At 42.7% G+C, this 230686-nt stretch carries 183 protein-coding genes, 1 tRNA gene, 4 pseudogenes and 1 other annotated feature; of the genes and pseudogenes, 108 read left to right on the top strand and 80 right to left on the bottom strand.

What is annotated here, in order from left to right:
* Positions 1–126 precede the first annotated feature (126 nt).
* The 6 genes from ACI2JM_RS03715 (at position 127) to gspK (ending at position 5291) form a co-directional block, all read left to right on the top strand.
* Positions 127–915: a TatD family hydrolase gene (locus tag ACI2JM_RS03715; protein WP_045446851.1), complete on the top strand. Its 789-nt coding sequence runs from the start codon at positions 127–129 to the stop codon at positions 913–915.
* A gap of 233 nt (positions 916–1148) precedes the next feature.
* A complete protein-coding gene (locus ACI2JM_RS03720; protein WP_045446854.1) occupies positions 1149–1832 on the top strand; it encodes a TetR/AcrR family transcriptional regulator in 684 nt (227 codons plus the stop codon).
* A gap of 175 nt (positions 1833–2007) precedes the next feature.
* Positions 2008–2835, top strand: a complete 828-nt coding sequence (locus tag ACI2JM_RS03725; RefSeq protein ID WP_404642217.1) for a prepilin-type N-terminal cleavage/methylation domain-containing protein — start codon at positions 2008–2010, stop codon at positions 2833–2835.
* Between the two features lie 3 nt (positions 2836–2838).
* Positions 2839–3333 (top strand): type II secretion system minor pseudopilin GspI, encoded by a 495-nt coding sequence (gene gspI / locus ACI2JM_RS03730; RefSeq protein WP_404642219.1) that lies wholly within the window; start codon positions 2839–2841, stop codon positions 3331–3333.
* Positions 3330–4184: a type II secretion system minor pseudopilin GspJ gene (gene gspJ, locus ACI2JM_RS03735; protein WP_404642221.1), complete on the top strand. Its 855-nt coding sequence runs from the start codon at positions 3330–3332 to the stop codon at positions 4182–4184. The genes gspI and gspJ overlap by 4 nt, the downstream gene beginning before the upstream one ends.
* A 39-nt stretch (positions 4185–4223) precedes the next feature.
* Positions 4224–5291 carry a type II secretion system minor pseudopilin GspK gene (gene gspK, locus ACI2JM_RS03740; RefSeq protein WP_404642223.1) on the top strand — a complete coding sequence of 356 codons (1068 nt, stop codon included), beginning with the start codon at positions 4224–4226 and terminating at the stop codon, positions 5289–5291.
* 57 nt (positions 5292–5348) lie between these two features.
* On the opposite strand, the gene ACI2JM_RS03745 is transcribed toward gspK, so the two are convergent.
* From ACI2JM_RS03745 to ychF, 4 genes are all read right to left on the bottom strand, one after another.
* A complete protein-coding gene (locus tag ACI2JM_RS03745) occupies positions 5349–6029 on the bottom strand; it encodes a TetR family transcriptional regulator (protein ID WP_045446867.1) in 681 nt (226 codons plus the stop codon).
* Between the two features lie 104 nt (positions 6030–6133).
* On the bottom strand, positions 6134–7540 hold the full coding sequence (locus ACI2JM_RS03750; RefSeq protein ID WP_404642225.1) for a deoxyguanosinetriphosphate triphosphohydrolase: 1407 nt from the start codon (positions 7538–7540) through the stop codon (positions 6134–6136).
* 80 nt (positions 7541–7620) lie between these two features.
* On the bottom strand, positions 7621–8178 hold the full coding sequence (locus tag ACI2JM_RS03755) for a hypothetical protein (protein WP_404642227.1): 558 nt from the start codon (positions 8176–8178) through the stop codon (positions 7621–7623).
* Between the two features lie 128 nt (positions 8179–8306).
* Positions 8307–9398 (bottom strand): redox-regulated ATPase YchF, encoded by a 1092-nt coding sequence (gene ychF, locus ACI2JM_RS03760; RefSeq protein WP_404642229.1) that lies wholly within the window; start codon positions 9396–9398, stop codon positions 8307–8309.
* Positions 9399–9760: 362 nt separating this feature from the next.
* Between ychF and ACI2JM_RS03765 the strand changes: the two genes are divergently transcribed.
* The 6 genes from ACI2JM_RS03765 (at position 9761) to ACI2JM_RS03790 (ending at position 20203) form a co-directional block, all read left to right on the top strand.
* The gene (locus tag ACI2JM_RS03765) at positions 9761–11953 is read left to right on the top strand and encodes an ATP-dependent helicase (protein WP_404642231.1); all 2193 of its coding nucleotides are present in this window, start codon (positions 9761–9763) and stop codon (positions 11951–11953) included.
* Positions 11954–12080: 127 nt separating this feature from the next.
* Positions 12081–14489, top strand: coding sequence for a TerB N-terminal domain-containing protein (locus tag ACI2JM_RS03770; protein ID WP_404642233.1), 2409 nt, complete (start codon positions 12081–12083; stop codon positions 14487–14489).
* Positions 14490–14578: 89 nt separating this feature from the next.
* Positions 14579–15859 (top strand): ATP-binding protein, encoded by a 1281-nt coding sequence (locus ACI2JM_RS03775; protein WP_404642633.1) that lies wholly within the window; start codon positions 14579–14581, stop codon positions 15857–15859.
* A gap of 28 nt (positions 15860–15887) precedes the next feature.
* Positions 15888–18242 (top strand): DEAD/DEAH box helicase, encoded by a 2355-nt coding sequence (locus tag ACI2JM_RS03780; RefSeq protein WP_404642235.1) that lies wholly within the window; start codon positions 15888–15890, stop codon positions 18240–18242.
* A 315-nt stretch (positions 18243–18557) separates the two neighbouring features.
* A complete protein-coding gene (locus ACI2JM_RS03785) occupies positions 18558–19805 on the top strand; it encodes an FAD-binding oxidoreductase (protein WP_055124261.1) in 1248 nt (415 codons plus the stop codon).
* A 59-nt stretch (positions 19806–19864) separates the two neighbouring features.
* Entirely contained in the window at positions 19865–20203 is a 339-nt protein-coding gene (locus ACI2JM_RS03790) for a RidA family protein (protein ID WP_404642634.1), read from the top strand.
* A gap of 621 nt (positions 20204–20824) precedes the next feature.
* On the opposite strand, the gene ACI2JM_RS03795 is transcribed toward ACI2JM_RS03790, so the two are convergent.
* Together ACI2JM_RS03795 and ACI2JM_RS03800 are read right to left on the bottom strand one after the other, a co-directional pair.
* Positions 20825–21637, bottom strand: a complete 813-nt coding sequence (locus tag ACI2JM_RS03795) for an enoyl-CoA hydratase (RefSeq protein ID WP_404642237.1) — start codon at positions 21635–21637, stop codon at positions 20825–20827.
* 191 nt (positions 21638–21828) lie between these two features.
* Complete coding sequence (locus ACI2JM_RS03800) at positions 21829–22329, bottom strand: lactoylglutathione lyase family protein (RefSeq protein WP_055124259.1); 501 nt, start codon at positions 22327–22329, stop codon at positions 21829–21831.
* A gap of 107 nt (positions 22330–22436) precedes the next feature.
* On the opposite strand from ACI2JM_RS03800, the gene ACI2JM_RS03805 reads away from it, so the two are divergent.
* Together ACI2JM_RS03805 and ACI2JM_RS03810 are read left to right on the top strand one after the other, a co-directional pair.
* Positions 22437–23306, top strand: a complete 870-nt coding sequence (locus ACI2JM_RS03805) for a LysR family transcriptional regulator (protein WP_404642240.1) — start codon at positions 22437–22439, stop codon at positions 23304–23306.
* A 188-nt stretch (positions 23307–23494) separates the two neighbouring features.
* Entirely contained in the window at positions 23495–24391 is an 897-nt protein-coding gene (locus tag ACI2JM_RS03810; RefSeq protein ID WP_404642242.1) for a tetratricopeptide repeat protein, read from the top strand.
* Between the two features lie 39 nt (positions 24392–24430).
* On the opposite strand, the gene ACI2JM_RS03815 is transcribed toward ACI2JM_RS03810, so the two are convergent.
* Entirely contained in the window at positions 24431–25567 is a 1137-nt protein-coding gene (locus ACI2JM_RS03815) for a glycerate kinase (RefSeq protein WP_404642244.1), read from the bottom strand.
* A gap of 20 nt (positions 25568–25587) precedes the next feature.
* Entirely contained in the window at positions 25588–26946 is a 1359-nt protein-coding gene (locus tag ACI2JM_RS03820) for a GntP family permease (protein WP_055124256.1), read from the bottom strand.
* A 226-nt stretch (positions 26947–27172) separates the two neighbouring features.
* Between ACI2JM_RS03820 and cobT the strand changes: the two genes are divergently transcribed.
* Genes cobT through ACI2JM_RS03835 form a run of 3 tightly spaced genes read left to right on the top strand, consistent with a single transcriptional unit; the run spans position 27173 to position 29668 of the window.
* Positions 27173–28225: a nicotinate-nucleotide--dimethylbenzimidazole phosphoribosyltransferase gene (cobT, locus tag ACI2JM_RS03825; RefSeq protein ID WP_404642246.1), complete on the top strand. Its 1053-nt coding sequence runs from the start codon at positions 27173–27175 to the stop codon at positions 28223–28225.
* Entirely contained in the window at positions 28225–29085 is an 861-nt protein-coding gene (gene cobS, locus ACI2JM_RS03830; protein WP_404642248.1) for an adenosylcobinamide-GDP ribazoletransferase, read from the top strand. The genes cobT and cobS overlap by 1 nt, the downstream gene beginning before the upstream one ends.
* A 31-nt stretch (positions 29086–29116) precedes the next feature.
* Positions 29117–29668, top strand: coding sequence for a histidine phosphatase family protein (locus ACI2JM_RS03835; RefSeq protein ID WP_404642250.1), 552 nt, complete (start codon positions 29117–29119; stop codon positions 29666–29668).
* A gap of 77 nt (positions 29669–29745) precedes the next feature.
* Here the strand turns inward: ACI2JM_RS03835 and ACI2JM_RS03840 are convergent, their stop codons facing one another.
* The 6 genes from ACI2JM_RS03840 to ppsA all read right to left on the bottom strand — a co-directional run bounded on the left by ACI2JM_RS03840 (position 29746) and on the right by ppsA (position 35243).
* Complete coding sequence (locus ACI2JM_RS03840; protein ID WP_055124252.1) at positions 29746–29994, bottom strand: hypothetical protein; 249 nt, start codon at positions 29992–29994, stop codon at positions 29746–29748.
* A gap of 270 nt (positions 29995–30264) precedes the next feature.
* Complete coding sequence (gene rplI, locus ACI2JM_RS03845; protein ID WP_045446903.1) at positions 30265–30774, bottom strand: 50S ribosomal protein L9; 510 nt, start codon at positions 30772–30774, stop codon at positions 30265–30267.
* Positions 30775–30800: 26 nt separating this feature from the next.
* A complete protein-coding gene (rpsR, locus tag ACI2JM_RS03850) occupies positions 30801–31031 on the bottom strand; it encodes a 30S ribosomal protein S18 (RefSeq protein ID WP_010198808.1) in 231 nt (76 codons plus the stop codon).
* 16 nt (positions 31032–31047) lie between these two features.
* Positions 31048–31452 carry a 30S ribosomal protein S6 gene (rpsF, locus tag ACI2JM_RS03855; RefSeq protein WP_045446907.1) on the bottom strand — a complete coding sequence of 135 codons (405 nt, stop codon included), beginning with the start codon at positions 31450–31452 and terminating at the stop codon, positions 31048–31050.
* A 281-nt stretch (positions 31453–31733) separates the two neighbouring features.
* On the bottom strand, positions 31734–32729 hold the full coding sequence (locus ACI2JM_RS03860) for an RDD family protein (protein ID WP_404642254.1): 996 nt from the start codon (positions 32727–32729) through the stop codon (positions 31734–31736).
* A gap of 129 nt (positions 32730–32858) precedes the next feature.
* Positions 32859–35243: a phosphoenolpyruvate synthase gene (ppsA, locus tag ACI2JM_RS03865; RefSeq protein WP_201559772.1), complete on the bottom strand. Its 2385-nt coding sequence runs from the start codon at positions 35241–35243 to the stop codon at positions 32859–32861.
* 594 nt (positions 35244–35837) lie between these two features.
* Between ppsA and ACI2JM_RS03870 the strand changes: the two genes are divergently transcribed.
* From ACI2JM_RS03870 to sthA, 3 genes are all read left to right on the top strand, one after another.
* A complete protein-coding gene (locus ACI2JM_RS03870; protein WP_045446910.1) occupies positions 35838–36734 on the top strand; it encodes a pyruvate, water dikinase regulatory protein in 897 nt (298 codons plus the stop codon).
* A 139-nt stretch (positions 36735–36873) separates the two neighbouring features.
* The gene (locus ACI2JM_RS03875) at positions 36874–37278 is read left to right on the top strand and encodes a DUF4377 domain-containing protein (RefSeq protein ID WP_045446913.1); all 405 of its coding nucleotides are present in this window, start codon (positions 36874–36876) and stop codon (positions 37276–37278) included.
* Between the two features lie 81 nt (positions 37279–37359).
* The gene (sthA, locus tag ACI2JM_RS03880) at positions 37360–39009 is read left to right on the top strand and encodes a Si-specific NAD(P)(+) transhydrogenase (protein ID WP_045452107.1); all 1650 of its coding nucleotides are present in this window, start codon (positions 37360–37362) and stop codon (positions 39007–39009) included.
* 130 nt (positions 39010–39139) lie between these two features.
* Here sthA and ACI2JM_RS03885 read toward each other — a convergent pair whose 3' ends face one another.
* The 5 genes from ACI2JM_RS03885 to ACI2JM_RS03905 all read right to left on the bottom strand — a co-directional run bounded on the left by ACI2JM_RS03885 (position 39140) and on the right by ACI2JM_RS03905 (position 45702).
* Positions 39140–40342 carry an ABC transporter permease gene (locus ACI2JM_RS03885; RefSeq protein WP_404642258.1) on the bottom strand — a complete coding sequence of 401 codons (1203 nt, stop codon included), beginning with the start codon at positions 40340–40342 and terminating at the stop codon, positions 39140–39142.
* Entirely contained in the window at positions 40342–41679 is a 1338-nt protein-coding gene (locus tag ACI2JM_RS03890; RefSeq protein WP_404642260.1) for an ABC transporter permease, read from the bottom strand. Before ACI2JM_RS03890 ends, ACI2JM_RS03885 begins: the two co-directional genes overlap by 1 nt.
* Positions 41680–41682: 3 nt before the next feature.
* On the bottom strand, positions 41683–42867 hold the full coding sequence (locus tag ACI2JM_RS03895; protein WP_193009347.1) for an HlyD family secretion protein: 1185 nt from the start codon (positions 42865–42867) through the stop codon (positions 41683–41685).
* A gap of 48 nt (positions 42868–42915) precedes the next feature.
* Entirely contained in the window at positions 42916–43782 is an 867-nt protein-coding gene (locus ACI2JM_RS03900; RefSeq protein WP_404642262.1) for a YihY/virulence factor BrkB family protein, read from the bottom strand.
* Between the two features lie 210 nt (positions 43783–43992).
* Positions 43993–45702 carry a TolC family protein gene (locus tag ACI2JM_RS03905; protein ID WP_404642264.1) on the bottom strand — a complete coding sequence of 570 codons (1710 nt, stop codon included), beginning with the start codon at positions 45700–45702 and terminating at the stop codon, positions 43993–43995.
* Positions 45703–46315: 613 nt separating this feature from the next.
* On the opposite strand from ACI2JM_RS03905, the gene glpK reads away from it, so the two are divergent.
* From glpK to ACI2JM_RS03925, 4 genes are all read left to right on the top strand, one after another.
* Complete coding sequence (gene glpK / locus ACI2JM_RS03910; protein ID WP_404642266.1) at positions 46316–47908, top strand: glycerol kinase GlpK; 1593 nt, start codon at positions 46316–46318, stop codon at positions 47906–47908.
* Between the two features lie 266 nt (positions 47909–48174).
* On the top strand, positions 48175–48687 hold the full coding sequence (locus tag ACI2JM_RS03915) for a hypothetical protein (protein WP_404642268.1): 513 nt from the start codon (positions 48175–48177) through the stop codon (positions 48685–48687).
* Between the two features lie 248 nt (positions 48688–48935).
* Positions 48936–49964, top strand: coding sequence for an endonuclease/exonuclease/phosphatase family protein (locus tag ACI2JM_RS03920; protein WP_198330793.1), 1029 nt, complete (start codon positions 48936–48938; stop codon positions 49962–49964).
* Between the two features lie 238 nt (positions 49965–50202).
* Positions 50203–50895: a TetR/AcrR family transcriptional regulator gene (locus tag ACI2JM_RS03925; protein WP_055124242.1), complete on the top strand. Its 693-nt coding sequence runs from the start codon at positions 50203–50205 to the stop codon at positions 50893–50895.
* A gap of 141 nt (positions 50896–51036) precedes the next feature.
* Here ACI2JM_RS03925 and ACI2JM_RS03930 read toward each other — a convergent pair whose 3' ends face one another.
* From ACI2JM_RS03930 to ACI2JM_RS03950, 5 genes are all read right to left on the bottom strand, one after another.
* Positions 51037–51810 carry a hypothetical protein gene (locus ACI2JM_RS03930; protein ID WP_404642270.1) on the bottom strand — a complete coding sequence of 258 codons (774 nt, stop codon included), beginning with the start codon at positions 51808–51810 and terminating at the stop codon, positions 51037–51039.
* 166 nt (positions 51811–51976) lie between these two features.
* Entirely contained in the window at positions 51977–57310 is a 5334-nt protein-coding gene (locus ACI2JM_RS03935; protein WP_404642272.1) for an SdrD B-like domain-containing protein, read from the bottom strand.
* 124 nt (positions 57311–57434) lie between these two features.
* The gene (locus tag ACI2JM_RS03940; protein ID WP_404642274.1) at positions 57435–59486 is read right to left on the bottom strand and encodes a hypothetical protein; all 2052 of its coding nucleotides are present in this window, start codon (positions 59484–59486) and stop codon (positions 57435–57437) included.
* A 51-nt stretch (positions 59487–59537) separates the two neighbouring features.
* Positions 59538–60002: a hypothetical protein gene (locus tag ACI2JM_RS03945; protein WP_404642276.1), complete on the bottom strand. Its 465-nt coding sequence runs from the start codon at positions 60000–60002 to the stop codon at positions 59538–59540.
* Positions 60003–60275: 273 nt separating this feature from the next.
* Entirely contained in the window at positions 60276–61898 is a 1623-nt protein-coding gene (locus ACI2JM_RS03950; RefSeq protein ID WP_404642278.1) for a hypothetical protein, read from the bottom strand.
* Positions 61899–62528: 630 nt separating this feature from the next.
* Between ACI2JM_RS03950 and aceE the strand changes: the two genes are divergently transcribed.
* Positions 62529–65342 carry a pyruvate dehydrogenase (acetyl-transferring), homodimeric type gene (gene aceE / locus ACI2JM_RS03955; protein WP_404642280.1) on the top strand — a complete coding sequence of 938 codons (2814 nt, stop codon included), beginning with the start codon at positions 62529–62531 and terminating at the stop codon, positions 65340–65342.
* Positions 65343–65367: 25 nt separating this feature from the next.
* The gene (locus ACI2JM_RS03960; RefSeq protein ID WP_404642282.1) at positions 65368–67116 is read left to right on the top strand and encodes a 2-oxo acid dehydrogenase subunit E2; all 1749 of its coding nucleotides are present in this window, start codon (positions 65368–65370) and stop codon (positions 67114–67116) included.
* A gap of 280 nt (positions 67117–67396) precedes the next feature.
* On the opposite strand, the gene ACI2JM_RS03965 is transcribed toward ACI2JM_RS03960, so the two are convergent.
* Positions 67397–68038: an OmpW family protein gene (locus ACI2JM_RS03965; protein WP_109590148.1), complete on the bottom strand. Its 642-nt coding sequence runs from the start codon at positions 68036–68038 to the stop codon at positions 67397–67399.
* 842 nt (positions 68039–68880) lie between these two features.
* On the opposite strand from ACI2JM_RS03965, the gene ACI2JM_RS03970 reads away from it, so the two are divergent.
* Positions 68881–69864, top strand: a complete 984-nt coding sequence (locus ACI2JM_RS03970) for an ion transporter (RefSeq protein ID WP_087814355.1) — start codon at positions 68881–68883, stop codon at positions 69862–69864.
* Between the two features lie 113 nt (positions 69865–69977).
* Here the strand turns inward: ACI2JM_RS03970 and ACI2JM_RS03975 are convergent, their stop codons facing one another.
* The 3 genes from ACI2JM_RS03975 to ACI2JM_RS03985 form a co-directional block, all read right to left on the bottom strand.
* Positions 69978–70625, bottom strand: a complete 648-nt coding sequence (locus ACI2JM_RS03975) for a TerD family protein (RefSeq protein ID WP_045452128.1) — start codon at positions 70623–70625, stop codon at positions 69978–69980.
* Positions 70626–70713: 88 nt separating this feature from the next.
* Positions 70714–71832 carry a helix-turn-helix transcriptional regulator gene (locus ACI2JM_RS03980; RefSeq protein ID WP_404642285.1) on the bottom strand — a complete coding sequence of 373 codons (1119 nt, stop codon included), beginning with the start codon at positions 71830–71832 and terminating at the stop codon, positions 70714–70716.
* Between the two features lie 165 nt (positions 71833–71997).
* Positions 71998–74841 carry an AAA family ATPase gene (locus ACI2JM_RS03985; RefSeq protein WP_404642287.1) on the bottom strand — a complete coding sequence of 948 codons (2844 nt, stop codon included), beginning with the start codon at positions 74839–74841 and terminating at the stop codon, positions 71998–72000.
* Positions 74842–75203: 362 nt separating this feature from the next.
* On the opposite strand from ACI2JM_RS03985, the gene rsmG reads away from it, so the two are divergent.
* From rsmG to ACI2JM_RS04035, 10 genes are all read left to right on the top strand, one after another.
* Complete coding sequence (rsmG, locus tag ACI2JM_RS03990) at positions 75204–75920, top strand: 16S rRNA (guanine(527)-N(7))-methyltransferase RsmG (protein ID WP_404642289.1); 717 nt, start codon at positions 75204–75206, stop codon at positions 75918–75920.
* Positions 75921–76145: 225 nt separating this feature from the next.
* The gene (locus ACI2JM_RS03995) at positions 76146–76925 is read left to right on the top strand and encodes a ParA family protein (RefSeq protein ID WP_404642291.1); all 780 of its coding nucleotides are present in this window, start codon (positions 76146–76148) and stop codon (positions 76923–76925) included.
* Positions 76926–77066: 141 nt separating this feature from the next.
* Positions 77067–78212 (top strand): ParB/RepB/Spo0J family partition protein, encoded by a 1146-nt coding sequence (locus ACI2JM_RS04000; RefSeq protein ID WP_404642293.1) that lies wholly within the window; start codon positions 77067–77069, stop codon positions 78210–78212.
* Between the two features lie 139 nt (positions 78213–78351).
* A complete protein-coding gene (locus tag ACI2JM_RS04005) occupies positions 78352–79086 on the top strand; it encodes a MotA/TolQ/ExbB proton channel family protein (RefSeq protein ID WP_193009334.1) in 735 nt (244 codons plus the stop codon).
* Between the two features lie 86 nt (positions 79087–79172).
* Positions 79173–79604 carry a biopolymer transporter ExbD gene (locus ACI2JM_RS04010; protein ID WP_025651795.1) on the top strand — a complete coding sequence of 144 codons (432 nt, stop codon included), beginning with the start codon at positions 79173–79175 and terminating at the stop codon, positions 79602–79604.
* A 94-nt stretch (positions 79605–79698) separates the two neighbouring features.
* Positions 79699–81486: a lipid A export permease/ATP-binding protein MsbA gene (msbA, locus tag ACI2JM_RS04015; protein ID WP_404642296.1), complete on the top strand. Its 1788-nt coding sequence runs from the start codon at positions 79699–79701 to the stop codon at positions 81484–81486.
* Positions 81487–81571: 85 nt separating this feature from the next.
* Positions 81572–82711, top strand: coding sequence for a tetraacyldisaccharide 4'-kinase (lpxK, locus tag ACI2JM_RS04020; protein WP_404642298.1), 1140 nt, complete (start codon positions 81572–81574; stop codon positions 82709–82711).
* A gap of 37 nt (positions 82712–82748) precedes the next feature.
* Complete coding sequence (gene kdsB, locus ACI2JM_RS04025; protein WP_404642300.1) at positions 82749–83561, top strand: 3-deoxy-manno-octulosonate cytidylyltransferase; 813 nt, start codon at positions 82749–82751, stop codon at positions 83559–83561.
* A gap of 84 nt (positions 83562–83645) precedes the next feature.
* On the top strand, positions 83646–84782 hold the full coding sequence (locus ACI2JM_RS04030) for a DNA polymerase III subunit delta' (protein WP_404642302.1): 1137 nt from the start codon (positions 83646–83648) through the stop codon (positions 84780–84782).
* Between the two features lie 55 nt (positions 84783–84837).
* Positions 84838–85185: a PilZ domain-containing protein gene (locus tag ACI2JM_RS04035; protein WP_045446052.1), complete on the top strand. Its 348-nt coding sequence runs from the start codon at positions 84838–84840 to the stop codon at positions 85183–85185.
* A gap of 290 nt (positions 85186–85475) precedes the next feature.
* On the opposite strand, the gene ppk2 is transcribed toward ACI2JM_RS04035, so the two are convergent.
* Both ppk2 and ACI2JM_RS04045 read right to left on the bottom strand, forming a co-directional pair.
* Positions 85476–86489 (bottom strand): polyphosphate kinase 2, encoded by a 1014-nt coding sequence (gene ppk2, locus ACI2JM_RS04040; RefSeq protein WP_228139068.1) that lies wholly within the window; start codon positions 86487–86489, stop codon positions 85476–85478.
* Positions 86490–86737: 248 nt separating this feature from the next.
* Entirely contained in the window at positions 86738–88267 is a 1530-nt protein-coding gene (locus ACI2JM_RS04045) for an acetyl-CoA C-acetyltransferase (protein WP_404642305.1), read from the bottom strand.
* A 577-nt stretch (positions 88268–88844) separates the two neighbouring features.
* On the opposite strand from ACI2JM_RS04045, the gene ACI2JM_RS04050 reads away from it, so the two are divergent.
* The 4 genes from ACI2JM_RS04050 (at position 88845) to ACI2JM_RS04065 (ending at position 93908) form a co-directional block, all read left to right on the top strand.
* The gene (locus ACI2JM_RS04050) at positions 88845–90245 is read left to right on the top strand and encodes a 3-oxoacyl-ACP reductase (protein ID WP_404642307.1); all 1401 of its coding nucleotides are present in this window, start codon (positions 88845–88847) and stop codon (positions 90243–90245) included.
* A 348-nt stretch (positions 90246–90593) separates the two neighbouring features.
* A complete protein-coding gene (locus ACI2JM_RS04055) occupies positions 90594–91511 on the top strand; it encodes a MaoC family dehydratase (RefSeq protein WP_198330652.1) in 918 nt (305 codons plus the stop codon).
* 176 nt (positions 91512–91687) lie between these two features.
* Positions 91688–92230, top strand: coding sequence for a serine/threonine protein phosphatase (locus ACI2JM_RS04060; protein ID WP_404642309.1), 543 nt, complete (start codon positions 91688–91690; stop codon positions 92228–92230).
* 262 nt (positions 92231–92492) lie between these two features.
* Complete coding sequence (locus ACI2JM_RS04065) at positions 92493–93908, top strand: serine hydrolase domain-containing protein (RefSeq protein WP_404642311.1); 1416 nt, start codon at positions 92493–92495, stop codon at positions 93906–93908.
* Between the two features lie 18 nt (positions 93909–93926).
* Here the strand turns inward: ACI2JM_RS04065 and ACI2JM_RS04070 are convergent, their stop codons facing one another.
* The 3 genes from ACI2JM_RS04070 to ACI2JM_RS04080 form a co-directional block, all read right to left on the bottom strand.
* Positions 93927–95174: a cation:proton antiporter gene (locus ACI2JM_RS04070; RefSeq protein ID WP_404642313.1), complete on the bottom strand. Its 1248-nt coding sequence runs from the start codon at positions 95172–95174 to the stop codon at positions 93927–93929.
* 209 nt (positions 95175–95383) lie between these two features.
* The gene (gene ilvD, locus ACI2JM_RS04075; protein WP_404642315.1) at positions 95384–97270 is read right to left on the bottom strand and encodes a dihydroxy-acid dehydratase; all 1887 of its coding nucleotides are present in this window, start codon (positions 97268–97270) and stop codon (positions 95384–95386) included.
* A gap of 205 nt (positions 97271–97475) precedes the next feature.
* The gene (locus ACI2JM_RS04080) at positions 97476–98237 is read right to left on the bottom strand and encodes a hypothetical protein (RefSeq protein WP_404642317.1); all 762 of its coding nucleotides are present in this window, start codon (positions 98235–98237) and stop codon (positions 97476–97478) included.
* Positions 98238–98495: 258 nt separating this feature from the next.
* Between ACI2JM_RS04080 and ACI2JM_RS04085 the strand changes: the two genes are divergently transcribed.
* The 3 genes from ACI2JM_RS04085 (at position 98496) to dusB (ending at position 102465) form a co-directional block, all read left to right on the top strand.
* Positions 98496–98936 carry an HIT family protein gene (locus ACI2JM_RS04085; RefSeq protein ID WP_201501434.1) on the top strand — a complete coding sequence of 147 codons (441 nt, stop codon included), beginning with the start codon at positions 98496–98498 and terminating at the stop codon, positions 98934–98936.
* Positions 98937–99255: 319 nt separating this feature from the next.
* Positions 99256–101301 (top strand): BCCT family transporter, encoded by a 2046-nt coding sequence (locus ACI2JM_RS04090; protein ID WP_045452155.1) that lies wholly within the window; start codon positions 99256–99258, stop codon positions 101299–101301.
* Between the two features lie 132 nt (positions 101302–101433).
* Positions 101434–102465 carry a tRNA dihydrouridine synthase DusB gene (gene dusB / locus ACI2JM_RS04095; RefSeq protein WP_404642319.1) on the top strand — a complete coding sequence of 344 codons (1032 nt, stop codon included), beginning with the start codon at positions 101434–101436 and terminating at the stop codon, positions 102463–102465.
* A 50-nt stretch (positions 102466–102515) separates the two neighbouring features.
* Here the strand turns inward: dusB and ACI2JM_RS04100 are convergent, their stop codons facing one another.
* Complete coding sequence (locus ACI2JM_RS04100) at positions 102516–102905, bottom strand: DUF1622 domain-containing protein (protein WP_404642321.1); 390 nt, start codon at positions 102903–102905, stop codon at positions 102516–102518.
* Between the two features lie 189 nt (positions 102906–103094).
* Here ACI2JM_RS04100 and ACI2JM_RS04105 point away from each other — a divergent pair, with 189 nt between their 5' ends.
* Positions 103095–103982 carry an SDR family NAD(P)-dependent oxidoreductase gene (locus ACI2JM_RS04105; RefSeq protein WP_045452162.1) on the top strand — a complete coding sequence of 296 codons (888 nt, stop codon included), beginning with the start codon at positions 103095–103097 and terminating at the stop codon, positions 103980–103982.
* A gap of 376 nt (positions 103983–104358) precedes the next feature.
* Here ACI2JM_RS04105 and ACI2JM_RS04110 read toward each other — a convergent pair whose 3' ends face one another.
* The 4 genes from ACI2JM_RS04110 to ACI2JM_RS04125 form a co-directional block, all read right to left on the bottom strand.
* Positions 104359–104637: a peptidylprolyl isomerase gene (locus ACI2JM_RS04110; RefSeq protein ID WP_045446094.1), complete on the bottom strand. Its 279-nt coding sequence runs from the start codon at positions 104635–104637 to the stop codon at positions 104359–104361.
* 315 nt (positions 104638–104952) lie between these two features.
* Entirely contained in the window at positions 104953–106020 is a 1068-nt protein-coding gene (locus tag ACI2JM_RS04115; protein WP_404642324.1) for an LLM class flavin-dependent oxidoreductase, read from the bottom strand.
* 92 nt (positions 106021–106112) lie between these two features.
* Positions 106113–107027: an MBL fold metallo-hydrolase gene (locus tag ACI2JM_RS04120; protein ID WP_404642326.1), complete on the bottom strand. Its 915-nt coding sequence runs from the start codon at positions 107025–107027 to the stop codon at positions 106113–106115.
* 93 nt (positions 107028–107120) lie between these two features.
* Entirely contained in the window at positions 107121–107666 is a 546-nt protein-coding gene (locus tag ACI2JM_RS04125; protein ID WP_404642328.1) for a cysteine hydrolase family protein, read from the bottom strand.
* Between the two features lie 108 nt (positions 107667–107774).
* Between ACI2JM_RS04125 and ACI2JM_RS04130 the strand changes: the two genes are divergently transcribed.
* Positions 107775–108755 carry a GlxA family transcriptional regulator gene (locus tag ACI2JM_RS04130; protein WP_404642330.1) on the top strand — a complete coding sequence of 327 codons (981 nt, stop codon included), beginning with the start codon at positions 107775–107777 and terminating at the stop codon, positions 108753–108755.
* A gap of 114 nt (positions 108756–108869) precedes the next feature.
* On the opposite strand, the gene ACI2JM_RS04135 is transcribed toward ACI2JM_RS04130, so the two are convergent.
* The gene (locus ACI2JM_RS04135) at positions 108870–111023 is read right to left on the bottom strand and encodes a heavy metal translocating P-type ATPase (RefSeq protein ID WP_404642332.1); all 2154 of its coding nucleotides are present in this window, start codon (positions 111021–111023) and stop codon (positions 108870–108872) included.
* Positions 111024–111175: 152 nt separating this feature from the next.
* Between ACI2JM_RS04135 and cadR the strand changes: the two genes are divergently transcribed.
* Complete coding sequence (gene cadR / locus ACI2JM_RS04140; protein WP_404642334.1) at positions 111176–111586, top strand: Cd(II)/Pb(II)-responsive transcriptional regulator; 411 nt, start codon at positions 111176–111178, stop codon at positions 111584–111586.
* Positions 111587–111727: 141 nt separating this feature from the next.
* On the opposite strand, the gene ACI2JM_RS04145 is transcribed toward cadR, so the two are convergent.
* Positions 111728–111922, bottom strand: a complete 195-nt coding sequence (locus tag ACI2JM_RS04145) for a heavy-metal-associated domain-containing protein (protein ID WP_060490875.1) — start codon at positions 111920–111922, stop codon at positions 111728–111730.
* Positions 111923–112071: 149 nt separating this feature from the next.
* Between ACI2JM_RS04145 and ACI2JM_RS04150 the strand changes: the two genes are divergently transcribed.
* Both ACI2JM_RS04150 and cueR read left to right on the top strand, forming a co-directional pair.
* Complete coding sequence (locus ACI2JM_RS04150; RefSeq protein ID WP_404642336.1) at positions 112072–114549, top strand: heavy metal translocating P-type ATPase; 2478 nt, start codon at positions 112072–112074, stop codon at positions 114547–114549.
* Between the two features lie 65 nt (positions 114550–114614).
* Complete coding sequence (gene cueR, locus ACI2JM_RS04155; protein WP_404642338.1) at positions 114615–115007, top strand: Cu(I)-responsive transcriptional regulator; 393 nt, start codon at positions 114615–114617, stop codon at positions 115005–115007.
* A gap of 324 nt (positions 115008–115331) precedes the next feature.
* Here cueR and ACI2JM_RS04160 read toward each other — a convergent pair whose 3' ends face one another.
* The 4 genes from ACI2JM_RS04160 to ACI2JM_RS04175 form a co-directional block, all read right to left on the bottom strand.
* The gene (locus tag ACI2JM_RS04160; RefSeq protein WP_404642340.1) at positions 115332–115697 is read right to left on the bottom strand and encodes an Imm8 family immunity protein; all 366 of its coding nucleotides are present in this window, start codon (positions 115695–115697) and stop codon (positions 115332–115334) included.
* Positions 115698–115812: 115 nt separating this feature from the next.
* Entirely contained in the window at positions 115813–116487 is a 675-nt protein-coding gene (locus tag ACI2JM_RS04165) for a hypothetical protein (RefSeq protein WP_404642342.1), read from the bottom strand.
* Positions 116488–116522: 35 nt separating this feature from the next.
* Positions 116523–117362, bottom strand: coding sequence for a DUF3658 domain-containing protein (locus ACI2JM_RS04170; RefSeq protein WP_404642344.1), 840 nt, complete (start codon positions 117360–117362; stop codon positions 116523–116525).
* Between the two features lie 269 nt (positions 117363–117631).
* On the bottom strand, positions 117632–118087 hold the full coding sequence (locus ACI2JM_RS04175) for an Lrp/AsnC family transcriptional regulator (protein WP_404642346.1): 456 nt from the start codon (positions 118085–118087) through the stop codon (positions 117632–117634).
* Between the two features lie 148 nt (positions 118088–118235).
* Between ACI2JM_RS04175 and ACI2JM_RS04180 the strand changes: the two genes are divergently transcribed.
* Positions 118236–119153 (top strand): DMT family transporter, encoded by a 918-nt coding sequence (locus ACI2JM_RS04180; RefSeq protein ID WP_404642348.1) that lies wholly within the window; start codon positions 118236–118238, stop codon positions 119151–119153.
* Positions 119154–119451: 298 nt separating this feature from the next.
* Here the strand turns inward: ACI2JM_RS04180 and ACI2JM_RS04185 are convergent, their stop codons facing one another.
* Complete coding sequence (locus tag ACI2JM_RS04185) at positions 119452–119988, bottom strand: hypothetical protein (protein ID WP_404642350.1); 537 nt, start codon at positions 119986–119988, stop codon at positions 119452–119454.
* A 30-nt stretch (positions 119989–120018) separates the two neighbouring features.
* Positions 120019–121005: a hypothetical protein gene (locus ACI2JM_RS04190; RefSeq protein WP_404642352.1), complete on the bottom strand. Its 987-nt coding sequence runs from the start codon at positions 121003–121005 to the stop codon at positions 120019–120021.
* A gap of 439 nt (positions 121006–121444) precedes the next feature.
* Between ACI2JM_RS04190 and ACI2JM_RS04195 the strand changes: the two genes are divergently transcribed.
* From ACI2JM_RS04195 to ACI2JM_RS04205, 3 genes are all read left to right on the top strand, one after another.
* On the top strand, positions 121445–122062 hold the full coding sequence (locus ACI2JM_RS04195) for a trimeric intracellular cation channel family protein (RefSeq protein WP_060491256.1): 618 nt from the start codon (positions 121445–121447) through the stop codon (positions 122060–122062).
* A gap of 379 nt (positions 122063–122441) precedes the next feature.
* Positions 122442–123821 carry an NAD(P)/FAD-dependent oxidoreductase gene (locus ACI2JM_RS04200; protein WP_060491255.1) on the top strand — a complete coding sequence of 460 codons (1380 nt, stop codon included), beginning with the start codon at positions 122442–122444 and terminating at the stop codon, positions 123819–123821.
* A 40-nt stretch (positions 123822–123861) separates the two neighbouring features.
* Positions 123862–124437, top strand: coding sequence for a TetR/AcrR family transcriptional regulator (locus tag ACI2JM_RS04205; protein WP_060491254.1), 576 nt, complete (start codon positions 123862–123864; stop codon positions 124435–124437).
* A 259-nt stretch (positions 124438–124696) separates the two neighbouring features.
* On the opposite strand, the gene ACI2JM_RS04210 is transcribed toward ACI2JM_RS04205, so the two are convergent.
* Positions 124697–125674: a zinc-dependent alcohol dehydrogenase family protein gene (locus ACI2JM_RS04210; protein ID WP_404642355.1), complete on the bottom strand. Its 978-nt coding sequence runs from the start codon at positions 125672–125674 to the stop codon at positions 124697–124699.
* A 168-nt stretch (positions 125675–125842) separates the two neighbouring features.
* On the opposite strand from ACI2JM_RS04210, the gene ACI2JM_RS04215 reads away from it, so the two are divergent.
* Positions 125843–126736, top strand: a complete 894-nt coding sequence (locus tag ACI2JM_RS04215) for a LysR substrate-binding domain-containing protein (protein ID WP_404642357.1) — start codon at positions 125843–125845, stop codon at positions 126734–126736.
* A gap of 232 nt (positions 126737–126968) precedes the next feature.
* The gene (locus ACI2JM_RS04220; protein ID WP_404642359.1) at positions 126969–127193 is read left to right on the top strand and encodes a hypothetical protein; all 225 of its coding nucleotides are present in this window, start codon (positions 126969–126971) and stop codon (positions 127191–127193) included.
* Between the two features lie 318 nt (positions 127194–127511).
* Here the strand turns inward: ACI2JM_RS04220 and ACI2JM_RS04225 are convergent, their stop codons facing one another.
* Positions 127512–127871, bottom strand: coding sequence for a hypothetical protein (locus ACI2JM_RS04225; RefSeq protein WP_404642361.1), 360 nt, complete (start codon positions 127869–127871; stop codon positions 127512–127514).
* 240 nt (positions 127872–128111) lie between these two features.
* Positions 128112–128579 carry an Lrp/AsnC family transcriptional regulator gene (locus ACI2JM_RS04230; protein WP_194196756.1) on the bottom strand — a complete coding sequence of 156 codons (468 nt, stop codon included), beginning with the start codon at positions 128577–128579 and terminating at the stop codon, positions 128112–128114.
* A gap of 101 nt (positions 128580–128680) precedes the next feature.
* Here ACI2JM_RS04230 and ACI2JM_RS04235 point away from each other — a divergent pair, with 101 nt between their 5' ends.
* The 5 genes from ACI2JM_RS04235 (at position 128681) to ACI2JM_RS04255 (ending at position 134663) form a co-directional block, all read left to right on the top strand.
* Positions 128681–129838, top strand: coding sequence for a cystathionine beta-lyase (locus tag ACI2JM_RS04235; protein WP_404642363.1), 1158 nt, complete (start codon positions 128681–128683; stop codon positions 129836–129838).
* A gap of 51 nt (positions 129839–129889) precedes the next feature.
* Positions 129890–131053 carry a M24 family metallopeptidase gene (locus ACI2JM_RS04240; RefSeq protein ID WP_404642365.1) on the top strand — a complete coding sequence of 388 codons (1164 nt, stop codon included), beginning with the start codon at positions 129890–129892 and terminating at the stop codon, positions 131051–131053.
* 133 nt (positions 131054–131186) lie between these two features.
* Complete coding sequence (locus ACI2JM_RS04245; RefSeq protein ID WP_194196753.1) at positions 131187–132533, top strand: APC family permease; 1347 nt, start codon at positions 131187–131189, stop codon at positions 132531–132533.
* 113 nt (positions 132534–132646) lie between these two features.
* Positions 132647–133432: an aspartate/glutamate racemase family protein gene (locus ACI2JM_RS04250; RefSeq protein ID WP_205628041.1), complete on the top strand. Its 786-nt coding sequence runs from the start codon at positions 132647–132649 to the stop codon at positions 133430–133432.
* A 79-nt stretch (positions 133433–133511) separates the two neighbouring features.
* Positions 133512–134663 carry a M20 aminoacylase family protein gene (locus ACI2JM_RS04255; protein ID WP_404642368.1) on the top strand — a complete coding sequence of 384 codons (1152 nt, stop codon included), beginning with the start codon at positions 133512–133514 and terminating at the stop codon, positions 134661–134663.
* 1456 nt (positions 134664–136119) lie between these two features.
* On the opposite strand, the gene ACI2JM_RS04260 is transcribed toward ACI2JM_RS04255, so the two are convergent.
* Complete coding sequence (locus ACI2JM_RS04260; RefSeq protein WP_404642370.1) at positions 136120–137412, bottom strand: dicarboxylate/amino acid:cation symporter; 1293 nt, start codon at positions 137410–137412, stop codon at positions 136120–136122.
* A 446-nt stretch (positions 137413–137858) separates the two neighbouring features.
* On the opposite strand from ACI2JM_RS04260, the gene ACI2JM_RS04265 reads away from it, so the two are divergent.
* The 4 genes from ACI2JM_RS04265 (at position 137859) to ACI2JM_RS04280 (ending at position 143359) form a co-directional block, all read left to right on the top strand.
* Positions 137859–138770: a LysR substrate-binding domain-containing protein gene (locus ACI2JM_RS04265; RefSeq protein WP_404642372.1), complete on the top strand. Its 912-nt coding sequence runs from the start codon at positions 137859–137861 to the stop codon at positions 138768–138770.
* Positions 138771–139051: 281 nt separating this feature from the next.
* Entirely contained in the window at positions 139052–140329 is a 1278-nt protein-coding gene (locus ACI2JM_RS04270) for an aspartate aminotransferase family protein (RefSeq protein ID WP_404642374.1), read from the top strand.
* Between the two features lie 63 nt (positions 140330–140392).
* The gene (locus ACI2JM_RS04275) at positions 140393–141820 is read left to right on the top strand and encodes a VOC family protein (RefSeq protein ID WP_194196748.1); all 1428 of its coding nucleotides are present in this window, start codon (positions 140393–140395) and stop codon (positions 141818–141820) included.
* 141 nt (positions 141821–141961) lie between these two features.
* Positions 141962–143359 carry an FAD-binding oxidoreductase gene (locus tag ACI2JM_RS04280; protein ID WP_404642636.1) on the top strand — a complete coding sequence of 466 codons (1398 nt, stop codon included), beginning with the start codon at positions 141962–141964 and terminating at the stop codon, positions 143357–143359.
* Between the two features lie 506 nt (positions 143360–143865).
* On the opposite strand, the pseudogene ACI2JM_RS04285 reads toward ACI2JM_RS04280, so the two are convergent.
* Positions 143866–144201, bottom strand: a pseudogene (locus ACI2JM_RS04285) (MFS transporter); the annotation flags it as partial.
* 197 nt (positions 144202–144398) lie between these two features.
* Between ACI2JM_RS04285 and ACI2JM_RS04290 the strand changes: the two are divergent.
* Positions 144399–145351, top strand: a pseudogene (locus ACI2JM_RS04290) (IS3 family transposase).
* Positions 144674–144790 (top strand) — a sequence feature (AL1L pseudoknot). Its footprint overlaps the pseudogene before it by 117 nt.
* Before the next feature lie 10 nt (positions 145352–145361).
* Here the strand turns inward: ACI2JM_RS04290 and ACI2JM_RS04295 are convergent.
* The 9 genes from ACI2JM_RS04295 to ACI2JM_RS04335 all read right to left on the bottom strand — a co-directional run bounded on the left by ACI2JM_RS04295 (position 145362) and on the right by ACI2JM_RS04335 (position 155292).
* Positions 145362–146051 carry a tyrosine-type recombinase/integrase gene (locus ACI2JM_RS04295; protein WP_404642376.1) on the bottom strand — a complete coding sequence of 230 codons (690 nt, stop codon included), beginning with the start codon at positions 146049–146051 and terminating at the stop codon, positions 145362–145364.
* Between the two features lie 22 nt (positions 146052–146073).
* The gene (locus ACI2JM_RS04300) at positions 146074–146547 is read right to left on the bottom strand and encodes a hypothetical protein (RefSeq protein WP_404642378.1); all 474 of its coding nucleotides are present in this window, start codon (positions 146545–146547) and stop codon (positions 146074–146076) included.
* Between the two features lie 171 nt (positions 146548–146718).
* Positions 146719–146795 (bottom strand) — tRNA-Ile (locus tag ACI2JM_RS04305).
* A 95-nt stretch (positions 146796–146890) separates the two neighbouring features.
* Complete coding sequence (locus ACI2JM_RS04310; RefSeq protein WP_404642380.1) at positions 146891–147076, bottom strand: SDR family oxidoreductase; 186 nt, start codon at positions 147074–147076, stop codon at positions 146891–146893.
* On the bottom strand, positions 147070–148257 hold the full coding sequence (locus ACI2JM_RS04315; protein WP_404642382.1) for a tRNA nucleotidyltransferase: 1188 nt from the start codon (positions 148255–148257) through the stop codon (positions 147070–147072). The genes ACI2JM_RS04310 and ACI2JM_RS04315 overlap by 7 nt, the downstream gene beginning before the upstream one ends.
* 207 nt (positions 148258–148464) lie before the next feature.
* Positions 148465–150786, bottom strand: coding sequence for an NADP-dependent malic enzyme (locus ACI2JM_RS04320; RefSeq protein WP_060491229.1), 2322 nt, complete (start codon positions 150784–150786; stop codon positions 148465–148467).
* A 359-nt stretch (positions 150787–151145) separates the two neighbouring features.
* Positions 151146–152612, bottom strand: coding sequence for a YdiU family protein (locus ACI2JM_RS04325; RefSeq protein WP_404642384.1), 1467 nt, complete (start codon positions 152610–152612; stop codon positions 151146–151148).
* A 323-nt stretch (positions 152613–152935) separates the two neighbouring features.
* Positions 152936–154114, bottom strand: a complete 1179-nt coding sequence (locus ACI2JM_RS04330; RefSeq protein ID WP_404642638.1) for an acyl-CoA desaturase — start codon at positions 154112–154114, stop codon at positions 152936–152938.
* Between the two features lie 449 nt (positions 154115–154563).
* Complete coding sequence (locus ACI2JM_RS04335) at positions 154564–155292, bottom strand: glycerophosphodiester phosphodiesterase (protein ID WP_238049623.1); 729 nt, start codon at positions 155290–155292, stop codon at positions 154564–154566.
* A gap of 437 nt (positions 155293–155729) precedes the next feature.
* Between ACI2JM_RS04335 and ACI2JM_RS04340 the strand changes: the two genes are divergently transcribed.
* Positions 155730–156665, top strand: a complete 936-nt coding sequence (locus ACI2JM_RS04340) for a hypothetical protein (protein ID WP_238049625.1) — start codon at positions 155730–155732, stop codon at positions 156663–156665.
* A 169-nt stretch (positions 156666–156834) separates the two neighbouring features.
* Here ACI2JM_RS04340 and ACI2JM_RS04345 read toward each other — a convergent pair whose 3' ends face one another.
* Positions 156835–157431, bottom strand: coding sequence for a cob(I)yrinic acid a,c-diamide adenosyltransferase (locus ACI2JM_RS04345; RefSeq protein ID WP_404642386.1), 597 nt, complete (start codon positions 157429–157431; stop codon positions 156835–156837).
* Between the two features lie 217 nt (positions 157432–157648).
* Here ACI2JM_RS04345 and cysS point away from each other — a divergent pair, with 217 nt between their 5' ends.
* The 5 genes from cysS to pdxH all read left to right on the top strand — a co-directional run bounded on the left by cysS (position 157649) and on the right by pdxH (position 165508).
* A complete protein-coding gene (gene cysS, locus ACI2JM_RS04350) occupies positions 157649–159109 on the top strand; it encodes a cysteine--tRNA ligase (RefSeq protein ID WP_404642388.1) in 1461 nt (486 codons plus the stop codon).
* Positions 159110–159348: 239 nt separating this feature from the next.
* Complete coding sequence (locus tag ACI2JM_RS04355) at positions 159349–161361, top strand: mechanosensitive ion channel family protein (RefSeq protein ID WP_404642390.1); 2013 nt, start codon at positions 159349–159351, stop codon at positions 161359–161361.
* Between the two features lie 402 nt (positions 161362–161763).
* On the top strand, positions 161764–163236 hold the full coding sequence (gene guaB / locus ACI2JM_RS04360) for an IMP dehydrogenase (protein ID WP_270894978.1): 1473 nt from the start codon (positions 161764–161766) through the stop codon (positions 163234–163236).
* Positions 163237–163449: 213 nt separating this feature from the next.
* Positions 163450–164820 (top strand): phosphoglucosamine mutase, encoded by a 1371-nt coding sequence (gene glmM, locus ACI2JM_RS04365; RefSeq protein WP_198330422.1) that lies wholly within the window; start codon positions 163450–163452, stop codon positions 164818–164820.
* Positions 164821–164863: 43 nt separating this feature from the next.
* Positions 164864–165508 (top strand): pyridoxamine 5'-phosphate oxidase, encoded by a 645-nt coding sequence (pdxH, locus tag ACI2JM_RS04370; protein WP_404642640.1) that lies wholly within the window; start codon positions 164864–164866, stop codon positions 165506–165508.
* Positions 165509–166180: 672 nt separating this feature from the next.
* Here the strand turns inward: pdxH and ACI2JM_RS04375 are convergent.
* The 7 genes from ACI2JM_RS04375 to ACI2JM_RS04405 all read right to left on the bottom strand — a co-directional run bounded on the left by ACI2JM_RS04375 (position 166181) and on the right by ACI2JM_RS04405 (position 174514).
* On the bottom strand, positions 166181–167476 hold the full coding sequence (locus tag ACI2JM_RS04375) for an HlyD family secretion protein (protein WP_404642393.1): 1296 nt from the start codon (positions 167474–167476) through the stop codon (positions 166181–166183).
* Positions 167477–167583: 107 nt separating this feature from the next.
* Positions 167584–169200 carry an MFS transporter gene (locus ACI2JM_RS04380; protein WP_404642395.1) on the bottom strand — a complete coding sequence of 539 codons (1617 nt, stop codon included), beginning with the start codon at positions 169198–169200 and terminating at the stop codon, positions 167584–167586.
* 502 nt (positions 169201–169702) lie between these two features.
* Positions 169703–170332 (bottom strand): glutathione S-transferase family protein, encoded by a 630-nt coding sequence (locus tag ACI2JM_RS04385; RefSeq protein WP_404642397.1) that lies wholly within the window; start codon positions 170330–170332, stop codon positions 169703–169705.
* A gap of 47 nt (positions 170333–170379) precedes the next feature.
* Positions 170380–171057, bottom strand: a complete 678-nt coding sequence (locus tag ACI2JM_RS04390) for a type 1 glutamine amidotransferase domain-containing protein (protein ID WP_045446333.1) — start codon at positions 171055–171057, stop codon at positions 170380–170382.
* A 219-nt stretch (positions 171058–171276) separates the two neighbouring features.
* On the bottom strand, positions 171277–172326 hold the full coding sequence (locus tag ACI2JM_RS04395; RefSeq protein ID WP_201614189.1) for an NADP-dependent oxidoreductase: 1050 nt from the start codon (positions 172324–172326) through the stop codon (positions 171277–171279).
* A gap of 156 nt (positions 172327–172482) precedes the next feature.
* Complete coding sequence (locus tag ACI2JM_RS04400; RefSeq protein WP_404642400.1) at positions 172483–173703, bottom strand: iron-containing alcohol dehydrogenase; 1221 nt, start codon at positions 173701–173703, stop codon at positions 172483–172485.
* Between the two features lie 208 nt (positions 173704–173911).
* The gene (locus ACI2JM_RS04405) at positions 173912–174514 is read right to left on the bottom strand and encodes a TetR/AcrR family transcriptional regulator (RefSeq protein WP_055124963.1); all 603 of its coding nucleotides are present in this window, start codon (positions 174512–174514) and stop codon (positions 173912–173914) included.
* Positions 174515–174933: 419 nt separating this feature from the next.
* Here ACI2JM_RS04405 and ACI2JM_RS04410 point away from each other — a divergent pair, with 419 nt between their 5' ends.
* The gene (locus tag ACI2JM_RS04410) at positions 174934–176424 is read left to right on the top strand and encodes an aldehyde dehydrogenase family protein (protein ID WP_404642402.1); all 1491 of its coding nucleotides are present in this window, start codon (positions 174934–174936) and stop codon (positions 176422–176424) included.
* A 94-nt stretch (positions 176425–176518) separates the two neighbouring features.
* Here the strand turns inward: ACI2JM_RS04410 and ACI2JM_RS04415 are convergent, their stop codons facing one another.
* Positions 176519–176749 (bottom strand): hypothetical protein, encoded by a 231-nt coding sequence (locus tag ACI2JM_RS04415; RefSeq protein ID WP_045454282.1) that lies wholly within the window; start codon positions 176747–176749, stop codon positions 176519–176521.
* Between the two features lie 262 nt (positions 176750–177011).
* On the opposite strand from ACI2JM_RS04415, the pseudogene ACI2JM_RS04420 reads away from it, so the two are divergent.
* From ACI2JM_RS04420 to ACI2JM_RS04435, 4 genes and pseudogenes are all read left to right on the top strand, one after another.
* Positions 177012–178108: pseudogene (locus ACI2JM_RS04420) on the top strand (RNA-guided endonuclease InsQ/TnpB family protein).
* A gap of 70 nt (positions 178109–178178) precedes the next feature.
* Positions 178179–179591, top strand: coding sequence for a DASH family cryptochrome (locus tag ACI2JM_RS04425; RefSeq protein ID WP_404642404.1), 1413 nt, complete (start codon positions 178179–178181; stop codon positions 179589–179591).
* A gap of 198 nt (positions 179592–179789) precedes the next feature.
* On the top strand, positions 179790–181031 hold the full coding sequence (locus ACI2JM_RS04430; protein WP_404642406.1) for an NnrS family protein: 1242 nt from the start codon (positions 179790–179792) through the stop codon (positions 181029–181031).
* A 204-nt stretch (positions 181032–181235) separates the two neighbouring features.
* Complete coding sequence (locus ACI2JM_RS04435) at positions 181236–181754, top strand: Rrf2 family transcriptional regulator (RefSeq protein WP_404642408.1); 519 nt, start codon at positions 181236–181238, stop codon at positions 181752–181754.
* A gap of 94 nt (positions 181755–181848) precedes the next feature.
* Here the strand turns inward: ACI2JM_RS04435 and ACI2JM_RS04440 are convergent, their stop codons facing one another.
* Positions 181849–182595 (bottom strand): hypothetical protein, encoded by a 747-nt coding sequence (locus ACI2JM_RS04440; protein WP_404642410.1) that lies wholly within the window; start codon positions 182593–182595, stop codon positions 181849–181851.
* 301 nt (positions 182596–182896) lie between these two features.
* Here ACI2JM_RS04440 and ACI2JM_RS04445 point away from each other — a divergent pair, with 301 nt between their 5' ends.
* Entirely contained in the window at positions 182897–183688 is a 792-nt protein-coding gene (locus ACI2JM_RS04445) for an ankyrin repeat domain-containing protein (RefSeq protein ID WP_404642412.1), read from the top strand.
* A gap of 136 nt (positions 183689–183824) precedes the next feature.
* Here ACI2JM_RS04445 and ACI2JM_RS04450 read toward each other — a convergent pair whose 3' ends face one another.
* On the bottom strand, positions 183825–184814 hold the full coding sequence (locus ACI2JM_RS04450; protein WP_404642414.1) for a dienelactone hydrolase family protein: 990 nt from the start codon (positions 184812–184814) through the stop codon (positions 183825–183827).
* Positions 184815–185226: 412 nt separating this feature from the next.
* Here ACI2JM_RS04450 and ACI2JM_RS04455 point away from each other — a divergent pair, with 412 nt between their 5' ends.
* The 8 genes from ACI2JM_RS04455 (at position 185227) to mmsB (ending at position 196806) form a co-directional block, all read left to right on the top strand.
* Positions 185227–186423 (top strand): MFS transporter, encoded by a 1197-nt coding sequence (locus ACI2JM_RS04455; RefSeq protein WP_404642416.1) that lies wholly within the window; start codon positions 185227–185229, stop codon positions 186421–186423.
* 177 nt (positions 186424–186600) lie between these two features.
* A complete protein-coding gene (locus tag ACI2JM_RS04460; RefSeq protein WP_404642418.1) occupies positions 186601–188271 on the top strand; it encodes a fatty acid--CoA ligase in 1671 nt (556 codons plus the stop codon).
* A gap of 218 nt (positions 188272–188489) precedes the next feature.
* Positions 188490–190544, top strand: a complete 2055-nt coding sequence (locus ACI2JM_RS04465; protein WP_404642420.1) for a propionate--CoA ligase — start codon at positions 188490–188492, stop codon at positions 190542–190544.
* Positions 190545–190904: 360 nt separating this feature from the next.
* Entirely contained in the window at positions 190905–192389 is a 1485-nt protein-coding gene (locus ACI2JM_RS04470; RefSeq protein ID WP_404642422.1) for a CoA-acylating methylmalonate-semialdehyde dehydrogenase, read from the top strand.
* Between the two features lie 63 nt (positions 192390–192452).
* Positions 192453–193613 carry an acyl-CoA dehydrogenase family protein gene (locus ACI2JM_RS04475; RefSeq protein ID WP_404642424.1) on the top strand — a complete coding sequence of 387 codons (1161 nt, stop codon included), beginning with the start codon at positions 192453–192455 and terminating at the stop codon, positions 193611–193613.
* Positions 193614–193658: 45 nt separating this feature from the next.
* A complete protein-coding gene (locus ACI2JM_RS04480; RefSeq protein ID WP_404642426.1) occupies positions 193659–194441 on the top strand; it encodes an enoyl-CoA hydratase in 783 nt (260 codons plus the stop codon).
* A gap of 55 nt (positions 194442–194496) precedes the next feature.
* Complete coding sequence (locus ACI2JM_RS04485; protein ID WP_404642428.1) at positions 194497–195726, top strand: enoyl-CoA hydratase/isomerase family protein; 1230 nt, start codon at positions 194497–194499, stop codon at positions 195724–195726.
* A 135-nt stretch (positions 195727–195861) separates the two neighbouring features.
* Complete coding sequence (gene mmsB / locus ACI2JM_RS04490) at positions 195862–196806, top strand: 3-hydroxyisobutyrate dehydrogenase (RefSeq protein ID WP_404642430.1); 945 nt, start codon at positions 195862–195864, stop codon at positions 196804–196806.
* 75 nt (positions 196807–196881) lie between these two features.
* Here the strand turns inward: mmsB and ACI2JM_RS04495 are convergent, their stop codons facing one another.
* Positions 196882–197640, bottom strand: coding sequence for an IclR family transcriptional regulator (locus ACI2JM_RS04495; protein WP_404642432.1), 759 nt, complete (start codon positions 197638–197640; stop codon positions 196882–196884).
* A 627-nt stretch (positions 197641–198267) separates the two neighbouring features.
* Between ACI2JM_RS04495 and ACI2JM_RS04500 the strand changes: the two genes are divergently transcribed.
* The gene (locus ACI2JM_RS04500; protein ID WP_404642434.1) at positions 198268–199170 is read left to right on the top strand and encodes a hypothetical protein; all 903 of its coding nucleotides are present in this window, start codon (positions 198268–198270) and stop codon (positions 199168–199170) included.
* A gap of 118 nt (positions 199171–199288) precedes the next feature.
* On the opposite strand, the gene ACI2JM_RS04505 is transcribed toward ACI2JM_RS04500, so the two are convergent.
* From ACI2JM_RS04505 to ACI2JM_RS04515, 3 genes are all read right to left on the bottom strand, one after another.
* The gene (locus tag ACI2JM_RS04505; RefSeq protein ID WP_404642436.1) at positions 199289–200101 is read right to left on the bottom strand and encodes a 4'-phosphopantetheinyl transferase superfamily protein; all 813 of its coding nucleotides are present in this window, start codon (positions 200099–200101) and stop codon (positions 199289–199291) included.
* 112 nt (positions 200102–200213) lie between these two features.
* A complete protein-coding gene (gene pal, locus ACI2JM_RS04510) occupies positions 200214–200732 on the bottom strand; it encodes a peptidoglycan-associated lipoprotein Pal (protein WP_404642438.1) in 519 nt (172 codons plus the stop codon).
* Positions 200733–200888: 156 nt separating this feature from the next.
* Entirely contained in the window at positions 200889–201485 is a 597-nt protein-coding gene (locus tag ACI2JM_RS04515) for a DUF6231 family protein (protein ID WP_404642440.1), read from the bottom strand.
* A 395-nt stretch (positions 201486–201880) separates the two neighbouring features.
* Here ACI2JM_RS04515 and pepN point away from each other — a divergent pair, with 395 nt between their 5' ends.
* On the top strand, positions 201881–204481 hold the full coding sequence (gene pepN / locus ACI2JM_RS04520) for an aminopeptidase N (protein WP_404642642.1): 2601 nt from the start codon (positions 201881–201883) through the stop codon (positions 204479–204481).
* Positions 204482–204631: 150 nt separating this feature from the next.
* Here the strand turns inward: pepN and ACI2JM_RS04525 are convergent, their stop codons facing one another.
* The gene (locus ACI2JM_RS04525) at positions 204632–205714 is read right to left on the bottom strand and encodes a 3-deoxy-7-phosphoheptulonate synthase (protein ID WP_045446373.1); all 1083 of its coding nucleotides are present in this window, start codon (positions 205712–205714) and stop codon (positions 204632–204634) included.
* A 427-nt stretch (positions 205715–206141) separates the two neighbouring features.
* Here ACI2JM_RS04525 and lpxB point away from each other — a divergent pair, with 427 nt between their 5' ends.
* From lpxB to ACI2JM_RS04540, 3 genes are all read left to right on the top strand, one after another.
* Entirely contained in the window at positions 206142–207449 is a 1308-nt protein-coding gene (lpxB, locus tag ACI2JM_RS04530) for a lipid-A-disaccharide synthase (RefSeq protein ID WP_404642442.1), read from the top strand.
* A 73-nt stretch (positions 207450–207522) separates the two neighbouring features.
* Positions 207523–208377, top strand: coding sequence for a ribonuclease HII (locus ACI2JM_RS04535; RefSeq protein ID WP_404642444.1), 855 nt, complete (start codon positions 207523–207525; stop codon positions 208375–208377).
* Positions 208378–208619: 242 nt separating this feature from the next.
* The gene (locus ACI2JM_RS04540) at positions 208620–209840 is read left to right on the top strand and encodes a CAP domain-containing protein (protein WP_404642446.1); all 1221 of its coding nucleotides are present in this window, start codon (positions 208620–208622) and stop codon (positions 209838–209840) included.
* Between the two features lie 301 nt (positions 209841–210141).
* On the opposite strand, the gene ACI2JM_RS04545 is transcribed toward ACI2JM_RS04540, so the two are convergent.
* Positions 210142–210807: a DUF924 family protein gene (locus tag ACI2JM_RS04545; protein WP_404642448.1), complete on the bottom strand. Its 666-nt coding sequence runs from the start codon at positions 210805–210807 to the stop codon at positions 210142–210144.
* Positions 210808–210897: 90 nt separating this feature from the next.
* Here ACI2JM_RS04545 and ACI2JM_RS04550 point away from each other — a divergent pair, with 90 nt between their 5' ends.
* The 3 genes from ACI2JM_RS04550 to ACI2JM_RS04560 all read left to right on the top strand — a co-directional run bounded on the left by ACI2JM_RS04550 (position 210898) and on the right by ACI2JM_RS04560 (position 214585).
* Positions 210898–212136 (top strand): carboxynorspermidine decarboxylase, encoded by a 1239-nt coding sequence (locus ACI2JM_RS04550; RefSeq protein WP_404642450.1) that lies wholly within the window; start codon positions 210898–210900, stop codon positions 212134–212136.
* Positions 212137–212421: 285 nt separating this feature from the next.
* The gene (locus ACI2JM_RS04555; protein ID WP_055124939.1) at positions 212422–213696 is read left to right on the top strand and encodes a saccharopine dehydrogenase family protein; all 1275 of its coding nucleotides are present in this window, start codon (positions 212422–212424) and stop codon (positions 213694–213696) included.
* Between the two features lie 340 nt (positions 213697–214036).
* Positions 214037–214585: a hypothetical protein gene (locus ACI2JM_RS04560; protein ID WP_060491193.1), complete on the top strand. Its 549-nt coding sequence runs from the start codon at positions 214037–214039 to the stop codon at positions 214583–214585.
* A 198-nt stretch (positions 214586–214783) separates the two neighbouring features.
* Here the strand turns inward: ACI2JM_RS04560 and htpX are convergent, their stop codons facing one another.
* The gene (gene htpX / locus ACI2JM_RS04565) at positions 214784–215698 is read right to left on the bottom strand and encodes a protease HtpX (RefSeq protein ID WP_404642453.1); all 915 of its coding nucleotides are present in this window, start codon (positions 215696–215698) and stop codon (positions 214784–214786) included.
* Positions 215699–216024: 326 nt separating this feature from the next.
* Here htpX and ACI2JM_RS04570 point away from each other — a divergent pair, with 326 nt between their 5' ends.
* From ACI2JM_RS04570 to ACI2JM_RS04585, 4 genes are all read left to right on the top strand, one after another.
* Complete coding sequence (locus ACI2JM_RS04570; RefSeq protein ID WP_404642455.1) at positions 216025–216486, top strand: methyltransferase family protein; 462 nt, start codon at positions 216025–216027, stop codon at positions 216484–216486.
* Positions 216487–216547: 61 nt separating this feature from the next.
* Positions 216548–216877, top strand: coding sequence for a DHCW motif cupin fold protein (locus ACI2JM_RS04575; protein ID WP_055124934.1), 330 nt, complete (start codon positions 216548–216550; stop codon positions 216875–216877).
* 73 nt (positions 216878–216950) lie between these two features.
* Entirely contained in the window at positions 216951–217766 is an 816-nt protein-coding gene (locus tag ACI2JM_RS04580; protein WP_404642644.1) for a PhzF family phenazine biosynthesis protein, read from the top strand.
* A 2-nt stretch (positions 217767–217768) separates the two neighbouring features.
* Positions 217769–218101: a YnfA family protein gene (locus ACI2JM_RS04585; RefSeq protein ID WP_404642457.1), complete on the top strand. Its 333-nt coding sequence runs from the start codon at positions 217769–217771 to the stop codon at positions 218099–218101.
* An 89-nt stretch (positions 218102–218190) separates the two neighbouring features.
* Here ACI2JM_RS04585 and ACI2JM_RS04590 read toward each other — a convergent pair whose 3' ends face one another.
* On the bottom strand, positions 218191–218313 hold the full coding sequence (locus tag ACI2JM_RS04590) for a hypothetical protein (protein WP_020443648.1): 123 nt from the start codon (positions 218311–218313) through the stop codon (positions 218191–218193).
* Positions 218314–218710: 397 nt separating this feature from the next.
* Here ACI2JM_RS04590 and ACI2JM_RS04595 point away from each other — a divergent pair, with 397 nt between their 5' ends.
* The 11 genes from ACI2JM_RS04595 (at position 218711) to radA (ending at position 229857) form a co-directional block, all read left to right on the top strand.
* Positions 218711–219334, top strand: coding sequence for a 6-carboxytetrahydropterin synthase (locus tag ACI2JM_RS04595; RefSeq protein ID WP_055124932.1), 624 nt, complete (start codon positions 218711–218713; stop codon positions 219332–219334).
* Complete coding sequence (gene tsaE / locus ACI2JM_RS04600) at positions 219327–219851, top strand: tRNA (adenosine(37)-N6)-threonylcarbamoyltransferase complex ATPase subunit type 1 TsaE (protein WP_404642460.1); 525 nt, start codon at positions 219327–219329, stop codon at positions 219849–219851. The genes ACI2JM_RS04595 and tsaE overlap by 8 nt, the downstream gene beginning before the upstream one ends.
* Before the next feature lie 90 nt (positions 219852–219941).
* A complete protein-coding gene (gene mutL / locus ACI2JM_RS04605; RefSeq protein ID WP_404642462.1) occupies positions 219942–221780 on the top strand; it encodes a DNA mismatch repair endonuclease MutL in 1839 nt (612 codons plus the stop codon).
* A 92-nt stretch (positions 221781–221872) separates the two neighbouring features.
* Complete coding sequence (gene miaA, locus ACI2JM_RS04610; RefSeq protein ID WP_404642464.1) at positions 221873–223021, top strand: tRNA (adenosine(37)-N6)-dimethylallyltransferase MiaA; 1149 nt, start codon at positions 221873–221875, stop codon at positions 223019–223021.
* 487 nt (positions 223022–223508) lie between these two features.
* Positions 223509–224039, top strand: coding sequence for an RNA chaperone Hfq (gene hfq, locus ACI2JM_RS04615; protein WP_404642466.1), 531 nt, complete (start codon positions 223509–223511; stop codon positions 224037–224039).
* Positions 224040–224253: 214 nt separating this feature from the next.
* Positions 224254–225246, top strand: coding sequence for an SIS domain-containing protein (locus ACI2JM_RS04620; RefSeq protein ID WP_201553878.1), 993 nt, complete (start codon positions 224254–224256; stop codon positions 225244–225246).
* 99 nt (positions 225247–225345) lie between these two features.
* Complete coding sequence (locus ACI2JM_RS04625) at positions 225346–225912, top strand: KdsC family phosphatase (RefSeq protein ID WP_372815124.1); 567 nt, start codon at positions 225346–225348, stop codon at positions 225910–225912.
* Complete coding sequence (gene lptC, locus ACI2JM_RS04630; RefSeq protein WP_404642468.1) at positions 225909–226493, top strand: LPS export ABC transporter periplasmic protein LptC; 585 nt, start codon at positions 225909–225911, stop codon at positions 226491–226493. Before ACI2JM_RS04625 ends, lptC begins: the two co-directional genes overlap by 4 nt.
* A 90-nt stretch (positions 226494–226583) precedes the next feature.
* Complete coding sequence (gene lptA / locus ACI2JM_RS04635; protein WP_045452840.1) at positions 226584–227162, top strand: lipopolysaccharide transport periplasmic protein LptA; 579 nt, start codon at positions 226584–226586, stop codon at positions 227160–227162.
* Positions 227163–227281: 119 nt separating this feature from the next.
* Positions 227282–228061, top strand: coding sequence for an LPS export ABC transporter ATP-binding protein (gene lptB / locus ACI2JM_RS04640; protein WP_045452843.1), 780 nt, complete (start codon positions 227282–227284; stop codon positions 228059–228061).
* A gap of 356 nt (positions 228062–228417) precedes the next feature.
* The gene (radA, locus tag ACI2JM_RS04645) at positions 228418–229857 is read left to right on the top strand and encodes a DNA repair protein RadA (RefSeq protein WP_404642471.1); all 1440 of its coding nucleotides are present in this window, start codon (positions 228418–228420) and stop codon (positions 229855–229857) included.
* Positions 229858–230027: 170 nt separating this feature from the next.
* On the opposite strand, the pseudogene ACI2JM_RS04650 reads toward radA, so the two are convergent.
* Positions 230028–230369, bottom strand: a pseudogene (locus ACI2JM_RS04650) (septal ring lytic transglycosylase RlpA family protein); the annotation flags it as partial.
* Positions 230370–230686: the final 317 nt, after the last annotated feature.

Raw genomic sequence — 230686 nt, forward strand, 5'->3', positions numbered from 1 at the left:
GCGTTTTAACTACAGTGATCCAAAACGTCAATTACACCAGCTAAAACAATGGGTTAAACAGGAACTGAACTAGTTATCTAGGACAGCCCCTTTTTTATTCATTCATTTTTATTAACGAGATTACTTATGTTTACTGATAGCCATTGCCATCTTAATCGCTTAGATTTAACCAAGTATGATGGTAAATTGTCTGGCGCGATTGACGCGATGAAAACTGCTAATGTCACTCGCGCAATGGCGATTATGTGTGATTTTGCCGAATATGATGAGATTGCTCATATTGTCAGCACTTATGGTGATGAGGCGCTAAATCTTGGCATGAGTGTCGGTATTCATCCTTGTGAAGATATTAGTGTCTTGCAATCAGCGACAGTTGAGCGTTTGATCGAAACGGCTGATGCTGACTATGTATGGGCGATTGGGGAGACAGGATTAGATTATTACTGGTCAACGGAAAATAAAAAAGAGCAGCAAGCCAGTCTTGCTCGCCATATTCATGCCAGTCAAAGCCTGAAAAAGCCACTCGTCATTCATATGCGTGATGCCAAAGAAGATACGATTGATATACTAAAATCAGAAGGCGCTGAACATGGCATTATTCATTGCTTTACCGAAGATTGGGAGACGGCCAAGCGTGCACTTGACTTAGGGTTTTATATCTCATTTTCGGGCATTGTTAGCTTTAAGAGTGCTCAAATGATTAAAAATGCAGCAAAAAACATGCCTAGAGATAGACTGCTTATCGAAACCGATAGCCCTTATCTAGCACCGGTGCCCAAGCGTGGTAGACCGAATGAGCCTGCCTACGTACCGTATGTCGCCAGTTGTCTGGCAGAGATGTATGGCTGTAGTAGCAATGATGTTGGAGCATTAACTGCAAAAAACTTTGAGAATTTACTGGCACAGTATCACTAAAATGGTTATGCTATGACCACTCAGTCATTTATGATACAGTCCTATTGCTTTACGTTATTTGTATTTATGATGTGGAGCGTAAGCCTATGATTATCAATAACTATTTAGCAAACATAAGCATATCTCCTTTGGTGGTTTTCGAGCAGACTTTGTATGATGTTATACTCTTGTCGCCGATGCATTCATCCACACGATGGTCATATGCTTAATCTTGTCAGGTTTTAGGAGAGATTATGAGTCGTCAGCATCAGTTCAAGGCACGAGAAGAGAATATCTTAGCGATGGCAGAGCAATTGCTACTTGAGTCAGGCGATGGTGATATTACTTTAGACAGTTTGGCAGACCAGCTTGATCTGGCTAAAGGTACACTGTATAAGCATTTTTCCAGTAAAGATGAACTATATTTGCGTATTATTATCCGCTATGAAGAACAACTGTTTGAGATTAATCGTATTGATGATTGTCCATCAGCAGGCGTTGCTCGTATGATCTTTCAGCAGTTATTCAACCCACAAAAAGCTATGTTGCTCAATCAAATCGAAGAGCGTTTGGCGGCATCAGTGACGGGTCTTAATCGCTTGTTTGGTGAGCTATATGATATTCGCCGTCAGCGTATGAAACGCTTGATTGACATTATCAGTGCGTATTTACAAGAGCAGCACAGTAGTTTGAGCACGCGCGACTATTTGTCCTCGATTTGGGCGATGGGTCAGGGCGGTGCTGGACTATTAAATTCAAGCTTTTACCAGCGGTATTTGGGTCGCCGTGATACCCTACGTTATGCCTTCGTTCAGCAAATGCTTGAGTTGCCGAGCCATTATCCTGCGGCTGACGATGAGGTGATGGATGAAGATATGCAGGAGTTGGTCGAGCAAATCGATACTGAGTCAGAAGAGCACCGTAATACCAGTTATTAATATCCTTGTTTAACTTATGGTCTTTTAACCCAAATTTTTTAAATTCGTGTTGCTATATTCGTTATCGCAGCACGGTGTATCCATGCTAAAAATGGATACATGGTTATCAGCTTTAGCGCCCAATCATAGTTTTATTCTTCATACCACAACCTACTTATAGGTTTATAGGTGCAATATGCCGGTCACTGCCAAGACTCCGTCCAGCTCAGCGGTCACTTGCTATTCGCACTTAAGTCATCAATATTTGCAGTATAAAAACACAGATAGATATCGCTTACCTCTGGTTTATCAGTATAAATCCTTTCCAGTACAAAACATTCACGTTTCCCCTTATAAATCCTCAAGCCTTGCTCAGGCACAGCAGGGCTTTACCCTTGTCGAAATTGTAGTGGTGGTCGTTATTCTGTCTATCTTTGCTGGCATGATGAGCTTGTCGGTGGGTAGTAGTGAATCGCGTAAAAACCGTGCGTTTTATGAGCATTTAACGGATTCACTGAGCTATGTAAGGTTGTTGTCTGCTGAGCGTATGCAGCCGATGGGTTTGAGCTTGCAAGCAGATAAACAAGGTCAAGTAGCTCCTGTGATTGTTACTTTATCAAATCCTTATATTGCCTATCAAACCAATGATGCCCCGTCAAATAGCATGGACAGCACGCCTAAAAATTCGATGGAATTGTCTGCTGATCTGACAAGTATGTCGGGGGCGATGGGAAAGCAACAACCAGTGCCTAGCTGGGAGATTGAGCCAGAAGTCAGTTTGCCAGAGTTACCTGCTGGGGTTAGTTTAAGGGTGCAAAGCTTGGAGGCTGGCAATCTATCAATGCCTGAACAGGGGCAAACATTGCAGCCTTGGTTTGCCGATCAAGCAGTCCCACAGATATTATGGTTTGGTACAGGGCAAGCAACGCCCGTCACCATTGAGGTGCTGCACAATTCGCGTCTGGTGGGCGAGGTCATTACCATTATGCCTGATGGTAGTATGACGATCGGACAAGGACTGTAGCTGATGATAGATAAGGATGGCATTCTATCTGCTGATATAAACAAAAAGCCAATGCTATCAAAGCATGAAAGCGGCTTTACTCTGATTGAGGTAATGGTGGCGTTAGCGATTTTAGCAGTTGTTGCTGTGGCTGCTAGCCGTGCCAGTAGTGCCTATCTCAGCTCAGTGGATGTATTACGCACACGTACACTCGCACATTTTGTTGCACAGAATGCAGCCGCTGATTTGCGTATTCAAGAGACATGGCTGACGGCCAATCGCACACAAACAATCAATGCTCAAGGGCGTGATTGGCAAGTAGTGATGACGGTCAGTGATGCCATTACGCCTGCTTTAAAAGAGATAAATATCGCTGTCGCACCCATTATAGATGGACAGACGCGCACCGCCGTGACTGATATCAACGTAATATTGAGCAATGCGGAGCAAGACATTGGTAGTTTGGACTTAAGCAGTTTGGGCGCTGATATTGCAGGGCAGTCTGGAGGCAATCCGTGAGGTCGCAGCGTGGATTTACGCTACTTGAATTGATGGTTGCCATGGCAATATTCGCGATGCTGGCGGTGGCTGGCTGGCAGGTGTTTGATAGCGTCAACCGCGCCCGAGAACGTGCACAATTTCATGCTGATAACTTAGCTGTTTTGCAATATGCCTATTTGCAGCTACAGCAAGACATGGGTCAAATTATCCCTTATCAAATACCAAATACTCAAAATATCAGTGTGACAAATAACAGTACAAATGCCAGTGATAGCACAAACAATAGCGCCCAAGCCAATGAAACAGTGCCTGAGCCTTTTATGAGCTTGGATGGTGAGCATGTCAGCTTTGTTCGTTTTGCCGACCCCGATCCACGTTATCAAAGTAGCATGAGTGTCCAGCATATCGAATACATTTTTGCAGATGAGCGTTTAATTCGCCGCCAATATACCAGCATCGATGGTGGGCGCGATAGTATCAGCCTAGACAGTGTATTGCTAGAAGGCGTCACCGCAGGGCGTTGGCAAGCATATTTGCCTGAATTGAGCACCAAATTCCCTGATGCAGACAGCAGTAATAACGGCAATAGCAGTACAAATACAACCTCTGGGCAGACGGCCAATGCCGTAAGCGCCAAGCCGGCAGTGGTTTTATTGCCCAAAGGCATTGCTGTCAATTTTACTTATCAGGATATGCCCATCACTTGGCAGTGGGCGCTTGCTCCCCAACCAATGCCAATTAACAATACCAACAAAAGCAATAACAATGCTGCTAATAATGGCAATGGTAGCAATAACGATAGTAGTGATAACACTAATAATGACAACCCGAATAGCAATGTAAATAACAATGCAGGAAGTAATATTTAACATGTACCATTGGGTCAATAATAAAGGCGGCTTAAGTCAATGACAGCAAACTCTCAGCGCGGAGTAGCGCTGCTCACTATCTTACTATTGGTGGTCAGTATTACCGTGGTGGCGGGGGCGATGCTTGCCAGTCAAAAGATTGCTATTAGGCGTAGCGGCTTATTGTTTGATCAAAATCAGCTGTCACAAGATATCAATGCTGGTCAGCAATTGGCCATCACGATGATTCGTGCTGACGATAAGCTGAATGACACAGATAGCGAGCAAGATATTTGGGCGCAGCCATTACCGCCGTATCTTTTAGCCGATCATAGTATCAGTATCGAATTGCGCGATGAAGCCAGTCGTTTTAATATTAATAATTTATATCAGAATGGCGCGGTTGATAGTGCCGCTGTAGCCATATTTCAAAGACTGTTGACACAATTAAATCTAGAACCTGATATTGCCATTGCTGTTCTTGATTATCAAGATACAGATAGCGACGTTTACCAAGACGGTGGTGATGAGAGTGTGGTTTATTCTCAGCAATCAAGTGGCTCAGCGAGTAAGACTTTGCCCAATCAAGCATTGGTGAGTGTCGATCAATTACAAGAGATTCGAGGGGTAAATGCTGAAGTACTAGCGGCACTACGTCCTTATATTACGGCGGTTCCTTATTATGTGCCTATTAATGTCAATACTGCCAGTCCAGTTTTGCTGGCTGCACTGATAGATGGCGCAACCAGCCAGCAGATGCAGGGATTGGTCGATATGCGGGCAAAGCAGGCGTTAGCCTCTATCGATGATGTGTGGAAATTGCCGATGTTGAGCAGCTTAAATGATGATCAGCGAAAGGCGTTAAAACCACTGCTTGCAGTCGATAGCCAAGCCTTTATGGCGCTTATTACCGCAACGGATAGTGCAAGTCTTGGTCAACAAAGACAACGGTTTGCAACCGTATTGATTAGTAAAATTGCGACTGATGTTAGCGCGGCAGTAGGGAATAATGCGAATAGCAGCACGCCTAACAATAATAATGGAAATAATGAGAATGGCAATAATAAACAAGCCAAAGAAATTAAAGTGGTGACACAGCGTTTATGGGCATTTAGACCCAGTTTCTAACGTTGAGCCACCTAAAACGAGTCTCAATCAGTGCCGAGGTAGAATATTTGACGCCACCTAATCTCCTAAGTGCGTCTCTTCCGTAGATTTCCAGTTATAAGCACCATAAAACAACATCTGTGCTTGGCGAGTGCAATTATGGAGCATCAGCTGTTTATTTTCTTCAATCTCATTCAGATCGATTTCATCATCATGGTCTTCAGTATAAGTCAGCTCCAACCAATCGATAATCCAAGAAAAGAACATATTTACCCCAGCTTCAGCCAGTAGGCGACGGTCATAGGCATTGATATGAGTAAAAGCAGGCTGTAGCGCTAAATCATCAGCCAAGCTTTGAGCATGTTTTTTGACAAGTTCATTAATGGCTTTGCGTACAGCTTCTGAGCCACCGTAGCGCTCACTGACTAAAAATTGCCAGTAATAAGGCTGATCACTAACCATATACAAGAATAGCTGAATGCTCTTAGCAATTTGGCGATCAAAGCTACGTTTGCGACCAATTTGCAAGCTATCACTTAGGATCGCCAGCGTACCGCCTAGCTCTTCTACCACCAATGCTCGACCAAGCGATTCCATGTCATCAAAATGCCGATAAAATGCGGTCGGCACCACACCAACCTCACGTGTTACTTGTCGGAGGCTGATTGAGCTAAAAGACTGCCCTGTCATACATAAATCAAGGACGGCATTAAAAAAGGCGTGCCGAGTTTGAAGTTTCTTTTGTTCGCGACTGCTCATAATATTTCAAAATTGTCCAATAGAGGTTTATCATACTCATTTCAGCGTAAAAATACGACTGAAATACGCAACTTGTGTTAATTTACTAGACCTGCATGGGTCTTTTAAACCATCGTACCCCAATGGCCTTGTAACTCTTGTGCCAATCGATACGCCTCATGATCATTCATCCCAGTGATAAAGTCCAATATATTTAAGATATTATGATAGACATTATCTGATAATATCCGCCGATGCTCATCCAGATGTGGCTGTAACAACATTAGTAGGCGCTGCTGCTCAAAGGAGATGGGGGCAGCTTTTGCGTTTGTCCAAGCCAGTGGTATAAAGGCGTCTAATAATCGGTGCAAGCATTGATTGGCCATCAATTCCATACGTACTTTGCTTGGGTGATTGAATATTTTTTCGCGTGCCAATTGCTTGGCCTGCAAGATGCCATTTTGCACATTTGCCTCACAATGGGTAAATAAACTGCCTTGCAGTGTACCAGCCAGCAATGCATCACTGTTGGCGACAAAAGCATCGGTCACGGTATTGACCAAGCGCATCATGGCACGTGCTCGCAATGACGCTAAGCTCTGCCTCACAGACATGTGTACGGGCAGATTGATACTGCTAGGGCGCTCACCAATCAGCTCATAAAATATGGCGGCAACCTCACTATAGGTCAGCATATTGAGATTGATACCATCTTCTAAATCGATCAAGGCATAGCAAATATCGTCTGCCGCTTCTAGTAAATAAGCCAGCGGATGACGCGCGAAACCATCGTGCTGTGTTGAACGTGGTAAATGCAAACAGGCTGCCAACTCTTCTAATTCTGCTGACTCACTATAAAAGCAGCCAAATTTTTGTATATTTTGATGATGTTTGTCATTGACATCGTTGCTGTGAGAGGCAAGCCACGGATACTTCATAAAAGCGCCTAAGGTCGCACAAGTGAGACGCATACCACCTTTATCGGGATGGTGCTCATTACGCGCCAACAGTCGAAACCCTTGTGCATTACCTTCGTAGTCCAGCAAGTCCAAGCGCTCGTTGCTACTTAACTTTTGTAATATCGCTTGAGGGTCAGGCTGCCTAAACCAATCTCGAATGGCATACTCTCCCGCATGACCAAAAGGCGGATTGCCAATATCGTGAGCTAGGCAGGCGGCTTGTACAATGACACCGACATCGGCTGGCGATACGCCTGCTGGTAGACCGCTGGCCAATTTATCATGGAGCTTTTCTGCTGCCATCATTGCTAAAGAGCGTCCAATAGAGGAGACCTCAAGCGAATGAGTCAGACGTGTATGGATACCGAGCTGATTGGTCAACGGATGGACTTGGGTTTTTTGATTCAACTGCCGAAAGGAGTGCGAAAATACCAGTCTGTCGTAGTCTTTGTGAAACTGAGAGCGAGTGCTCTTATTAGCGTTGAACTTCTTGGCAGCACCAAGACGCTGCGAGTTGAGGAGATGAGACCATTGCGTAGTAGGAGACGGCAAAGAGGTTGGAGTAGTTAGCATATTGAAACATCCGAAACCAAGGGAGCCTCTAGCATAGCAAAATAGCGCCCTTGATACAGATATATAGTCAGAGAACTACATTAAGATTTTTGGCAGTTAAAAAGCACTTCTTCTTTTTCAATAGCGACATTGCTGTCCAATGTTTTATTGAGCAAGGTTGCTTTGTCACCATTTACTTGCCATATGATGCCATGGGTATTATCCAATCCGATATCACTGGTATAGATGTTTTTTTCAGTACTGGCGTCGCTATCAGAGGTAGCGGTCAAATCGTATTCGATACCATCGATGAGTAGGTGCACTGTCTGCAATGGAGCATCATCATGGTAGGACACGCCGATAGTAGCAGTAGGCTCACAAGAGAATGGTGTGCTGTTACTGGCATGTTCTGCATGGTCGTGGCCTGCGTGCGCGCTTTCTTCGTGGCTATGACTTTCATGATTATGTCCTTCATGACCTTTTTCTATAGCATCGTGCTCTTCATGAGCATGTTCAGCGTGATCGTCTACGGGCGTTACTTCTTCGGATACTACCGTATCACTTTCTGCATTAGGCTGACAGCCCAATAGAGAGCCTGTCATGATACTTCCTACCAGCGCAACACTGGCAAATCTAGAAAAAGAGAAATAGTCAGTCACAGTATAAGTCCTCAAATAGTAAAATAAAGATATGTTATAATATAACAATGTTAAGATAAAATAAAGCCGATGATGGAGAATTTCCAACATCGGCTTATTAACTATCAGTCAGGATGTACCGCTTAACGTTACACGTTAAATCTAAAGTGCATGATATCGCCATCTTGTACGATATAGGTTTTGCCTTCTAAGCGTGATTTGCCAGCGGCAGCTGCGCCTTTTTCACCGTTGTATTCGATAAAGTCATCATAAGCAATGACTTCGGCACGAATGAAACCGCGCTCAAAATCGGTATGAATCACGCCAGCTGCTTGCGGAGCCGTTGCGCCAACTGCAACCGTCCAAGCGCGCACTTCTTTAACACCAGCAGTAAAGTAAGTCTGCATATCTAGCAAATCATAACCACCGCGAATGACTTGATCAAGACCGGCCTCGAGCATATCCATCTCAGCTAGGAAGTCTTTTTTGTCGTCTTCATCAAGCTGAGCGATTTCAGATTCGATTTGGTTGCATAGAGCGATAACGATAGAATCTTCGCCAGTCGCATAGTTGCGTACCGCATCAAGGTAAGGATTGTTTTCAAAGCCATCTTCACTGACGTTAGCGATATACATGGTTGGTTTTAGGGTGATTAAACCATAACTTCTGATGAGCTTTTTCTCATCAGCATCTAGGTTCGCTGCGCGTGCCGCTTTACCTTCTGCTAATAAAGGCTCAACTTTTTTGAAGATATCAAGCAATGCTTGCGCGTCTTTGTCGCCACCTTTAGCCTTCTTGGTTTGATTGTGAATGGCACGCTCAACGGCCTCTAAATCTGCCAATGCCAATTCAGTATTAATGGTTTCGATATCATCGATTGGGCTGACGCGACCATCAACGTGGACGACGTTGTCATCATCAAAACAGCGCACGACATGAGCAATCGCATCAGTCTCACGAATGTTGGCTAAGAATTGGTTGCCCATGCCTTCGCCTTTCGAAGCACCAGCGACTAGACCTGCGATATCCACAAACTCCATCGTCGTTGGCAATACGCGCTCAGGCTTAACGATATCAGCCAGTTTCTTTAGGCGTGGGTCAGGTACTGGTACGATACCTGTGTTGGGATCTTTGGTACAAAATGGAAAGTTTTCAGCGGCGATACCCGCTTTGGTCAACGCATTAAACAAGGTGGATTTACCCACGTTTGGTAGGCCGACGATGCCGCAATTAAAACCCATAACATTCTCTCAATATAGTAATAAAATCAGTTGGTATAAAGATTGGTTAAATGATAAATCAAAATTGGGCACATTGTAGCAAATTTACCTGAATAGGGGTGAGGTTGTTGTGTTGTATACTGAGATTTTGCGTTTGGTCATGACTGGTAATTTTGCTGTTTTATCGATTATGGTAAGCTGTGCTATAAAACGATAGTTTGGCTTGTAGGCGTATGACAGGTAAGCGCCTACGACTCGTTACACTGTACGAGTAATCTTCATTATGAACACGAAAATTTCTCAGCCAAATCTGCAAAACACTATGTATAAATGCGCCGTATCGATAAAGGCCGCTAAAATAAAATGAAAGGCAAAATCCTATAATGACCAACACGATTTTTGATACGCGCCACTACAATTATCCGCAAAACTTCATCGAGATTAAGCCTAAGCTGGCACGACTTGAGCAGGCAATTAAAAAGCTAGAGGCAAATTTAATCGATGCTAATAATGCTGTAAATATTGAGCTGTTAACTGAAAGGCTGAATGGTGAATTAGGGTTAAAAATAGACTATGCCCGTGAGTTAAATCCTGACCAATTATTAGCAGCCACAACTATCGAAGGCAAGGTGCTAGTCATTGCTGGTGCAGGCTCTGGCAAGACTAAAACGCTCACGTACCGTACCAGTTATTTATTAGAGAACGGGGTCACGCCCAAAAGCATCTTGCTACTGACTTTTACGCGTAAAGCAGCGAATGAAATCAAAAGCCGCGCCAAAACCTTACTTGCGAATACCTTATTTGATAAACAGTCTGATGAAGACTTGGTAAAGGATAAGCTGCCAACTGATAAACGGCTCAACGATATCACCAGTGGTACTTTTCACTCATTCTGCAATATGCTGCTGCGTCAATATTCAGGTTTATTGGGCATCAATCCGCGATTTACGATTTTAGACACGGGCGATAGCGAAGATGCCATCGACTTAATTCACAAAGAAAAAAAGTATCCCGCGCAAAATAAGAGCCAAGCATTCCCGCGCAAAAAGACACTGCAAAATATTATTTCTAGCTCTCGGAATAGACGTATTCATATCCGTGATTTAATCGAAAGCAGTTATCCTGATATCGCCGTGCATATTCCTATTATCGAACAATTGGCAGTCGATTTTCATGAGTATAAGCGTGCCAATCATCTCTACGATTTTGACGATATTATCAGTCAGGTCGTGCGCCATTTGAAGACGAATGATACCTTTCGCCAAATGCTACAAAACCAATATCGCTACATCATGGTTGACGAGTACCAAGACACCAATATTCCGCAAAAGCAGCTTATCGATCTGATTTGCGCACCTGCGTCGGTCTCGCTGATGGTCGTTGGCGATGATAATCAAAGTATCTATGCGTTTCGCGGTGCTAATTATGAGAACATCTTGCTCTTCGGTGAGACCTATCCAGAAGCAAGCCTGATTAAACTTGAGCAAAACTATCGCAGTACGCCTGCTGTTTTAGATTATATCAATGCTTTGTCCGTGCAAATCACGCTAGGTTATCAAAAACAATTGTACTCTGGTGCATCGATAAGTGGGCATAAGCCAGTGTTTAGCCGCCTAAGTAATGAGACAAAAGAAGCCAAGTATATCGCCGATAAAATCATCGAGCTAAAGTCAGATCATGATTATGACGATTTTGCGGTACTGTGTCGCACATCCTTTCAATCTAACTATGTCCAGCTAGAGTTCATGGAGCGTCATATTCCATTCATTGTGGTGGGCGGTATCAAGTTCATTGAAAGGCGACATATCAAAGACGTTTTGGCATTCGTTAAAGTCCTCTACAACCCGAATGATACGATTGCTTGGCATCGCATTTTAACCTTATTCCAAGGCGTGGGAACAGTCACCGCGACGCGTTTGACCCAAGCCATTAATGCCGATAACAACTCCTTTGAGCCACTACTCACGCCAAATTTTGCTAAAAAAAGCGCACAGCTTGAGCCTTTATATAATATGCTGACTAAGGCAAATCAGGCTGAATCCGTCGAGACGGTTATTGAGCTGATTTTAGAGTTCTATATTCCTGTCCTAAAAACGATTGAGGAAAATTGGCGAGAGCGCAACGAGGACTTTCGTGTGCTCAAAAATTTGGCAATAGAACATAGTAGCCTTGATAACTTCTTAGAAAATTTGGCACTCGATCCGCCTAATGATTCGGTCGCAGCCATGGAGAAACCAGAAGATAATGACACAGATAAAGTGACGATTTCGACCATTCACAGTGCCAAAGGGCTGGAGTGGCCAGTGGTGTTTGTTAACTCATTGGTCGATGGTATCACACCGCATCATCGCTCTTTGGATGACTTTGAGGCGCTAGAAGAAGAACGAAAATTATTCTATGTTGCTTGTAGTCGCGCCAAGAGCAGACTGTATCTAACGGCACCTGATTACTTCGCCAGTTATTCAGGGTATTTTGACAAGCCGTCGCGGTTTATCGCTGAGTTGTCTGCTGATGAAGTGACGGTAGAAAATTCTAAACAAGTGAGAGAAGAGAGTGATGATCCAGTGTGGTGGTGATTTTTTTGTTTATCGATAAATAATGTAAAAATACAGGCATAAATAATGCACGTTTGTTGTTAGAATGGTATCGGCGACCGATTTTTTACACCAACCTTCGTACTACTCAGCATGGACTTTATCATTAATGAAAAATTTTATTGCCGACGTGAAGGCACTTTTTAAACAAAAATATGATGCCGACGCTCAAGGTAATAAAGCAAATAAGCCCGCCTTTATAGACTTGCCACCTGATATCAAGCCCGATAACCGGCATAGAGTAAGTCAGTCTAGTCAAAATGATGATACAGATGATTTCGCGTCATTTATCATCTCATCTGGTAAATCCAACAATGCTTCTAGTGCTTCAGCCAACAAGCAGTTAGGACGCTGGTTCAAAGAAAACGAATCCTTTAATATTAAAGGACGTTCTATTGAGCGCGGTTTTTATTATGTTGGTGGTCAGCTCACAATGCTAACGGGGTTCGGTACTGAGCCTTCGCTAGTCGATGACAGCTTACCTGCCAGCTCCCCAAACGTCATCCACAGTATCTCACGTATTTATCATGATGAGTCGCTTGGTTATTGGCCAAGTTATGAGCGTTTGTCCGCCAAATGCCGAGGCACTTATCTTGATTGGCTAGCCTCAAATCGCGCGTACCCAAGTACACCTATCGGTTATGTGTTCATTTATTTTGGCGGTTTTGAGCGCCGTATTATTGAACATATTAATGATGATGTTGTTTCTGATGCTGAGTTTATTGCTATCTATGAAGAAGTGGCTCGAATCAATCGCGTCTATGGCATCCAGTCTGCTTCATTCGACAGTTATTCAGCGCATTTTTTAGCATTTATGACCCTTATCCGTTCCTTGTTATTTGAAGATAAAGCACAAACGGAGCATTTACCGTCACCGCCTGTCACTAGCCAAAACCTAAACTTTAAGATGCATTTAGCAAAGACAGTAGCGTTGCAATTGCCTATTCCTGCGTCACTAGCGTGGGATTGGTTGGTATATTCCAATGAATACAACTTTAAAACCCCTGCCAAGCGCTGTGAAGATACATTCAAAGATTTATTTGAAATTCTTTATCATAGTGATTATCCAAACGGATTCGTAGTTCCTGCTAATAAGACTAGGCTCAAGCTTAGCTACACCGCTGCGAGTCGTTCTATCGTTAGCGTAGAGCTTACGCTTGATGACTTGCCGGACCCTAGCGTCCTGCGAGCGCCTGTCAAAAAATTTATAAGTATCGCTGAGCAATGTAATGATGCTTTAGATGCTTACAGTCGTTATTTGGGCAAGGAAGGGAGCTCGGCTGATGATATTGCCGCTATTATGTTACTGCCAAAACCCTTACTTCATAACAGTCGTCACCCTGTCATTGAAAAATTTAAGATATGGGCTGAGTCTGTTATAGAAAACAATGAAGGGCTGACAACGACTAAAGAGTTATGGGTATATTTGGATGAACCATTGCCACAGACAGCTAGCAAAGCGCTGAGTAAAAAGCAAAATGAGCTGATTATTGATTTGGTAGAGCTTGCTGGTTTTGGTGTTGCTCCAGACCAACGTTATCATCAGACGCGCTTGCAATCGGACGGTTATGCCGTGCTATTTGCTTGCGGTTATGATGCGCATTGTGAAGATTTTGAACCGAGCTCGTCGTTCTATCAGGTCAGCCTAGCTATGAGACTAGGGGCAATGGTAGCGACTATTAATGGTTATGTTGATAAAAGGGCAGTGGATACACTATTGACGCTGCTCAATCAAGACAGTCAACTGACCACTATTGAAAAAGAATCGCTGACTGCTTATTTGCTATGGCAGTTAAATACCCCAGCAAATATGGCAGGTCTAAAAGCGACATTGGCTGATCTTGACGCGCAATATATTGGCTTTATCAGCCGTTTTATCATTACTGTTGCTTTAGCGAATGGCAATATTGAACCCAGTCAAATCAAACAAATCGAAAAATTATATCAAGCTTTAGGTCTGGATAAAACGATGGTGACTAGTGATATTCATCAGCTAACGACGAATAAAAAAGTAAACATAGGCATAAAAAATGAGCCCGAAACCAAAGATAATAGCAGCAAAAGTAGCCGTTCATTTAGTTTTGATGCTGAACTGTTGGCGCTACATGAACGTGAGACCGCAGTGGCTAAAGCGATGCTAAGTAAGATTTTTGCTGTAGAAGATGAAGAAAGTGAAGATGATATAAAAGAGAGTGTACTATTAAAGATAAACAGTAAGACGGCGACTGAGCATCACAGTAACGCGCCTGTTAACAAGCATAGTTCAGGTAATGAGGCGGTCATAAACGGACTAGATCGTAGTCATAGCCAACTGTATCAAGAGCTTATTAGTGCCGAAGTATGGCAACGTGAAGCCGTCAACGAATTATGCGAATCGTTAAATCTAATGATAAATGGCGCTATCGAAACCATTAACGACTGGGCATACGATAAAGTTGATGCACCCGTATTAGAAGATGATGATGAAGTGGTCGTTGATTTTGAGATTGTAGAAGAGCTAAAAGCGTTGAATTCATAGCACATAAAAATTAGCACACTAAAAATAGTGGATTAAAAAGGAATAAAGATGAGTGGTAAAAAATTAGAGCCAAAGAACGCGACGCGATTATCCAGTCGCTCAAGGCTGGCGTTACACCCAAAGTTGGTATTCAGCATATCCAAGTGGGACGTATTAATGAGCTCAAAGCTTTGATAGATGATATTGAACGTGTGGCTGATGGCGGTTCTGCGTTTCGGCTGATTATTGGGGAATATGGGTCGGGCAAGACTTTCTTTTTGAGCGTGGTTCGCGCCATTGCACTTGAGCGTAAATTGGTCACGGTGAATGCGGATTTATCGCCTGACAGACGCATTCAAGCATCGTCAGGCCAAGCGAGGAATTTATATTCTGAGCTGATGCGTAACTTATCGACGCGCAATAAGCCTGATGGCAATGGGCTTGCTAGTGTGGTTGAGCGTTTTATTACCGAAGCACGCAAACAAGCGGACAGTAGCGGAGAGGCTATCAGTGACGTTATCCAGCAAAATTTAGCTGAATTGACTGAGTTGGTAGGTGGTTATGATTTTGCAAAAGTCATTGAAGCTTATTGGCAAGGGCACGAAGAAGGTAATGACGAGTTAAAAGCCAACGCTATTCGCTGGTTACGTGCAGAATACGCTACTAAGACTGATGCCAGACGCGACTTAGGTGTGCGCACTATTATTTCCGACTCATCCTTTTATGACTCTTTAAAAATCATGAGTTTATTCGTCCGTCAAGCTGGTTATCAAGGATTGCTCGTTAATTTGGACGAGATGGTCAATCTATACAAGCTTAACAGCACTCAAGCGCGCCAAGGTAACTATGAGCAAATATTGCGTATCTTAAATGATTGTTTGCAAGGTACAGCTGAGCATTTAGGGTTTTTATTAGGGGGTACGCCTGAGTTTTTACTCGATCCGCGCAAAGGCTTATACAGCTACGATGCTTTGCAAACTCGCTTAGCGGACAACAGCTTTGCCAAGCAGGCAGGGGTAATTGATTATTCTTCTCCAGCGTTACATTTGGCTAGCCTAACGCCAGAGGAGCTGTATATTTTGCTAAAAAACCTACGTCATGTTTATGCAGGCGGCGATGAGTCTGTATATCTAGTGCCTGATGAATCACTACAAGCTTTCTTGCAACACTGTAGCCAAACGATTGGCGATGCTTACTTCAGAACGCCACGTAATACCATCAAGGCATTTTTAGATATGCTAGCTGTCATCGACCAAAATCCTACTATCTCATGGATTCATCTGATTCAATCCGTAGCTATCGACCCTGAAACACCTTCAGATATGGACATCGATATGAGCGACCTTAGTGACATGGATGAAGATGATGGACTAGCAGACTTTAGCTTATAAGACGAATGCCTACTTTGAGAGATTTAATTTGAGAGACGCCCATACTGAGCTTGATAAGCGTATACAACGCTGGATATTTAACCAAGGCTGGCATGGACTCCGGGAAGTACAAGCCAAAGCCATTGCGCCCATTTTATCAGGGCAAACGGATGTGCTTATTAGTGCGGCAACCGCTGCGGGTAAAACAGAAGCTTTCTTTTTGCCTGCCTGTAGCGCTATCGCTCATCAAGACAAGGGCGTTGGTATTCTTTATATCAGTCCGTTAAAAGCTTTGATTAATGACCAGTATCGACGCTTGCAAAGTCTAGCAGAGCTGCTCGATATGCAAGTGACGCCTTGGCATGGTGACAGTGCGCTAGCTAAAAAGAAGCAACAGAAAAAGTCGCCATCGGGTATTATTTTGATTACCCCTGAATCGCTTGAGTCTCTACTAATACGAGATGCAGGCTGGGTGAAACAAGCTTTTGGCGAGCTCAAATATATTGTCATTGACGAGTTTCATGCCTTCTTGGGTAGCGAGCGTGGTCAGCATCTATTGTCACTTTTGACCCGTCTTGAGCATGTAGCTGGACGGCTAGACGCGCCTATTCCACGAGTGGCATTAAGTGCAACTTTGGGCGATATAGAAACTGTGCCTTTATCACTACGCCCCAATAATTCTTTACCTTGTGTCATTATTAAGGATACTGAATCGACTTCCAACGTCAAAGTTCAGCTAAAAGGTTATGTAGACCCTAACCAAGTAATGCACAAGCTTCAAAGCAATGGGTCTAAGAGCTATTATGATAATAATGACATTGATGAGAGCTATATAGCTATTGATTCGAAAAGCGAAAGTGCTCAGATTAGGGAATTTAAGAATGATAATTCTCTAATTCATAGTTATCAGCTTGCTCATGATGCTCAATCACAAATATGCACGGATTTATATCGCTTCTGCCGTGGCGGTAATCATCTTATATTCGCCAATAGCCGTAAGCGTACTGAACTCATAGCTGCATTGCTAAGTGACAAGTGTGAGCATAATATCGTTCCCAATGAGTTTTTCCCCCACCACGGCTCGTTAGCAAAAGAATTAAGAGAAGGTTTAGAGCAGCGTTTGCAAAAAGAGGATTTGCCGACTACCGCCGTCTGTACCATGACTTTAGAGCTAGGTATAGATATCGGTAAAGTCGATTCTGTCGTGCAGGTTACAGCACCGCATTCAGTATCAAGCTTACGGCAACGGCTTGGGCGCTCGGGTAGGCGCGGCGGTTCGTCAGTGCTGCGTATGCTTATCACCGAAAAACAGATCGATGTCGATACTAGCTTGGTGGATAGACTACGCTTACAGCTTGTTCAATCATTAGCAATGATAAGACTGCTTATCGCTAGCAGATGGTTTGAGCCTGCCGATACGTCACTCTATCACTTCTCAACGCTCCTTCATCAAGTGCTCGCGACTATCGGTCAATGGGGTGGTATCCGTGCCGACCAAATTTATACTTTGCTATGTAGACAAGGACCTTTTCAAAAGATAACGCCTACTCACTTTAAATCCTTATTATCACAAATGGGCGCGATGCAACTGATTACTCAGCTTGGCAATCAGCAATTGGTATTAGGGATAGTAGGCGAGCGTATCGTTGGTCATTATACTTTTTATGCGGTGTTTAAAACGCCAGAGGAATATCGTCTTGTGGCTGGTAGTAAAACACTAGGCACATTACCCGTCACTACTTTGCTGCTACTCGAACAATACATCATCTTTGCGGGTATACGCTGGCAAGTCAAAGATATCGATATGGATAAAAAGGTCATTTATGTGGTTGCTGTCCAAGGTGGCGGTCAGCCTCCAAAATTTGATGGCGGCGGAGATATGTCGATACACGACCGAGTCCGTCAAGAGATGTATGACATATTAACTAAAGGTGACTATCGTATTTCAGTCGGCGATAAAAAAGTCGATTTTGCTGATAAAACGGCGCGTGAATTGTTTACAGAAAGCATTGAGACTTTTGATAGGTGTCAATTGCGTCATCGGCCGATTATAGATCAAGACGGTAATACTTATATTTTTACATGGCGCGGAGACAAAGTCGTTCATACCCTAGCAGCTTTGCTTATGCAGCATGATTTCTCTACTGAGGTATATGCAGGAGTTATCTGTGTTCATAAAGTCAATTCGGTTCAGGTTATTAGATTTTTGAGAGATTTAGCCTCCAATAATATGCCGTCTGCGACTGAGCTTGCCGAAAACGTACCCAATAAACTGATTGAGAAATTTGATGAATATTTGCCTGAGGATTTATTAAATCTTGGTTATGGTGCAAAAAACTTTGATATTGATGGTCTCAGTGAATGGTTGCAGCTATTATTCGAAAAAGAAGTTAACTACAAATAAATTTTGGAAGCTACTCAACGCATCACCTTTTTGTAAAATATGTTTATTACCTCAATAGAGTTTCTGAATAACCAATTAGAATTACCTATATTCAGTTTAGAAAGAATAATTTAAAGGCAAAGTCTTCGCTAACTTTACCAATTATTCCCATCCAAAATACCTTTTCAAAAACCCCATAACCAAAAGTATTTAATAGCAAAAATATTTATGAGATTGGGGTTTAATATTCAGCTCAATGCGTTACTATTACCACCTTATTCCGTTAGACCCTCATATTAGATACTCTGTATTAACACCATAAGAAAAGGATAGGTTATGCGCTATGAAGTGATCGTTATCGGTGCAGGTATGGTTGGCACGTCAGTCGCGTGGCATTTGCAAAAAAATAATTCAAAAGTACTGATGTTAGACAAGAAGTTGCCAGGCTCAGAGACCTCGTATGGCAATGCAGGATTGATTCAGCGCGAAGCCATTCATACCCATCCTTTTCCTCGTCAACTGACTGAGATGATCCGAGTATTACCGAACCAAGGCACTGATATTCGCTATCGTATCCCAGCAATTTTGCGTTACCATCAAGCGCTGCTACAGTACTGGAAATACTCTACGCCCGCTTCGGTCAAAAAAATAGAATCAGAATGGCAGACACTGATCGCGCATTGTACCAGTGAGCATCAGACAATGATTTCAGCATCTGGTGCTGACGAACTAATCACTCGTGACGGCTGGTTGCAATTGCATCGCTCGGAAGAAACGTTTAAAGAAGCACAAGCATCAGCCATTGATGCGCGCAATCAAGGCGTTGAGCATAACGTACTAAACCTTGAAGCGCTAAAAGCCATGGAGCCTAGCGCTAATTTTGAAGGTTTCGTTGGTGCGATTCATTGGAAAAACTCTTGGCAAGTATCGAACCCAAGCTCGCTAGTAAAAGCCTATGCGAAAAATTTCCAAGAGATGGGCGGTACAATTAAAGAGAGCGATGTAAAAGAAATCGTGCAAGACGGTGAAGGTTGGAAAATCATTACTGATAATGACACTTATTATAGTGATAAGTTGGTCATCGCCGCAGGTCCATGGTCGAACGACTTGATCAGACCACTGGGTTACAATCTGCCATTGTTCCCAATGCGTGGTTATCATCAGCATTTCAAAGTGACAGAAAAAAATACCATCAATCACAGTATGTTCGATATGGACAAAGGCTTTGTGATGGGTCCAATGCAGCAAGGTATCCGTATCACGACCGGTGCTGAGATGACCACGATGGATGCACCAAAGAACTTTGGTCAATTAAAAACGGTTCTGAAGCTGGCAAGAAAAATATTACCATTAGAAGATGCGGTTGAGAGCGAAGCATGGGCAGGATCACGTCCTTGTATGCCTGATATGAAGCCAGTTATTGGTCCTGCAGACAAGCATGAAAAACTATGGTTTGCCTTTGGTCACAGTCATCAGGGTTTCACTTTAGGGCCTATGACAGGACGTCTCGTTGAAGAGATGATTCATGACAAGCCATTATTAGTAGATGTTGCGCCATTCAGTGCTCAACGTTTTTCTAATTAACAGCGCATTTGCCAGATTTAGCACAGACTTAAATTAATAAATTGAAGGTATATAACATGATAAAGAAGCTGCATAGCAATCAACGTATGAGCAAAACTGTAATCCATAATCAGACTATTTATTTATGTGGTCAGGTAGGTAATGCAGAAGACGATATCAAAGCGCAAACATTGACTTGTTTGGAAAAAATCCAAACGTTATTAGAAGAAGTGGGTAGTGACAAATCAAAGCTGCTGTCAATAACGGTTTGGATCAAAGATATGGCTGACTTTGCTGCTATGAATGAAGTCTATGACCAGTGGTTTGAAGGCATTCAGCCGCCAGCTCGTGCTTGTGGCGAGTCTGCATTGGCACGTCCTGAGCTGTTGGTTGAGATGATTGCCATCGCCGCTGAGTAATAGTCTGATCTTAGTAGTTGTATTAAATAAAAAAGGCCATGATAGCGATATCATGGCCTTTTTTTGTTTTCCTGTTTTCTCATAGATTGGTTGTGAGTATATTTTTATAAGCTATCAAAGTAGATTAAGTTATATTTATTCAACTTATGTTTTATAATATTATGTGTTTCTCACGTTACCTGTTATTATAAGCCAGCAACAGTTCTGAGACAGTTAATATATATTGAGAACTTGTAGAGTGCTTTAGCACTAATAGCAGCAATATTATGACTCTCTTTTTTAGCTAATTATAAGTTTGCCTTTTATTAAAGTTTTTGAGGAAATTCACGTGGAATTCATAGGTGTTATTTTACTTGTCATCGCAAGCATCATGTGCATCATGTGCATTATTTATAGCATTAAATTAATTATTATAGCCTTCCAAGAGTCGGTACTCTGGGGGCTGTTATATCTATTTCTTCCATTTGCCAATTTATACTTTATTATCACTCGCTGGGCAGAGTGCAGTTCACCATTTTTGAGATCACTCATAGCCGTTGCATTTATGATTGTGGGCGCTTCGATGGCTTCATAATAATAGCAACGTCATCTTTCTTTAGTCAGAGTATTTTCGTCAAACAGTTAGCATCCTTTCCATACGGCTTGGCGCTTCTCAATAAAAGCGTCAATACCTTCACTCACATCGTCTGCCATCATATTACAAGTCATCACTTCACTGGCATAGTCATAAGCATCTTCAACGCTCATATTCAATTGCTTATAAAACATATCTTTGCCAGTTCTTACCGCTACTGGAGATTTGGCGGTGATAGCTGTGATTAAAGACTGCAAAACTTGCTCTAATTGTCCCGCTGGTGCTACTCGATTAATCAATCCATATTGCAAGGCGGTATGTGCATCCATAAACTCACCAGTAATCAGCATCTCAAACGCTTGCTTACGAGGTAGATTGCGACTGACGGCTACAGCAGGTGTGGAGCAAAAAAGCCCAACGTTTATCCCTGAAGTGGCAAATTTGGCTTCATCAGCGGCAACGGCTAAATCACAGGCGGCAACCAGTTGGCACCCTGCTGCTGTCGCGATGCCTTGCACTTTTGCAATCACGACTTGTGGCATACGATTAATAGTGAGCATCATGTGACTGCATTGTTGGAATAGGGCGCGCTGAAAGGCTTCATCTGAATGTGCGCGCATCTCTTTTAGATTGTGACCGGCACAAAACGCTTTACCATTTGCTGCAATGACGACTACACGGATATTGTCATCTTCAGCGATACTGTCCAGTTCCGCTTGTAGTGCAGAGAGTAGCTCAACGGATAAGGCATTGAATTGCTTTGGTCGGTTTAAGGTGAGGGTGACCACGCCACTTTTTCTATCGTCTTTTCTAATAACGAGAAAGTCGTCCATGGCTAAGGCAACGTCAGAGTTTGTCATTTATCATCCTTGATAATGGGTTGTTTCGTTTGGTAGATGCTATGTATAGCTACCTAAATAGTAGCATGGCTTACCTCTTATATAATAGGTTGCTCATGTAGAAAGCAGACAAATAAAAATAGCGATCTCATATTCTGAGGTCGTTATTTGTTTATCAGTCAGATACAAGTCAAGGCTGTATTAAGCTGTATTTAGTATGCGCCTTCGCTATAAATAAGCTCGTAGCTGTGGCTGTATATCTCGACGATATTGCCAAACGGGTCTTCCATATAGATCATGCGGTAAGGTTTTTCACCAGGGTAATAATAGCGTGGTTTTTCCATACGCTTTTTACCGCCTGCTGCAACGATGCGCTCAGCCAACTCTTCAACATTTGGATCTTGAACGCAGAAGTGAAAGATACCGGTTTTCCAATATTCAAAGTTATTTTCAGGGTTTTCTTGATTTTTAAATTCAAAAATCTCAACACCGATACGGTCACCAGTAGATAGGTGAGCTATACGGAAGCTGCCCCAACCTGAACCGAATACTTCAGTACACATCTCACCAATCGGGCTATTATCTTCAACAATCTCTGTTGGCTCCATGATGGTGTACCAACCCATTACTTCAGTATAAAATTTTACGGCGGCTTCTAGGTCGGGAACTGAAAGGCCGATGTGCGAAAAACTCCTTGGATAAACGTTGTTCATAGTTTTTGCTCCTGTTAGTTGTACTCTTCTTTAACGTGAGGTCAGTATACAAACATACGATTATTATGTAAAATTATCAAATATTATATAAATAATTATGTATCGTAATGATAAATATCACATGGTTGCGCACTTTTTGTGCGCTTGCCGAGTTCGGGCACTTCACTCGTACGGCTGAACGCTTACACATGACCCAATCTGGCGTGAGTCAGCATATACGTAAGCTAGAAGATCAGTTGGACACAGACTTACTGATTCGTCAAGGAAAGCAGTTTTCACTGACCAATGCAGGTGAACAGCTCTATAAAGAAGCAGGGGAGATATTGCAGCGCTTATCAAATCTGGAGCAGCGCATCGGTGAAGATCCTCATTATGAAGGGTTGGTACGTTTGATGTCGCCTGGTAGTGTGGGACTCAAGCTATATCCGCAGCTTTTGACACTACAGCAGCAGCATTCAAAACTAGTGATTGATTATCGCTTTGCACCCAATGCTGATATAGAGCGGGCACTTGCCAATCATGAGATTGACATTGGTTTTATGACGGATGTCTCAGATGAGGAGACAGTCAGTTGTAAGTCTATGGCTCAAGAAGCGCTAATATTAGTGACACCTGCAACTACGGTAGAGCCGAGCTGGGAGTATCTCACCGAGCTTGGTTTTATTGATCATCCAGATGGTGCACACCATGCAGTTATGCTGCTAAGCGCTAATTATCCTGAATTCCAGCACATCAATGATTTTGAGAAAAAAGGCTTTTCTAATCAGATTGGTTTAATTTTAGAGCCAGTCAGTAGGGGTATAGGCTTTACGGTGCTACCTGCACATGCAGTGGCTGCTTATCCAAAGCCTGAGCTTATTAAGAGCCATCATCTGCCTGTTGCCGTTAGCGAGACGCTATATCTTGCAGTAAGACGACGGCATACACTCTCTAATAGAATGCATACTGTCATTGATGAAGTAACGAAATGGCTATAGCATTAATACATGAATAATTAGCCTTACATTTTGTTTGTAATACAGTTTGGCTAGCAACAGTATCTATATATGAACGTTAAACACGCCATAATTTATTTAGATATATTTTCGATTTATGCTACATCTATGGACTAATAATGAATATACAGCTATTAAAAAAGACATGCTTTAATATTGTAATGATTTATATGATAGCTGGACTACCAATACCTGCTATTGCCGAAGATTCAGTGTTGATAAGTGATTTGGCTACTATTGAGTCGCTAGCACGGCAAGGAAATGCTATTGCTCAGTATAATTTGGGTGTTATGTATGCAGCAGGTTCAGATGTCGAGCAAGATAATGTCAAAGCTTTTGAGTGGTTGAATAAATCTGCCAGTCAAGGATTAGCTGAAGCGCAATATAATATCGGTGTTATGTACAATCAAGGTATAGCTGTACCACAAAGCCATGAAAAAGCCTTTACCTACTATAGCAATTCTGCTAAACAAGGCTATAGCAGAGCGCAATATAATCTTGGTAATCTTTACTCTAAAGGTGAAGGTGTCGTTCAAAACGATATCAGCGCCCTTGAACATTGGCAACAGGCAGCTGAGCAAAATAACAAGTTAGCACAGTTTAATTTAGGCATTGCTTATGCCAATGCGAAAGGTGTCCCTAAAGATAATATAACAGCGTTTAAATGGTACAAAAAATCTGCTGAACAAGGCGTTGCTGGTGCTCAATTTAATTTAGGTGTTCTGTATCAGCAGGGTCAAGGGGTTTCTAAAAATAACGTAAAAGCGGCTGAATGGTTCGAAAAAGCAGCTAAGCAAGGCATGGCAGAAGCTCAGTTTAACCTTGGTTTTATGTATTATAAAGGGGAGGGTGTAAAATTAGACTATAGCAAAGCAGCGCATTGGTTTGAAAGCTATAATCAGCTAGGATATCAAGACGTGCAAAACGAATTAGCAAAAATTTATATTCTAAGTGATGGTGTCTATGGCGATAGAGTAGGTGGGTTAGCAGGGTTAAAGCGTATCTGTGACACTGGCATCCAGAAATATTGTGATATGTATACAGAATGGAGCCAAAAAACAGATTAAATGGTTTGGCTCTGTTCTGCTTTGAAATGATAAAAACATCTATCTCATATTAATACCTAAGCGCATAGCAGCAGCAATATTTACAGCCGTGGTTTCAATATTGTCATAAGCCTGACTCAGTACGTTTTCGATGGTATCTACTTTTTGAATACTGGGCATGATGACCTCGAACTGGCTAGTTTGCGCAGGTTTGAGTCCGTCAACACTGCCGCAGATAGCGATAACAGGTGTATGGCTAGCCTTGGCGATTTGACTGATACCACCTGCCACTTTACCCATGGCTGTCTGCGCATCAAGCTTACCTTCGCCAGTGATAACGAGATCAGCCTCTGCGATATGCTTCGACAAATGAGCCACCTCAGCAACTGTGTCAAAGCCTGATTTTAGCTGAGCTTGAAAGAATGTCATCATCGCGTAGCCAAGACCACCAGCTGCTCCAGCGCCTTCGACATGTTGGCAGTCCTCATAACCGTGATGACCGCACATGGTGGCAAAGTGACTGAGTGCTTTATCTAAAGCTTTTACTTGCTCTGGACAAGCGCCTTTTTGTGGACCAAATACTGCGCTCGCACCCAAAAGACCACATAATGGATTGGTCACATCACAAGCAACTTCAAATACTGTGTCTAATACCTTTGCATGAAGATTTATATTATCAAGCCTATGTAGGCTGGCAAGTGCACCACCACCATGAGTGAGTAGAGTGTCATTGATATCGTGAAATGTGATGCCTAATGCCATTAGCATGCCAAGACCTGCATCATTGGTTGCGCTACCACCTAGACCAATCACGATACGTTTAGCCCCTTCTTCTAACGCATCAGCAATCAGCTCGCCGACACCGTAACTGCTAGCAATCACAGGATTGCGTTCACCGCTTGTCAATAGATGTAATCCGCACGCTTGAGCAACTTCGATGACAGCCGTAGCGTCAGGCAATAACAAATACTTTGCTGTTATCGATCTCATCAGTGGATCATTGACCACTACTTCTTTCCAGCGTCCACCCAATATATAAGACAGTACCGCAGAGGTGCCTTCGCCGCCATCAGCCATCGGCAGTAGCTTATAATCAGCCTCTGGAAACACTTGGCTGAAGCCAGATTGAATGGCGTGGCAAACATCCAGTGCGTCTAAGCTTTCTTTAAATGAGTCGGGAGCAATTAAAATTTTCATGAATGTCTCTTTGAATCTCTTTAAATAAATACCAAGGTTAATAGCCAGATAAAGACGATGCTGGTCACGCCTTGAATACCCGTTGCCATAGAATGGGCTTTGTAAGCCTGCGCCACACTCATACGACTAAACTGACTGACGATCCAAAAAAAGCTGTCATTGGCGTGCGAGATAGTCATGGCACCTGCACCAATGGCCATCACACAAAATACGCGACCAAGCTCACTGTCGAGACCAATTTGATCCAATAACGGCGCGATCATCGCAGAGGTGGTGACCAAGGCGACTGTGGTCGAACCTTGTGCCGTTTTTAACGCAGCAGAGACAATGAATGGCATAAAAATACCAAGCCCTAACGCAGACAATGTCGTACCTAAATAGTCACCGATTGGTGTCACTTTTAGCATGGCACCAAATGCACCGCCTGCGCCAGTAATTAATAAGATAGGCGCGGCTACGACCAAACCTTGAGAGATGCTGTCGCTAATTTGCTGCGTTTTTTGTTCAGTATTAATCAATAAGAAAGACAAGAATAAACCAATCAGTAATGCCGTGAGTGGATTGCCGATGAACACTAAAATATCTGTCAACGTGCCACTGCCAAATGGTGCACTTGGAAAGTTCGCAACAGACGATAAGCAAATCAATACGATAGGGACAATAATAGGCAAAAACGCCATTGTTGCTGACGGCATGCTGCTATAGTCGTCGCGTGTTTTCATGTTTTCAGGCAAAGTTGCTGCTGGCGCGTCCAGTGCGTCGATATTGTCGGGAGCGACATTCAAAAAGCGATTAGACCACCACCAGCCAGCCAATACAGCAACCGCTGTCACCACCACACCGACCATAATAACCAAGCCTAAATTCGACTCTAGCCCTAAGTTACCTGCTGCGGCAATTGGACCTGGGGTTGGTGGTACAAAGGTATGGGTTGCGTATAAGCCTGTCGCTAAGGCAATGCTCATCGCCACACTGGATACGTGTAAACGCTCGGCCAATGTTTCTTTTAATGAGTTTAAAATAATATAGCCAGAGTCACAGAATACTGGCACTGAAACCACAGCACCAACGATAGACATGGTCAAAGTAGGGAAGCGAGGTCCCAAAACTTTGATGACCGTTTCTGCCATTACAATGGCGGCGCCTGTTTTTTCAAGGATTAGCCCTATGATAGTACCGAAGACAATAACCAGACCGATGTAACCTAAAATACCGCCAAAGCCATCCGAGATGGTTTTAGCAACAGTATTAAGCGGCACTTGGTAAAATAGCGCTACTAAAAAGGCTGATAATATCAATACTAAAAAAGGATGCCACTTTAACTTTGCTGTGGCAAAAATAATAAAAAGAATGGTCAGCACAAGCCAAAATACGATCATTACTGTCTCTACATGTAGGGTTGATAGCGATAATTGTGGATGCTGCTACTGAGCTATTATTTCATTAATAGCAGCATCAATAGGTATATGGATTTTTAAAGGGGCATATTCTATAGTAAATCCAAGTTGCTAGGGAATCTATTCGGCTCATATTTTATTTTATTCATGGTAAAGCTTAGATACTCTGCTAGTATGTGCTTTTTGCTTCACATGTACCATTATCAGGATGCCTACCTTGACCATATTTACCGCGCCTACTATAGCCAATATAGAAAATGATGAATTACGTCTGCAGCTACAGCAGATTATAGACCTAAAAACCAAGCCGCTGGGCGCGCTTGGGCGAATAGAGTCACTCGCTGTGCAGTTGGGCATGATTCAAGGAACGATCACACCGCATATTGAGCAAGCGCAAATACGAGTGTTTGCGGCAGACCATGGTTTGACTAAGCATGGTACGTCAGCGTTTCCTAGTGCTGTCACTGCGCAAATGGTTCATAACTTTTTGCAAGGTGGTGCCGCCATCAATGTACTGGCACGCCAGCATAATATTGAGCTAAAGGTTGTTGACGCTGGGGTGGATGCCGACTTTGCTCCTCATCCAAAATTGCTAGATTATAAAGTTCGCTATGGTAGCCGAGACGCGCTAACAGAGCCTGCGATGACAGAAATAGAATGTTTAGCAGCGCTAGAAAACGGCATGAAAGTCGTCAAGAATCTAGCGGGTAATCTGTTGATTGTTGGGGAGATGGGTATTGGTAATACTTCGGCGGCGAGTCTCTTGCTAGCGAGATTGGGTGATGTACCACTTGCTGATTGTATTGGTCGCGGCACAGGGCTTGATGATGCGGGATTAGAGCATAAGACGGATATTTTGACGCAAGTATTAGAGCGTCATCAACAGGCACAAGCACCGTTTGATGTACTCGCTGCATTGGGCGGGCTTGAAATTGCCATGATGGCGGGTGCGCTGATTCAGGCTGCTAGTGAACGGCGTATTCTCCTGATTGATGGTTTTATTGCCAGTAGCGCATTATTGGTGGCTGAACGCCTAGCGCCCGGTGTTGCTCAATACGCGGTCTTTGCTCATCACTCTGTTGAGCCGGGGCACGCGCATTTATTGAAATCACTAAATGCTGAGCCTTTACTTAATATGGGCATGCGCTTAGGCGAGGGTAGCGGGGCTGCGCTCGCGTATCCATTGTTGCAATCCGCTTGCGCCATTATCAATGAGATGGCAAGCTTTAGTGACGCCGGTATCAGTGAGCAAAACAACTGATGTCACAATCATTAAACAATTCATCAAATCAGCCATCCTCGCCTAGACGAAATCTTACTCAATTTATAAGGCATGAATGGATATTGTTACTGGTCGCCGTTCAATTTTTAACGAGATTATCAGTACCATCATTTAAGCATTATGATCCGCAATGGTTGCATCAGAGTAGCCGCCATTTCCCCGCAGTCGGTTTACTGGTTGGCTTACTCTGTGCTGGCGTGTTTTGGCTTGGCAGTCTGTTATTTACGCCGCTAGTTGCTGCAGTGCTGAGCACAGCTTTTGGAATTAAGCTCACTGGGGCTTTTCATGAAGATGGTCTGGCGGATAGCTGTGACGGTCTCGGCGGTGGTCTGACTCGCGAGCGCACACTGACTATTATGAAAGACTCGCGCCTAGGTACTTATGGTGTATTAGGTTTGGTGTCGGCGCTATTACTCAAAATTAGCTTACTTGCCTCAATGCCCTTAACGATGGCTGTCATCGCGCTTATCCTAGGACATACCGCGTCGCGTTTACTTTGCATTAGCCTGCTGTCTTTACTGCCTTATGGTGGAGAGATAGAACACGCAAAAGCCAAACCGATGGCGCAGAAGTTGACGCCAATACAAGGGCTATATAGCAGTGGCTGGCTAATATTGGCTATTATTTTAGTCGCACTTATATTCCCTAATATGATGCAGCAGATTGGGCTTGCTCAATGGTTGTTAGCCATGATATTGGCGCTGATAGCCACTGACTACATGCGACGTTTATTGCGCAGGCGCTTGGATGGTTACACGGGCGATGGCTTGGGTGCCACACAGCAGCTTAGTGAAATTGCTATTTATATCGGACTGGCTGCTTCTATACCCTTTATTTAAATCAAATCGTCAACAAGGACCATACTCATTCATGATTCTCTATATTTGGCGTCATCCCAAACCGATGAATACTGAAGGAATTTGTATTGGACAAACTGATATCGGCGTCGATAAACGTAAGTTGAAACGTCTTGCCAATAAAATCGAGCGCTTTGTGCGTTTGCATCAATTACCAAAAACAATTTGGGTCAGCCCCTTACAACGTTCACTAAAAGTCGGGCAAATATTAGTGCAACGTGGTTTTGAGTGTCGAGTCGCACCTGAATTGGCTGAGATTCATTTTGGCGAATGGGATGGATGTCGGTGGGCGCAAATCACCAAGCAAGAGATTGATGAGTGGTGTAATAATTTTGCACATTTTGCGCCCAGTCATGGAGAGAGCTTACAGCAGCTATTCGAGCGTGTTGAAGGTTGGTTGGTTAAAGTTTCAGCTGAACAAAAAGATAGCCCAGTATTAGTCATCGGTCATGCAGGCTGGATAAATGCGGCCAAAATAATGGCTGCTGACCAAGAAGTGCCGAAAACAGCCGCTGAGTGGCCGCGCTCTGTCGCATATCTGTCCTGTAATCGTATTGATATTTAATTAAAAAAACGGCCATTATGTTGACCGTTCTTAAATTTTGAATGCTTTTGAGTACTTTTGAATAATTTAGGAGGTTGTTAGCTTTCAGCTTGTAGCTCATCGATTTTTTCAAAATAGGCTCTCTCGTTTTCTGCTAATCCTAGGTTCGAATCAAAGCTCACATAAATGCCTCTATCATCCAGTGTTGCGTACCAATGGTCTGCATCATTATCGGTTAGGATTTGAAAGTATTTATTATTAACGATTCTGCCCACCTTATAAATTTCACCTTCGCTATAAAAGTGATTGCCTTGGGTACATCGTAATTTGTCGTCAGTATTTATCATGTCATTGCAGCCTATCGTTATTTAAATAAAATCTATCAATCAAATACAACGAGCATATCAACTCAGGTGACAATAATAAAGATGACTTTATAGGTAGTATCTTATTGTTAAGTATAGGCTTTCCAAGCTATTTATTACAAATAGTTGCTAGAATATATCACTGCACAAGATACCTGATAAAATCATAAATTAAACGCGATAGCAAAACGCAAAAAAGCCAGCAACGTGACGTTACCGGCTTTTTTAGACTAGATCTAGATATCCAAAAAATTACTCTTCTGAATAATCTTCGTTCTCGTCTTCAACTTCTGTTGCTGACTCTTCATTGTCGCCATCTTCAGAAAGAATGGTAACTAGAATAGTAGCGGTAACGTCATGATGTAGCTGAATATCAACATTGTATTCGCCAACTTGACGTAAAGTGCCTTCAGGAAGCTTGATTTCAGCACGGTCTACTTCTAGACCTGAGTTAGTCAATGCTTCAGCAATATCACGAGTACCGATAGAGCCGAATAGCTTGCCTTCGTCGCCTGATTTAGCACGCATAATGACATTAACGTCAGTTAGCGCATCAGCACGTTCTTGAGCAACAGCTACTTCTTTGGCTTCTTCAGCTTCAAGCTCGGCACGACGTGCTTCGAACTTTTCAATGTTAGCTGCAGTAGCAGGTAGTGCTTTACCCAAAGGGATAAGAAAGTTACGTCCGTAACCTGGTTTCACATCGACAGTTTCACCGAGTTTACCAAGGTTGACGATACGCTGTAACAAAATAATTTGCATGAGTCATTCCTAGTTAAAATTAACGGTTAACCCTGATGGTTATCAGTGTATGGGAGTAGCGATAAATAACGAGCTTGCTTGATAGCAGTAGCTAGTTGACGCTGATATTTAGTAGATGTACCGGTAATGCGGCTTGGTACGATTTTACCATTATCACTGATGTACTGTTTTAGCAATTCAACATCTTTATAATCGATGTGAGTGATGCCTTCAGCAGTGAAACGGCAGAATTTGCGACGGCGATAGAAACGTGCCATGAGTATTCTCCTTTAATTAGTCTTCACTGTTGTCGTTGTCGTCATTATCGTTTTCACGACTGTCTGGACGACGAGTAGTTGCTTTGCGTGCGCGTTTTTCATCGGCATTCTTGGCTAACTGCGACTCTTCAGTGACAGCGTCGTCACGGCGCATAACTAGACTACGAATGATCGCGTCGTTATAACGGAATAATTCTTCAAGTTCAGCTAAAGTTTCACCGTCAGTTTCAATGTTGAAAAGAACGTAGTGAGCTTTGTGAATCTTGTTGATTGGATATGCCAATTGACGGCGGCCCCAATCTTCTAAACGATGGATAACACCGTTGTTGTCTTGAACTAACTTGATGTAGCGCTCAACCATGCCGACCACTTGGTCGCTTTGGTCTGGGTGTACAAGTAACACCAGTTCGTAATGTCGCATTATGACTCCTTACGGATTAGTAGCTATTAACCCTATGTTAATAGCAAGGAGATTTATAAGGTAAGCCCGATTTCTAGCTATTATTATGAATAAATAATAAGAAATAAGCTTAGTTTATAAAGCGCCGTATTATAACAGTACTTAGCAACTAACACAAAGGTTAATCACTGAGCCACCGTTAATAAATTATAACAATAATTAAAAATGCTCGGTTAATAAAAAAGCAGCGATATCACGCTGCTTTTTTATCAAAACAATAAGATGGATTGTTAATAAACAAGCTATTTTATTTTTGGTTCTTTCACTAACTGACGGCTATCTGCTTTTACCACCAAAGTTTTGGCCAATTTGTCATGCCAGCCGATATTTTCAGGGCTTTTTGATGCCATGTAATAATGAATAGCAATAATCACGAACCCTAAGAAGCTGGTGAACGAAAACAATAAGTTATAAATAATAAACAATAACAAAGTACGCACACCAATAAGCTTAGTAAAAGAGGGCAACCGATGGGTGGTTTGATCCACCACGCGAATACCCGTAATCAGCTTACCGAGTGACTGACCACGCAGTGTGATAAATACCAATTGCAGCGCAAATAAGCCAAATACCATGACTTGCGACATCATCAATGTGCTACTAGGAAGACTCTCCATCAGTGTCATTGAATACTGATAAGCCGCATCCATGTCTTGGATATTTTGGAATTTGGTATAATCCACATCCATTTTTGTCAATGCCATTACTAGCGGAAAAATAGCCAGTAGATAGAGTAGTCCATTGATGGCTGTTGCTAATACTCGCGACATAATCGGTGCAAGTACCACATTGCCGACGACTTTGTCTTTGCTAGACGCAGCCTGATTGCTATTAGACTTGTTTAGTGACACATTATTGTGGGGTGTTTGCTGACGATTGGTGGTCATGTCAGCTTTCACATTTTTATCCGTGTCTTTCGGACGTTCAGGCTTGCCATACAATCTATCTAATGAAACTGATTTGCTATCCGAGCTATTGCTAGCGTTGTCTTCAGGAAAAACAGTTACATTATTGATAATAGAGTCATTAACCTCAGGCTTGCCAAGGTTGGTAGGTCGATAAACCGTTTGATTATTGGTCAAGTTACCGACACGCTGCCATTGGTCTAAGCCTTCATGCCACATCAAATCATCCAGCAGTACTTCACCAGATGCCAACATGATATTCAGCTGCTCCAAATTGTAAGGACCAGCTTGTACGTTATTTCGAGCAAGGAAAATCTGCATAATTGCCTGCATAGTTAGTCATATCTTAAGTCACTATATATGATACATAATATTAGGGTCTATTTAACATTTTTCAAATAGCCCCTAATCATTGTTTCTTTAATGACTGTGTGAATTACTGCTGTGACTGAACGTTAGGGCTTACTTCGCTTCTTCACCAGCTAAGAAGAACCAAGTATCTAGTACAGAATCAGGGTTCAACGACACTGAGCTGATACCTTGTTCCATCAGCCAGAACGCAAGATCTGGATGGTCTGATGGACCCTGACCACAGATGCCGACATATTTGTTTGCTTTACGGCACGCATCAATCGCCATGGTCAATAGTTTCTTAACCGCAGGATCACGCTCATCAAATAGATGTGAGACGATACCTGAGTCACGGTCAAGACCAAGGGTCAACTGAGTCAAGTCGTTAGAGCCGATTGAGAAACCATCGAAGTGCTCTAGGAATTCATCTGCCAATAGGGCGTTGGTTGGTAGCTCACACATCATAATAACGCGTAAACCGTTTTCGCCACGTTTTAGACCGTTTTTCTCAAGTAATTCGATGACTTCTTTGGCTTCGCCAACGGTACGAACGAATGGAATCATAATCTCGACGTTGGTCAAGCCCATCTCATCACGTACGCGTTTTAGTGCTTTACACTCAAGCTCAAAGCAGTCACGGAAGTTGTCAGACACATAACGACTGGCACCGCGGAAACCAAGCATTGGGTTTTCTTCTGATGGCTCGTATAATTTACCACCAAGCAAGTTAGCATATTCGTTTGATTTAAAATCTGACATACGAACGATAACTGGCTGATCCATAAAGGCAACGGCTAGCGTTGAGATACCTTCGACCAACTTATCCACGTAGAAATCTACCGGTGACGCATAACCAGCAATACGCTCTTGGATGGCTTGGGCAATTTCGCGTGGTAAGCTGTTCATGTTCAGTAGTGCTTTTGGATGCACGCCAATCATACGGTTGATGATGAATTCTAAACGCGCAAGACCAATACCTTCATTTGGCATTTGCGTGAATGAGAAGGCACGATCTGGATTACCAACGTTCATCATTACTTTGAAGGCAAGCTCTGGCATAGACTCAACAGAGTTGGTCTGTACTTCAAAGTCGATTTGGCTTTCATAAATGAAGCCAGTATCACCTTCGGCACAAGAAGCAGTGACGTCTTGACCATCAACCAATAGCTCAGTCGCATTACCACAACCAACAATGGCTGGAACACCTAGTTCACGAGCAATAATCGCTGCGTGACACGTACGACCACCACGGTTAGTGATGATAGCAGAAGCACGCTTCATGACTGGTTCCCAATCCGGATCCGTCATGTCTGATACTAATACATCGCCTTCCTGTACTTTGTCCATCTCATTTAAGTTGCTAACGATACGGACTTTACCTGAACCGATACGCTGACCGATTGAACGACCTTCACACAATACTTTAGCGTTAGTCGTGTCGATGATATAACGTTCCATAACATTGCTGTCTTGGCGGCTCTTAACCGTTTCTGGACGCGCCTGAACGATGAAGATTTCGTTGGTATCGCCGTCTTTTGCCCACTCGATATCCATCGCTTGGCCATAATGCTTTTCGATTGTTACGGCTTGTTTAGCAAGAGAGGTTAGCTCTTCAGTTGATAATGAGAACTGCATACGATCTTGCTTTTCAACATCGACAGTTTTTACTGATTTAGTGGTGCTACCTTCATCACCATAAACCATTTTCTTATGCTTGCTGCCTAGGTTACGGCGAATCACCGATGGTTTGCCATTGGCTAGTAATTGCTTAGAAATATAGAATTCATCTGGGTTAACCGCACCCTGTACAACCATTTCACCTAGACCATAGCTTGAGGTGATAAAGACCACTTGATCAAAACCGCTTTCGGTATCTAGCGTGAACATCACACCCGCCGCGCCAGTTTCTGAACGTACCATACGCTGTACAGCAGCAGATAATGCAACGCCTTCATGCTCAAAACCTTTGTGTACACGATAAGAGATGGCACGGTCGTTATAAAGAGATGCAAATACTTCTTTAATTGCAATTAGGACGTTATCAATGCCGCGAATGTTTAGGAATGTCTCTTGCTGACCCGCAAATGAGGCATCTGGCAAATCTTCAGCAGTAGCAGAAGAACGCACAGCAACCGCGATGTCTTCGCCGCCGCTCATCGTTTCAAACGATTGACGTACTTCTTGCTCAAGATCACTTGGCAGCTCTTGCTCAATAATCCAAGTACGAATCTTTTTACCCGTTTCTGCAAGTTTTTTGACATCATCAACATCTAACGTTTTTAGTTCGTTGTTGATTTTGTCAAGCAAGCCAGTTTCGTTCAAAAAACGGTTGAATGCATTTGAAGTGGTGGCAAAGCCGCCTGGTACACTAACACCCAAATCAGACAAATGGCTGATCATTTCACCTAATGAGGCGTTCTTGCCGCCGACCATTTCAATGTCGTCTTTTCCTAGCTGATCAAGATTGATTACAAGTGCTGTAGATTGCGCTGCCATGATAACTCCAGAAAATAAGGTTATTTAGTAAAGATTATAACGGTGAATTATACCGCTATATTTGGAGAATTTCGAGGGGTTGAACCAATATTTTTGTCAAAAAGATACAAATTGTGGGCTTTGCTACATAATTAGTAGAAGGTTATTCATTTTTCTATTTTTGAGATGACGTAAAAATGCGAGTAAAGATCACTCTAATTATCAAGATATGTTTATAAATCGGTTAATAAATAGAGGGTTTAAAATAAATAACAGAAGAACTTTAGGATATTCTTATAATATCTGCCTTTATATATAGCAGGTAATGCTGCGCTAGTATGAGTAACCAATCAGCACAATAATGGTTATTAATCGGCATGATAAGATTAAGGACACTGTGGCTTTCTAAGTGTACGCCTGTAACATTGATTTCTATTAGGCCGCTATTATGCGTATAATGTAGAGCATCAATAGTAGCGGTTTATCCTGATATAAATGTGCAATATTAGCGCTTATACAAAACGAAAATTACGTCTGAAAATCAAGTCTAAAGCCGATCAAAAATAAAAGCCAAATGAAGATTACCATTGTGTTTTCAATCGAGGTGCCAACGTTATGTACTCAAGTAATCCAGCTGAACAACTGAATCCCACTATTCAAAATCGCAACGCATTAAACTTAGACAGCTCTCAAGCCGTTCGAACCGCTTTTTTTATCTCAGATGGCACAGCGATTACCGCGGAGACACTTGGCCGCGCTATCTTGAGTCAGTTTGCTTCAGTACCTTTTGAAACACGAGTGTTGCCATATGTCGATAGCTTAGAGCGTGCAGAAGACGCTGTTGAGCAAATCAACATGGCGTATCAACGAGATGGTTTGTTGCCATTGGTCTTTGATACGATTGTTAACCCTGATATTCGTGAAAAGATCAATTCTGCCCAAAGCTGTAACTTGGATATGTATGAGGGTTTGATTGGCCGTGTCGCTGAAGAAACAGGTGTAGAGCCTGACGGACATTCGGGTCATGCACACGACGATGTTGATTCTGAGACTTATAAAGAACGTATCGACGCGGTGCATTTCGCTTTAGACAATGATGATGGTGCGCGTACGCGTCATTACGATGCGGCCGATATTATTTTGGTGGGCGTATCACGTTCAGGCAAAACACCGACTTCTTTATACTTAGCCTTACAGTTCGGTATTCGAGCAGCAAATTATCCTTTGACCGAAGATGACTTGTACGATAATCAATTACCAAAAGCATTGCGCGAGCACAAAGACAAGCTGTTTGGTCTATTGATCGATACCGATCGCTTGGTGAAAATCCGTCAAGAGCGCCGTGCGGGCAGTCGTTATTCGAGCTATCAGCAATGTCAGCAGGAGCAGCGGGCGATACAGGGGATTTATATCACGCATGGTATTCCAAGTCTTGATGTTTCTGAGATGTCCGTTGAAGAAATCGCTACGCGCATCTTGCAGATGACGGGTCTCAAACGCCGTATCGGCTAATAAAATATAAGCTATCAATGAATTGCTTGAAGCAATTAACGATTTAGCAATAACGATTGCTCAAAAAAGAACCATTATTTAAAGCATCACTATTAATAACCATCATTTAATACCATCTGATTATCACATAGAGAATATTATGAGTTCATCTTATAAGTCTAGCAAGACCCCTTTATTATTGGCCAGCTTGCTGAGTGCGGTCAGTTTACTGAGTGCTTGCCAAACGTCACCTTTTTCACGTGAGCCAGTGCCTGAGCCACGTTATATCCCAACCATTGTATTGGGTGAAGCGCAAACGCTAACAATTATGCCCAATCGTGTGGCCTGCGCCTCGGCATTACCGATGCAGTGTTTACTGGCCAAATCAAGCAAAGATGGCAGCGTGTTTCAGGTACCTTATGATTGGATTGATGACTTTAAACCAAGCCTTGGCACAGAATATGTGATTAGTGCGCGTCCGCAGATTGACGAGGGACAGAAAAGCGCGACTGGGCATTGGACACTGCAAAATATTGTGTCACAACGTATGGTGGGCACGCCTTAGTCGTGTGGTTTTGACTCAAGCACCTATTGATTCATACACAGTCTAAAAATCAAATAAATAAGTAAATGTAAAGAGGACACGATGGGAACTAAAAAACCAAGCGACGCGACCAATGATATTGGTAAAGACATTCATACCGAAGTATCGAATAAAGAAAGCGGTCGCGTGCCGAATCCTGAACATACTGAAGGCAAAAATAAAAAACAAAATATTGAACAAACCCATGAGCAGGTCACTGATGATGTCATGCACCATCCTGATCTTATTAATCCGCTCGATGACACGCGAATCGATATCAAGTCTGGTTATACGAAAGATTCACGTCGCTTAAAAGGCGATAACCACGAGTATGAATATGATGCGGTCGTTTTAGGAGCAGGTCCTGCTGGCGAAGCGGCGGCTATGAAGCTGACTAAATCAGGCAAAAAAGTGGTGGTCATTGATCCACGTGATCAGGTAGGTGGTAACTCTACCCATGTGGGTACGATTCCAAGTAAAGCACTGCGCCAATCGGTATTCAACCTCATTAACTTTCGCCGTGATCCTATGTTTACCAAGGCGATGGAGTACAAGCAAGTTCCTCTAAATAGAGTGCTTGCCAATGCCCGAAAAGTCATTCGCAATCAGGTTAGTACGCACACACGATTCTATGAACGCAACCGCATTGAAGTGATTCAAGGTTGGGCAAGTTTTATTGATGCTCATACTTTGCGTGTTGAAACCGATGATAATGTCTTTGAAACCATTACCTTTAATAAAGCCATCGTAACGGTTGGTAGTCGTCCTTATCGCCCTGAAATTTTAGACTTTAACCATCCGCGCGTTTTTGATTCTGATAAAATTTTGCAAATGGATTATGTGGTCAAAAAAATTATCATCTATGGTGCGGGCGTGATTGGTTGTGAGTATGCCTCTATCTTTACGGGTCTTGGTTATAAGGTTGATTTGATTAATAACCAAAATCAATTGCTCAGTTATCTCGATAGCGAGATTAGCGATGCTATCGCGCATGACTTTAGACAATTTGGCGTACTGATTCGTAGTAACGAAGAGATTGATCATCTTGAAACGCATGACGATTATGTCGTCTTGCATCTAAAGAGTGGTAAGCGCATCAAATCTGATGCCATTCTTTGGTCAAATGGTCGCTCAGGTAATACGGAAGGTTTAAACTTAGAAGCGATTGGTCTAAAAGCAAACAGCCGTGGTCAATTAAAAGTTGATGATACCTATTGTACTGAAATCGAAAATATCTATGCCGCAGGCGATGTGATTGGTTGGCCATCTTTGGCTTCTGCCGCTTATGACCAAGGACGCTGTGCGGCGGCCTTTATGGTTGGTGATAGCGATGCGGAACCAGTGTCAAGCGTGCCAACTGGTATCTATACGATTCCTGAAATTTCTTGTATCGGTAAAACTGAGCAAGAGCTAACCGACGAAAAAGTCCCATACGAAGTGGGTCAAGCATTCTTCAAGCATTTGGCACGTGCACAAATCATTGGTGAACGCTCAGGTGTCCTAAAGATTTTGTTCCATCGTGATACGTTGGAGATTTTAGGCATCCATTGCTACGGTAACCATGCATCAGAGATTATCCATATTGGACAAGCCGTGATGAAGTGTAAGAGTAATAATACACTTGAGTACTTTGTGAATACTACTTTTAACTATCCAACGATGGCAGAAGCGTATCGTGTGGCGGCATTAAATGGTCTTAATCGTGTTTTTTAAGTGATAGAATATTGAAACGTTAGAAATAAAAAAGCGTCTGCTATGTTAGCAGGCGCTTTTTTTTGATTCAGGATCATCGATTTGGCTTTTATTGATGGCAGGCGCTAATGACATGCAATCGTCTTTTGCTTTAGGACACCGTTTTAAGTGCTTTATTCGCGTCATGCCAGCGCACCCACATAAGTAGCGCAAAGTAAAATACCCATAAGGCGGCTAGTGCATAAAATCCAGTAGAAACTTGGGAGATGCTAGCCCCCATTTGATTAAGCTGGACGGAGGTGTTGATACCCGGTGTCGTGGGTACGAACCAACGTATGATTTGTAAAACTATGGGCAGCTGATCTGCTGGCCACGGATAACCACTGACAAAAAACATCGGTAGTGAGCTAAAAATTAGGATTTGCATACTACGTTCGCGCTGGCGAAACCAGAGTCCAAGCACGCAACCAAGTGTCGCCACGGTTGGGCAAAATAACAGAAGGAACAGTAAACTGCCAAGCATGTTTTGCCCGCGCGGATAGTGGTGTAGCTCAAATGTCCAACCATAATAAAAGCAGCCAATAATGAAGCTAAACATACTGAGCGCAGCAATTCGCCCAAGCCAACCACGGATACTCGTCGCATGTCGCCGCTGCTCATACCACGTACCAATCAGCATCGCTGTGGCGATTAATAAGGTTTGTTGCAAAATTAGAATAGAGACCGCTGGCACCACGTAAGCGCCATAACCTTCTGTTTGATTGTATAGAGGGATAATTACTAATGGTACCGCTTGAGTATTAGCAGCCGCTGTTGCTGAATAAGCACCTTGTGCCACATTTTTTTTGACTTCAATCCCTGCTGATACCGTACTGACTGCTTTTAAAAACCCCATCTGTACGTTTTTATTTAACAGAAAGTAGCCGCCATTACCCAATACGCTGACGCTCGCTGCTTTTCCCGATAGTACTTGCTGCTCAAGCCCACTTGGAATGACCATGTACCCAGCGATTTCATCTGACCATATGGCCTCTTTAGCCTGCTGCTCGTTGAGAAAAAGCTGAGTGTCTAACTGCGGACTGGCACTCGCATAGCGAACGATGGTTCGTGATAGATTACTATTGTCGTTATCAATGATACCAACAGGTACATGGTTGACCACTTCTGTCGAATACGGCCAAGGATAAAAGAAGCCATAAATAATAGGGGCAATCAGTAAGAGTAATAGCACACCTTTATCAGAAAAGATGTCCTTAATGGTCTGTAAAAAACTACCTAAGAAACTTGGTGTTGAAGACTGCTTGGTTGAATCTGACGTTGTCGAAGATAAATGGTCTTTTGGTGGTAATGACATTAGCGCGCCCCCCAACGTTCAGGATGCGCCAGCGCGCGTTTGGTTAATAAAGTAGTCAAGCTCATCGCAATCGTCGTGGCAATAGCCAGACCATAGACGATCGGCAATGAAACAGCAACAGGCGCTTGCATCTGTAATTGTGCAATATGCAGTTTTAGATAGTGAGTGAGTGGCAGTGCATCTGACCAATGCCGAGCACTGTCACTGATAGCAATATAAGGAAAGGTCACACCAGCAAAGGCATAAGAAGGTGCTGAAATAAAACCAGTAGCAGACAAGCCCATGCGTAATGAGAATGAGCCTAAGGTAAAGATAGCACCCAGCCAAAACGATAGCATTATTAATAATATCAAACCAGCATAAGTTGCAAGCACTGAGCTCATGGCAACGGATTCTTGCGGCGTGGCAAGCCATAGAGCCAACATCGCCCAAATGCTAAAGGCCAATGTCGGCCAAAAGTATTTGCCTAACAGACCAAACAATAATACTAAAACGTTTGCACTTTCCGTCATATCTTCATTCGCATGACTAGAGACAGAGATTTGATCATTTTTGCTCATGTTATGGTTGTTTTCTACGGCATTTAATATTTGCCCTGATGTTGACTCGTTTTGTGTGATTCGTGTCAAATTAGGATGACCTGTACTGATAAAGCGATACCAGTGGCCGAGTCGTTTATCCCGCAGCTCACGACCAATCGTCGTTGCACCGATCACCATCGCTAAAATATGCAGCAGCGCGGGTATGACCGTTGAAGCCAAAAACTGCTGATAATCGGTGGCTGCATTAAACAGGCTGATACGCTGTATGCCAATCGGTGAGTAAGCAATCGCAGCTTGCGACGGTGCCATGCCTTGTTTGACCAAGCGTTGTATCTCAACGCCTGCCGATAACGTCCCAGCGACCGCTTGAACGCTGGTTTGGATAATGCCCGAATGTGTACCGTACTGAGCATTTACTTGTAAAATTAATGGAGCAGGCTCAGCAGATAAAATATGCCGAGAAAAATCTTCAGGGATAATGACAATAGCGTAAATATCACGCTGCAAAATAGCCGCTTTTGCCTCAGCCTCTGAGTAATAAAGTTGTCTAACCGTTAGAGTAGGGCTGGCTTCCAAATAGCGTACCGCGGTATTGGCAATCGGGCTATTGTCTTGGTCTATCACCCCAATGGGCAAATCCGTAATCTGTGTTTGTGAAAATATCCACCAAATCAGTAGGACGGTTGCCAGTGGTATCCAGACCACCATACTAAAGTCCCACGGATTTTTGGTCAAAAACCGTCGCTCATAGGCAGCACTACGTAAAAAAGCCTTACTTAACTTCATCGGGTGCATGGCTTACTCTTGGCTTGCATTAGTAAGTGCTGGATTGACGCGTACAATAACGCTCATACCTGAGCGAATACGTGCATCGGGAGTCGTCGGACGTGCTTTTACTTCAAAGGTACGTACATCGAATCCATCATCATTATTGGTCGGCCGCCAAGTGGCAAAGTCAGACAATGTTGACGTAGCATAAACGGTAAACTGTTTGGTATAAGGCTTATTTGCTGATGACAGCGCAGGAATCGTACCAGTAAATTGCTGACCAATCGCAAACTGGTTTAAGTAGGATTCGGTGACATTAAGTACGACCCACTGCTCATCGGTATTGACCAACGTCAAGATAGGCACGCCTTGTCCGATGACTTCACCCGCGCTGACAATGACATTGTCCACAATGCCTGCAATAGGGCTTTTTAAATTGGCTTCTTCTTTTGCCACTAGTGCTTCTTCTAGTTGCGCATCGACTTGCGCTACTTGCGCTGTCGCCGCTGATTTATCTTCACTGCGTGCGCCTTCTTTTGCCAAATCGTATTGCAAGCGCGCCGCTTCAGTTTGATCTTGAGTGGCCAGATATTGCGCATACGCCTCATCGCGTTTTTGCCGTGCCATAAGGCCTTCTTCATAAAGGCGGTTGACACGCTGGTAAGTATTCTCTGCCAAATCAGAAGCAGCTTTGTTGGCTTGCCATGCCGCTTTTGCTTGAGCGATCTCTTGTGGACGGGCGCCATTTTCTGCTTTATCTAACTGACTTTGTGCCATTTGCTTGCCAGCCAGCGCTTGATTGATTTTTGCGTTAATCTCAGGCGAGTCCATTTCAATCAGCTGTTGCCCGACTGTCACTGCATCACCTTCTGTGACCAAAATTTTGGCAATACGTCCCGGCACTTTTGCAGCGATGGAGGTTTGCTGCATCTGCATCTGCCCTTGCAAAGTCACGACTTCAGGTTCGCTATGCTGATTGCTTTTATATAGACCATAGGCAATAACGCCTAATACAATCAGAACCAATAGCGCCAGAAGTGCCTTTTTTATCATGGCAGATTTATCCGCTTTTTCTGCATGGCGCTTATAAGTAGGCACTGCTTGCTCATTTTCAGCATCAGTTGCTTGATCGTTATGGTTATTGACTGAGTCGGTAGATTGCTCTGAGTCGTTTAACTTGCGCGAGTCGTCTGATTCGTTGGTAGATTCAGTCATGACAGTGAGATTCCTAAAGCAGCAAAATTGAGGATAAAGGGTATGTTATTAGTACATTCGTACAGCATAAGGTTTGGCGCTTTCTAAGGCTTCAGAATTAAAAATCGCACCAAAAGCGACGATAAATGCTGAATAATAAAGCCAAAGCATAATGACCACGGCAGCTGAAAGCGCGCCAAACTCAGCGCTATAGTTATTAAAGTTTTGCACATAAATCGAAAATAGCACAGACAATACAATCCAAAGAACGGTCGCCAGAGCTGCTCCTGGCACCAGTTTTTTTAGCGCGACGGCGTCACGGTTTGGGGCTAGGCGATATAGGCTTAAAAAGCTTAAAAATATGATACCAGCCAATATAGGCCACCTGCTCCAAAGCGCAATCGTTTTAGCTATTTGCGGGAAGGGGAAATAGGCTGCCCCTACAGGAATAATAGCAATAGAAGAGACCGCTATAATCAAGATTACTACCGCGCCAAAGGTTAAGCTGACTGCTAAAATGTTACCTTGTATAAAGCTGCGCTCTTGAGTGATATGAAAGGCGAGATTGATTAGAATAATTAAAGATTTAACACCTTTAGAGCCAGCATAAAGGGTGAGTAGGGTCGATACGACAAGACTGAACGTGAGCGCGGATGTGGTATTAGAGACTAATGCGCTTAGGCGTGAATTGAGGACTTCATACACCGTATCGGGTATAAAGGGACGCAAAATCGAGATTTGCTCTTGCATCTCAGCTGGTGAAAACGCGAGACCATAAAGCAGTACAAATACCGCCATTACTGGAAAAATTGATAAGAAACCAAAAAATCCCACGCTCGCGCAGTGTGCCCAAACATTAGAGTTGTTCGCAATACGCCACGTCTTTAATGAAGGCTGCAGCCAGTTACTTATTAATTTAGAAGTCGGGTTTTTCATAAAACAGTATTCACAATAGAGTTAGCAATAGTATGGTTATTGACAGCTTCATGATAATTAGTATGGTCAGGCTACTGTAATAGTATTGCGGCGTTAACCTCGCTTGAGGTATCAAATATACCTCTTCGCTCAGCTGCCTTGTCATACTTTCAAATTGAATCAACTATATAAACGCTTATCCACACTATCTATCATTTTCAAATTAAATCATTACTCAGTATACAAAGTCGGTAATCGAATATCAGCAGCATTAAGATAGGCATTAAAGGCAAGAGGCGTACCACAGCTTTGCATGAGTGCGGCCAGCGATTGTACATAACTGTTCGCAGCTTGCGCTTGTTCAGTACGTGCTTTAAGCGACTGCGTTTGTGCTTGGACTACCTCAATCGGTGTATTTACACCTTCTTGTAGCCCCAACTGGCGCAAACGCAATACTTCTGCGGCCAGATCTACATTGCTTTGTAATGCCTGATAACGAGATTGGGCATTATTAACATCGTGCCAGTTTTTTTCGACCAGTAATAATAAATTGTCACTGACTTCGATTTCAGACAGATCCGCTTGGCGTATTTTGGCATTGCTCGATGCGAGTGATGCATTTTTATCAAGACCACCCCACAGCTTCCAGCTGGCTGATATACCGGCTACCCAACTGGGGTCTTTTTCAATTTGTCCGTAGCCATAGAGCATGACGGTAGGCTTGTGACCAGTATCTGATAGCGCATGTAGCTGCTCAGCTTGTGCGCGTTTGGCGGCGACTTTTTGTAGACCTGGGTGATTGGTGAGTGATAAATTTTGAAAATAGTTTACATCGGGTAAAGGACGGCTAGAGACGAATAACGGTGTCGTGGGTTTGATACGATAGTCGGTACGCAATAGCCGCTGTAAAGCCATCATCGCAAGGCGAGCATCGTTATTGGCATTGACGGACTCACTTTTTGCATCGGCAAGCGCAGATTGTGCTTCTAAGCGATCAACACGTGAGATAAAACCTTCTTCAAAAAGCCGCTGTGCCATATGGTCAGTCTGCTGCAAGGTATCATAAGCATCTTCGCGTAAATAAGCGGCAATGATGGCCAGCTGTGCCTTAAAGTAACGCTCAATCAGGGTGTTATAAAGCTCGTTTTTATCCAATAGACTGTCTGCGACGGCTTCTTGGGTACGGGCATTGGAAGCACCTGTCAAAGCGTTGGTACGTCCAGCAGTATAGATGGGCCAAACCACGCCCAGACCTGCACCAGCCGTTGAGCCTGAGCGCTTTAACTCATAAGAATCTGGGATACGCTCGCCGACCAATTCACCAAAATTCGGCAAATCTGGTAGCGGTGGAATAGGCGGAATCACATTATCGACACCATTGTTAACGTCATTAACAATACCGTTTTTCAATGATGATAAGTCAAGATCCGCGTCTAAGTTGTAAGCGTTGGCTGATAGTTGGGCAAACACCAATGGATTGTCCAAGGTTTTGAGCGCATCCGTTTGATATTCACTAGCAGCAATCGCCGCTTGATTGGCGGCCAATTTCGGTGACACTTGTAATAAGATATTTTGAGCTTGCTCAAGGCTTAACAGGCTAGATACTGCTAATGGATAGCTATTATCAATACTTTTATGGGTTATGGGATCGATAAGCGTTGTTAAGCCTGTTTTTTGCTCGGCTTGACCCATGTCTGTATCTGTCGTTGACCTTTTATTTTGAATCTCATTTTTTTGAGTACTGTTTTGAGCGATGTCTTGAATGCTGCTTTGAGTACTGTTTTGAGTGTCAGAGTCGATAATTTGCGTCACTGCAACGGCCGTGACCTCATTCGGTGACTCGATATTATGATCAGTAGGGCTTGCCAAAGCAGGTGCCGCTAGACCCATGAACGTAATCGTCATCACCGCAGTAGACAGAGTCGATAAAGCAAATTTCATAAGTCACATAAGCCATTAATTAGAATGCAAAGTATTTTAGAGTTAGGCAAAAAAGTATCAACTGTTGTGGTCAAACCCTGTCCAAACAGTTCAATATGGTCAACCATTAACAGAAGCCAACATTTTGTTATGGATAACAAGCGCTACACTGTAGTGGCACAATAGTGACGGGTCAATGCTCAGTATTTGCTTACTGTGCGTTGAATAAGCCATGATTTTATGTTAGAGGTCGGTTGTTAAGACAAATAATAACATCATTTGTTAATTAATAATAAAAGGTTTATCAAGTCATTAGCACTTAAATCGATTTTAGATCACTTTTAAAAGTTTTCAGCGATAATGATAGTTAGTGATGATTGTTGTACTACAAAGCAGCTTATAAACTATACATAACAGTGGTGTGTGCTATATTTCAGCACCTTATAGCGTTGAGCAAGATTAAAATAAACGGCATTTATTTTAACCGTCAGCAATTGCTCATTGGCGCAGTGCTAATGTAAATAAAACTGGCTATTGTGATAAGCGTTGCTCGCAAAAAGTACGTGCCATCAATAAAGACTCGACTATAAAATATAAATGTAAAAAATGAATGCGACAAAATAGGATGTGAGTAATGGCAGGATATATTTTGGCTTTGGATCAAGGGACGACATCGAGTCGAGCGATATTGTACGATGATCGTGCGCGTCCGATAAAAATGGTACAGCAGCCTACCACTTTACAAACCCCAAAAGCGGGCTTTGTCGAGCAAGATGCGCAACAAATTTGGCAAACGCAGATTAGCTGTGCCCATGATGTGATTAATCAAGCAGGGCTGCTTGCTACCGACGTCACCAGTATCGCGATCACCAATCAGCGTGAATCTATTGTCATGTGGGATAAGCAAACGGGTAAACCTTTAGCCCCTGCCATCATTTGGCAAGATCGCCGTACGGCGAGCTACTGTAAAACACTCGCGGCTGAGGGTGCCAGCGGCATGATGAATGACAGCCATGATGATGTGGCAAGCGAAGTGCAACGCATTACAGGGCTACGTTTAGATCCATATTTTAGCGCCAGTAAGATCGCTTGGTTACTAGAGCACAATCCGAAATTGAGCGTACGAGCCAGCAGAGGAGAAATAGCGGTTGGTACTATAGACAGTTGGCTCATATATAAGCTAACTGGTGGCGAGCATGTCATTGATGTGACCAATGCTTCCCGTACTTTATTATATGATATCCACAAGCTTGAGTGGTCAGAAGAGCTGTGCGCCCGTTTTGCGATACCCATGAATATTTTGCCTAAAGTCCTACCATCTGATGGTGACTTTGGTAAAACCAAAAAAGGACTATTTGCCAAACAAATTCCTATTCAAGCGGTATTGGGCGATCAGCAAGCAGCACTTTTTGGACAAGGCTGCCTCGATGCTGGCATGGCTAAAAACACTTATGGCACTGGGTGTTTTATGCTGATGAATATTGGTCAAAAACCCAAACTTAGCGAGCATAAACTACTAACGACAATCGCTTGGCAACGAAAATCCACACCGACTCGTCCAGACAATTTGTCGTTCGATCAAATTGTACAGTCAGGCAAACGCATGTTGCAGCCACCCAGAAAGGAAATCACTTATGCCTTGGAGGGTAGTGTGTTTATGGCAGGTGCTATTGTCCAATGGTTACGAGACAATCTGGGTATGATTCAACACAGCAGTGAAGTCGAAGATTTAGCCCGCCAAGTTGATAGTAGTGAAGAGGTGGTGTTACTGCCGGCATTCACAGGACTAGGAGCACCCTATTGGCGCTCCGATATCAGCGCGAGTATTACTGGTATGAGCCGCGGCACGACTAAAGCCCATATTGCTCGTGCTGCGTTAGAGGCGGTTGCCTATCAAACTTATGATGTGCTCATTGCCATGCAAAAAGACAGCCCTCATCCATTAACTGAGCTAAGAGTAGATGGCGGCGCGGCCAATAATGACTTATTGATGCAGTTTCAAGCTGATTTACTCGATGTGCCTGTCCTGCGTCCGAGAGATACAGAAATCACTGCCAAAGGTGCAGCATTGCTCGCGGGGTTAAAAACGGGGCTATATGATGAAGGGACAATGCAAGCATCATGGCAAGTCGATCGTGTTTTTGAACCCCAGATGTCCAGTGATATCCGTGAACAACATCTTAATAAGTGGCAACGAGCCATCGATAGAGCGCTGACATCCTTATAATTATTGAACAGATACATTAAAATATTGTAACAATTCAATGAGAAATTACTTAAAACGCTTCACTGTCCTACAAAATCATTATAAAGATACAGGCTGTAACGCAAGACAATCGCAATCTGGACACAATTTACACAACCTATCTATCTGTTGTTATCCATAAATTTCTATACTTTAGGCGACTCAAGTAAAACATGAATCGAGTAAGACCGCTAATTTTTAGCACTTAATAAATCTAAAATATAACAAATTAATTTAAGGATAAAATTATGAGTAACTATGACGGTATTGATCGTAATGAAGTAAAGCATATGTCAAAAGAAGCTAAGCAGGATCTGAATGCTGATATCATCACAGGTGAGCCAGGTTCGCATCCAGTAGGTACAGCTATTGGTGGTCTTGGCGGCGCAGCAGCGGGTGCAGCAATCGGTACAATGGCAGGACCACTTGGCACACTCATTGGCGGTGCGATTGGTGCTATCGTTGGTGGCGGTGCAGGACATGCAGCAGCAGAAGCGATTGATCCAACACGTGAAGAAGCTTACTGGCGTGCAGAATATGCAAATGTTGATTATTACAAAGAAGGTTATGACTTCGACCGTGATCTACATCCAGCTTATGCAGTAGGGTACGCCAACCGTGCTCGTTATCCTGCGGATGCACGTTTTGAAGACCATGAAGCTGAATTAGAGCGCTCATGGCATGAAGTAAAAGGTGAATCACGCATGGAGTGGGAAGAAGCACGCAAAGCATCGTATGACGCATGGAATCGTGTATCGTAATAAGCGAAACTAACAGCACATTTTATTTAAGTAAGTAGACAGTATATAAGCTTACTAACTTATCACTGGGCTTAGTCTGATTGTAGACTTGGGTCTGCTGATAGACTAAATATTTTCAATTTATGCTATTTTAAAGTCTTCAAAGATTTCTTTGGAGGCTTTTTTGCTGTATATTACTAGGTATGAATATATTAAACAGCCAATCATCTTTGGAAGCAATATTCTAGAATAAAAATAATAGGTAATCTATGAACAATAATGCGGAAGCTAAAAGCGCCAGACAATTTTATATTGCCACTGCCAACTTGCTCAATTTTGCCAACCCTAACCGAATTTATTATGACAATGCGCCAGCTTACAGTAACGATGAATACGAGCACAAGCTAAGCGGCATCACCGATTTATTAGCAAAAGCACATGCTGATATTATTGCGGTGCAAGAAGTCTGGGATAGTAATGCGCTTGAAGCGTTGGCGGTGTCGTTGGGATTTAAGCCCGAGCATGTTGTTGTTCCGCTGGCAAGTAACGACCGTTCAAGCCCTTATACCCATGGCAAAGGGGCACAAAACACTCCTGCCGTTGGTATTATTAGTCGCTTTGAGCAATTAGAAAGCCGCTTGCTTGAAGACATTGCACCAAAAGCGGTGATTGATATCCCTGATATTGGTCCTTACCAGCGCTTTAATCGTCCACCATTAGTAGTACGGGTCGATGCCTTTGGTCAACCGATAACGATTATTACGGCGCATCTAAAAAGCAAACGGGCATTTTTCTTGCGTGATGAAAGTGGCAATTTGTTAGAAGACATGGACGATCCAAATATTCGAGTCCGTGCCAAGCTCCGTAGCTTATGTATGCGCGCCGCAGAAGCAGCCTCTATTCGCATGTCTATTATAGAGCGCTTACGTCATACTCGTGAGCCATTGATTTTGTTAGGCGATATGAACGATGTCACCGGTAGCGTCACCACCCAATTGATGGCTGAGACTGGTGAAGTTAATTACGATAAAGGCATGCGCGATGTTGCATTATTCGATGCTGCGCGTATCCAAGCACGCTATGGTTGGATGAAAGATGTGGCATATACCCATATATATCAAGGTATGCCAGAAGTGATTGATCAATTATTTGTTTCAGAAGAGTTTCTTCCTGATAGTAAGTTTTCACTGGGTCAGGTTGAAAGAGTAGACTATTTCAATGACCATTTAAAGTGGGACTATGCAGATAGAGTCATCGATCATGGTATTATAAGAGCGAAAATTAAACTCAATGATTAAATTTTTTACATTACGTGGTTAACGCTATTAAATGGTTGACCTATACATTATTTTTTAACCCATTTATCTCCCTTGCTTGATAGTGTACAAGCGTTTATGATGCCTCTCCATTAGACATAGTAGCGCTAATATCAGTGCTACATTATTAGCTAATAGGATGTAATTCTTCAATTTAGGGCGAATACTATCTATTGAAGATTATATTTATAAAATAGGGTGTAACATTAAGAGACTTATGATGAGCGAAAATAAAGACGAAAAGATTGAAGATGTGTTGGTAGATTCGGAACTGGCAAAAAAACTGGTACCGAATAAGTTTAAGTTTACCAGCCAACAAGGCCGTGCGCGCCGTCAAAAACTTTTGGCTGGTGCCAAGAAATTAAGTGAAACACAACCTATCAATGACATTACTTTGGCGGCTGTATGTGAAGAAGCAGGCATTCCAAGAGCTTCTGCTTATCACTTTTTTCCTAACATCGAAGCGATATTTTTAGCATTGCGTTTTTTGAATGCTATCGAAATATTAGAAATAGTAGAAACAGTTGATATTGGTAATTATGACAGATGGCAGGGCTATTTGACGGCACTTATTGATAATTGTGTGACGATATTCCATAACGACGAAACCAAAGCCAAGCTCATTTATGATACGAACACGCCTGATTTTGAAGGTGATAGTTTTGGTGAAGATATCGATCATCAAATCGTCGATTTGGTTTATAAGCGTTTATCAGAGCGCTATGAGATGCCGAGTTTCCACGATATTCAAGACACGCTATTGATTGCTTATAGCATTATTAATGCGATATTTACATTGTCTTATCGTCGTCATCAAAGCATTACCAATGAATATATCCAAGAAGCAAACACTGCATTTATCGCTTATTTGCGTTGCTATCTACCAGAAAAGCTACCGCGTAAGAATCGCTAGTTTTTTCGCTATTTAGATGATGTATAGACATTAGAGTGTGATTAACATGCCCTAATGTCTGCTAAGTAAATACAAAAAAGCCGACATGTAATGTCGGCTTTTTTGTATTTACTGCATTGATGAGCAGTGATAATAATGGACTTAACGGATAAGCGTTAATACTTGCCCACGGCAACTATCAGTACTCGCATCTAATGTCTCATATTGCTTATAATAGCTGACGATCAATTCTTCCAAAGCGACGTTGGTCTGTGAATCATGGGTATTGACGTAAGCTTCGCGGGCTTGTTCAAGCCAACGATCTGCCATGCGAAAATGGATGCCTGATTCCCGCCAGCCGCGCTCGCACTGGTTCGTAGCAGCCCAAATTAAAGCGACCTCGCTGAAGGCTATCTCTCGTGGTGCTGACTCGATACCACCGCTATCTTTTAGCGCGCTTAAGGTTGCCCATAGATCGGGGCGCATGAGAGCAGAGTTTGAGGGTATGTCTTGAATAAGGTTGAGATCTTGTTCCTTACCATTTTTCAAGGTGGTCAAAATCGTCTCTGCTGCCTGTGCGGCTTGCTGCCCAGCAGGTGAACGACTATTTATGCTGTCTTGATGGATGGCGTAGTTAAGCCAAGCCTGAGCTTTATAGGCAAAGTATTGTTGACGTGCGCTCATGTTTTTTTGTTGATACGCTTGTAACTCTGTCAACATACAATTCATAGCACGTTGGCGCGTACTTTGGTATTTTGGGTGGTGAGACTGAGTTTGAACCTCATTGGCACAGTGAGTAGCGTCACGGGTTACTGCCACTTCAGGAGTATGATGACTCGCCGATGCAACCGAGGTCATTGTCAGGAAAAAAACGGTTGATAATAAAGCCTTTATGGGCTGTTTATAATGGGCTGCTTTGTTGGCAGGATTAGGCATGATGCAAAACCTCATATTAAGCGGATCAGTATCAATATTGGTATTGGTACTTGCGGTTTTCGGCGCTGATCTCATCGCTTATTAAAATATATCTGTCATATAATATGATGAACAGCGCGTTAACGCCCGCATTGTCGTCAGATGATAACACGACAATGGGGATAAATTACAATGTAGAGTGAGTCATCAAACGCTGGTTCTTACGTGGATCATCACGTTTGAATAGGTCTTCGTCAAACTTGAAACGTAATCTAAAGTAAGCGCCTTCCATAGTGCTATCGTCATAAGCGATGTCTTCATCCTCAAAGCCCATAAAGTTATAACCTAGTGACAACCAAAGATTGGTCATCGGGCTATAGCCTACTTCCGCACCCAGCATATAAGACATATCATCTGCTTGTTTGTTCCAATAAGTGCCTGCTTGCAAGCCCACATCCCAGCGCTCACTGATGTCATATAGACCACGAGCATAAAGCGCATGGGCTGTATTGTCGCTACTGATATTATCAGCATCAAACTGAGTATATTTACCCGCGTAACGACCTGACAACGTCAACGGACGCGTTGGATGATAGTTACCACTCAATGACCAGATAACGGCATCTTTTTGATAGGCGTCATCGCCAGTACTGTTATCATCTAAGCGATACTCAAGCTTGGCTAACATGTCTAACTGATTGCTATCATAATCACGATAGGCAGCTCCTAGCTGGAAACGATTAATCGTGCGATTGCCATCGTCATAATCGACGCGTGAGTAGATGTCCTTGGCCAACAGAGTCACATCATCGGTATAGCGATAAGCAATACCAGCGCTACCTAGCAATGTGTCACTAGTCTCACCCCAACGCTTCTCAAAACGCGCCGAGGCTTTATAATCTTCTTTCGCAAGATACTCTACACCAATGCCAGCTGCCGTTGCGGTGTTCTCGGTATCGCCCTCTAATGATTCAACACGCTCAAATAAGGTGTTTAAAGTCAGACCTTCTTGAACATACCACTTGTTTTTTAGACCGATAGCAGCTTCAGCTTCGCGAGCACTGATAGCATCACGCATGCGATATTCGCTATAGACTTTGCCATCTTTCATATAAGCGGCATCAAAACCAAATACGGTACGCTGACGTTCTTCAGTATCATCAAGACCATAGCTACCAGATAGACTGTTGATCAAGTCATGACGGGCATATAGGCGGCCTAAACCACCTAGCGGCGTCTCGCCTCCGATGGAGGTGGCATTACGATTACTGTTATCAATATCTTGCTCATATTCTGCAAATACTAAAGAGTCATTGAGCTTGGGCAACCGTGCCGTGATACGAGCGCGGGCGGTAGTACCTTCAATATCTTTTTCAGAATCACTGACATTATTTAGCGCCGATTGATTGATAATATCGTCATTAAAGAGAGTGTTGTCAGTCACATCTACGACGTCTGTTACCGTTTGGATATTGCGTGAAGCTGCCGTCGCATCTTGCTTATAATAACGTAAGCCAATCTCGCCAACGATGTTGGTGCTCAAACGCTGTTCAATACTGGCTAAGACACCTTGGCGGCTAGCATCAGTGGTATGATCTTTAGTACGTACGCCTTCTAGTTTTAGCGCGGTCTTCTTGTCATTGATTAAATGAGTGACTTCGACGCCCGATTCAGCGCGCCCAGCAGTCTGCGGCGAGGCACCAGTCACGAAACCTTCGTCAGTATCATTATAATAAGCTTTGGCACGAGTGTTTTTCTTGTTATCAAAGTCAAGCTCGATACGCAAGGCATTACCTTCTGCGTCCTGACCGTCTAATTCTGTCGCATTGATTTGATTGCTTGGCTGAAAATTTGGATTCTCAGCTTTATTCATCGCGTATTCAGCGACCAGTTTTAGCTTATCGTTAAACTTGATAACGCTGTTGACGCTAGCAAGCTCTTCTTTGTTAAGAGGGTCATCACTGTTGACATAGCTACCACCGATGGCGACTTTATCAGTCAACTGCTGCTTGGCAGCAATGCCACCGACCAAGTATTTTTCGCCGCCTTCATCTACTTCTACAGTGACTCGTAGATAAATAGGGTTGCCATCGATATCTTGGCTAGCGATAGGGGCTTTTAAAAATAAGCTGCGGCTGATAGGGTCAATTTCATAATCGGCAAAGCGGGTAAGGGTCTCACGGCTAATGATCAAGCCTGGATTGTTGGCGTCACGAGTGATCACTTCGACAGTTTCTGAGTTTTCTAATACGGCATCAAAGTTTTCAGCCAATGGATAAGGGCCTGAGATACCAAGACCACGAGTCTCATTGACGCGCTGGCTGGTACTCGTCTCCGCGACAAAGGCGGTAATGCGAGTATTGCTATCTTCATACTGGGCTTTTAGGCCAGTCAACGTACGGTTATATTGACCTAATTTAATACCTTCATCGTTATCGATTTGAGTTTTTAAGTCGCCATACATAGCAAATGAGCGGCCCTTGTCCAAGCGCACATAGAGTTTGCTGGTAGATTGCGCATCAAAGCCTTTGGCTGATGAATCACCATAGACAGGATAGTATTCGCCAGGCTCGATATCACGGAACAGTCGCTCACCTTTTTTGTCGCTGTCATAAGCCAAAGTGAGCAAATAATCGCCACGTACTTTGCCTTTAAGGAACATCGCGGCGCGACCAGAAGCGGTATAGTCATCGTTACCAGCGAAATCATTGAGCTCTTGCTCAAAAGCGCCTTGGGCGTCAGTAATGCTGCTGCCATCAAAGTCTTTAAGTGAGATCGCGCCTTCGACGATGCCGACGGCAATGAGAGGACGTAATTGCGCGGTAAATTGTAACGGGATAATCTGTTTACTGCTACCAGTGTCGATGACCAACTCACCTTTACCCGGTACACTTGGTGCAGTCACGGGTATGAGTAGCTCGCCACCTGAGACAATAACTTGCGTACCAGCTTGATCTTTACTGCTGTCATTAAGATTGATACGGCCGATATTGGTATCGATAGTGATAGGTGTTGAGGCGATATAAGGACGGCCATCACGGTCTTTTAGGCTAATAACGACTTGATAATCGCTAACGCCATCTGCTGGTACTAGCTGCGCTTGAGTGCGATAGTCAATGGCTTGTAAATTGTCTGGCGTTGATACTTTAATGGATTGCTCAGAGATGATTTTGCCATTCACGTCAGTAGCGACACCGCGCAAGATATTGTTGCCACGCTTTAAGTCGACGGCATAGTAATCAAAGGCAGTCACATTCTGTTTTTCTTGCTCAGCAGTTTTGCCGATTTGTTGTTCTGATACTGCTTTTCCATTGGCATATAGTGTAAATATTGAACCCAGTGGCGCTTGCACCTGTACCATTTGTTTATAAGTGCTGAGCTGTTGACCTTCGTTTAAATTGATAAAAGCCACGTCATTGTTAGCCACTTCTTTGAGATATTCTTCCAGCTCTTTTTCTACTGGCGGTGCTACCGTAGTTACGGTCATATCAACACGATTGGCGGCTGGATTGATCATCTCATTGACGATAGCAGAGTCACAGTTGCTGCCCAGATCTAAGTCGCCATTGATGTTGCAGCCACTGGCGTCTACATTATCATCGTAGTTACGATTATAGTCAGGATCTAGGGTTAGCTCGGTTTTTACTGCTTGCTCAAGGCTATCATTCTTAGCGCTCACTGATTTGCTACGAGCGACAAGCTCCGTATTCAAACGCTCAGTGCTATCGCCCATACCGACCACGATACCGAAATCGGCACGATGTAATTCGCCATATTTCAAGTCAACGAAACGGCTGCCAGCATCGCCAGCATTGCGATTACTTTGGGTGACCATCTCGGTTGAGTGAGGGATGGTGGTGCGGTCAACTTTTAAGACGTGAGTTTTGGCACTGACACCATAGAAGTTATATTTACCTTCAGGATCAGTCACGACAAAGTTACCGTTTTCCATGTAGATACGCACGCCTGCAACGCCAAGTTCGCCATCTTCTTTTTGTTGAATGCCGTCACGGTTGATATCGTGGTATACCTTACCGATGATGATGCCATCAGTATTCATGACGCCGCGCTCTACTTCAATCTTCCACTGTGCTTCTCTTGAAACTAAGCTTTTACCTTGCTCATTGCTAGCAACGGCAGTCGCGCGGTTGATGCCATCACCGCCCAATGATGAGGCACCGATTAAGACGCGATACGTGATTTTTTTACTTTCGCCATTAGCCAGATTACCTAAATTTAGCACCTGATATTTACCATCAGCTTTAAACTCAGTGGTTTGTGCTTGGTCGATACTGATATCAGCAGTTTGGTTGATACGTACACTACCATCTACATAAGCAAAACCACGTGGTAGGGCGTCTTTTAGTTGTACATCGTAAGCGGTAGAGTTGCCACTATTGGTGATATTGATGGTGTAGCTAACATAATCACCAAATTCAGCGCTTTTAACATCGCTTTCTTTGGTGACGACTAAGCTTGGGCTATCATCGACGATATTGATTTGTGTATCTAAGTCATCGATACGTACGGTGAAGTCACCTTCACTTGGTAGCTGCTCAGCGCCAGTGCCGACAGAAGGCGCGATACAGGCGTCTAGACTTGCAGTCAACGTATCATTTGCTAGAGTCTGAATAAATTTGTCGTTGATAGCGTTGGCATTGTTTTGTGTTGGTGCTGATAGCTGATATTTACCAGTACTATTGCCCGTCTCAATCGCTTTCAATGCGTATTTGTCACCCGTCAACAAAGAGGTAATCGTGACCCATACTTGATCTGGCTTATCTAGTTGAACGTTACACTGCGCATAGCTGGCATCGATATAGACGTTTTCCTCGATTTGTGAGGTGGTTTTGTTTGCGTCAAATTTAGGCGTTGTAAATTTGATTTCAGGCTCAACGATGATCAGTCTATCAATCGCGTTGACACTCGATACGGATGGGTCTTCTAGAACGACAGCGCCAATTTTAATATCTGCAGTATCGCCACTTTTGCCGTTAACATCTGATAAAGCTTGCACGATAAACTGGATACTTTCACTGTGTCCAAGTTTGATTTGTGCGCTTAAATTATCGAAAATAACTTCAGTATCACCATTATCAACGACGCCGTTTTTATTTAGATCTTGATAGACTTTTAAGTTTGAGAGCGTTGGCGATACAGCCAATGTTAGCTCAACAGTCTGGTTGCTATAGCTGGTATTGCTTAGGACGTTTACCCAGTTGACCAAGGCGTTAGGCATAACGGTGAGTAACGGCTGTTGAGTGAGTTCAATACCGTATTCAGGAAGGTCTGAGGCTTTGATTTGTACTTGGTTTGAGGTGCTAGATATTGTGATGTCAGTCTGGTTATTGACGTTATAGCTAGCGTTTGCAATATTGTTGATGATTTGCAGATTAGGGTTTGCTGCATCAGCTGCAATCGCGATATTCGATTGCATAAGCAACATTGCCAATGACAGCGCAGAGATCTTCGCTGAACACAATGCGGTACGATTAGACGGTGTCATGGTAGATAGAGTCATATGTCGCTTATCCAATAAAATATCAGTGAGGGTAAGGGTAGAGATTGAGTCTATAAGCAGCTTTTGATGCTTATAGACCTAAAAACGATACGTTTGGATTGAATGGGCTATATAGAGCTATGACTTAACTATTAGTCTTGATTTTGACTTTAAACTGCATGGTTGCAGTTCCTTGAGGCGCCAATGTAGCAACAGTAGTTGTAATCGCGGTTCCATTGTTAGAAGCTGTATATGTACCGCCAGCACTGGCAGTGGTTGTTGCACTACCACCTACATAATCAGCATTAGCTGAGAATTTAGCCAATTCATCTGAAATCACGACATCAGTGATATTAAAGCCTAATCCCGTAGTAGAAGTATTTTTAGCTTGAATTTTGTAAATGATACATTCACCAGGCGAAGCCCCTTTAATTTCTGTAGTAACGAACACACCGACGTTAGTACCATCACAATTGGCATCTATCGCTTGAGTTTTAAGTAGTGTCAAGCCGCGAACAGTGGTGGTGTCTGTCACAGTTACTTGTGCAGGGGCACCTTCTAGTTTTGGAATTAAGGTAACAATGGTATTTTCAAATGTAGAGTCAGTAGAGTTCAAAGGTGTGAAAAGCGGAGCATTGAGCGACGACACGTTATAGTTAATAGTGACTGTGCCATTAGGGACTATGCCGCCAGGTAAAGCGGTGAATAGGTCATAAACTCCACTAACAGCTGTAATGGTTTTTGGTGATTGAGCACCAGTACCATTTTTTGGATCATAGACAATAGTAACACTAGCAGGAACTATGTTAATCGCATCTGGTGAGTTACCGTCATTATCAGTGATAGTGAAAGTCAATTCACCCGCTTTACTACCCTCGATGTCTTTACCAGTGTTGGTAATGATTGTTTGGTGAGTTACCTGTCCACTGGTACCCGAGGTAGGTGCAATCTCTTTGGTAGTAGAGTTAGTTAGGGTTAGCGCGCGCTCGATAGTCAATAACGGTAACGTTGAGTCGTCACCTGGAGTTACAGGAGTCTGACCATTAACAAAATTGTTTTGAGTTCCAGTATAGAAATTACTAACGTTTTGTTCTTTCCCTGTGTCTGTACTATCGACAAGCGTATTGTCAGTTAAAGAGTTATTGTCTAAGTCATCAGTCACTGTTACATGGTTGATAGCAGTTGCAGGAACAAGTGTACCTGATCCACCTTTTTTGACATCAAAGGTAATAGTTACATTTTGGCCTACTGGTATATTAACACCAATGATTTTAAAGCCATTACTTCCTATAGTACTGGTGCCGGGAGCGATAGAGCCCGATGTGGCATCACCACTAGCTTTGATGTTAGTAGAGGTTAGGTTTGTTGCTATTACTAGACCAGGTGGCAGGAAGTCTTCGATGGCAATATCTGTGGCATTGGTACTAAACGAAGTATTACCATCATTCGTTATTACAACTTTATAAGTAGCAGTATCATCAGAGTCGTTCAGATCCAAAGCATTGGTAATTGTTTTTACGATATTAAAGGTAGGAAGCTTCGTGAATGAAGTATTAGTATTATTAAGCGTTTTACCTGCGCCTAGTAGCGTACTAACAGCAGATATTGGTAGAGATTGAGTGGTACCGCCTTTATTGCCTGTTGTTTTGGCTTTAATAACGAACCTAATATAATGACCTTTTTCTAAAGGAAACACTCTTCCGCTGGAAGCACCGTAAGGCGCATCATTTACAGTACGAGTAGTATCTTCGACTCCTGCAGCATTATATATCTTATATGAGACAGTAGAGGCCGCTGTATTAAAGTTTGCAGGATTTGATGGAGTCGTAATAGCATATGTATCAGTACGGTTACCAGTATTTTCTAATTTATGACTAAACAAAACGAACCCATCAGGAGCTACTTCTTCTTTAATATTAGAGGCATCGCCTGGTGTACCGCCTACTGCTGTATCATCATTATCAGCGCTCAATGAGAAGGATACCTGCTCTGATACTGTGATTTTGACTATGTTGGACTTAGCTTCAGGCTGAATTTCACCACTAATTTTATAGGTTGCGCTAGCTTGGTTAGTAATATCTACGCTCGTTGTTGTTGAACCTGATTGTGCTGGATCTGCATTGGCAGTCGAACTGATACCGAGTGCAGCAGCGATACCAACAGCAAGCAAGCTATAGTTAAAATTATTTGATTTCATATAGATATCCTAAAATTAGAAAAGCGAGATTTTATGAGTTGAAGGAGAGCTTTAGTTGACAATCGTGTTAAGTGCCACGGCGGCAGACTTCTGTGCTGGTAATAACTTGATATTCCAGCGCAGGGTACGGTATTCAGAAAACGGAATTTTGACCATTTTGCCATTGACCTTACGCATCAGTGGCATATCGGCATAGTTCTTGCCATCGATACTGGCTTGAGCACTGGTAGGCTTAGCTTCACCAGTGAAAGCCATATTGGCAGGGATAGGTAGTACGACAGCCAGATCTTGGATATCCTTGTTAATAATATTACTGTATGTTGCCTTGTACTGAATAACCGTACCCGCTGGAGCATTACGAACAGGTAAATAAGAGATCTTACCTTCGGCGTTTTTGGTGACTTGATTGGCTGTTAAATCCATTTTTAAGGCATCATTGGCGTGAGCAGCACTTAGCACTATTACCGACGCTAAGCTTGCTAATATGGCACTGCGTAAAAAGTTAAAAACTTTCATATCGTATTCCTTGCTTAAACCATTATTATCAAGTCAATCTTGACTTCGTCCCATGCAATGTAAAAACTGCAATCAACTACAAATAGGACATGCTGATAAATTTAGAATTGTTCCTTAATGTGATTGTCACGTAAACAATACAAATATTCACCACAAAAACGACAAATGGTATTTTGGAGTACACAAACGGTAAAGGCCCTATCTACAGAGATAGGGCCTTTGTCAGTAAAAAATATTCTTTAGAGTTGATAATATAGCAAGGGGGAATAGTTACTAAGGATTCACAGTAGTGCCGTATTTGGTATTGAAATAAAAATCACTCTTAGTATTTTTTTGCAATATCAATGCAGTAGTTTTGACCGTACCATTCAAACCAAGAGCGACACTATCAGTAGCATAACTGCCATTATTATCGGTAGGCGCCACACGTATAGACGTTACCTGTGCATTATTTACCCCTTTCTTTTGAAGCACATCACTCATGATAAAGTCATTAATAGCAAGATTGGCGCGATTGGTCGCGGTTATCTTATAAGCAATACACTGCTGCGGAGTGATATTATCTTGGATAGGATCCATACTGAACCCAGTTCTTGGATCGCCAGTCATCGGAACTGAGGCGTAAATTAAAGTACCGGCATTGCAATCATTTACAAACTGGTACTTCTGCAGAACCAAAGCTGCATTCGCAGCGATGACTCTACCAAAGTTGTTATTAGGATAATTATAAGTGGTTGCTGAGAAACCAACATTTCTGCTCTCACTACTAGTGCGAATAGGATAAGTAGCCCCTGTTCGACTCTCTACCAAACAAAGATTAGTATTATTAGCCAGTGTTGTTTTAGGAATACTGATTTGATACTCACCGACAGAAGCCCCGTTTCTAATTACCGATTGGGTTGGATAAGTAATAGAGTTGTTTGCGCAATTGGCTAATCTTACATTACTCCCACTAATACCTAATTCCTGAGGGGTATTAAATACACCGTTAAAGTAGTTTGGTTTATTAAAATAGGTACCACTAGTAATATTGGCGTTATTAGCATCAGCTTGGGTATCAGTAATACCACCGTTATCATCAAATACTGTACCAGAGAATATATACTGAGGAACATAGCAGTAATTGTCTACGCGAATTTGTATTTCTTGATTAGTCGGGTCATTTTTAACATATATAGGATTATTGGTGTAACGCAATGTCACTTCACTGACAGCTTGAGAAAATTGTATAGAGCCTTGACAGCGTGTATCTAAATCTCTTGATGGGCAATTGAAGGAAGTGTTGTTGTTTAATCCTGCAGAGTATATGACATTTGAACCTGATATTGTTTGTACTGTGCCATCAATAATAGAGCCAGATCCAGTAGTACCTGTAATGCGTACATAGTCATCGAATAAATTATTACCAGAATTTGAATAGTCAATATCAAATGCACTCACAGCTACGTTGGTCAAATAGAGAGGCTGTTGGGTCGTTTTATTACGAAAGCTTAGTGTAATATCTGTATATGCAGTTGGAGTAGAAAAGTTTCTACCAATATTTATAACTCTATACTGGCTAGCATCTATAATGCTAAAGTTATTATTAGTATTACTAGTGCTAGATTCGCTAAGATCCATTTTCATTTGTAGTGGAATACTATCTGAAGCATTACCTGCGACATTAAAGTAGTTATTATTGCTGCTACTTAAAAATAAATTGGTATAGTCGCTATCTGTCAGTTTGTCTTTTGAAAAACCAGCAGGACAAACTGCGCCTGGATTATCAACTCTTGCAGAGGATGTATTACTAACCAACATCAAGCCCATAGCGGCTATCAATGCCAGCACCCGATATATATGTTCACTGAATAGTTGTGAAATTATTGAATTTAGAACGTATGGCATTTTATGCATATGGTTATTCCTATAAGAAGCTAAAACTTGCTATAAGCGTTTAACTAGTTCTCAATTATTTCACTAACTAAACTAATGTATATATTACGTAACTTAACATATTAAGCAATAATTTCGTAAAAGTCCTACGAAGTGGATGAATGGCAGATATTTCATGACCAGCTACAGTATCTAGTTATAGATGTTGGCTCGTTAGCAAACAATCCTTATATTTCTTTGAAACATTTCTAAAAAAACTAATGATTATTTATTTCAAAAATACTTGTCATATCACCATTTCTTTACAGCTATAAACAACTGCAGCATAAGAGCCTATAATAAAGAGTTATTATCATTTGATAATTGACTATAAAAGTTGGGTTAGCATTTTACTATCTAACCACTTTTAAATACTAAGTTCATATGCGATGGATAGTAGCGCTGTTTTTATTTTGGCTATGTGAGGCTGCTCCAGATTATGAGTCGGTCAAATACTGCTGCATAACGGCACCCTACTATAAATCTCACTTCTTAAAATTAACAAGGAAGTCATTGAGAAAACTATTCCCGCACGACAATATTGAAGTAACACTTTGATTTAATAATATCCTGTCTTCGGGCAGGACTGACTGATAAAAAAGGACAATAGTGATGAATTATTATAAGGATGCTGATAGCACCGAAACCCAAGAGTGGCTGGAAGCGTTTGAATCTGTTATCAAACATGCAGACAAAGATCGTGCTCAGTTTCTGCTAAAAGCTTTATACAACATGGCAGTTCAAGAAGGTCTGCCGTTCAATCGTCTCGATACCGCTTATATCAATACCATCGCCGTTGAAGATGAACCGATGTACCCTGGCGACCTAACCATTGAGCGCAAAATCCGTGCTTTGATTCGCTATAACGCATTGGCCATGGTCATGCGTGCAAACAAAAATGACGACGATTTGGGTGGTCACTTAGCGACGTTCGCTTCTAGTGCCACGCTATACGAGACAGGTTTCAACCATTTTTTCCGTGCTGCCAGCGATCATTTCGGTGGTGACATGATTTATTATCAAGGTCACTCAGCACCCGGTATTTATGCGCGTTCTTATTTAGAAGGTCGATTGACCGAAGCTCAGCTTGATAATTTCCGTCGTGAAGTCGGCGGCAAAGGCCTATCAAGCTATCCGCATCCGTATCTCATGCCAGATTATTGGCAGTTCCCAACCGTATCGATGGGACTTGGTCCGATCATGTCGATTTACCATGCCCATGTACATCGCTATATGGAAAACCGCGGTTTGCTAGAGAAAGAAGGTCGTAAGATTTGGACATTCTTGGGTGATGGTGAAACGGATGAGCCAGAAAGCTTAGGGGCTATTTCTCTCGCTGGTCGTGAGAAGCTGGACAACCTAATCTGGGTCGTCAACTGTAATTTACAGCGTCTTGATGGTCCAGTCCGTGGTAATGGTAAAATTATCCAAGAGCTAGAGTCTGTGTTCCGCGGTGCTGGCTGGCGGGTGATTAAAGTTATCTGGGGTGGTAAATGGGACAGCTTGCTTGCCAATGACAAAACTGGCGTGCTCAAACATCGTATGGAAGAAGTGGTCGATGGTGAGTATCAGCTATACGAAGCCCGTACAGCTGAGTTCACTCGCAAAGAGTTCTTTGGTAAATATCCTGAGTTAGAAGAGATGGCTGATGCGCTATCTGATGAGGATATCTCGCGCTTGAATCGTGGTGGTCATGATCCAATGAAAGTGTATGCCGCATTCAGTGAAGCGATGAAAACCAAAGGTCAGCCAACCGTTATTTTAGTCAAAACAGTTAAAGGTTATGGTTTATCAGCTCAAACACAAGCGGTTAATAAATCACATCAGATTAAGAAACTCGATCAAGAAGCGTTGATGTATTTCCGCGATCGCTTTGATTTGCCATTTACTGACGAGCAGCTAGAGACGCTACCATTTTATCGCCCTGAAGAAGGGTCGGCAGAGATGAAGTACCTTAAAGGTCGCCGCGAAGCGCTAGGTGGTCATTTACCAAATCGCCGCAGTGGGCATATCCCATTGAATATTCCTGAACTGTCAATGTTTGATCGGGTATTAAAAGGCAGCAATGGTAAAGAGCAATCAACGACGATGGTATTTGTGCGCTTGTTGTCAGCCATGCTAAAAAACAAAGACATCCAAGATCGCGTCGTGCCGATTGTACCTGATGAAGCGCGTACGTTTGGTCTAGAAGGTATGTTCCGTCAATTGGGTATCTACTCGGCTGTTGGTCAAAAATATACGCCAGAAGACAGTGAAGCTTTGATGGGCTATAAAGAAGCCATCGACGGTCACATGTTAGAAGAAGGTATCAACGAAGCAGGCGCAATGAGTACGTGGATTGCGCTTGCAACCAGTTACTCTGTGAACGCGCTACCGATGATTCCGATGTATATCTATTACTCGATGTTTGGTTTCCAGCGAGTGGGTGATTTGGCTTGGGCGGCAGGCGATTGTCAAGCACAGGGCTTCTTGCTAGGTGCAACAGCTGGTCGTACCACCTTGAACGGCGAAGGCTTGCAGCATCAAGATGGCCATTCACAGATTCTATTTAACGTTGTGCCTAACTGTGTGACTTATGATCCTTGCTTCGGTTACGAGCTAGCAGTCGTCATGCACGACGGTCTACGCCGTATGTATGGTGAAGGCGAACGCGTTTATTATTACTTAACGCTAATGAACGAAAACTACGAGCAACCTGAGATGCCAGAAGGTGCCGAAGAAGGTATCAAGCGCGGTATGTATTTGCTCGAAGATAATGGTTCAACCCAAGTGCAGCTATTAGGCTCTGGCGTTATTTTACGTGAAGTACAAAAAGCGGCGCAGATTCTAAAAGATGAGTTCAATATTACCTCCAACGTCTGGAGTGTGACCAGCTTTAACGAGTTGACTCGTGACGGTATGGTCTGTGATGACTACAACCGCTTGCATCCAATGGATGAAGAGAGAGTGCCATGGGTGACTGAGCAGTTAGCGCCGCATGAAGGTATTGTAGTTGCCGCGACGGATTATATGCGCAATTATTCGGAGCAAATCCGTGCTTGGTTGCCAGATAATCGTCCTTATACTACGCTAGGCACAGATGGCTACGGTCGTTCTGATACCCGTGAAAATTTGCGTAGTTTCTTCAACGTTGATGCCGCACATATCGTGGTTGCGACGCTCAAACGCCTAGCGGATGAGGGTGAAGTCGAGATGCGTTTGGTGAAAGATGCTATTTCAAGCCTAGGCATCGATGTGGATCAGCCACCTGCTTGGCAACAACAGCCTTATTATGATCATTCTCCTGATGCACCAGCACCTGGTAATGTCAATCCAAATCCTGTCCCTGAATTTGTCGCTGAAGATGATGATGAAATCAGCAACGAGGGTCGGGCTGAAGATCAAGCGGATGCGACTTTGCTTAATAACGGTGATGTCAAAGAATAATAATTATAAGACTAGGAGATAAATCATGGATATTAAAGCCCCCGATTTGGGTGTTGATAGCGCCGAAGTCAGCGAAATTATGGTAGAAGTGGGTGATGTCATCGCAAAAGATGACAACATTATTCTACTAGAATCTGACAAAGCCTCGGTTGAAGTACCAAGTTCTGCTGCTGGCAAAGTCACCAAAATCAGTGTGACAATCGGTGATCAGGTCAGCGAAGGTATGGTACTGATTGAGCTTGAAAGCGTAGAAGGCAATGTAGAAGACAGTGCAGAAAGCAATGTAGACACTAAAGAAAATAGCGCTGCTGACGAGAAGCAAAAGGCAGATGAAACGGCTGCTAAGCCAGAAACAAAATCTGAGCCTGCGGCAACTGAATTAGCCTCGTCTGACTCCAATGACGAGCCTGCGTCTAACGCTGGCAAAGCCACGACTTATGCATTACCTGATCTAGGTGTTGATGAAGCGCAAGTTTCTGAAATCATGGTCAGTGTTGGTGACATCGTGACTGCGGATCAATCAATCCTATTGATTGAATCTGATAAAGCATCGGTAGAAGTACCCGCACCAGTCGCTGGTAAGATTGAAAAAATCTTAGTTCAGACTGGTGACATGGTTGCTAATGGTCAAGACTTTATCGTTATCATGAGTAGTGGTGCAGATAATGCTGATGAAAGTGAGTCTATATCAGATAGCGCTGAGCAAAAGCATTCAGCACCAGCCAAAGCAGAAGAGAAAGCTGCTACTAAAACAACGGGTGAGCCAAAACAGGCAGAAAAATCTACAACGCCTAATGCGGTCGCTAGTAAGCAAGCTGATAAGCTGACTGAAGCACAGGTTAATGAAAAGTTGGTTGACGTGTATGCAGGTCCAGCCGTGCGCAAGCTGGCACGTCAGTTAGGTGTCGATATCACCCAAGTGAATGGTTCGGCGCTAAATGATCGTATTCTAAAGGAAGACTTGTTTGCACATGTTAAAGAAAGCTTAAGCACTCAAAAAGCGGCACCTGCCAGTGGCAATGTAGCCAGCGCTAGCCTGCCAAGCTTACCTGACATGAGCAACGTTGAGATTTGGGGTGAAACAACAACCCACGACCTTAGCCGTCTACAAAAAGTCTCGATACCACAGCTCAACTACAATACCTTGTTGCCACAAGTGACCCAGTTTGACTTGTCTGATATCACTGAGACAGAAAAACTGCGTGGCGAGCTAAAAGGTAGCATGAAAGCTGAAGGTATCGGCTTCACGATTTTAGCGTTCGTGGTCAAAGCGACGGCCTATGCTTTAACACAGCATCCACGTTTTAACAGTCATTTAAGCGACGATAATACCCAAGTTATCTTACGTAAAAGTGTCAATATGGGCATCGCGGTGGCAACGGATGATGGTCTCATCGTACCTGTTATCAAAAATGTGCAGGATAAAGGCTTGAAGCAAATCGCCATTGAAATTGGTGAGCTTGCAGTAAAAGCGCGTGACAAAAAACTCACTACTAAAGATTTGCAAGGTGCAAGCTTTACCATATCAAGCCAAGGTAACTTGGGTGGCACTGCCTTTACGCCATTAGTAAATTGGCCTCAAGTGGGTATTTTAGGTGTGTCTGAGGCAAGCATGCAGCCACGTTGGGATGCTAAAAAGCAAAGCTTTGAGCCGCGTCTCATGTTGCCATTGTCGCTATCTTATGACCATCGTGTGATTAATGGGGCAGATGCTGCCGTATTCACCCGTTATATTGCAACGTTACTGGCTGATCCGCGCCGTATTTTGCTGTAAGAATCGTTTGTACTAAAAGGATCTAAAAAAAGACTGTCTGCGGATGGTCTTTTTTTATGCTCAAAATTTGATACTAATAGTCGCCATTAGTCGCCATTAGTCGCCATTAGTCGCCATTAGTCGCCATTAGTCGCCATTAGTCGCCATTAGTCGCCAGATTTTCAGCGGTTAATGACTTTAGCACAATCGTTTTTATCTATAATCATTGCCGCTTAAACTTTAAGCACAAAAAAGCCGGCGATTAAGCCAGCTTTTTTTATTCACATTACTTTATGTTATATTAGAAAGTCTTAACAAAAGCAACGCCATATACCCAAGGGCTGATGTCAACTTCACCAAGTTCAATAGTCTCACCATTAGCTTTTACGCTGGCGTCTGTTTTGATGTCCATATAGCGAGCATCAATACGGAAGTATTCAGTTGGGGCAAAAGGTATGTCAAGACCGATGTGACCAGCAACGCCAACGCTATCATCAAGTTCTAATTTTTCGAAAGCATCGCTATAGATTTTTTCTTTAAAGAAAGTCGTATAGTTCACACCAACACCAACAAATGGTTTCACATTCATAGGCATGTTGTAGCCATCGAAGTGATACTGTACCGATAGAGTCGGTGGTAAATGCTGAGTTTTAGCATCGATAGTAGCATCGCCAGCAGTTAAGGTAATGTCATGATGGAATGGTGTAGCCGCTAGTAATTCAATACCAATGTTATTGGCAACGAAATATTCGCCGCTGATGGTTGGTTGGACATCACTGTCTACGTCGACACCAATAGTGCCATCTGCAAGTGTACCGTTATCGCTCTTTGGGTCAACCATGTGAGCGCCAGCAGCGACAGACCAAGTACCAGCTGGTACAGCAAATGCTGTGGTCATAGTAAGTGCAGCAGCAGTGGCTAAAACTAGGGATTGTAGTTTCATCATTTGATTCCTTAACGTGATAGAAGATTATCGGTGGCTATCTAACGAGGGACGACATTAGGTACCGATACACAATGTTATGATTATTGACTAACCTGTAACATTACAACGCCATTATAATACAAAACCATATTTACTGTAAGGTTTTAAACGCATATTAATGGCTTTTATGGCATAAATTTATCGTAAAAGGTATATTTGTCGAGGTAATTAAAAATTACTTAGAACAGTTAGCATTTGTGAGGCAGGACTTAGATTCTGTCATGCTGATGTTATACAGAGGTACGGCGTTAGAATTTGGTCGATAGTCAATGATGCTAAACTCTCGCTGATATTTTCAGAATATTAAAATGTCAAAAGCTTAGAGTCGGTAATGATAGTCTCATTACTTTTCGAATGAATAATGAGAGTGGGAAAAGAGGGGTAATATATTATGCTTGGCTATTGTAGTAATTCTCCTCTACGCTGCACAAACGCACGTTCTGTAACGATATTAGATCGGATGGACTCTTGCTGTCCTGAATGCAACTTATTTTTGCTGCCTGCTCAAGATATCAGTGAGCAATTACGCGCTGACGAACGATTCTTACGCTTCGCTATCATCGCCATTGTGCTGGTGCTAATTTTGTTTGCCTACATGTATTATTTAAATTTAGTATAATCACCGATCATGATTCATACTAAATAAGCCAGTCCTATCACTAGTAATGCTTTAAGAGCATTACATCGTCAAGTAGTGATAGGTATGAAATACTGATGGTGACCGAGCATTAATGTCATATTCTGTGATGACTGCTTTATTATATTAATATAAGACCGGTGTTTCACCGCATAGGGACGGCATGCTATTCCAATCTATACGGCGCTTGCGTCTTTTCGTTTACGATATTCTGCAAAATGATGAGCACGATACGCTGTTTAGCCGTTGCGTTGACTACTTTTTAATATTTTTAATCATGACCAATGTAGCAGCGGTCATTGCTGAGTCGGTTGATAGTTGGTATTACCCTTATCAGGAGTATTTTACTTGGTTTGAAAATTTCTCTATCGTGGTGTTTTCTATTGAGTATTTGCTGCGTTTGTGGAGTGTGGCCGAGGAAAAACCAGATGACACTACTTGGCGTCAGCGCTGGGAGTGGCTGAAAAGTCCTTCTGCGTTGATTGATTTAGTTGCCATTGCGCCAGCTTTCTTGAATTTCTTTGTTACGATTGATTTACGCTTCTTACGTATTTTACGTTTATTCCGAATTCTCAAACTGACACGCTATTTTGCTTCGTTACGCATCTTATTGGTGGTCATCAGCAAAGAAAAAGGCTCGTTCCAAGCGGTTATTTTTATTTTAATAATTATGATTGTGACGGCATCTAGCGGCATTTACTTGGTTGAAAACCACGCCCAGCCAGAAGAATTTGAGTCGATACCTAAAGCGATGTGGTGGGCGGTAGTGACGCTAACGACGGTGGGCTATGGTGATGTCACGCCGATTACCAATGCGGGTAAAATATTGGGTGCGGTTATTACCATATTAGGTGTGGGTCTGGCGGCATTACCTGCAGGTATTTTAGCGACTGGTTTGGCAAATGAGCTTGCTCAGCGCCGTGAAGAGCTTGAACAGGATTTTCGAGCACAGTTGATTGATAGTGATTTTGATTTGGTGAAAAATCAGATGATGATCGATAAAATTCGCCGTGAGCTGGGACTGGATAAAGAGCAGGCGCAAAATATCGTATTACAGGTATTACGCGAACAAGAGCTTGAGCGCCGCGAAAGAGAAGTGGAAGAACGACAAAAGAACTTTTGCCCACATTGCGGTGAGCCACTGTAAGTCTTTTATAGTAATTATTTTAGGTTTCAAAAAATGGATATGTAAGAAAAGGGTGCAACGTTATCAGAACGTTGCACCCTTTTTATTAGCAATAAAAGGATAGTTTATGGTATTTAGATAGCTTGTGGAATGGGTAGCGCACGTGCCAATTCATGGGCGACTTGCTGCGCCGCCGTTGCTAAATCTTCGGCAGGAAGGGGTAAGTTTTGCAGTGTGAGATGCCAATCATCCACTTCTCGGCGTAAATGTGCCACCCAAAGCGTCGTGCAATCACGTGGCAGTTGCTTTAGATTGACTTCAAAGCATCGATTGCCTTCATCATCGCTTAGATGAATCTCGCCTTTTTTGACTCTTGAAAACGGATGACCGTGGTAAGAGTTGGCTATCATAGCAATGTGGGTGATATGTGCTGGGATTTTATCTAAGTAAAGCCTGATTTGCTCTTGGTCAAGAGGTGCCAAATACATCGCTTGTTCGCCGCGATCTTTGCCATTGAGACTGTCGCCTTGATGTTTCACTGATTCCGCTTTATCGCGCAATTGTTTGAACCACACGATATCACTGATGGTGCAATTGTCGTCATATAGTACGCAAGCCAAATCAATATCAATAGCGCTCTGGTTTTTTTTAAAGCGCTTAAACATGCCTTTTGGCTCAATCTTGGTAAATTCATAGTTTAGCGCAAAAAATAAGGTTCCCGCGTCTAAGCCCAGTCCTCTTAAACTGTCTGACAGTAATGGCAATGAGGCAGTGGTCGGCATAACATTCCTTATCTACTTTCGTTCTTCATTTTTAAATAGTGGTAATCGTCTGAATACGGTTAAATTTGAGCATCATTACTCGCAGTTGTTATTTATGATCAAAAAACTTATCCAATACGGCTTGATGTAACAATTCTGGTTTGGCATTTAATAAACCATTGCCAAAACCACGCAACCACCAAACCAGTTGTGAAGTTAGGTTGACAGTGGCTTGAATAGTCAGCGTGTCATCATCCAACGTAACAGTTTGATCGTCACTGAGCTTGCTTTCAGTCAGGCTTTTGCCCGCTTGTTTGGTGAATTGTAGCTCAATAGCGGTGTTTTTGCCATGATTAGGCAGCTCACCGAATAAGGGGTGGGTAAAGCCCATACCACCCGCATCCAAATAAGTATCGAGTTGGAAACTCTCAGGTGTTTGTGCGGCGCTTTCGAGAATGTCAACGCTAGCAAATCGATGTAGGGCAAATGTACGAATGGTAAAGTTTGGATCATCAGTACGAGTTGCCAGCAGATAAATAATCACACCGCGCTGGATAATAGCTATAGGATTCAAAAGATATTCACTGGCTTGTGATTTATTGCTGCGGGTATAGCTGGCTTTGATTTGTAATTGATAAAATAGCGCATGGTAAATATTGTCTTTGCTATCCAAGTCAATATGCGGCGCGATTAGTGGCTGAGTGGCAGGCTCGATACGCACTCTGTCGATCCACGAATGGGTGACTTTACTGTTTTTTAGCTGCCGCCTTGCCAAGTCAAACCACGGGAATAATTCATCTAAAATAACAGGTGGTAGTAGCTGAGTTAGATTGGCTTCAACCATATTAAAGGCGACTGCTTGCGATAGGTTCATGTGCGGTAAGCTTTGGAGTGGTGCATCATCACGCCAGCGCCAGCCTTGTGGGTTGGCATTGTTTTTCTCTATGGGAAAGCGTTTTGCCAGCGCATTTAAGTCGCGTTGAACAGTGCGCAGGCTGATGTCAAAGCCTGCCATCATCAGCTGCTCGTAGATATGGGTTGTGCCCACCCAGCGGTTGCGCTGTAGTTGCGATAGTACTTGCCACTGGCGCGCTGTCGTCGCCGCGCCATGGCGATTATCATTGTTATCTTCTGAGACATGACTGTCCGCTGCCGCTACAGTATTAGCTTGCTCAACAGAGTTCGTTTGAGCATGAGAGTGGTCGGCGTCAGTAGAATGTACAGTCATTAAGCGATAACCTTTATGAAATTACGAGTTGGCTTTTGTATAGCTTAGCGGAGTATTAACCATTCATCATCGCAGAAAAGCATCATAGCGTCTAGGGCATGTCTTCAATTAGCACACTGATTTATTGATTGGTTTTGACACGGCTAAATTTCACTATAAATTAGCTTATATGGCGTCAATGGGCGTTTTAGTGGCATTGTTATCGATACCTTGATTGATGCCTTGATCCTCATTGATAATGACTTCTTTGTGCTCCGCCTTGTCTTTACATTTTTCTTTTTTTCTCTTGTCCCGTTTTTTTTGACGTTTTGCTTTTTGCTTTTTTTTATCTTTCTTTTTGGACTTTTTATCATCAATACCATCGTCATTGTTATCTTGATTTTCATCCCATAACATCAGACGACTTAAAACTTTGCCAAACAACGTGTCTTTACGATAGCGACCTTTCTTGTTCATGGTATCGATAGGCAAACCAGTCATCAGCGTCAATGCTTCGCTCAGTGTATAGACACCATAAATATGAAATTCGTTCGCTTTGACGGCAGCAATGATGTCGTCACGCAGCATGAGCTGTTTGACATTGGCCATTGGAATGACCACGCCTTGCTGCCCAGTCAATTCTTGCTCGCGGCATGCATCAAAGAATCCGGCGATTTTAGAGTTGATACCGCCAACCGCTTGCACTTCGCCCAATTGGTTCATAGAGCCAGTAATGGCAAATGATTGATCAATCGGGACGTTTGCTAAGGCAGATAGCAGCGCACAGCCTTCGCTGACGGTAGCACTATCGCCATCGATATGGGCGTAGCTTTGTTCAAAAGCGAGCGAGGCGCTAAAGTTGAGCGCATGATGTTGGCTGAATAATGCGCGCAAATAGCTGGTCATAATCAGCATGCCTTTGGCGTGTAAACTACCGCCCAAATCCACGTCACGCTCGATATCGAGAATTTCACCCGTACCAATATTTGGTTGAATGACGGCAGTCAGGCGGGCGGGCATACCAAACTCGCTATCGGCATAACTGACCACTGTCAGCGCATTGACTTGTCCGACAGCGCTGCCTTGAGTTTGAATAAGCTGCTGACCGTTTTTTAGCTCATCCCAATAGAGGTCACGCAGGTATCCTGAACGCTCGTCCATATCATCGATGGCTTGTGTGACATGATAGGCATTGACAATGTTTTTTCCGCTTAAATGCGCGTGGCGGTTAGACTCATGCAATAGCTTGATTAATAAATCACTGTGCAAGCTTAAGCGGTCTTGGTCTTCTGCTTGTAAGCTTAAATGCTCAAGTAGGGCAGCTTGCGCGCTACGATCAAACGGATAGAGATTGGCATAGTCAATGATATCAGCCATTTTTGCGACTAACGCCAATTCGTGCTCACTGCTGCGAGGCACATCATCGTGAAAATCCGCACGTACTTTAAAGACCGCATCAAACTCAGGCTCAAGCTCTAACAGCTCATAATATAAGTCTGCTTCACCAAGCAAAATCACTTTAACATCAAGGTCAATGGGGGCAGGTGCTAACGATAAGCTGCCTGTTAAGGTCAGCATTTGTTCAAGGCTTGAGAGTTTGATTTTGCGTGATTGTAGCGCGCGCTTGAGACCCTGCCAAGCATACGGATGCTCAAGTAAGTGACTCGCTTCTAATAGTAAATAACCACCATTGGCACGGTGCAGAGCACCTGCTCGAATCATACTGACATCAGTGGTGACCGTGCCCAATTGGGTGATTTGCTCGACATGACCCAATAAGTTCAAATGCGTTGGCAAGTCCTCAAAGATGACGGGTGCACCGTCGTCCGGCGTGTGGCTGACAATGACGTTGACCGCATAGCGACTTGGGGTTGTGGCCAAAACTGCCGTTACAAACTCTTCGTCATCGCCATTGACGATGCGCTCGACATGCGTAACCATGTCGGCAAATACGGTCTTGAGATAATCAATGACCAATGGGTGACTGGCAAATTGCTCATAAACAGGGGCAAATAACGGTTGCAGTGCACGACGTGCAATATTGCGATGCAGGGCTTCTATCGCATCATTGGCTTCGTCCTCTAACTGCTCTAACGCGATGGTCAACTGACTTAAACGTTTTTGCATATGGTTTTTTTGGACAAAGTTATTTAACTCAGCTTCGTATTCACTATTGCCGTATTCAGTATTGTTTTTATCCTGCTCTGCATTCGTAGGATCGTTATACTCGGTGTTAGAAATGCTCGCTTTGCTACTATTATCGCTCACGGATTTATTTTTATGGCTAGCAGATAATTTATCATCACCACCACTAGTTTCTGTCGCGAGTTGACTGGGATGTACAAACACCGCTTTATTATCAAAGGAGCGAAACGTCAACGCCAAATCATATTGTTTGCCTTCCGCATTGAGCACATCATAAGCCTGACTTTCTTTTTGATGCGTGTCATTTTTGATGGCTTCGATTTTGCTTTGATATTGGTCACTACGAAAGCGTTGGCTCAATCGTTTTTTGGCTTGTTGCCATAATTGATTGACTTGCTGCTGCAATAAGGAGGCTTGCCCCGCAGGTAGTCGCAGCGCTAAAGGGGTACGTGGATCGGTGAAATTATGCACATATACCCAGTCGTCAGGTGTGGGTGCATCGGTGGCAATACGCGTTAGCAAGCGGCTGATGACGGTGCGTTTGCCCAAGCCATTTTCACCAGCAGCAAACACATGATAGCCACTGGCTTTGATATCTAAAGCTGTTTGTAAGGCTTTTAGTGCACGCTGTTGACCAAAGCCAACGTCTAGATCTGGTGCCGTGCGGGTATCCGAGGGCAATTCATCAGGGTCGCTATAGCGCTTTAATTGCTCAGCGGTGACTAGGCAGCGCTGCTTGATATCAATAAAGCATGGATGCGGTGTATTCGGTGTTGCTGATTTGGTACTTTTTAATTCAATGATGGGTGTTGCCATATTATTAGCGTCTTTTTTATTAGCGTCTCTTGATAATTGAGAGGTAGGGATGTGTGGCTGTTTGGTCATAGGTATAAATTATATCGTTTGTGGAAAGTGGCGTGGTTATTAAGTGCTATTAAGTTTACTAATGAGTGCTAATACTTAGTTTTTTCTAGTTAATTTGCATCGTTCATAAAAACATCTTACAAGATAAAACGGTATTTTAAATAAATCATTAAAAGCCGTTTTGTATCATTAGCAGGCTTTGTTAAAAACGCCTATATAAGCAATCATTCATCATCCATTTAACGCGATTAAAGAACAATAACGCCTCAATATAGGCTCAGATAGTATAAGATGTCTCACATTGGCGCAATCTGCAACTATTCAATGGGCAGACTGCATGATAAAATAGACGGTTCACATGTCAAAACTGGATAACTCGTTGTATGTCAGACTTTACTAAAACATCTTCATCCTCTGCTAACACGGGCAATATCCGTATTGATCCGACTGGCTTTGTAAAGCTTGGCGCACAGTTGCCAGCGCTGGCGAATACCTTGGCACAAGCGGTCAATGAGCTCAAGTTATCCTTGAGTGAGACGCAGCAGCGCACATTATTATTGTACTTAGACCAGCTTTTGTTGTGGAATAAAGCGTATAATCTGACCGCCATTACTGATCCAGAAGAGGCATTGATCAAACATATAATTGATTGTTTGGCTATTATAACGCATTTACCGTCAGGGTCACTGTTAGATATTGGCACAGGAGCAGGGATGCCAGCGGTTATCATTGCGATTTGTCAGCCAGAGCGTCAATGCACCGCACTTGATAGTAATCAGAAAAAAATTCGTTTTATTAAGCAAATCAGCAGTGAGCTTGGCTTGAATAATATGCAGCCAATTGCTTCTCGTATCGAGGCGCATGAAGCCAGCTATGACGTTGTGACTTCTAGAGCCTTTGCCAGTTTGATCGATTTTGTCGAAGTGGCTCAGCCGCGCTTAGCAGATAACGGTTACCTATGGGCGATGAAAGGCAAAGCGCCAAGCGATGAAGAACTACAAGCACTAGACAATGACTGGCATATTAAGACGATTAAGCTTAAAGTGCCTCGTTTACATGATAGTCGTCATTTAATTGAATTGTCCTATAAAAATGTCTAAGCTATGAACACCTTTTAAGTGATACATGTCGGTGACACATGGTTTTGTTGATATTTGAATGGCAAGATATTCAAAATATGGTGATATAAATCGTGCTAATTGTATAGAGATACTCGTATTGTTTACGCTTATAAGTATGATGCTATGCAAAGTTTAGCGAAAAATTGATTGTGTAAGCCAAAAGTAAAATAACAGTAATAGACCCTAATTAAATTGAGTGAGTGTATGGAAATCATAGCAATTGCGAATCAAAAAGGCGGCGTGGGCAAAACCACGACGGCAGTAAATTTGACCGCCAGCTTGGCTGCGAAGCGCAAGCATGTACTGCTGATTGACTTAGACCCACAGGGTAATGCGACCAGTGGTACGGGTGTCGATAAGAATGAATTAGCACTGACAATAGCGGACGTATTATTGGACGGGGTGTCGCTGTCTGATGCTATTGTTACTAGTCCGGCGGGGTTTGATGTGATCGGCGCCAATCGTGATTTGGCTGGCATGGATATCACCCTAATGAACAAGACCAATAGTCATGAGCTGTTTAAAACAGCAATGGTGGCTTTGGTTAATGATCAGATAGCTGCTAAAAAACCTGCTTACGATTATGTGGTTATAGACTGTGCACCCAGCTTGAATTTGCTGACGATTAATGCGTTAGTTGCTACAGATAGCGTTATTATTCCCATGCAGTGTGAATACTATGCATTAGAAGGCTTGGCTGATTTGTCGCAGACGATAGAGCGCTTGACGGAATTGAATCCGAAGCTATACATTCGTGGTGTAGTGAGAACATTATTTGATGCACGCAATACACTGGCTCGTGATGTCTCTGCCGAGCTAGAAGCGCACTTTGGCGATATTATGTATAAAACTCATATTCCAAGAAATATTCGCTTGGCAGAAGCGCCAGCACATGGTTTGCCAGTTATGGCTTACGAGAGATGGTCAAAAGGTGCGCGCGCTTATCAAAAATTGGCGGCTGAAGTCATGAAACAAAGTGACTAATATTTTTTTTAGTGCCAACGATACACTGCAAGCAAAAGCATGCAAACAGATATTGAACATTGAATATCGTATTTATAAGTAATGAGTAAGCTGTATTAATAATTATTTGGCTTTTATTTTAGCGTTAGAGGATAGGTAATCATGGCGAAGAAAAGAGGGTTGGCTGCCAATCGAGGCTTAGATGCCTTATTGGGGTCAATCAAAAAAGAAAAGCAAATCACCGCCTCTGCCTTGCAAGACGATATGGTAGCGCGTGAGAGTACTTTGCCAGCTGAAACGCTAAACGCTGATAGATTAAATATTAGCACGCCTGCTCAATCTGATGATAATGAGACCAGTGAAAAACCAACGACCAAACCTATTGCCTCTGACACCACTGCCAGCAGTCGAACCACACGGTCGCCGCGCACGATAAATAAAGGTACGGTTAATAAGAGTCGTGTTAATGGAACAGATGCCATTGCCTCTGAAGACCAGATCAGCTTGGTGCAAATAGATGTCACGCGTTTGCAAGCGGGTAAGTATCAGCCACGCCGTGATATGAGTGAAACGGCGCTTGCAGAGCTGGCGTCTTCGATTGAGCAGCATGGCGTCATGCAACCGATCGTTATCCGTCCGTTATTGGCCAATGAAGACAAGAGTGAAGCATTCGTTACTCATGAGATCATTGCTGGTGAGCGTCGCTGGCGTGCGGCAAAAATGGCAGGAAAATCTGTCATTCCAGCGATTGAACGTGCTTTATCTGATGAGCTTGCCATCGCACTGGCCTTGATTGAAAATATCCAGCGTGAAGATTTGTCTGTGATTGAACAGGCCGCCGCATTACAACGTTTTCATACTGAATTTGGTATGAGTCATGCGATGATTGCCGAAGTCGTTGGCAAGGCACGCACCACCGTATCAAACCTGCTGCGCCTCAATCAGCTGCATGATACAGTCAAAGATCATTTAGCAAATAGCGCCCTAGATATGGGGCATGCGCGCACGCTTTTGGCATTATCCTCTGAGCAGCAGCCGATTATCGCGCAAAAAATTATCGACGGCGGTATGACGGTACGCGACGCTGAAAAGTTGGTTAAATCGATCTTGCAACCTGCGCCTAAAGCCAATCGTGCTGAGCAAACGCAATCTCGTGAGGTTGAGCGCTTAACGCAAAGACTGATAGATATGTTAGGGGCTGAAGTCAAACTCAAACACAAAAAAGATGGTCAAGGTAGTGTTGAGATATTTTTCCATAACCAAGATCAGTTAGCAGCTTTGATTAAGCACATAGAAGCACAGGCTTGATATCGCTAACAAGTTTGTCATGATACTGTATATTTAAGATATTTAAGATATTTAAGATATTTAAGATATTTAAGATATTTAAGATATTTAAGATATTTTGATAGCCGCTATTTTTATAAAAATATAAAAGAGAGTCAATATGTGGGAGTTGGTAAAAGCGGGTGGTTGGTTGATGACACCTATCGTGGTGTGCTCAATATTGGCATTGGTTATCATCATCGAGCGTAGTCATACCTTACAGTTTAATAAAGTTGCTCCGAGTAGATTGCGCGAACAGCTAATCACGCGCTTACGTGAGAATGGGGATATTGGTCGTACACAGTTGATGAATGTCAAAGAAAAAACACCTTTGGGAGATATTTTAGCGACAGGGCTGCTGTATCGTCAATATGGCTTAGACTCGATGACGATGCATATGCAAAACCGCGCTAGCGTACAAGTGCATCAGTTAGAAAAAAATATCAATATGCTTGGGACCATAGGGGCGATTGCGCCACTACTGGGGTTGTTAGGCACGGTGTTAGGTATTATTTCGTCGTTTTTGGCGATTACCGATGGGGCGATGCAAGACCCAACGATGCTTGCTGCTGGTGTGTCACAAGCGTTGATTACGACTGCTGCTGGTATGATCGTGGCTATTCCAGCACTGGTTGCCTATCGTTATTTTCAGCGCCGTATTATCGATATTAATGCCCAATTTGAGACGCAAGCGGGACTCATGATTCAAGAGTTGTATGATTATCATTTGCTAGAAAATACATCTACTGCTGGATTGAATGTGCCTGCACATCGTGCGCCATCGGCTGACGTTGTAGATAATGAGTATGCAGTGGATGGATTAAGCTCAAATAATGGTGTTGCTGTCACTTCTTAGCATTTATTTCTTAGTATTTGTGACTGTTCAACACGCTATAATAATCCATCAAGCACATGAGTATTCAGTAAATTAAAGAGAGTGATATGCGCTTTAGAAAACCGACTGTTGAGCCGCTCGAAATTAACTTGACCCCGATGATTGATTGCTTGTTGTTTTTGATTGTGTTTTTGCTGCTGGCAACGTCGTTTAATCATTTTAGTCGTTTAAATATTATTCTTCCTGAAGCTGAAGGTGTCGCGCTGACAGAAGAGAAAAACAGTATCGAAGTGGCGGTACAAGAAGATGGCAGTTATCTGGTGAACGGTATTACGCTTGCTAGTAGCAATGAGGCAGAGTTGACCAGTATGCTACAACAAGAAGCTGGTAGTAATCGTGACATGCTATTTGTTATTGCTGCGGATGCCAATGCCACCCATCAATCGGTTGTGCGAGTGATGGATATTGCGGGTAAACTGGGATTTTTGAATCTTAATATCAGTACGGTCGTGCCACTTGGTCAGCCGTTACCGCAGTAGCCTATAGCTACTTTAATGCCATTGATAGATGCTCTTATAAAACTGTGATTTTAACGCAGTCCATTCATATGATGACCCCCAAATTGAGGCTTTTATGAGCCAAGCATATCAACCTGACTCTGCAAAAACTGCTGCTAAAAAACTATCAGCAGAGCCGTCAAACATACCTAAACATAAGACCTTGCTGCGTTTGTTGAGTTATTTAAAACCATACTGGTGGGCATTAATGCTTACTGTTTTGGGCTTTGCAATTAATGCGGCGACAGAGATTTGGATTGCCAAATTACTTCAATACATTACCGATGCCATTAATCAGAACGATCAAAGCAAACAGGATTTATTTCCATTATTAATCATTGGTCTGTTTTTTGTCCGCGGTGTTGGTAGCTTTTTGGGTAATTATTATTCTGCTCTGGTCTCACGTAATTTGGTATATGAGCTGCGAGTGGAAGTCTTTAATAAATTGCTTCGTCTGCCAAGCTCTTTTTACTTAGCCAATCCTGCTGGTACCATTTCATCCAAGCTGATATTTGATGTTGAGCAAGTCACCGCCGCTAGTACAGACTCTATGAAGACGCTACTGCGTGATGGTCTGACAGTCGTCGCCTTGATAGGTTTCTTGCTTTATAGCAATTGGCGTTTGACGTTGATTTTATTCGTTGTACTACCGCCAATATTGTGGCTTATTCGCATCGCCTCAAAGCGTTATCTAAAGTTGTCTAAGGGTATTCAAGAGACGATGGGTGATGTCAGCCATATTACCAATGAAGTGATTGGTGGCTATCAGGTTGTCAAAAACTATGGTGGTCAAGCATACGAAGCCGCACGCTTCGATAAAACATCGAAAAAGAACTTACGCCAAGGCATGAAGGTCGTGGTAACCAACAGTATCAATACGCCAGCAGTACAGCTGCTAATGGCTATAGCCATGTCAGTTGTGGTGTGGCTCGCACTACGCCCATCGGTGATAGACAATATCTCAGCGGGTGAGTTTATCTCATATATCGCGGCTGCAGGTTTGCTCAGCAAGCCGGTACGCTCATTGACTGACATCAATCAAAAACTGCAAAAAGGTATCGCGGCAGGTGAGTCTATTTTTGCCTTGTTAGATGAGCCAGAAGAAACAGATACTGGTGTGCTTAGCCCTGCTCTGACGGGCGAAATCAAGCTGGACAATGTCAGTCTGGTTTATCCTGATTCAACGGTCGCTTTGCGTGACTTTACGTTAGATGTAAGAGCGGGTGAGACGGTTGCATTGGTAGGGCGAAGTGGTGCTGGTAAATCCTCTTTAGTAAATTTATTGACGCGCACCTTATCGACCTCTTCTGGGCAAATTACCTTGGATGGTATACCGATTGAAGACATTAAGCTTGAGAGCTTACGGGCGCAGATTGCGATGGTCAATCAACAAGTAGTTCTGTTCAATACCACGGTATTTAACAATATTGCTTATGGTGGCTTAGCCAATAAAACCCAGGCTGAGGTTGAGCGCGCCGCAAAAGATGCCTTTGCTCATGATTTTATTATGAAAATGCCAAACGGCTATCAAAGTGAAATCGGTGCTGAAGGTTTGCAGCTGTCTGGCGGGCAGCGTCAGCGCTTATCGATTGCTCGTGCGCTATTAAAAGACGCGCCGATTTTAATTTTAGATGAAGCAACCAGTGCGTTAGACAATGAATCAGAGTATTACATTCAGCAAGCGCTTGATAATGTGATGAAAGATCGTACCACGTTAGTTATTGCACATCGACTGACCACCATTGAATCAGCCGATCGTATCGCCGTGTTAGACAGCGGTCAAATCGTCGAGTTGGGCACGCACGATGAGCTTATGCAATTGCAAGGTCATTATGCGCAAATGTATGAACGTGACTTTGAATAAAATTATTGGACTATTCTTTGAGCAGCTTTGACGTTCAAATCGTGCTAAGTTAAAGTTTAGCTGAATAGGTAAGTGGTCAATTATCATGAGTATTGAAACGACAGTGACGCGTGCCTGGCAACGTCAAGCCGCTTGGCTATGGCTATTGCTACCTATTAGTTGGTTGTACGGACTTATCACCACGCTGCGTCGTCAAGCTTATAAAGCTGGGCTGTTAGCAAGTTATCACGCGCCTGTTCCCGTTATGGTGATCGGCAATATTAGCGTGGGCGGTAGTGGCAAAACACCATTGATTATTGCCTTGGTTGATTATCTACAAGAACGAGGAATAAAGGTAGGGGTTATCAGCCGTGGTTACGGTGGCGACACCAGTCAAATGCCCGCTTTGGTCGATGCCGCCAGTTTGCCCAACGTGGTAGGGGATGAGCCTTGTTTGATTGTCAATATGACAAATGCACCCATGGCAGTATGTCCTGATCGTAAGCAAGCGATTATAACCTTGTTAGCTGCTCATCCTGACTTGCAATTTATTATTGCCGACGATGGCTTGCAGCATTATGCACTGCAACGTGACATTGAATGGATTGTGGTCGATTCAGCACGAGGCTTTGGTAATCAGCAACTCCTGCCAACAGGGTTTTTACGTGAACCCATGTCGCGGTTGCAGGGTGCAACTGTCATCTACCATGAACCACTAACAACAGATTCAGTGGACAAGAATAAAAATAATAGCAATCTGTATCGAGCCCATCGTTTGACGATGCATCTAGAGGCTAATGCTCTGCAACTCTTATGGCAACCTACTTTATCTTATTCTCAAATTGATGCGCCTAAAAAGGGCCATAAAGTACATGCGGTGAGCGGTATTGGTTATCCGCAGCGGTTTTTTGATACTTTAAATTCGCTTGGCTTCAATGTTGTTGGACATGCTTATCCTGATCATTATGATTTTGACTTGGCGGAATTGTTACAGTATACCGAATATCCAATCGTAGTAACCAGTAAAGATGCGGTAAAAATGAGAGCGTTGCTGTCGAAAGCCACTACTGATAAAGCGCTGAATAATGAATATCAAACGCTGATAAACAGACTATGGGTACTGCCAGTAACCGCCGAACTCTCTGACAGCTGTTATGATAATCTGCAGCAGCAGCTAAAAAAGCTAGGTATTGATATCGAAAACAATAACAGTACCAATAATAATACTAAAGCAAATAATAGATGATGCTTTAAACCGTATAAAAATTGCTATAGGAAACCCCATGTCGTCAGTGATTATGCCCGCCAAAACTCACATTGTTATCCCTGCTCGTTTTAAGAGCACGCGGCTGCCTGGCAAGCCATTACTAGAGATACATGGTAAGCCGATGATTCTTTGGGTTGCTGAAAAGGCGCAAACAGCGCACTTCGCTGATGATATGTGTATTGCCACGGATGATGACGATATTGCCAAGATATGCATGGATGCAAGGTTTGATGTGGTGATGACCAGTAGCGAGCATGCTTCAGGCACTGACCGTTTGGCAGAAGTTGCCGCCATCAAAGGGTGGGCTGACCATGATATCGTGGTCAACATGCAAGGCGATGAACCGTTAGTACCACCGTTATTATTGGAGCAGGTAAAGGCGCTTTTGGTCGCAGACAGTGATAGCGTGATGGCGACTTTGTGTGAGCCTATCGATGACTATGAGACCTTTATGCGTCCATCAGTGGTTAAGGTTGTCAGTCAAAACGCTAATGACTTGCAACGTGCGCTTTATTTTAGCCGAGCACCCATTCCTTGCGACCGTGATGTCGTATTGTCCGATGGCGATCATAGAAACCCACCAAAAAATGCTTATCGTCATTTAGGGTTATATGCTTATCGCGTCCGTTTATTACAGCAGTTTGTGCATTGGCCGCAAACGCCACTTGAGAGACTTGAGAGCCTAGAGCAGTTACGCGTTTTAGAAAACGGATCGCAGATTGCTATTGCAGTTGCCGCTTGTCAGCTACCTGCAGGGGTCGATACCCAAGAAGATTTAGACCGCTTAAATGCGATGAGCTTGAGTGAATTTCAGAGCCCCACTGGATAAATAGCCTAAGCAAAAATATTTCATCTAAAGCGTCATGAACACGCTATATCCTGAATAATCAAGCGAAGTGATAGGACGTTAGCTATGAGTGATAAGACGCAAAATACAGGCACAATGGATAGCACAGACCACATATATTTTGCCGCGTTATTGCCATGGCAGCAAAATCTGTGGTCGCAATTGACCAAGCGAGTTTTGACATCACAGCAATCTTTGCCACATGCACTATTAGCTGCTGGTATGCAAGGTATGGGCAAACGGGCTTTTGTATGGCGTTTGGTCGCTTGGTTGTTATGCCGTGAGCGTGATAGCCATCCCACAGGGGCTTGCGGCGCGTGTGAAAGTTGCCAATGGCTAAGGTCTGGCACGCATCCAAGCTTACAGGTATTGCCACTGATCAGTATGCCAATCAGTGCAGACAATGCTGATAATAAAGAGAAATTAAGTAACGCTGCAAAGGATAAAAAATCACCCAAAACAGCCAATAACAGTGCTCTTAAGATTAAAGTGGATGATATCCGTAACTTGCAGCCTTTTATCTACCAAGGTGGTCAAGGGATGCGTATCTGTGTGTTAGAGCATGCAGAGAAAATGACGATTGCCGCAGCCAACGCGCTACTCAAAACCTTGGAAGAACCACAAGCTCAAGTCCATTTATTTTTGATCAGCGATACTCCAGCACAATTACTGCCCACCATTAAAAGTCGGGTGCAGCAGTTGCCATTACAGACCATTCAGCCTGTAATCGCCGTTGACTATGTGACACAGGCACTTGGCTCTACGGTCAATCGTGAAGCGGTCGGAACGGCTGCGATTGAGCAGCTTATCCAATTGGCAAATGGCGCACCTTTGGCAGCGATAGCCATGGCACAAGCGCCATGGTATAGCAAACGTGCATTATGGTTGACGACGTGGCAGGCATTGCGTAGTGGTAAACGTAGTAGTGTGGCAGCCAGTGACTATTGGCAAAACCAACTGAGTATCACAGAATTTATTCAGCTGTCTGAGCTGATGCTACTTGATATGCGCCGTGTTTGCTTAGGGCTGAATGAGCTTCAAAAAGACGTCAATCTATCCGCTGCCTTAGAAAAGTATCCACCTGATAATAATGGCCTCGCACTTTTTTCTAATAGCTTACAGCAGACAAAAATCGCTCTGCAACAAAATGTGCAAGAAAAATTTGCCTATGATAAGCTAATGCAAGAATTGGCTTGTTTATAAGAAAATCTGCCTTGATAGCAAATAAAAATACCAAACTTAATGAAGGAAGCTGACTATGGCCATGCCAGGACGCGGCGGGATATTAACCTGCCACATTGAAAATATCGAAATGTTATATGCCAGCTACTTGTCCTTTGTCAGTAATGGCGCATTATTTGTACCATCCAATGACGCTCAGCAGCTAGGTAACGAGGTATTTATCGCCATCACTTTACCCAATTCTAGCGAGCGTTTGCCTATGAATGGCAAAGTGGTCTGGATTAACGCCAAAACGCAAGGTGGTCGACCGGCAGGTTTTGCGGTACAGATTGGAACTGATATTGCAGGTCAAAGAATTAAAAATGAAGTTGAGCGATTATTGGCGGGTAAAATAGATGGTTTGCAGTCCACGTATACCATGTAATTATTCATTGTACTTGTAATGGTTTTGATAAGTATTAGACGACTATTATTAAATAAACAGTATAAAAAAAGCCACCTTATATATCGATAAGGCGGCTTTTTTTATGAGCATAAGACTAGGGCGTGTCTTCATTTTAAAAATGGTGATAAAAATTGCCGTCAAAGAATAAAGGTAATGCAAATAATATCGAGATATCAATAAGCTATTTGACGATGTTTGGCAAAATTTAGCCCATTTAGAGGACAATCGATTAAATTGAGGACATACCCTAAGTAAAGCCAGCATATCTTTTAATAACGCGGTGGCACATACATATCATCTGGAATAGGCTCACGGTAGTATTCGTCATCACGTTTACGATCGGGTAATTCTACCTCATCACGTGGCACTTCCTTATAAGGGATTTGTTCGAGTAGATGAGCAATACAGTTTAGCCTTGCGCGTTTTTTATTGTTACCTTCAACCACCCACCAAGGTGCTTCAGGAATATGCGTTCGCTCAAACATGGTCTCTTTAGCCTTGGTATAGTCTTCCCAACGGCGGCGTGACTGTAAGTCCATGGCTGAGAGCTTCCATTGCTTGAGCGGGTCATGAATACGGCTCATAAAGCGTGAATGCTGCTCATCATCAGTGATCGAAAACCAATACTTCACCAAGCGAATACCTGAGCGTACTAACATACGTTCAAACTCAGGCACCGACTGAAAAAATTCTTCATACTGTGCATCGGTACAAAAACCCATCACACGCTCAACCCCCACACGGTTATACCAACTGCGGTCAAACAGAACAATTTCACCAGCAGCAGGCAAATGGGCGACATAACGCTGAAAATACCATTGTGATTGCTCACGTTCTGTCGGTGCAGGTAGGGCAGCCACTCGACACACACGAGGATTTAAGCGCTGCGTGATACGCTTGATAGCGCCACCTTTACCCGCCGAGTCACGACCTTCAAATATGACGACGATACGCTCACCGCGATCAACGACCCAGTCTTGCAACTTAATAAGCTCGCGCTGTAGCCTTACCAACTCTTGAAAGTACATACGACGATCAAGTCTTTCTTGCTCACTCATTTCGCGCCCATCAAAACGAAAGTCACGCACATAATCATCTATCTCGTTTTCTAACTCTTCATCATAAGTATCGATGAGGTCTTCGTGCATCTTACGACGCAACTGATCATTAAAAACCTCCTTATCCATACGTTCGATAAAACTGTGTTGCTCAGGTGAGCTAAGTTCCTGACGCTCTTGTGGCGTAAGGGATTTGGGATTGATGGACGAAGGTATCTTGCCCATAAAAAACTCCTAATCAGTGTTGTTATGATTTTTATTGGTTATCCTCTTACTTTAGCATAACTACCGATAGAGCTATGCGTTGGCTACGTTTCATTATTGTGTTGTTAGCAAGACCGTGACTAACATCCAGTTTTGAGTAGTGAATGGGCATAAAAAAGCACCCTCTAATCCATCGATTAAAGAGTGCTTTAAAGTACTTATGCTAACTATTGACTAATAATACCAATCAAATAATAGCAGTCAAAGAGTTATTTCTCTAAGATACAAGTCACGCCCTGACCACCAGCTGCACAGATAGAGATTAGTGCACGACCTGAGCCTTTTTGATCCAATAGCTTCGCTGCAGTGGCTAGGATACGACCACCCGTTGCGGCAAATGGATGACCCGCAGCTAACGACGAGCCATTAACGTTCAGCTTGCTACGATCGATAGAGCCTAATGGTGCATCTAGTCCTAGACGCTCTTCACAGAATTTTTCATCTTCCCAAGCAGCTAGTGTTGATAACACTTGTGATGCAAAGGCTTCATGGATTTCATAAAAATCGAAATCTTGTAGTGTTAGACCTGCACGCTCAAGCATACGCGGTACGGCATAAGCAGGTGCCATTAATAGGCCTTCTGTGGTGCCAGATTTACCAATGAAATCAACGGCAGCCGTTTCTTGATGAACGATATACGCCAATGGCTTAAGACCACGCTCTTTTGCCCACTCATCGGTTCCCAATAGGACACAAGAGGCACCATCCGTTAACGGTGTAGAGTTGGCTGCTGTCATCGTTGGGTTGGCGTTCTTTTTACCAAACACAGGCTTTAATTTAGCCAGTTTTTCCAAAGTGGTATCAGGGCGCAAGTTGTTATCGCGCGTCAGACCTTTGTATGGAGTGATTAGGTCGTCAAAGAATCCTTCATCATAAGCGCGCGCTAGGTTTTGATGACTGTTAAAAGCAAGCTCATCTTGTGCTTCGCGGCTGATATTCCACTCAAGTGTGGTGATGGCTTGATGGTCGCCCATTGATAGACCAGTGCGTGGTTCACCGTTTTGTGGTGAATCGATTAAGTCTTTTGGATTTAGACCCATTAGCGCTTTTAGGCGTTGTTTGTTGTCTTTAGCCGCGCCCAGTTTAATTAGTACTTTACGTAGACCATCACCAATCGCGATCGGTGCATCAGAGGTCGTGTCTACGCCGCCAGTAATTGCTGAATCGATAAGACCCAGTGCGATTTTATTGGCAGAAGCAAAAGTCGCTTGCAAGCCAGTACCGCAAGCTTGTGAGATATCGTAAGTTGGCGTATGTGGGTTGAGTGCTGTGTTAAGCGTGGCTTCGCGAGTTAGGTTGATGTCACGGCTTAGTTTCATGACGGCACCAGACACCACTTCACCCAACACTTCGTCTTGTAGATTATAGCGTTCAATCAAGCCATCTAATGCAGCTGTCAACATGTCGGTGTTGCTAACGTCAGCGTATGAACCGTTCGAGCGTGCAAACGGAATACGGTTGCCACCTAGGATAGCCACACGATTTTGACCAGCAACGGCTTTGGTTTTGCTGGTTTTTTTGGCAGCAGATGCTGGCTTTTTCGTAGTAGAAGCTGGTGATTTATCATTTGCTTCTGTGGTGCTAGAAGACTCTTTATTAGACGTATCTGTAGCTGTCGTGTTTTTAGCTTTTTCTGTTTTGGCGCTGTCTGATTTATTATCAGTAGATTTTGGGGTAGTGGCTTTTACGACTGTGCTTTCAACAACAGGGCTATCAGGGTGATTGTTTTTATTACTCATAATATTATCCTTAAAAAATATGGGCAGAAGAAAAGAGGGTAACAATAGTAAAGCTAATAATAAAAATGATTATATTAAAAAATTCAATAATCGAAAATAAACAAGAAGCAAATATTATCACTTATTACGCCGCATAACTGTTTATGATAAGACGTTTTTACGACCTTACTGTATATCTTTGGCAAACTATGTGACGCTTATCTAAGGTCGGTATCAGCTTTGAAAGACATCAATATGACTTTCGTAGACTGGCTAGTATCGATTATTGGCATTGCATAACGATAGATTTGATAATATATTGTTATCGATAATTGCATTTGCTATAACTTATAGGTCTGATTTTAGCACAATGTGGTGATTTTTAAATCCAGAAAAAGTGACCGTCTTGTATACTGAGTTGTTTACAGATTGTTGTAGACATTATCGGTTTTTGGACTTGTTTAAGATGGCAGTGTATAGTTAGGCCAGCTTTAGACTCATTTACTAAATATCAATAATTATGAGGTTATTGAGTCTATATAATAGGCACATTACATTTATTACTATTATTCTAACCGTTCGTTATAGGGATTATATTATGTCAGACCGTTATGGTGATTTTGTTCAGTCTTCTATTGGCAAAAAAGTGGCCAAAAATTTGGGTTTACCGTTACCTGTTACCCTTGATCGCTTCGAAAGCGGTGAGCCTTTAGTACGTGGTAGCGTATTGGTTGGTCGTGCTAATGGCGATGATAAAAGCGTCAGTGAGTCTATTGCTCGAATTTTGTCAGACGTACATGCTGATGTTTATGTAAACAGCAGTGATGATATCAAAGATGCCCTTGCTGATGCAGGCGTGGAAGCAAAAGCCAATACGGGCGGCGATGATAAATTTAAAGTTTTGTTATTTGATGCCAGCAATATTAGCAATGCCGATCAATTAAAAGAAGTGTATGAGTTCTTCCATACTGTGGCTCGTCGTGTAGAAAAGTCTGGTCGCGTCATTATTATTGGTCGCCCACCAGAAAATATAACTGACATTGATACAGCTTTGGCTCAGCGTGCGCTTGAAGGCTTTGTAAAGTCTGTCGGTAAAGAGTTCAAACGCGGTATTACTGCACAGCTTATTTATGTGGAAGACGGCGCAGAGCAAAATCTAGATTCGACTTTGCGCTTTTTCACCTCCGCTCGTTCAGCTTATGTCTCAGGACAAGTCGTACGCGTTAGTAAGGGTAGTAACGTTGATGTCGATTGGACACAGCCTCTTGGCGGTAAAACCATGCTGGTAACTGGCGCAAGCCGCGGTATTGGTGAAGCAATTGCTCGCGTTTTGGCTCGCGAAGGCGCTCACGTTATCTGCCTTGATGTACCGCAGCAGCAAGCAGACCTACAAAAAGTCGCTAGCGAAATTAGTGGCTCAGTATTGACCGTCGACATCACCAGTGATGACGCTGGCAAACAAATCGCCGAAGCTGCACAAAAGCGTGGCGGCTTAGATTCAATCATCCATAATGCTGGCGTCACTCGTGATAAGACATTGGCAAACATGGACGAGAAAAAGTGGGACATGGTTATCGATATTAACCTAGGTAGTATTGCTAGGCTGAACCGCTATTTACTAGACAACGATGTATTAAAAGACAATGCACGTATCGTTTGTGTGTCATCGATTTCAGGTATCGCTGGCAACTTGGGTCAAACCAACTATGCTACCTCTAAAGCAGGGGTGATTGGTTTGGTTAATGCCACTGCCAAGCAGTTAGAAGACAACGCCAAAGGCATGACGATTAACGCCGTTGCTCCAGGGTTTATTGAAACGCAAATGACCGAAGCTATTCCATTTGCTATTCGTGAAGCGGGTCGCCGTATGAACTCTATGAGCCAAGGCGGCTTGCCAGTAGACGTGGCTGAGACCATCGCATGGTTTGCATCACCTGCTTCTGGTGGCTTAAATGGCAACATCGTTCGCGTTTGTGGTCAAAGCTTATTGGGGGCTTAATATCACTTTATAAGTAAGTGTCAATTATAAGTAAGTGTAGATAATGATAAATAGCTGATATTAATCATTATTTTTAATTTTCCTCACATATGCTTACGAAAAAATTGCTCATAAATCGTAATAAAGCTGCCCAAGGGTGGCTTTTTTATGATAAAAACACAGAGAACCAGTAGCCAAATTGTTTTTTGCTGTGAGAGTTGCTTACATTGTCTAAAACCACGCCTATGAATTGTGCCTAATTTAGGCATAATACTGGTGGCATTGCTCAATGATAGGCTGTAACCAATAATGTCATAGCATCTTTAGATACACCAAGAAAATTTGCTCAAGCCCCACTTAGGATTTATTATGTCAGACAAACATTATGATGCGTTGCCGAAAGCGCATACGACCTATGCCAATATCGTTAAAAGTTTATTGCCTATTGGTAATAATGGCAAAATTAGCAAAGACCAATTGCCGCAAGCGACTTACTATGTGGACGATTTGCACATTGACCAAAGTAACTTAAACGATTATCGTAAAATTTGTGGTTTTGCAGATAATGGCAAAGTACCTATTACTTACTTTTCAGTGCTGTCTCAAACGCTGCAAATGAATATGATGGTCAAAGAGCCATTTCCATTTGCTATGTTGGGTCTAGTGCACGTCGATAATAGTGTGACTCAGTATCGTCCTATCGGTGAGCGTGAAACGGTTGCTATGTCAGTCACCTTTGATAATTTGCGTGACCATGCTCAGGGTCAGCAGTTTGATTTTGTGACGACGGTCAAGTCAGAAGATAAGGTGATTTGGGAAGGTACTTCGACGTATCTGTCACGCAGCAAAAAACCAATCAGCAGCAAAGACAAAAAAAGCACTCCACGTCCAATAACGGTCAAGCCATCAGTCAACCCAGAAGGCGTGCATAGTATCTTTGAAGTGCCAGAAGATATCGGTCGTCGTTATGCTTTTGTTTCAGGTGACTTTAACCTCATTCATCTCCATCCATTATCTGCGCGTGCGTTTGGCTTTCCTAAAGCGATTGCTCACGGCATGTGGTCAAAGGCCAAATGCCTTGCTATGATGGACGAGTTGCCGGATGCTTGTACGGTTGATGTGTCATTTAAACTGCCTATCTTTTTGCCTGCCGAAGTAGAGCTGATCGCTGATCCGGTGGCTGCACTTGAAGACACAGACGATACCTGTGAGTTTGGCTTATTTAGCTCTAAAAATGACAAGCCGCATTTGGCAGGTACGGTTAAATTACAGAGTGGCAATGAGTAAAAGCCAGTAGAACGACTGTCATTTAGCTAAAAAATATCTCAATATGGTCGATTCGTGATAGAAAAGTAATAGCGTTAACCTTGCTTGAAGTATTGCTTATACATCGACACGCGGTTGCTTTGTACTTATTTTAACTGGAATTGACCATAGTAAATATAACGAACAAATTTATAATTATGACTTCACACACCGCCGTACCAAACTCAGATCAACTGAATCATTCAGTAGCTATTGACACAGTATCGAATGCTGGCAATAGCGTTTTAGACAATGATGTTGATCTTAGTACTATTCTTGAGCCTTATTTTCGTCCTGATGACACTACCATTGTATGCGGTGCACTCAATGACGAAAAAGTGGTTGCCTTAGCGAAAGCTGGGGTTGAGTTAGTGATTAACTTACAGCCAGATGATGAATTGAGCTTTGATGAAGCCGCAGCGGTCGAGCGAGCTGGCATGCACTATGAGCATCTGCCTATTAACGGTGCTGCAGACTTAAAGCAGCTTAATATATTGGCATTTGATAATATATTGCGTCAACATCATGGCAAAAAAACAGCAGTGCATTGTGGCTCAGGCAATAGAGTGGGTGCCGCAATGGCGCTACGCGCAGGATGGCTACGTGGACGTAAAATGGACACCGCTATGGAACGTGGGCGCAGTCATGGCTTAACGAAGCTTGAGCAAGAAGTTCATAATCGTCTGTTGGTACCGCGCTAAGACCATAAAGGTGACAACGTATTATTGAGCAGTATTGCATGACAGAGAGGCGACCACTAGGTTGCCTTTTTTATTAAGGCGCGTTGTTATTTTAAAAATGAGGATATGCCCTAAGCAAACGAAAAGATAAATTGCTAATATTGAGATATTGAACAGTTACGCCTTAGCAAATAATGTATTTTTTATCATATGAACACTTAATATTAAGGGCTAAATAGTTTTTTACCGTTTAGCTGTTTTATAGAAATGGAGCAGGGTAGCCATGATTGATAATAATAATAAAACCACGCAGATTTTTGATCATCAGATAAATATAACGTTGCAACAACGTTTGCAGCAAATACTCACCGACTTACAGCTTGATGATGCACCAGCTGGTGGTGCCGTGGTTGTCTATCTGGCAGGAGAATGCATTGCACAGGCGAGTGTGGGGATGGCACGTCCAGAGATGTCATGGCAGCCTGATACTTTGGCGATTAACTTTTCGACGGGTAAAGGTGTATTGGCGACGCTTGTACATATATTGGTTTCGCAGCAGATGCTTGATTATGACCAGCCTATTGCCCATTATTGGCCCGCATTTTCTGCACAGAATAAAGGGAATATTACGCTACGTAGCGTGATGTCGCATCAAGCCAACTTATTCTCAATTCAGAGTATCGATGTGGATAGCGAAGCTTTGCTTGATTGGGATCAAATGCTCAATAAAGTTGCCGCGATGCCAATCACAGCACCAGACCATGGCGAGCTATATGACAGCGCTTATAGTGCTCTGGTCTATGGTTGGGTGTTGGGCGGTCTGATAGAAGCCGTTACTGAAATGTCTTTAGCTGAGGCATTGCGCCATTATCTCACTGAGCCTTTAGGTATTTCTGATAGTTGCTATTTTGGTGTACCAGAGAATAAAGTCAACCAAGTAGCAAGACTCGCCAAAGACTTCGAAATATCAAATGAGGCTGGTTCACAACTGCGTAATAAACGTCATAAGCCAACCCTAAAAGCCGACTCACAAAGTACTTTACGTACTTATACTAGTCTGCCTAGCTACACTTGTTGGCAGCAGCAAGCTTTAATGGATGGCAAAGCGGTAGACCTAAGTTCAGATGATGAGCAAAACACTTTACCGATATTAGACACGGCTCATATTAATCGTTTGTATTTCAATAGCAGTCAGCTTAATCTAAAAAATTATAAGGCAGCACTCATACCTGCTGGCAAACAAGCGATCGATTATCACAGTCGTGAGACACTACAGGCCATTATTCCAGCAGCAAATGGTGTCGCTTCAGCTCAGGCATTGGCGACCATCTATGCCATGTTAGCCAATGGCGGAACATGGCAAGGACACACGTTTATTAATAGCGCCACTTTTGAGCAACTATCCAAACTGCAAGTCACAGGGCTAGATGCTGTTATGCCAGCAAACATGGATTGGCGCTTGGGTTATCATCGGTTATTTAGTCTTTGTCAGCATACAGACAATGAAAAAGTTGATGCAAACAAGCAAGGATTTGGACATATGGGCTATAACGGTTCGGTGGCTTGGTGTGACCCAGAGCGTCAGTTGTCATTTGCCTTTATTCATAATTTTGACACCACGATGCTGAATGATGTCCGTCAGTTTGCACTAACGGAAGCGGTACTTAACTTAGTCGATTCAGAGCTTTCAAAACGCTAGATAGCTCTATGAGTAAGGTTAATGTGATTTATTCGGCGTCATTTTAAGCAACCTTGTGGCGCTAAGACCATGAATAAAGATTGACGCCAAAATGACAATTGAACAGACGACCCACAGTTTAAGCGCATCTTCATCACCGAAAAAACCTTGGTTGAGCGCATAAGATAAATAGTATAGCGTACCAATGCCACGGATGCCCAAAGCAGAGATGGCATATTTTTCAGTGTGTGCCATGTTTAGTCCTGATAAAGCAATAAACCCGCCAATGGGACGTATCAACAAGAGGAAGGTGAAGCTGACGATGTAAACACGCCATGTCAGCTCAACACCCGACTGCAATCCTTGACCAAGAAACATGCCGAAAGTGACCAACACTAGAGACATGAGTAAGCCTTCTGATTGTTCTGCAAAATCATGGAGCTTGTGGTGATAGCTGTGCTCATGCTCTGAGCGGCGAAAGGCAAATGCCGCGATAAATACGGCGATAAAGCCATAACTATGTACAAATTCGGCAAGTCCATAAGCCATTAACGTTAGCGCAATGACCACATAGCCTTGAGAAATAGTGGTGTTTTGGCTGTATTTTGAAAATACCAGCTTGGCCATAATTTTACCAACGACAATTCCCACCACCAGCCCAGCACCAATTTTCCATAAGACATCATGAGTGAACCATGACCAGAGCATCTCGAGGGTAAAGGAATTGCCTTGGCTAAAGGCTTCCGCTATTTTTATGGCCAAATAAACAAATGGGAAAGCCAGTCCGTCATTCAATCCTGCTTCTGACGTTAATGTAAAGCGAGGTGTGTCTTCGCGACCTGTATTGGGTGGCCCTACTTGAATACTAGAAGCCAATACAGGATCGGTTGGAGCCAGTACTGCGCCCAGCAATATAGCGGCTCCCAGACTGAGACCAAATGCATAGTAGCCTAGCACCGCCATCGCAAAGATGCCAATCGGCATGGTAATAAGCAACAGACGCACGGTCGGTCGCCACAATTGCCAAGACAGCTTCGTATCAATTTTGATACCAGCACCAACCAAGGATACGAGCACCACAATTTCGGTTAATTTTTCGATAATTAAGCCGTTATTCATAGGGTCTAAGAATGATAAGGTCGTCCACCAGTAGCCCATCAGCAGCCCAAAGCTGACCTGCAACATAGGCAAAGAGATAGGCGTGCGCTTAAATATAATGGGGAATAACGCCCCCAGTAAAAAAGCGATACCGCAGACCAATAAAAATAAATTGTAGTTTTCAATCATAAGGTAGGTGCACGCTGTTATGTTTATCTTAAAAAGTTAGAATAAGGCCATATTTACTAGTCCATTATAATGACGCTAAAAAATAATGATTACCGCAAAAAATCGTTATCAAAACGACATATGCGTTGTTTTTTGGTGAAAAAAAAGCCTGCATAGCGCAGGCTTAATAGATTTTTACCAATATACTTTAACGATTAATAATTGAAGGCTTAGCGCTCAACTTGGCTCACGTCACGTACCGCACCGGTATCGGCACTGGTAGTCATGGCAGCATAGGCACGTAGCGCAGGGGTCACATAACGGTCACGGCTTACAGGCTTCCACGCATCGCGGCCACGAGCTTCCATCGCTTCGCGGCGAGTGGCCAAATCGGCATCACTGACTTGCATGTTAATCGTACGATTAGGGATGTCGATATGGATGGTATCGCCTTCTTCAACCAGACCAATTGCGCCACCTTCCGCTGCTTCTGGGCTGGCATGACCGATTGATAGGCCTGAGGTACCACCAGAGAAACGACCATCGGTGAGTAGGGCGCATTCTTTGCCCAAGCCTTTTGACTTGAGGTAAGTCGTTGGATAAAGCATTTCTTGCATACCAGGGCCGCCTTTAGGGCCTTCGTAGCGGATGATAACCACATCGCCTGCGACGATATTGTCAGCTAATACCGCAGCGACAGCATCATCTTGTGACTCAAATAGACGAGCACGACCAGTAAATACTAGGATGCTGTCATCCACACCTGCGGTTTTGACTACGCAGCCACGCTCTGCGATATTGCCATACAATACGGCCAAACCACCATCTGTAGAATAGGCATGTTGGGCACTACGGATGCAACCTGACTCACGGTTGACGTCGAGGTTTGACCATTCTTTTGATTGTGAAAATGCCTCAGTGGTACGTACGCCACCCGGTGCTGCAAGGAAGCGTGCGCGTGCCTCTTGATTATCAGGATTCATGATGTCCCACTTATCAATTGCAGCTTTCATCGTTGGACTATGGATGGTCGGTACGTCAGTCTTCAGTAATCCAGCACGATCAAGCTCGGCCAATAACGCAAAGACACCGCCAGCACGATGCACATCTTCCATATGGTATTTTTGCGAGGCAGGGGCGACTTTTGCAAGGCAAGGTACACCGCGGCTTAGACGATCGATATCTGACATTTTGAAATCGACTTCTGCTTCGTTAGCAGCAGCTAACAGATGCAAAATAGTGTTGGTCGAGCCGCCCATCGCGATATCTAAGGTCATCGCGTTTTCAAAAGCCGCTTTGCTAGCGATGGAGCGTGGTAATACTGAATCATCATCTTGCTCATAGCGACGTTTGGCAAGCGAGACAATGGTGCGTCCTGCTTCTAAAAACAGCTCACGGCGTAATGAATGAGTTGCCAATAGCGAGCCATTACCCGGTAATGCCAAGCCCAACGCTTCGGTCAAGCAATTCATTGAGTTAGCAGTAAACATACCAGAGCATGAACCACAAGTTGGGCAGGCTGAGGCTTCGATAGCGGCTACATCTGCATCACTAATGCTGTCGTCAGCGGCATCCATCATCGCATCAACGAGGTCAAGTTTGCGAATGGCACTACTGTCACTACCATCGGTATTATGGCTCTTACCAACTGTGCTGGCTAAAATTTTGCCCGCTTCCATTGGGCCACCTGAAATAAACACTACAGGGATATTGAGGCGCATGGCTGCCATCAACATACCCGGCGTGATTTTATCGCAGTTGGAGATACATACTAATGCATCCGCACAGTGAGCATTGACCATGTATTCTACAGAGTCAGCAATTAGGTCGCGACTTGGCAGTGAGTACAACATACCGCTATGACCCATGGCAATACCATCATCGACTGCAATGGTATTGAATTCTTTTGCGACGCCGCCTGCTTGTTCAATTTCACGTGCGACCAGTTGCCCCAAGTCTTTTAGATGCACATGGCCGGGTACGAACTGGGTAAACGAGTTGGCAATCGCAATGATTGGTTTACCAAAGTCGCCATCAGTCATGCCAGTCGCACGCCATAATGCGCGCGCGCCTGCCATATTACGGCCGCCAGTAGAGGTTTTTGAGCGATAATCCATGTGATGTTCCTTACAAATAGGCGAGGTTTGTGAAAATGTGCACCCTCAATTTTAATATTGATAGTGTGCTTTTTATAAAATGCGAGGACTAGTGAATAATACTAGGTCGTTACCATACCATTAGATATGAATCACTGAAAACTATTCATTGATAATGCCAAGTCAATAGTAGTCATAACATCGTAAGTATTTGGAAGATAAGGTGTTATTCGACGCGCTCTACTATCGCCGTCTCAAACCAAGGTAGCTCTATTTTGTCCGCTTCCAATTTAGCGATAACCACTAACGCATGAGTCGCTGGCAAGCATTGATAATCAGCGTTTGCTTCAATACGAAGTAGTTGCTCATTACCTTCAGCTTGTTCATCTATACTGATTAAAGTTTGCTTATTATTTTTGTAGAGTACATCGATACGACCAAAAAACTGCCAATCTTTAAAAGCGGCTGTAATAGCATCTGCTTCATTCTGGGTATAAAGTTGTTGGGTGTCTTTGCCCGTATTGGTCCAATGCAAGCGTACGGCTAACTGCAACGCTTCGCTAAAAACCACCAATGACCCGATGATTTTGACATGCCAAGGGCTGGTGATTAGTGCTTCGCTAATACCAATCAGCTTGGCTGCTTCATAAGCGCTCATGGGCGTATTGAACTGTGACAGGAGGGCGGGTGTGAGCGGATTTGCTTGCTTAATCGCATCATTTAAACTGTCGTAATGATATAAGAACGGTAGTGGTAAATCCTGTGTGACCGTCTTTTTAGTGATTTTGCAATTGTGTATCTTCCAACCAATCGTCTTGTCGCTCAGTGCTTCGGCCAGAATGAGCGCGTTAGGCTCAATATTTTGAGTGGGGGCTTGAGTCTCATTTTCAGTCTCAGCGCTGCTTGGTTCTTTTTCATTATTGAACACAGAGTCAGCTGTGACAGACGTTTGCGCTGCTTGAGCAGGTTCTGTATAAATGTTACTCATATTTGATTGAGTCGGCAAAGTAGACGAATCCATAAACGTAGTGTTGTTAAAGTAGAGGGTTAATATAACATTTAAAGCGCCTGACTCGCCAACCAAATTGGTGAGCTACCGCGATTAGCTTATGTATTGCTAATTTTTAATAACGAGTGCTATCGCAACTTGTGCTTAAACGACATTTCGTCCACTATATTACAGGCTATTCCATCCCTTCTAAAAGCTGTCGAGCAACCAATAATCAAACAAGTAAAGGAAAAAATAATGACCCAAGCCAATGAGCAAGCCGCTTATGACGATAACAATATCTTTGCCAAAATGCTAAACGGTGACATTCCCTATCACAAAGTCTATGAAGATGATAAAACCCTTGCCTTTATGGATATCATGCCACAAGCAGAGGGGCATGTGCTGGTGATTCCTAAGCAAAAAGCCGTTGATTTGGCGGACCTTGAACCAGAGTATGCCGCCGCGGTGTTAATGACCGCTAAAAAAGTCATGCAAGCACAGCGTCAAGTATTTGCGCGTGAAGGCATTATTCAGATGCAATTAAATGGTAGCGAGGCGGGTCAAACCGTTTTTCATTATCACGTGCATCTCATTCCATCGAGTATTCATGAGCTCGGTCGACATGCAGTGACCCAAGCTGATCATACAGAACTGGCTGAAACGGCAAAGCAACTTGCTGCTGCCATTACTGTTTAATAATAAAAAAACGAGATGGCTGTCGAATTAACAAGCAAAACGTAAATTGTTCCAGAACAAAATAAAAAGGTCGCTAACAAGCGGCCTTTTTTATTACTTGGTAATAGTCATGTAACAATCGTTAAAGTCATGTTACAAGTTGGGCGCTTGTCTGGGGTTTTTGAACATAGTGTGATAAAAATTGTATTTGTTTAATAATAACTGATGCATTTTCGCCTTTGTGAGTCACTTTTTATAAAAAAGGCACTGCTCCTTCTGATTATTAATCTTGATATCGAAGATTATTTTTCATTGCTACTTTTTGGGGATATCACTTTCTATGAGTAAATTACCTCGCTCCACTATTTTGTTACCGGTTTTTGTACCGGCAGCAGCGATTATGCTGTTATTGGTGATTGGTACAGCCATCAACCCTGACGCTGCTGGCGAGCTGTTCAGCAAAGTGCTGGCATTTACCACCGATACTTTCGGCTGGTTTTATATGTTGGCAGTCGCCATATTTTTGATGTTTATCATCGCCTTGGCATTTTCGCCTTATGGCAGTATTAAATTGGGCCCTGACCATGCTGAGGCTGAGTATAAGTTTCTGGAATGGTTTGCCATGCTTTTTTCCGCAGGCTACGGTATCGCGCTATTGTTTTATGGCGTAGCAGAGCCCGTATTACATTTTGCCAGTCCGCCACTTTCCACGCCGCAGACGATTGAAGCTGCCAAAGAAGCCATGCAAATTGCCTATTTCCATTGGGGTTTCCATATTTGGGCGATTTATGGCGTAGTAGGTTTGTCGCTGGCGTATTTCTCTTTTCGTCATGGCTTGCCATTGTCGGTACGCTCAACGCTATATCCATTAATCGGTGACAAAATCTATGGCCCTATTGGACATACCGTTGATGTGTTTGCGATCGTGGGCACGATGTTTGGTATCGCCACCAGTTTGGGTCTGTCGGTGGCGCAAATTAACGCGGGTCTAAATTATTTGCTACCAGAGATGGTGCCAGTTAATACGACGGTGCAGGTTATCATCATCGCACTAGTGACTGCAGCTGCCTTGGTATCTGTGTTGGCAGGTATGGACAAAGGCGTCAAGCGCTTGTCTATTTTAAATATGGTATTGGCAACGGCACTCATGTTATTTGTCTTTATCGTTGGTCCGTCGATCTTTATTCTAAATGCTTTCATGGAAAATACGGGTAGCTATCTGGGCAATATCGTTGAGCGCACCTTTAGCTTGCAAGCCTATCAATCAAGTGATTGGATCGGTAGTTGGACACTATTTATTTTTGCATGGACGATTGCTTGGGCGCCTTTTGTGGGTCTGTTCATTGCCAAAATCAGTCGCGGTCGCACCATTCGTGAGTTTGTATTGGGCGTCATGTTAGTGCCAACGCTATTTACCTTCTTTTGGTTTTCGGTGTTTGGCGATACGGCACTGCATATGATTATGGTTGATGGTTACGACGCGCTGATTAGCGAAGTGCAAAACAACCAAGCGATTGCGTTATTTAAATTGCTAGAGAATTTACCATTTACGCAGATTGTCTCATCATTGACAGTACTGTTAATTATTACCTTTTTTGTGACGTCATCGGATTCAGGGTCATTAGTGATTGACTCGCTCGCCGCAGGTGGACGTAGTGATACGCCTTGGTGGCAGCGCTCGTTTTGGGTGGTAACCGAGGGAGCGGTCGCGGCAGTTCTACTTATCGCGGGCGGTCTGAGTGCACTACAAACAGCGGCTATCGTTAGTGCTTTGCCGTTTGCAATCATTATATTGATTTCGACATTTGGTATGTGGCGCGCACTACGTATTGAAGGACATCGCAATCAAAGCCTAGCCAATGACAATCATTTGCCGCCGCATCTACTTAAGCTCGACGCATGGCGTGATCGTATTGACTATATCACCAATCAACCAACGCGCGATAAAGTGCTGGGTTATATCAAAGGTACGGTTTTATCATCGATGCATGAGGTGGCAGAGAAATTTGCCGAAACGGGTTGGTTGCCTGATGTAAATTATGATGAGGTCAATAACCGTGCTGTATTGGAATTAAGACGCGGTGATAACGTTGAGTTCTGGTATGAAGTTCGTTTGTCAGAGCATGAAATTCCTGATTATTATACGGAAGATATGGCCAATGAATTACCACAAGAGCATCATCATCGTGCTGAGGTATATTTGCGCCGTGGTGGTCAAACCTATGATTTATATGGCTATCAATCAGAGTCGGTGATTAACGATATTATTGATCAGTTCGAAAAATACCTACACTTCTTAAATGTGTCGCCAGATAGTTTGCCATGGCGTATGCAGGAGCATGATGAGGACATCACACTAGAGCAGGGCAGTGTGTTTGATAAGTAAGGGTGCACTGTTGAAAAAGTAGTGTTTCTTAATGCAAGTTATTCACGTTTATAGCTTGCATTATGTGTACGATTCCTTAGAATAACGGCTTGTTTTTATTATCTTATTTTAATTCATGGCAAGCCGTTTTTTATGTCTACTGATTCCCCTGATTTACCATCGTCTTTGCCCGTATCTGATCATCCATTATTGCAGCCATTGAATATCGGCGGTTTGACGATTGAAAACCGCCTCATGGTTGCTCCTATGGCGGGCGTGACGGATAATCCTTTTCGGCGATTGTGTAAATCATTTGGTGCCGGTCATGCGGTGAGTGAAATGATTATCGCTGACACGGCGCTTTACGCGCGCAAAAAGTCCTTGTATCGTGCCAATTTTGACAATGAAATTGCGCCTATATCAGCGCAAATTGCAGGGGCTGAGCCTGATAAATTAGCAGAAGCGGCACGTTATCAGATTGATAATGGCGCGCAAATTATTGATATCAATATGGGCTGCCCTGCCAAAAAAGTTTGCCGCAGGCTGGCGGGTTCTGCACTATTGCAAGACGAAGATTTGGTTGCGCGCTTGTTAGATGCGGCGGTAAATAGCGTAAATGCCCCCGTGACCTTAAAAACGCGATTGGGTTATGAAAATGGTCGTGAGAATATCTTGCGTGTGGCGAAGCGTGCTGAGCAAGCAGGTATTGCGGCGATTGCCATTCATGGGCGCACACGCGAGGATATGTACACTGGCGAGGCGCGTTATGAGCTGATACGCGAAGTCAAAGAAAGCATCAACATTCCCGTCATTGCCAATGGCGATATCGATAGTGCGCAAAAAGCCCAGCGTGTCTATGAGTTGACAGGTTGTGACGCGGTGATGATTGGGCGTGCTGCCCAAGGACAACCTTGGATATTCCGTGATATCGAGCACTTCTTACGCACTGGTGAGAGTCTTGATGCACCGAGCGTCAGTGAGATAAAAGAGATCGTACTGGCGCATTTGCAAGAGCTATATGACTTTTATGGTGAGTACTCTGGCTGCCGTATCGCTCGCAAGCACATTGCTTGGTATACCACAGGCATTCCTAATTCTAATGCTTTTCGCCAAGCGATGTATGGTGAAGAAAGCACCGCTGGACAGTTTCGCGTGGTCGAAGATTTTTTGCAGGCGCACGAATAGTAAGTGAGAGAACGGCTCATGCTAAGCGTCTGTTAAATGATAAAAAATCTTTAAGGCTCGTCCACTTTAGCGGTATGTGGTTCTTTTTTGAGTACTGTATTTTCTTTTTGCCAAGGAAATTTGCCTTCTAATTCTACTTGTAGTGACAAGCTCAAAAAAGTCCGAATGAGTACGATAAAACCTAGTACTAAAACGCTGCGTAACGTCGGTTCTGTGACGACAGTCGCCATAATATCAGCGGCGATGAGGACTTCTAATCCTAACAAAATAGATTTACCGACGGTTTGTCTGATTTCGATATAGGTCTCATGGTTAAACCCACTGGTTAGGCGAATCCCTCGATAAAAAGCAAAAAACAGTCCAAAAAACATAATAAGTACGCCAATGATCTCGACTATCTTAGCAATTAAATCAATGTAATGAGCTAGAGTTGCAATCAAAACAGATACTCCTTATCGATGCTCGGTGAAAAGCGTAAGTCTGAAAAATACTGCGATTATACGTTTATCGATCCTTATGATCGGCAAATTATCTGGCTGAGACGGCGGTTTTGTTCACTTTAAGCCATAATTTTTTGCTATGCTGTAATCGAACATTCATAGGCATAGAAACAACAAAAAGGATTTTTTATGGCCAATCCCTCAAAAAAAGCAATCAACAAAGCGGTCAAAGATAAGCATATCATTATCACAGGGGCATCAAGCGGTATTGGTGAGCGTACAGCGTATTTACTCAGTGAATGCGGTGCGCATGTTATCTTATTAGCACGTACCGAAGACAAACTAAAAGCCGTTAAAGAAAGTATCGAGGAGCTTGGTGGCAATGCCAGTTATTACCCTTGTGATTTGACCAATATGGATGATATCGAAAAAGTTAGCACGCAAATCTTGGCAGATTTCGGACATGTTGATGTCTTGGTCAATAACGCTGGTCGTTCAATTCGGCGTTCGGTTCACGAGTCTATTGATCGTTTCCATGATTTTGAGCGTACTATGGATATCAATTACTTTGGCGCGGTTAAAATAGTTCTTGGGTTTTTGCCGACGATGATTGAACGTCAGACTGGTCAAATTGTGAATATCTCCTCTATTGGCGTATTGGCAAACAGTCCGCGTTTTGCCGCTTATGTCGCCTCAAAATCGGCATTGGATGCTTTTAGCCGCTGCTTAGCTGCTGAAGTGAAGGGCGATAATGTGACGATTACCAATATTTTTATGCCATTGGTACGCACGCCGATGATTGAGCCTACTAAGTTGTACCGCTACATGCCTGCGCTTATGCCTGATGAAGCAGCGATGATGGTTGCCAAAGCGATTGTCCATAAACCAAACAGTATTGCCAGCAACATGGGTAAATTTGCGTCAGCTACTTACTCATTGGCACCAGCAATCAACGTTGGTATTCAGTCGATGGGTTATCGTATTTTTCCAAGCACCCGTGCTGGACTGACTACCGATAAGAAGCCAAACCTTGCTCAGCGTGCCTTTGCCAGAATACTTCCTGGCGAGCATCATTAGAATAGGCTTTGTATGAGCCTTGATTTAGAATAAAAAAGGACGCTGCGGTGTCCTTTTTTAATGCCTTAAAAATTATTATTGTTGATATAAAATAGGAGAGAGGGCAGTAGCAGCCTTTTGTTCTTAACGCTTTATTATGATCAAAACCTATTTATAACTGTCTACCATCATCACTCTTATGAGAACTAAAGTTGAGTCAACTCAAATTTAGATTTAGATATGGCACGGACATTAGATCATAAGTCGTTTCGGGTCATAAATGAGTCAATCATGGCAGCTCAAATCGTGATTGCCATGATGTTAGATCCTGTATGAGTCAGGATAATGTTTAAGGCATATGTCAGTCGGCTTATAATGAAAGCTCCGCCCCTAATGCTTATGTCCTGTAAAGTACTTTGACCACATGCCAGCCAAATTTGGTTTTTACTAAATGTGGGGTGAAAAGTTTGCCGCTGAAGCAGATTTTATCAAATGGCGGTACCATGTCGCCTTGTTGAAACTCACCTAAGCTGCCGCCTTTTTTACCTGATGGGCAGGTTGAATGTCGTTTCGCCAGCACATCGAACTTAGCGCCTTTTTGAAGCTTGGCAATAATGTCTTCAGCCTGTTCTTTGTGTTTTACTAAAATGTGTAATGCGCTAGCTGTACGAGCCATAATGTAAACCTTTCATAAAATATTAATTATCGGGTCATTATATCACGGCTTATCTTGGTTGCTAACCGCACTTGTATGCGCTACTTCTTCAAAAGCCATTATCTACACAGGGGCTACTATTTGGATGAGAATCGGTGTCTTTTGAGTGTCGCTGTCATTACATCGGTGCAATGCATTTGGGTAGATGTGCATGAGCAGATCAATCGCACCTTGATCTGAGCTAAGAATCAAGGGTAGCTTACGAGCCCAATCAAGCCTAATGGTTAGGCATTAAGCGCTTTGCTAACTTTTTAATATCGTTATTCCCAACAGGATCTAGTGACTTGGCATACGATAGTGATCTGCGATTAGCTCAACAGTGAGCGATTGGGCGCGGCGCGAATAGCCCTGAACCACCATCATGACCTCATCCACCCCTGTCTGCTCCTGAAGATCCTCTAAACCTTTTGCGACCTCATCAGCAGTACCATGAAGGGTTTGATCGGTATACTGCTCAATAATCTGGCGCTCTTGCATATTGCCTTGAAAAGCCGCCACTTCATCAGGAGGCAGCAAAGCAAAAGGTTTGCGCTGGAACATTCTTAACATTGCCATGGCAGACGATGTTGATTGGCGACGTGCCTCTACAGGATCTTCATCTGCAATCGCACCAATACTGACCAAACTATATGGCTTGGCTAGAATTTTTGAAGGACGGAAGTTTTCTCGGTAAATGCGCATCGCATTTAAAACATCAGCACTACCAAACTGTAGAGCGAACGCATATGGTCTGCCAAGCTGTGCTGCCATGTGGGCTGAATAAGTCGATGACCCCAGGATCCAAACATCAGTGGCGGTCTTTGATGGTGGCACTCGGTTTTGCTCAGCTTGCCACGGACCTGGCACCGCATGAACCTCACTATAAGGATGGTCTTTTGGAAAGCTGTTTTCTAAAAAGCCCAACAACTCTGCGACTTGCTGAGGAAATTCATCGTTTGCTGCCTGATGCCGACGCAAAGCGGAAGCCGTTGCACCATCCGTACCCAGTGCCCGTCCCAAACCAAGATCAATTCGTCCTGGCGCCATCGCATCGAGCATATCAAATTGTTCAGCAATGACCAAAGGCACATGATTCGGTAGCATGATGCCGCCTGCACCAAGTCTAATTCGCTCAGTTTCCCCAGTCAGCCGAGCCACCATCATCTGCGGCGAAGGCACCGAAGCACCAGGCATGGCGTGATGTTCAGACATCCAAAACCGCTGAAAGCCTCTACTATCTGCCAGTTTTGCAAGAGCAATCATCTCTTGAAAGGTGTCCTCTGCCGTGTGACCAACGCCGGTGAAGGCATTGTCGAGCACCGAAAGAGCGAAAGGGGCGTTGCCTGAATGATTTGGAATATTCATAAACGATCTCAGTTATACCGTATTGATGATGTATGGCAACACACTTTTGGTATTGCCACACAAGAAAGATTTAAAGACTCAGCCATCAAGCACTAGAATTTATAGGTTTGACCATCATTAGGGACAAGCGCACGCTGCTTGTCTAAGCGCTTTTCTTCGATAAAGCGGCGCAGCTCTGCTTTTGTGAGAGTGGCATGATTGACCGTATCCATGTGCACGCTAACAATCTGCGCATTAGGAGAGAATTTATAGGCACGGTATACATCGTCTTTACCCATGATGATAGAGTCATCCACAAAGGTAGTCAGCTTGGCATAGCCTGCATTCAGGATGACGGCATCAGGTTTGTAGTGAGTAAGTGCACTCTCTACTTCCTTATTCCAAATGGTATCCCCTGCGACATAAACGGTCTTGTAGTTTGGTTTCTGGAATATAATCCCCATCGTTTTGCCCAGCACTTTAGCTAATGGCGCCACTTTGTACATCTCATCAGTACCATGCTGTCCGATGGTTTTATTGATCTTAGTGCCTTTAAACACAACGCCTTGTTCGGTTAATACTCTGACATCGGTAAAACCATCTTTACGTACGATTGCCGCATCGGCTGCATCTTGGGTGAAAATTGGCATGTCACGAGGCACAAGGTTACGTGCAGCTTCATCCCAATGATCATCATGTAAGTGGGTCAAAATAATGGCATCAGCCTTAAGCACTTCGTCAACAGACATTGGCAGATCGACCATTGGATAGCGTATTTGGCTATTTACTGTGCCATCAAACCCTGGATAAGCGTTTTTAGCCGCTAGCATCGGATCCACTAAAAATGTTGTCCCGTCATAATCAAGCTTGATCGTGGCATTACGGATTTGCTGAAATTCAACGGTATTGGTCGCTGTCTTTTTTACAGCGTTAGAATGTGCTGCTGGACTGGCAAAGGTGGTACATGCCGTTAACAACATCATGCCACTTAATAGTGTGGTGCCGGTCAGCGATTTTGCGATATTCATAGTAGTTACCTTATTGAGGAAATCCTTCTTAATCGGAATAGGGTTTAAAAGTCTATTTCATGACTAAATCATGATTTGATTAACAACTCTGGATTAACGGGCAATCCACGTTTGGGTATCAATCACTTCGCCATATAGAAACTCAATCGCTGCCATGATGGTGGCATGAGCCTGAGCAGCAGGTACTTTTGTGCCATTAAACTCAAGATCAAGCGTGGCACAGGCATCATGAACAGTAGTTGTGGTATAACCAAAGTCCACTGCCGCACGAACCGTGGCATCCACACACATGTGGCTCATGGCGCCAATCACGGTTACTTCTTTGATACCTTCTTTATCCAATAGCTCTTTCAGATTGGTTTCACGGAACGAATTGGGGTAATGCTTAGTGATGACGGATTCATTCTCTATTGGTTTTACCTTTTCATTAATCTCTACACCATCGGTACCAGGCGTAAAGAGTGGTGCGTCAGCAGGCATTTCATGACGGATATGAATGACGGTATGACCTTTTTCTCTGGCAGACGCAATCACCAAAGCTGCATTATCAGCGGCTTCGTTAATACCTACAAGTGATAAGTTACCTTGTGGAAAATACTCATTTTGAATGTCGACAACGATCAGTGCTTGTGTGTTCATGATAATGCCTCTTTATTTATGGAAGTGACTGTATAGGCGTATATTTTACAAGCACTGTGCTACACTAACGAGTGGCTACATCGACACATAAGAGGTTAATAACGACATATGAATCAAAAACATGCTATTGAAATTGGCTTGATCGTCTATGAGAAAGCGCAAATGGCGGCTGTCCTTGGACTGACTGATTTATTAGTGGTGGCCAGTAAACTCGCCGCCAAACGTCAAGATACAACCGATCTGCCTCTACAAGTAAGTCACTGGGAGATTAGCGGCGTTAAGCAGCAGCCTAAGCGCACTTTTTCGAGCAATCTTGATAGCGTAGGAAGATTAACAGCCGTCATCATTCCACCCACGTTAGAAGCACCGATTGCAAAGCAAGCGGCAGAACCTTGGCTAGAATGGCTAAAAGAGCAGCATTCGGCAGGGATGATACTGTCGTCCGTCTGCGCCGGTGCTTTTTTATTGGGCGAAACAGGACTACTCTCCAAGAGAAAGGCAACCACGCATTGGGGTTATGCAGAGGATTTTAAGCAGCGTTTCCCTGATGTGGAGCTTGATGTGGATCGTATTATTATCGAAGACGGTGATATTGTGACCGCTGGTGGCGCGATGGCTTGGACAGATTTGGGGCTTAGGATGATTGATCGCTTCCTTGGTTCTCAGGTGATGAATGAGACCGCTCGTACGTTGTTAATCGACCCCTCAAGGCGTGAACAATGTTATTACAGTGCATTTTCTCCAATACTCACCCATGGTGACGCAGCCATATTAAAGGTACAGCATTGGCTACAAAGAACCAATGCACAAGATATTGACTTATCTACCTTAGCCAATTGCGCGCAGTTAGAAGAGCGTACTTTTCTGCGGCGCTTTCATAAGGCGACGGGCATGATATCCACAGAATATTGTCAGCGATTACGCATCGGAGAAGCAAAAGACTTTCTACAGTTCTCGTCATCTCCTGTTGAGCAAATAGCGTGGAAGGTGGGTTATAGTGATGCCAGTGCATTTCGTAAAATATTTAAGCGCATTGTTGGTTTGACGCCAAGTGAGTATCGACGCAGATTTAATACGAATAAGGCGTGATAGGTTTAGGTAATGATTTTTTAAAGGTAGGCACATTGACTGCTTATAGGTAAGAGTTAGATGTAATAAAACGGCCACTGATGTAGCCATAACCGTTTTATTCTTTAACTATCATTAACGGGAAGACACTCCTTTAAAACGCAGTAAACGCAATGCATTAAGCGTCACCAGTACTGTAGCACCAGTATCCGCTAGCACAGCAATCCAAAGTCCTGTCACGCCGAGCACAGTGGTTATCAGAAATATGCCTTTTAACCCAAGTGCAAATATGACATTTTGATGGATATTTCTCATGGTAGCGCGGGATAAGGCAATAAGGTTAGCAACGTCTATCACGCGGCTTTTTAATAGGGCAATATCAGCCGTTTCGATCGCCACATCCGTGCCACTGCCCATCGCAATGCCAATATCTGCCGCTGCCAAAGCGGGTGCATCATTGATACCATCACCAATCATCGCTATTTTACTATTGCTTTGCATCTCACTGAGTAGACGTAGCTTATCTTCAGGTAATAACTCCGCTTTCCACTTTATATCTAACTGACTAGCAAGCGCTTTTGCCGTACGGCTATTGTCACCTGTGAGCATGACAGAGCGCACGTTCATTTTATTGAGGTGGGCAATGGCTTGCTGTGCATCTTCTCGTAACTCATCACGTAGAGCGACCAATCCGAGCGCCTCCCTCGTTTGCTCATCAAACAGAATAGAAACCGTTTTACCATCATTTTGTAGCATCTCAATTTGAATCTGCTGCTCAGCTGGCAACATCACTTTCTCAGCGACGTAGACTGGTGAGCCGATGGCCAAAGAGCGTCCAGCGACAGTGGCATGAACGGCTTTGCCTGCCGTAGCAAAGGCATTAGAGGCATCAGGTATTACTACCTTAGCGGCTTTGGCATGATCCACAATAGCCCTAGCAAGTGGGTGACTAGAGACGGAGTCGACACTCGCAAACAGTGACAGTAGTTTATCGTGACCCTCAGCAGCGGTATGCGCTGTTTTAAAACCAATAACATCGGTTACGCGTGGTTTTCCTTCAGTCAAAGTACCCGTTTTATCAAAAGCGACGGTACTGACCTGACCCACCAACTCCATGACATTACCGCCTTTGATAAGCAGTCCATGGCGCGTGCCGACCGCCAAACCTGAGGCAATAGCAGCAGGTGTTGACAGCACAAGGGCACAAGGACAAGCTATCAATAATAGCGCCAAACCACGATATAGCCATATTCCCCATTCTGCTCCCATCAGTAGAGGTGGGATAATAATCACTAAAGCCGCAATCGCCATCACGATAGGCGTATAGTAGCGGCTGAATGTCTCAATAAATCGTGCAGTCGGTGCTTTAGACGCTTGCGCTTGCTCTACAAGTTCAATAATACGCGCAATCGTATTATCTGCCGCTGTCTTTTCTACGCGTATTTGTAGTACCCCATCAACGTTGATAGATCCAGCAAAGACCTCATCGCCTATGGTCTTGGCAACAGGAACAGATTCTCCTGTCACAGGTGACTCATCAAGGCTAGATATCCCTTGAATAATCACCCCATCAGCAGAAACTCTATCACCGGGACGCACAAGCACCTTATCGTTAATCTGTAATGCAGTCGCTGCCACCTGACATTGTTGTCCTTGCGCGTCCAATAAAATAGCCGTCTTTGGCACTAGTGATGATAACGCTCTGATGCCAGCGCGCGCACGATCAGCTGCGACGCTTTCTAATAGCTCACCAACTGAGAATAAAAAGACCACGGCAGCAGCTTCTTCTGCCTCTCCAATGATAAGGGCGCCGATAGCCGCAACAGACATGAGCATTTCAATTGAAAAAGGTGAGCCTACTAACGCCAGTGCAAAAGCTTTACGGGCAAATGGTAGGACTCCGATAGCCACAGCGGCAATAAAAGCCCATGCGCCATATTCAGGGAAAATTAAAGACAACATATATGCGGCACTCATCAAAAGTCCAATACCAACGACCTGTTTGCCTTTTATGGTTTGCCACCAGCGCTGATCGTTTACTGTTTCTGGTCCACCATCAATTCCCATCTCATTTTGTTGACTCGTTAACGCCAATATACCAAACCCTAAGCGCTTAATAGTCTTTTCGATATCTTTAACGTCAGTACTCGTATCAGGTTCTAGGGTTAACTCTAGCTTTTGAGTCGCAAAATTTAGCTGAACCTCAGAGACACCAGGCATACGTGTTAGTGCCCGCTCAATTTTGCCAACACAACTGGCACAGTCCATACCTTCAATATGATATTGCATAGTTATTTATCCTCTTATTAAAGACATTATGGACCCTATAGTAGCTTCAGGGTCAAGGCTTTTAACGACAAAGGGGTTTGATTTTTTATCAGCAAACCTTATAGTTACTTTATTGTTTTAGATAATAGAAAATACTATTTAAGGAGATACACATGCTAATCAAAATTGGTGAGCTTGCCACGCGCACAGGGGCGACGGTCGAAACCATTCGCTATTATGAGAAAGAGAGGTTATTACCAGAGCCTGCGCGTAGCCAAGGCAATTATCGTTTGTACAATGAGGTGCATTTTGAGCGTCTACAATTTATCCTGCACTGCCGTACGCTCGATATGACTTTGGATGAAGTACGAACCCTGCTTCAATATAGAGACAAACCTGATGAAAACTGCGGTGAGGTCAATGTGCTATTGGATGAGCATATCGATGCGGTAGAAACACGTATGGAAGAATTGGTTCAGTTAAAGCAACATCTACTAGCGTTGCGGCAAAAATGCGCAAGTGAAGCGCTGGCTGAATCCTGCGGAATATTGCATGCGCTTGCCGATAACTCCTGTCATAAATAAAGTATTCATTTTGGTAACATTATCCACTTTTTATACGTAAAAGTAGACCTATCACCAAACGCGCGTGGTCAATAAATTCAAAATGATTCAGCCCATAATCCTTTCTGTTAATCGTATAGACTGCGCGTCTATCAGACTGACTCATTGCACTTGTGCAGGGAAGCCAGCCTTTGCTAAAGCAGCCGTCATCTGCTCAACACTTGCGATGGTTTCGATACTGACCACTTTGGCTACTAAATCAATGTCAATCTTGGCGTTTGAGTCGATATCGTGAATGGTTGCTGTCACACCACGAGCACAGCCGCCACATTTCATATTTACAATCCATAGTTTCATAGCCTTTCTCCAAATAAGTTTTTATTTCATCACTAAGCTTAAGCCTTGTCATGATGGTAAGGTCAAACACATTTTAAAAAAACGCTTGACCTTACCATTATGTCAACCTCTATGCTGTTGATAACAGATTGAACATGATAGAGGGTGTTATGAACTCAGAAAATAGTAAGTCTTATCTTTACAATGAAACATTACCCATTGAGGGTATGACCTGTGCTTCCTGTGTGGGACGAGTGGAAAAAGTATTAAAAAAAGTTGAAGGTGTTGAAACTGCTGAGGTGAATCTTGCGACTGAAAACGCCATGATTTCCTCGTCTCAACCTTTAGATCTAATTGCAGTAACCAAAGCCGTAGAACGAGCCGGTTATAAGGTCTTGGTCTCTCAGCCGATTGAGCTGTCGATAGAAGGTATGACTTGTGCTTCCTGTGTTGGACGGGTAGAAAAAGCCTTAAAAAAAGTCGAGGGCGTACAACAAGCAAACGTCAACCTTGCTACCGAACGAGCATGGATACAAGGCAACGCTCAAGTACAGAGCAGCGATTTGATTCAAGCCGTTAAAAAAGCGGGATACACGGCTAAGCAGATTGAACAAAGTGTGAGTGTTCAACAGGATGAAAAATCCACGGAACAGCAGCAGCTGAAACGAGATTTAATGAGCTCTTTAATTCTAGCCGTGCCTGTTTTTATTCTAGAAATGGGATCACATATGATTCCAGCTTTTCATATGTGGGTCATGGACAATATCGGCACGCAACAAAGCTGGCTGATTCAATTTGTTTTGACCACGCTGGTACTTATCTTTCCAGGGCGACGTTTTTATCAAAAAGGTATTCCAGCATTATGGCGCTTTGCTCCAGATATGAATTCATTGGTGGCGGTTGGAACACTGGCGGCTTATAGTTTTTCGCTAGTCGCAACATTTATTCCACAAGTTCTACCTGAAGGCACTGTGAATGTTTATTACGAAGCGGCAGCTGTGATTGTAAGCTTAATTTTATTAGGGCGTTATTTTGAGGCAAAAGCCAAAGGGCGTACCTCTCAAGCCATTCAACATCTAGTGGGTATGCAAGCAAAAACAGCACGTGTTCACCACAATGGGCAAGTGATTGAAGTACCGATTGCAGAAGTGACCACAGAAACGATTGTTGAGGTTCGTCCCGGTGAGCGTGTTCCAGTCGATGGTGAAGTCGTTGAAGGTCAAAGTTATATTGATGAATCCATGATTACAGGTGAACCCTTGCCTGTCAAAAAACAAGTCGGTGATCAAGTGGTCGGAGGCACGGTCAATCAGAATGGAACGTTGAATTTTCGGGCAACGGGTATCGGAGAATCGTCGGTATTGGCGCAAATCATTCGCATGGTTGAACAGGCTCAAGGATCTAAATTACCGATTCAGGCATTGGTTGATAAAGTCACTATGTGGTTTGTCCCCATGGTCATACTTTTGGCAGTGCTAACTTTTATAGTCTGGTTTATTTTTGGTCCTGACCCTGCTTTGACGTTTAGTCTCGTCAACGCCGTTGCCGTCCTAATCATTGCTTGTCCCTGTGCAATGGGATTGGCAACCCCTACCTCCATTATGGTTGGTACGGGTCGCGGTGCAGAAATGGGCGTCTTATTCCGCAAAGGTGAAGCATTACAAGCGTTACAAGACGTTCAAGTCATTGCGGTCGATAAAACTGGCACATTGACTGAAGGCAAACCAACCTTGACAGACTTTTATGTCCAACCAGGGTTCGAACGTGAGCAAGTCTTGCGTATTGTAGCATCGGTTGAAGCAAAGTCTGAACATCCCATTGCCCTAGCCATTGTTCAGGCCGCAGAGCAACAAAATATTAGCTTATTACCGATTACTACTTTTGACTCTGTGACGGGATTTGGAATCAAAGCAGAAGTTGAAGGTCAAGCCGTTCATATTGGTGCTGATCGTTATATGCAGCAATTAGGACTTGATGTTACTTCCTTTAAAGACGAAGCCGCGCACTTAGGACAAGAAGCTAAAACCCCCATATATGTCGCGATTGACCAGAAGCTAGCAGCCATTATTGCCGTTGCAGATCCCATTAAAGACACCACTTATGCCGCTATTGCAGGTTTACATCAACTGGGCTTAAAAGTAGCAATGATTACAGGCGACAATCGCCATACTGCGCAAGCGATTGCCGCAAAATTACATATTGATCAAGTGGTCGCAGAAGTGTTGCCTGATGGAAAAGTAGATGCGATATGTCAACTGCAACAACAATATGGGCGAGTGGCTTTTGTTGGTGATGGTATCAATGATGCGCCCGCTCTTGCTCAAGCTGATGTCGGACTGGCAATTGGGACAGGGACAGATGTGGCAATTGAAGCCGCAGATGTAGTGTTGATGTCGGGTAGTTTACAAGGGGTTCCTAATGCGATTGCTTTAAGTAAAGCGACCATCAAAAATATTCGACAAAATCTATTTTGGGCATTTTTCTATAATATTGCTCTGATTCCAATTGCTGCAGGGGTCTTGTATCCAGCGTTTGGAATTTTGTTGTCACCAATTTTTGCAGCAGGAGCAATGGCGCTATCCTCTGTTTTTGTGCTAGGTAATGCCTTACGCTTAAAGTATTTTCAGGTGCCAACGATTAAAGCATAGATTGTATTAAGATAGGGTTAAAGTAGCCGTTTGGCTTTAACCCTTTTTATATCAGGAGGAAAGTTATGAATATCGGTCAAGCGTCAGAGCAATCAGGAATCTCTCCCAAAATGATCCGCTATTATGAACAGATTGGGTTACTTGATGCCGCAAAACGCTCAAATTCAGGATATCGAATCTATTCTAAACAAGATATAAAAGACTTATGCTTTTTGAGACAGGCTCGTGATTTAGGTTTTTCCTCCAAACAGATGAAAGAGTTACTTGATTTGCGGAAAAATACAGATCGGCAGAGTGCTGATGTTAAACAATTGACACTGCAACATATCGCAACTTTGAACCAAAAAATAGCTCAATTGCAAGATATGGTGAGCTTATTACAGGTTTCTGCTGATCATTGCTCAGGTGATGCAAACGCAAATTGTGCCATACTAGAAGATCTTGAACAGGGCAAATAAAGTAAATTACATATAGTGTTATCTGTTTTTTTCTGCATATTTCAGTCTAAAAAAACATGTGTCTAAAAGAATACTTTCAGAAAAAATTAAGGCTATGGTTCCCTAGTGAGGACTTGAATCTACGGCTGTAGGCTAGTGGTAGCAATGGTTCGAGTTGTTTAATTAACAGCAGTGTACTTCATGGTGTACTTACCATGCATATTCTCTTAGTGATCGGTGCGCTATACAGGCATCGAACTATTGGCTATAGATAAGGTATTACGTAGTTTTCATCTCTTTACTATCAACAATATTATTAACCACATTTCGCTGTCGATATCAGCACTACATATTATAGTCTTCATACTCCCAAGAAAAATACCTTTGAAGTACAGTACAGCTCTCCTCAAATGTTTCTCTGGTACAGTCGTCAAGTATTTCAAGAATAATATTCATAACTATCTGATAGCTATACTCGGATATGAGTATCGTCCTATTCTTTGCAAGACATGGCCCGACAACATATCGTCTTAATGACTCAGGAGTGGCTAGTGTTACATAAAATAAGTTAATGCCATCGCCTTGACCTGAAAACCCTATTTCCATATCCAAACAGATATATACATCTTCATTTGATGCAGGACTCCACTCTTCAAGAAGAGGAATCAATTGTGAAGATGAAAGATTTTTTAAAATTAGTCTCTTTTTCACTAGGTTGCCTTTTGTTTAAAATCTGAATAGTTAGTCAATACGCTGCATTATGACTGAGGGCTAGGCGATAAACATATTGAAAAATTAAATGAGTATACCCAAAGCCAATAAATGCTTATTCTACAATCACGTCCTCAATCAGGGTCATCTCATCGCCCACTTTAAACGTCAAGTCATGAAAACTGGATCTGACATTTTTATTTTGGTCAGTCTCTGTTGGGTACTGACGTATGTTGATATTAACAGTATCTTGTCCATTATAGCTTATCGCAGTCAGCGTGCTGTACTTGCCTAGGAGCTGTTGATCATATTGAGTAATATTATTGGTAATATAATCTAGCTCGAAAAATCCTAAATACAGTGAGTTGCTGGGTAGATTTGGATTATCTAGAGTAGACAGCGTTTCATCTGACACAGCGTTACTATTGGTTAATGTATAAGGAACGATGAACTTAACAATATTTTTATCCTTTGAGCTATTTAGTGCGGTGATATTGCTATAGTCCAGCGACGCTGAATAATTTTTATTATCTGCTAATACACCTCTCACATACGGTTTGCTATCTTGACTGTCATTGGCACCGACAAACTCAGTTAACGCCACTTGATTCTTGTGGTCAGGAAAAGTGATATAAAACTGTCTATCAGTTTCGATATTAAACAGTTTTTGCATGACTTTAGATTGCTCTTTCTTTAATGGACTCTCTAGTCTTGTGTCAGCATACTGGCAGCCACTTAGCGTGATTAATGTCACTAACGCGATGATTGAGCTAGATTTCAAAACATTCATGATATTTTCCTAGAATTTAGGGCTGGTGATTATGATTAATCTCTGACTCGAACTTGTAACTGACGCGGCTGATCCAAATCTCCTTGATACTCAAGACTGGTATTTTGGATTAAATAGTAGACTCGAGCGATGATGAAAGTGTCTGTAATAAGCTGCTCACTTAACCCCAGAACACGGCCAACCAATGCCATCATTAATACAAAATTTCCTTGACCTTGTTCTTGGCATTGCGTCAGTATTTGTTTATCAAAATAATCTTCACCAACAGATTTGACTTCGTTGCTCTCAAAAATTCGCAATAAGCTGTCAGGTCGCTTCGAGGACTTAACGAGCGTTTGCCATAGTTGTGCATATTGCACGCAATCTACGGGATTGATCTTTTTTTCTTGATTATGCAGGAAGTCTAACATTTCAAGAGAACAGGCACCCACTCCACGTAGCATATGAGTAGAGAGGTTATAGTCGTTAATACTGATATGGTAGAGTTTATGCTCATCAATTATATGGCAACACAAATAGAGTAACGACCGTTCAGGCGCATTATCTCCATGCCATATAACCACTTTGTGGTAATGAGTAAAGTTAAAGTGACATAATTTACTGATGTCTTCAGTAATATCTACTAACCATTGCTCTTCAATAGTTGCGTCAGCGAATTCTTCAAGATGCGCTATTTGTAACATATCAAATAGATAGTTGGCTCGTTGGTTTAACAGTTGGTGATCATTGACTTTATTACCGTCATATAAAGGGCCAATGGCCAAATAGTCATCAAAGCACAATACTTCGTTTGTTCCATCAAGCTTATTTTGTTCGAAATAATGTTTTAAAGTGCCAGAAGCTGATGCGCCGTTAGCAATATGAAGGGTAAGCATGACGTATGTCCTGTTTGCAAAAATGAGTGTCGAAAAGAACGGCCTAATATGTCATCGCGTACTATTCTTAAGCCTTTTATCTATGATTGTTTTGCTTATTTTTTATATATTGTTTGACTGAAATAATAATTAGAGCGATCAAAATTGGATAAATAATGAATATATCAACCGCTATTAATATTCAAGTTTCTATAAAAGAAACACAAAGCTTCTGCAGCAAGACCTGTGAGGCAACTGTTGGCATATTGCATAATAAGCATTAAAAGATATCATGTAAAAATAGGCAACGTCGTTTTATTAATCACTTTTCTCACTGATAAGTGGGTATGTATGTCTTTAACGCTAGCAAGCTTATGTAGTTTACGAGTAAATTCTTCATAACCGTTGAGGTCTGCGCTGACTACTTCTAATAAGTAATCATAAGGGCCCGAAACAACATGTCCATTGATTACCTCATCCATCTCAGATAAAGCATTTTCGAAGGCTGTAATCGATCCTTCTTGATGGTTGCTCAGACTGACTTCCACAAAAAAGCTCATCGCAATGCCAGCTTTAGCTCTATTTATGTTCGCTTGATAGCCTTCTATATAAAATTCATCTTCTAAACGTTTCAGGCGCCTAGCACAAGGTGAGGGTGACAGACCAATACGCTCGGCTAATTCAGCTGTTGATAAGCGTCCTTCTTTCTGAAGCACTTCCAAAATATGACGGTCGATTTTATCCATGTATTGCCTTTCTGGTGTTTCCAGCCAATAATTATATATTATTTGGCATTATCCACTAAATAACTATAGATTTTCAATAAAAGAATAGAGATAAAAGCGCGATTTTTGATTGATAATTAGGCTTTATATACAAGCATAAGACATCAATATGAATACCATTTCTCAGCCTTCCTCACGCAAAAATCCCTTGTTCACCCTGTCTCCGCTGATGAAAGGCTATGTGGCGATGATTGTTGTGATATTGATTTGGTCAGGCTTTGCATTGACTGTACGAGCGGTTGGAGCATCATCGTTAAGCATGGCTGATGTCATGCTCATTCGATTTAGTGTGCCACTACTTTTATTGACGCCTTGGGTATTCTCTAGTTTGAAGGAAATCAAAAACATGAGAGGGGCTGATATCATTTTTATTTTATTTGGCGGTGTTCCTTTTCTGTTGCTCGCCACCTTTGGTGCGAGTACTGCTCCTGCCGCTTATGTTGGTACTATTTTGACAGGGACGCCAGTATTTTTTGCCGCACTCTTGTCCTTTATTTTTTACCGCCAACGTATATCACTAAAGAAATTTTTGGCATTCATGATTATTTTCTTTGGCGTAGCCACGATGATGGTAGGGAACGCAGGACCAACACCTAGTAGTTTGCTACAGGGGATGGCCTTTTTACTGATTGCGAGTTTGGTTTGGGCAGGTTACACCTTAGGCTTAAAAAGTACGAGCTTGAGTCCAATAGCGGTTGCTATCGTCCTTTCTTACACTGCATTTTTTGTGACATTAGTGATGGTTCTATTTGGTCTTCTAGAGACCAACCTTGGGGCTGTCTCTTTTGACGATGCGCTACCTTTTATCTTAATACAGGGCGTTGGCGTTGGTATTGTCTCAACCATTGGGTTTTCTTATGCGGTCAACAAGCTTGGGTCGATTCGCACCTTATTGCTTGGCTCCTTGTCTCCTGGACTAACCGCTTTACTCGCAGCGTTGATACTCAATGAGTCTTTATCAATTGCAATGCTATGCGGCATCGTGTTAAGCACAATTGGTGTCATTTTATCCAATCGAGCGAAGTAAAGTAAGATATGTCCTATTGCAAAAATGAGCATCAAAAAGAAAAGCTTAATTTTTCATCGAGCACTGTTCTTAAGCTTCTTTATCTATGATTGCTTCGCTTATTCTTTATATATTGTTTGACTGAAATAATAATTAGAGCTATCAAAATTGGATAAATAATGAATATATCTACTCTTATTATCGCTCCAACTTGTGTTCTAGACCATATACCTATATAAATTTCCCATACAATATATAGGAGTATGGCAACGATCGTTACCATTTGCATTTTGGTTATTTTTTTCATAGGTCTTCTCTCTTATTTACTCTCAAGATATGTTGGAAGTGCAGAAATATGTGCAAATACTTTAGATTGCTCATTCCATTTCCAGTATTTTTGCGTTTCTTCAGTATCGCCTGTTGGGGTCGGAATTACCCATACTGACGTTAGAATATTGCTTTCCTGTTCAAATGTAACATATGTGCCATTACCACCCCATTCTTTATCTTCTGGTAAAGGGTAAACCGTTCCATTTCGGCTATCGACCATCGCACCACTGACACAGCCTGAACCACAGCCCCATGTTATTACTACGTAATGGTTTGCAAAATTCACGTCCTGTTTCGCATATTCCCCACTAATCACAGTTCTATAACGTTTTGCAATTGGATGACTGTCGAAATTTATATTCGATTTTTCAATAGCTATTGGTTTAGCTTTTACCAGCGCCGTCTCTTCAAGTACAGTATCAATAGCGGTAGTATGCATAAGATCCGTATTTGTACAGGCAGTCGTGAATACAGTTAATGCTAAAACTAACTGTATTTCAAAGTTTTTATATAGCACTTGTGCCATTCTATGACCCAGCAAACCTTTAAGGAATACTTAAAATTCGTTAACTGTGTCAATCACAAACTGACGAGAAGCCTCACCATCTATCATATGATACTGAATTTGGCGTGTTTTACCTTGTGGGTTGGCATTGCTATCGTCTTCTAAATAGAGTGGGAAACGTCTAACCAATACATTCTCAACCAATGCAAACGCATCATGACCCATATAACCTTGTTTGAGTTTATCAGTCAGCTCTGGATAAGAGACTTCACTCCATGACAGACCTTTATTGCTCGAATAAGCAATCACGTCACCATATGAGCCACTACCCACACTTTGAGTGAATACCAGAATTTCAGGATATCCATCGCCATTCATATCACCCACATCGGCACTAACAACAGGATCGCTAATTGGTCGCTCGATAATGTCTTCACCCATGGGCTGAACCTGCAAGATATAACCACCATTACCGTCAGAGGTACTGGTCACTTGAGTAGAAAAATCACCATAGTTGAGTGATGTAGCGTATTGCGAGTTGTCCAATTGTCGAGTATCCAGCGTATCGCTTAATTTTTGATATACGCCACCAAGCGTTGCACCGCCGCTACAATAAAAAGCTGTTTTTTGTAGATAGGCTTCTTCACCTTCAATGGATAAGCTATTGTCATTAAAGCGCAAATAAACGGGGTTATTATCTACCCAAAACTGATACCGTCCATCATGAGCTTTATGAAGTACGGTGTCTAATGTACAAGTAGGTTTCTTTTTGTCTATGCGAGAACGAATAGATACACTAATAGCATCTTGACCAGCATCACGTACGCTGATCGCAAACCAGTCATAACCCTCGTTACGCTTGGTATAGCCATCTGTGACGTAATCGCCCGTTATATTGTTAGTATACTTATCGGTTGAGGTTGTCGTCGGTCGGTCGTTATGTAAAACCGTTGTTGTCTCAAGGCCCTGTGTATTAGTGTTCTGGCACGCAGTCAGACTTAATAACAGCATGCTGGGCAGTAACGTTTTTCTCATCATAATTTTTATTCCTTCAGAAGATCGTTATATGGGCCATTCATAATAAATTCATGACAGCCCACATCATTTAGCAATTTAAAAAACCATTATCCATTCTTGGTGTGGAATATTGGTTTGTACCCATTTCTCTCGATGGGGTCTAAGTCAGGGCACTAGGATAGAGGAGTTCAAAGTCTGTGACTATGTCTATTCAGTAATTTTTTTACTTATTTATGAAAATTTGATGCTTACGCATAAGCCGCGATTTATGCTTGGGAAAAGCAGTGCTTTTGCATATAAAGTGACAATAACGTTGCATTATTTTTTGCTTTCCCATTGCTAAAATAGATTGTTACTTGATGCTTGCAAAACGATTCAAATTATCATTCGTAATACATCAGATTTATCTTTACAATCTCATCTCATTTACACTATCAGATAGATTTAAGGTGAGTATTCCATGCTTTTGAGTATAGTTTACATTATTGGTATTACAGCAGAGGCAATGACAGGTGCACTAAGCGCGGGACGACAAAATATGGATTGGTTTGGCGTTGTGCTTATCGCTAGTGTAACGGCGATAGGTGGTGGTAGTGTCAGAGATATCTTGCTTGGTAATTATCCCTTAACTTGGGTAGAACATCCTGAATATTTATTAATTGTTTGTGTGGCTGGGCTTATAACGACCTGGTTGGCGAGATGGGTTGTTAAATTTAATGGTGTTTTCATGCGTTTGGATGCCTTGGGGCTAGCGGCCTTTAGCATTATTGGTTGCCAAGTAGGGCTTAACATGGGACTTCATTATGGTGTTTGTGTGGTTGCTGCCATTGTAACAGGCGTATTTGGCGGGTTGCTACGTGATTTAATATGTCGCCAACCCCCATTAGTTTTACATCATGAATTATACGCTTCAGTTTCTTTAATCATTGCGTGTTTATATTTAATACTTCAGCATTTTGCTATTAGTAGTAATATCAGCGTCATTATTAGTTTAGTTGCTGGTTACTTAATCCGTATGGCAGCGGTTAGAGCAAAGTGGCGATTACCTGTATTTCATTTGTTAGAAACTTCCAAATAAAATAGTGGTTCTACCATTATAATGATGTCTACGAGCGGGCTGTGTTATTTTAGAGAGTCGTTAAGGCTCTCTATTTTTTTACCATCATACTGACTTAACGCCACTAATATGACGATCTAGCTAAGTTTTAGCATGTTCTTAAGCCTCATTAAGGCTTAGTAAGTATGGTATGTATAGCCTATTAGGTGCTCACAAGACCTCTGCGGTCTATTTTATAATCTAGTGCATTTATTCAAGAAAGTCCCAACAAATACTTTAAAAAATACTGGTTATTTTCGAGTAAATCCATTAACCTACTAAAAGTAACTTACCTTAAGTAGGTTGCTTTTAGTAACAGGTTTCTTTAGTGAAATAAGTTTTGGTATAAAAGGGTTCTTTTATGAGCATAAGTGACTATAGTACATCCAAATTGTTATACGACCTAGTGGTCATTGGTGCAGGGGCTGGTGGCTTGAACGCAGCATTGACTGCTATGGAATATGGGAAAAAAGTGGCTTTAGTAGAACGTAATCAGCCAGGAGGAGAGTGTACATGGTCTGGCTGCATCCCTAGTAAAGCGATGATACAAATGGCAAAAGAGATTAAAATCTCAAAAAAATATGGTTCTATAGAGATAAACTCTGCTGATGTTTTATCAAAAGTACGAGCATTAATTCAGAAGGCACATCAAGCAGAAGCTGTACCTGTTTTAGAAGCTGCTGGAATCGAATATTTCTACGGTGAAGCCGTGTTTTTGGATAAAGATACTGTTCAAGTAGGTACAAATACTTTGCAAGCAGAGAATATAATGATTGCCACAGGCTCATCGCCTGTCGTTCCAGATATCTTTGGTATTAACACAGTTAATTATCTGACAAATGAAAATATTTTTCTTTTGCCAAACCTGCCTAGTAGCATCATTGTGTTGGGCGCTGGGGCTATTGGTGTTGAGCTGTCACAAGCAATGCAAGCGCTGGGCGTAGAAGTTAAACTGGTAGAAATGGCTCCTCATATTCTTTATCGAGAAGAAGTAGAGCTTTCTAAGTTACTACAGGAAGTCTTAGAAAAAGATGGGGTAGATATTCTTCTAAATCAACGTGCTATTGCTGTCTCAGAGGATGCTACAGGTATTCAGCTAACACTTTCTTCGCCTGAGGGAGAAGCCATCGTTTGTGCGGAAAAAATCTTGTTTGCTTTAGGACGGCAACCTAATCTAACGACGCTAAATATAGCCGATATTGGTATTAAAGCTACCTCGCAAGGAATCACGGTGAATGACTACTGTCAAACCAACGTCTCTAATATTTATGCAACTGGAGATGTGGTAGGGCCTTACCTTTTTTCTCATATGGCTGGGTATCAAGCACGAAATGTAATCCATAATTTATATGGTGTAGGAACACAGCCTATTGACTTATCAGGTGTCGCTTGGTGTACGTTCTCAGACCCCGAGTTTGCTCGTTGTGGCTTAACTGAAGTTGAAGCAAGCACGGAGCATAATGATATCAAGACTTTTACGTTTGACTATGAAGATTTAGATCGTGCCGTTGTGGATCAAAAAACAATAGGTAAAGCAAAAGTAATTTGTGACAACAAAGGATTAATACTAGGGGCTTCTATTTTAGGAGAACGGGCGTGTGAATTGTTGGGTGAGTTACAGCTATTAAAGCAGAATCAAATCCCCCTACAGAAACTGCAGGAGAGCATACATCCTTATCCGGGATACAGCGAGTTACTCTTTTATTTAAGCATGGATGCAAAAGCATGTTTCATCGCTTAAAGTGTTAATCAATACGTATGAATAAAAGAAGGAGAGAGGGATGGGTAAGCGTATGACAAAAGAAGAACGTCGTATTCAGTTATTGGCCATGGCTAATCAAATTGTTCAGAAGTCAGGTACAGAGGCTTTAACATTAATTTCATTAGCTGATTACGCAGGAGTTAGCAAGCCCATCACATATGAACACTTTGGATCAAGAGAAGCGTTACTTTCAGCCCTCTATCAAAGCTATGATCAACGTGTAATTGAAGCTATTGAGCAGGCGGTGGCTGAGCACCCAGTCTCTCTCGAAGCCACCGTCGATAGTGTTGTTAAGTCATATCTTGCTTGCGTAGTACATTGCGGATCTCAATACGAGGAAATTATTGCCGCTTTACAAGCTTACCCTGGCTACCGAAACCTCAAAGCTGATATTCGATACTACTTTTCTAAAGCCTATTGGCAGATTTTACAGCCTCATTTAACAGGGTCTTTCCAAGAAAACAAGGGGGTGTTATACGCTATCCACGGTACAATCGATGCTATTTCAGATGCAGTAATGATGGAGGGGTTAAGTTATGAAGCTGCTGAAAGCCTTTTACGAAAATTAATTCTTACTGTAGTTAGGTCGCTATAAAAAATTACAGTGAGTCTGGAGTAAAGTCTTCGGAGTACCTGTTGGTATACTTCCTAAAGTGTTAGAAACTTCTAAATAAAATATGACCCTACCGTTATAAGAATGTCTACGAGCGAGCTGTGTTATTTTAGAGAGTCGTTATTATCTGTGAACACCTCATTTTTAACACAGCTATTTGACGCAGCTATTTAATACAGTCTGCCAGCAATTTATCTCATTTTTATCGTCATGTTCAAAATGAGGACACGTCCGAATACTACTATATAGTAAGCGTAATTTTACCTACTGCTTTACCTGATTCAAGATGGTCATGCGCGCGCGCTACCTCCCAAATAGAGTAGTTACTATCATCTATGATAGGCGTGATTTTGCCAGTATCAACCAGCTCCGCAATCATTGTCAGGATACGACCGTGCGATTCATGGTTGATGCCATGAAATAATGGAATGAGCACCAAAACACCGTGAAAGGATAAGGCTTTGAGAGCAATTTGCAATGGATCAGCAATGGGTAAAATAGTGGCGACATGGCCATTGAATCTAACGGCTTGAAAAGATTTTTGAATATTATCACCAGCCACCGTATCGAAAATTTTGTCAAAACCCACGCCGTCAGTATACGTCGCCACATAGTCATCAACCTCCGCCGTTGTATAATCCACTAGATGATCCGCGCCTAGTGTTTGTGCTAGTGCACTATTAGCAGGAGAGTAGGTAGTGGTGACTGTCGCGCCAAGTACTTTTGCTAGCTGAACGGCAATATGACCAACGCCCCCTGTTGCACCATGAATCAGGACATTATCGCCTTCTTTGACATTCATTTTTTGTACGAGTGCCTCATAAGAAGTGAGTGCAACCAACGGCAGGGCTGCGGCTTGCTTCATGCTGAGTGTTTTAGGCTTTTTAGCCATCAAACGCACATCAACTAACATAAATTCAGCAAGTGCACCATCAATACCGTTAAGGCCACCAGCCATACCATAAACTTCGTCACCAACACTAAATTCAGTGACGTCGGCACCTATCTCGCTCACAATGCCAGCTACATCACCGTGTAGTATCTCTGGCAAATTCTCCGACCAAGGCAGCTCGACTGAGCGCAGCATGGTATCAATAGGATTCACACTAGTGGCTTTCACTTCCACAACCATGTGACCTAGTGTTGCCGTTGGTTTTGGTTTTTCTGCCAATTGAAAAACTGCAGTTGTACCGATTTCTTTAATGATCATCGCTTTCATGTTATTACCCTTTACTGGTGTAAATATCTTATTGTTTGTTTCAGGACAGTCAGTTTAGACGTAGCTAATCTAGCAAACCATTACCCAGTAAACAAATTACTTTTGCTTTTTGAGCAAGCCATGGTTACAGTTAAATGGAATACCTATCAACTTAATAGAGGAGTGGCAATGAGCTCAATAAATCGATTGGCATACTTCAATAGTGTTGTCGAAACTGGTAGCATTTCAGAAGCCAGCCGCATCTTTGATGTACAGCCGTCTTCCATTTCACGGCAGTTAGCGGTGCTTGAAAAGGAGTTGGGGGTACGTCTGCTCAATAAAACGACCAGAAACACCAGTTTGACTGAAGCGGGGCACAAATATTACGAATACTCTCAGCGAATTGTGTCAGAGTTTGACAATGCCAAAAGAGCCGTTAATGATTTACAAATAACGCCACAGGGTAAGCTGAAAATCAGCATGACAGTCGGTTTTGGTGAAAGCATAGTATTACCATTAATACCGAAATTTATGTCGTTATATCCAGATATTGATATAAAAATTGAGTTAACAGAGCGGGTTGTGGATCTTATAGAAGAAAATATTGACGTGGCTATTCGAAGTGGACGCTTATCTGATTCGACCATGATTGCCAGACGCTTGATATTTAATGATTTTCTACTGTGTGCAAGCCCCCAATATTTAAAAAATAATGGCACGCCTTGTAGCATTGACGATCTAGCTGATCACCAATGTATCCGATATGGTTATAACGGTTGGAAAGAGTGGTTTTTGATAGCAGAAGATCGTAAAAAGTTGATAATTAATAGTCAGGTTTCAGTGAACTCCGTGAATGGTCAGAAGCAGCTGGTATTGAATCATACAGGTCTGACGCTAATCCCATTGTGGGCTGTTAAAAGTGAATTGGCGAACGGGTCATTGGTTCAAGTCATGCCAGATCATATTTTTAGTCCTTATGAAGAAATCAGTGCCACTTACGCTATTTATTTAAAGCGAGATATGGTCTCACCAAAAACACGCGTTTTTTTAGATTTTTTGGTAGAGCACATGATAGCGATTTGAGTTTGGGTCTACAGCTTGATCGCACAAATTTTTATAGTCAACGACTGCTAAATACATTTTAACGAATATTGATATTTTTAAAGACCGAGTATGAATAGTTTATGAAAAAATAGGAGAGCGCCCAATACGCGTATTATTTCATATACGATATAGGCCTAGGCACTCATGACCTGATGAATGCTTCTAAACTTAAAATGACTATTATTCTTAAATATGAGCCTATGGAGCTTTCATGACATCTAAATTATTTATCAGTGGATCAATTATGCTGGCCCTCGCTACACTATCTGGTCTGATGGAAAGCTTATTTTACGGTGACATTGGTTCTGATGGCGTGCTCCAAGAAAGCTTGTTTTTACCTTTGACTTTTATTTTTTTAGCCTTAGCACTAATTCTTTATTGCTTAGCACTCATCATGCAGGTAAAAACAAGAGTGACAGGTACTCACATGAGCTAAAAGCTTATACCACAAGCACATTATCAATCAGCATCATCTCTTCGCGCACTTTAAACGTTAGGTCATGAACACTGGATCTGACGTTTTTATTTTGGTCAGTCTCTGTTGGGGGCTGACGTTTGGTGACATTGACAGTCTCTTGTCCATCATAGTTTATGTCAGTCAGCGTACTGTACTTCCCTAAGAGCTGTTGATTATGTTGAGTGATATTATTGGTGTTGTAATCTAGCTCAAAAAATCCTAAATAAAGTGAGCTGCTAGGAAGGTTTGGATTATCTAAATTAGACAGCGCTTCATCTGATACAGGGGTAGTATTGGTTAGTGTATAAGGAGCGATAAATTTAAAACATTTTTATCTTCTGAGCTGTTTAACGCGGTGATATTGGTATAGTCCAGCGACGCTGAATAATTTTTATTATTTGCTAATACACCTCTCACATATGGTTTGCTACCTTGGCTGTCATTGGCGCTGATAAACTTTGTCAATTCCACTTGATTCTTATGGTCAGGGAAAGTGATATAAAATACTTCATCCGTATTGATACTAAACAATTTCTGCATGACGTTGGATGGCTTTATTTCTAGTGAACCCTCTAACGTTTTATCCGTATGCTGGCAACCGGCCAGCGTGGTTAATGTCACTAACGCGATAATTGAGCTAAATTGTAAAACTTTCATAGTATTCTCTTAAATTTAATAGCTATTCAAAAATATCCTACTAGACTCAACGATATTTCAAAATTTCTTCTTGTAAGGTCTGATAAATGTGCTATACGGTAATAAAGCCGTTACATATAAATTTAATGATTAAAATATGAACAGCATAGGTCAACACTTCAGTAGTTATGAAAATAGCGTGTACTTTAATCTTTTTTATATTATCTCAGCCTGTTTAGACCCTAACTAAGTTTTATGAAGCTATATCAATTGATGCAATGTCGATTTCACGCGATCCATCACTATCATCGTTCTAAACCACTTAATATTAGGATTGTCATAGAACAATTCTTTCCTAATAACACTATACTCTTCCATGCTTGATACCACCAAAATCAAAATAAAATCCGCATCCCCTGTTACGTAGTAACACTGCTGTATCGACGGTGATGAAAAGGACTTTTTTAGCGTTTCTAAATCTGATGAATGAGATTTTTCTATATGTATTTCAACAACAATAGTAATGAGTTTCCCGATTTTTATAGGATCAACGATTGCTGTATTAGTAGCAATAACACCATTGTCCTCCATCTTTTTTATTCTGCGTTGAACGGATGCTATAGATAGACAAACTTTTTCAGAAAGAAATTTTAAGGAGGTTTTATTATCCTCTTGCAAAACGCGCAATATCTCCTTATCGAAATTATCTAGCAAATCAGCTGTCTTCATTGGTAATTTTTCCCATTTAATGGCTATATTCAGACCGTTATTCTTATAGCAAAAAAGCTAAACTTACAAGTACAAATTAACAATACTTAAAGGAAATAAGTATGCATTGGCAAACTAAATTAACTCAACCTCAAGTTTTATCCAATCCAGGTTTTAAGTCTCTAGTTACTCCCACCTATAGAGGCTCTACTGTTTTGTTTGAAAAACAATCGGACGTAGTTGATGGCTGGGATCAAAAACAAAATGGTTATAGTTACGGTTTATACGGAACGCCGACGACCATTGAATTGGCGGAACGTATAGCCGAGCTAGAGAATGCACATCATACTTTTACCGTTCCAGGAGGACAAGCTGCAATTGCGTTGGTTTATTTGGCCACTTGCCAGAGTGGAAGTCATGCTTTAGTACCTTATTCTGCCTATGGCCCAAATAAAGAGATGGCGCAAGGTATGCTTAAAAACTTAGGTATCGAAGTTGAGGCATATGATCCAATGCTAGGCGCTGATATTTCTCATCTTATTAGAGAAAATACTACTTTGATATGGGTTGAAAGCCCTGGTTCCGTCACTATGGAAGTACAAGATATTCCAGCCATTTGTGTCGAAGCTCACAAGAGTGACGTCATCGTTGCTTTAGATAATACTTATGCAGCAGGAGTACACTTTGATGCATTTGGTCATAATGTTGATATTAGTATTCAAGCACTGACTAAGTATGTCGGCGGGCATAGTGATTTGCTTTTAGGTACTGTTTCCGTAAATTCTGAAAAGTTAAAAGCAAAAGTAGGTGCCACTTTTAAGCAGTTAGGGCTCGCCGTGTCTCCAGATGATTGTAGTTTAGCGCTTAGAGGTTTGCAAACACTAGCCATTCGACTTGCTCATCTTGAAAAATCAACGCTCACAGTTGCCCACTGGATAGCAGAAAATCCTAACGTTGAGCAAGTGTTACATCCCGCCTTACCTTCTTGTCCTGGTCATGAGTTTTGGAAACGTGATTTCACAGGCTCTAGCAGTGTTTTCTCTTTTATTTTCAAAGACTATGTCAGCGCGCTTGAAGTTGAAAATTTTATTAATTCTTTAGCGCTATTCAAAATTGGTATGAGCTGGGGTGGTGTAACCAGTCTGGCCTTAGTTTACCCCTCTATCGAACGCCCAAATAAAGATTATGAAGGCCGTCTAGTTAGACTGAATATAGGTCTGGAAAATACTGACGACTTAATTCTTGATTTACAGCAGGCCATGCAATCAGTCACTTCTTAAAATAAAATCTGATTATATAAACAAATTTCAATATACATGGATGTCATAAATATGAACGAACTCACAAGAGGGTTTACTCAAAAAGAGTTTGAGACCAGAACAGAAAATGCTCAGAAAATGATGTATAAGCGCAAACTCGATGCAATGATTTTTACTACTGAACCAAATGTTCGATACTTTACTGGTTTTTTATCTCAATTCTGGCGTAGTCCCACTCGTCCTTGGTTTGTCGTTGTGCCAGCAGCAGGGAAACCCATTGCCGTTATTCCTAAAATAGGAGCTACCGGCATGGCAGAAACTTGGATTGAAGATATATACACTTGGGCCTCACCTCAGCCAGAAGACGATGGTATTAGTCTATTGGCCAATACTCTTAATACGCTGCCTCGTAAGCATGGACGAATCGGCGCTACATTAGGTATAGAGTCTCATTTACGAATGCCCATCAACAACTATGCATTGCTGACTAGCATGGTAAGCAGTGATTTTGTTGATGTGTCACTTGATGTACATACATTACGTCAAATCAAATCAGAAGCTGAGATTGCCAAGACTCGTGAAATTTGTCGTATCACAAATGCAGGTTTTGACAAAATACCGACATACGCAAAAGTGGGCATGACAGAACGTGAAATCTGTAAACAATTTAGTATAGATATGATGAGAGAGGGCGCTGACGAGACACCTTTTGTTATCGCAGGGTCAGGGCCAGATGGTTATTACGAGATTTTGATGGGACCCACTGATCGAGTCATCGATTCTGGTGACGTCTTGTTAATTGATACTGGCGCCGTCTGGGATGGTTATTTTTCTGATTTTGATCGTAACTGGGCGTTTGGTCGTGCTAGCGAACAAACGAAAGCGGCTTATCGCGCTACTTATGAGGCTACGACTAAAGGCTTTGAAGCCGCGCGTCCTGGCGCAACTACAACAGATATCTACAATGCAATGTGGAATGTATTAGAAGCCAATGGAGCGTTAGGAAGTGACATTGGTCGTCTGGGTCATGGTTTGGGTATGGAGTTGACCGAACGTCCTTCTCATACCGCCATGGATAATACCGTTCTTCTACCAGGTATGGTGCTTACTCTAGAGCCAGGTATGACCTATGCGTTAGGCAAAATGATGTTGCATGAAGAAAACATTGTCATTACAGAAGATGGTGCAGAGTGGTTAACAAAACGAGCTGAACCTGAATTAATCATTATTGACTAATAGCATCAAGAGCGGATGAAAGAGGCGTATAGGTGAATCCCATATAAAAGGACAGCTATAGGTACTTTGACCGCTCTAAAAAATCACATCGGAAGTGATATATCCACTGAATATTAATAGGGAATAAAATAAGATGTCAAATTCTTTAGACAGAAATCATCATATTCTGGGCAAATGGACGCTATTAGCCATGGGGATCGGCATTTGTGTCGGTGCTGGGCTGTTTTCGCTTGTCGGTGCAGGTATTGGACTCACTGGACATGCTTTGTGGTTGGCTTTTGGCATTGCACTTATATTTGGACTGCTCTATAACATACCTATGTTATTTGCGAGTGGTGCGATGGTTTTAGATGGTGGCCCTTACGCTCTTATTAGTAGAATACTTGGCAAAAAATATGCGGGCATGTACGTTGTAAGCTTCTTTCTATATTTTCCTACGGTCGCTATATATGCATTAGCGCTAGGGTTTTACATAAACTCCTTACTTCCCTCAGTCACTCCTTCAGCGGGTGCCATTGCAGGTTTAACGGTATTCTATATTGTGAATTTATTTGGTCTAGATACTCTATCTAGATTCCAAAACATAATGACAACTCTGCTGTTGGTTGGTGTTGCGACATTTATTCTAATTGGCTTTGGGCAAGTTGACTTTAGCCTTCTTTCACCACAAGCAAATCCAGATTTTGCATCCCAAGGTAATCTAGGTATCTTTAAAGCAGCTTGCTTACTTTCTTTTGCAACATATGCCCAATACTATCTAATGTATTTTAGTAAATACGCCAAAAATCCTAAAAAAGACATTCCTTTCGCGATGATAGGTACAACCGCTACAATTTTTATAATCTATCTTGGCGTTTCGGTCGTAGCCAGTGGTGTTCTTCCTATTGATGAAGTTGCTAACCAGCCTATGACCCTTGTTGCGCGAGAAGTTCTCTCAACACCATTATTCGTGTTTTTTATGATCTGCGGACCATTTATGGCTCTGTCGACAACCATTAATAGTGTTTATGCCTCTTATGTACAACCTATTCAAGCAGCTACGCATGATGGATGGTTCCCAAAAAGCTTCGCTGTTACCAATAGAAGAGGCACTCCTTGGAAGATTTTAACGCTTTGTTGGCTAGCCTCTATGCTACCAATAATTCTTGGTTGGGATATCAGTACTATCGCAAATACCTACATTCTTACTGATATTTGTATTGGTATTTTTATGATGGTATCAATTGCAATGTTGCCTAGTAAATTTCCACATGCTTGGGCAACGCGAGAGTTTGGTAAAAAAGTTCCTTTATGGGCATTTTATACGCTAGTAGGCCTTGCTGGTGTGGTGCAAGGGATTCTTATATACAATTCAATTACTTCTATCAAACTGTACATTGTACTGGTAACGGGACTGGCTTTTGTTGCAGGAATTATTTATGCCATTAGAAAAGATAAAGAAATTAATGTTGAGAGCCCGAAAATTGCGACGACTATCTAACCAAGTATCACTCTTTTATTATCCTTCAGATATAACACTGATAAAACGTTCAATTATCACTATTCTAAATATAGCAATATGATGGATACAGTATTGCTATGACGGAAATAACAATGGATATGAATATGAATCTTGAGCAATTTAATGATTTTGAAATCAAGTTGACATTTACGCCTGCACCACGTCCAGACAGAGTACATATTGGTCTGGTGCAATTAGCCAATGATCATACTTTAGAAACAGATTGGTCACATTTACTAGCAGAACAAGCGTCTTTATTCAGCAATCGCGTATTTAAAAAAAATGGCATGACACCAGAAGCGTTGGATGAAGTTGCTGCAAGCATTGGTGCAGCTGCGTTACTGGTGGCGGACGGACTACCAATGGATGTTATGGCATTTGCATGTACCTCCGCCTCATTTGTGATTGGTGAAGAAAAAGTATCCAACCTGCTGACAGAAGGGCGTGGTGATATACCTACTACAAACCCATGGTCTGCTGCAAAAGCAGCCTTTAAACATCTTAACGCAAAGAAAATAGCTATATTTTCTCCCTATCCAACCGATGTTAACTACCAACTTAAACTGCGATTAGAAGATTCTGGTTTTGAATTAGTCGCATTAACTGGGTTAGGGATTATGGATGATAATATGATTCATAAAGCGTCATTAAGTAGTTTTGAAGAGGGTATTGAAATCCTTGTAAAAGATACTGGAGCAGAAGCAATATTTATGTCTTGTACCAGTCTTCGAGCAGTAGAACATATTCAGTATCTTGAAGATAAATATGGTATTCCTATCATTTCTAGTAATTCAGCTCTATTTTGGCATTCTATGCAACTTTGTGGCAAAACAGCTAAATGTTCAGGCTACGGTAAATTGCTAAATGGTGAGAAATAATTTCCATTGATAAGCTTATATTGGTGGAGGAATAACGGTAATGAGGAAGCTTTTTTAATAGCAATAAAAGGACATATTCATGAATTTAGAACAAAAAGTAGTCGAATGGCGTCATCATATACATCAGCACCCTGAGCTGAGTACCAAAGAGTTTAAGACTGCAGAATTTGTCGCTAATAAACTCGAAGAGTTTGGAATGGAAGTTCATCGCAATATTGGTGGCACTGGTGTGGTTGGCATTTTAAAAAATGGTACTAGTGCGCGCTCAATTGGTCTACGTGCTGATATAGATGCGCTACAAATACATGAACAAAACACGTTCAGCCATACCTCAAAGAATGATGGCGTGATGCATGCTTGCGGGCATGATGGGCATACTGCTATGTTGCTAGGGGCTGCTTACGCACTGGCAAATAATAAACGCTTTGATGGTACAGTGCATTTCATTTTTCAGCCAGATGAAGAGCGAGCTACTGGTGCAAAAGCAATGATTGCTGACGGCTTATTCACCCGCTGGAAGATGGACGCCATATATGGTATGCATAATATCCCTGGTGTTCCAGCAGGACAGTTTATAACTAGACCAAACTCATTGATGGCAAGTGAAAGCAGCTTTAAAATTGTTATCAATGCCACTGGTGGGCATGCGGCATTACCGCATATGGGTACAGATCCGATCGTTGTTGGTGCGCAAGTGGTTACTGCATTGCAAACGATTGTTTCGCGTAATTTAAGTGCCATAGATGAAACCGCTATAATCTCAGTGACCAACTTTGAGACCAATGGTACGGTTAATGTTATTCCTTCACAAGTTACGATCACTGGTGACACGCGCAGTTTTACCGATTCAGCATTGGGTAAAATTGAAAAGGCCATTGAACGTGTGGTGGAAGGGCAGTGTATATCTGCAGGAGTTGATTATGAATATCACTTCAACAGCACTTGTTTGTCTACGGTCAATGCTCCAGTTGAGACGACTCATGCTGTCACAGCGGCAAAAAAAGTGGTTGGCGCTGATAACGTAAATGGCAATTGTGAACGATACACAATCAGTGAGGATTTCTCATTTATGTTACGTGAGATTGATGGTTGTTATATTTTGATTGGTAATGGTGAAGGCGAGTGTGGCGGTACTGCTCTACATAACCCACTTTATGATTTTAACGACGGTATTTTAGCCATTGGCATTGATTACTGGATAACCTTGGTTGAGCAGCAGCTTAGTCAATAATGGCGTTGTTATGTAATATTTATACGTACCAAATTAAGGTTGCAACTTAAAAATCGCAACCTTATTGTAGGTTTTATTAATGTCTGCACCATTTTTTCATATAAAAAACTATGGACTTCATACGTTATCTAAAATTAGTTTAAGTGACCCTCTCCGAGCATATTAGAGGCGGGCTTGATCTATGCTGTAAAACTAGTAGAAACTAGCTTGGGATATCTTAGTTATGCAGCCTGACGGTAAAAGTTAAACTACATTTGTCTTGGCGATCTATAGCTTAAACCCTTTTAAATGCTCGTCCCACTGTGATAACAACTCTTGTCTTGCATCTCTGTAAACCCCGATATTGAAAACTTTACCTAAGAATAATAAAGGCCTGAGACAGGTATATATCATATACAACCTAGCTTAAAATTTTTTGAAGGTTATAGTCTCTTAAGTAGATTATGTAATATTGCTATATTAGCTATCATGAAGGTTATACCATTGTTATTTAAGAATATCTGTCTTAGCAGCAGTGCTTCGTAGGTGAGCCTAATCTAAACTCTATTGAAAAAAATGGGTGCAAGAGGAGTTTCTATACCAAGGATAGATGGAGAGTTATTTAGACGAATTGTTCTATGATATGGGTTGTGCTAAGTTTATTGTAGACTGACTATAGCAGTAGTGTTTATTACACCGCTAACAATATTTATTGCTGAATATGGTAGCGACTTGCCAGTCTCCTTCAGAACTATAAAGCGGTTATCCAAGCGCGTTTGACTGATACTGGATTAGGCTACCTGATGGGATTAAGTGGTGGTATGGCAACGTATTCAACTGCGTTACGTGAACCAATACAACGGCTAGAACGATGGTTAGTAGTGAGTTTTGGATAGCGGAAAAAACCAGTTTTTAGATATTTACTTAAAGATTATGGTGTTGATCGAGGACATGGAACATTAATAGAGGAAACTCCAATATTAAGAAGCTTACCTAGATAAAAACATGAAATCGATAAAATACTCTAAGCTATGAAATCTAAAGATCAAAAGGTCTTTTCGTACTAAAAGTATAAGAGGATGGTTATAATTAGTACTGCCATGAAAGGCTGATGCTAGAATCTCCCCAAACGTTGTTGTAAGCCTAGCTAAGGTCTCGACATAGTCGGCTTGCGCCTAATTTGGTGTAATTTTAGCGATCATCAGCCCTAATGTTTGAATGTTCAACAGACCCTATAATATCTTCATTAATTAATGTTAGTGCCTTTCAAACACCTTATACATACAACCTTGAGTTTGCAGTCCTATTGCGACTACTCCGTTTATTTAAGGTGCGTTGATGTGTTGCAAACTTGAGACACTCTAAGCGGCGTTATAGGCAAACGGCAATATCGACATGAGTGTTATGTGATGTGCATAATACTCATGTGAGTAATCCTAGAATATATTCAGATATTATTAATTTTTCTAGTTAAAATTTATTCAATAGCGATCACTTTTTGCATCTCATTTTGATGTCCCAAATTAGCATCAGTTAAGTTTCCAAAGTTACTTCTTTTCTCAGTCTGATCTACTATTTTGGCACCCACTAAGTCACCAACGACGTTGCCAAAAGTGAAGATCATATCGACCAAGATATTGATACCTGCGGTGAGCGCAACGATTTCGATGGGCAATCCCGCTTGGGTAAAGACGATAGACATACCAATTAATCCAGCACCTGGGACACCAGCCGTACCAATCGCGGCCATAGTACCAATGATGACAATGGTGGCCAATTCAGGTACCGACAGTGACATCCCCATGATTTCTGCTGCAAAAATGACAGCGACACCAAAACGTAATGCCGTACCATTCATGTTTACGGTTGCACCAATAGGCAATGTCAGTTTGGCAACACGCTCACCAATACCTGCTTTTTCTGCGCATTTAATGGTAATCGGTAGCGTGCTCAGGCTACTGCTGGTCACAAATGAGGTAAAGGCCGCTTCTTTGATGTTTTTGTAGAATTGAATGACTCTCACACCAAACAGTTTCAACATGATCGGAAAAACAACACCCACCAATACGATGACGCCAAGGTATGACGTACCAATGAATTTACCCAGCGCAATAACGACATCTAATCCTTGTGTACCAAAGGTATTAGCAGTAATGCCCAGTACACCAATCGGTGCGTATAATAGAATACCGTTTAGTATTTTAGAAACGACTTCGTTACAGGCTTCGAGCATTCTGAATAAAAAATTACCCATCTCTTGTTGCTTTTCGTCTGCTGAATGGCGCATGAATAAAATAGCCAATCCAGAGATAACAGCGACAAATACGACCGCGAGAATATCACCTTGAGCAAAAGCATGAAAAATATTACTAGGTACCATATTCAATAAGGTATCAATGAAAGATGGGCGAGCAGGGGCATCCATAGTTACGGCGGTCGGTAAAGAAAATCCTGCACCAGGATTGGTCATTTTTGCCAAAATAATACCAACGACCACAGCAATACCAGTCGAGACGATATAAAAGGGGAATATTTTTAGTCCTATCCGACCGAGTTCTTTAGGGTTGGAATGGTTGACTGCGACCATCAAAGAGAAAAGAACAAGAGGTATCACGACCATTTTTAATAAGTTTAAAAACAGGGTTCCAAGCGGTGACAGAAAGCTACTGTGCTCGCCCAATACCAGTGCCAAAAAGATACCTATTAAAAAGCCGCCCGTCATTTTTACCATGAATGACATACTGGTATACCAACGCCAAATTATTCCCATTACTATCTCCTGTTATTTACAATATCTGTTACTGACCCTTAAAAGGATATATCGAGATGGGCAAGAGAATATTTTGATTTTAGACATTCCATTGTCCAGTCCTGTATGATTCAAACGCTTTGGCTTGATACGGATGCTGTCAGTTTTTAGACATGTGATATTAGAATTTTTCCTTAAGGTAAAGATACTAAACACCAACAATCACTGAAACAAGCGAATTAATTTATGGCGAGCATTCCTTTTTTTCTTACTGATAGAGGAATTTTCGCCTATTGTTGATGAACGCTTGGGCGCTTTACTCGATATATAATCGATCAATTTAAAGCAGATACAGAACGGTTGGGATGGGTTTTACAGCCTTTGAAGTATTTTTGTACACAGCAAGCGAAGCAGGATTATACCAGCAGGCCCTAACCACAATTACTATTTTGGATTTGAAAAAAGTTATGAAAACGGATACCAACAGTTCGCTAGATTTTAGAAAATATCCTTCAACCAAAGCTTTACAATGTTTTGAGACAGCGGCTAGACACTTAAGTTTTACCAATGCAGCGCAAGAGATGCATATGACTCAAAGTGCCATTAGTAAGCAAGTCGCGCAGCTAGAGGAAGTGCTAAATATTGCTCTGTTTTATCGAACACCTCAAAAAATATCATTGACGCCTGCTGGTAAGACTTATTATTTAGACGTACTCGATATACTGAAGCATATTGAAATAGCGACTACTAATTTAGTGTCTCATAATGACAATACCGAGGTATTAAGAGTTGTCTCGCACCCAACGTTTTGTTCACGCTGGCTCATTCCTGCGTTGAGTGGGTTCAATGAGGCGCATCCTTTAATCAATGTGGAAATCAAAGAACAGGTTGGACCATTTTTTTCTGAAGACCAAAATGTCGATATCGCGTTTTTGTATGGTACGGGTATTTGGGGTGGAATGGAGGCAATTAAGCTGTTTGATGAATACAGTGTGGCCGTCTGTCATCCTGATTATTTAAAAGACGAAAAACCCTTCACGAGCGATGTCGCTAGTTGTACCCTACTGCACCTCAACTCGCGCTTACATGCATGGCATGAGTATTTTGAGCAACAGGATATCAGTGTTAACACGACGTTCGTTGGCCCACGTCTTGATACGTTTCAGGCATGTATATCAGCGGCATTATTGGGGTATGGTCTCGCGCTGGTACCGCTACGCTTGGTAGAGCGTGAGTTGCAGTCAGGGGCACTGGTCACCGCATGGGATTATGCTGCAAAAGGCAGAGGGTCTTATTATATGACTTATCCATTATCACTTGGTGAATCACACAGAATAAAAGTCATTATAAACTGGATATCTGCTTATCTTGAACATTAGGATAGATTGAACCGTTAAAAAACGAGTCTTGTTTGTTGGTTAGATAAATATTTACTGCTAATTGACAGTGATCAGTGCAAGCGTCCACCGTAACAAAAGCTGTTGAGGATATTTATAAGCCATTGATTAAATATATGTTTATGCTTAGGTCTTTTCTATCTTAGCCTTGGTTTTTTACCACAATGACGAAAAGGAATGAAAGCACAACTATTATTCGTTTGCTGAGCGCATCAGGTTTTGCTGAAATGAGGGTCACATTTAAGGAAGATAAGAGACTCTTAATGGATAAGCTATACAACGTCACTGATGCTTTTACGATGGTGCATCCCATTACCTTAACCAAAGGTAAGAATGCAAAAGTTTGGGACAATAATGATCAATGCTACATCGATTTTGTGGGTGGCATTGGCGTTTTGAACTTCGGACATTGCCATCTTCACATCGTGACGGCCATTATCAATCAAACCCAATCGCTCATTCATTATGCCTATAACGCAGCTGCTCACACCCCCTATCAAACCTTCATGCCACGATTATGCGAGCTCATTCCTATCAGTGGGGAGCTATCAGGCATGCTCACCAATTCTGGTGCGGAAGCCACGGAAAATGCCATAAAAATTGCCCGTCTCAAGACCAAGCGTACCGGGGTCATTGCTTTTGATGGCGGGTTCCATGGCCGTACATTGGCTGCTGTTAATCTAAATGGCAAGGTTGCCCCTTACAAGCGAGGGTTGGGACCGTTAGCCGGTAGTGTCTATCACATTCCTTTCCCCAGTCCAGACAATGAGGTGAGTGACCAACATGCAATCGATGCGTTAAATCGTTTGTTTGAAGTAGAAACTGACATCAATAATATTGGTGCGATTATCGCAGAGCCCATACAAGGGGAGGGTGGGTTTCAATTAATGTCACCCTCTTTTGCTCAGTACCTGCGCGCCTTTTGTGATGAGCACGGTATCTTACTGATTATGGATGAAATTCAATCAGGATATGGACGTACTGGCTCACCATTCGCCTTTTCACATTTGGGTATTGAGCCCGATATGATACTGCTGGGCAAAAGCATTGCAGGTGGCTTGCCCTTAGGTGCAGTCGTAGGCAAGGCCAGTGTGATAAATGGCTTGCCTAAAGGCAGTTTGGGCGGTACATATTCTGGTAATCCAGTGGCGTGTGCAGCGGCAAATGCCACGATAGACATCATGCAAGAGGATGAGATATGGGCATCGGCTAAGCACTATGCGCAAGCAATTGAAACAAGTATTGCGCAATGGCAGGCGGAAGGCGTTTCCCCTTGGCTGTATGGTCTCACGGGTATTGGGGCGATGCGCGGTATTGAGCTGCGTCATGCGGAGTATGGATCTCATCCTAGTGTGATGGCTCACGTACTAACCCAAGCACGAAAGCGAGGCTTACTGCTTATGCCAAGTGGTAAATACCGTCATATCATTCGATTGTTACCACCTCTGACCATTGAGCCTGAAACGCTAAAAGCTGGCCTTGATATTTTAAGAGACGTATTACGTACGATTCCTAATCAAAATCCAGTCGAGTGGTCTTAAATATACAGATTAATTATTAATGGGATTCAAGCCCGCCGTAGATGTAAAAAAGGATAAATATCTATGAGTAATCACAATTTTATGAGCAGTGATGACATTCGCCATGAGTTTTCTATGGCCATGTCAGCGATGTATCAAGCAGAAGTACCGTTATATGGCGATCTTGTTGATTTGGTCACTGACGTGAACACAGAGGTTTTAGCTGCTCAACCTGATATCAAAGCGCAGCTTGAGCATACTGGCGAAATGAATAGGCTCAGTATGGAGCGTCACGGTGCCATTAGAGTGGGTACTGCTGCTGAGCTTAGTATGATGCGTCGATTGTTTGCAGTGATGGGTATGTATCCTGTGGGCTACTATGATTTGGCCCCAGCTGGTGTGCCTGTACACTCCACCGCATTTCGAGCGACTGATGCAACGTCATTGAGTAAAAGCCCCTTTCGAGTGTTTACGTCATTATTACGTTTAGATCTTATTGGTAACGAAGCGCTCAAAGAAGAGGCTGTAGCAGCATTGGCCCGCCGCAATATCTTTACTGATACTGTCATCGAGCTCATTGAGTCTTTTGAAGTGCAAGGTGGTTTGAGCAAGCAAGCAGGCCAGCAGTTCGTCGTTGAGGCATTAGAAACGTTTCGCTGGCATGACAAAACCCCTGTGTCAAAAGCGCTGTATGAAAAGCTGTTGCAGCAACATGGTCTCATCGCTGATGTGGTCGGGTTTAAAGGCCCACATATCAACCACCTAACACCTCGAACGTTGGATATTGATACTGTACAGCACAGCATGCAAGCAAGAGGGATACCGCCAAAAGCGATCATCGAAGGGCCACCAAAACGAAATTGCCCGATTTTATTAAGACAAACGAGCTTTAAGGCACTAGAAGAAGCGGTTCGCTTTAAGAATACGTTGGCCGATGCAGGACAAAGTAGCTATGAGCAAGGCCAACATACGGCACGCTTTGGTGAGATTGAGCAGCGCGGTGTGGCATTGACGCCAAAGGGTCGAGCACTATATGACAAACTGCTGAGTGACGCTCGTGAAAAGCTAGGTGTGACCCCAAATGAAGCCAATGCCTCACAGTATTATCAGATTTTAGAGGCGACATTTGCTGAATTCCCTGATGATTATCAAACGCTACATAGAGAGGGTTTAGCGTATTTTTATTATCAACCAGTGGATAACAGCAATACTGACTTGCAACTCACAAGCTTGGAGACGGCTGAGTCCAAATCCGCGATTATCGAGCTGATCGAAAAAAACGTGATACGTATTGAGCCTATTGTTTACGAAGATTTTTTACCTGTGAGTGCGGCAGGAATTTTTCAGTCGAATCTACGTGACACTGAACAAAGTAGTTATGAGGGAAATTCGAATCAACAGGAGTTTGAAAAAGCATTGGGTACTCACGTTCAAGATGAATTGGCTTTGTATGAGACGACCCAAGCTCAGAGTCTGCAAGATTGTTTTGTTGCTTTGCAAAAGATGGCATAAGTGTTAAACACGTATAGTCGGTTCAAAATAGCAAAACCTCTGTCTCACTATTGATAAAAATAGTAGCAGCTATTAATGCGTTTTTATTTACTATCTTAGGGAATATATCCGGTGAATAATTTTTCAGACCTCTCACAAGGGGTGGTTGATATTATCATACAAAAGTTGCAACAAGATCATGATTTCGACGCCAGCCAAATAAAAACCGACGCTGAGAGCTTAGAGCACTGGGGTAAAGACTGGACCAAGCATTTTGCTCCAGCTGCATCTGCCATCGTCTTTCCAAAGACCACCGAGCAAGTGCAGTCCATCGTACTCCTTGCCAATGAGCACAACGTCGTCCTGACACCTAGTGGCGGCCGTACTGGTCTGTCTGCTGGTGCCGTGGCGGCTAATGGCGAGATAGTCGTGAGCATGGATAAAATGAACCGTATCGGACAATTTTACCCTGCAGATCGCATGGTCGAGATTGAAGCAGGTGTGGTCACCGAGCAGCTGCAACAGTTTGCTGAATCTAAAGACCTATACTACCCTGTCGACTTTGCCTCAGCAGGTTCTAGTCAAATCGGTGGCAATATCGGTACCAATGCTGGCGGTATCAAAGTCATTCGTTATGGCATGACCCGTCAATGGATTATGGGCTTGACTGTTGTTACGGGTAAAGGTGATATCTTGCATCTCAACCGCGGTATGGTAAAGAATGCCACGGGTTATGACCTGCGCCAGTTATTTATCGGTAGTGAAGGTACACTTGGACTCGTCACTCATGCACAAATCAAACTTGAGCGTCAGCCCCAAGATTTAAACGTTATGGTGCTTGGTATGGACAGCTTTAATGACGTTATGAACGTACTCTCTGCTTTTCAAGCACAAATTGATTTGACGGCATTTGAGTTCTTTGACGATGTAGCGATTGATAAGCTAATGGCACATGGTCAAGTACAAGAGCCGTTTGAATCCCGTACCAAATTTTATACGCTATTAGAGTTTGAAGCACCGTACGAGCCGATCATGGATAAAGCCATGGCGATATTTGAGCATTGTATGGAACAAGGCTGGGTCGTCGATGGTGTCATGAGCCAGAGCTTGGCACAGGCTGAAGAGCTGTGGAAATTGCGCGAATACATCTCCGAGACCATCTCAGTATTTACGCCTTATAAGAACGATGTATCTGTACTGATAAGCTATGTCCCTGACTTTATCACCGAGATTGATCACATCGTCAGTAGCAACTACCCTGACTTTGAAGTCTGCTGGTTCGGTCATATCGGCGATGGTAACTTGCATCTTAATATCTTAAAGCCTGAGAACATGAGCAAAGATGATTTCTTTGCAGAGTGTCAAATCGTCAACAAACACGTGTTTGAGACGGTGCAAAAATATGGCGGTTCGGTTTCAGCTGAACATGGCGTCGGTATGACTAAAAAGCCTTATTTACAATATAGCCGCAGCGAGATAGAGATTGAGTACTTACGAGAGGTAAAAAAAGTCTTTGATCCGAATAACATTATGAACCGTGGCAAGATTTTTGATATGTAAGAAGCATGCTAAACGCTTAACCCAAATAAAAAGACGCTAACCCGAAAGGCTAGCGTCTTTTTTAATATCTTTAATTTTAAGGGGTTGTCTACATACCAGTGCATAATAATGTAATCATAAAATTTTCATTATTTTTTATATATTGGTAAAACATAATGATCAATAAAAAAGTACCTTCAATTTATTGGAAGTTCTTAATGAGGTAGCTTAAATACAGGTTTTTCACAAATCCTAATACTAACAGTATCACCTAAACTCTTTCATGATATGGGTTGTTCCAGTTTTATTTGGATTAGACTATATCAATAAATTCAGAGTATCAAAATCAATAGTATTAGCAGTTCTTTGAAAAGTAAGGATCTACAAATGAAAATTTTAAGTGATGAACAGCAGAGGACTAATCTTTCATTCAAAGTATCAAAAAAGCGTACCCACATTGTGAGTACGCTCAACACTGACAATTATAAGAAAAGAATATCTGAACGAAAGTAAAGTCTGACTCAGACCTAGGTTGCTATAGGTCTATCTAAAGTAGCTGGTGTCACGCTACCATGTTTACTGTCCACTGCTGCAGTAAGATTCACTAAGAAGATAGCGATGGCTGCGATAATACCTGGTATAGCAATAAATAAGAAGTTCATCTGATGGGTCAGCTCTAAGGTGAGTAGCGCACCAGTTAGGATTGGACCTACGATAGCACCAATACGCCCAATACCTGATGCCCAACCCATAGCCGTCGTACGTACAGCGGTAGGATAATATTGAGCCACAAAAGTATAGAGCAGAATTTGTGAGCCGATAGTGGTAGCGCCAGCAATCGCAATAAGGGTATACAGTACAAACCCCGATATTAATAGCGTCACCTAAGAAAAGTAAGTTTCATACCCCAGTTCTCTGCACTATATAAATAATAGCATATAGAGATTTTCTGACTTGTCAGAGTAAGGTTATTACATGGCATATGCAGATATTGATGATATTTTAAACACTGAACCGCCCCGGTATTGTCGGAGACTCAACATTCTGAGAGAATACGACAATGAAAAGACAAACCTACACTCCTGAGATTAAAGAACGCGCCGTTCGTATGCTGATTGAAGCGTCTGGCGACTATCCCTCCACATGGTCAGCGATTCAAGCCATAGCGTCAAAGATTGGCTGTACACCTGAAACCCTGCGATCCTGGCATAAAAAGCACATAGACCAAACCATTCCCGCCTCAGTGCAGGCTCAAAGTGACAAAGAGCGTATCAAAGAACTTGAACGCGAGAATAAAGAGCTTAAACAAGCTAATGAAATCATCAGAAAGGCTGCGGCTTTTTTCGCCCAGGCGGAGAAGGGCCGTCCACCCAGATAATGGTTCAGTTTATTGATGACTATAGAGGTAGTTATGGGATCGAGCTGATTTGTAGAGTACTACCGATTGCCCCGTCAACTTATTATCGTGCTGATGACTTGGTTAATCGTAACTTTAGCGCTCATCGCCCTAACCAGCTCTGGGTGGCAGACTTTACCTATATCAAGACGATAAGCGGCACCGCTTTTATTATTGATGTGTTTGCTCGCGCTATCGTCGGCTGGAAAGTATCGAATCGTATGAATACCGATATGGTAATGGCAGCATTAAATCAAGCGATAACAGATAGAAATAATCCCAAAGATGTGATTCATCACAGTGATCGAGGGGTTCAGTACTTATCTATTCGCTATACCGATAAGATGATGGACTGCGGCGTGATTGCTTCTGTTGGTACAACAGGCGATTCATACGATAATGCACTGGCTGAAACGGTCAATGGACTTTATAAATCTGAGGTGATTGACTATTTAAAGCAGAACTGGACTGGTGTGAACGATGTTGAACTGGCAACCCTTGAGTGGGTGGATTGGTTTAATAAAACCCGTTTACATGGCACGATTGGATATGTGTCACCCTTTGAGTTTGAAAAGCGGTATTATGATAGTTTAATCCTGTCAGGAATCGCTGCCTGACTCAAGTAAATCACTCTCCGATAAAGTCGGGGCGGTTCACTTGGATATACTGTAGGGTAACATCATCGCTTGATTTAGCTTCACGATGATTGAGCAAGCGTTTAAGGACTGGATAGCTGATGCTTGAGTTATTAGCTACCGTTCCAAAAGTGCGGCGCAAATCATGTGGTGTAATATATAAATTTGTTTGATTACTTATGGCCTTATAACTACGGCTTAAATCTTTTATATGGTCATCGCTGGCTTTCAAGTGACTTGGGAATACCCATTGCTTGCCTGAACTCAACCTCCACCTTTCCTTAAGTATAGCCTGTAGAATATTACTAGTAGGCATATGATAATTAGAACCATTTTTTGTAGCTTTAAATACTATCCTGCCAGCTTTAAGGTCGACGTCAGACCACTTTAAGGGCTGCGCTTCATTTAAACGCACACCAGTGAACATAAAAAGTAGCATGATATCTCGTGCATTATTGCTATGGGGCGCTTGCATGTGTGAGCTTCTATCAACATAATTCAAAAGTGTTTTGAGGTACATACCTAAATATTCTTCTTCAACATGTTTAGTACGCGGCTTAACTATATTCCAATCTTTCTTGGCGTTAAGTATGCGTACTGGTTGCTCTTTAATTAAAAAGTCTTCGTTATCATCTAAAAAGCTATCACGGCAATAATTCCAAACTGACCTTAGAGCTCTCATAGTTGCGTTAGCCTGAGCTTTACTATGCTTGCTTATCTCTTATCATTGACTTAGATATATCGTTTAAGGATATATCTAGCCAGTCTTTCAGATTCTGTAGTATTTGACGATCATAATCAGTAATAGTACTTTTAGCTAATTCAGTCTTTACTGATTTAAAATAGGTATATGCATCTCTTAGTGTTGGTACATTATTAGTCTTATCTTTATGCTCTTCCAAGTTTTCATGAAGCCCGTCATAAACATGCATACCTTTTTTTATATTTACCATCATTATGCTGGCTTTTTTACGTGCTTCGGTTAGTGTAATCAAGTGTGTTTCTTCTACTTCATCTCGATATAGCTTTCCATTTATGCGTTTATGTAATGTATAGCGTTTAGACTGCTTACCTACACGTAGTGCAAATCCAGTCAATACATCATCCATATAGATATCAGTACCTTTAGCGGTATAGTCTATTGAATCAACAAATTTTTTGGTAAGTTTAACCTTCATATATCACCCATGCAGCAGCAAATAACCATAGTGTTAGTAGTTATCATACTTTAATTACTACAAGGGTCAAAGTATCAAGATAGTATCAAAAAAATAATTACATCAATGCTTTTACATAAATTTTAAACAATAAAAAACCCTTACAAGCCAATGACTGTAAGGGTTTGAATTTGGTGGGCCCAGTAGGACTTGAACCTACGACCAAAGGATTATGAGTCCTCTGCTCTAACCAACTGAGCTATGGGCCCTAACGCTAGACGGACAATGATACCTGAATTTTCTAATTTTTCAAGTAAAAGATAGGTAGTAATCAAGATATTTTTTATGATGCTCTACTTTTCTATCAAATATGACTATCAGCCAATGTCAGGCTGCGACCACCATCAACAGTAATAATCTCAGCAGTAACATAATTGGCCTGTGCGAGGTACAACACACTATGGACAATCTCGTCAGGTCGACCTATACGCTGCATAGGAATTGAGTCAATGATATCGCGCTGCTGCATCTTTTTAAATTTTCTTAACATTGGTTTCTTGCTTGCAAGTGCTCAATTCTGGCTTGTCGTAATGCCGCACCAATCGCAGGGCCTGTTAGTGCTGAGTCAATATCCTGCATACTAATGGCATAAAAGCTATTCAATGCTATCATCATCTGACGGTGCTGTGTTGCCAATTGCAACACGTGGCTGGTCACTAATAGCTGCGATAACTTATCAGGCTCTTTATGAGCGCCGCAAGTTTGTATGAGGTCAATTTTTTCAGCCGCGCTTAAATGGCTTATTGTGCTTAGCTTTGTGGCTTGCTGAGCGAAGAGAGTCGAAAATTGAGTGTGTGCCTTTGGTACCTTAGCGGCGTTGCCTATATCATTGATACCTTTTATATTGGCTGCTTTATTTACGTTTTTATTTGTATGTTCTGAGGTAAATAAAAATGAATTAAGGCTACTCATTAATAGCGCCCAACGTTGTGACAAGTTCAATTTCATTTGCCCTGCGAAATATAGCGCAGTCTGTACCGTTTCACGTATCTGAGTATTAGTCCAAGTTTCATGTAGTGGGGCAAAATATTCTGTGAGCGCACCAATCTCAAACAGTTGTTGCCAGTATACCTGGGGCGATAGCTGCATGGTTGCACGGCTAGATTCTTGCCAAATACGCTCTGCACTTAAATGCGCAAGCTCTCCAGAGTCAACCAATTGGCGCATCAACGTCAAAGTTTCATCAGCAATGATAAAACCTAGGTCATAATAACGGCTATAGAAGCGAGCGGTTCGAAGCACTCGTAGAGGGTCTTCGCTAAATGCACCTGATACATGACGCAAGGTTTTGCTTTCTATATCAGCCATTCCACCATAATAGTCAATGACGTCACCGTTGATAGGCGTATCATCAGTTAAGCTGGTGACTTCTATCGCCATGGCATTAATCGTCAAGTCTCGACGTTGTAGATCCTCTTTTAAGCTGACGTTAGGACTGGCATGTACGCTAAAGCCTTTATACCCCAAGCCTTCTTTGCGTTCAGTGCGTGCCAGTGCGTATTCTTCATGGCTATTAGGATGCAAAAATACAGGGAAATCTGCACCCACTTGCTGGAACCCTGCATCAAGCATTTCTGCAACAGTTGCACCAACGACGACAAAATCTTTATCTTTAATAGGACGTGCTAACAGTTGATCGCGTACCGCGCCGCCAACAAGGTAAATTTGCATGAATGCCTCTATCTTTTGTTTTTATTGAGCAAGTGATGACTGATATTGAATAAGGCTACGTTGCGTCTTAGCCAATGTATAACAAGCAAAAAAAACCAGTCAACGCTATTTAATAGCATTGACTGGTTTTAGTATAGCAGACAGTCTCTATAAATGCATAACAGAGACCATCTCGATAACACATACTACTAGGTAGCGCAGGATATATTACTGATTTTCGCTCGCCAAATCTTGAGCTTCAGTAACGGAAAGAGCGGTCATATTGACGATACCACGTGCAGTTGCTGATGGTGTGAGAATATGTACCGGTTTGCTAGTACCTAATAAAATAGGACCAATAGAGGCGCTACCAGTTGCTGTCTTGAGTAGGTTAAAGGCAATATTTGAGGCGTCAAGTGTTGGTAAGATGAGCAGATTTGCAGCACCTTTCAACGGACTTGATGGCATGTTGTTTAAACGAATATGTTCATTCAACGCGGCGTCACCTTGCATCTCACCGTCGAATTCAAAGTCTACATTCATGTCTGTTAGCAGTTCATAGACCTTGCGCATTTTTACAGCACTGGTGCGATTTGAAGCGCCAAAGTTAGAATGAGAAACTAGTGCGACACGTGGTGTAATACCAAAGCGACGTAATTGATCAACCGCCAAGACAGTCATTTCAGCCAATTGTTCAGCCGTTGGATCTTCGTGGATATAAGTATCGGCGATGAAAATATTACGATCTTGCATGAGTACCGCATTCATAGCATAGAAGTCGTTCACACCTTCTTTTTTGCCAATAACGCTTTGCACATATTTTAAGTGCAACTGATAATGGCTAAACGTACCACATACCATGCCATCTGCAGCGCCATTTTCGACCAATAGTGAGCCGATCAATGTGGTCTTACGACGAACATCACGACGAGCAAGTTCAATACTCACACCAAGACGTTTGTTCTTCTCGTAGTAACCCTGCCAGTAGTCTTTATAACGAGGATCGTCATCGATATTGACGATAGAGATGTTCACGCCATCTTTTAGACGTAACCCTAGTTTTTCGATATTGGCTTCGATGACTGAAGGACGACCAATTAAAATAGGTTGGGCTAGCTTTTCATCAACGACCACTTGCACAGCAAGTAAGATATTATTGTCTTCACCTTCACAGTAAACGATACGTTTTGGATCGGCTTTAGCGCGAGCAAAGATTGGTTTCATCACGAATGCAGAGTTATAGACAAACTCAGACAGACGCTGACGATAAGCTTGCATATCAGCGATAGGTAAGGTTGCAACGCCTGAGTCCATCGCAGCTTGAGCGACCGCAGACGCGATCTCGATGATTAGGTTTGGCTCTAAAGGTCCTGGAATCAGGTAATCACGACCGAAACTTTGCATTTTTTCAATGTTTCTAGCGCTGGTGGTCGGCGTTGCTTCAACGTGTGCCATCGCAGCGATAGCTCTTACGCAAGCGACTTTCATCTCTTCGTTAACAGTCGTGGCACCAACATCTAATGCGCCGCGGAAGATATAAGGGAAGCATAAAGCGTTGTTTACTTGGTTTGGATAGTCTGAGCGACCCGTTGCCATGATGACATCTGGACGTACGGCGTGCGCCAATTCTGGCATGATCTCAGGCGTTGGGTTAGCAAGTGCAAAGACGATAGGGTCTTTTGCCATACGGCGAACCATATCTTCAGATAACGTACCAGGCATCGATAGACCAAGGAACATATCGACATCATCCATCACTTCGTCGATAGTGGTCGCAGTCGTCTCACGCGCATAGCGCTGTTTGGTTTCGTCAAGATTTTCACGGATAGTCGTAATGATACCGCGTGAATCTGAAACAAAGATATTGTTTTTGTTTACACCAAGTGCGCAAATAATATCTAAACAAGAAATGGCGGCGGCACCGGCACCTGAACAGACGATTTTAATCTCTTCGATTTTTTTGCCAGTAATCAATAGCGCGTTGAGCATCGCTGCTGCAACAATGATTGAAGTACCATGTTGGTCATCATGAAATACTGGAATGTTCATGCGCTTACGTAATTCGCGCTCAATTTTGAAACATTCTGGTGCTTTGATGTCTTCTAGATTGATGCCACCGAAAGTAGGCTCAAGAGAAGCAACGGCTTCGATGAATTTATCTGGATCATTTTGCGCAATTTCAATATCAAAAACGTCGATACCTGCGAATTTTTTGAATAAAACCCCTTTACCTTCCATTACAGGCTTCGATGCCAATGGCCCGATATTACCTAGACCCAGTACCGCTGTACCGTTGGTGATAACACCAACCAAGTTGCTACGGGCGGTATATTTAGCCGCTAACGTCGGATCTCTTTGAATCTCAAGACAAGGAACTGCCACACCTGGTGAATAGGCAAGTGCTAAGTCACGTTGGTTTGCCAACTGCTTAATAGGGGTGACAGAGATTTTGCCTGGACGTGGGAACTCATGATAATGTAAGGCAGCTTGTTCAAACTGCTCTTTTTCTGTACTAAGGTTATCCGTATTCAAAGTGGTATCGTCATTCATAATAATTGCCATGGTTAGAATAAATTGGAATAAAGTAAATGGAGATAAAAATAACGTTTTACCCTCAAAAAATCATGGAATAATAATCCTCTAAGGGCAACGTGACGCTAAACAGTTAATAATTTAAAGTGTCAGGATTAGCGATTAAGCATTGAGCCAAAAAAGTAATCTAGTGGAATAGTTATTCTAGCACTATTGCCAATTCACTGCCTAGTCAGCTGCCGTGAACGGCAAGAATAATATAGTAAAATGATATTCATTATTTAGCCAATTAATAATGCCAAAAAATAGGGTTAAATATCAACCTTAATCTTATAATGTTTCAAAATATTACAGAATAGCAGTTTAATAACATATCATTAAGACGAGCAACTAATCGGCATTTGCGGCGCATGTGGGGTAGGCGGCATCGTGTCGAGAAGGGTAGCGATTGCTTGTACCTGATAAGGGTTAGCCAGTAAATCGAATACTCGATTCACTTCTTCGAACTGTCCTTGTTCTGCTGCCGTAATGGCACGCTGCGCCATACTATTACGCAGTACATAAACAGGATTATTGTGCTGCATATCATCGATAGCTTGCTCAAGTGGCTGCTGCTGTATTTGCGCCATATAACGAGTCGACCAATCTTGCCAGACTTGCTGGGCATCATCGCTAAGCTCATTCGTCATGGTTGACAATAGCTGCTCTTCATAATGGTGCCCATTCGGCGCGACCAAACCGAGTAGCGCACGGAAGCTATTGGTATAGTCTAGCAAGTTGTCTTCTAGTAAGGTTAGCCATTCAAAAGCCAAGGTTAAGCTCTCTTTTGCATGCGTCAGCCCAAGCTTGAGGCACAGTCCTTGCTGATAGTGCTGCATAAAGGTTGGCTCATAAGGCGCTAGACAGTCTGCTAACGCCTCACGTGTTACGCCCTCTAAGCGCATAAAATGTGGCAGCCAAGCATTGAGATTCCAGTGACCGATAGCTGGCTGGTTTTGATAAGCGTAGCGACCAGTATGATCAGAGTGGTTGTTGATCCAAGCAGGGTTGAAGCGCTCCATAAAACCAAATGGACCAAAGTCTAAGGTGCTACCAGTGATAGAGAGGTTGTCAGTATTCATCACGCCATGCGCAAAGCCAATCAGTTGCCAGTCAGCAATCATTCGTGCGGTTCGCTCAACCACCGTGGTTAAAAATGTCAGTATGGGAGCGTCACTATCACGGCACTCTGGATAATAAGTGTCGATCATATAATCAGTGAACTCAGCGAGTAAATCAGGAGCAAAGCTGGCAATCCACTCGATATGACCTAAGCGAATGTGACTATCAGCCACGCGCATCAATGCCGCACCTGCTTCCATGCGCTCACGGCGCACCCTCGTATTGGAGACAACAAATCCCAAAGCATTAGAGGAAGGAACACCTAATTGTGTAAGGGCATGACCACATAAATACTCGCGAATAGTACTGCGCAAGACAGCGCGACCATCACCCATCCGCGAGTAAGGCGTCAGACCAATGCCCTTAAGGTGCAAGTCTTGCAATTGATTATTATTATCGAGCACTTGTGCCATCAGCAAGCCGCGCCCATCACCCAATTGACCTGCCCATTGTCCAAACTGGTGACCCGCATAAACCATGGCCAATGGCTTAAAATCCGCTGGCACGTATTGACCACCAAGTATCTCTACCCAATGTATCATCAGATCTTTATCATCTGTCCAGCCTAACTGCTGTGCAACGTGCATGTTGAAGTGTCCAGCACGTGGATTGTCCAGCGGCGTCGGCGGTTGCTCATGATAAAGGCGAGTGTCTAGATTGACATAGGTATTTTGATAGCGCATACAAGCCGTTCCTGCTTTTGAAGTATAAGTAAAGTGTAGGGGCAATAAAAGCACTATAGCATAGCCTTGATATTACATCATTTCACTCTGTCCATCTCTTGTAATAGCACACCCAAAAACCATGAGTAATATTGAATGCATTTAGCCTATCAAACAAAGATATTGCTTCCACTTGTCCTTTTGATTTCTATAAATCAATGTTCGACACGATCTATAAAAGATGAGCAAAAAAATCCCTCTATCTGTAGCAGATAGAGGGAAAGAGAAGCTTTACAATTATCGTCCATCACAAAGGTAATAAAATACAGTTTAATAATCAGCGATTATGCCGCTTTTTTACTGATTCCGATAGAGCGAAACGCGGTTTTTAAGTTGCTGTTATGCTCAAGGATTTTCTGTTCAATTTTGGCATAGTCATGCTTTAGCTCATCTTCCACTTCATGCAAGCGATCGGCATATTCTGTCTTTTTCAGCTCAATCGTTTTGGCTTTGAGTGCTTGCCATTCTTCAACAGTCTGCATAAAGGCATCATATTCAAACTTAATACGGTCTTGGAAGCTCTTCATCGCATGAGGAAGATCAATGCCGCTTACTGCTGCTGTATCGATTTGCTGCTGAGCCGCTTTAAATTGCATTCGTACTTCTGCATGCTTGATAGTGGTGTCATCAACGGTACGTAGCTCACTGGTTAAGCCCAGCTTTGATAGGCCAGCAATCAACCATTTAGTAGGATCATACTGCCACCATTTTACACCGTTACGATAATCGTATTGGAAGAAGTGATGGTAGTTATGATAACCCTCACCCCACGTAAAGATAGCTAAGAAGAAGTTATCGCGAGCAGTATTGGTATCCGTATAAGGACGCGTGCCAAACATATGACATAGCGAGTTAATAAAGAAGGTAAAGTGGTGCGTCAGTACCAGACGTAGTAAGCCTACGATGACCAAAGTACCCCAAACATCACCCAATAACCAACCGATCGCAGCGACTGCACCGATGTTCAATGCCGCAACCCAGAGACCGTAATATTTATGCTGAATCTGTAAGGTTCTATCTTTGGTTAGGTCAGGGATATTTTTATAGTCAAATTTACCGCTAGGATAATTGCGTAGCATCCAGCCCATATGACTAAAGAAAAAGCCACGCTTTGCTGAGTACGGGTCTTCTAAGCGGTCATCGACATGACGATGATGCGTACGGTGACCAGAAACCCAATCAAATGCTGAACCTTGTACGGCAAAGGTGGAACCTAGCAATAAAAAGTTTTTGACGATTGGATGCGCTTTATAAGCACGATGCGATAGCAGGCGATGATAACCAGCGGTAATACTAATGCCTGTCCATACCATAAAGGCACCAAATACGCCCCAAACTGGCGCGCTAACATCATGAGTAAACAAATACCATGGTGTAATGATCGCAGCAGCAATAGGTGTGGCTACCAAGATAGTCGCTGGAATCCAGTTGATCGGCGCTTTTGTAAACTCAAACTCGCGCATATCAATGCTGTCTTTTTTAGTAGAGACATCTTGCTCTCCCGCAGCATGGGCGTAGTTGCGTTTGGCAACAGGCTGCTCATTAAGCGAGCTTGCAGTTTTACTCTCGTCAAAACGTGTCTTAAAACGTGTGGCTTGAGTGCTGGCGGCTTTGATAAGCGTATCACCAGATTTGATAGCGAAACGTAAGCCTTTAAGCGGTAAGCCAAGTGCTTTTTTTGCAATCATATAATATCCCTAGCGGTATTAATTTAAGCCTATATGATACCTTAAAAAATCAATAAAGTGAACAGTTATACACTGTAAAAATATTGCTAAATAACAATAACTTGTATTGATTATGGAATGTATTAACGAAAATAATGGATGACTTATCAGGCATTGAGGAGAAGTGTAAGTAACACCGTAGATATGTAGATGATTTTAAATAAATCAAATAAAGGCGATGCTTATTAACCCAGCAGTAAATGACTTGGATAATCAGTGATGATAACGTCAGCTTGCCATGCGATCAGCTGTTTAATCGTGTCAATATCATTGACCGTCCACGCACTCACTGGCAAGCCATGACAGTGGCTATGTTTAATGACTGCTCGACTAATCAGCGGATAGTGGATACCTAGCTGAATACAGCCAAGTTGCAAGGCGGTATTCGGTGCAGTCATTAAGACTTCAGGTGTGCGAATGAGCAAGCCGCGAGAGATATGCTTTAGTAATGGATGACGTTGTAAGCGAACATGTAGCTCTACATCGAAACTGGTCAGCACAATGGGTAGTTTGGCAAGTGGGCTATCGATGAGGTTGTGTGTCAATGCTTTTACCAATTTAGCATAATCAGTACGGTCATGCGTTTTAATCTCCAGTTCAATATCAGTAAAGCCCTTTAGCAACGGCACTACCTGCCCTAATGTCATAATCTGATGACCAAACTGCGAATGGCGTTGAATCTCAGCAAGATTTAACTGATCAACACGTGCTTGCTGACCACACATGCGTTGCAGCGTGTCATCATGGAACACGATTAAATGACCATCCGCACTCAGTTGTACATCAAACTCAACCCCTGCTAAACCCTGAGTGTTGAGACGTTGAGCGTACTCAAAGCCTGAAAAGGTATTTTCTAATGCTTCGCCACGCGCACCGCGATGACCCAATAAAAGCGTGTTTTCGAAATTTATCATAATTTATATGGTTGGTTAGTGATACGCGCAATCATATAGTGCTAAAACAACAGCGTCTAATAAAATTTGCTCGATAAAGCAATATTACTATGTGGTTCCTTTTATCCAAAAACTTTATAGAGATGAGCTGAGCGAAATCTTAGAATAGGTTTACTGTCTGTCAAACATTCAACAGACCTAGTTAATCGCGGTAGTCTAAAAGCGTATTTATAACGAATTCATAAGTATGTATTTGTTATGTTTTTGCAACTAAATACAGGTTTTACCTATAATGAAGGGCGTTATTTGTATATCCATGGGCTACACTAATGAACATTTTATTTAAACACCGTATAATAATCTGGTTTTCAAACCTAGGGCAGCTAGGGTTGCGGTTTGAACATCAATCACTGTCCATCAGTGGCGGTACGTATTAGTAAATTGGGAGCAAAAGAAATATGAGCGTAGCAAATAAAAACGTGAGCAAGTGGTATAAAGTGGCTGGTATTGGCATGGTATGTGGTTTAGCGCTTGCTGGCTGTGATCGCTCAGAGAAGGAAGATACCACCGAGACGGCAGAGCTCACAGAGCAAGAGTCTGCGTCTACTGAAAACACCGCAGCTACTGCGGTGAGCTGTGATGACCCAATGGTACAAGATCGTCTCAAAACGGCTCTAAAAAACACGCTCAATCAACAAGCACAAACGCTGGCTGCCAACTACGCAAATGATGCAGAGATCAGTCTCGCTAGCGGCGCTATCACTAATAAAACCAACGGCATTGTGATTGATGTACAAAATGCTGCAGTATTACAAGCAGCCAATGACAATGGTATGACGACTTGTCAGGCAAGCGTGAGCATGACGTTACCAAGCGAAGATTTGTATCAAGCCAGTCAAGTACAAGCAGCCAACAATCTACCGAGCCTACAATCACGCTTAGCGCAAAATAACATCCGTATCAATAACAACATGTTGGTTGATGATGCCTTTACTTATGTCGTTGGTACTCAAGGCGGTCAAGTACGCACACGTATTGCTGGGCAGCCAGCATTGATTACTGTGGTCGCCGATGTGATGGCAGGTTCTGTATTTAAATCAGCGATGGATGAGCAGCGTGCCCAACGTAGCGCAGAGCGCCGTGCAGCACAAAACGATGACAGTCAGTCAGCACCCGTTCGTCAGCCTCAAGTAGTCAAGCCAGTTGAGCCGATTCGTCCTACTCAGCCTGCCACGCCGCCGACTATCAACAATCCAAGCAGTAGTAATACGGATAGCAGCGCGTCAGCCACTCCTGAGGTCAAAACCCCAGCCACACCAGCTGTACCGAAATCAGTACCTAAAGATGAAAGTATCGATATGGTCATTATTGAAGATGACAGCGCTACTTACTAATTAGTAAGATTTGAGCTGTTTTCGAACCATATTGTCGTGATTGAATAGTATCGATTAGTCAATAAAAAGCCCGCAGTGTTAAGGTTGCGGGCTTTTTTATATTTTATTCTAGGGCTTAATTCTAGGGTCTGCTTTTAGCGTTTTAGTCCACTGAAGTAGTCCTGCGTAATTATTTTTTATCAGCGAATTTTTGTAATACCTGACTGTCCCATAAGACTTCAGAGACTTTATTGGGATCTGTACAAAAGCGAGCAGCGACAAACAACCAATCCGATAAGCGATTGATAAAGCTCACGGCCGTACTGCGAATCGCTTGTGGACGCTCTTGCTGCAATAGCACTGCTTGGCGCTCTGCACGGCGACAGACTGTACGCGCAACGTGCAGTTGGCTGACCAATACCGAACCTGTGGGCAAGATAAAATCTTTTAGCGGCGGCAAGGTCATATTCATCGCATCAATTTGCTGTTCTAACCATGTAATGTGAGTGGCATTGACGCCTTCATATTGTGGCATAGCCAGCTCACCACCGATATTAAACAATAAATGCTGAATGATGATTAACGCTTGAGAAAATTCTTTCTCTATAGATTGCCCTTTATTATGCTGTAATTGAGCGCGTACCAGACCAATGTGTGAGTTAAGCTCGTCGATATCACCCATTACGCTAAATAGATTATCTGCTTTGCTGACGCGGCTGCCGTCTGCCATGCCAGTGCTACCGTCATCTCCAGTACGCGTATATATTTTGCTTAAACGATTGCCCATATCTAAATCCTTAACAGTTTTTTATGATTGAATGATGTTAGTTGCGGGCTCATTGTAGTATTTTATGGCTGTTTTCGCTAAGATAATGGGTTAGGTTTTATGTTGCCGCTATTTTTACAGTTATAGCGACCATAGTCAGTACTGTTTAATATCCAAACATTGATTATATTTTTGTTTTTATTTTATCTATTTCATTTATATTAAAAGGCTTTTAACCATGACCACACCACTTGCCGATGCGATGTCTCAGCTTGCTATTTATGACTCACTGACTGGCGGAAAACGTCAGTTTGTACCACTCAAATCAGGGCAAGTAGGCATGTATGTGTGCGGTATGACCGTTTATGATTATTGTCATATTGGGCATGCTCGAATGATGATTGGGTTTGATATGGTGGTACGTTGGCTTACGCAATTGGGTTATGACGTAAATTATGTTCGCAATATCACCGATATTGATGACAAAATCATCGCGCGCGCCGCCGAGAATGGCGAAGAGATAGGTACGTTAACGCAGCGTTTTATTGAAGCTATGCACGAAGATTTCGCAGCACTTGGTTGCTTGGCACCTGATGCTGAGCCTCGGGCGACTGACCATATTGATGACATGCAACACATGATTGAGACGCTGGTTACAGGTAATTATGCGTACACAGGCGACAATGGTGATGTCTACTATGCCGTCGATAATTTTGCAGATTATGGTAAGTTGTCTAAGCGTAATCTCGATGAGATGCAAGCAGGTTCACGTGTCGATGTCGAAAATGACAAACGCAATCCGTTTGACTTTGTCCTGTGGAAAGCCGCGAAACCTGATGAGCCGCAATGGGCGTCACCATGGGGACAGGGGCGTCCAGGTTGGCATATCGAATGCTCAGCGATGTCGACCAAGTGCTTGGGTAGTACCTTTGATATTCATGGCGGTGGTCACGACTTACAGTTTCCGCATCACGAAAACGAGATAGCGCAGTCTGAAGCCGCGACTGGCTGTGAATACGCGCGTAACTGGATGCATGTCGGTTTCATTAATGTCGATGGCGAAAAAATGTCTAAGTCATTAGCGAACTTTTCAACCATTCGCGATGTGATAGCAAAATACCTACCTGAAACGGTGCGCTTTTTCTTATTATCAAGCCATTATCGCAGCCAAGTCAATTTTTCTGACAACGCATTGGATGAAGCACATAATAGCCTAAGCAGATTGTATAATGTATTAAAATTGGCCGAACAACAAAAAGGGCAGACGCTCATAGTTAGTGATGCGCTGATAAATGATGCTTATAGTAGCAGTGCCGGACAAGACTTTATCAAAGCCATGAACGATGATTTTAATAGTTCAACGGCGATCAGTGTATTGTTTGGGCTGGCGCGTGATATTAATAAAGCCATTAAAGCCGAAGACGTAGACACCGCATGGCAATTAGCAGAGCAGCTCAAAGCGTTGGCACAGGTACTCAATATTTTACAGCAGCCAGTTCAACAGTTTTTGCAAGCAGTGATTGGTGACAAGGCGGATGATGATTTAACCGATGACACTATCGATGGTTTAATCATTGAGCGTGCGGATGCCAAAACCAATAAAAACTTTGCGCGTGCTGATGAGATACGTGAGCAGCTAAAAGATGCTGGTATTGAGCTTGAAGATAGCCGTGCTGGCACGACATGGCGCCGCGCTTAAGGCAATCACGTTACAGAACACCTATATAGATAGTCATAAACTAAGTCAGCTTTGAGCTGGCTTTTTTTATAGGCTAAACTAGGGTATATCATCATTCTAAAAATGGTGCTAAGAACAAGACAAATTGCAGTCAAACAAGAAAGATGAAGCTAAATTGGCTATGCAATATATGTAAGAATAAGCTTTGTAGGCAAACTTTAAGAGATGCAAACATCAAGTGAATTAATGGCTTTTAAAATATGAATATTCTCAAAAAAAGCATTGTTGGCGGTCATCGTATAGCAATTGATACCGACAGTGACCACTATCCTAACCCCCAGCGTTGGAATGTGCGCGCCAGTACTTTGTCATTACTATTGGTTTTTTTTATAGTCAGCATGAATGCTGTGTTTGCACCCGCTAATGCCGCAAGCACTAGTGATATGCAAAGCGATAGCGAACAAGCTGCGGATGAGCAGTCTAGCTCATCATCAACTTCAATCAGTAAGCCCGATAATCTGGCTGAATATGCCACTCAGAAAATCAATACAATTAAAGACGAAAGCCTCAGCATCTCTGGCGTTGCAGAAGAAATATTTGATCCTACCGAGCGCAATGCAGTAGAGCAAGCGCGTAATTTGCAGGGCGATTCTGGACTGACGGGTGAATACAATGAAAGTTATTATTTGCTAGACAAGCTCAATGTAGGCTTGCCGCCGTTGTCTGAGCCGCCAAATTTAACCACGCCACTAGCGACTTTAGAATTTTTTCAATCGGCGGTCATGAAGCAACAATACGACTTGGCTGCTTATGCACTCAACATGAATTTAATCGATCAGAAAATTCAGCGTAACCACGCGCTCGAGTTATCAAAACGGTTGGATTTTTTGTTAACAGAAAAAGAGCTTTACGTCTTTGATGATCTGCCAGATCGCCCAGATGGTTTAATCGAGCCGCCACTTGGCAATACCAGTAGTATAATGGGTATCCCTAGACGTTCGATTCAGTTAGGCTATATCGACTATCGTGAGCGCCGTGTCCCCATCTATTTGCAACGAGTACGGGTTGGTGAAGCTGCGCCTATTTGGGTGTTTTCTGCACAGACAGTTGATAATATCGACAATCTCTATGAGCAATATCATCCAGCGGAATTTGAGCGTTATTTACCTGGGTGGTTAAAACTTAAGATTTTCAGTATCGCACTATGGGAGTTTTTGGCATTAGCACTGTTTTTCTTAGTGACCATGGGAGTAGGGTGGTTACTCAGTAAAGGCACGGAAAAAATCATCAGCCGTTATATCGATGATGAGAAATACAGCAATTATGTTGGTAGTACTAATGGCGTGGCAGATTTGGTTAATAAGCTGACTGTACCGTTGACTTTTACCATCAGTTTTTTGCTCGTCTTTACTTTGGTGTCAGGCGGTTTTCCTTATTTGGATGCAGTCGCTTCATCGACTCGTCCGCTTATCTGGATTGGGCTAGTATTTAGCACCTTATGGCTTGGCATTCGCGTTATTAACTTTTTCGCTAATCGCTATCAAAGCCTACAAATTGAAAATCTGGCTGAAGAGCACTTTGATAAAGAACGCCGTCGCCGTACTTATGTATCGATATTTCGCCGCGTCTTTATTTTTGTCATGATTTTGGGCAGTATTTGGATTGGTCTCAGTGAATTTGCCAACATGGAAGGCCTTGGTAAGACGCTATTGACCTCGGCTGGTATCGCAGGCGTGGTCATTGGAATTGCCGCGCAGCCGATACTGGGTAACATTATTGCTGGGGTACAGGTGGCCGTGACCCAGCCGGTACGGATTGGCGACAGTGTGATAATGGATGGCAACTTTAGTACCGTTGAAGACCTGCGTTATACGTATGCGGTACTCAAAACATGGGATGAACGTCGATTAATCGTGCCGATGCGCGAACTGATCACCGAAATGGTAGAAAACTGGTCACATACCGAAGTACATCAGACTTGCCCTGTGTTTTTATATGTCGATTATGGCGCAGATATTGACGCCATTCGCCAGCAATTTATATCGGCGGTTAAAGACAATAAGCTTTGGGACAACAAAACTGAGCCTGAAATGTTTGTCGTTGAGGTGACTGCCAACATTATTCACTTGCGCGGCGCTGTTTCAGCGGTAGGTCCCATAGAAGCATGGACACTGGCCTGTGAGATACGTGAGCAGATGCTAAATTATTTATATAGCAAACAAAAAGCTTATCTGCCTGCTGAACGTTTGATATTGAAGGGTAAAGACCAGTAACCGACGATTGAGTATACTTTCTATGCTTTTAAATAGCTGAGCTTTACAGACGTCGATATCGATAGACAAGCGCTAGCAAAATAAGCTGACAAATATAGCATGCGATTTGTCTGATTATTTGTTATAATATGGCGTTATTTTTAAGGGATAAATGAGCGATTAAGAGTAGGGGCGTGCTATATTTGTGCAAACTTATTAGCATCAATCAATTGCAATTTTCGAGTGTCTCTGTTTGTTTAATCACAAACACCGGCTGGCTCATTGCTGATTATCTAAAACTTTGTGATACAAGGTCTTTAATTTTAAGACTTTAGCTTCATAAAGTCATATCGGTGATTTTGGTTGATTGTCTTAATGCCAAAAATATCCCACCCATCAAAATAACCACCACTAGGGGTCTGTATGTTGCGAATTGTCGATGAAGCCTTAACCTTTGATGACGTTTTATTGTTGCCAGCTTATTCTGAAGTCTTGCCAAAAACTGCCGATCTGACGACCCGTTTGACCAAAAATATCACGCTGAATCTACCGCTGATTTCTGCCGCGATGGATACCGTGACCGAATCTGAAATGGCCATTACGATGGCACAACTAGGTGGTATGGGTATCTTGCACAAGAGCATGGATATCGCCAAGCAAGCGACACAAGTACGCCGCGTCAAAAAATTTGAAGCAGGTACGGTTGTAGATCCGATTACTGTGCATCCAGAGATGACGATTGGTGATCTGCTACAGCTGACGCAAGACAATAATATCTCAGGCGTACCTGTGGTAGAAAGAGGCACTGATAATGTCGTGGGTATTGTGACTCACAGAGATTGGCGCTTTGAAACCAATCTGTCTTTGCCAGTTAGTAAAATCATGACGCCAAAAGATCAGTTGGTGACAGTACATGAAGGTGAAAGCAACGAAAACATCAAGCGTCTGCTACATGAACACCGCATTGAAAAAGTCATCGTTATCGACGATCATTTCCGCTTACGTGGTTTGATTACGGTTAATGATTTTGCAAAAGCTGAAAACAATCCAAATGCTTGTAAAGATGAGCAAGGTCGTCTACGTGTTGGTGCTGCTGTTGGTACTGGTGCAGATACCCAAGCGCGTGTTGAAGCGTTAATCGCTGCTGACGTCGATATCATCGTGGTTGATACCGCACATGGTCATTCAAAAGGCGTGATTGATAAGGTGTCTTGGATTAAGAAAAACTACCCACACGTGCAAGTCATCGGTGGCAATATCGCAACAGGGGATGCCGCACTTGCACTACGTGATGCAGGCGCTGATGCGGTAAAAGTCGGTATTGGCCCTGGTTCTATCTGTACTACGCGTATCATCGCTGGTATCGGTGTGCCGCAAATCTCAGCTATCGATAACGTCGCTAGCGCATTGAAAGACAGTATTCCACTGATTGCTGATGGCGGTATTCGCTATTCAGGTGATATGGCAAAAGCCATCGCCGCTGGTGCTTCGTGCATCATGGTAGGCTCATTGATGGCGGGTACTGAAGAAGCGCCGGGTGAAGTTGAGCTGTTCCAAGGTCGTTACTACAAAGCTTACCGCGGTATGGGTAGCCTTGGTGCGATGTCAGGCTCAAATGGCTCATCAGATCGTTACTTCCAAGATGCTAAAGATGGCGTAGAAAAATTAGTACCAGAAGGTATCGAAGGCCGAGTTCCTTATAAAGGTCCAGTTGCTGGTATTGTTAATCAGTTGGTTGGCGGTTTGCGCTCATCAATGGGTTATACTGGCTCTGCGACCATCGAAGATATGCGTACCAATCCGCAATTCATTAAGGTGACATCGGCAGGTATGAAAGAGTCGCATGTCCATGATGTTCAAATCACTAAAGAAGCACCGAACTATCGTGTGAACTAAAAGGTGTTTTATAGTCCTGCATTACGTCAACGATAGCTATTTTGCAGGGCTGCCGTGACCTTAAGATACAAACAGCCAACAATGCCTTGTTATTGTTGGCTGTTTTTTTTGTAAAATACACAAGCGGATTATAATAATAACTACTTAGACTGTTTATACGTTATTGTTTGCGTATTCGTCTGGTTTTCACTCTTAGATTTGGGAGCATACATAATGAGCTACTTTGGCACCGATGGTATTCGCGGAAAATTCGGTGAGTCGCCGATCACACCAGACTTTATTTTAAAATTGGGCTATGTGACGGGACGTGTGCTGATAGAGAATAATGACAACCCTGCTCGCAAGCCAAGCGTGGTCATCGGTAAGGATACGCGGCTGTCAGGTTATGTGATTGAAGGCGCATTGCAAGCGGGGTTTAATGCCGCTGGTGTTGATGTGCATATGCTTGGACCATTACCCACACCAGCGATTGCGCATTTGACCCGTAGTTTTAATGCAGATGCTGGGGTAGTTATTTCAGCGTCGCACAACCCTTACTATGATAACGGTATCAAGCTGTTTTCAGGTGATGGCAAAAAGCTGACTGATGAGATGCAAAACTCTATTAATGACAAGCTTAAAGCGATTATGAGTGCCTCTGAGGCGGACAATAATGTGATCATGCCTATTCTTGATCCAGCACAATTGGGGAAAAATAATCGAATCAATGATGCCAAAGGTCGCTATATCGAATTCTGTAAAGGCAGTTTTCCCTATCAGTACGACTTGAGTCATCTGACTGTCGTTGTAGATTGTGCCAATGGTGCAGGCTATAGCGTGGCACCGAGAGTCATGCGTGAGTTGGGTGCCAACGTGATTGCCATCAACAATACGCCTGATGGCATCAATATCAATGCCGACTGCGGCTCTACCCATCCTGAAGGCTTACAGAAAGCAGTGATTGAGCACGAGGCAGATGTTGGTATCGCACTAGACGGTGATGGCGATCGTATTGTGATGGTTGATGAGGCTGGTAATCTGGTCGACGGCGATGGCATTTTATACGTACTTGCTACCCAAGGTCAGACTAAGGCGAAAGGTGTGGTTGGTACGCTCATGAGTAACATGGGCTTAGAGTTGGCACTCAAAGCGGCAGATATTAAATTTACACGTGCAAAAGTAGGCGATCGTTATGTGATGCATGAGCTTGAAGCAAATGGCTGGATACTGGGCGGCGAACCATCGGGTCATATTCTATGTTTAGATAAGAGTCGTACGGGTGATGCCATTATCGCCGGCTTGCAAGTGCTTGCGGTGATGGAAGCACGTGGTAAAGCGCTCAGTGATTTGACCGAAGGCTTTGAAAAATTGCCACAAAAACTGGTCAATGTACGCTTAAGTAAAATGCAAGATCCGTTTGAGCATGAAGAGCTGGTTGCTGCTTTTGCAAAAGCACAGGCCACTTTAGAGGGTCGCGGTCGTCTGCTCATTCGCCAATCAGGTACAGAACCTATGATACGTGTGATGGTTGAGTCGGATGATGAAATAGAATGTGACGTGTTGGCAAATGATTTGGCTGACCATATCAAAGCAGTATTGGGTTAACGTCATAATATAGTTATATTAAAATAAGGAAGATTTTATGAGCATGGATTTTACCGATCAGCGTTTGTCATACGAAAAAGGTGAGCTTGATCAACAGTCCGTCCCAGACTCTCCATTTGAGCTACTAAAAGAATGGATGAATGAGGCAATAGTACAAAAGGTGCAAGAGCCTTATGCGATGAGTCTGGCGACGTGCGGTGCTGATAATAAGCCTAGCGTGCGCATCGTACTTATGCGTGAGATTACCGAAAATGGTGTGGTGTTTTATACCAACTATGAAAGCGCTAAAGGTCAAGATATTGCCGAAAACCCGAATGCCGAAGCGCTATTCTTTTGGCATGAGCTGGAGCGTCAAGTACGTATTAGTGGCAGTATTGCTAAAATCGATGCTAATAAGTCAGATGCTTACTTTCAAAAGCGTCCTCACGACAGTCAAGTGGGTGCGTGGGTCAGTCAACCTCAAAGTGGCGAAGTTGCTGATCGTGAGGTGATGCAAGCCAAGTTTGATGAGCTACAAAACCAATATCCAGAAGATAGCCAAGTGCCAACACCAGAGTTTTGGGGTGGTTACGAGATTACCATTCATGAGATTGAGTTTTGGCAAGGCCGTGCCAATCGTATGCATGACCGTATTGTCTATACTAAAGACAATAACGAAGGCTGGATTACCAAACGCCTTTTGCCTTAAACATATTTGCTATTTATTATTTAGATATAAGCAGAGAGTGATTTCTTAGGTGCTGTTGCTGTTTAGAGCAGCAACAGCACCTAATTTTATTAAAAGCTTTATGGTATAACCTCGAGTACTTGCGACTTTTTTAGCTTTCCTGGGAAGTTTCCTGTAAATATACGGCAGTATAAGGTTTTGTCGTTCTCTAAGTATGTTGAAGAATCAAGTTTAATGCTATAGATGTATTGATCTGAAAGTGTGTCAGCAGTAGGTTTGGTGTTTTTAGGAATATTGCCGCTCAAATAATTATTCGAAGAGTAGTCAGGAATGTATTTATCACTATAGATTCGTTTATCGTTGATACAATGTATATAACTCCCTGTATTTCTAGTTGATTCACGTATTGAAAAATTAGCTTCTGATAGGAAAGTTATTTCATAATATGATGATGTCCGTTTAAATTCGACCAATTGAACTTCCGTGTTCTTATAATTTTTTATGCACCCTGATAAAATTAGTAAAGTGCTTAACCCTATTATTTTATGCCGCATTATCGTTCCTTTCATATAGTAAATTCATCATAAATTGACTGTAGATGTAAGCAGCATAACAATTGATTGATAGTATCAAGATTTTCTTGCTCTAGTCTTACCATTTAAATAAGAGAAAGGCCGAGTTGCAGATATCCCTTTATTTTTTATTTTTTTTGGTATCGACATCGACCGACACTGACATACCGGGGCGCAATTGCGCAAGCTCAGGTTGTTCTTGCTCTAAATCTATTCGTACTGGAATGCGCTGAGCGATTTTAATATAGTTGCCAGTCGCGGGATTTGTCGCGCCCGCGCTAAATTCACTGCCAGTCGCTGGCGAGATATTGCTGACATGACCTCGAAACGTAGCGCCGCCTAGCGCATCCACATGAATCGTTGCAGGCTCACCGACAGTCATATTTGCCACTTGGGTTTCTTTAAAGTTGGCAATAATCCACACGCCTTTTGGCACCACATACATGAGCTGTGTGCCCGCGCTGACATATTGCCCCGCTTTGACGCTGACTTGACTCAGTTGTCCTGATTCCGGTGCTCTGATAATAGTATTGTCTAAATTAAGCTGTGCTTGCTTAGCAACTGCTTCTGCATTTTTAATATTGGCATCGAGTGATGAGCGGCTACCACTGGTTTTTTTGCTGGCCTCAAGGGCGACTTGTAAATTGGCTTCTGCTTGCTGCACGCCCGCTTGTGCTTGAGCGAGCTGAGCTTGGGCATGAGCAACTTCTGCTTTGGATACTGCGCCAATCGCATCAAGTCCTTGATAGCGCTTTACATCTTCGCGTGCACTATCAACGCTGACTTTGGCACTATATAAGTCCGCTTTACGTGCTTCGATTTGTGCCTGACTGGTGCCCGTATCTTGCGCATTGCTTGAGCGGTCGGTCATAGCGACTTCGATATTGGCTTGTGCTTGTTCGAGCTGCTGCAAAAAGGCACGGTCGTCTATCTTGACCAATAAATCACCTGCTTGTACATTTTCAAAATCTTGCACTGCCACTTCTGTGACATAGCCAGAAACTTGCGGGCTGATAATCGTTGTTTGACCTTTTACAAAGGCATTATTAGTCTGCTGAACCGTAGGCGTAAAGGGCGGTAGCTTCCATGCATAAAGAATCAAAAGTACGCCAATAATGATTAGTGCAATTAATAAGCCTAGGTTAAAGTAAGATTTCTTTTTAGGCGACCAACCCGTAGCGTCAGGAATAGGCTCTTTTGGCGGCATTGGCGTTTCATCAGCATCAGCAACGGACGTTATTATCGAGTCCTCTTTTTTCGCTACGGACGCAGTATCATCATTTTTCGATTGGTTTAGAGGCACCTCTATTGCTGCTGCATTGGATGATGTCTGATTGTTTTCAGCAGTATTTTGGGTGGCATCTTGAGCAGTGTCTTGATTATGGTCATCAAGATCATTTAATTTGTCTTCGCTCATGATGCGCTCCTAATGAGATTAGTAAACATAGTGGATAACTTTTTAAAATATAGTAATTAGCATAAGAAGAAAAGGTAATAGCAACAAATCGATATGATTATCACCTGTTATTTTTTGCCCATCATTTCTGCCAATGCGGCAAGTTCTTTACCAAGTGGATTACGTTTATGATAAAGGTAATAAAAATAAATCATCAATAAATATAGCGCAGTGATAGTGGCGCCCACGGCCATCAAAAAGAATAAATCATCATAAGCGGCGACCGTTGCTTGACGTTGCACACCCTGTAGCATTTGGGTCATCGTAACATGATCAGTGGTATTCATTGAACTGACCATATCGGCATAATGCATCTGAGTACGAATGGTGGTAAATGCTTGAATACCTGCCGCGCCTGCCAAACCGCCGATCGTTTGTGAAATACCAAAAATCACCGAAAAGCTAATAATATAGGCAGGTCCGTTAGCAATGGCGCGAAACATACCTTCAAATACCATTGGTCCCATAAAGTAAACGGCAGCAAAAGCGATTATAAACTGACTGAAATAGAACATATAAGGGGCAGAGTTTAGCGACACACCCGTATCTATCCATGCACCAATCGCAATCAAGGCAACCGCAAAAATCACGGGTCGGCGCAGATCCGTCGCCTTGGTGGTAAAAATGCTAATCACTAATGCCAGTATGCTAGCCACCAAGATGATCGCATAAAAAACAATCAGCTGGTCATTACCATAACCAAGGTTTGCTAATAATCCTGCGGCGCCCACACTTTGCTCAGACAGCAAAATACGCATGACGGCACCAGTAATCATAAAGGCAATAATGGTGCGACTACGCATCCAGCGCACTTGTAGCATTGGGTTTTTGCGGTGCGTCTCAATCCATAAAGCAATCGAGATAGTCACGACGGCAATGATCAATGGATAGCTAAGCCAAGGCATTGTCCACCATTGAATTCTACCTTGTACTAAAAATACCGATAGGGCGGCAAGACCACTAGCAAAAAAGCCAAAACTCACCAAATCAAGTTTTTCAAAGACCTTTTCCGTGTTGCCTGGTGGTAGCTCAAGAATGTTAATAAGCCCAAAGCAAATCAGCGATAGTCCCACTTGAAATAAAAACAAACCTTCAAGCTGACCATCAACGGCTAAATAAGGCGAGATAATCCGTGACAGTGGAATGCCAAACTGCACCAAGCCGAAGCCTAATATCAGTCCGCTGATACGCCGAGCAGTTGGCATGCCTTGTAGACAATAAAAAATAGACAATACCGTCATCGCACTAGCCACCACACCACTAAAGCCACGGGCGAGCAGTTCTAAATAATAAGGCTCAATGCTAATCCCAATCGTCGTACTGAGTAGATTGCTACTGACCAGCCACTGCATACTGGTGGCTGCCAATAAAAAGAACAAAGTGATTTTGCTAAATAACGACATGCCAAATTGCTGGCGAATTTTGTACAGTAGCACCGTGACACAAGCATTGGTCATATTGTAAGCGACTGATATCCAGCCACCTTCTACTGGTGTTAAGCCCATTTCACCTTGGATTTGAGTGAGATTCGCGACCAATAAACCATTCTGAAAGCTGGCAGTTAAGCCGATAAAAATACCAATCAGCAAATAAAATACTTTACGGCGTACAGGATGATCAGGGGTGGCAGGCGAGCCCAGCATGAATGGTCGTTCATGGGGCTTAAACTGGTATTCAGTACTCATGGATGGATAATCTGCGTAGAGGGATAAAATGGTATATAGCCGTTGTTAAGCAAGCATCACGCTCGTCGGATAGTCATGAAGCTCAAGACGTTCAAAGTCATTTAATAAAAAGCCATTTAACAGAAAGTCATTTAGTAGACTGATAAAACCAAAAAAGTATTCTAAACCCTGTTTTGGATGTTTTATCATAATTTTTGTTGAGCATTTATCACGCATAACTAACGCATTGAAAATCAAGTTAAAAGATAGATGCTGCTGTCTGTCAATGATAGACGATAAGAAACACAGTGCTATAGTCAGAGCACTTTTAAACCGCTACGGTGTTACCCACCCTAGATGTACTCAGTGTAATATCTGCGGTCGGTCGCCTTGTAGCGATTCTAAAATTCCTTGACTGTATGTCACATAGCTACGACTCAGGTCATTTTTGCCCATAAAAAACAGCTCTATAAAGAGCTGTTTTTTATACATTAAATAGTCGATAAACAGTTAGACCATGGTACTAAATAGAGTGATCATAATTCGCCTCTAAACGCATGCTGCGCTGATAGCTATCAAGACTGGCGAGTTGTAAAGCATACTGCTTGATATGCGGATAATCATCTAACGCTTCACGCTTAGCCAGCATGATTAAGTCAAAAGACAGCATAAAGTCAGCGCCGCTTAGCTTATGACCAACGATAAATGACTTATCTGCAACTTCCTCGTTTAGATAGCTCAACAGTCTGTGTTTTTCTTGACTGATATAACCATCTAAAAACTCGTTATCGACGATACCGGCTTTTTTGGTAAATAGCTCCAGTAATAACGGCAACATGAGCGAGCTTTCAGCAAAGTTAATCCATTGCAGATAATGTCCATAGTCTAAGCTATCAGTCGTAGGACGTAAGCGCTCTGGCGCAAATCGCTCAATCAATAACTCAGTGATTGCACCCGACTCGGCATAAAGTTGACCATCCATCTCGATAACCGGAGATTTACCGAGTGGATGTACCGCCTTTAAACTGTCTGGTGCCAAGTGAGTATTAGGATCGCGTTGATGACTAATGATCTCATAAGGCACGCCCAGCTCTTCTAAAAGCCATAAAATACGTAATGAGCGAGACTGGTTGAGATGATGTAAGCGAATCATGATAGTGGCCTTTTTGCATGGTCTATTATATTGACGTTAAAAAGATATTAACCTTTCAGCTTAGTGATTAAGCGCTTGGCAGCTTCCTCTGATGACGCTGGGTTTTGTCCCGTAATCAGCAAGCCATCTTCGACCACAAATGATTCCCAATCAGCGGCTTTTTCATAGTTACCACCATTGGCTTTTAGTGCATCTTCTACTAAGAATGGCACGACATCTGTGAGACCAACGGCGTCTTCTTCTGAATTGGTAAAGCCAGTCACTGTTTTGCCTTTGACTAAATACTCACCGTCAATTTTGACATTTTTAAGAGCGGCTGGAGAATGACAAACAAAGGCGACAGGTTTGTCTTGTTTGACGAAAGTCTCAATCAAATTGATCGAATTTTTATCAACTGCCAAGTCCCATAGTGGACCATGACCGCCTGGATAAAAGACTGAATCAAAATCTTCAGCGTTCATATCAGCGAGTTTTTCAGTATTGGCAAGATGCTTTTGAGCATCGCTGTCTTCTTTAAAACGCTTGGTATCTTTCGTTTGGGTGTCTTCAGTGTCACTGCTAGGATCAAGCGGTGGCTGCCCACCAGCAGGAGAAGCAAGTGTCACATTGACGCCCGCATCGATAAAAGCGTAATAAGGCGCGGCAAATTCTTCTAGCCAAAAGCCCGTTTTTTTACCAGTATCGCCCAACTTATCATGTGAGGTTAGTACCATTAAAATATTCATAGTCGTCCTTATTTATTATTGATGTTGTTCTTAAATCATGGGTTGTTAGCAGTCATGCTTAATTAATCATCTGTAATCAATATGAGTATTTGCAATGACTGCTAGCGGTATTCATAGAACAGTATTCATGGTTGAGAGGTCATTTTCAGTGGTTGTCTTAGCAAGTTATGTTGTTAAGTCGTTATTTGCGATTCAACCAACTGATAACCATTGGCTCTGTTATTCAACCTCAGAAACTTTAACCACTGTTTTACCAAAGTTATCGCCATTTAGCATGCGAACAAAGGCATTTGGTGCATCGTCTAAGCCTTCAGCGATATATTCTTTGGTTTTAACATCGCCTGACTCGACCCATTTACTCATGGTTTTTAAGAATTCTGGGAAGTGATCGCCATATTCTTCAAAAATAATGAACCCTTTAATGGTGAGACGACGGCTTAGAATGTTGCCCATTAATACGCCTAGACGATCTTTACCATCAGGCAGCTCGGTGGCGTTGTATTGCGAGACCAGACCACAGACTGGGATACGTGCATGCGCATTTAATAATGGCATAACGGCATCAAACACTTTGCCACCGACGTTTTCGTAATAGATATCGATGCCATCTGGGCACGCCGCTTTTAATTGCTCGGCAAAGTCATCAGCTTTATGGTCAATACAGACATCAAAGCCTAGCTCATTGACAGCAAAGTCACATTTTTCTTTGCCACCAGCCACACCAACGGTACGTAAGCCATATTGGTTGCCAACTTGACCTACCGTTGCACCAACAGGACCCGTTGCAGCAGCGACGACCAAAGTTTCCCCTTTTTGCGGCTTACCGATGTCGGTCAAACCCATGTAACCGGTAAAGCCGGGCATACCTAATACACCTAAACCATAAGAAGGATTTGACATGTTTTTGTCAAGCTTTAAGACGCCTTCGCCATCACTGACGCTATAGTCTTGCCAGCCTGAGTTTGAGACCACTAAGTCACCAACAGCAAATTTGTCAATATTGGATTCAACGACTTGGGCAACCGTTCCACCCATCATGACATCACCCACTTCTAGCGGATCAGCATAGCTTCTTGCATCGCTCATACGTCCACGCATGTATGGATCTAAGGATAAGTAAACGGTACGCAGCAGCATTTCATTGTTATTTGGCGATGGGATATCGCTGGTTACCATATCAAAGTTTTCAGCTTTTGGCTCACCTGTTGGACGGCTTGCCAATTTAATTTGACGGTTTGTTTTTTGATTTTGTTGTTTATCAAAGCTCATTATCAGATTCCTTTTCTATTTATTGATTTTAAGATTCTATTGATTTTAATATTTACTGGTTTTGATATTTAATGGCGAATGGAGTAGTTACTCAGTGCTGAGCAACTACTATAAATAGCATAACAATATGTGTTTCTTATTACGGTGGTGTTTTTATTAAGCAGCTTTGCTACTAATAGCACGTTGTAGAATACGGCGTGACACTTCTAAATCATTGTTGCTGTGCTCGCCTAACTGAACCATGTTGTGCGCCTCAAGCTGCTTGATAATCGGGTCAATAGCTGACGCATCAAGTTCTGCATCTTCTAAGCTGACGGGCAAGCCAAGGTCACGGAAGAAGTTTTCGGTACGGACAATAGCCGCTTCAATGACAGCATCTTGGTCTTGATGAGTATCATCGAGCGTAATATTCCAGACATTATGCGCATATTGAAGTAATTTCTCTTTTTTGCTGTCTTTCAACTCGCGCATTACTGATGGCAATAAGATAGTTAATGTACGTGCATGATCGATGCTGTGCAACGAGGTTAGCTCATGACCGATCATATGTGTCGTCCAGTCTTGCGGTACGCCTGCACCGATTAGACCATTGAGTGCCATGGTTGCTGTCCACATAATATTCTTACGAGTTTCTAAGTTTTCTGGATCTTGTTTAACGATACGACCTTCATCAATGAGGATTTTCAGCAAGCTCTCAGCAAAGGCATCTTGTACTTTGGCATTGACTGGATACGTTAGATACTGTTCCATGACATGGACAAAGGCATCAGCCACACCATTCATCACTTGACGCTCAGGTAATGTCAGTGTTTTGATTGGATCTAATATTGAGAACTTAGGGAAGGCAAGTGCGTTGCCAAATGGTAGCTTAGCTTGACGTTCACTATAATTGATGACGCCGCCTGAGTTCATCTCAGAGCCAGTGGCTGGAATGGTCAAAACAGCACCCAAATCGATGGCAGAATCAATGTCTCTGCAATAGCTGGTTAATGCGTTCCATGCTTGTTCGCGTGAGACTGTCGTGCCATCTTCTTCAGTGAGTGACGATACCAATGCCACAAATTTGCTACCATCAATGACTGAGCCGCCACCGACCGCTAGCAAAAAGTCAATATTATGCTCATTGACCATGTCTGCTGCTTTTAAAAGAGTCGTGAATTCTGGATTGGCTTCAATACCACCAAATTCGAATACGGTACGTGTACCGCTTGCAACCAAGGCTTCTTTTACTTCGTCTAGCGTACCTGTGCGCTGTGCCGAACCGCCACCATAAGTGATAAGCACACGGGCATCAGTCGGGACCAATTCTGATAGTTGTTTGATTTGACCCTCACCAAAGACGATACGTACTGGATTGTAATATTGGAAATTATTCATAGTATTCCTAAAATTATTAAATATTTGTGTTAGGCGTATGGGGTGCAAAAATCTCAGTGGCAAATTAGCCATTCATTTTTGCAACTGTGGGCATTGTACATTAAATAGACCAGTCGTCTAGTATTTTTTACAAAACTCTCTTATAACTCAATTTTTTGCTTTAGATATAGGGATGTATAAATGGCTAAAAAGCGTTTAACGCACGAGATTAGCGTCCCAATTGAGAAGTAGTCATCTGCCATACTTCTGCAAGCGGTGTATTGGTTTGGCTAATCTTGGCGATTAAACTGGCACCAAGCCAAGCAAAATACCAACGTTTTGCCATGCTCTCGGCCGCGATATTGTCAGGCTGTGGTACAGAGTCATCCGCCCAGCCTGCTTTGATTTGTTCGGCAAGCCAACTGATGGTCTGCTGATAACCAGCATTCAGTGCGATGCGCATAGGTTCAGACAGATCTGCAACTTCAGCGCTGAGCTTCACCACCAAGCACTTTTCATGATCACAGCCATTTTGTTGGGTGTCATACCAGCTTTGAAAGTAATCATAAATCTTTTGCTGAGCATTAACTTTTTGACGACCAATGGTGTCTAAGCGTATCTTATAGTCAGTAAAATAATGACTGATGATAGCTTCACCGAACGCTTCCTTTGAGGCAAAATAATGGTAAAAAGAGCCTTTAGGAATACCGGCTGTGTCTAGTATTTGTTTGATACCGACGGCAGTAAAACCTTTTTTGGAAATCAGTTGATAGCCTGTTTCTAACAGATGCGTTTTGGTATCTGGTGGGATTGTGGTTGAGGCCGCAGACATAATAGTAATGTCCTCCTATATTTTTTATGAATGTATTTCAGAGATAAGGTATGGCGAATAATGCTACTTAGCGCGCTATTAACAATTATTCATGATACTTTCTATGGGTCGATGCAGATTTTTATCGTTGCTTATAATTGTTGCTTGTAATGAGTGCTTATTGTAAAGGTTGATATGGTCACGTTACGTTTTTTCAACAATACTTGCTGACAAAATACGCTTATTTGTATGAGGTCTATGGTAGCATTAGACCAGTCGTCTATCAAGTTTCGTTTTGATGCGCTTAATCAAATGTCGCGAGCGCAGGCTATTTAATATAAATAACTGTGTTAAGGGTTATTTTTTATCTGCCTCAATTTGCTAGCCATACTGTTTTATTGACAACCACCATAACATCCATAAAATAAATGAGAAGAATTATGTCAACTGATACCGATAATACCAAAGCCAATGCCTATAATGATTTCCACCTCCAGTACATTGCAGGGGAATGGCAAAGCGGTCAAGACGATAGCGTCAATACCAACACCAACCCCTACAATGGCGATACACTTGTAAAGATTCAGCAGGCGACAGAAACACAGCTTAATGAAGCTTATCAAGCAGCAAGTGTGGCACAAAAAGAGTGGGCACAGCAAACGCCAGCGACACGAGCAGGTGTACTATATAAAGTGGTTGAGATTTTAGATCAGCGCCAAGATGAAATCGTCGGTTGGCTCATTAAAGAGTCGGGCAGTACCCGTGTTAAAGCCATGGTTGAGTTTGCTGCTACCCGTGCCATTACCCTTGAGGCTGCGACTTTCCCCAGTCGTGTACATGGCGAGATTCGTCCATCTAACACTCCTGGTAAAGAAAACTTTGTTTACCGCGAGCCTGTCGGTGTCGTTGCTGTCATTAGTCCGTGGAACTTTCCATTACATTTGACCCAACGTTCTATTGCACCAGCCTTAGCACTTGGTAACGCTGTGGTACTCAAGCCTGCGAGTGATACTCCAGTGACTGGTGGTTTGCTGCTAGCAAAAGTATTCGAAGAAGCAGGTTTACCAAAAGGCTTGCTCAACGTGGTGGTTGGCTCAGGTAAAGAGATAGGAGATGCGATCGTTGAACACAAAACCCCAAGCTTTGTCTCATTTACTGGCTCTACTTCAGTCGGCAAGCGCATTGGCGAGTTGGCTAATGGTGGCGACTACATTAAACAAGTAGCGCTTGAGTTGGGTGGTAACAGTCCATTTGTGGTACTAAAAGACGCTGATATTGAGCAAGCGGTCAAAGCAGCAGCCTTTGGGAAGTTCTTACATCAAGGTCAAATCTGTATTGCTATTAATCGTATTATCGTTGAAGACGAGATTTATGATGACTTTGTTGAGCGTTTCTTGGCGCATGTTAAAACGTTAAACGTCGGCGATCCGAGCAAACAAGACACGGCGGTTGGTCCGATTATTAACAAAAAACAAGTCGAATCGTTGAAAGAGAAAATCGCCAACGCGCAGCAAGAAGGTGCAAAAATGATACTAAGTGGTGAGATTAAAGGACAAGTTGTACCGCCGCACATCTTTACTGAAGTGACGCGCGAGATGGATTTGTCACGTAATGAGGTATTTGGACCATTGGTCGGTATCATCCGTGCCAAAGATGAAGAGGATGCATTATCGATTGCCAATGACTCAATGTTTGGTCTGTCGAGTGCGGTATTTACAAAAGATATGGCAAAAGGCATGCGCTTTGCTCGCGGTATCAGAGCGGGCATGACCCATATTAACGATATTTCAGTCAATGATGAAAGTAACTTACCATTCGGTGGCGAGAAAAACTCAGGTATTGGTCGTTTTAACGGTGAGTGGGTGCTAGAAGAGTTCACTAGAACGCACTGGATATCTATGCAACATGAGCCACGCGAGTATCCGTTTTAAGCGATGTACATTTTCAATGCTCTAAATTAAAGTTTTAATAATAAAAAAGCCTGCAAATAAGCGGGCTTTTTTTATGGGAACGTTGAAAGTGTGATTATTTAAGGTGAAAGCCTAGCAAGTCTTGTATCTCCTCGACGGTCATATGTCTAACGAGCGCCTGATCTTCTACCGACAGGCGATTGGTGTGTTCTTTTATCATAGTATGGATACTACGAGCGACCTCAGAGGTGCTAGCATAATACATTTGCGGCTCTTCTTTGGTGAGTTTCATCAAAAACTTATCGATGATTTTGCGCTTTTCATGGGAAGCGTGTTCTTGAGTCATGACATTCTCCTAGTTATAAACCATCTAAGCAGTCAGCTCAGTGATAGTCAATGCTTATGGCTAGTATAACGCAGATAACAACGAGGATAGCGACTTAAGTTGAACGGGTAACACGCTCTATACTGTGTGTCACATTCTAAAATATTATTATCTAGCGCCGTAAAACCATGTCCTTCTAGGGCGTGGATATCAGGCGTCAACCGTTGTCACCTAAGATTGAACATACCTTGATAACCAAATACATTGAGATCATAATTACCCCATGAAAACGCTCAAACTACGCATCAAAGACAAACATGCCACTCAGCTAAATATCTTAGCGGGGTCGGTTAACTTTGTCTGGAATTACGTCAATGAGCTAAGTTTTAAACACCTCAAGCGTACTGGTCAATTCTTTTCGGCTTATGATTTGGCTACTTACACCAAAGGTGCGGGTGAATATCTAAACCTACACAGCCAAACCTTACAAGCAGTGACCGAAACCCATGCCAAGGCTCGTAAACAGTTTAAAAAAGCCAAACTCAACTGGCGCACCAATAATCCTAAAGCCAAACGTAGTTCTCTTGGTTGGATTCCGTTTAAAAAGACCGCTATTAAGCATATCAGCACCCACCAAAGTGGTAAAAAGTGTCTAAAAAGCACCCTGCAATTCAGCTTAGCTAAAGGTAAAAAACTCACTATTGACCTATGGGACAGCTATAACTTAGCGCTCTACACCATCAATACTTGCGAATTGGTACAGGACAATCGCGGTCACTGGTACGTCTGTGTGACGGTTAAAAAATTTCCAAAAACAGCGTGTGGCACTGGTCAGGTCGGTATTGATTTAGGCTGCAAAGATTCAGCAGTCAATAGTGATGGCGACAAACTACAAACCAAAGTCACTCATCAATACGCTGAAAAACTGGCCATTGCTCAAAGAGCTAAGAATAAAAAGCGGGTCAAGGCCATTCACGCCAAGATTAAAAGTACCCGTCAAGACCTCATTCATAAATTCACATCAAAGCTTGTCAAAGCCAACAGCCTAATTGTTGTTGGTAAAATAAAATCAACATCATTCACTAAGGGCAAATTTGCCAAATCCGTCTATGACGCAGGTTGGTTTGAAATTAAGCGGCAACTGGATTATAAATGCGCGAACGCAGGTTGCCACTATATCGAAGTGAATGAAGCGTACACCACCCAAACCTGCTCGTGTTGCGGCTCTCGCCAAGACAGTCCGAAAGGTAGATCAGCGCTTGGTATAAGAGTATGGTTTTGTCGTTCTTGTAAAACGACCCATAACAGAGACGTTAATGGAGCAAAAAACATTCTCGCGGTCGGGCTTGGCCGTCTTTAGTAGGAATCCCCCTCCTTTGAGGGCGGGGAGGAAGTCAAAGTTTAGACTCAGCTTCAAGTGAGCGCGTTTAACTACTTGGGAATCGAGAGTATGTCAAATCACCAATCAGACAACGCATCAAATAAGTCAGTCAAAAAAGCGGTATTGGTCTTATTTCATAACGATTTGCGCATAGAAGACAATGAAACGTTAGTCAAAGCGGCGACATTGGCTAAAAGTAATCAAGGCAACCTGATGCTCATCTATGCTGGTTTTTTGGCTGATTGCATTGAACCGAAAGAGAGCCGTCAAGCTTACCACTTCAATGAGATGGGCGCTGCTCGTCAGCAGTTCTTGTCTGAGAGCTTGGCTGATTTGGATCGATCGCTTCAGCGCCTTGGTAATCGATTGCTGTATCTGTCGCCAAGCTATTCATCAAAGAGTCAGCTGTCACCAGATAAGGTGGAGTCTGCCTTAAACGCCTTTACTCAGTTATGCCAGCTCATTGAGCAGCAACAAGTCACCGATATCTGTGTCAGCCACACCGCAGATTATAATCAAAATAAAGGCTATGCTGCCTTGCAGAGCAAATATCCGCAGATAATATGGCACAGGCAATCAACCCATACGCTATTTGCTGATTTACCAACACAAGACCTGCCCAAAAGCTTTACCCAGTTTCGCAAAAAGGTTGAAGCAAGCCATGATTTATTGAATGCTGACGACGAAGTGGCTGTTTCTCCTACGCCAAAGTCGCTGCCGCCAATGCCTGATGCGTTGATAGGTCATAGTAAATACCTTTTTAAAATACAACCATCTGATGAGCAAGCACAGCAAGCGCTTAGCTTTAAAGGTGGTGAAACAAATGCAATGCTTCATTTAACTCACTATTTTGATTCTGCTGCGCCGCGCACTTATAAAACCACACGTAATGCACTGGATGACTGGACGCATTCCACTAAATTCTCGCCTTGGCTGGCAAATGGTTGCTTGTCTGTGAAAATACTATTGAATCGCTTACGTCATTATGAGCGTGAGATTATCGCCAATGAGTCAACGTATTGGATATGGTTTGAGCTGCTGTGGCGCGAGTATTTTTATTGGTATGCAATTGAGCATGGTAGCAATCTATTTTTGTTTAAGGGCATTGGTTATCAATTACCAGCTACTCATTTTGACGATCAGCGTTTGCAGCAATGGCAGAATGGCAGCACGCCATATCCTATCGTCAATGCCTGCATGAATCAGCTAAAGCAAACAGGGTATATGTCTAATCGAGGCAGACAAATCGTTGCTAGCTGCTTTATTCATGAGCTGGGTTTAGACTGGCGTTACGGTGCAACCTATTTTGAGCAGCATCTTATCGATTATGATGTCGCGAGTAATTGGGGGAATTGGCAATATCTAGCGGGCGTAGGCGCTGATCCAAGAGGATGTCGGCAATTTAATCTTAGCAAGCAAACCCAACAATATGATTCCAAAGGTGAGTTCATTGATAAATGGCAAGGCGGTCATATAAGTTAAAGCGGTTTATGGATTTTAGAGCACAAATACTAAATAGCACTTTCTAAACCGCTAATAGTCTTATCAGTGGTTATTTTTTATGCTAATAGCAAAACGTTATCATGAGCTATAAAATTATCCCTATTGTATAACCTATAACATTCATTTAAAATGAATCTTTAAGTTAAACTCTATTCACATGCTTCTAAGAAGACTGCCATGCAATCGATCAACTTACCCAGCAAGCCGCCCAGCTCTCCACATCCCATTCTGAATCTGAGCTTTCGAATATTTTTTAGTGCTGCCGCGCTATTTGCCGTGATAACGATGCTGCTATGGTCTTTTGTATTTACTGGTCATACAGATATTGACGCACAAGCGCTGAATCCGTTGTACTGGCACGGTCATGAGATGGTTTACGGTTATGCCTTGGCGGTCATTGCAGGATTTCTCCTCACGGCAGTGAAGACGTGGACAGGGGTAATGATGCCGCATGGTTATAAGCTGCTGGCTATCTTTGGCTGTTGGCTGCTGGCACGTTTGAGCTGGGCAGGTTTTGGGCTTGGTATGACGGTTGCGGGTAGCAGTATATCGTTGTTATATGTCGCCGCAGTATTTGACTTATTGTTTATCGCTTCGATGGCATTTGTGATATGTCGAGCGGTATTACAGGTCAAGCAGTATAAGCAAATGGGCATCTTAGCGAAACTGGCATTATTGACCGTTGGCAATGGAATCTGCTACTGGGGTATTATCAATGCCGATATGAGTATGACTAAAATAGGTATTTATCTAGGGTTTTATCTGATTATCGGTTTGGTGCTGACCATTGGTCGCCGCGTGGTGCCATTCTTTATTGAACGTGGTCTCAGTGTTGGAACGACGGAAGTCATCAAGTTGCGCAATAGTAAAGTACAGGATATTGCGAGTTTATTGTTTTTCTTAGCGTTTTTTATCAGTGACTTGTTTTATCCTAATAAGTATCTGCTGACTATTACGGCACTTGGCGTAGCAGTGGTTAATATCGTCCGTTTGGTAGGCTGGTATCATCGCGGTATCTGGCAAAAGCCACTGCTTTGGTCATTATATGTTGCATTTTTGGGCATGTGTTTGAGTTTTCTGCTGTATGCGCTGCAACCATGGTTGGGCTATACTCATAGTATTGCGATGCATGGGCTTGCCATTGTAGGCGTTGGTATGATGACCGTGGCGATGATGACGCGGGTATCGCTTGGCCATACGGGACGCAGCATTCATCAGCCGCCCAAGACGGTGAATATTATGTACGGTCTGATGGTATTGGCATTTGTCAGTCGCGTGCTATTGCCGCTTGCCGATATGAGTCACTATCTATTATGGATCATGATTGCCCAAGGGGCGTGGATTGCTTGCTTCGTGCTATTTTGCATCAGTTATTTGCCGATGCTGGCACGTCCTAGACCCGATGGTCTGTTTGGTTAGAGCCTGTAGTGCAGTTATAATGCTCTCGCTAAAATAATAGGGGATTTATCCAAGTCTATCGACTGATTGTTGATATTTTTGAGTAGGTTGTTTGCAAATGTTATAAGGTTTTGAGACCCTCATTTTCAAACTCATAGAGTTACATTGCTAAAATTTAAGCTGATACATACTTGAGAGATTTATATAAAATAGGAGCGCAAATAAATGCGATTGACCAATTATAGCGATTATGCACTGCGCTCATTGATTTACTTGGCAGTGAGACCAGAGCCGCCATTACTCGCAAATATCAGTGATATTGCTGACAGTTATGGCATTTCTAAAAGTCATTTGACCAAGATTATTCATCAGTTGGGTCAGCTTGGTTATATAGAAAGTGTGCGTGGTAAAAATGGCGGTATACGTTTGGCTCGTGCGCCAAAAGACATCAATTTGGGTGTATTAATTAAACAAATAGAGCCAGACTTTGATTTGGTCGAATGCTTTGCGACACCCGCGAATGATAAGAGTAGTGATGGTCGACAGACTGGCTCAACAGGTTTGCCTATTACGCTTATTGATGAAACGACAAATAACGCTAGAGGCTGTGTCATTAGCCCAGCATGCCAACTAAAAAGTGTGTTCTTTGAAGCGCTGACGGCATTTATTAACGTCCTTGAGCGCTATACCTTGGCAGATATCATCAATAATGAAGATGAGTTAGCGTCTTTATTGTTTCGTTAATAATTTTTGATGTTGATGGCATCATTGCAAAAAAGGGAGCGACCATCTTGGTCACTCCCTTTGTTATACTTCTAATGTGAGGTTATACGGTCAATTAAGCTTTTTCTAATTTTGGACGGGCTTTATCAATGGCTTTTAATAGCGCCACTTCAAACTCACAGTCATTAAATGTCACTAAATAGGAATGTGCAGCGCAGAAATTACGCACATCGCGCCATTCATGTGCCAAATTGCTTGCCCAATCGCAATATTGCTTGCCTGCATTGAGCTCATTTTTTAGCGCTTTTTTGGTCGTTGGGTGCAGTATCAGTTCAGGTAATATCGCCTCTAATAACTTCATTGGTGGACTCATAAAGGTGTCATCGACGTGCAAGCTTTGACTGGCAGGATGATAGGCTAATAGTGAGCCTGCATGAATCATCTCATTGGGTGAGATATAGTGGATGCCTTGTGACATTGAGAACTTAAGCTCAGGGTAACGCTTGGCGACCGCATCGCTTTCAACCAAGTCATCTGCCCATTTTACTTCAGGTACTTTTTTATGGTGGCGGCTACTGCCATAAAAGGTCGCCTGCGGGAAGTCTTTTGCCATTTGTGCACAGTGCACCGTATGGAATGGGTGGACGTTCAGTACTGCTTCGACATCTTGACCATTATTGGTTAATGCCATCACCTCATCGCGTACGTCACCAGTCAATGAATAGCTATCCAAAAATATAAACTTTCCTGAGTTTAACTGTATAAGTGAGCAGTGAGTGCCAATGTTTAGAACACCGCCAATGCGAAAAGATCCGCGTATATTCCAAAATCCTGCCCCTAAATCATGAATTTTATCGGTCATTGAAATTATTCCTTAGTGTTTTTATTCGAGTTTTTTAATGTCTTAGCAATTTTAATAATGAATATTTCTCATCAATAGATGACAACTTATTATAAATGACCTCTTATTATGGTGAGTCATGTACCTAAAGTCTGTTATAAAAAAGATGTTGATTGTTAGGTTCAGTGTATAACGTTAAAGTCGGATATAAGCCTATATTAACTGAGGGTCATTGTCATTCATAGCTTATAATTTATAGATTATTATTTAATGAATCTGTATAATATCTCTCACTATTTAATTTGTATTTGAAGGTTGAGTCATGAGATTTTTTGGAAAAATGAGCGCATCAGCGGTTATGGCAACGATGTTACTAGCAGGTTGCTCAAGCCTAAACAATGATAACAGCGTCACTAAGATGGACACTATCCAAGCTGCTCAAACAGCACCAGTCCCACAAGTAGATTTTCGTTTCAGCACTACTGAGAATTTTGATCTTGCCAATCAAAACAAACTTTCTTGGCGCGTGTTTTATGACAAACCCTCTACAAGTGCAGATGCTACTTGGTTTGACGCCGTAAAACATGGTGATCTAGCCACGGTCAAATACATGGTTGATAATGGTCAAGACTTAGAAGTTAAGGATACAGGTAGCCTTAACCAAACGGCGTTAGGCTGGGCTGCTTTTATTGGCTATGAAGATATGGTCGATTACTTAGTCAGTAAAGGCGCTGATATCTATGCTAAAGATGACGGTGATGTGTATAACGTCATGAAATCTGCTGTACTGGGAAAAAATACCAATATTGTCAAAAAAGTACATACGTTATTGAATGAAAAAGCACCTGTGGACTTAAATGATCAGACGGTAGAAAGTGATGGTGAAACCTTGATTATGGTTGCAGCTAGTAATAATCGCCTTGAAACTGTCAAATATTTATTGGCGCAAGGCGCTAATCCAAATCTAGTGGCAACGACCAAAGACAAAAAAATGGGCTCGTATAATCAAGGTGCCTATTCATATGCGTGTTCGCGAGATTTGGTTGATATGCAAAAGCTATTAGCCGCCAATGGTGCTGTGAATCATCGCACTGGCAAAGCGAGCTGTGAATAATTGCGTTAATGACTTTACAAAAAAGGCTGCCATTTCGGTAGCCTTTTTCTATGCTAAGCGCTCCTAAGTCAGAGATTGACCAGCAGATTGTTTATCAGTACCTAGTTTATAAGTGCTTTTCTCATGAGTGCCTTGTTTATGAGCAGTTTTTATAGTCGTAAGCGGATATACGAGGATTGTTGCCATAGTTGTCGTTACTACATAAAAACTGATTAAAGCGGATATCGCCATTAATATAGCGATGCATCCAAGCAATACCTGGCTTGCTCAGCAATATCTCATTAAAACGATAACTTGGACAAAAATGGCTACCATTCTTTATCTCAATCTTCATTTTTGCGCCTGTAGCTTTATCATAAAAACGACTGCTGTATTTTTTATTTGAGGCGATACGGTCATTTTGGCAAGTAATGAATAAAGCAGGCGTGTTCATTTCGCCATAGTCTTTATTATGATAGGGCGTTTGCGAAATAATCGCTCGAACCGTCTGACGTTTTGTCGCTAGCTGGAGAGCGCCGCCGCCGCCCATTGACCAGCCAATAGCACCCAAGCGCGTACTATCTATCTGAGCGCCTACCGTATTGTCATGAAGCATATGATCAAGCGCGGCACTTAACTGCGCCGCACGGCTCTCTGGGTCATCATAAATGGAGTTGGTATCGATGGTGATAACCACAAATCCCCAAGATGCCAAACGCGGCCCCCACCATTTAATAGAAGATTCGTAGGACACATAACCCGGTACTACTGCGATTCCGCCTAACAGACCACAGCCGCCTGCGTTGGTTGGATAATAAATGGTTCCGCCACCAAAGCCGTTGGCTAACTGACGAGGAACGGGTTTTTTGGCCACCGAAAAAGGCCCTTTATCACGAGTATCTGAAAGATTAGCCGCTGTAATAATACTGTCGGCGATACAGTTTGACGGCACGGCTGGTGTTGATACAGGCGATGTTATTGCAACCGCTGACGCTATCGGGGTTGATACTATTTTGGTCGATTGCTCTTTAATTGTGAGCTTGTTCGTTGCGGCTACTTCGTCTAACGTAACTGCCGACGCACTTATAGAGAAAACCAGTGCACCTATAGCGACAATCCATTGCGAATAAAAAGGGTATTTGGGCATGATAGAGAGTCTGTTATAAGTGAATCGGATTTTGCCGCAGGTTATATTTTGAGGATATAAGTTTTTGTGAATCGCATTTATATATAATAGATCAAAATAATAGTAGACAGTAATCTGCTTGCTGTCAAAAATATACGTCACCTACGCAGTATATAAATCAGCAGTTTTTAGTGTTCAACAGACCCTAAGCATCAATAAAGCGATACCGATAACACACCGAAACCAGAGTCTAGTATTCGGTGTGCTAAAATCATACCTGACGGCTATCCCTAGCATCAGCCATTATTGTCATCATTGTTTTTGTCATTATTTCAGCTATTATCGTCCTATTTCTATTACTCACGCCAGATCATCCGCGTCCAACATAGCCTGTATCCCTGTGAAAAATACCATCAGTAAACCCCAGAATAATATGCCAGAACCTCTATCTACACCAATCAATTCGACATCGTGGGTATTAAAACTCACTATCGGCTTGATTGGGATGTTTGCTTTTTTGCAAGTGTATTCTATTCAGGCCATTTTGCCCGTATTAATGGTAGACCTGTCTGCAACTGAGGTGCAAGCTGGCATGATCGTCGGTGCAACGGTGATGGCGATTGCTATTATGTCGCCATTCTTGGGCATGCTGTCTGACGCTGTGGGGCGTAAATCCTTTATCGTTGGCGCGTTATTATTTTTAGCGATACCAACTGCTTTAATTGCCCAAAGTCCGAGTATTGGTTGGATGGGCATGTGGCGGTTTATGCAAGGGTTGTCTGTACCGGGCATTACCGTGGTGACGATTGCTTATATCGGTGAAGAGTTTGAGGGACGCGCTGTCACGGAACTGATGTCGTTTTATGTCTCAGGCTCGGTACTTGGCGGCTTTATGGGGCGATTTTTGCTTGGGCATTTGCATGAGCTTATCGGCTGGCGTGCAGGCTATTATGTGATGGCAGCGATGACTCTTATCGGTGCGCTGTGGGTCGGCAAGATGCTACCATCATCACAGCAGTTTGTGGCCAATCCGAATTTTCGTTCCGCGATGCAGACGCTCGGTGAGCATTTAACCAATCGTTATGTGGTGACGGCTTGTCTGCTAGGGGCGTGTGTTTTATTCTCACTCGTGGGTTGTTTTACCTTTATCAATCTACATCTTGCTAAGACGCCATATGAGTTGAATACGGGTGCGCTTGCCAATATTTTTGCCGTTTATTTGATAGGCGTTGTCATCACGCCATTGTCGACGACCTTGCTACGTCGCTTTGGTTCAGCGCGCACAGTACGCGTGGCTGTTTTCGTTTCTATGATTGGGGTGCTGTTAACGCTAGTAACTCCGTTATGGGGCATTATTATTGGTCTTGCTATTATGTCCTCAGGTGTCTTTATCACCCAAGCTGCCACCATCAGTTATATCGCCGTCAATGTTAAAAAAGGGCGCTCATTGGCGTCTGGTTTATATTACATGGGGTATTATGCTGGCGGTACGATGGGTGCGTGGTTATGCGGCATGGCTTATGCGCGCGGGCAGTGGTCGCTCACAGTATGGCTGCTCTTATTTGTACAGATTTTGGCATTACTGGTTGCCAGTTTTGGTATGATTAAAACAAAATCACGCGCGGCTTGATGGCCGTTTTTGAGCAATATTCATCAAGCTATTGCAGCTTAGGATGTTTACGTAAGGTCGCTTTACATAGCACCTATTTTTTCTTACTATCGATATAGCCTGCTCAATACGCCATCAATTATCCATGATTCACCCGCATAATAACTTATCCGCATGACCAACAAGGACGTCACATCTATGTCAAATATTTACCACAGCGCCCCTTCTGCTTACGATTATCCCTTATTAGTCAAGCAGCTATTGAACCGTGCCAAAACGGTGTCGCTAGAGCAAGAAATCGTTTATGCTGACAGAAAACGCCTTACTTATAAAGATTTATTCAATCGTATCAATCGCTTGGCCAATGTCTTAGCAGGTTTAAATCTAGATGCAGGTGATATAGTGGCGGTGATGGATTGGGACAGCCATCGTTATCTGGAGTCGTATTTCGCTGTACCGATGTCAGAGTATATTTTGCAAACCGTTAATATCCGCCTATCGCCAGAAAAAATTCTTTATACCATCAATCATGCTAAGCCAAAGGTGTTATTGCTTAATTCTGAGTTTGCGCCATTGGTCAAAAGCTATCAGTTTGAAAACTCTAGTATTGAGCATATTATTTGGCTAGATGATGATGGCGTGACATCTGAAGGAGTCTTCGGTGGTAATCAAAACCGCGTAGTGGGTGAGTATGAAGCGTTATTACAAGCTGCCGATAGTGAGTTTGACTTCCCAGATTTTGATGAAAACACCATTGCCACAACGTTTTATACCTCAGGCACGACGGGCGATCCAAAAGGCGTGTTCTTTAGCCACCGCCAGTTAGTATTGCATACTCTTACCGAAGCGGCAACACTAGGTATGCTGCCCGACAAGCAAGGCGTCAGTTACGGTGATGTCTATATGCCGATGACGCCGATGTTCCACGTTCATGCGTGGGGCTTTCCATTTACTGCGACCATGGCTGGTCTGAAGCAAGTGTATCCGGGACGCTATGCACCAGATGTGTTAATGGATTTGATTATTAATGAAAAAGTTAGTATTACCCATTGTGTCCCAACGATTTTGCAAATGGTGCTCAAAGAAGCGCAAGATCGCAGTGCTAGCTTTAATGGTTTAAAAATGATCATCGGTGGTTCAAGATTGACTGAAGGTCTGGCAAAAACCGCCATGGCACAAGGTATCGAAGTATATACTGGTTATGGTATGTCAGAGACAGCGCCCCTTATTAGCTTGACAGAATTTAGTCTCGACGAGCCTGAAATGAGTGAAGATGAAGATATCGCTCGCCGTTGTATGACTGGTAAGCCCGTACTGATGGTGGATGCTCAAATATGGAGTACCAATAATGAGTCGGTTGGTACCGGTCAAGACAATACTGGCGAGTTGGTATTACGTGCACCTTGGTTAACGCAAAGCTATCTAAAAAATGACGATGCGGGCAAAGAGCTGTGGGAAAACGGCTATATGCACACCCAAGACATTGCTTATATACGTTCTGATGGTTATATTAGAATTACTGATCGCTTAAAAGACGTCATTAAGTCAGGCGGCGAGTGGATATCGTCATTAGAGATTGAGACGATTTTGTCGTTACATCCAGCGGTCGCTGACGTATCTGTGATTGGGGTACGTGACAAACAGTGGGGCGAGCGTCCATTGGCCTTGATTGTGTTAAAACCTAATGCTCAAGACACGAGCGTTGATGATATCAAAGCCATTGCTGAGAAAGCCGTAGAGCGGGGTATTATTCCGAAATATGGTGTGCCAAGTCAGTTTAAGTTCGTCAATGAGCTACCAAAGACTTCTGTTGGTAAGCATGACAAAAAAGTGATGCGTGAGATGTATGCTGATCAAACTGAGGTATAGGCTTAAAGTGGCTTAACTATTGAGCAGATAACTGGCTTAATAGTTGACCTTTATTGTTAGCTCTGCTACATTTTAAACCGATACTTACTAAATCGATACGTAGTGTATCGGTTTTTTGTTCTATTAGAGATAGCTGGCAGGGATAGCCAATCTTTACTATGACATTATTAGACAATATTACATCGTATTACCCATCATTTATGCTAAGGACAGCTATTATGAGCGAGCAAACCGCCACTTCAGTGACCAACCAATCGTCAGAGCAAGCTCAGACTTCTCAAGCGTTATCTAATACCACTCAAACTTTTGCTGAAATTTATCAATCTTCTATTGAAAATAAAGAAGAGTTTTGGGCTGAGCAAGCCAAGCGTATCTATTGGCATAAAGAGCCTGAGCAAATCCTCGATGACAGTAATTTGCCATTCGCTAAGTGGTTCGTCGGCGGTGAGACCAATCTTTGTTATAACTGTGTAGATCGCCACCTCGAAGAGCGCGCAGAGCAGGACGCATTCATTTGGTTGTCATCAGAGATTAATCAAGAGTTAATAGAAACCTTTCCAGCCGTCGTTGATTCGTTTAAAGATCTAGGCAACAACGTCGAATTTTATACAGACTATACCAAGCGCCGTTTGACGTACAATGACTTGTATAAAGAAGTCAATTATTTTGCGGATGTATTGCAACGTCATGGTATCGGCAAGGGTGATCGGGTCATTATTTATATGCCGATGATTTTGGAAGCTGCTTATGCTATGTTGGCTTGTGCTCGTATCGGTGCGGTGCATTCAGTGGTATTTGGCGGGTTTGCGGCACATAACTTGGCTATCCGTATGGATGATGCCGAAGCAAAAATGGTCATCACGGTGGATGCAGGTTTGCGCGGTGGTAAAGTTATTAATTATAAAAATCTTGTCAATCAAGGGGTCGAGCAAGCAACGGTTAAGCCCGAGCATGTATTGGTCATCAATCGTGGCATTTTACCATTTGAGCCAAAAAATATTGATGTTGATTATGCAACCCAGCGCCGTATCAGCTGTGAAGCCAATGCGATTGTCGAGCCAGTTTGGCTTGAGTCAAATACGCCATCATATTTACTTTATACCTCAGGCACTACGGGTACGCCAAAAGGCGTGCAACGTGATACAGGTGGTCACGCGGTTGCGTTAACGACGTCGATGGACTATATCTACGATGGCAAGGCGGGCGAGACATTTTGGGCGATATCAGATATCGGCTGGGCAGTTGGGCATTCTTACACCATTTACGCACCATTGCTGGCGGGCATGACGAGTGTGATGTATGAAGGTCTACCGCATCGCCCAAACCCCGGTATTTGGTGGCGAATTGTTGAAGCAAACAAGGTCAATATCTTATTCACGGCACCGACGGGTGTCCGTATGCTGAAAAAACAAGATGAGACATGGATGACACGCTATGATGTCTCCAGCGTAAAATCCTTCTTTTTGGCAGGTGAACCACTGGATGAATCGACAGCCAATTGGCTAACTAAGCATCTAGGCGTTCCTATTTTAGATCACTATTGGCAGACAGAATCTGGCTGGCCTATTCTAAGTAATACGCCAAAGTTCAATCATAAACCGCATAAGCAAGGCTCGCCTGGTTATCCAATGTATGGCTATGATGCACACGTTATCAATGAAGAAACGGGCCAGCCCTGTGCTGCTGGCGAAAAAGGCCTACTTGCAATCAAGGCGCCTCTGCCACCTGGTTGTCTCACCACTGTATGGCGCAATGACGAGCGCTTTATCAGCAGCTATTTTGGCTTGTTTGATGGGCAACAATACTCAACGTCTGACTATGCGGTAACTGATGAAGATGGGTATTTCTATATCTTAGGACGCACAGATGATGTGATTAACGTCGCTGGTCATCGTATTGGTACGCAAGAGATTGAAGAGGCGATCAGCATGCATCCAGAGATGGCAGAGTGTGCGGTTGTAGGTATTCAAGATCAGTTGAAAGGGGAGTTGCCTATTGCGTTCTGTGTGCTGAGAGATCATGAACAGGTGGCAACAACTGAAAATCGGTTCCGTATTGAGCAGCAAATCATCGGTGCCGTGGTCAAGTCCCTTGGCGGTATTGCAAGACCGGCGGCCATTTATTTCCCGCAAGCGTTGCCAAAGACCCGCTCTGGAAAAATATTACGCCGTGCCATTCGTGCATTAGCAGAAGGCAAGGAAACAGGGGATATGTCGACACTCGATAATCCACCCGCGATTGATGCGATCAAGCAGTCTATGAAAGACTACTAATACGATGGCGTATTAATTGAAAAAAGCCATCTAACGTTAATATTGAAAAAAAGCTCATGCACAATCATGGGCTTTTTTGTTTTCAATTTAAGGCGTCTCTTCATTTTTATCATCACCTAGTCGCTTTCGCTCAAACTGAAAATATACCTTACATAAAGTTTTTTTCGTTAACATAAACTCAGATAAAATTTTGACAAAGCGCTTGACCCTAAAAATGGTTTATTGGTATAGTCAATAACGATACGAAATAAATCATTTTATAAATTACGTTTGATCGATAAAAGCTCATCATTTTTTCTCTCTTTTTGAATATTAAGACGTCAGCTAATGACAGTCTTGCAAACAAGATAAGGATATCTTATGCACCACGTTCAGCAGCTCATCAATGGTCAATTTGTTGATTCTAATGCCAGTGAATGGATTGATATCACCGATCCTGCCACGCAAGAAGTCATCGCTAAAGTTCCGCAAACTACTGACGATGAAATAAATCAAGCGGTCGCTGCTGCTCAAGCAGCGTTTCAAACGTGGCGCAAAACGCCCATTACTACACGTGCCCGTATCTTTTTAAAGTATCAAGCATTGATACGCGACCACATGGATGAGCTGGCAGAAATACTGACGGCAGAGCAGGGCAAAACCATTGCTGATGCGCGTGGCGATGTGTTCCGTGGTTTAGAAGTAGTTGAGCATGCTGCTGGTATTGCAAATCTACAGATTGGCGATTTCGTTGAAAACGTTGCCTCAGGCGTTGATACCTATAGTATTTGGCAGCCACTAGGCGTTTGTGCTGGTATCACGCCATTTAACTTTCCAGCGATGATTCCACTGTGGATGTTCCCAATGGCGATTGCCACGGGCAATACTTTTATCCTAAAACCTTCTGAGCAAGATCCGATGGTAACCATGCGTCTGGTTGAGCTTGCTGTTGAAGCGGGCGTACCTGAAGGGGTGCTAAACGTGGTGCATGGCGGCAAAGCAACGGTGGATGCGATTTGTGACCATCCAGATATCAAAGCAGTTTCGTTTGTTGGTTCAACCAACGTCGGCAAACACGTTTATGAGCGTGCCAGTCAATCAGGTAAACGCGCACAGTGTATGATGGGCGCAAAAAACCATGGAGTTATCTTACCAGATGCCAATAAAGAACAGACTCTAAATCAGCTAGCAGGTGCTGCATTTGGCGCTGCTGGTCAGCGTTGTATGGCGCTATCTGTCGTTGTCTTGGTCGGTGCTGCAGGTGAATGGATTGACGACATCAAAGCCAAGGCAGAAGGTTTAATCGTCTCAGCAGGTAAGCATGATAAAGATTTGGGTCCACTAATTTCTCCCGCGGCAAAAGCGCGTGTTGAGCATTTGATTGGTACTGGAGTAGAAGAAGGGGCGAGCTTGATACTTGATGGTCGTGGTATCACGGTCGAGGGTTATGAAAAGGGTAACTTCGTTGGTCCAACGATTTTTGATAACGTCACTGCAGATATGCAAATCTACAAAGAAGAAATCTTTGGACCTGTCCTTTGTATTATGCGTGCTGCCAGCTTAGATGAAGCGATTGAGCTGCTCAATGCCAATCCGCATGGTAATGGTACGGCTATCTTTACTCAGTCAGGGGCTGCTGCGCATAAATTCCAGCAAGATATCCAAGTCGGTCAAATCGGGATTAACTTGCCGATTCCTGTGCCACTACCGATGTTCTCATTCTCAGGCTCACGTGCTAGTAAACTTGGTGATTTGGGTCCTTATGGTAAGCAAGCGGTGCAATTTTATACCCAAACCAAGACCGTTACGGCGCGTTGGTTTGATGATGAAGCAAGTCGCGGCGTCAATACGACTATTTCAATTTAACGCTGAATCACCTATATTTGCATTGACGCTTTAATACACCCTATTCAGCACAAGGATGACCCCATGGATTTTTCATTGACCGATGACCAAATTGCCTTTCGCCAAACTGCCAGACAGTTTGCCCAAAAAGAGCTAAAGCCTAATGCCGCTGAATGGGATCGCACCTCGCACTTCCCAATTGATGTGATTAAAAAATCAGGCGAGCTCGGCTTTTTAGGGTTATATACCAACCCTGACTATGATGGTTTGGGTCTGCCGCGTCTAGATTCTGCGATGGTTTTTGAAGAGCTGGCATGGGGCGATACGTCTGTGGCGGCTTATATGAGTATTCATAATATGGCAGGCTGGATGATTGGCGAATTTGGTAACGATGCGCTGTGCAAAAAATACTTGCCCAATATGGTTAGTGGTGAATGGCTGGGCAGCTATTGTCTAACGGAACCTAATGCCGGTTCTGATGCCGCATCACTGCGTACCAAAGCCGATAAGCAAGGCGAGCATTATATTCTTAACGGCGAAAAAACCTTTATTTCAGGCGCAGGCTCCACCGATGTGTTGGTCGTTATGGCTCGTACGGGCGGCGCAGGCCCAAAAGGGGTTTCTGCATTTGTGGTAGACGCTGACAGTGCTGGTATCGAATACGGCAAAAACGAGCATAAAATGGGCTGGAAAGCACAGCCAACGCGGACGATTAGCTTTAAAGACGTCAAAGTGCCAGTAGAAAACCTCATCGGCGAGGAAGGCCAAGGTTTTCGTATTGCTATGAAAGGCTTAGATGGCGGCCGGATTAATATCGGCATCTGTGCAGTAGGGACAGCGCAAGCGGCGCTTGAGACAGCGACCAATTATGTACAAGAGCGCAGTCAGTTTGGCAGCCCGATTGCTAGCTTACAGTCGGTACAGTTTAAGCTTGCTGATATGCTGACCCAAACCATTACCGCAAGGCAAATGCTCTATTTAGCGGCGAGCAAAGTCGATAATAACGATGTTCAAGCCTCTACTTATTGTGCAATGGCAAAGCGTTTGTCTACTGACTTGTGTTTTGATGTCGCCAACGAAGCCTTACAGCTGCATGGTGGTTATGGCTATCTTAATGAGTATCCGCTTGAGCGTCATGTGCGAGATTTGCGCGTACATCAGATTTTGGAAGGCACCAATGAGATTATGCGCGTGATTGTCTCGCGTCAGCTTATGCAAGACGATGCATTGAGCCAACTGCGCTAACCTATTTATATGAATAAAATGATTTTATGATAAGGATGTTTGATCATGACGGATTATACCAACTTAAAACTATCGATTGATGGTCATATTGCAACGCTAACCCTAAATAACCCACCTGCTCATACGTGGACGATGGACAGTCTCAAGGCGCTTAAGCAGCTGGTCACTGATCTCAATACCAATGATGATGTTTATGCCTTAATCGTCCATGGCGATGGCGAAAAATTTTTTTCAGCAGGCGCTGATTTAAATAATTTTGCAGATGGTGATAAAGGTCGTGCGATCAGTATGGCGATAGCTTTTGGTGAAGCATTTGAAGCGCTGTCAGCCTATCGCGGCGTAAGCATCGCGGTTATCAATGGTTATGCGATGGGTGGTGGACTTGAATGTGCGCTGGCGTGTGATATTCGTATTGCAGAAGCGCATGCGCAAATGGCATTGCCTGAGACTGGCGTTGGTTTGTTACCTTGTGCTGGTGGTACCCAAAATCTAACAGCTTTAGTAGGTGAAGGCTGGGCAAAGCGCATGATATTGTGCGGCGAGCGCGTCGATGCCGAGACAGCCTTGCGTATTGGTTTAGTAGAAGAAGTTGCTATAAAAGGTGAGGGATTACAAACAGCACAAGCCTTGGCACAAAAAGTCGCTAAACAATCACCAGTTGCGGTCAGTTATTCCAAAACACTTATCCAAGCGGCAAGACATACTCCGCCTGCACAAAACCTTATCCATGAGCGTGAAGCCTTTGTTAAATTATTTGATACCAAAGATCAGCGCGAAGGTGTGCAAGCATTTTTAGAGAAGCGTAAGCCCGTTTGGCAAAATAAATAACCTTAGCGTAAATATAATAATATTATTTCACTTTTTCATTTTTTAGGTCACTTTTATGACAACAGCTATAGAAGGCACATTAGACGCGCCGGTATTATTCAGCACTGAACCGACAAATTGTGGTCACCTTATTGGGATAATGACGTTAAATATGCCAAAGTCTCTTAATGCCTTGAGTGTTGAGATGTGTCAGTTGTTATCGCAACAACTAAAGCAGTGGGAAGGTGATGACCAAGTGGTGGCATTGCTATTAAAAGGCGCAGGCGATAAGGCATTTTGTGCTGGCGGTGATATTCGTAAGCTTTATGACAGTATGTCTATTGATGCACCGCTACCAAACCCTTATGCGACAGATTTTTTTGGTCATGAATATAGTCTTTATCGACAAATGCACTTTTATTCTAAGCCTCTCATTCTTTGGGGCGATGGCATCATTATGGGCGGCGGCATGGGCTTGATGGCAGGCTGTAGCCATCGACTGGTTACTGAGCGTACCCGTTTTGCCATGCCTGAGATTACCATTGGCTTATTCCCTGATGCTTCTGGCAGTTGGTTTTTGCAGCGTATGCCAGCTAAGACGGGTTTGTTTTTAGGGTTAACGGGCGCGATGTGTAATGGCAATGATGCGCTATTAGCCAATCTTGCAGAGTATGCCGTCGCCAGTAGTGACTATGATGCCGTCATACAAAGTTTAAAACAGAGTGATTGGCAGGTTGCCGCTAGTCGTACGGATAAATGCGATAACAATAGTGCTCATAGTATCGTTAGCCGTGTGCTTGCAGCGCAACCAATTGCTGAGTTGCCTGCTAGTAAATTGGCAATCCATTGGCAATCTATTCAGCAGTTGATGAACAGCGGCGGACTGGGTGATATCGATGCTTTATTACAAAGTGATGCGGCACTCGAAAAAATAGATACAGAGTTTGCCAATGACAGCTGGACGCAGCGAGCAGTAGATACTTATCGCCATGGCTGTCCAGTTACTGCTGCTTTAACTTATGCGCTTTATTATAAAGTCACTGACTTATCACTAGAGCAAGTTCTGTATTTAGAAGCCAATGTGGCGGTACATTGTGCGGCCAATCCTGACTTTAAAGAAGGCGTACGTGCGCTACTGATTGATAAAGATCGTAATCCACAGTGGTCACGCTCACTAGCAGACTGCCTGAGTCGCGAAGGGCAGACGTACATACAGCAGCACTTTGTGAACCCTTATGCTAAAGATGAGCATCCGTTAGGCGATTGGTTGGGTGATAAGGCTTTAGGCAGTCAGTCTGTGCGTTAAAGGCTGGATGTGTCAATTCAATATAAATATTAAATATAAATTAAACTCAAATGAACAGCGTACAACTATATATGTAGCATTATATATAGCAACGCCTGCGCGCATGATTAATACTAACCATCAAGGAATGATGAGATGAATACCAAGGATGTAAATGCCACCGATAACGATACTACTAAGCCAAATATTGCTTTTATTGGGCTTGGTAATATGGGCGCACCAATGGCAGAGAACTTGTTAAAAGCAGGTTACCCGCTCTCGGTTTATGATTTATCCGCAGAAGCAACTGAGCGCTTGCAGCAAGCAGGCGCCAGTGTGGCTGATAGCCCTAAAGACGCTGCACGTCATGCCCAAGTAGTTATCAGCATGTTACCTGCTGGCAAGCACGTCCATTCTGTCTATTTAGGAGATAATGGCGCTGACGGTCTACTTGCAGAGTTACCACAGGGCACATTGGTGATTGACAGCAGTACCATTGCAGCGGCTGATGCAAGAACAGTGGCGGAGGCGGCAAGCAAGCTTGGCATAGACTTCTTAGATGCCCCAGTCTCTGGTGGTACGGGCGGTGCTATCGCTGGTACGTTAACCTTTATCGTCGGTGGCAGCACTGATGCCTTTGCCAAAGCTGAGCCGATACTGGCTGTAATGGGCAAAAATATCTTTCATGCAGGCGAGCATGGCGCAGGACAAGTGGCAAAAATCTGCAATAACATGCTGTTAGGTATTCTGATGGCAGGAACAGCAGAGGCGATTAACTTAGGCGTCAAAAACGGTCTGGACCCTAAAGTGCTATCAGATATTATGCTGCAAAGCTCAGGTCGTAACTGGACGCTAGAGGTATACAACCCTTATCCGCAAGTGATGGAAAATGTCCCCTCTAGCAATGGCTACCAAGGCGGCTTTATGAGTAAGCTCATGCAAAAAGATCTTAACCTTGCCATGCAGACCGCTGAAGATACTCATGTAGAGACGCCAATGGGCGCTAAAGCGACAGAGCTATATGAAGCGCATGCAATTGACAATGGCGATAGAGATTTCTCGAGCATTATGGCGCGTCATGACAGCTCTGTATTGACTTAAATTATCAAAGTACCTATGAAAAAGGTCTGTATTATTATCTTAATGCAGACCTTTTTTTTGCTTATGTTGCATCATCTAGTTGGGTAGGTCATAGACGAGCGACTGAATATCTTTCGCTGCTTTTTGCAGTTGTGGGACATGGGTTAAGAGATCATCTAAAGACACTCGTATGGTCGGTGCATGAAGATATAGCGAAGCAAGGTAGCGCGACTTTCTATCCCGTATCGGTACGGCGATTGCCACCATCTCAGAGATAAACTCTTCATTATCGATACCAATACCTGTTTCAGCGATACGATCAAGCTCAGCGTTTAGCGCATCGATATCGGTAATCGTATTTTTGGTAAACTTATCCAATGACAGGTTTTGCAGTATTTTGTCGCGGCTTGTACGCGGCAACTGACTTAAATATAGCTTGCCAGTCGCTGTACACCACATTGGAGATTTTGCGCCCACTGGTAAATAAATCTGTATCGGCAAGCTCGTATTTGCACGGTTGGTATAGATCATATTCATCTGATAAGGCACACCGATCCCGCAGGTCTCTTTTAGCTCATCAACCAGCTTTTGCAAGATCATTTGTCGCTCATTAAAGAACAATCGCTGCTGCCAAAGCTCAACACCCAAGTTTCGTACCCGCTTGCCCGGTATAATACCGCCGCCAATATCCACAGTCACAAACCCTTCATCGAGCAAATTTTGAATCAATCGATGAATGGTCGGCTTGGGAATATCAAGCTCTTGCGATAGCTCAAGTGGTGAGAGCGGTTTTGAGGCATAGGACACCGCCTCGATAATCTCTAACACACGGGTAATCGACGATACTTTAGGCATATGAGTGGCTCAATAAGAATAAAAAGAATACAGTAGGAAATACAACAAGGCATTAACAGATAAAAGTAAATACGCAGCCTTGTGACACATTTTCCCTAACCTCTAATTTAGCATAATATCAAGCCTATACAAGATCTAGTTACTTTATATGCCAATACTAAATGTATCAATACTAACGTCACACAGTCATACAATATTGAAAACTGATACCAATACTTTTTTCTGAAAAGTTTTCTAAAAGCAATAATTACTACACCATCTCACAAAATACAACAAACTGTAGTAATAAGCTATATAACTGTCATTGAGTTAAATAAAGAGGTAGGTCATTATAATGACATATTTTGTAATATCCTTACATGAAGATTAAGCTAACCGATATTCATGTTTGCGCTGCTGAGTTACTTTAAGAGCATTGTGTAACAGAAAGTCGAAGTTTTGCGGATTGGTGTAGTAATTATTACAATATCTATGCAATCTTTACATAACGGCAAATAAAAAGCGCTCCTAGAGGGGTGACTTTTCCGGCCAAAATTGTTTTAATCTGCTCAACAAAATGATCGATTTAAAAAAAGCTAAATTGTCATTTTTTATGGGCGACTTATTCCACACTTTAGGAGAGTATTTATGAGAATTATTAAATTAACAGCAATTTCTGCTGCCGTTTTAGCGTCAACTGCTGCACTAGCTGCTGAACCTGTTATCGTTGTTGATGGTAACGATGCAGTTGTATATGAAGCTGAGCCTGTTGCTGTTGCATACGAAGCTGAGCCTGTTGCTGTTGCATATGAAGCTGAGCCTGTTGCTTATGCATACAATGCTGACGCTGGTATCGTTCGCAACACTACTGGTGCTGTTGTTGGTGGTACTAAGACTTTCTTCCAAACTGCTATCAACCCAGCTTCTGTTAGCGCTGAAGTTGGTACACTAGGTTATGGTGCTAACATCGGTTGGTCACTAAATGAGAAAACTGAACTACAAGCTGGTTGGGCAGGTGGCGATGTTGCTGACCTATTCGGCGGTGACTTTGACGCAAACGACGTAAACTATGACGTTGATGCTGACTTCAGCAACCCATACCTAGGTGTGCAATTACGCCCTACTGGTAACTGGTTCACAATGGGTGCTGGTATCATCGTACCTGACAACGATATCGATGTAACTGCTAACGCTGAAGGTAGTTTCTTCAAACTTGATGGCATTCAATATAATGCTGCTCAAACAGGTGCATTGCAAGGTACTATGGAACATCGTAACAAGTTAGCGCCTTATGGTACTATCGGTTTCCGTCCTAACATCGGTAACAACTGGGGTGTGTTTGGTGAAATCGGTGCAGCCTATATGGGTAGCACTGATGCTACTGTAACTTCAAGTAATCCAAATGCTGACGTTAACTATACAGATGCAAACGGCGATACTCAAACAATCAAAGGTAGTGAAGTTGCTAAGATTGCTGAGCGTGAGCTAGAAGACAAAGATTGGTTAGAGTGGATGCCAATTGTTAAGCTTGGTGCAACTTACCGTTTCTAATCTAATCACAGTTTAAGTACTGTTATTAGAAGAAGAGTAAGAAAAAACGATCCTTTTTTGGGTCGTTTTTTTGTCTGTGAAAGGGTAGTTGTTAGAATAAATTATATGTATAAATAATCTAGAAAATAACGATGGTTTGTTGCGCTGACAATACCGCGATACGGTAATCGGACTTAATGTCTGCTATGACCATTAAAGATGACGGTTCTCTAATGGCATAAACTAAATCAGCAATCAGGTAGGAGTAATCTATTCCTAACCCTTGTGCCAGTTTGTATTGATGAATTTTGATAAAACTTTCTTTTATTTGCCACAGTAATTTAGCGATAATCTCACGCTGAAGTGGTGATAGTGCTTGTAAATCAGCCATTTCATGCTCAGAATAAAACCGCTGTGCTACGTGCCATGCTACATGATTGATTTCAATATCAATACCAATGGGACGGTGACGACTAATGACCACTGTTACTTTACTGTTCAATGATGTACCGATTGTCTGAACAGTATTTTGATTAATATCATGGTGATTCTTGCTGCCTGTATGACTAAAGCATACGTAATATTCACTGCTGCTAAGTCGATACGGGAAATTTGACTCATCCAAAGTATCGCACAACTTTAGCTCATCCAGTAATTGTTGTAGCAATAATCGAACGCCTTTGCGTTGTAGGCGACGTTGATGCTGCGCCATTTCACGTGTTGATAAACTTACTGATGACAGGCAGTAATACCAATTAAGCTCGTAAAGTTTCTGAAAATCTACCTGTGATATATTGTCAGCGGATGACCACAGTAATTCATCCCACAGTCTTTTAAGGTTGAGGGATGAACGCTCGCTTACTTGTGCAGTGGCGCACCACGTTGCAGGATCGAGCTGGGTATATTGGACATGAGTTAGGTTTAAGATAAAGCTTGGCATCATTGATTGCATCTATTGGATTCGTTCGCTTAGTAACATGCAAAAAGCCCAGCGATATATTATTGCTGGGCTTTCAATTATAAAATATGTTGAGCTTTATCGACTGTGATTGGTTTTACTGGTGTTAGTAAGACAATTCAGCACGGCGATTTAGTGCATAAGCTTCTTCAGTATTACCAGCGGCAGCAGGGCGCTCTTCACCATAGCTGATGACGCGGATATTGTTTACTGCGACGCCTTGAGTAGCAAGGTAATCACGTGCTGCAGCAGCACGGCGCTCACCTAGTGCCATGTTGTATTCACGGCTACCGCGATCATCAGTATTACCTGCGATAACAACGCTGGCTGCTGGATTTGAGTTGAGCAAGCTGGCATGTTGATTAAGAATGCTCGCTGCTTGTGAAGTAATTTCGCTGCTGTCAAAAGCAAAGTAAACAACTGCCTGTAGGTTTTCAGCGCCCATAATAACCGCGCTTGAGTTATCTACGATGACTGCGCCAGTGTATCCAACTTGACCACCTGGGATACCTAGTGGGGCAACCACGACTTCAGAAGTAGCACGTTTGGTCGCACAACCTGCGGTTAGTGCCACAGCGCTTGATAATACAGCGAGGACTGCGATCTTAGAAAAACTGGTTGACATAATGAGCTCCTAAAATTTTAATTAATTAAAATTGTTTTTTTTGAACTGCTTACGATAAAACTTAGGCAATTGCTATCTATCATATACTAAATGTTACTTTATGTAAGTAGTATTACTGTAAATAATGCTAGAATTTACAGATAGATATGAGATCTATTACCAGCGGTGTTTGCCCCAATTTTCAGGATTGGCCCAATAATCCGCATTTAACCAATTTGGCAACTGTTTATAATCATATAAATTGAACTGCCAAAGTCTAGCGGACGCTGATGACTTTGCAGATAAAGGCTGCTCTGTTTGGTCAGTGTTATTCATCTCTAAAGATGGCTCATTCAAGATATCAAATGGGGTAAAGCCATAAGCTTTTAGATCTAGGGTGTCATCAAGGGCGATGAGCAGGTGTGCCGCATAAAGATCTCGATAGCGCATGAGCAGCGGAATATACTGCTGCAGCAACTCTGGTGAGAGTGCGGGTAACCAAAAACAGGCGAGCTCATAACGTTCAGGCAATTGTCGTTGATTGAGCTCTAATAATGTCGATATTTGTAGTGAGCGGGTATTTTTTAGCAGTGTCTCTAATGCTAACCGAGCATTTTGGTCTGGGACGACCCACAGCAACTCAGTGTCATTATCAGTAGATTCAGTCGTTGTGGATGCGTTCGCTTGTATGGTTAGTGAGGGCAAAAGAGCCTCAACGTAATCTATCAGTAATGGTAAGGTAATGTCTGAGCGACTGGCAGTTTGCTTTATCATATAATAGGCCGTTTATCGAGTGTTGGTCATCAGTGACTCTATTAAATCATTTTAATCGCGATTATCCAATGGGTGATTGATGCTGATTATGCCGCTCTTTTAATATGTCGACTCTCCCAATCTTTTGATATATCGACTCTCTCATTACCATCGCATTTTGATAAGTGTCATGGACGATGAACATAATAAAATTGGGGTATGCTCTTGAAATTTGGCAGTTTAGGTCAATGTAGCAAGATACCATTATCATGTTAATGGTCATAAGATTATGCTAATTGATGACCTGCCTTAACCTAAATTATCCCGCTTTTTACCGTATATATTTTTTGCCACAAATAATAATAGGAATACCCATGTCTATTGCTGAAACTGATGCTCAAATCATTAATCCTGATATGCCAGATGTGCCACCGCATGCACCAAGTAAAATTAATTTAAAAGATTACCAGAAACCTAGCTTTGATGTGGAAACGGTTGATTTAGATATTAAACTGTTCGAAAATCATGCACAGGTAGACAGCACACTGAAGATGGTACGTCAAACAGCAGGAGATCTCGTATTATTCGGTGAGGAGTTGGAGCTGATCGCCATTACGATGAATGGTAAGCCATTGATGGCTGAGGATTATCAACAACAAGCAGGTACGTTGACTATTAATAATGCACCTGATGAGCTTGTTTTAGAGATTCAAGTACGCATCTGTCCGCAGACGAATACCGCACTTGAAGGGTTCTATATGGCAGGCAGTGGTGATGAGACGATGTTTGTCACTCAGTGTGAGCCCGAAGGCTTTCGTAAAATCACCTTTTATCCAGACCGCCCCGATGTGCTAGCGATATTTACCACGCGTCTTGAGGCGGATAAGCGTTATCCAACACTATTGGCCAATGGTAACTTGGTCGAAGCGGGTGAAGTGGCAGATGCCCCAGACCGTCACTATGCGATATGGCATGATCCAACCAATAAGCCAAGCTATCTATTTGCCTGCGTTGTCGCTGATTTAGACGTATTAACGGATTCTTATACCACCAGCGAAGGTCGTGAGGTGTTGCTGGAAATATACGCAAAGTCCGCTGACATCGATAAATGTGATGTCGGTATGCAAGCGTTGAAAGATTCGATGAAATGGGATGAGGTCAATTATGGTCGCGCCTACGATTTAGATCGCTATATGATTGTTGCCGTGAGTCAATTTAATATGGGCGCAATGGAAAACAAGGGTCTAAATATTTTTAACACCGCTTGTGTGTTATCCAGTCCTGAGACGACAACGGATGCGCGTAGCTTTAGTGTGAAAGCCATCATTGCCCATGAGTATTTTCATAACTGGACAGGCAATCGCATCACTTGCCGTGATTGGTTTCAATTGTGCTTAAAAGAAGGCTTTACTGTTTACCGCGATCAATCATTCTCAGCGGATCAGCAGTCGGGTGCAGTACAGCGTATCGATGATGTGGCGACATTACGTGCTCATCAGTTTTCTGAGGATGCAGGCCCATTGGCACACCCAGTACGCCCTGAGAGTTTTGTCGAGATTAATAATTTTTATACGACGACTGTTTATGAGAAAGGCGCTGAAATCGTACGCATGATTGCTAATACGTTAGGAGCCGAGAATTTTCGTAAAGGCACGGATGAGTATTTCCGTCGTTATGATGGGCAAGCAGTCACGGTTGAGGACTTTTTATCTGCGCTTAGCATCACGGATAGCAAGATTGAAAGCTTTATCGACTGGTATCGTCAGCCAGGCACACCAATGGTGTCTGGTCATCAATATTATGACCATGCAGCGCAGACACTGACGATTACGTTAAATCAGCAAACCCGTCATGTCAGTGGCTTTGCTGCGCCAAAACCTTTGCCTATTCCGGTCGCGACGGCGCTATTTGATAAAGACAGTGGTGACATTGTGGCTGAGCGTATGCTGCTACTCGATCAAGCCACGCAAACCTTTACCTTCGAACATATAGCGCGTGAGCCTGTTGTATCCTTGCTACGTGATTTTAGTGCGCCAGTACAGCTCAATTATGATTATCAAGATGCAGATTTGGCATTTTTGCTTAAACATGAAACTAATGGTTTTAACCGCTGGCAAGTGACGCAGATGCTGGTCAATCGTATCTTGCTGCAAGGTCAAGGCGAGAAGAGCAGTCCTGATATCTATCTGCAAGCACTAGCGCAGACATTGCCTGTGCTCGCGGCTGAAGATGCGATGTTGGCTGCCCGCTTGCTTGATATTCCATCAGCGCAAGAGCTGGCGTCTGCTATTCATAAAGATTACGATCCAGCATTGGTGAAAGCGCAGCGCGACGACTTGTATCAGCAGCTTGCAGAGGCGCTAAAAGATCAATGGGCTGAGCTTTATGAGCAGCTACCTATGCAGTCTTATGAAGATAGTGCCGAGGCTCGTGGCATCCGTGCCTTGCGTAATGTGGTGCTCGATATGGCGCTGACCGCGAATGTCGATGGCGCAGGTGAATGGGCGCAGCAGCAGTATGATGATGCAAGCTGTATGACGGAGCGTTTCGGCGCGTTGAAAGCGATGGTCAATCATCAACTGCTAAATGCTGATGAGTATTTGGCGGACTTTTATAATCGCTTCCAAAATAATGATTTGGTCATCGATTTATGGTTTAGTGTGCAAGCGTCTGCTGATACTGTGACCGCTGATACTATCCAATCCTTGATCGCTCACGCAGATTTTGATTGGAATACGCCCAATCGTGTACGCTCAGTGGTCAGCGCCTTTACCTCGCAGCCAACGGCTTTATGGACGGCAGAAGGGTTGGAGCTTTATATTGGTGTGATTAAAAAGTTGGATGATGCCAATCCTGTTTTGGCGTCGCGCTTATTGCAAGTGCTAGCGCGTTGGAATACCTTGGCGGAGCCACGTCGTCAAATGGCGCATGAGCGGTTGATTGAGTTGCAAAAGCAAGCTTCTTCTAAGCACGTACTTGAAAGTCTAAACAGTGTTTTAGGATCAGCGAGCGAGTAGGGTAAATTCAATGACTCTATAACAATAAACTAAATTATTTTATAAGAAAAAGCCCGTCCGATAATAATATCGGACGGGCTTTTTTATTAAACGCTTAATAATGCTTAAAAAACTTAATAATCTGTGTTTATGGGCAATCGTTATTAAAAATTAACGATTCGGCAAAACGTCTTTGACCATATCACGTAGATTATACAGGGCAGTGACCGTACTATCCCAATCTAAGCAACCGTCAGTGATAGACTTGCCATATTCGAGCTGGCTTAAGTCAGCCGTCAGTTTTTGATTGCCGCCCTTTAGATGACTCTCAATCATCATACCAATGATAGATTTATTGCCGTTTTGAATTTGCTCTGCAACGTTTTGGATAACCATCGGCTGTAGATATGGGTCTTTACCTGAGTTGGCATGGCTTGAGTCAATCATAATCTTGCTATTGGTTTTGCCTTTTGCCAGCTCGTTTTCCACTTGCGCAACCGCAGTCTCGTCATAGTTGGGCTTGCCGTTACCACCGCGAAGTACCACATGCGCGTAAGGGTTGCCTTTAGACTTGATGATTGAGACTTTACCATCTGCAGATAAACCCAAGAAGCTATGACCTTCTTTTACGGCTTGCATTGCGTTAACAGCGACTGTCATGCCGCCATCTGTTCCATTTTTAAAGCCTACTGGGCACGATAAGCCTGAACTCATTTCACGATGCGTTTGGCTCTCAGTGGTACGTGCGCCAATCGCTGACCAGCTGATCAAATCCTGCATGTACTGCGGGGTATTCGGGTCTAATGCTTCGGTGGCGCAAGGAAGACCTTTTTCATTCAAATCGAGCAGTAGCTTACGGGCAGTACGCAGACCTTTTTCAATGTCGAAGCTGTCATTCATATCAGGGTCATTAATCATGCCTTTCCAGCCAACGGTTGTGCGCGGCTTTTCAAAATATACGCGCATCACCACAAACACGCTATCTTCGATTTCTTTTGCTAATATGGCCAAACGATCGGCATATTCGTGAGCGGCTTTGATATCATGAATAGAGCAGGGGCCGATGACCACAAAGAGGCGCTTATCTTTACCGTCCAAGATGTTTTGGATAGTATTACGACCGTTTAATACGGTTTTATAGGCTGCATCTGATAAAGGTAGCTCAGTTTTTAGCTCAGCGGGAGTGATCAAAGGAATGAACTTTTCAATATTCACGTCGTCAATATCTGCATTATGGGTAACTGATGTTGTCATGGTTATATATCGTCTAGCTGATTTATAGGGAGTTTCATTATGCGGACAAAATTGTTGGTTGACAAGGGCAGTCGCGCAGTTAATTGACTGATAACTGGAATGAGGAAACCAAAACTTAGTTATACTTGTTCAGCGCCAATCGTATATGAGCGCTTCAACAAGCAAGATTGTTACTCAATTTATCTGTCCGTATAGAAAAACGAATTAACCCGTTAAGTGGTCATTTCTGGCTTTTATCAGCTAATTTAGCTATTTGTATCATCGTCACGTATGATGACAACATAAAAGGTATGACGATAAAATAGTGAGTATGGCGAATGCTTAGGTATCACAGAGCTTTCGCACAGATTTTATGCGTCGTATTTTATAATAATCATTCATTTATTTTATATGCATTTATTGTATTTTTTAATATCGAGAGCTTGTCATGACAGATTCTGCTACGCCTGATCAATATCATAACCTTATAGACCAAACAGAGACTGAAATTCGAAGTGCTGAATTACAGACTGTGCCATTGGTCATCGGTATCGTCGCAGGTGAGGTGTCAGGGGATAGCTTGGGCGCAGACTTCATGCAGCAGATGAATAATCTACGTGGTGATATTGTGTGGGTCGGCGTCGGTGGTACAAAGATGCAAGCGCAAGGGCTGCACAGCATTTTTCCGTTAGAGCGTTTGGCAGTAATGGGTTTGGTAGAAGTCATGGCGCAATTACCTGACCTGCTTAAAGCTCGCCGTGAATTACTGAGCGCATTTAAAGCCGCTGATATTGATTGGTTTATTGGCATTGATGCGCCTGATTTTAATCTTAGAGTGGCTAAAAAGTTAAAACCGCAAGGCGTATTCTGCGTGCAGTATGTCAGCCCTTCTATTTGGGCATGGCGTGAGTCACGTATTCATAATATTAAAGCAGCGACCGACCTTGTGTTGTGTTTGTTCCCCTTTGAGCTGTCCGTTTATGAGCGTCATAATCATCCAGCAATATGCGTTGGTCATCCGCTGTTGCGTACGATCGATCAAACATTATTAGAGACACCGATCAATCAGCGCCGTAGTGAGCTGGTTTGGCACAACGATGGCTTGCAGCAGTTTTTTATTGAACGATTTGACGATGTCAGCCAGCTTATTTGTGTAATGCCAGGCTCTCGGCGCGGTGAAATCACGGCTATTTTGCCATTGATGTTAGATGGTATTCAAAAGTTGATATTGCTTGACCCCAAGCTGTGCTTTATCATTCCGACCGTCGACCAGAATCACCAATATATCGTCCAAGATGTTATTGATCAGCGCTCAGAGCAACTGCGTGCTGCCATCGTTGTGGTCTATGATGATAGCCAACCAGCCTTTAGTCAACAAGCGATGGCAGCCTCAGATATTGTGATGCTGGCATCTGGTACTGCAACCCTAGAGGCGATGCTGTTAGAGCGACCGATGGTGGTAGTTTATCAATTAAATAAGCTCACCTATCAGATTGCCAAACGCTTGGTCAAAGTGCCTTATGTGGCGCTGCCCAATATTTTGGCTAATACTGCAATCGTTCCTGAGCTGATCCAAGAGCAGGCGAGTGGTGACAATATCTGTCGTACGGTCATGCGGCTATTGCAACCGCGTGCCTATGCTGAGCAATTAAAAGATCTCGTCGCCACAAAGTACTTATTACAACAGCAGAGTAATCATGATCCTGCTAATAGTGTGATTGAGCAATGGTTTATCCAAGAGAAACATCGGATTTAAGCCATTATTGATTGCGATCATTTCTTCTTCTATTAATTACAAAGATACCTAATAACAAAGATACCGCGCCCCTATGAGTAACCAGTACCAAACCCACAACTCTGTCACCCCGATCGAAGTAAGTATTGAGCAAATTGATATCAAAGGTCAATATCTACAGCTGGTTGAGCCTATTTGTTTATCGGGTGAGGTAGATATTGATGAGCTACTTGCTCAGTATCCGATCAAGGTAGAGCAAGGCTTACAGCAGTCAACGCTACAAATGGGCGTTGATGAAGCAGGACGTGGGCCGTTGCTCGGTAGCGTCAATGTGGCTGCTGCGATATTGCCTAAAACTTGGTCAGGATTGATTGAGATGCAGCCATTAAAGGACACGCCATTATCTATCTTGATCGACTCCAAGCAGCTGAGTGAAAAGAAGCGTGACCGACTTTATCCATTGGTTCAGCAGCATGCTATTGGTTATGTTGTCGCCGAGATCCCAGCAGCGGTCATCGATCAAGTCAATATCTTGCAAGCGACGATGCTCGGTATGCGCTTATGTACCGAAGTGTTGTTAAAAGCCATTGCTCATCCTCTTGTCAACTCTATGAGGCAGGTCGAAGTTTTGTTCGATGGTAATCGCTGCCCTGAATTAAATGAGTCAATGCTCGCTGAACTGGGTATAGAAAAATCGACTATCGATTGCCAAGCATGGGTAAAGGGCGATGCGCGTCATACCAGCATTGCAGCGGCAAGTATATTGGCTAAAGTCAGCCGTGACAAAGCCATGTATGCGCTTGATGCTGAGCATCCAGAATATGGTATCGCCAAACATAAAGGCTATCCAACACGCGCACACATGGAGGCAATCGAAAAATACGGCGTATTATCTGCGCATAGACGTAGTTTTGCACCAGTGAGAAAGTCATTAGAGAAAGCCACTTAACAATACATGTTAAGCTGAGCATGCTTCTTTAAAATAGCCTAAGCGGACATAGTCATGACTAAAAATAAGACAGTCTATAATGAACGTATCAGTCTTCAACAAACACCAAGTAAAAATTTTTGGACTGTATTACAATGCAATTACAAGTAAATTCAATACTGTAATATTAGCAGCTTGTGTCCGCATACTTAACGCTGGCATTTATTGACTTATATACGCGCTACTATTCTATAGGATAAAAAATGACGCTCAGTACACTACCAATCAGTACGCCACAGAAAAATCTTGCTGCAGTGCTTTTTTTGACAGTGTTTCTAACGGCTTGTGGTGGTGGCTCTGATAGCAGCTCTAATACCAGTGCGCCAAGTCCGAACCCACCTGCTATCGAGCCAAATGCTCAGCCCAATGATAATACAAGTGACAATTCAAGCGATAATGTTGACGATCAACCTGATAGCACTACTGCTACTAATGAGGTAAAGGCTGCATTAATTGCCAACAATAAGTTCAGTTTGGCGCGTGCCAGCTGTGGTCTGAGCGGCTTATCTGTTGATACCGCGCTTGATGATGTTGCCATTAAACATGCAAATTATATTAAATACGTCTTTGCCAATAGCTCACCGACCGCATTCAGCGCGCATTACGAAAATAAGATTGCAGATATTTCGGGCGTTACCAGTAGCAATAATCCATTTTTTGGTGGGTTAAGTTTTACCGATCGCTTATCAAATGCAGACTATCCAAATGTACGATATGGTGTGACTGAGAATATTGCCCAATCTATCTACTATAGTTCAGCAGGCAATCTTATTCGCTCAGATGTTGTGGCAGGCTCGATGGCAAAGTCCTTGCTGGCAGCACCTTACCATTTGCGTTCATTAATGATGCCTAGTGCAAGCGTGACGGGTACTGGCGTGGTTATCTATAAGCCATACAATAAAGAGGCGGCGAATAACCAAGGTTATGTATTGGTCAACCATGCAGCAGCGACCCAAGCGACTAAAGATAATACGGTTAAAGGCGTATTCACTTATCCATGTGAAGGCGTGACGGATACAGTAACCGCACTATATAATGAGACGCCAGATCCTGTCAAGCATACAGGGCGTGACTTGCGAGTGGATCCTATCGGACAACCTATTTATATCAATGTGCCATCTGCTCAAACGATTGATATCAGCAATGTGACATTCCATGATATCAAGCGAAATATCAATTTACCGATTGAGCTGCTAGACTATCGCCAAGATCCCTATAAAAATACGGCAAATGCACTACCAGAAAACGAGGCTTTTATATTACCAATCACTGATAATTTAAAAAGCTGCCAGATTGCCAGTAAAAAAGGCAAAAACTGTGGTTTACATGGCAACAGTGACTACCGTGTCAGCTTTGATATTTTAGTGGATAATAAAACTATCGAGCGTGAGAGCTTTACCTTTACGACAGGGATAGTGAACTAATAATTAAGTGAACTAGGGCGTGTCCTCAAGCTGAATAAAAGCACCAATCTGAACGAAAGTATCTAAAGAGTAAGTAAAATCGAGCAAGGGCTGAACCAGTTATCTGATTCAGCCCTTGCTTGATTATTATAGTCAATCCATTGCACTATAAAAAATTTCAGCGTTCATCTCGCTTGAAATATATATATGCCTATACTTGGTTGCCTTGCAATTCACACTTCTTTTGAGTTGAAGTAACTATATTAGAATAAATCATATTGCAATAAACCATATTACAATCAATCATATAAATATATAAGCGCTAAAACGACGAGTTCGGTTGTTGCAAGAAGGCTTCTTCTTCATCCGTTGACTCACGATCTAAAATGTCATTGCGATGCGGATAGCGACCGAATTGCTCAATGATATCTTTATGACGATTTTCGAAATCCAGCGTATTGTCATCATGTAATTTTTCAAACAATGGTAAGTAGCGCTTATGGATCATCAATGATTCAGAGTGCATAAATGGCATGATGATAAACTTGCGCCATTCAGTCGGTAATGTATCAAAGTGTGGTTGTCCAATAGCCTCTTGTGCCAATGCGATAGCCATACTATCTTGTGCAAAAGCGCCTGCTTGCCCGCGGCACAAATTACGCGAAAACTGATCTAAGACAATAATTTCTGCGAGTCTGCCTGCCAACGCCGTGATGGAGCTGTTGCTATCGGTTGGTGCGTTGGCGATACGCCATGTCATGCATTCACCTTGTTTTGCCGCATGCCAGATGTCACCGAATTTATCCTTTATCTGCTTATCAAAAGCATCATTTTGCGCAAACCAATATTGCTCATTGTCTTTGTCGAACCAAAACTCCAGTACTGTACGCGCATTAGCATTAAGATGTTCTAAATGAATGTTTTTTGGGTCGAGCTGCGATGAATAAGCTTGGCTAGTAGCAGTGGAATAATCGGTTGATAGTGACATAAGATATTCTAATTATGATGAATTTAGTCTACTATAGCGCAAATATTTATGTCTGTCATGATGCCAACAGCAGCTATTAGGTAACCTCTTATGAATGCAAAAACTTCGCTAAACACCACCCAATCACCTCTACCTCCCACGCCTTATTATTTGCTCGATGAAGCGGCAATCGTTGCCAATATGCAGATTATCTCGCGGCTGTGCGAGCTATCAGGCGCAAAGGCCTTGCTCGCGCTCAAATGCTTTGCAACTTGGGGCGTGTTTGATGTGATGCAGCCTTATTTGCACGGCACAACGTCATCGTCACTCAATGAAGTTAGACTTGGCTACGAGACTTTTGGTAAAGGTAAAGAAAGTGATAATAAAAAAGAAACTCATGCTTACAGCGTCGCCTATAGTGCTGATGAGATCGATGAAGTATTGAGCTATGCTGATAAAATTATCTTTAACTCTATCTCACAGTTAAATGCTTTTAAAGGTCAAGTAGCGGCAAAAAATATACCAGTGGGACTGCGCTTAAACCCAAAGACCAGTAATTCATCGTTTATCATCGCTGATCCTGCGCGTCCTTTTAGTCGTTTGGGTGAACATGATAAAAACAAGATTGCCGCGGTACTTGATGACATTACTGGGGTAATGATTCATAACAACTGCGAAAATGACAGCTTTGAAGCCTTTAGTGTCAGCTTGGCAGATATCGAAGACAGATTTGGTGATGTTTTAGCGCAGCTTGAGTGGGTGAGTTTGGGCGGTGGCATTCATTTTATCGCGCCTGATTATCCACTAGAAAAACTGGCTGACAGGTTAAAAGGCTTTAGCGAAAAATATGGGGTGCAAGTTTATCTTGAACCGGGTGAGGCAAGTATCCATGGTGCTGGGTCATTGGTCACGACCGTCTTAGATACTATGCACAATGAAAAAAATCTCGCTGTAGTAGATTCATCCATTGAAGCGCACATGCTTGATTTGTTAATTTACCGTGAGTCAGCGCCGATAGCGGCTGTGAATAGTGATTTAATGAATATTGCCTCTCTTGATATCGACCCGACCAATATTGCACCCATAAGCGAAAATACTGAATCAGCTGATAATACGATTATTTATGGTCGTTCTTGTTTAGCAGGCGATATCTTTGGTGAGTATGCCTTGCCAAATAACCTAAAAATAGGTGATACCGTGACCTTTGGTAATGCCGCAGGTTATACCATGGTGAAAAAGAACTGGTTCAATGGTGTTAATATGCCGGCGATTGTGATTCGTCGTCTAGATGGCAGTATAGATGTGCAGCGCGAATTTGATTATCAAGATTACAAAGCCAGCTTATCTTGATTTAATTGTGTCGATAAATTTATTTAAATTTTAGAAAACAAAGACTTAAGTTCGTTTTTAGATGACTTTAACTCGTCTGTTTTTTATACATTATTTTTACCGATGACTTCATAAAAATTGTTATAATCGCCACGGGCAAAAGCCAACAATCAAATGGTGCTTTGCCCGACGGGTGCGTGGGTTTTCCTCGGTCTTCCTTTTTAATTCACGCATATCATTCACTCGTTTCTGTTTTGACTCGCCACTATCGATGGTATCGACAGAGACACAAAGGAGGATTGTTCATTGAACACAAACCAACAAGCCAAATCTAGCAAAAAAGACGTACTCATCATCGGAGCCGGTGGTGTCGCTCAAGTGGTCGCGCATAAATGTGCGATGCATAACGACATCCTTGGCGAGATTCATATTGCCTCGCGCACGCAAGATAAATGTGATGCCATCGCCCAAAGCGTGAAAGATAAGAATAGCTTCAAGCAGCCTGCGGTATTGCATACGCACCAAGTGGATGCTATGGATACTCAGGCGCTGATACAGCTGATTCAAGAGTCGGGTATCCAAATCGTCATCAATGTCGGCTCGGCATTTATCAATATGACGGTATTGGAAGCTTGTATCGAGACAGGTGTTGCTTATATCGATACCGCCATTCACGAAGATCCACGCAAGATTTGCGAGACGCCGCCATGGTATGACAATTACGAATGGCAGCGCAAACAGCGCTGTGCGGACAATAATGTCACGGCGATTTTAGGGGCAGGATTTGACCCCGGGATGGTCAACGCCTATGCGCGTCTTGGCTATGACATGATGGATGCAGGTTCGGTGACGGATATTGATATCATTGATATCAATGCTGGTAGCCACGGTAAATACTTCGCTACTAACTTCGATCCTGAGATTAACTTCCGTGAATTTACCGGTACGGTTTACTCTTGGCAAGACAGCAAGTGGCAGTCTAATAAAATGTTCGAAGTGAAGCGTACTGACGATTTACCAGTGGTTGGCGTGCAAAACAGTTACTTAAGTGGCCATGATGAAGTGCATTCGTTATCCGCCAATTTAGACGTACCAAATATTCGTTTTTGGATGGGCTTTGGTGAGCATTATATTAATGTATTCACTGTGCTACAAAGTTTGGGTCTACTCTCTGAGCAGCCGGTGATGACTGCTGAAGGGCAGGAAGTAATTCCGTTAAAAGTGGTCAAAGCGGTTCTGCCAGACCCAAGCTCTCTTGCACCGAACTACACAGGCAAGACCTGCATCGGTGATAAAGTCAAAGGCAAAATCAACGGCGTCGATAGCGAGGTATTTATTTACAATATCTCAGATCATAAAGACGCTTATAACGAAGTCGGTAGCCAAGGTATTTCTTATACCGCAGGCGTACCACCCGTCGCTGCGGCGATTCTGGTCGCAACTGGTGAGTGGGATGCTGGCAAGATGGTCAATGTCGAAGAGCTGGATGCCAAGCCATTTATCAATCTGCTGAATAAGATTGGTTTGCCAACGCGTATCAAAGATAGCGAAGGTGACAGAGCGTTAGCGTTTGATATTTAAATAATAAGTTTGATTTAGAAAAGCCTATCTTTTATAGATAGGCTTTTTTTATGTCTGAGTTTTTACGTTAAATTTACGAGTAGGTAGGGGAGCTAATCCTGCCATCCGCTATTATCTGCCATTTCTGCTAAGGCAGCGGCTATTGGCAGGACAGGTTGCTGCTATCGCGACACCCTGACCCGCCAAGCCTTTTCAACCTAGCAGTTATGGCAGGATAGCCGCTACAGTCAGGGCTAGCGGTGACATTGCGTTCTTGCTACTATCTATCGTGGTTTGAGCAAGTTTTATCGGTGCGCTGGGCGCATCCTACGTCGCTAAGTTTGATAAGGAAAAAAATAGGATGGATATGGATGGGATTATGGATCAGATTCTTGCCGATAACTCAGGCGAAACTTTAGAAAGCTATCGTGCCAATAAAATACTACGTTTAAAATTATCAAGTCAGGCAAATCAGTATATCGATACAGATTCTTCACTTTGGCCGCCCATTACATTTAACTGGGATATATCAAAAGAGGGTCAGCGCTTTTCTTTAGATGGTGAAAATGAATTAAGTTTTAGAACTCATTATCCAAAAGGTTTTATATTAGGGAAAGTTAAGTTAGATGCCCTTGATAAAAAACTATGTCATTTTAGCCGTAGGGATGAAGGTGAGCTTTGGAAGGTAGGGTGTAAAAGTAGCTTGGCATATTTAATTGTCTATTTATCTGAACAAAGACCTATATCTCCACCTATATTAAAGCCTCATATTGAAAATGGAATCATATTACAAGGTGGACATCATAGATATGCTATCGCTAAAGAGATAGGAGAAGAGTATTTACCTATCTACATTGAGCCAAAATATAAAAATAAGATAGACAGTACAATTAGAGTTGATTGGAGTTAGCATGTATAATAAAGATTAGTTAGAACTAATTTAAGTATCTAAGAAATTGAATTCTACGCATTACTTAATTTTCTCAGCTAAATAATATCTATATTTTCTAAACGGTAATTTTTATTGTGTTGACCGATACTAAGGCATAATCCATAGACGGTCAATTCAATCTACAAATTATGCCCTTAGCATTTCCAGAGTTTTCTATCACCCCTCACTAGGGTTATAATTTCTCAACGCCGCAATACGGTCATCAAGCGTCGGATGTGAGCGAAAGAGGTTCGCGATACTAAAGCCTGTAGATTGTCCTGATGAAATAGCAAACGCTTTCATGCTCTCAGGCATTTGATCTGGACGCTGCTCAGAAGGACGTAAAGCATCAAGCGCACTAATCATTTTTTCGCGGCTGGCGAGCTTTGCACCCATCTGATCCGCACGGAATTCGCGTAGACGCGAGAACCACATTACGATGGCAGACGCCAAAAATCCAAGTAAAATATCCATCACAATACTCGTGATAAAGTAACCAATACCTGGGCTATCACTGGTGTTTTTAAACACCGTCCGATCGACGAAGCTACCAATAATACGAGCAAAGAACATCACAAAGGCGTTTACCACCCCTTGGATGAGCGCCAGCGTGACCATATCACCGTTTGCCACGTGACCAATTTCATGCGCCAATACCGCTTCTACTTCATCGGGTGTCATGCTTTGCAGTAAGCCAGATGAAACAGCGACTAACGCTTTGTTTTTATTCCAGCCTGTGGCAAACGCGTTTGGCTGAGAATTATTAAAAATTCCTACTTCTGGCATGCCAATATTTACCGCTCGCGCTTGTCTAGCCACCGTATCTACCAGCCATTTTTCAGTGGCATTGCTTGGCGTTTCAATAACCACCGTCCCCGTTGATCTTTTGGCCATCCATTTCGAGATAAATAGTGATACCATCGAACCAACCATGCCGTATACGCCGCACATAATGGCAAGGCTAGTGTAATTTAGCCCGCCTGCACCATGTACGCCACCAATTCCAAAAAATCTGGATAAAATACCAAACACGATGCTAAATACCACAATCACCGCTAAGTTGGTTAATAAGAACAATCCGATACGCATCATGATGCCAGTTTCCTCATTTAAATTTAAATACAACTTTAAGACATAATACTCTATGAGGTATTATATTTTTATATATGTTTTTACTTTACATAAATGGCGTTATTTTGATAAATAACAATCCCAGTTAACCGTATAAATACAGTGATATGGTTAGCGAGCAAAGAATAAAAATAAAGGATAGCGACATCTAAAAGGTGAAAACAATTGTTTTTTTTACGGTTTAAATAGTAAAGGGCTAAAAGTAAAAATTAAAACGAAAATAGTGAGCAGGTATAATGAGCACTCACTGTTGAGGTTTTTTATTTGACGCTCTATGAGGTCTAATCATGAACGCTCTAGCACTTAAAGTCCCTCCAGTCGCCCAAGTGATTATTACCGCCGCTGCTATGTATGGCGTCTCTAAAATGGTTCCTGCTTTGACGTTCTCACTCAACGGCTCAACTGTACTGGCAGTGGCTTTGGGCCTGATGGGTCTGAGCTTAGGTATCATGGGTGTGACTCAATTTAGAATAGCTCAGACCACGCCCAATCCGCAAGCGTTAGAGAAGGTCTCTAGTTTAGTGACCAGCGGCGTATATCAGTATAGCCGCAATCCGATGTATGTGGGTCTGGTGCTTATACTATTAGGCTGGGCGTTCTATCTTTCTCACTTTCTAGCGTTTGTATTATTGCCTATTTTTATACTTTACATGACGCGCTTTCAAATCCAGCCAGAAGAGCGGATGATGGCACAGAAATTCGGCAAAACTTATCAAGATTATCTAAATAAAGTGCGGCGCTGGATTTGAGATATAGTAAGCAAAGATTTTATGATAAATGAATGAACAAGGGAATCAGGGAGATGACGTTATGGAAATGAAAAATATACCTTTTGCTATTACCGATTGGACGACAGTAGAAGCGGTAGAAAACAAAGGTGAAACGGGCACGGGGTATTGGAAGACTTGCGAATTTAACAATATCAATGTGCATATGGTTGAGTACTCCGCAGGCTACCTTGCCGATCACTGGTGCGATAAAGGACATATTTTATTCTGTGTTGAGGGCGAGCTGAACACCGAACTAAAAGACGGTCGTACTTTCACCTTAACAGCGGGCATGACTTATCAAGTGGCGGACAATACGATTGCACATCGTTCGTCAACGAAGATAGGCGCTAAGCTATTTATTGTTGATTGATATTGCCAGTAACACCATAAAATTCATAAAGCTATGAAACCATAGATCTATAAAAATGAAGCGAGAACATAAAATGCAGCTAGAAATAAATGTCGTTGATGCTTTTACGGATACCGTTTTTAAAGGAAATTCAGCGGCAGTTGTTATCACTGATAACTGGCTCACTGATGATTTGATGCAGTCTATCGCTTTTGAGAATAACTTATCTGAGACAGGGTTTATCGTCTCTGATGATAAAAATATTTATCATATTCGCTGGTTTTCACCCTTCACTGAGATTGCTTTTTGCGGGCATGGTACATTGGCATCAGCTTTTGTTTTATTCAACAAAAACCATACTTTAACAGCCATCAAATTTTCAGCCAAAGCCGTTGGTATTTTGACAATCGTAAAAACGGACTCTGGTAAAATTCAAATGGATTTTCCAAACACAAAGCCTGAAAAAGTTTATGATATTCCGGATAGTTTGTTAGGGGGGGTGTCTATTGTACCCATTGAGGTTTACCGCAATGAGAAAGCCTATTTTGTCGTTTGTGAATCTGAGTCTGACGTATTCAATGTAGAGTGTGATAATGAGAAATTAAAAGAGTTGTTACCATTAAATGTGGTGGTGACTTGTCAGGCTGAATCGGACGCTTATAATCATTATGATTTTATATCACGATATTTTTGGTCAAATAATGGTGGCGGTGAAGACCCAGTAACTGGCTCAGTGCATACTGGTCTTGCACCTTTATGGGCTGAGCGTTTGGGTAAAAATAACTTGGTCGCTTATCAAGCATCACGTCGCGGCGGGGTTCTAGACTGTGTGGTCGCTGGCGATAGAGTAATTATCTCTGGTCATGCCGTTCAGTATATGACAGGTTTTATCACGATCGAGGAGTCATAGGGTTGACTGAATTAAAAACCGTTGGACTGTTTGCACTGACCGCATTAGCAGAGATTGCGGGCTGCTATTTGCCTTATCTATGGCTGCGAGAAGGTAAGTCTATTTGGCTGCTTGTCCCTGGCGTACTAAGCTTGGTCGCTTTCGTTTGGCTGTTGTCTTTACATCCTGCCGCAGCTGGTAGAGTCTATGCGGCTTATGGCGGCGTGTATATTTCGATGGCTATTTTATGGTTGTGGACGGTGAATGGTATCAGGCCGACCACGTGGGATATAGTAGGTTCTGCGGTTGCGCTATTAGGCATGGCAATTATTATGTTTGCGCCGCGCAGTACTTAGCATAAAGACCGCACCTAGCATAAAAAATGCCAATCAAACCGTGAGGTTCGATTGGCATAGATTTAAGTGACACAATGATGCACTAAATATTAATGTTTACCTAAGATACTGCCGTTGTCGTCTTTCTTAGATTGTTTGGCGGCTTTTTTCTCTTTTGCCGTTAATAGCGGTTTCTTTTTTACGTTCTTTTTACTGTCTTGACCTTTACTCATGGTTTTTTCCTCTTGAGATAAGCCGTAATACCTTTTAAGCCAGTGTAAATAGCTTGAAGGTTAGATTGATGCTGATGACGCAAATAGTGCGTACTGCAATGAGTATATGCTTAAGGGGTCGCAATAGATAGCGCTAGCACAATTCACCTACGATTTGAGTCAATCCTGTATCTATCCCTTGTTTAATACTACTTTTCAAAAATTTGTCTGATAAATGAATTTTATAAGTAGATTTTCGATGCCATGAATTTATTTAGTCAATACTGCTATTAATAAGTGCTTACTTACGGAGTCATCATGATTTGCTATAATAAGCCACAAGCCGATAAGCCGTCGCGGCAAACTTTTATAATATTCATATTTAGCATAAAAATGCTTACTGTTTTGGTTGATTGTTATGCGTATCCGTAAACTTTTTAAATTTGAAAATGCACATATTGTGCGTAATTGTAGCTCTGAGCGCTGCAAACACTCTATCCATGGTCATAGTTATCAGATTGAACTGATTCTTGAGGCTAAGCGCTTGGATCATGGGCAAATGGTCTATGATTTTGGCTTATTAAAATCGTCTATCAAGGACATTATCGATAGCTTTGATCACGCGATTTGTTTTTGGAATAAAGACGACCCTGAGTATGTCGCTGCCTGTAAAAAATTTAGTGCGCGCTGGATAAGCTTGCCAGTATCGCCATCGGCAGAGCAGTTTTCACGCGTGATATTCTTTTGGGCGCAAGAAATTTTAAAACAAACCCAAATGCAAAACGGTGAATCTGATGTCAGCGTTTACTCGGTGATTGCACATGAAACCGCAACTGGTTACGCGCAGTGCTTTGCTGATGATGTGGCGAATGAGCAAATGGGTAAGCTTCATCTAGAAGCGTTTGAGTTTAGCGATCAAGTCAGTGCCGAGTGGCACGACCCTGAGCTATATGCCAAATTGATCCGCGGTGAAAGCTTTATCAACCCAACGGTGACTATGCAGGTACAGACGCAAGTGCAGGCAGGTAAGCCCGATGCCTAATAGTACAACAGAGGACAAAAACACTAAAACGCTGACACTGTATACAGAAGCTGATACTCAGCGTTTGGCCGCGCAATTGGCAGCTTTACCCTTGACAGGTAGTGTCTGGCTGGCTGGTGATTTAGGGGCAGGTAAAACGACTCTGACTCGCTATTGGTTGCTGGCGCTCGGGCATGCAGGTGCCGTCAAAAGCCCGACTTATACCTTGGTTGAGCCTTATAGCATCGAGCAAAAAGATGGCTCAATCAAGCCAGTTTACCACGCGGATTTGTATCGTCTGCAAGACCCAGAAGAGTTATCTTTTATCGGTTTTGATGAATATTTGGATGAGCCAAATGCGTTGGTTATCATTGAATGGGCGAGCCGTGCGGACAGCTATTTACCGCCGCCCACCTTGTTTATTGATATGACGCAAGCTACTAGCACTGATAAGGATAATGAGTCTCGTCAAGTTGAGCTGCGGCTATCGAAGGCTGGGCAAGCGCAAGACTTAGATTTATCCTCTGTTAAGATTTAATTATACATTTGAATGTTCAACAGACCTTAATATAAGTCATCAATATCTAGCAGTACTACTTATCATCACGTAAAACAACGATACCTCTTAATGCCGCAAATGCCAGACAATCATTCTTATACTCGCATCAAAAAACTATCGCCGCTGCTCATCAATCAATTGGCAGCGGGTGAGGTAGTGACACGCCCAGCAGCTGTAGTCAAAGAGCTGCTAGAAAATGCCATTGACGCCGGTGCGACCAATATTGAGATACATATTACTCAAGGTGGCATGGGTATGATTGAAGTGGTCGACAATGGTGTGGGTATTCATCCCGATGATATGGTCATGGCAATTACCCGTCATGCAACCAGTAAAGTCGCGGATGTCGCTAACTTACACGGTATTATGACGTTGGGTTTTCGCGGCGAAGCACTAGCAGCGACGGCGGCAGTATCTCGGCTGACTTTAACCAGTAGCCATGATGACAGTGGCATCGGTCGCCAGTTGCAAGTCGCGGGTGTGTTAGATGATGCGCCAAAGCTCATGCCAGTTGTGCATCATCGTGGTACGACCATTACGGTTAAGGATTTATATTTTAACGTACCAGCACGCCGTGGCAATTTGAAATCTATTGCGACCGAGTTCAGTCATATCGAAACGATTGTGCGCGAAGTGGCTTTGGCGCGAGCAGATGTGGCACTGACGCTCTTTCATGACCATAAAAAACGGTTGTCACTTTCTTCAAGTGCGATGTCTTTAAGTACGATGTCTTCAACTGCAAGGCTTTCAAATTCAAAGTCTTTAAGTGCTGTTTCTACAAATGCTAATGGCAATAATAATGTCAATCCTTTGCCATTGGCACGTCTTGAGCAAGCGACTGGGTTGTCGTTAACCAAAAAGGCGTTAGAAATAGCGATAGACCTCACCAGTTTAATGCAACTATCTAGAGAATATGTTAATAATAGCTTTGGCGATCAAGCAAGCGTTAATGGTTGGTTATGGCCTATCACTGATTCGCAGGATACCTTACCAAAGTTAATCTATGTGAATGGCAGACTGGTCAAAGAAGCATTGATAAGCAATCAGCTACGCCAACTTGCCCAAACTGCTCAGTTGGTGGGTATTGGCTATGCGCTTTATTTTGACTTGCCCACTCAGTGGCTCAATATCAATGTGCATCCATCTAAACAGCGTATTAAAATAAGTCCGCTCAATAATATTATGGCGCATGTAAGCCATGCGATTCGGGCAAAACTTAAGACAGTAGTGACTACAGAGACGATCAGATCTCCTAATGATACGATTCAAATACTAGGTAATAGTCAGATAGTAGATAGCAATCTGTCTATCGATAATGCATTCGCTACTGCAATGCCAAACACATCAACGACCATTCATTCAAGCAAAAGCCATCAGGTAAAAGCGCCCAAACAACCCTATCAGTTGTCAGAAAATAGGTATTCGCCTCAAACCTTAAACGTATCAAGTGTTTCTGAGAAAATAAGTCAAAACACTAGAGATATCGCTAACGATGTCGCAATACGTTCGACATCTTTGCCTTATTGCCTAGACGTTGTTACTCATTTAAATGAGGCATCAACCGAATCTGTTGGCACAACATATAGTGAGGACAAAGCGCTGCCTTGGTTATTGTTTTATCATCAAAGCCAATGTGTATTGATCGGTGCAGAGAATTGGCAATCAAAGATGTGTTCGTTATTTGAGTCAAGTTTATTTAGCAATAGGGCATATAAAAAAGATCAATGGTTGCACAGTGCAAATGACATTAATCAACAACTTGCCGCCGTGAGCATGCAAATGTCAAAGCAAGACTGGATGGTGTTCTTGGCGGATATCGACGCGTTACTGACTCAGTATGCGATCAAAGCTATAGATGGTAATCAATTAGCAACGTTGATGCTATCATCTGCACCTGAGTCAAGATAATCGTAACGACACAAAATATAATAAGTAGATTTGAGCAATGACACCGCTCAAAGTTATTTATTGCTACTAATATCATTAATAAAGGCAAGCCTATGCAACTTTCATCTGACAGCTCATCTTATCGCCTAAACGCCAATTTAGCAGATAATAGCGTGGTGTGTTTGATGGCGCCGACAGCAAGTGGCAAGACTGCACTGGCTTATGAGTTATATGATACAGGGCGTTATGAGCTAATTTCAGTAGATTCAGCGCTGATTTATCGTGATATGAATATCGGTACGGCAAAACCAACCGCTATTGAGTTGGCGCGTTATCCACATCATTTGGTTGATATTATCGATCCTATGCAGAGCTATAGCGTCGCCGAATTTGTGAATGACGTTGCCCGTTTGATTGATAGCTGTCACGAGAATGGCAAAATACCGTTGCTGGTTGGCGGTACTATGATGTATTACATGGCACTGCTAGACGGGCTATCTCCAGTACCTGATAGTGATGATAGTGTTCGCGTACGTGTGGAGCAGTGGCGGCAAAATGAAGGCATTAGTGCGCTTTACGACTATTTGGGTGAGATAGATCCGATCAGCCATGAGCGCCTTAATGCGACTGATACTCAGCGCATCACCCGAGCAGTTGAAGTTTATCTGCAAACTGATATTCCTATCAGTGACTGGCAGCGAAAGCCCAAGCAGGCATTGGCAAATAATCCCAATCAGCAATGGCATGCATTGACAGTCATGCCTGATCGTCCATGGTTGCATACACGTATCGAGCAACGTTTAGATATCATGTGGAATGACGGGTTGGTGACTGAGGTCATTGGTCTGCTGAAGCGCTATCCTTTAACACCAAATCTACCGTCCATGCGATGCGTTGGTTATCGACAAGTACTAGAATACCTAGTACACATCGATCACCCAGTATTTGAACAGCCTAATCTAGACAAAGCGCAATTTTACAGTGCTTTTGAAGTGCTCCAGTCTTCAGCTCAATCAAGCTTGTCTGATGGTGCGACCGAGGCACTTGCTTGTCAGCAAATGCAAAATAAGGCATTATATGCGACAAGACAATTGGCAAAACGTCAGTACACATGGTTACGCAAAGTCATGCAATTGCCTAGTACTTGCATGGATGGGGCGATAGCAGCCGATACCTCTAGCGAGAAAGGCTATTCTATAGACCGCAATATGGTGGTAAAAGCATTCACCACCATGGCGCAGGCAAGAGACTATTTATATTAAATCTATCAATGATACTAGGGCGTGTCCTCATTTTAAAAATGGCGATAAAAATGAGATAAACTGCCTCAAAATATGGTATGAGTTAATACCTTATAAATACAATATGGTGTACTAAAAATATAGTATTGCAAAAAGCTCTATGCAACTATTATAAAGTAATGACAATTAGTATCAAATTATATCGTAGATAGCTGTTATAATTTAAATTCATCAAAATAGTAGGTGTAATACTAGCCTAACTGTGTATTTAATCAATATTAATTGACGTTTGTTGATAAAAATAACTAATGAAACAACTAGTTACTTAATTATTTACAATAATAATGTATTCGCGATAAAGTGGAATCACTTAAGAACAAGTAGCGTTTATTTAGATACGTTTTATAAAGAAAATTTATTATTGTATCTGCCGTTAGCCATTATAATTAAATTAACACTTAAAATAATTGGCACTAAAACATAATTAATAATATTTAGGAGAGCTCTCATGTCAAAAGGACAAACTTTACAAGATCCGTTTTTGAACTCGCTGCGCAAAGATCGCATTCCTGTCTCTATTTTTTTGGTCAATGGTATCAAGCTGCAAGGTCAGATTGAATCATTTGATCAGTACGTGGTATTGCTCAAAAACACTGTCAGTCAAATGGTATACAAACACGCTATCTCAACCGTCGTGCCTGCACGTAATCCACGTAGCAGTACGACGACAGGTACGAGCACCCAACCGCAAAGCGCTGCTCCAGCAGGTTATCAAGGTGGTGGGTTTGAACGCGGTAGTAATCCTGCTAGCACAGGTGGCTTTGAAGAGCGCGGCTTTGCGTCTAATCGCAGTGGTTTTAATCGTGGCGGTTTTAGCCAAGGCCAAGATCGTGGTTTTGAGCGTGGTAGCTTTGGTCAGAGTCAGGAGCGTGGCTTTGAGCGTGGCGGTTTTGGTCAAGACCGTGGCTTCGAAAACCCAGCAGATAATACGGGTTTTGAGGAAAAGCCAAATGATGGATCTAATGATAACAATGGTTAGAGAGCAAGATTCATTATCGAAGGTGCATTACTAATACGTGATTTATCCGATCAAAACCTGCTTTTATAGTGGGTTTTTTTTGTATAAATAAACGTATAATAATGGTCTAAAATGACGTGCCGAGTAGTTAGCGATTGGTTTCGTAGATTATTATTAATATTGGGCATAGTATAGTAAAATACAGTATTGATTCATTATAAAATAGAGCGAATCCATGAGTAATACCCAAATCAATCTAACCCATGAGCAGTTTATTAGTAAGGCTATCGAAGCGATTAACACTGAGATATCGGCATTGGCTTTACTAACAGAGCAGATAGACGATAGGTTTGCACAAGCATGCGATATTATTTTAGCTTGTAAGGGTCGAGTCGTGGTCACTGGTATGGGTAAGTCAGGATTGATTGGGCGTAAAATAGCGGCGACGTTTGCCTCTACTGGCACGCCAGCCTTTTTTATGCATCCTGGTGAAGCTGGGCATGGCGATTTAGGCATGTTGGTAAAAGGTGATGTACTGCTTGCTATCTCTAACTCTGGTGAGTCCGATGAGATTAAGATGCTACTGCCAGTGGTCAAACACCTAAATATTCCACTGATTAGTATTAGCCGTGATAAGCGCGGTATGTTGCCTCGTGCCGCGAATATTGTATTGACGCTCGGTAAATCGCAAGAGGCTTGTCCACTTAATCTTGCTCCTACTTCCAGTACCACGGCGACCTTAGCGCTTGGTGATGCATTGGCCGTTGCCTTAGTCCATGCGCGCAACTTTACCTCAGAGGATTTCGCATTATCGCATCCAGCAGGCGCATTAGGTCGTCAGCTGCTAACGCGAGTTGAAGATTTAATGCATACTAAGTCAGAAGATTTGCCGCTTATTCATCAGCAAGCGCCACTACAAGAAGCGCTTTTTACTATGTCTGCTGGGCGCTTAGGAATGACGGTGGTGACCGATGATAATGATAAGGTGGTTGGGGTATTCACAGATGGTGACCTACGCCGTGGTCTAGAAAAAGGCATCGATTTGCAAACGCCGATGAGTGAAGTAATGGTTAGTAATCCACGGCGCATTAGCAAGACCATGCGCGCATCAGACGCGCTCAGTGTGATGAATGAAAATGGTATTAGCCAGTTGCTAATTATTGATGACCAAGATCGTTTAGAAGCAATTATTACGGTACATGATTTGTTACAAGCTGGTGTAAAATGAATAGCATTAATAAAGATATCGGTTTGTACAGTATAGATTCACACAGTGTTGATTTATAACAATAAAATGTAAAAAATAGCCTTAAGAAAGAGGGACATGATGCAAGACTTAATCAAAAAAGCCGGACAAGTAAAGCTGTTGATAATGGATGTCGATGGTATTTTATCAAACGGTCAAATTATCTATGATGCCAATGGTATCGAGACCAAGGCCTTTTCTGTTCATGATGGCGTAGGCGTTAAGTCGTTAGCACGTTATGGCATTTTGACAGCTATTATTACAGGTCGTAGCAGTGCCATGGTAGATAAGCGCGCCGCGGAAATGGGCGTTAATTATGTGGTGCAAGGTCGTGATGATAAGCTGGTTGCTTTAAATGAGCTGCTAACCATACTTGATTCAGCGCTCAATATCACGGCTGCTGATTGCGCTTATATGGGCGATGATTTACCAGACATTAAAGCGATGCAGACCGTTGGATTTGCTGCAACAGTACCCAATGCGCATGCTGAAGTCATCAATCGCAGTGACATGGTCACCACCCGAGCAGGTGGCACTGGCGCTGTACGTGAAGTATGTGACCTCATTTTGAAAGGTCATGGACACTATCAAGACTTCATCGCGCACTATACGCTTGATGCAGCAAAAACTCAGGATAATTTGTCGTGAATACTCGTGTTTTAATAGTTCTTGCCTTGATTATTGCTGGTATTGCAGGTTGGTTTTTTCAACAGCAAGGAGAGATAGCGCCGCCAGTTAGTATGGAAGCGACCGATGTTGATTATGAAGCAACAGATATCAAAGCAGTACAGACTAATGAGAAAGGCGAAACTGAGTATGAGCTGACTGCCAAAACATTGACGCACAATCCAGAGACCAATTTAGACGAGATGTCAGGCATCACTATGAATTGGGAGCCATCGGCAGAGCAGCGTTATCGTATTGAAGCGGGTAGTGCTGCTATTAGTCAGCAGACGGGTGAACTCAGCTTGTCAGGGGGCTTTTCACTGGTCAGTGAAGGCAATAAAGACGCGCCAGATATTGAACCGATAAAGGTGACAGGTAGTATCCTTAAAGGCAATACCAAATCAGGGCAAGTATATAGTGACGCGCCTGTTAAGATTGAACAAGGCATGAATCGGTTTGAAGCTTCTAGCATGACCGCCAACCTTGAGACCGGTGAATATGAGTTTGGTCAAGTGGCTGTCGCTTTTAATCCAGCTGAACGCCAAGATAAAGCACTGTTTTGATCGCAGTAACTCTTATTGACTATGTAATAAAAATAGCAGCTAGCATAAAGTTTGCAAATCCTACTACCCATTATAAAACGAGTGATTTTTATGACATCTAAATTTTTGCCTACTTTGCGCTCATCATTAGCACGCTTCAATCTAACATCGTGCCGCTTGCGTCAATTACATGTGCTGCCAACGGTTATGCTGCTGGCACTACCACTTTACAGTCATGCGCTGCCATCAGATGCCAATCAAGAAATCAAACTATTGGCTGATAAAGCGACCTATAGTGAGCGTACAGGCGTTACCAGCTACTCGGGTAGTGTCATTATCACTCAAGGTACGTTTAAAATGACCGCTGACAACATTACGGTTAACCTATCACAGGGTCGCAGTATTAATTCAGCAGTAGCGACTGGACGCCCTGCAACCATGCAACAGGTAGTCACACAAGAAAAAGGGCTGGCAAAAGGTCAAGCCAATAAGATTGATTATAATGCGGTCACTGGTATTGTTACTTTGACGGGTAATGCTAAGCTGGTTCAAAATGGCGCAAGCTTTGCGGGTAATGTCATTCGTTATAGCCTAAAAGCTGGTGATGTTGAAGCAACTGCTGGCGGTAATCAGCGCGTAGAGTTGGTTTTTCCGCCCAGTAGTAATGGTAGCCAAAGTAGCATCCGCTAAAAAGCTAAAAAGCTAAAAAGCTAAAAAGCTAAAAAGCTAAAAAGCTGAATAGTTAATGTAACTGTATCAACACCCCTTAGTGTATTAGTGCTTGAATTCTGCAACCGTATGAGTAAGTTATGAGTGATAATAAAAATACAAACCCTTTGGCAACCAATAATAACGCAGCACCTGCGACGCGACTATCAATGCAGAATTTAGGCAAACGCTATGGTAAGCGCTGGGTTGTGAAAGATGTCTCTTTCTCCGTAGAACAAGGGCAAGTCGTTGGTTTATTAGGTCCAAATGGTGCAGGGAAGACAACCAGCTTTTATATGGTAGTAGGGTTGGTCAATATGGACAAAGGCCGCGTCACTTTAGGAAAAATGGATCTGTCTAAATACGCCATGCATGAGCGTGCGCGTGCAGGAATTGGTTACTTACCACAAGAGGCGTCTATTTTTCGCAAATTGTCTATCGAAGACAACATCTTGGCTATTTTAGAAACTCGCAAAGAATTAAATAAAAGCGAGCAAAAGCAAGAGCTGGAAAAACTAATCGGTGAATTCCATCTAGAGCATGTACGAAAATCATTAGGCATGAGCGTATCAGGTGGTGAGCGTCGTCGCTGTGAAATTGCCCGTGCATTGGCGGCTGACCCAAAGTTCATTTTATTAGATGAGCCATTTGCAGGCGTGGATCCTATCTCTGTTGGTGATATCAAAGACGTTATTTTGACCCTCAAAAATCGTGGTATTGGTGTTTTGATTACTGATCATAACGTTCGCGATACCTTGGCTATTTGTGAGAAAGCTTATATCGTCTCAGAAGGTGCTATTATCGCTGAGGGTACTTCTAGTGAAGTGTTAGAAAATGAATTGGTGAAAGCCGTTTATCTGGGTAAAGACTTTCACGTATAAACGAGGATGTGTTGAATATTGTACTTGTCTCGAATACATTTTTGCTAAATGCGCATCGATTAGCTCTGCGTATTTTTAAATGTTCAATACACCCCTAATATCTCAACGTGTTTTTCGCGCTACTATTTACGCTGTCTGTTAGACTTATAATTTCCATTAAGTGCTCAAGACAGCGCTTGCTACTCTTCCTATACCTAGCTATTCATCATATTTAGCCTTACTTCTTCTATAAGATCTAGTCCGTCATACTGATGGCTAATTTATCTCAAAAATCATTCTCAAATTAATGCTTATCAGAGCGTCACGATATTTTATCAATTAATCTTCATTGGACACTTGAATAAGGTTCATACGTTATGGCAAAAAATAAGAGCAGTTATGTCTGTCAGCATTGCGGCGCGCATTTTGGTAAGTGGGCAGGGCAATGTACTGATTGCGGTGAATGGAATAGCTTGGTCGAAGCACCAAATGTGAGCATGCCCCATCACAATAAAAACGTTTCTAAACCAGCAGCAAATCGATCAGCCTCTCGTGAATCAGGCAGTGCACCATCAGGAAATTATTCGGGTACGCATAGTGCGGTCATGCCGCTTAATGCTGTGAGCGTGACGCTAGACACACGCTTACCAACTGGTATTAGTGAGTTTGATCGTGTACTTGGTGGAGGATTGGTTGCTGGTTCAGTCGTTTTAATCGGCGGTGATCCTGGTATCGGTAAATCGACGATTTTGCTACAAACTGCGACTAATATGGCACGTGCCGACTCGTTAGCAGGTAGCGCCTTGTATGTGACTGGTGAAGAATCATTGGCACAGGTTGCTATGCGCGCTAGGCGCTTAGATTTACCGGCCGATAGATTACGCGTACTTGCCGAAACCAATGTAGAGACTATTTGTGCCGCCTTGACTCAAGAGCAACCCGCCATCGCTATTATTGACTCTATTCAAACCATTTATACGGATGCAATCAATTCTGCACCTGGCGGCGTCAGTCAAATTCGAGAGTCTGCGGCCATCTTGACTCGCTACGCCAAACAGACTGGCACCGCGCTATTCTTAGTGGGTCACGTAACTAAGGAAGGCACGCTCGCAGGGCCGCGCGTTCTTGAACACATGGTTGATACGGTCTTATATTTTGAAGGTCAATCAGACTCACGTTTTCGGATGATTCGTGCCGTCAAAAACCGCTTTGGTGCCGTCAATGAATTAGGTATTTTTGGTATGACAGATATGGGGCTGAAAGAGGTCGCCAATCCATCAGCGATATTTTTGAGTCGCTATGACAAACCCGTTGCTGGATCTGTCGTCATGGTCAGCCGCGAAGGCACACGACCCTTGTTGGTGGAGGTACAAGCGTTAGTCGATGATTCGCAAGGCTCACCTAGACGAATGGCATTAGGATTGGATTTTCAGCGTCTGTCCATGCTGCTGGCCGTCATGCATCGACACGGCGGTATTCATACTAGCGGACAAGATGTGTATGTCAACGTCGTCGGTGGTGTCAAGGTTATAGAGACGGGATCTGACTTAGCAGTATTGTTGGCTTGTGCTTCAAGCATTAAAGAAAAAGCCTTGCCATCGTCATTGGCTGTATTTGGTGAAGTGGGATTGTCGGGTGAAATCCGTCCTGTACCGAACGGTCAAGAACGGTTAAAGGAAGCGATGAAACATGGATTTAAGCACGCCATTATTCCAAAAGCCAATGCGCCTGCTAAGGATGCTCCTCAATTTAAAGGCATCAATGTGATTGCCGTTGAACGTCTCGATGATGCCATTGAGAGTGCATTTGAACTATAAGGTGTAAGGGTTAATCCTTTTGACTATGGTTGTTTTATGAGTCATTGCTAAGCGCTACAGCTTTATCTGTAGCCTAATGGATACAATAAAATGAAACTACAAAAAAGCGCCTAACACTGATGTGTTAGGCGCTTTTTATGGTCTAATTTAAATAGACTGTTTTTTTAGAATTATGGTCCTGAAACGCGCTCAATAGCAACATTACCCACACCTTTACCTGTAATACCGAGTTTTTTGGCAGCACCATAAGACAAATCTAGCACACGGTTACCATGGAATGGACCACGATCATTCACTTTTACCACGACGCTTTTACCATTAGTCTTATTCGTGACTTTAACATAGCAATTCAATGGTAGTGAACGATGAGCCGCTGTCAAACCATTCATATCGAATGTTTCGCCACTGGCTGTTTTACGACCATGGAATTTACGACCATACCAAGAGGCTAGGCCTGTTTGCTTGAACTTACTGACCGAGTTAGAGGCTACAGCTGTCAGACGCTCTAATACATCTTCATCATTGGTCAGTTGAGAGGTGTCACTGGCTAACAGCGAGCTGCTAAGTGCCAATGAAGTTGGTTGGCGTGCTGACTTCACCAAACTTGATGCGCCATCATGTTGACGGCTAAGCTCACCAAGTACACGATCGATATGGGAGGCGTTATCTTGTGAAATCATCGCAAGAGAGGTTTTTGCTTCTACAGCATTTGCATTAGTAGCAACTGCGGAGCCAGCAAACAATACTGCTGACATGGTAAGTAAACCAGATAAACGCTTATTCATAGATACCTCTATAACTTATACTTTAAAATCTAACTCTAATAGTT

The sequence above is a fragment of the Psychrobacter sp. NPDC064578 genome (assembly GCF_044901245.1).
Taxonomy (GTDB): Bacteria; Pseudomonadota; Gammaproteobacteria; order Pseudomonadales; family Moraxellaceae; genus Psychrobacter; species Psychrobacter cibarius_C.

What these genes read in the sequence shown, in the direction of transcription:
- ACI2JM_RS04575 (WP_055124934.1), top strand. Translation starts at nt 216,548, where the DNA reads ATGGAAATGAAAAATATACCTTTTGCTATTACCGATTGGACGACAGTA.
- ACI2JM_RS04495 (WP_404642432.1), bottom strand. Translation starts at nt 197,640, where the DNA reads ATGCCTAAAGTATCGTCGATTACCCGTGTGTTAGAGATTATCGAGGCG.
- ACI2JM_RS03895 (WP_193009347.1), bottom strand. Translation starts at nt 42,867, where the DNA reads ATGACTGAATCTACCAACGAATCAGACGACTCGCGCAAGTTAAACGAC.
- ACI2JM_RS04115 (WP_404642324.1), bottom strand. Translation starts at nt 106,020, where the DNA reads ATGAATATTCCAAATCATTCAGGCAACGCCCCTTTCGCTCTTTCGGTG.
- ACI2JM_RS04515 (WP_404642440.1), bottom strand. Translation starts at nt 201,485, where the DNA reads ATGATAAAGCAAACTGCCAGTCGCTCAGACATTACCTTACCATTACTG.
- ACI2JM_RS04300 (WP_404642378.1), bottom strand. Translation starts at nt 146,547, where the DNA reads ATGAAGGTTAAACTTACCAAAAAATTTGTTGATTCAATAGACTATACC.
- ACI2JM_RS03785 (WP_055124261.1), top strand. Translation starts at nt 18,558, where the DNA reads ATGCGCTATGAAGTGATCGTTATCGGTGCAGGTATGGTTGGCACGTCA.
- ACI2JM_RS04120 (WP_404642326.1), bottom strand. Translation starts at nt 107,027, where the DNA reads ATGAATATCGCAAAATCGCTGACCGGCACCACACTATTAAGTGGCATG.
- ACI2JM_RS04525 (WP_045446373.1), bottom strand. Translation starts at nt 205,714, where the DNA reads ATGACAACATCAGTTACCCATAATGCAGATATTGACGACGTGAATATT.
- ACI2JM_RS04135 (WP_404642332.1), bottom strand. Translation starts at nt 111,023, where the DNA reads ATGCAATATCATATTGAAGGTATGGACTGTGCCAGTTGTGTTGGCAAA.
- aceE (WP_404642280.1), top strand. Translation starts at nt 62,529, where the DNA reads ATGAATTATTATAAGGATGCTGATAGCACCGAAACCCAAGAGTGGCTG.
- cobT (WP_404642246.1), top strand. Translation starts at nt 27,173, where the DNA reads ATGCCTACCTTGACCATATTTACCGCGCCTACTATAGCCAATATAGAA.
- ACI2JM_RS03995 (WP_404642291.1), top strand. Translation starts at nt 76,146, where the DNA reads ATGGAAATCATAGCAATTGCGAATCAAAAAGGCGGCGTGGGCAAAACC.
- lpxK (WP_404642298.1), top strand. Translation starts at nt 81,572, where the DNA reads ATGAGTATTGAAACGACAGTGACGCGTGCCTGGCAACGTCAAGCCGCT.
- ACI2JM_RS04355 (WP_404642390.1), top strand. Translation starts at nt 159,349, where the DNA reads ATGAATATTCTCAAAAAAAGCATTGTTGGCGGTCATCGTATAGCAATT.
- ACI2JM_RS04440 (WP_404642410.1), bottom strand. Translation starts at nt 182,595, where the DNA reads ATGACCGATAAAATTCATGATTTAGGGGCAGGATTTTGGAATATACGC.
- ACI2JM_RS04260 (WP_404642370.1), bottom strand. Translation starts at nt 137,412, where the DNA reads ATGGGAATAATTTGGCGTTGGTATACCAGTATGTCATTCATGGTAAAA.
- ACI2JM_RS04340 (WP_238049625.1), top strand. Translation starts at nt 155,730, where the DNA reads ATGAGCGTAGCAAATAAAAACGTGAGCAAGTGGTATAAAGTGGCTGGT.
- ACI2JM_RS04090 (WP_045452155.1), top strand. Translation starts at nt 99,256, where the DNA reads ATGAGTAAATTACCTCGCTCCACTATTTTGTTACCGGTTTTTGTACCG.
- ACI2JM_RS03950 (WP_404642278.1), bottom strand. Translation starts at nt 61,898, where the DNA reads ATGCATAAAATGCCATACGTTCTAAATTCAATAATTTCACAACTATTC.
- pepN (WP_404642642.1), top strand. Translation starts at nt 201,881, where the DNA reads ATGCCAGATGTGCCACCGCATGCACCAAGTAAAATTAATTTAAAAGAT.
- ACI2JM_RS04000 (WP_404642293.1), top strand. Translation starts at nt 77,067, where the DNA reads ATGGCGAAGAAAAGAGGGTTGGCTGCCAATCGAGGCTTAGATGCCTTA.
- ACI2JM_RS04445 (WP_404642412.1), top strand. Translation starts at nt 182,897, where the DNA reads ATGAGATTTTTTGGAAAAATGAGCGCATCAGCGGTTATGGCAACGATG.
- ACI2JM_RS04130 (WP_404642330.1), top strand. Translation starts at nt 107,775, where the DNA reads ATGAATCAAAAACATGCTATTGAAATTGGCTTGATCGTCTATGAGAAA.
- ACI2JM_RS03795 (WP_404642237.1), bottom strand. Translation starts at nt 21,637, where the DNA reads ATGACAAACTCTGACGTTGCCTTAGCCATGGACGACTTTCTCGTTATT.
- ACI2JM_RS03870 (WP_045446910.1), top strand. Translation starts at nt 35,838, where the DNA reads ATGTACTCAAGTAATCCAGCTGAACAACTGAATCCCACTATTCAAAAT.
- ACI2JM_RS04400 (WP_404642400.1), bottom strand. Translation starts at nt 173,703, where the DNA reads ATGAATAATTTCCAATATTACAATCCAGTACGTATCGTCTTTGGTGAG.
- ACI2JM_RS03960 (WP_404642282.1), top strand. Translation starts at nt 65,368, where the DNA reads ATGGATATTAAAGCCCCCGATTTGGGTGTTGATAGCGCCGAAGTCAGC.
- kdsB (WP_404642300.1), top strand. Translation starts at nt 82,749, where the DNA reads ATGTCGTCAGTGATTATGCCCGCCAAAACTCACATTGTTATCCCTGCT.
- mutL (WP_404642462.1), top strand. Translation starts at nt 219,942, where the DNA reads ATGCCGCAAATGCCAGACAATCATTCTTATACTCGCATCAAAAAACTA.
- ACI2JM_RS03900 (WP_404642262.1), bottom strand. Translation starts at nt 43,782, where the DNA reads ATGAAAAACCCGACTTCTAAATTAATAAGTAACTGGCTGCAGCCTTCA.
- rpsR (WP_010198808.1), bottom strand. Translation starts at nt 31,031, where the DNA reads ATGGCACGTTTCTATCGCCGTCGCAAATTCTGCCGTTTCACTGCTGAA.
- ACI2JM_RS03750 (WP_404642225.1), bottom strand. Translation starts at nt 7,540, where the DNA reads ATGCTAACTACTCCAACCTCTTTGCCGTCTCCTACTACGCAATGGTCT.
- ACI2JM_RS04005 (WP_193009334.1), top strand. Translation starts at nt 78,352, where the DNA reads ATGTGGGAGTTGGTAAAAGCGGGTGGTTGGTTGATGACACCTATCGTG.
- ACI2JM_RS03915 (WP_404642268.1), top strand. Translation starts at nt 48,175, where the DNA reads ATGAGTAACTATGACGGTATTGATCGTAATGAAGTAAAGCATATGTCA.
- ACI2JM_RS04045 (WP_404642305.1), bottom strand. Translation starts at nt 88,267, where the DNA reads ATGAGTAATAAAAACAATCACCCTGATAGCCCTGTTGTTGAAAGCACA.
- ACI2JM_RS03745 (WP_045446867.1), bottom strand. Translation starts at nt 6,029, where the DNA reads ATGAGCAGTCGCGAACAAAAGAAACTTCAAACTCGGCACGCCTTTTTT.
- ACI2JM_RS04535 (WP_404642444.1), top strand. Translation starts at nt 207,523, where the DNA reads ATGAGTAACCAGTACCAAACCCACAACTCTGTCACCCCGATCGAAGTA.
- ACI2JM_RS04325 (WP_404642384.1), bottom strand. Translation starts at nt 152,612, where the DNA reads ATGCGCTATCAAAATACCTATGTCAATCTAGACACTCGCCTTTATCAT.
- ACI2JM_RS04345 (WP_404642386.1), bottom strand. Translation starts at nt 157,431, where the DNA reads ATGGGCAATCGTTTAAGCAAAATATATACGCGTACTGGAGATGACGGT.
- ACI2JM_RS04560 (WP_060491193.1), top strand. Translation starts at nt 214,037, where the DNA reads ATGGATATGGATGGGATTATGGATCAGATTCTTGCCGATAACTCAGGC.
- ACI2JM_RS04200 (WP_060491255.1), top strand. Translation starts at nt 122,442, where the DNA reads ATGAGCATAAGTGACTATAGTACATCCAAATTGTTATACGACCTAGTG.
- ppsA (WP_201559772.1), bottom strand. Translation starts at nt 35,243, where the DNA reads ATGGCAGCGCAATCTACAGCACTTGTAATCAATCTTGATCAGCTAGGA.
- ACI2JM_RS04460 (WP_404642418.1), top strand. Translation starts at nt 186,601, where the DNA reads ATGTCAAATATTTACCACAGCGCCCCTTCTGCTTACGATTATCCCTTA.
- ACI2JM_RS03885 (WP_404642258.1), bottom strand. Translation starts at nt 40,342, where the DNA reads ATGTCATTACCACCAAAAGACCATTTATCTTCGACAACGTCAGATTCA.
- ACI2JM_RS04230 (WP_194196756.1), bottom strand. Translation starts at nt 128,579, where the DNA reads ATGAAGACAGCTGATTTGCTAGATAATTTCGATAAGGAGATATTGCGC.
- ACI2JM_RS04415 (WP_045454282.1), bottom strand. Translation starts at nt 176,749, where the DNA reads ATGACTCAAGAACACGCTTCCCATGAAAAGCGCAAAATCATCGATAAG.
- ACI2JM_RS04315 (WP_404642382.1), bottom strand. Translation starts at nt 148,257, where the DNA reads ATGCAAATTTACCTTGTTGGCGGCGCGGTACGCGATCAACTGTTAGCA.
- gspI (WP_404642219.1), top strand. Translation starts at nt 2,839, where the DNA reads ATGATAGATAAGGATGGCATTCTATCTGCTGATATAAACAAAAAGCCA.
- ACI2JM_RS04185 (WP_404642350.1), bottom strand. Translation starts at nt 119,988, where the DNA reads ATGGCACAAGTGCTATATAAAAACTTTGAAATACAGTTAGTTTTAGCA.
- mmsB (WP_404642430.1), top strand. Translation starts at nt 195,862, where the DNA reads ATGAATACCAAGGATGTAAATGCCACCGATAACGATACTACTAAGCCA.
- ilvD (WP_404642315.1), bottom strand. Translation starts at nt 97,270, where the DNA reads ATGGATTATCGCTCAAAAACCTCTACTGGCGGCCGTAATATGGCAGGC.
- ACI2JM_RS03980 (WP_404642285.1), bottom strand. Translation starts at nt 71,832, where the DNA reads ATGACTGTACATTCTACTGACGCCGACCACTCTCATGCTCAAACGAAC.
- cobS (WP_404642248.1), top strand. Translation starts at nt 28,225, where the DNA reads ATGTCACAATCATTAAACAATTCATCAAATCAGCCATCCTCGCCTAGA.
- ACI2JM_RS04010 (WP_025651795.1), top strand. Translation starts at nt 79,173, where the DNA reads ATGCGCTTTAGAAAACCGACTGTTGAGCCGCTCGAAATTAACTTGACC.
- ACI2JM_RS04085 (WP_201501434.1), top strand. Translation starts at nt 98,496, where the DNA reads ATGACCCAAGCCAATGAGCAAGCCGCTTATGACGATAACAATATCTTT.
- ACI2JM_RS04385 (WP_404642397.1), bottom strand. Translation starts at nt 170,332, where the DNA reads ATGATTCGCTTACATCATCTCAACCAGTCTCGCTCATTACGTATTTTA.
- ACI2JM_RS04480 (WP_404642426.1), top strand. Translation starts at nt 193,659, where the DNA reads ATGACGGATTATACCAACTTAAAACTATCGATTGATGGTCATATTGCA.
- ACI2JM_RS04110 (WP_045446094.1), bottom strand. Translation starts at nt 104,637, where the DNA reads ATGGCTCGTACAGCTAGCGCATTACACATTTTAGTAAAACACAAAGAA.
- ACI2JM_RS04505 (WP_404642436.1), bottom strand. Translation starts at nt 200,101, where the DNA reads ATGCAATCAATGATGCCAAGCTTTATCTTAAACCTAACTCATGTCCAA.
- ACI2JM_RS04105 (WP_045452162.1), top strand. Translation starts at nt 103,095, where the DNA reads ATGGCCAATCCCTCAAAAAAAGCAATCAACAAAGCGGTCAAAGATAAG.
- ACI2JM_RS03930 (WP_404642270.1), bottom strand. Translation starts at nt 51,810, where the DNA reads ATGCCTAATCCTGCCAACAAAGCAGCCCATTATAAACAGCCCATAAAG.
- ACI2JM_RS04165 (WP_404642342.1), bottom strand. Translation starts at nt 116,487, where the DNA reads ATGAATGTTTTGAAATCTAGCTCAATCATCGCGTTAGTGACATTAATC.
- ACI2JM_RS04570 (WP_404642455.1), top strand. Translation starts at nt 216,025, where the DNA reads ATGAACGCTCTAGCACTTAAAGTCCCTCCAGTCGCCCAAGTGATTATT.
- ACI2JM_RS03985 (WP_404642287.1), bottom strand. Translation starts at nt 74,841, where the DNA reads ATGACCAAACAGCCACACATCCCTACCTCTCAATTATCAAGAGACGCT.
- ACI2JM_RS03715 (WP_045446851.1), top strand. Translation starts at nt 127, where the DNA reads ATGTTTACTGATAGCCATTGCCATCTTAATCGCTTAGATTTAACCAAG.
- ACI2JM_RS04395 (WP_201614189.1), bottom strand. Translation starts at nt 172,326, where the DNA reads ATGAGCTTTGATAAACAACAAAATCAAAAAACAAACCGTCAAATTAAA.
- ACI2JM_RS03940 (WP_404642274.1), bottom strand. Translation starts at nt 59,486, where the DNA reads ATGAAATCAAATAATTTTAACTATAGCTTGCTTGCTGTTGGTATCGCT.
- ACI2JM_RS04620 (WP_201553878.1), top strand. Translation starts at nt 224,254, where the DNA reads ATGAGTAATACCCAAATCAATCTAACCCATGAGCAGTTTATTAGTAAG.
- ACI2JM_RS04255 (WP_404642368.1), top strand. Translation starts at nt 133,512, where the DNA reads ATGAATTTAGAACAAAAAGTAGTCGAATGGCGTCATCATATACATCAG.
- ACI2JM_RS04310 (WP_404642380.1), bottom strand. Translation starts at nt 147,076, where the DNA reads ATGTTAAGAAAATTTAAAAAGATGCAGCAGCGCGATATCATTGACTCA.
- ACI2JM_RS03970 (WP_087814355.1), top strand. Translation starts at nt 68,881, where the DNA reads ATGCTATTCCAATCTATACGGCGCTTGCGTCTTTTCGTTTACGATATT.
- ACI2JM_RS04125 (WP_404642328.1), bottom strand. Translation starts at nt 107,666, where the DNA reads ATGAACACACAAGCACTGATCGTTGTCGACATTCAAAATGAGTATTTT.
- ACI2JM_RS04190 (WP_404642352.1), bottom strand. Translation starts at nt 121,005, where the DNA reads ATGATGAGAAAAACGTTACTGCCCAGCATGCTGTTATTAAGTCTGACT.
- htpX (WP_404642453.1), bottom strand. Translation starts at nt 215,698, where the DNA reads ATGATGCGTATCGGATTGTTCTTATTAACCAACTTAGCGGTGATTGTG.
- ACI2JM_RS04235 (WP_404642363.1), top strand. Translation starts at nt 128,681, where the DNA reads ATGCATTGGCAAACTAAATTAACTCAACCTCAAGTTTTATCCAATCCA.
- ACI2JM_RS04170 (WP_404642344.1), bottom strand. Translation starts at nt 117,362, where the DNA reads ATGCTTACCCTTCATATTGCTAACGGCGCATCAGCTTCTGGCACTTTA.
- ACI2JM_RS04485 (WP_404642428.1), top strand. Translation starts at nt 194,497, where the DNA reads ATGACAACAGCTATAGAAGGCACATTAGACGCGCCGGTATTATTCAGC.
- radA (WP_404642471.1), top strand. Translation starts at nt 228,418, where the DNA reads ATGGCAAAAAATAAGAGCAGTTATGTCTGTCAGCATTGCGGCGCGCAT.
- ACI2JM_RS04465 (WP_404642420.1), top strand. Translation starts at nt 188,490, where the DNA reads ATGAGCGAGCAAACCGCCACTTCAGTGACCAACCAATCGTCAGAGCAA.
- ACI2JM_RS03965 (WP_109590148.1), bottom strand. Translation starts at nt 68,038, where the DNA reads ATGAAACTACAATCCCTAGTTTTAGCCACTGCTGCTGCACTTACTATG.
- ACI2JM_RS04545 (WP_404642448.1), bottom strand. Translation starts at nt 210,807, where the DNA reads ATGTCACTATCAACCGATTATTCCACTGCTACTAGCCAAGCTTATTCA.
- ACI2JM_RS03835 (WP_404642250.1), top strand. Translation starts at nt 29,117, where the DNA reads ATGATTCTCTATATTTGGCGTCATCCCAAACCGATGAATACTGAAGGA.
- rpsF (WP_045446907.1), bottom strand. Translation starts at nt 31,452, where the DNA reads ATGCGACATTACGAACTGGTGTTACTTGTACACCCAGACCAAAGCGAC.
- lptA (WP_045452840.1), top strand. Translation starts at nt 226,584, where the DNA reads ATGACATCTAAATTTTTGCCTACTTTGCGCTCATCATTAGCACGCTTC.
- ACI2JM_RS04080 (WP_404642317.1), bottom strand. Translation starts at nt 98,237, where the DNA reads ATGAGTAACATTTATACAGAACCTGCTCAAGCAGCGCAAACGTCTGTC.
- hfq (WP_404642466.1), top strand. Translation starts at nt 223,509, where the DNA reads ATGTCAAAAGGACAAACTTTACAAGATCCGTTTTTGAACTCGCTGCGC.
- cueR (WP_404642338.1), top strand. Translation starts at nt 114,615, where the DNA reads ATGAATATCGGTCAAGCGTCAGAGCAATCAGGAATCTCTCCCAAAATG.
- ACI2JM_RS03810 (WP_404642242.1), top strand. Translation starts at nt 23,495, where the DNA reads ATGATAGCTGGACTACCAATACCTGCTATTGCCGAAGATTCAGTGTTG.
- rsmG (WP_404642289.1), top strand. Translation starts at nt 75,204, where the DNA reads ATGTCAGACTTTACTAAAACATCTTCATCCTCTGCTAACACGGGCAAT.
- ACI2JM_RS04050 (WP_404642307.1), top strand. Translation starts at nt 88,845, where the DNA reads ATGTCAGACCGTTATGGTGATTTTGTTCAGTCTTCTATTGGCAAAAAA.
- ACI2JM_RS03890 (WP_404642260.1), bottom strand. Translation starts at nt 41,679, where the DNA reads ATGCACCCGATGAAGTTAAGTAAGGCTTTTTTACGTAGTGCTGCCTAT.
- ychF (WP_404642229.1), bottom strand. Translation starts at nt 9,398, where the DNA reads ATGGGTTTTAATTGCGGCATCGTCGGCCTACCAAACGTGGGTAAATCC.
- guaB (WP_270894978.1), top strand. Translation starts at nt 161,764, where the DNA reads ATGTTGCGAATTGTCGATGAAGCCTTAACCTTTGATGACGTTTTATTG.
- ACI2JM_RS03920 (WP_198330793.1), top strand. Translation starts at nt 48,936, where the DNA reads ATGAACAATAATGCGGAAGCTAAAAGCGCCAGACAATTTTATATTGCC.
- ACI2JM_RS04435 (WP_404642408.1), top strand. Translation starts at nt 181,236, where the DNA reads ATGCGATTGACCAATTATAGCGATTATGCACTGCGCTCATTGATTTAC.
- ACI2JM_RS04150 (WP_404642336.1), top strand. Translation starts at nt 112,072, where the DNA reads ATGAACTCAGAAAATAGTAAGTCTTATCTTTACAATGAAACATTACCC.
- ACI2JM_RS03720 (WP_045446854.1), top strand. Translation starts at nt 1,149, where the DNA reads ATGAGTCGTCAGCATCAGTTCAAGGCACGAGAAGAGAATATCTTAGCG.
- ACI2JM_RS04215 (WP_404642357.1), top strand. Translation starts at nt 125,843, where the DNA reads ATGAGCTCAATAAATCGATTGGCATACTTCAATAGTGTTGTCGAAACT.
- glpK (WP_404642266.1), top strand. Translation starts at nt 46,316, where the DNA reads ATGGCAGGATATATTTTGGCTTTGGATCAAGGGACGACATCGAGTCGA.
- tsaE (WP_404642460.1), top strand. Translation starts at nt 219,327, where the DNA reads ATGCCTAATAGTACAACAGAGGACAAAAACACTAAAACGCTGACACTG.
- ACI2JM_RS03725 (WP_404642217.1), top strand. Translation starts at nt 2,008, where the DNA reads ATGCCGGTCACTGCCAAGACTCCGTCCAGCTCAGCGGTCACTTGCTAT.
- ACI2JM_RS04245 (WP_194196753.1), top strand. Translation starts at nt 131,187, where the DNA reads ATGTCAAATTCTTTAGACAGAAATCATCATATTCTGGGCAAATGGACG.
- ACI2JM_RS04375 (WP_404642393.1), bottom strand. Translation starts at nt 167,476, where the DNA reads ATGAGCGAAGACAAATTAAATGATCTTGATGACCATAATCAAGACACT.
- ACI2JM_RS04275 (WP_194196748.1), top strand. Translation starts at nt 140,393, where the DNA reads ATGAGTAATCACAATTTTATGAGCAGTGATGACATTCGCCATGAGTTT.
- ppk2 (WP_228139068.1), bottom strand. Translation starts at nt 86,489, where the DNA reads ATGGGCAAGATACCTTCGTCCATCAATCCCAAATCCCTTACGCCACAA.
- ACI2JM_RS04065 (WP_404642311.1), top strand. Translation starts at nt 92,493, where the DNA reads ATGATTGATAATAATAATAAAACCACGCAGATTTTTGATCATCAGATA.
- lptB (WP_045452843.1), top strand. Translation starts at nt 227,282, where the DNA reads ATGAGTGATAATAAAAATACAAACCCTTTGGCAACCAATAATAACGCA.
- ACI2JM_RS04580 (WP_404642644.1), top strand. Translation starts at nt 216,951, where the DNA reads ATGCAGCTAGAAATAAATGTCGTTGATGCTTTTACGGATACCGTTTTT.
- ACI2JM_RS04270 (WP_404642374.1), top strand. Translation starts at nt 139,052, where the DNA reads ATGGATAAGCTATACAACGTCACTGATGCTTTTACGATGGTGCATCCC.
- ACI2JM_RS04060 (WP_404642309.1), top strand. Translation starts at nt 91,688, where the DNA reads ATGACTTCACACACCGCCGTACCAAACTCAGATCAACTGAATCATTCA.
- ACI2JM_RS04335 (WP_238049623.1), bottom strand. Translation starts at nt 155,292, where the DNA reads ATGATAAATTTCGAAAACACGCTTTTATTGGGTCATCGCGGTGCGCGT.
- ACI2JM_RS04455 (WP_404642416.1), top strand. Translation starts at nt 185,227, where the DNA reads ATGCCAGAACCTCTATCTACACCAATCAATTCGACATCGTGGGTATTA.
- ACI2JM_RS03805 (WP_404642240.1), top strand. Translation starts at nt 22,437, where the DNA reads ATGATAAATATCACATGGTTGCGCACTTTTTGTGCGCTTGCCGAGTTC.
- ACI2JM_RS04265 (WP_404642372.1), top strand. Translation starts at nt 137,859, where the DNA reads ATGAAAACGGATACCAACAGTTCGCTAGATTTTAGAAAATATCCTTCA.
- ACI2JM_RS03800 (WP_055124259.1), bottom strand. Translation starts at nt 22,329, where the DNA reads ATGAACAACGTTTATCCAAGGAGTTTTTCGCACATCGGCCTTTCAGTT.
- ACI2JM_RS03840 (WP_055124252.1), bottom strand. Translation starts at nt 29,994, where the DNA reads ATGATAAATACTGACGACAAATTACGATGTACCCAAGGCAATCACTTT.
- ACI2JM_RS04590 (WP_020443648.1), bottom strand. Translation starts at nt 218,313, where the DNA reads ATGAGTAAAGGTCAAGACAGTAAAAAGAACGTAAAAAAGAAACCGCTA.
- ACI2JM_RS04205 (WP_060491254.1), top strand. Translation starts at nt 123,862, where the DNA reads ATGGGTAAGCGTATGACAAAAGAAGAACGTCGTATTCAGTTATTGGCC.
- ACI2JM_RS04180 (WP_404642348.1), top strand. Translation starts at nt 118,236, where the DNA reads ATGAATACCATTTCTCAGCCTTCCTCACGCAAAAATCCCTTGTTCACC.
- ACI2JM_RS03945 (WP_404642276.1), bottom strand. Translation starts at nt 60,002, where the DNA reads ATGAAAGTTTTTAACTTTTTACGCAGTGCCATATTAGCAAGCTTAGCG.
- ACI2JM_RS04145 (WP_060490875.1), bottom strand. Translation starts at nt 111,922, where the DNA reads ATGAAACTATGGATTGTAAATATGAAATGTGGCGGCTGTGCTCGTGGT.
- lpxB (WP_404642442.1), top strand. Translation starts at nt 206,142, where the DNA reads ATGACAGATTCTGCTACGCCTGATCAATATCATAACCTTATAGACCAA.
- ACI2JM_RS04030 (WP_404642302.1), top strand. Translation starts at nt 83,646, where the DNA reads ATGAGTGATAAGACGCAAAATACAGGCACAATGGATAGCACAGACCAC.
- ACI2JM_RS04220 (WP_404642359.1), top strand. Translation starts at nt 126,969, where the DNA reads ATGACATCTAAATTATTTATCAGTGGATCAATTATGCTGGCCCTCGCT.
- pdxH (WP_404642640.1), top strand. Translation starts at nt 164,864, where the DNA reads ATGGATTTTACCGATCAGCGTTTGTCATACGAAAAAGGTGAGCTTGAT.
- ACI2JM_RS03925 (WP_055124242.1), top strand. Translation starts at nt 50,203, where the DNA reads ATGAGCGAAAATAAAGACGAAAAGATTGAAGATGTGTTGGTAGATTCG.
- ACI2JM_RS04055 (WP_198330652.1), top strand. Translation starts at nt 90,594, where the DNA reads ATGTCAGACAAACATTATGATGCGTTGCCGAAAGCGCATACGACCTAT.
- ACI2JM_RS04195 (WP_060491256.1), top strand. Translation starts at nt 121,445, where the DNA reads ATGCTTTTGAGTATAGTTTACATTATTGGTATTACAGCAGAGGCAATG.
- ACI2JM_RS04410 (WP_404642402.1), top strand. Translation starts at nt 174,934, where the DNA reads ATGTCAACTGATACCGATAATACCAAAGCCAATGCCTATAATGATTTC.
- ACI2JM_RS04550 (WP_404642450.1), top strand. Translation starts at nt 210,898, where the DNA reads ATGAATGCAAAAACTTCGCTAAACACCACCCAATCACCTCTACCTCCC.
- ACI2JM_RS04500 (WP_404642434.1), top strand. Translation starts at nt 198,268, where the DNA reads ATGAGAATTATTAAATTAACAGCAATTTCTGCTGCCGTTTTAGCGTCA.
- ACI2JM_RS04250 (WP_205628041.1), top strand. Translation starts at nt 132,647, where the DNA reads ATGGATATGAATATGAATCTTGAGCAATTTAATGATTTTGAAATCAAG.
- cadR (WP_404642334.1), top strand. Translation starts at nt 111,176, where the DNA reads ATGCTAATCAAAATTGGTGAGCTTGCCACGCGCACAGGGGCGACGGTC.
- ACI2JM_RS03770 (WP_404642233.1), top strand. Translation starts at nt 12,081, where the DNA reads ATGAAAAATTTTATTGCCGACGTGAAGGCACTTTTTAAACAAAAATAT.
- ACI2JM_RS04450 (WP_404642414.1), bottom strand. Translation starts at nt 184,814, where the DNA reads ATGCCCAAATACCCTTTTTATTCGCAATGGATTGTCGCTATAGGTGCA.
- ACI2JM_RS04625 (WP_372815124.1), top strand. Translation starts at nt 225,346, where the DNA reads ATGCAAGACTTAATCAAAAAAGCCGGACAAGTAAAGCTGTTGATAATG.
- ACI2JM_RS03975 (WP_045452128.1), bottom strand. Translation starts at nt 70,625, where the DNA reads ATGCCGACCACTGCCTCATTGCCATTACTGTCAGACAGTTTAAGAGGA.
- ACI2JM_RS04540 (WP_404642446.1), top strand. Translation starts at nt 208,620, where the DNA reads ATGACGCTCAGTACACTACCAATCAGTACGCCACAGAAAAATCTTGCT.
- ACI2JM_RS04470 (WP_404642422.1), top strand. Translation starts at nt 190,905, where the DNA reads ATGCACCACGTTCAGCAGCTCATCAATGGTCAATTTGTTGATTCTAAT.
- ACI2JM_RS03815 (WP_404642244.1), bottom strand. Translation starts at nt 25,567, where the DNA reads ATGAAAATTTTAATTGCTCCCGACTCATTTAAAGAAAGCTTAGACGCA.
- dusB (WP_404642319.1), top strand. Translation starts at nt 101,434, where the DNA reads ATGTCTACTGATTCCCCTGATTTACCATCGTCTTTGCCCGTATCTGAT.
- ACI2JM_RS04595 (WP_055124932.1), top strand. Translation starts at nt 218,711, where the DNA reads ATGCGTATCCGTAAACTTTTTAAATTTGAAAATGCACATATTGTGCGT.
- ACI2JM_RS04475 (WP_404642424.1), top strand. Translation starts at nt 192,453, where the DNA reads ATGGATTTTTCATTGACCGATGACCAAATTGCCTTTCGCCAAACTGCC.
- ACI2JM_RS03875 (WP_045446913.1), top strand. Translation starts at nt 36,874, where the DNA reads ATGAGTTCATCTTATAAGTCTAGCAAGACCCCTTTATTATTGGCCAGC.
- miaA (WP_404642464.1), top strand. Translation starts at nt 221,873, where the DNA reads ATGCAACTTTCATCTGACAGCTCATCTTATCGCCTAAACGCCAATTTA.
- ACI2JM_RS04210 (WP_404642355.1), bottom strand. Translation starts at nt 125,674, where the DNA reads ATGAAAGCGATGATCATTAAAGAAATCGGTACAACTGCAGTTTTTCAA.
- ACI2JM_RS04390 (WP_045446333.1), bottom strand. Translation starts at nt 171,057, where the DNA reads ATGAATATTTTAATGGTACTAACCTCACATGATAAGTTGGGCGATACT.
- cysS (WP_404642388.1), top strand. Translation starts at nt 157,649, where the DNA reads ATGACCACACCACTTGCCGATGCGATGTCTCAGCTTGCTATTTATGAC.
- msbA (WP_404642296.1), top strand. Translation starts at nt 79,699, where the DNA reads ATGAGCCAAGCATATCAACCTGACTCTGCAAAAACTGCTGCTAAAAAA.
- ACI2JM_RS04330 (WP_404642638.1), bottom strand. Translation starts at nt 154,114, where the DNA reads ATGCGCGAGTTTGAGTTTACAAAAGCGCCGATCAACTGGATTCCAGCG.
- sthA (WP_045452107.1), top strand. Translation starts at nt 37,360, where the DNA reads ATGGGAACTAAAAAACCAAGCGACGCGACCAATGATATTGGTAAAGAC.
- glmM (WP_198330422.1), top strand. Translation starts at nt 163,450, where the DNA reads ATGAGCTACTTTGGCACCGATGGTATTCGCGGAAAATTCGGTGAGTCG.
- ACI2JM_RS03820 (WP_055124256.1), bottom strand. Translation starts at nt 26,946, where the DNA reads ATGATCGTATTTTGGCTTGTGCTGACCATTCTTTTTATTATTTTTGCC.
- ACI2JM_RS04430 (WP_404642406.1), top strand. Translation starts at nt 179,790, where the DNA reads ATGCAATCGATCAACTTACCCAGCAAGCCGCCCAGCTCTCCACATCCC.
- ACI2JM_RS03860 (WP_404642254.1), bottom strand. Translation starts at nt 32,729, where the DNA reads ATGCAGGCAATTATGCAGATTTTCCTTGCTCGAAATAACGTACAAGCT.
- rplI (WP_045446903.1), bottom strand. Translation starts at nt 30,774, where the DNA reads ATGCAAATTATTTTGTTACAGCGTATCGTCAACCTTGGTAAACTCGGT.
- ACI2JM_RS04225 (WP_404642361.1), bottom strand. Translation starts at nt 127,871, where the DNA reads ATGAAAGTTTTACAATTTAGCTCAATTATCGCGTTAGTGACATTAACC.
- ACI2JM_RS04405 (WP_055124963.1), bottom strand. Translation starts at nt 174,514, where the DNA reads ATGTCTGCGGCCTCAACCACAATCCCACCAGATACCAAAACGCATCTG.
- ACI2JM_RS04070 (WP_404642313.1), bottom strand. Translation starts at nt 95,174, where the DNA reads ATGATTGAAAACTACAATTTATTTTTATTGGTCTGCGGTATCGCTTTT.
- ACI2JM_RS03905 (WP_404642264.1), bottom strand. Translation starts at nt 45,702, where the DNA reads ATGAAATTTGCTTTATCGACTCTGTCTACTGCGGTGATGACGATTACG.
- ACI2JM_RS03765 (WP_404642231.1), top strand. Translation starts at nt 9,761, where the DNA reads ATGACCAACACGATTTTTGATACGCGCCACTACAATTATCCGCAAAAC.
- ACI2JM_RS04320 (WP_060491229.1), bottom strand. Translation starts at nt 150,786, where the DNA reads ATGAATGACGATACCACTTTGAATACGGATAACCTTAGTACAGAAAAA.
- ACI2JM_RS04380 (WP_404642395.1), bottom strand. Translation starts at nt 169,200, where the DNA reads ATGAGTACTGAATACCAGTTTAAGCCCCATGAACGACCATTCATGCTG.
- ACI2JM_RS03935 (WP_404642272.1), bottom strand. Translation starts at nt 57,310, where the DNA reads ATGACTCTATCTACCATGACACCGTCTAATCGTACCGCATTGTGTTCA.
- ACI2JM_RS04295 (WP_404642376.1), bottom strand. Translation starts at nt 146,051, where the DNA reads ATGAGAGCTCTAAGGTCAGTTTGGAATTATTGCCGTGATAGCTTTTTA.
- ACI2JM_RS04175 (WP_404642346.1), bottom strand. Translation starts at nt 118,087, where the DNA reads ATGGATAAAATCGACCGTCATATTTTGGAAGTGCTTCAGAAAGAAGGA.
- ACI2JM_RS04035 (WP_045446052.1), top strand. Translation starts at nt 84,838, where the DNA reads ATGGCCATGCCAGGACGCGGCGGGATATTAACCTGCCACATTGAAAAT.
- ACI2JM_RS04240 (WP_404642365.1), top strand. Translation starts at nt 129,890, where the DNA reads ATGAACGAACTCACAAGAGGGTTTACTCAAAAAGAGTTTGAGACCAGA.
- ACI2JM_RS04425 (WP_404642404.1), top strand. Translation starts at nt 178,179, where the DNA reads ATGTCAAATCACCAATCAGACAACGCATCAAATAAGTCAGTCAAAAAA.
- gspK (WP_404642223.1), top strand. Translation starts at nt 4,224, where the DNA reads ATGACAGCAAACTCTCAGCGCGGAGTAGCGCTGCTCACTATCTTACTA.
- pal (WP_404642438.1), bottom strand. Translation starts at nt 200,732, where the DNA reads ATGTCAACCAGTTTTTCTAAGATCGCAGTCCTCGCTGTATTATCAAGC.